This window comes from Enterobacter sp. TMH.L2 (assembly GCF_050847315.1).
In the GTDB taxonomy this organism is placed as follows: Bacteria; Pseudomonadota; Gammaproteobacteria; order Enterobacterales; family Enterobacteriaceae; genus Cedecea.
Map to the genome: position 1 here is coordinate 1,027,887 of NZ_CP193791.1, position 228,788 is coordinate 1,256,674.

General features: G+C 56.2%; 210 protein-coding genes and 1 other annotated feature (2 of these 211 cut by a window edge). Of the genes, 124 read left to right on the forward strand and 86 right to left on the reverse strand.

Going from position 1 to position 228,788, the window contains the following annotated elements; translation table 11 throughout:
* The 7 genes from lepA to acpS form a co-directional block, all read left to right on the forward strand.
* Positions 1–1,147, forward strand: the 3' portion of a protein-coding gene (gene lepA, locus ACREYP_RS04995; protein WP_336819096.1) for a translation elongation factor 4. 653 nt of this gene lie to the left of the window's left edge; only the last 1,147 of its 1,800 coding nucleotides appear in the window; its start codon lies off the left edge, out of view; it ends in the stop codon at positions 1,145–1,147.
* 14 nt (positions 1,148–1,161) lie between these two features.
* On the forward strand, positions 1,162–2,136 hold the full coding sequence (gene lepB / locus ACREYP_RS05000) for a signal peptidase I (RefSeq protein WP_008459507.1): 975 nt from the start codon (positions 1,162–1,164) through the stop codon (positions 2,134–2,136).
* Between the two features lie 172 nt (positions 2,137–2,308).
* Positions 2,309–2,989 carry a ribonuclease III gene (gene rnc, locus ACREYP_RS05005; RefSeq protein ID WP_008459505.1) on the forward strand — a complete coding sequence of 227 codons (681 nt, stop codon included), beginning with the start codon at positions 2,309–2,311 and terminating at the stop codon, positions 2,987–2,989.
* A complete protein-coding gene (gene era, locus ACREYP_RS05010) occupies positions 2,986–3,894 on the forward strand; it encodes a GTPase Era (RefSeq protein WP_008459503.1) in 909 nt (302 codons plus the stop codon). Before rnc ends, era begins: the two co-directional genes overlap by 4 nt.
* Before the next feature lie 5 nt (positions 3,895–3,899).
* On the forward strand, positions 3,900–4,637 hold the full coding sequence (gene recO, locus ACREYP_RS05015; protein ID WP_008459502.1) for a DNA repair protein RecO: 738 nt from the start codon (positions 3,900–3,902) through the stop codon (positions 4,635–4,637).
* Positions 4,638–4,711: 74 nt separating this feature from the next.
* On the forward strand, positions 4,712–5,443 hold the full coding sequence (gene pdxJ / locus ACREYP_RS05020) for a pyridoxine 5'-phosphate synthase (protein ID WP_336819097.1): 732 nt from the start codon (positions 4,712–4,714) through the stop codon (positions 5,441–5,443).
* Positions 5,443–5,823, forward strand: coding sequence for a holo-ACP synthase (gene acpS / locus ACREYP_RS05025; protein WP_336819098.1), 381 nt, complete (start codon positions 5,443–5,445; stop codon positions 5,821–5,823). Before pdxJ ends, acpS begins: the two co-directional genes overlap by 1 nt.
* On the opposite strand, the gene ACREYP_RS05030 is transcribed toward acpS, so the two are convergent.
* Positions 5,820–6,080: a YfhL family 4Fe-4S dicluster ferredoxin gene (locus ACREYP_RS05030; protein ID WP_008459497.1), complete on the reverse strand. Its 261-nt coding sequence runs from the start codon at positions 6,078–6,080 to the stop codon at positions 5,820–5,822. The two genes, acpS and ACREYP_RS05030, sit on opposite strands and share 4 nt — an antisense overlap.
* A gap of 261 nt (positions 6,081–6,341) precedes the next feature.
* Here ACREYP_RS05030 and ACREYP_RS05035 point away from each other — a divergent pair, with 261 nt between their 5' ends.
* From ACREYP_RS05035 to ACREYP_RS05140, 22 genes are all read left to right on the forward strand, one after another.
* Positions 6,342–7,088 carry a LexA family transcriptional regulator gene (locus tag ACREYP_RS05035; RefSeq protein ID WP_008459494.1) on the forward strand — a complete coding sequence of 249 codons (747 nt, stop codon included), beginning with the start codon at positions 6,342–6,344 and terminating at the stop codon, positions 7,086–7,088.
* Positions 7,089–7,429: 341 nt separating this feature from the next.
* Entirely contained in the window at positions 7,430–7,765 is a 336-nt protein-coding gene (locus ACREYP_RS05040; RefSeq protein WP_008459492.1) for an antitermination protein N, read from the forward strand.
* A 57-nt stretch (positions 7,766–7,822) separates the two neighbouring features.
* On the forward strand, positions 7,823–8,122 hold the full coding sequence (locus tag ACREYP_RS05045) for a hypothetical protein (RefSeq protein WP_336819099.1): 300 nt from the start codon (positions 7,823–7,825) through the stop codon (positions 8,120–8,122).
* Positions 8,122–8,613, forward strand: a complete 492-nt coding sequence (locus ACREYP_RS05050; RefSeq protein ID WP_336819100.1) for a lysozyme — start codon at positions 8,122–8,124, stop codon at positions 8,611–8,613. Before ACREYP_RS05045 ends, ACREYP_RS05050 begins: the two co-directional genes overlap by 1 nt.
* Complete coding sequence (locus tag ACREYP_RS05055) at positions 8,610–9,062, forward strand: lysis protein (RefSeq protein ID WP_336819101.1); 453 nt, start codon at positions 8,610–8,612, stop codon at positions 9,060–9,062. Before ACREYP_RS05050 ends, ACREYP_RS05055 begins: the two co-directional genes overlap by 4 nt.
* A 50-nt stretch (positions 9,063–9,112) precedes the next feature.
* On the forward strand, positions 9,113–9,991 hold the full coding sequence (locus tag ACREYP_RS05060; protein ID WP_008459483.1) for an esterase/lipase family protein: 879 nt from the start codon (positions 9,113–9,115) through the stop codon (positions 9,989–9,991).
* A 45-nt stretch (positions 9,992–10,036) separates the two neighbouring features.
* The gene (locus tag ACREYP_RS05065; protein WP_008459482.1) at positions 10,037–10,576 is read left to right on the forward strand and encodes a phage neck terminator protein; all 540 of its coding nucleotides are present in this window, start codon (positions 10,037–10,039) and stop codon (positions 10,574–10,576) included.
* A gap of 3 nt (positions 10,577–10,579) precedes the next feature.
* Positions 10,580–11,719 carry a DUF3383 domain-containing protein gene (locus ACREYP_RS05070; RefSeq protein ID WP_008459481.1) on the forward strand — a complete coding sequence of 380 codons (1,140 nt, stop codon included), beginning with the start codon at positions 10,580–10,582 and terminating at the stop codon, positions 11,717–11,719.
* Between the two features lie 10 nt (positions 11,720–11,729).
* A complete protein-coding gene (locus ACREYP_RS05075) occupies positions 11,730–12,170 on the forward strand; it encodes a phage structural protein (RefSeq protein WP_008459480.1) in 441 nt (146 codons plus the stop codon).
* A gap of 3 nt (positions 12,171–12,173) precedes the next feature.
* Entirely contained in the window at positions 12,174–12,587 is a 414-nt protein-coding gene (locus ACREYP_RS05080; protein ID WP_008459479.1) for a phage tail assembly chaperone, read from the forward strand.
* Positions 12,588–12,700: 113 nt separating this feature from the next.
* Positions 12,701–12,775 (forward strand): DUF6889 family protein, encoded by a 75-nt coding sequence (locus ACREYP_RS05085; protein WP_442892476.1) that lies wholly within the window; start codon positions 12,701–12,703, stop codon positions 12,773–12,775.
* Positions 12,765–14,516, forward strand: a complete 1,752-nt coding sequence (locus ACREYP_RS05090; protein ID WP_336819102.1) for a phage tail tape measure protein — start codon at positions 12,765–12,767, stop codon at positions 14,514–14,516. The genes ACREYP_RS05085 and ACREYP_RS05090 overlap by 11 nt, the downstream gene beginning before the upstream one ends.
* Positions 14,516–15,094 (forward strand): phage baseplate protein, encoded by a 579-nt coding sequence (locus ACREYP_RS05095; protein WP_008459477.1) that lies wholly within the window; start codon positions 14,516–14,518, stop codon positions 15,092–15,094. Before ACREYP_RS05090 ends, ACREYP_RS05095 begins: the two co-directional genes overlap by 1 nt.
* 9 nt (positions 15,095–15,103) lie before the next feature.
* Complete coding sequence (locus tag ACREYP_RS05100; RefSeq protein ID WP_008459476.1) at positions 15,104–15,412, forward strand: phage baseplate plug family protein; 309 nt, start codon at positions 15,104–15,106, stop codon at positions 15,410–15,412.
* A 9-nt stretch (positions 15,413–15,421) separates the two neighbouring features.
* Positions 15,422–16,423 (forward strand): hypothetical protein, encoded by a 1,002-nt coding sequence (locus ACREYP_RS05105; RefSeq protein ID WP_336819103.1) that lies wholly within the window; start codon positions 15,422–15,424, stop codon positions 16,421–16,423.
* Between the two features lie 44 nt (positions 16,424–16,467).
* Positions 16,468–17,151 carry a Gp138 family membrane-puncturing spike protein gene (locus tag ACREYP_RS05110; RefSeq protein WP_336819104.1) on the forward strand — a complete coding sequence of 228 codons (684 nt, stop codon included), beginning with the start codon at positions 16,468–16,470 and terminating at the stop codon, positions 17,149–17,151.
* A complete protein-coding gene (locus ACREYP_RS05115; RefSeq protein WP_085541543.1) occupies positions 17,148–17,498 on the forward strand; it encodes a contractile injection system sheath initiator in 351 nt (116 codons plus the stop codon). The genes ACREYP_RS05110 and ACREYP_RS05115 overlap by 4 nt, the downstream gene beginning before the upstream one ends.
* Complete coding sequence (locus tag ACREYP_RS05120; RefSeq protein ID WP_336819105.1) at positions 17,499–18,698, forward strand: baseplate J/gp47 family protein; 1,200 nt, start codon at positions 17,499–17,501, stop codon at positions 18,696–18,698. It begins immediately after the preceding gene.
* Positions 18,695–19,375, forward strand: a complete 681-nt coding sequence (locus ACREYP_RS05125) for a DUF2612 domain-containing protein (RefSeq protein WP_336819106.1) — start codon at positions 18,695–18,697, stop codon at positions 19,373–19,375. Before ACREYP_RS05120 ends, ACREYP_RS05125 begins: the two co-directional genes overlap by 4 nt.
* Positions 19,375–20,289: a gp53-like domain-containing protein gene (locus tag ACREYP_RS05130; protein WP_498881175.1), complete on the forward strand. Its 915-nt coding sequence runs from the start codon at positions 19,375–19,377 to the stop codon at positions 20,287–20,289. The genes ACREYP_RS05125 and ACREYP_RS05130 overlap by 1 nt, the downstream gene beginning before the upstream one ends.
* Position 20,290: 1 nt before the next feature.
* A complete protein-coding gene (locus ACREYP_RS05135) occupies positions 20,291–20,719 on the forward strand; it encodes a tail fiber assembly protein (RefSeq protein WP_336819108.1) in 429 nt (142 codons plus the stop codon).
* A gap of 589 nt (positions 20,720–21,308) precedes the next feature.
* Entirely contained in the window at positions 21,309–21,866 is a 558-nt protein-coding gene (locus ACREYP_RS05140) for a recombinase family protein (RefSeq protein WP_336819111.1), read from the forward strand.
* On the opposite strand, the gene ACREYP_RS05145 is transcribed toward ACREYP_RS05140, so the two are convergent.
* Positions 21,863–22,711 carry a MurR/RpiR family transcriptional regulator gene (locus ACREYP_RS05145; RefSeq protein WP_166990418.1) on the reverse strand — a complete coding sequence of 283 codons (849 nt, stop codon included), beginning with the start codon at positions 22,709–22,711 and terminating at the stop codon, positions 21,863–21,865. The genes ACREYP_RS05140 and ACREYP_RS05145 overlap by 4 nt on opposite strands.
* Positions 22,712–22,917: 206 nt before the next feature.
* Between ACREYP_RS05145 and yfhb the strand changes: the two genes are divergently transcribed.
* Positions 22,918–23,556, forward strand: coding sequence for a phosphatidylglycerophosphatase C (yfhb, locus tag ACREYP_RS05150; RefSeq protein WP_336819113.1), 639 nt, complete (start codon positions 22,918–22,920; stop codon positions 23,554–23,556).
* Between the two features lie 96 nt (positions 23,557–23,652).
* A complete protein-coding gene (tadA, locus tag ACREYP_RS05155) occupies positions 23,653–24,123 on the forward strand; it encodes a tRNA adenosine(34) deaminase TadA (protein ID WP_286175196.1) in 471 nt (156 codons plus the stop codon).
* On the opposite strand, the gene mltF is transcribed toward tadA, so the two are convergent.
* Positions 24,014–25,564, reverse strand: coding sequence for a membrane-bound lytic murein transglycosylase MltF (gene mltF, locus ACREYP_RS05160; RefSeq protein ID WP_336819114.1), 1,551 nt, complete (start codon positions 25,562–25,564; stop codon positions 24,014–24,016). The two genes, tadA and mltF, sit on opposite strands and share 110 nt — an antisense overlap.
* 248 nt (positions 25,565–25,812) lie before the next feature.
* Between mltF and purL the strand changes: the two genes are divergently transcribed.
* The 5 genes from purL (at position 25,813) to glnB (ending at position 34,279) form a co-directional block, all read left to right on the forward strand.
* Positions 25,813–29,700 carry a phosphoribosylformylglycinamidine synthase gene (purL, locus tag ACREYP_RS05165; protein WP_336819115.1) on the forward strand — a complete coding sequence of 1,296 codons (3,888 nt, stop codon included), beginning with the start codon at positions 25,813–25,815 and terminating at the stop codon, positions 29,698–29,700.
* A 649-nt stretch (positions 29,701–30,349) separates the two neighbouring features.
* Positions 30,350–31,786: a sensor histidine kinase gene (locus ACREYP_RS05170; protein WP_008459462.1), complete on the forward strand. Its 1,437-nt coding sequence runs from the start codon at positions 30,350–30,352 to the stop codon at positions 31,784–31,786.
* A gap of 4 nt (positions 31,787–31,790) precedes the next feature.
* Complete coding sequence (gene qseG, locus ACREYP_RS05175) at positions 31,791–32,540, forward strand: two-component system QseEF-associated lipoprotein QseG (RefSeq protein ID WP_442892472.1); 750 nt, start codon at positions 31,791–31,793, stop codon at positions 32,538–32,540.
* Positions 32,537–33,874 (forward strand): two-component system response regulator GlrR, encoded by a 1,338-nt coding sequence (gene glrR / locus ACREYP_RS05180; protein WP_008459460.1) that lies wholly within the window; start codon positions 32,537–32,539, stop codon positions 33,872–33,874. The genes qseG and glrR overlap by 4 nt, the downstream gene beginning before the upstream one ends.
* 66 nt (positions 33,875–33,940) lie before the next feature.
* A complete protein-coding gene (gene glnB / locus ACREYP_RS05185) occupies positions 33,941–34,279 on the forward strand; it encodes a nitrogen regulatory protein P-II (RefSeq protein ID WP_002438074.1) in 339 nt (112 codons plus the stop codon).
* Positions 34,280–34,328: 49 nt separating this feature from the next.
* On the opposite strand, the gene hmpA is transcribed toward glnB, so the two are convergent.
* Complete coding sequence (gene hmpA / locus ACREYP_RS05190) at positions 34,329–35,519, reverse strand: NO-inducible flavohemoprotein (protein WP_336819117.1); 1,191 nt, start codon at positions 35,517–35,519, stop codon at positions 34,329–34,331.
* Between the two features lie 328 nt (positions 35,520–35,847).
* Between hmpA and glyA the strand changes: the two genes are divergently transcribed.
* Positions 35,848–37,101 carry a serine hydroxymethyltransferase gene (gene glyA, locus ACREYP_RS05195; RefSeq protein ID WP_008459452.1) on the forward strand — a complete coding sequence of 418 codons (1,254 nt, stop codon included), beginning with the start codon at positions 35,848–35,850 and terminating at the stop codon, positions 37,099–37,101.
* Between the two features lie 44 nt (positions 37,102–37,145).
* Here the strand turns inward: glyA and ACREYP_RS05200 are convergent, their stop codons facing one another.
* The 8 genes from ACREYP_RS05200 to ACREYP_RS05235 form a co-directional block, all read right to left on the reverse strand.
* A complete protein-coding gene (locus ACREYP_RS05200; RefSeq protein WP_008459451.1) occupies positions 37,146–37,745 on the reverse strand; it encodes a KpsF/GutQ family sugar-phosphate isomerase in 600 nt (199 codons plus the stop codon).
* A complete protein-coding gene (locus tag ACREYP_RS05205; protein WP_498881176.1) occupies positions 37,742–39,379 on the reverse strand; it encodes an FGGY-family carbohydrate kinase in 1,638 nt (545 codons plus the stop codon). Before ACREYP_RS05205 ends, ACREYP_RS05200 begins: the two co-directional genes overlap by 4 nt.
* A 16-nt stretch (positions 39,380–39,395) precedes the next feature.
* Positions 39,396–40,349, reverse strand: coding sequence for an ABC transporter permease (locus ACREYP_RS05210; RefSeq protein ID WP_336819118.1), 954 nt, complete (start codon positions 40,347–40,349; stop codon positions 39,396–39,398).
* A 1-nt stretch (position 40,350) separates the two neighbouring features.
* A complete protein-coding gene (locus ACREYP_RS05215) occupies positions 40,351–41,340 on the reverse strand; it encodes an ABC transporter permease (protein ID WP_039305740.1) in 990 nt (329 codons plus the stop codon).
* Positions 41,333–42,832 (reverse strand): sugar ABC transporter ATP-binding protein, encoded by a 1,500-nt coding sequence (locus tag ACREYP_RS05220; RefSeq protein ID WP_008459447.1) that lies wholly within the window; start codon positions 42,830–42,832, stop codon positions 41,333–41,335. The genes ACREYP_RS05215 and ACREYP_RS05220 overlap by 8 nt, the downstream gene beginning before the upstream one ends.
* Positions 42,833–42,939: 107 nt before the next feature.
* The gene (locus ACREYP_RS05225) at positions 42,940–43,923 is read right to left on the reverse strand and encodes an autoinducer 2 ABC transporter substrate-binding protein (protein WP_008459446.1); all 984 of its coding nucleotides are present in this window, start codon (positions 43,921–43,923) and stop codon (positions 42,940–42,942) included.
* Between the two features lie 383 nt (positions 43,924–44,306).
* A complete protein-coding gene (locus ACREYP_RS05230) occupies positions 44,307–44,729 on the reverse strand; it encodes a DoxX family protein (RefSeq protein ID WP_008459445.1) in 423 nt (140 codons plus the stop codon).
* 130 nt (positions 44,730–44,859) lie between these two features.
* Complete coding sequence (locus ACREYP_RS05235) at positions 44,860–46,053, reverse strand: ROK family protein (RefSeq protein ID WP_336819119.1); 1,194 nt, start codon at positions 46,051–46,053, stop codon at positions 44,860–44,862.
* 116 nt (positions 46,054–46,169) lie between these two features.
* Between ACREYP_RS05235 and ACREYP_RS05240 the strand changes: the two genes are divergently transcribed.
* The 4 genes from ACREYP_RS05240 (at position 46,170) to ACREYP_RS05255 (ending at position 53,027) form a co-directional block, all read left to right on the forward strand.
* Positions 46,170–49,442: a DUF5107 domain-containing protein gene (locus ACREYP_RS05240; protein WP_498881177.1), complete on the forward strand. Its 3,273-nt coding sequence runs from the start codon at positions 46,170–46,172 to the stop codon at positions 49,440–49,442.
* Between the two features lie 66 nt (positions 49,443–49,508).
* Complete coding sequence (locus tag ACREYP_RS05245) at positions 49,509–50,948, forward strand: sugar porter family MFS transporter (RefSeq protein WP_336819122.1); 1,440 nt, start codon at positions 49,509–49,511, stop codon at positions 50,946–50,948.
* Positions 50,948–51,769, forward strand: coding sequence for an aldose 1-epimerase (locus ACREYP_RS05250; RefSeq protein WP_336819123.1), 822 nt, complete (start codon positions 50,948–50,950; stop codon positions 51,767–51,769). The genes ACREYP_RS05245 and ACREYP_RS05250 overlap by 1 nt, the downstream gene beginning before the upstream one ends.
* 103 nt (positions 51,770–51,872) lie before the next feature.
* On the forward strand, positions 51,873–53,027 hold the full coding sequence (locus ACREYP_RS05255) for a 3-phenylpropionate MFS transporter (RefSeq protein ID WP_336819124.1): 1,155 nt from the start codon (positions 51,873–51,875) through the stop codon (positions 53,025–53,027).
* Here the strand turns inward: ACREYP_RS05255 and csiE are convergent.
* The gene (csiE, locus tag ACREYP_RS05260; protein WP_008459437.1) at positions 53,024–54,304 is read right to left on the reverse strand and encodes a stationary phase inducible protein CsiE; all 1,281 of its coding nucleotides are present in this window, start codon (positions 54,302–54,304) and stop codon (positions 53,024–53,026) included. The two genes, ACREYP_RS05255 and csiE, sit on opposite strands and share 4 nt — an antisense overlap.
* Positions 54,305–54,428: 124 nt before the next feature.
* On the opposite strand from csiE, the gene ACREYP_RS05265 reads away from it, so the two are divergent.
* Both ACREYP_RS05265 and ACREYP_RS05270 read left to right on the forward strand, forming a co-directional pair.
* On the forward strand, positions 54,429–55,076 hold the full coding sequence (locus ACREYP_RS05265; RefSeq protein WP_336819125.1) for a DUF1007 family protein: 648 nt from the start codon (positions 54,429–54,431) through the stop codon (positions 55,074–55,076).
* Positions 55,067–56,047 (forward strand): nickel/cobalt transporter, encoded by a 981-nt coding sequence (locus tag ACREYP_RS05270; protein WP_336819126.1) that lies wholly within the window; start codon positions 55,067–55,069, stop codon positions 56,045–56,047. The genes ACREYP_RS05265 and ACREYP_RS05270 overlap by 10 nt, the downstream gene beginning before the upstream one ends.
* Positions 56,048–56,145: 98 nt before the next feature.
* On the opposite strand, the gene suhB is transcribed toward ACREYP_RS05270, so the two are convergent.
* Positions 56,146–56,952 carry an inositol-1-monophosphatase gene (gene suhB / locus ACREYP_RS05275; protein WP_085938908.1) on the reverse strand — a complete coding sequence of 269 codons (807 nt, stop codon included), beginning with the start codon at positions 56,950–56,952 and terminating at the stop codon, positions 56,146–56,148.
* Positions 56,953–57,071: 119 nt separating this feature from the next.
* Between suhB and trmJ the strand changes: the two genes are divergently transcribed.
* From trmJ to sseB, 11 genes are all read left to right on the forward strand, one after another.
* Positions 57,072–57,809 carry a tRNA (cytosine(32)/uridine(32)-2'-O)-methyltransferase TrmJ gene (gene trmJ, locus ACREYP_RS05280; protein WP_008459431.1) on the forward strand — a complete coding sequence of 246 codons (738 nt, stop codon included), beginning with the start codon at positions 57,072–57,074 and terminating at the stop codon, positions 57,807–57,809.
* A gap of 129 nt (positions 57,810–57,938) precedes the next feature.
* On the forward strand, positions 57,939–58,427 hold the full coding sequence (gene iscR / locus ACREYP_RS05285; RefSeq protein WP_008459430.1) for a Fe-S cluster assembly transcriptional regulator IscR: 489 nt from the start codon (positions 57,939–57,941) through the stop codon (positions 58,425–58,427).
* Between the two features lie 115 nt (positions 58,428–58,542).
* Entirely contained in the window at positions 58,543–59,757 is a 1,215-nt protein-coding gene (gene iscS, locus ACREYP_RS05290; RefSeq protein ID WP_008459429.1) for a cysteine desulfurase, read from the forward strand.
* Between the two features lie 42 nt (positions 59,758–59,799).
* Positions 59,800–60,186, forward strand: coding sequence for a Fe-S cluster assembly scaffold IscU (iscU, locus tag ACREYP_RS05295; RefSeq protein WP_008459428.1), 387 nt, complete (start codon positions 59,800–59,802; stop codon positions 60,184–60,186).
* Between the two features lie 75 nt (positions 60,187–60,261).
* Positions 60,262–60,585: an iron-sulfur cluster assembly protein IscA gene (gene iscA, locus ACREYP_RS05300; RefSeq protein ID WP_008459427.1), complete on the forward strand. Its 324-nt coding sequence runs from the start codon at positions 60,262–60,264 to the stop codon at positions 60,583–60,585.
* 84 nt (positions 60,586–60,669) lie between these two features.
* The gene (gene hscB / locus ACREYP_RS05305) at positions 60,670–61,185 is read left to right on the forward strand and encodes a co-chaperone HscB (protein ID WP_336819127.1); all 516 of its coding nucleotides are present in this window, start codon (positions 60,670–60,672) and stop codon (positions 61,183–61,185) included.
* A 35-nt stretch (positions 61,186–61,220) separates the two neighbouring features.
* The gene (hscA, locus tag ACREYP_RS05310) at positions 61,221–63,071 is read left to right on the forward strand and encodes a Fe-S protein assembly chaperone HscA (RefSeq protein WP_336819128.1); all 1,851 of its coding nucleotides are present in this window, start codon (positions 61,221–61,223) and stop codon (positions 63,069–63,071) included.
* Position 63,072: 1 nt separating this feature from the next.
* The gene (gene fdx / locus ACREYP_RS05315) at positions 63,073–63,408 is read left to right on the forward strand and encodes an ISC system 2Fe-2S type ferredoxin (RefSeq protein ID WP_008459424.1); all 336 of its coding nucleotides are present in this window, start codon (positions 63,073–63,075) and stop codon (positions 63,406–63,408) included.
* Between the two features lie 11 nt (positions 63,409–63,419).
* Complete coding sequence (iscX, locus tag ACREYP_RS05320; RefSeq protein ID WP_016537752.1) at positions 63,420–63,620, forward strand: Fe-S cluster assembly protein IscX; 201 nt, start codon at positions 63,420–63,422, stop codon at positions 63,618–63,620.
* A gap of 66 nt (positions 63,621–63,686) precedes the next feature.
* Positions 63,687–64,973: an aminopeptidase PepB gene (gene pepB / locus ACREYP_RS05325; RefSeq protein ID WP_336819129.1), complete on the forward strand. Its 1,287-nt coding sequence runs from the start codon at positions 63,687–63,689 to the stop codon at positions 64,971–64,973.
* 211 nt (positions 64,974–65,184) lie between these two features.
* Positions 65,185–65,961 (forward strand): enhanced serine sensitivity protein SseB, encoded by a 777-nt coding sequence (gene sseB, locus ACREYP_RS05330; RefSeq protein ID WP_336819130.1) that lies wholly within the window; start codon positions 65,185–65,187, stop codon positions 65,959–65,961.
* Between the two features lie 50 nt (positions 65,962–66,011).
* Here the strand turns inward: sseB and sseA are convergent, their stop codons facing one another.
* Positions 66,012–66,860 (reverse strand): 3-mercaptopyruvate sulfurtransferase, encoded by an 849-nt coding sequence (gene sseA, locus ACREYP_RS05335; protein WP_336819131.1) that lies wholly within the window; start codon positions 66,858–66,860, stop codon positions 66,012–66,014.
* Positions 66,861–67,099: 239 nt separating this feature from the next.
* Between sseA and ACREYP_RS05340 the strand changes: the two genes are divergently transcribed.
* The 11 genes from ACREYP_RS05340 to ACREYP_RS05390 all read left to right on the forward strand — a co-directional run bounded on the left by ACREYP_RS05340 (position 67,100) and on the right by ACREYP_RS05390 (position 84,060).
* A complete protein-coding gene (locus ACREYP_RS05340) occupies positions 67,100–72,067 on the forward strand; it encodes an alpha-2-macroglobulin family protein (RefSeq protein WP_498881178.1) in 4,968 nt (1,655 codons plus the stop codon).
* A gap of 56 nt (positions 72,068–72,123) precedes the next feature.
* Entirely contained in the window at positions 72,124–74,406 is a 2,283-nt protein-coding gene (gene pbpC, locus ACREYP_RS05345) for a penicillin-binding protein 1C (RefSeq protein WP_498881393.1), read from the forward strand.
* 169 nt (positions 74,407–74,575) lie between these two features.
* A complete protein-coding gene (gene ndk, locus ACREYP_RS05350) occupies positions 74,576–75,007 on the forward strand; it encodes a nucleoside-diphosphate kinase (protein ID WP_008459411.1) in 432 nt (143 codons plus the stop codon).
* Positions 75,008–75,185: 178 nt separating this feature from the next.
* Positions 75,186–76,349 (forward strand): dual-specificity RNA methyltransferase RlmN, encoded by a 1,164-nt coding sequence (gene rlmN / locus ACREYP_RS05355; protein ID WP_008459410.1) that lies wholly within the window; start codon positions 75,186–75,188, stop codon positions 76,347–76,349.
* A gap of 422 nt (positions 76,350–76,771) precedes the next feature.
* Positions 76,772–77,764: a cytoskeleton protein RodZ gene (gene rodZ, locus ACREYP_RS05360; protein WP_336819134.1), complete on the forward strand. Its 993-nt coding sequence runs from the start codon at positions 76,772–76,774 to the stop codon at positions 77,762–77,764.
* 38 nt (positions 77,765–77,802) lie between these two features.
* Positions 77,803–78,924, forward strand: a complete 1,122-nt coding sequence (gene ispG, locus ACREYP_RS05365; RefSeq protein WP_498881179.1) for a flavodoxin/ferredoxin-dependent (E)-4-hydroxy-3-methylbut-2-enyl-diphosphate synthase — start codon at positions 77,803–77,805, stop codon at positions 78,922–78,924.
* Between the two features lie 115 nt (positions 78,925–79,039).
* Positions 79,040–80,314, forward strand: coding sequence for a histidine--tRNA ligase (gene hisS / locus ACREYP_RS05370; RefSeq protein ID WP_008459407.1), 1,275 nt, complete (start codon positions 79,040–79,042; stop codon positions 80,312–80,314).
* Between the two features lie 35 nt (positions 80,315–80,349).
* Positions 80,350–80,970, forward strand: a complete 621-nt coding sequence (locus tag ACREYP_RS05375; RefSeq protein ID WP_008459406.1) for a YfgM family protein — start codon at positions 80,350–80,352, stop codon at positions 80,968–80,970.
* Positions 80,971–80,980: 10 nt separating this feature from the next.
* Positions 80,981–82,162: an outer membrane protein assembly factor BamB gene (gene bamB, locus ACREYP_RS05380; RefSeq protein ID WP_166871687.1), complete on the forward strand. Its 1,182-nt coding sequence runs from the start codon at positions 80,981–80,983 to the stop codon at positions 82,160–82,162.
* Between the two features lie 123 nt (positions 82,163–82,285).
* Positions 82,286–83,791, forward strand: coding sequence for a ribosome biogenesis GTPase Der (gene der / locus ACREYP_RS05385; RefSeq protein ID WP_008459404.1), 1,506 nt, complete (start codon positions 82,286–82,288; stop codon positions 83,789–83,791).
* Between the two features lie 47 nt (positions 83,792–83,838).
* Positions 83,839–84,060 carry a zinc ribbon domain-containing protein gene (locus ACREYP_RS05390; protein WP_008459403.1) on the forward strand — a complete coding sequence of 74 codons (222 nt, stop codon included), beginning with the start codon at positions 83,839–83,841 and terminating at the stop codon, positions 84,058–84,060.
* Positions 84,061–84,065: 5 nt separating this feature from the next.
* Here the strand turns inward: ACREYP_RS05390 and xseA are convergent, their stop codons facing one another.
* The gene (gene xseA / locus ACREYP_RS05395; RefSeq protein ID WP_336819135.1) at positions 84,066–85,451 is read right to left on the reverse strand and encodes an exodeoxyribonuclease VII large subunit; all 1,386 of its coding nucleotides are present in this window, start codon (positions 85,449–85,451) and stop codon (positions 84,066–84,068) included.
* 170 nt (positions 85,452–85,621) lie between these two features.
* On the opposite strand from xseA, the gene guaB reads away from it, so the two are divergent.
* Both guaB and guaA read left to right on the forward strand, forming a co-directional pair.
* Positions 85,622–87,088: an IMP dehydrogenase gene (gene guaB, locus ACREYP_RS05400; protein ID WP_166871697.1), complete on the forward strand. Its 1,467-nt coding sequence runs from the start codon at positions 85,622–85,624 to the stop codon at positions 87,086–87,088.
* Between the two features lie 66 nt (positions 87,089–87,154).
* Entirely contained in the window at positions 87,155–88,732 is a 1,578-nt protein-coding gene (guaA, locus tag ACREYP_RS05405; RefSeq protein ID WP_498881180.1) for a glutamine-hydrolyzing GMP synthase, read from the forward strand.
* Between the two features lie 67 nt (positions 88,733–88,799).
* Here the strand turns inward: guaA and ACREYP_RS05410 are convergent, their stop codons facing one another.
* The 4 genes from ACREYP_RS05410 to ACREYP_RS05425 are packed head-to-tail and all read right to left on the reverse strand — an operon-like array spanning position 88,800 to position 90,719.
* A complete protein-coding gene (locus ACREYP_RS05410) occupies positions 88,800–89,207 on the reverse strand; it encodes a DUF2000 family protein (protein ID WP_336819136.1) in 408 nt (135 codons plus the stop codon).
* Positions 89,208–89,264: 57 nt separating this feature from the next.
* Complete coding sequence (locus tag ACREYP_RS05415; protein WP_498881181.1) at positions 89,265–90,113, reverse strand: AraC family transcriptional regulator; 849 nt, start codon at positions 90,111–90,113, stop codon at positions 89,265–89,267.
* A gap of 49 nt (positions 90,114–90,162) precedes the next feature.
* Positions 90,163–90,474 carry a CcdB family protein gene (locus ACREYP_RS05420; RefSeq protein ID WP_336819138.1) on the reverse strand — a complete coding sequence of 104 codons (312 nt, stop codon included), beginning with the start codon at positions 90,472–90,474 and terminating at the stop codon, positions 90,163–90,165.
* A 2-nt stretch (positions 90,475–90,476) separates the two neighbouring features.
* Complete coding sequence (locus ACREYP_RS05425; protein WP_034809527.1) at positions 90,477–90,719, reverse strand: type II toxin-antitoxin system CcdA family antitoxin; 243 nt, start codon at positions 90,717–90,719, stop codon at positions 90,477–90,479.
* Between the two features lie 211 nt (positions 90,720–90,930).
* Here ACREYP_RS05425 and ACREYP_RS05430 point away from each other — a divergent pair, with 211 nt between their 5' ends.
* Entirely contained in the window at positions 90,931–92,136 is a 1,206-nt protein-coding gene (locus ACREYP_RS05430; RefSeq protein WP_336819139.1) for a M24 family metallopeptidase, read from the forward strand.
* Between the two features lie 224 nt (positions 92,137–92,360).
* Here ACREYP_RS05430 and ACREYP_RS05435 read toward each other — a convergent pair whose 3' ends face one another.
* Both ACREYP_RS05435 and ACREYP_RS05440 read right to left on the reverse strand, forming a co-directional pair.
* Entirely contained in the window at positions 92,361–92,906 is a 546-nt protein-coding gene (locus ACREYP_RS05435; RefSeq protein ID WP_166990506.1) for a hypothetical protein, read from the reverse strand.
* A gap of 154 nt (positions 92,907–93,060) precedes the next feature.
* Positions 93,061–93,678 (reverse strand): LysE family transporter, encoded by a 618-nt coding sequence (locus ACREYP_RS05440; RefSeq protein WP_166990509.1) that lies wholly within the window; start codon positions 93,676–93,678, stop codon positions 93,061–93,063.
* 184 nt (positions 93,679–93,862) lie between these two features.
* On the opposite strand from ACREYP_RS05440, the gene ACREYP_RS05445 reads away from it, so the two are divergent.
* Positions 93,863–94,783 carry a LysR family transcriptional regulator gene (locus ACREYP_RS05445; RefSeq protein ID WP_336819140.1) on the forward strand — a complete coding sequence of 307 codons (921 nt, stop codon included), beginning with the start codon at positions 93,863–93,865 and terminating at the stop codon, positions 94,781–94,783.
* Here ACREYP_RS05445 and ACREYP_RS05450 read toward each other — a convergent pair.
* The 6 genes from ACREYP_RS05450 to ACREYP_RS05475 all read right to left on the reverse strand — a co-directional run bounded on the left by ACREYP_RS05450 (position 94,777) and on the right by ACREYP_RS05475 (position 99,347).
* Positions 94,777–95,793, reverse strand: coding sequence for a S66 family peptidase (locus ACREYP_RS05450; RefSeq protein ID WP_336819141.1), 1,017 nt, complete (start codon positions 95,791–95,793; stop codon positions 94,777–94,779). The genes ACREYP_RS05445 and ACREYP_RS05450 overlap by 7 nt on opposite strands.
* A 23-nt stretch (positions 95,794–95,816) precedes the next feature.
* Positions 95,817–96,323, reverse strand: coding sequence for a P-loop nucleotide/nucleoside kinase family protein (locus ACREYP_RS05455; RefSeq protein WP_336709020.1), 507 nt, complete (start codon positions 96,321–96,323; stop codon positions 95,817–95,819).
* 305 nt (positions 96,324–96,628) lie between these two features.
* On the reverse strand, positions 96,629–97,426 hold the full coding sequence (locus tag ACREYP_RS05460) for a phosphate/phosphite/phosphonate ABC transporter substrate-binding protein (RefSeq protein ID WP_498881182.1): 798 nt from the start codon (positions 97,424–97,426) through the stop codon (positions 96,629–96,631).
* The gene (locus ACREYP_RS05465) at positions 97,419–98,420 is read right to left on the reverse strand and encodes a fatty acid desaturase (protein WP_336819143.1); all 1,002 of its coding nucleotides are present in this window, start codon (positions 98,418–98,420) and stop codon (positions 97,419–97,421) included. The genes ACREYP_RS05460 and ACREYP_RS05465 overlap by 8 nt, the downstream gene beginning before the upstream one ends.
* Before the next feature lie 187 nt (positions 98,421–98,607).
* Positions 98,608–99,027, reverse strand: a complete 420-nt coding sequence (locus ACREYP_RS05470) for a VOC family protein (RefSeq protein WP_213715579.1) — start codon at positions 99,025–99,027, stop codon at positions 98,608–98,610.
* Positions 99,028–99,173: 146 nt separating this feature from the next.
* Positions 99,174–99,347, reverse strand: coding sequence for a YfgG family protein (locus ACREYP_RS05475; RefSeq protein ID WP_034809523.1), 174 nt, complete (start codon positions 99,345–99,347; stop codon positions 99,174–99,176).
* A 356-nt stretch (positions 99,348–99,703) separates the two neighbouring features.
* Between ACREYP_RS05475 and ACREYP_RS05480 the strand changes: the two genes are divergently transcribed.
* Positions 99,704–101,965 (forward strand): EAL domain-containing protein, encoded by a 2,262-nt coding sequence (locus tag ACREYP_RS05480; protein ID WP_166990526.1) that lies wholly within the window; start codon positions 99,704–99,706, stop codon positions 101,963–101,965.
* A gap of 1 nt (position 101,966) precedes the next feature.
* Here ACREYP_RS05480 and ppx read toward each other — a convergent pair whose 3' ends face one another.
* The 4 genes from ppx to purM form a co-directional block, all read right to left on the reverse strand.
* Entirely contained in the window at positions 101,967–103,508 is a 1,542-nt protein-coding gene (gene ppx, locus ACREYP_RS05485) for an exopolyphosphatase (protein ID WP_008459374.1), read from the reverse strand.
* 23 nt (positions 103,509–103,531) lie between these two features.
* On the reverse strand, positions 103,532–105,592 hold the full coding sequence (gene ppk1 / locus ACREYP_RS05490) for a polyphosphate kinase 1 (RefSeq protein WP_166871768.1): 2,061 nt from the start codon (positions 105,590–105,592) through the stop codon (positions 103,532–103,534).
* Positions 105,593–105,765: 173 nt separating this feature from the next.
* Positions 105,766–106,404, reverse strand: a complete 639-nt coding sequence (gene purN / locus ACREYP_RS05495) for a phosphoribosylglycinamide formyltransferase (protein WP_008459370.1) — start codon at positions 106,402–106,404, stop codon at positions 105,766–105,768.
* Positions 106,404–107,441 carry a phosphoribosylformylglycinamidine cyclo-ligase gene (purM, locus tag ACREYP_RS05500; RefSeq protein WP_336819144.1) on the reverse strand — a complete coding sequence of 346 codons (1,038 nt, stop codon included), beginning with the start codon at positions 107,439–107,441 and terminating at the stop codon, positions 106,404–106,406. Before purM ends, purN begins: the two co-directional genes overlap by 1 nt.
* 223 nt (positions 107,442–107,664) lie before the next feature.
* Here purM and upp point away from each other — a divergent pair, with 223 nt between their 5' ends.
* The 3 genes from upp to ACREYP_RS05515 all read left to right on the forward strand — a co-directional run bounded on the left by upp (position 107,665) and on the right by ACREYP_RS05515 (position 110,462).
* The gene (upp, locus tag ACREYP_RS05505) at positions 107,665–108,291 is read left to right on the forward strand and encodes a uracil phosphoribosyltransferase (protein WP_008459367.1); all 627 of its coding nucleotides are present in this window, start codon (positions 107,665–107,667) and stop codon (positions 108,289–108,291) included.
* 85 nt (positions 108,292–108,376) lie between these two features.
* Complete coding sequence (gene uraA, locus ACREYP_RS05510; protein WP_336819145.1) at positions 108,377–109,663, forward strand: uracil permease; 1,287 nt, start codon at positions 108,377–108,379, stop codon at positions 109,661–109,663.
* Positions 109,664–109,760: 97 nt separating this feature from the next.
* Complete coding sequence (locus tag ACREYP_RS05515; RefSeq protein ID WP_213715630.1) at positions 109,761–110,462, forward strand: DnaA inactivator Hda; 702 nt, start codon at positions 109,761–109,763, stop codon at positions 110,460–110,462.
* A 31-nt stretch (positions 110,463–110,493) separates the two neighbouring features.
* On the opposite strand, the gene ACREYP_RS05520 is transcribed toward ACREYP_RS05515, so the two are convergent.
* Entirely contained in the window at positions 110,494–111,654 is a 1,161-nt protein-coding gene (locus ACREYP_RS05520) for a pyridoxal phosphate-dependent aminotransferase (RefSeq protein ID WP_498881183.1), read from the reverse strand.
* Between the two features lie 149 nt (positions 111,655–111,803).
* Between ACREYP_RS05520 and mtnC the strand changes: the two genes are divergently transcribed.
* Together mtnC and ACREYP_RS05530 are read left to right on the forward strand one after the other, a co-directional pair.
* The gene (gene mtnC / locus ACREYP_RS05525) at positions 111,804–112,487 is read left to right on the forward strand and encodes an acireductone synthase (protein ID WP_336819211.1); all 684 of its coding nucleotides are present in this window, start codon (positions 111,804–111,806) and stop codon (positions 112,485–112,487) included.
* Complete coding sequence (locus tag ACREYP_RS05530) at positions 112,484–113,026, forward strand: 1,2-dihydroxy-3-keto-5-methylthiopentene dioxygenase (protein WP_008459357.1); 543 nt, start codon at positions 112,484–112,486, stop codon at positions 113,024–113,026. The genes mtnC and ACREYP_RS05530 overlap by 4 nt, the downstream gene beginning before the upstream one ends.
* A 103-nt stretch (positions 113,027–113,129) precedes the next feature.
* Here ACREYP_RS05530 and mtnA read toward each other — a convergent pair whose 3' ends face one another.
* Positions 113,130–114,155 carry an S-methyl-5-thioribose-1-phosphate isomerase gene (mtnA, locus tag ACREYP_RS05535; RefSeq protein ID WP_336819147.1) on the reverse strand — a complete coding sequence of 342 codons (1,026 nt, stop codon included), beginning with the start codon at positions 114,153–114,155 and terminating at the stop codon, positions 113,130–113,132.
* Positions 114,156–114,262: 107 nt separating this feature from the next.
* On the opposite strand from mtnA, the gene mtnK reads away from it, so the two are divergent.
* The gene (mtnK, locus tag ACREYP_RS05540) at positions 114,263–115,462 is read left to right on the forward strand and encodes an S-methyl-5-thioribose kinase (RefSeq protein ID WP_336819148.1); all 1,200 of its coding nucleotides are present in this window, start codon (positions 114,263–114,265) and stop codon (positions 115,460–115,462) included.
* A 530-nt stretch (positions 115,463–115,992) separates the two neighbouring features.
* On the opposite strand, the gene ACREYP_RS05545 is transcribed toward mtnK, so the two are convergent.
* The 4 genes from ACREYP_RS05545 to ACREYP_RS05560 are packed head-to-tail and all read right to left on the reverse strand — an operon-like array spanning position 115,993 to position 120,833.
* Positions 115,993–117,231 (reverse strand): LVIVD repeat-containing protein, encoded by a 1,239-nt coding sequence (locus tag ACREYP_RS05545; RefSeq protein WP_336819150.1) that lies wholly within the window; start codon positions 117,229–117,231, stop codon positions 115,993–115,995.
* 11 nt (positions 117,232–117,242) lie between these two features.
* Positions 117,243–118,307, reverse strand: a complete 1,065-nt coding sequence (locus ACREYP_RS05550; protein ID WP_336819151.1) for a sugar ABC transporter substrate-binding protein — start codon at positions 118,305–118,307, stop codon at positions 117,243–117,245.
* A 28-nt stretch (positions 118,308–118,335) separates the two neighbouring features.
* Positions 118,336–119,331 (reverse strand): ABC transporter permease, encoded by a 996-nt coding sequence (locus ACREYP_RS05555; protein ID WP_008460348.1) that lies wholly within the window; start codon positions 119,329–119,331, stop codon positions 118,336–118,338.
* Positions 119,328–120,833, reverse strand: a complete 1,506-nt coding sequence (locus ACREYP_RS05560) for a sugar ABC transporter ATP-binding protein (protein ID WP_336819152.1) — start codon at positions 120,831–120,833, stop codon at positions 119,328–119,330. Before ACREYP_RS05560 ends, ACREYP_RS05555 begins: the two co-directional genes overlap by 4 nt.
* A gap of 176 nt (positions 120,834–121,009) precedes the next feature.
* Here ACREYP_RS05560 and ACREYP_RS05565 point away from each other — a divergent pair, with 176 nt between their 5' ends.
* Positions 121,010–122,089 carry an oxidoreductase gene (locus tag ACREYP_RS05565; protein ID WP_336819153.1) on the forward strand — a complete coding sequence of 360 codons (1,080 nt, stop codon included), beginning with the start codon at positions 121,010–121,012 and terminating at the stop codon, positions 122,087–122,089.
* Between the two features lie 383 nt (positions 122,090–122,472).
* Here ACREYP_RS05565 and norW read toward each other — a convergent pair whose 3' ends face one another.
* Positions 122,473–123,612, reverse strand: a complete 1,140-nt coding sequence (gene norW, locus ACREYP_RS05570; protein ID WP_336819154.1) for an NADH:flavorubredoxin reductase NorW — start codon at positions 123,610–123,612, stop codon at positions 122,473–122,475.
* Positions 123,609–125,060 carry an anaerobic nitric oxide reductase flavorubredoxin gene (gene norV / locus ACREYP_RS05575; protein WP_336819155.1) on the reverse strand — a complete coding sequence of 484 codons (1,452 nt, stop codon included), beginning with the start codon at positions 125,058–125,060 and terminating at the stop codon, positions 123,609–123,611. Before norV ends, norW begins: the two co-directional genes overlap by 4 nt.
* 222 nt (positions 125,061–125,282) lie before the next feature.
* Here norV and norR point away from each other — a divergent pair, with 222 nt between their 5' ends.
* From norR to ACREYP_RS05595, 4 genes are all read left to right on the forward strand, one after another.
* On the forward strand, positions 125,283–126,824 hold the full coding sequence (gene norR / locus ACREYP_RS05580) for a nitric oxide reductase transcriptional regulator NorR (protein WP_336706738.1): 1,542 nt from the start codon (positions 125,283–125,285) through the stop codon (positions 126,822–126,824).
* Between the two features lie 95 nt (positions 126,825–126,919).
* Positions 126,920–127,852 carry an extracellular solute-binding protein gene (locus ACREYP_RS05585; RefSeq protein ID WP_336819157.1) on the forward strand — a complete coding sequence of 311 codons (933 nt, stop codon included), beginning with the start codon at positions 126,920–126,922 and terminating at the stop codon, positions 127,850–127,852.
* Positions 127,849–128,607, forward strand: coding sequence for a molybdate ABC transporter permease subunit (locus ACREYP_RS05590; RefSeq protein ID WP_336706741.1), 759 nt, complete (start codon positions 127,849–127,851; stop codon positions 128,605–128,607). Before ACREYP_RS05585 ends, ACREYP_RS05590 begins: the two co-directional genes overlap by 4 nt.
* 104 nt (positions 128,608–128,711) lie before the next feature.
* Positions 128,712–129,182 (forward strand): 2TM domain-containing protein, encoded by a 471-nt coding sequence (locus ACREYP_RS05595; RefSeq protein ID WP_166990570.1) that lies wholly within the window; start codon positions 128,712–128,714, stop codon positions 129,180–129,182.
* Here the strand turns inward: ACREYP_RS05595 and pdeB are convergent, their stop codons facing one another.
* A complete protein-coding gene (pdeB, locus tag ACREYP_RS05600) occupies positions 129,183–130,742 on the reverse strand; it encodes a cyclic di-3',5'-guanosine monophosphate phosphodiesterase PdeB (protein ID WP_336819159.1) in 1,560 nt (519 codons plus the stop codon). It lies immediately after the preceding gene.
* A 107-nt stretch (positions 130,743–130,849) separates the two neighbouring features.
* On the opposite strand from pdeB, the gene ACREYP_RS05605 reads away from it, so the two are divergent.
* The gene (locus tag ACREYP_RS05605; protein ID WP_336819160.1) at positions 130,850–131,563 is read left to right on the forward strand and encodes a GntR family transcriptional regulator; all 714 of its coding nucleotides are present in this window, start codon (positions 130,850–130,852) and stop codon (positions 131,561–131,563) included.
* On the opposite strand, the gene ACREYP_RS05610 is transcribed toward ACREYP_RS05605, so the two are convergent.
* The gene (locus tag ACREYP_RS05610) at positions 131,560–132,759 is read right to left on the reverse strand and encodes an enolase C-terminal domain-like protein (protein WP_336819161.1); all 1,200 of its coding nucleotides are present in this window, start codon (positions 132,757–132,759) and stop codon (positions 131,560–131,562) included. The genes ACREYP_RS05605 and ACREYP_RS05610 overlap by 4 nt on opposite strands.
* Before the next feature lie 279 nt (positions 132,760–133,038).
* On the opposite strand from ACREYP_RS05610, the gene ACREYP_RS05615 reads away from it, so the two are divergent.
* Both ACREYP_RS05615 and ACREYP_RS05620 read left to right on the forward strand, forming a co-directional pair.
* Entirely contained in the window at positions 133,039–134,439 is a 1,401-nt protein-coding gene (locus ACREYP_RS05615) for a PTS transporter subunit (RefSeq protein ID WP_498881184.1), read from the forward strand.
* A 43-nt stretch (positions 134,440–134,482) separates the two neighbouring features.
* On the forward strand, positions 134,483–135,478 hold the full coding sequence (locus tag ACREYP_RS05620) for a LacI family DNA-binding transcriptional regulator (protein WP_336819163.1): 996 nt from the start codon (positions 134,483–134,485) through the stop codon (positions 135,476–135,478).
* Here ACREYP_RS05620 and ACREYP_RS05625 read toward each other — a convergent pair.
* The 6 genes from ACREYP_RS05625 to ACREYP_RS05650 form a co-directional block, all read right to left on the reverse strand.
* Complete coding sequence (locus ACREYP_RS05625; RefSeq protein ID WP_008460329.1) at positions 135,473–136,915, reverse strand: glycoside hydrolase family 32 protein; 1,443 nt, start codon at positions 136,913–136,915, stop codon at positions 135,473–135,475. The two genes, ACREYP_RS05620 and ACREYP_RS05625, sit on opposite strands and share 6 nt — an antisense overlap.
* A gap of 4 nt (positions 136,916–136,919) precedes the next feature.
* Positions 136,920–138,170, reverse strand: a complete 1,251-nt coding sequence (locus ACREYP_RS05630; RefSeq protein ID WP_336819164.1) for an oligosaccharide MFS transporter — start codon at positions 138,168–138,170, stop codon at positions 136,920–136,922.
* Positions 138,171–138,372: 202 nt separating this feature from the next.
* A complete protein-coding gene (locus ACREYP_RS05635) occupies positions 138,373–139,032 on the reverse strand; it encodes a methionine ABC transporter permease (RefSeq protein WP_166864839.1) in 660 nt (219 codons plus the stop codon).
* On the reverse strand, positions 139,029–139,820 hold the full coding sequence (locus tag ACREYP_RS05640; protein WP_336819165.1) for a methionine ABC transporter ATP-binding protein: 792 nt from the start codon (positions 139,818–139,820) through the stop codon (positions 139,029–139,031). Before ACREYP_RS05640 ends, ACREYP_RS05635 begins: the two co-directional genes overlap by 4 nt.
* Complete coding sequence (locus ACREYP_RS05645; protein ID WP_336819213.1) at positions 139,817–140,623, reverse strand: MetQ/NlpA family ABC transporter substrate-binding protein; 807 nt, start codon at positions 140,621–140,623, stop codon at positions 139,817–139,819. The genes ACREYP_RS05640 and ACREYP_RS05645 overlap by 4 nt, the downstream gene beginning before the upstream one ends.
* A gap of 29 nt (positions 140,624–140,652) precedes the next feature.
* Positions 140,653–141,690, reverse strand: a complete 1,038-nt coding sequence (locus tag ACREYP_RS05650) for an isopenicillin N synthase family dioxygenase (RefSeq protein ID WP_336819167.1) — start codon at positions 141,688–141,690, stop codon at positions 140,653–140,655.
* Positions 141,691–142,069: 379 nt separating this feature from the next.
* On the opposite strand from ACREYP_RS05650, the gene ACREYP_RS05655 reads away from it, so the two are divergent.
* From ACREYP_RS05655 to ykgO, 3 genes are all read left to right on the forward strand, one after another.
* Entirely contained in the window at positions 142,070–143,974 is a 1,905-nt protein-coding gene (locus ACREYP_RS05655) for a methyl-accepting chemotaxis protein (protein WP_336819168.1), read from the forward strand.
* Positions 143,975–144,098: 124 nt separating this feature from the next.
* A complete protein-coding gene (locus ACREYP_RS05660) occupies positions 144,099–144,359 on the forward strand; it encodes a type B 50S ribosomal protein L31 (RefSeq protein WP_008460319.1) in 261 nt (86 codons plus the stop codon).
* Between the two features lie 3 nt (positions 144,360–144,362).
* On the forward strand, positions 144,363–144,503 hold the full coding sequence (ykgO, locus tag ACREYP_RS05665; protein ID WP_003859006.1) for a type B 50S ribosomal protein L36: 141 nt from the start codon (positions 144,363–144,365) through the stop codon (positions 144,501–144,503).
* Positions 144,504–144,506: 3 nt separating this feature from the next.
* Here the strand turns inward: ykgO and ACREYP_RS05670 are convergent, their stop codons facing one another.
* The 6 genes from ACREYP_RS05670 to ACREYP_RS05695 form a co-directional block, all read right to left on the reverse strand.
* Positions 144,507–144,983 carry a YlaC family protein gene (locus ACREYP_RS05670; RefSeq protein WP_008460303.1) on the reverse strand — a complete coding sequence of 159 codons (477 nt, stop codon included), beginning with the start codon at positions 144,981–144,983 and terminating at the stop codon, positions 144,507–144,509.
* A gap of 125 nt (positions 144,984–145,108) precedes the next feature.
* The gene (gene maa / locus ACREYP_RS05675; RefSeq protein WP_336819170.1) at positions 145,109–145,660 is read right to left on the reverse strand and encodes a maltose O-acetyltransferase; all 552 of its coding nucleotides are present in this window, start codon (positions 145,658–145,660) and stop codon (positions 145,109–145,111) included.
* A 250-nt stretch (positions 145,661–145,910) separates the two neighbouring features.
* Positions 145,911–146,126, reverse strand: a complete 216-nt coding sequence (gene hha, locus ACREYP_RS05680) for a hemolysin expression-modulating protein Hha (RefSeq protein WP_008460299.1) — start codon at positions 146,124–146,126, stop codon at positions 145,911–145,913.
* Between the two features lie 27 nt (positions 146,127–146,153).
* Entirely contained in the window at positions 146,154–146,528 is a 375-nt protein-coding gene (gene tomB, locus ACREYP_RS05685; RefSeq protein ID WP_008460297.1) for an Hha toxicity modulator TomB, read from the reverse strand.
* Between the two features lie 564 nt (positions 146,529–147,092).
* A complete protein-coding gene (gene acrB, locus ACREYP_RS05690; RefSeq protein ID WP_008460295.1) occupies positions 147,093–150,242 on the reverse strand; it encodes a multidrug efflux RND transporter permease subunit AcrB in 3,150 nt (1,049 codons plus the stop codon).
* A gap of 22 nt (positions 150,243–150,264) precedes the next feature.
* On the reverse strand, positions 150,265–151,464 hold the full coding sequence (locus tag ACREYP_RS05695) for an efflux RND transporter periplasmic adaptor subunit (protein ID WP_336819172.1): 1,200 nt from the start codon (positions 151,462–151,464) through the stop codon (positions 150,265–150,267).
* 143 nt (positions 151,465–151,607) lie between these two features.
* Here ACREYP_RS05695 and acrR point away from each other — a divergent pair, with 143 nt between their 5' ends.
* Positions 151,608–152,246, forward strand: coding sequence for a multidrug efflux transporter transcriptional repressor AcrR (gene acrR / locus ACREYP_RS05700; protein ID WP_008460292.1), 639 nt, complete (start codon positions 151,608–151,610; stop codon positions 152,244–152,246).
* A gap of 150 nt (positions 152,247–152,396) precedes the next feature.
* Complete coding sequence (gene mscK / locus ACREYP_RS05705) at positions 152,397–155,777, forward strand: mechanosensitive channel MscK (protein WP_336819173.1); 3,381 nt, start codon at positions 152,397–152,399, stop codon at positions 155,775–155,777.
* Here the strand turns inward: mscK and rsmS are convergent.
* The gene (gene rsmS / locus ACREYP_RS05710; RefSeq protein ID WP_008460289.1) at positions 155,774–155,941 is read right to left on the reverse strand and encodes a pleiotropic regulatory protein RsmS; all 168 of its coding nucleotides are present in this window, start codon (positions 155,939–155,941) and stop codon (positions 155,774–155,776) included. The genes mscK and rsmS overlap by 4 nt on opposite strands.
* Before the next feature lie 20 nt (positions 155,942–155,961).
* The gene (gene priC, locus ACREYP_RS05715) at positions 155,962–156,498 is read right to left on the reverse strand and encodes a primosomal replication protein PriC (protein ID WP_008460286.1); all 537 of its coding nucleotides are present in this window, start codon (positions 156,496–156,498) and stop codon (positions 155,962–155,964) included.
* A 35-nt stretch (positions 156,499–156,533) separates the two neighbouring features.
* Here priC and ACREYP_RS05720 point away from each other — a divergent pair, with 35 nt between their 5' ends.
* The 4 genes from ACREYP_RS05720 (at position 156,534) to ACREYP_RS05735 (ending at position 160,206) form a co-directional block, all read left to right on the forward strand.
* Entirely contained in the window at positions 156,534–156,911 is a 378-nt protein-coding gene (locus ACREYP_RS05720) for a DUF454 family protein (RefSeq protein ID WP_336819174.1), read from the forward strand.
* 151 nt (positions 156,912–157,062) lie between these two features.
* Entirely contained in the window at positions 157,063–157,614 is a 552-nt protein-coding gene (gene apt / locus ACREYP_RS05725) for an adenine phosphoribosyltransferase (protein ID WP_336819175.1), read from the forward strand.
* A 246-nt stretch (positions 157,615–157,860) separates the two neighbouring features.
* On the forward strand, positions 157,861–159,789 hold the full coding sequence (gene dnaX, locus ACREYP_RS05730) for a DNA polymerase III subunit gamma/tau (RefSeq protein ID WP_336819176.1): 1,929 nt from the start codon (positions 157,861–157,863) through the stop codon (positions 159,787–159,789).
* Positions 159,125–159,189, forward strand: a sequence feature (DnaX frameshifting element). It overlaps the preceding gene by 65 nt.
* Before the next feature lie 87 nt (positions 159,790–159,876).
* Positions 159,877–160,206 carry a YbaB/EbfC family nucleoid-associated protein gene (locus ACREYP_RS05735; protein WP_008460260.1) on the forward strand — a complete coding sequence of 110 codons (330 nt, stop codon included), beginning with the start codon at positions 159,877–159,879 and terminating at the stop codon, positions 160,204–160,206.
* 40 nt (positions 160,207–160,246) lie between these two features.
* On the opposite strand, the gene ACREYP_RS05740 is transcribed toward ACREYP_RS05735, so the two are convergent.
* Positions 160,247–161,152: a LysR family transcriptional regulator gene (locus ACREYP_RS05740; protein ID WP_336819178.1), complete on the reverse strand. Its 906-nt coding sequence runs from the start codon at positions 161,150–161,152 to the stop codon at positions 160,247–160,249.
* A gap of 108 nt (positions 161,153–161,260) precedes the next feature.
* On the opposite strand from ACREYP_RS05740, the gene ACREYP_RS05745 reads away from it, so the two are divergent.
* The 3 genes from ACREYP_RS05745 (at position 161,261) to htpG (ending at position 164,824) form a co-directional block, all read left to right on the forward strand.
* Positions 161,261–162,130: a pirin family protein gene (locus ACREYP_RS05745; RefSeq protein WP_336819179.1), complete on the forward strand. Its 870-nt coding sequence runs from the start codon at positions 161,261–161,263 to the stop codon at positions 162,128–162,130.
* 103 nt (positions 162,131–162,233) lie between these two features.
* Positions 162,234–162,839 (forward strand): recombination mediator RecR, encoded by a 606-nt coding sequence (gene recR, locus ACREYP_RS05750; RefSeq protein ID WP_008460255.1) that lies wholly within the window; start codon positions 162,234–162,236, stop codon positions 162,837–162,839.
* Between the two features lie 110 nt (positions 162,840–162,949).
* Positions 162,950–164,824: a molecular chaperone HtpG gene (gene htpG / locus ACREYP_RS05755; protein ID WP_008460253.1), complete on the forward strand. Its 1,875-nt coding sequence runs from the start codon at positions 162,950–162,952 to the stop codon at positions 164,822–164,824.
* Between the two features lie 154 nt (positions 164,825–164,978).
* Here htpG and ACREYP_RS05760 read toward each other — a convergent pair whose 3' ends face one another.
* On the reverse strand, positions 164,979–165,329 hold the full coding sequence (locus tag ACREYP_RS05760; RefSeq protein WP_008460252.1) for a hypothetical protein: 351 nt from the start codon (positions 165,327–165,329) through the stop codon (positions 164,979–164,981).
* A gap of 401 nt (positions 165,330–165,730) precedes the next feature.
* On the opposite strand from ACREYP_RS05760, the gene adk reads away from it, so the two are divergent.
* From adk to ACREYP_RS05775, 3 genes are all read left to right on the forward strand, one after another.
* A complete protein-coding gene (gene adk / locus ACREYP_RS05765; protein ID WP_008460251.1) occupies positions 165,731–166,375 on the forward strand; it encodes an adenylate kinase in 645 nt (214 codons plus the stop codon).
* A 134-nt stretch (positions 166,376–166,509) separates the two neighbouring features.
* The gene (gene hemH / locus ACREYP_RS05770) at positions 166,510–167,475 is read left to right on the forward strand and encodes a ferrochelatase (protein ID WP_008460250.1); all 966 of its coding nucleotides are present in this window, start codon (positions 166,510–166,512) and stop codon (positions 167,473–167,475) included.
* A gap of 60 nt (positions 167,476–167,535) precedes the next feature.
* Positions 167,536–168,840 carry an inosine/guanosine kinase gene (locus tag ACREYP_RS05775; RefSeq protein ID WP_336819180.1) on the forward strand — a complete coding sequence of 435 codons (1,305 nt, stop codon included), beginning with the start codon at positions 167,536–167,538 and terminating at the stop codon, positions 168,838–168,840.
* A 71-nt stretch (positions 168,841–168,911) separates the two neighbouring features.
* On the opposite strand, the gene ybaL is transcribed toward ACREYP_RS05775, so the two are convergent.
* Both ybaL and ACREYP_RS05785 read right to left on the reverse strand, forming a co-directional pair.
* Positions 168,912–170,588, reverse strand: coding sequence for a YbaL family putative K(+) efflux transporter (gene ybaL, locus ACREYP_RS05780; RefSeq protein ID WP_008460247.1), 1,677 nt, complete (start codon positions 170,586–170,588; stop codon positions 168,912–168,914).
* 217 nt (positions 170,589–170,805) lie between these two features.
* A complete protein-coding gene (locus ACREYP_RS05785) occupies positions 170,806–172,023 on the reverse strand; it encodes an MFS transporter (protein WP_336819181.1) in 1,218 nt (405 codons plus the stop codon).
* 188 nt (positions 172,024–172,211) lie between these two features.
* Here ACREYP_RS05785 and ushA point away from each other — a divergent pair, with 188 nt between their 5' ends.
* Complete coding sequence (gene ushA / locus ACREYP_RS05790) at positions 172,212–173,864, forward strand: bifunctional UDP-sugar hydrolase/5'-nucleotidase UshA (RefSeq protein ID WP_166871867.1); 1,653 nt, start codon at positions 172,212–172,214, stop codon at positions 173,862–173,864.
* A 3-nt stretch (positions 173,865–173,867) separates the two neighbouring features.
* Here the strand turns inward: ushA and ybaK are convergent, their stop codons facing one another.
* The 3 genes from ybaK to copA form a co-directional block, all read right to left on the reverse strand.
* Entirely contained in the window at positions 173,868–174,347 is a 480-nt protein-coding gene (gene ybaK, locus ACREYP_RS05795; protein ID WP_008460244.1) for a Cys-tRNA(Pro)/Cys-tRNA(Cys) deacylase YbaK, read from the reverse strand.
* Between the two features lie 208 nt (positions 174,348–174,555).
* Positions 174,556–175,356 carry a TraB/GumN family protein gene (locus tag ACREYP_RS05800; protein ID WP_336819183.1) on the reverse strand — a complete coding sequence of 267 codons (801 nt, stop codon included), beginning with the start codon at positions 175,354–175,356 and terminating at the stop codon, positions 174,556–174,558.
* A gap of 104 nt (positions 175,357–175,460) precedes the next feature.
* The gene (copA, locus tag ACREYP_RS05805) at positions 175,461–177,965 is read right to left on the reverse strand and encodes a copper-exporting P-type ATPase CopA (RefSeq protein ID WP_336819184.1); all 2,505 of its coding nucleotides are present in this window, start codon (positions 177,963–177,965) and stop codon (positions 175,461–175,463) included.
* A 107-nt stretch (positions 177,966–178,072) separates the two neighbouring features.
* Between copA and cueR the strand changes: the two genes are divergently transcribed.
* Positions 178,073–178,483, forward strand: coding sequence for a Cu(I)-responsive transcriptional regulator (cueR, locus tag ACREYP_RS05810; protein ID WP_008460239.1), 411 nt, complete (start codon positions 178,073–178,075; stop codon positions 178,481–178,483).
* Here the strand turns inward: cueR and ACREYP_RS05815 are convergent.
* Together ACREYP_RS05815 and ACREYP_RS05820 are read right to left on the reverse strand one after the other, a co-directional pair.
* Positions 178,480–178,926 (reverse strand): NfeD family protein, encoded by a 447-nt coding sequence (locus tag ACREYP_RS05815; protein ID WP_166871876.1) that lies wholly within the window; start codon positions 178,924–178,926, stop codon positions 178,480–178,482. The two genes, cueR and ACREYP_RS05815, sit on opposite strands and share 4 nt — an antisense overlap.
* A complete protein-coding gene (locus ACREYP_RS05820; RefSeq protein ID WP_008460237.1) occupies positions 178,923–179,837 on the reverse strand; it encodes an SPFH domain-containing protein in 915 nt (304 codons plus the stop codon). The genes ACREYP_RS05815 and ACREYP_RS05820 overlap by 4 nt, the downstream gene beginning before the upstream one ends.
* A 242-nt stretch (positions 179,838–180,079) precedes the next feature.
* Between ACREYP_RS05820 and cfa the strand changes: the two genes are divergently transcribed.
* The gene (gene cfa, locus ACREYP_RS05825; RefSeq protein WP_336819185.1) at positions 180,080–181,231 is read left to right on the forward strand and encodes a cyclopropane fatty acyl phospholipid synthase; all 1,152 of its coding nucleotides are present in this window, start codon (positions 180,080–180,082) and stop codon (positions 181,229–181,231) included.
* A gap of 41 nt (positions 181,232–181,272) precedes the next feature.
* Here the strand turns inward: cfa and ACREYP_RS05830 are convergent, their stop codons facing one another.
* The 3 genes from ACREYP_RS05830 to tesA form a co-directional block, all read right to left on the reverse strand.
* A complete protein-coding gene (locus ACREYP_RS05830) occupies positions 181,273–182,127 on the reverse strand; it encodes a co-chaperone YbbN (RefSeq protein ID WP_008460235.1) in 855 nt (284 codons plus the stop codon).
* A gap of 59 nt (positions 182,128–182,186) precedes the next feature.
* Positions 182,187–182,957 carry an SDR family oxidoreductase gene (locus ACREYP_RS05835; protein ID WP_336819186.1) on the reverse strand — a complete coding sequence of 257 codons (771 nt, stop codon included), beginning with the start codon at positions 182,955–182,957 and terminating at the stop codon, positions 182,187–182,189.
* 77 nt (positions 182,958–183,034) lie between these two features.
* Positions 183,035–183,658 (reverse strand): multifunctional acyl-CoA thioesterase I/protease I/lysophospholipase L1, encoded by a 624-nt coding sequence (gene tesA / locus ACREYP_RS05840; RefSeq protein WP_008460232.1) that lies wholly within the window; start codon positions 183,656–183,658, stop codon positions 183,035–183,037.
* On the opposite strand from tesA, the gene ybbA reads away from it, so the two are divergent.
* From ybbA to ACREYP_RS05855, 3 genes are all read left to right on the forward strand, one after another.
* Positions 183,626–184,312 (forward strand): putative ABC transporter ATP-binding protein YbbA, encoded by a 687-nt coding sequence (gene ybbA / locus ACREYP_RS05845; RefSeq protein ID WP_008460230.1) that lies wholly within the window; start codon positions 183,626–183,628, stop codon positions 184,310–184,312. The two genes, tesA and ybbA, sit on opposite strands and share 33 nt — an antisense overlap.
* Positions 184,309–186,723: an ABC transporter permease gene (gene ybbP / locus ACREYP_RS05850; protein WP_498881185.1), complete on the forward strand. Its 2,415-nt coding sequence runs from the start codon at positions 184,309–184,311 to the stop codon at positions 186,721–186,723. Before ybbA ends, ybbP begins: the two co-directional genes overlap by 4 nt.
* Before the next feature lie 220 nt (positions 186,724–186,943).
* Positions 186,944–188,095: a porin gene (locus tag ACREYP_RS05855; protein ID WP_008460227.1), complete on the forward strand. Its 1,152-nt coding sequence runs from the start codon at positions 186,944–186,946 to the stop codon at positions 188,093–188,095.
* 66 nt (positions 188,096–188,161) lie between these two features.
* Here ACREYP_RS05855 and ACREYP_RS05860 read toward each other — a convergent pair whose 3' ends face one another.
* Positions 188,162–189,175, reverse strand: a complete 1,014-nt coding sequence (locus ACREYP_RS05860; RefSeq protein ID WP_336819188.1) for a helix-turn-helix domain-containing protein — start codon at positions 189,173–189,175, stop codon at positions 188,162–188,164.
* Positions 189,176–189,292: 117 nt separating this feature from the next.
* On the opposite strand from ACREYP_RS05860, the gene ACREYP_RS05865 reads away from it, so the two are divergent.
* The 6 genes from ACREYP_RS05865 (at position 189,293) to ACREYP_RS05890 (ending at position 196,294) form a co-directional block, all read left to right on the forward strand.
* On the forward strand, positions 189,293–190,771 hold the full coding sequence (locus ACREYP_RS05865) for an MFS transporter (protein WP_336819189.1): 1,479 nt from the start codon (positions 189,293–189,295) through the stop codon (positions 190,769–190,771).
* A gap of 229 nt (positions 190,772–191,000) precedes the next feature.
* Positions 191,001–191,837 (forward strand): MetQ/NlpA family ABC transporter substrate-binding protein, encoded by an 837-nt coding sequence (locus tag ACREYP_RS05870; RefSeq protein ID WP_166871899.1) that lies wholly within the window; start codon positions 191,001–191,003, stop codon positions 191,835–191,837.
* Positions 191,838–191,892: 55 nt separating this feature from the next.
* Positions 191,893–192,909: a virulence-associated ABC transporter ATP-binding protein SfbB gene (gene sfbB, locus ACREYP_RS05875; protein WP_336819192.1), complete on the forward strand. Its 1,017-nt coding sequence runs from the start codon at positions 191,893–191,895 to the stop codon at positions 192,907–192,909.
* The gene (locus ACREYP_RS05880) at positions 192,902–193,561 is read left to right on the forward strand and encodes a methionine ABC transporter permease (RefSeq protein WP_008460218.1); all 660 of its coding nucleotides are present in this window, start codon (positions 192,902–192,904) and stop codon (positions 193,559–193,561) included. The genes sfbB and ACREYP_RS05880 overlap by 8 nt, the downstream gene beginning before the upstream one ends.
* 268 nt (positions 193,562–193,829) lie before the next feature.
* The gene (locus ACREYP_RS05885; RefSeq protein ID WP_336819193.1) at positions 193,830–194,501 is read left to right on the forward strand and encodes a hypothetical protein; all 672 of its coding nucleotides are present in this window, start codon (positions 193,830–193,832) and stop codon (positions 194,499–194,501) included.
* Positions 194,502–195,085: 584 nt separating this feature from the next.
* The gene (locus tag ACREYP_RS05890; RefSeq protein WP_336819194.1) at positions 195,086–196,294 is read left to right on the forward strand and encodes an MFS transporter; all 1,209 of its coding nucleotides are present in this window, start codon (positions 195,086–195,088) and stop codon (positions 196,292–196,294) included.
* On the opposite strand, the gene mnmH is transcribed toward ACREYP_RS05890, so the two are convergent.
* From mnmH to ppiB, 5 genes are all read right to left on the reverse strand, one after another.
* Positions 196,284–197,381, reverse strand: coding sequence for a tRNA 2-selenouridine(34) synthase MnmH (mnmH, locus tag ACREYP_RS05895; RefSeq protein ID WP_498881186.1), 1,098 nt, complete (start codon positions 197,379–197,381; stop codon positions 196,284–196,286). The genes ACREYP_RS05890 and mnmH overlap by 11 nt on opposite strands.
* A gap of 125 nt (positions 197,382–197,506) precedes the next feature.
* A complete protein-coding gene (gene purK / locus ACREYP_RS05900; RefSeq protein ID WP_336819196.1) occupies positions 197,507–198,577 on the reverse strand; it encodes a 5-(carboxyamino)imidazole ribonucleotide synthase in 1,071 nt (356 codons plus the stop codon).
* Positions 198,574–199,083, reverse strand: coding sequence for a 5-(carboxyamino)imidazole ribonucleotide mutase (gene purE, locus ACREYP_RS05905; RefSeq protein WP_336819197.1), 510 nt, complete (start codon positions 199,081–199,083; stop codon positions 198,574–198,576). The genes purK and purE overlap by 4 nt, the downstream gene beginning before the upstream one ends.
* Positions 199,084–199,223: 140 nt before the next feature.
* On the reverse strand, positions 199,224–199,946 hold the full coding sequence (gene lpxH, locus ACREYP_RS05910) for a UDP-2,3-diacylglucosamine diphosphatase (RefSeq protein ID WP_336819198.1): 723 nt from the start codon (positions 199,944–199,946) through the stop codon (positions 199,224–199,226).
* The gene (ppiB, locus tag ACREYP_RS05915) at positions 199,946–200,440 is read right to left on the reverse strand and encodes a peptidylprolyl isomerase B (protein WP_008460206.1); all 495 of its coding nucleotides are present in this window, start codon (positions 200,438–200,440) and stop codon (positions 199,946–199,948) included. The genes lpxH and ppiB overlap by 1 nt, the downstream gene beginning before the upstream one ends.
* Positions 200,441–200,615: 175 nt before the next feature.
* Here ppiB and cysS point away from each other — a divergent pair, with 175 nt between their 5' ends.
* Entirely contained in the window at positions 200,616–202,001 is a 1,386-nt protein-coding gene (gene cysS, locus ACREYP_RS05920; RefSeq protein WP_008460204.1) for a cysteine--tRNA ligase, read from the forward strand.
* Positions 202,002–202,082: 81 nt separating this feature from the next.
* Here the strand turns inward: cysS and ahpF are convergent, their stop codons facing one another.
* Both ahpF and ahpC read right to left on the reverse strand, forming a co-directional pair.
* Positions 202,083–203,651, reverse strand: a complete 1,569-nt coding sequence (gene ahpF, locus ACREYP_RS05925; protein ID WP_008460203.1) for an alkyl hydroperoxide reductase subunit F — start codon at positions 203,649–203,651, stop codon at positions 202,083–202,085.
* A 77-nt stretch (positions 203,652–203,728) separates the two neighbouring features.
* On the reverse strand, positions 203,729–204,292 hold the full coding sequence (ahpC, locus tag ACREYP_RS05930; RefSeq protein WP_008460202.1) for an alkyl hydroperoxide reductase subunit C: 564 nt from the start codon (positions 204,290–204,292) through the stop codon (positions 203,729–203,731).
* Positions 204,293–204,725: 433 nt separating this feature from the next.
* Here ahpC and opgB point away from each other — a divergent pair, with 433 nt between their 5' ends.
* Complete coding sequence (opgB, locus tag ACREYP_RS05935) at positions 204,726–207,014, forward strand: phosphatidylglycerol--membrane-oligosaccharide glycerophosphotransferase (RefSeq protein WP_336819199.1); 2,289 nt, start codon at positions 204,726–204,728, stop codon at positions 207,012–207,014.
* 32 nt (positions 207,015–207,046) lie between these two features.
* Here the strand turns inward: opgB and arsC are convergent, their stop codons facing one another.
* Positions 207,047–207,403, reverse strand: a complete 357-nt coding sequence (gene arsC / locus ACREYP_RS05940; RefSeq protein ID WP_085542492.1) for an arsenate reductase (glutaredoxin) — start codon at positions 207,401–207,403, stop codon at positions 207,047–207,049.
* Positions 207,404–207,414: 11 nt separating this feature from the next.
* Complete coding sequence (gene bepA, locus ACREYP_RS05945) at positions 207,415–208,878, reverse strand: beta-barrel assembly-enhancing protease (protein ID WP_008460199.1); 1,464 nt, start codon at positions 208,876–208,878, stop codon at positions 207,415–207,417.
* Between the two features lie 202 nt (positions 208,879–209,080).
* On the opposite strand from bepA, the gene ACREYP_RS05950 reads away from it, so the two are divergent.
* On the forward strand, positions 209,081–210,157 hold the full coding sequence (locus ACREYP_RS05950; RefSeq protein WP_498881187.1) for an AI-2E family transporter: 1,077 nt from the start codon (positions 209,081–209,083) through the stop codon (positions 210,155–210,157).
* A gap of 56 nt (positions 210,158–210,213) precedes the next feature.
* Here ACREYP_RS05950 and bcp read toward each other — a convergent pair whose 3' ends face one another.
* Together bcp and ACREYP_RS05960 are read right to left on the reverse strand one after the other, a co-directional pair.
* Positions 210,214–210,684, reverse strand: a complete 471-nt coding sequence (gene bcp / locus ACREYP_RS05955) for a thioredoxin-dependent thiol peroxidase (protein WP_008460197.1) — start codon at positions 210,682–210,684, stop codon at positions 210,214–210,216.
* Positions 210,685–210,699: 15 nt separating this feature from the next.
* On the reverse strand, positions 210,700–211,254 hold the full coding sequence (locus ACREYP_RS05960; protein ID WP_008460196.1) for a glycine cleavage system transcriptional repressor: 555 nt from the start codon (positions 211,252–211,254) through the stop codon (positions 210,700–210,702).
* Positions 211,255–211,400: 146 nt separating this feature from the next.
* Between ACREYP_RS05960 and dapA the strand changes: the two genes are divergently transcribed.
* The 6 genes from dapA (at position 211,401) to ypfH (ending at position 218,150) form a co-directional block, all read left to right on the forward strand.
* Positions 211,401–212,279, forward strand: coding sequence for a 4-hydroxy-tetrahydrodipicolinate synthase (gene dapA / locus ACREYP_RS05965; protein WP_008460195.1), 879 nt, complete (start codon positions 211,401–211,403; stop codon positions 212,277–212,279).
* A 16-nt stretch (positions 212,280–212,295) separates the two neighbouring features.
* Entirely contained in the window at positions 212,296–213,330 is a 1,035-nt protein-coding gene (bamC, locus tag ACREYP_RS05970) for an outer membrane protein assembly factor BamC (RefSeq protein WP_008460194.1), read from the forward strand.
* A 97-nt stretch (positions 213,331–213,427) separates the two neighbouring features.
* Positions 213,428–214,141, forward strand: a complete 714-nt coding sequence (gene purC / locus ACREYP_RS05975) for a phosphoribosylaminoimidazolesuccinocarboxamide synthase (protein ID WP_008460193.1) — start codon at positions 213,428–213,430, stop codon at positions 214,139–214,141.
* A gap of 325 nt (positions 214,142–214,466) precedes the next feature.
* Positions 214,467–215,345, forward strand: a complete 879-nt coding sequence (gene ypfJ / locus ACREYP_RS05980) for a neutral zinc metallopeptidase (RefSeq protein WP_498881188.1) — start codon at positions 214,467–214,469, stop codon at positions 215,343–215,345.
* A 51-nt stretch (positions 215,346–215,396) separates the two neighbouring features.
* On the forward strand, positions 215,397–217,382 hold the full coding sequence (locus ACREYP_RS05985) for a tRNA(Met) cytidine acetyltransferase TmcA (protein WP_336819214.1): 1,986 nt from the start codon (positions 215,397–215,399) through the stop codon (positions 217,380–217,382).
* A 72-nt stretch (positions 217,383–217,454) separates the two neighbouring features.
* Complete coding sequence (gene ypfH / locus ACREYP_RS05990) at positions 217,455–218,150, forward strand: esterase (protein WP_336819202.1); 696 nt, start codon at positions 217,455–217,457, stop codon at positions 218,148–218,150.
* Positions 218,151–218,192: 42 nt separating this feature from the next.
* Here ypfH and ACREYP_RS05995 read toward each other — a convergent pair whose 3' ends face one another.
* From ACREYP_RS05995 to ACREYP_RS06005, 3 genes are read right to left on the reverse strand one after another with little or no spacing between them, the layout of a single operon-like run.
* Positions 218,193–218,381: a YpfN family protein gene (locus ACREYP_RS05995; RefSeq protein WP_008460189.1), complete on the reverse strand. Its 189-nt coding sequence runs from the start codon at positions 218,379–218,381 to the stop codon at positions 218,193–218,195.
* 27 nt (positions 218,382–218,408) lie between these two features.
* Positions 218,409–219,536, reverse strand: a complete 1,128-nt coding sequence (gene dapE, locus ACREYP_RS06000) for a succinyl-diaminopimelate desuccinylase (RefSeq protein WP_336819203.1) — start codon at positions 219,534–219,536, stop codon at positions 218,409–218,411.
* Positions 219,537–219,540: 4 nt separating this feature from the next.
* Positions 219,541–219,897, reverse strand: coding sequence for an ArsC family reductase (locus tag ACREYP_RS06005; RefSeq protein WP_336819204.1), 357 nt, complete (start codon positions 219,895–219,897; stop codon positions 219,541–219,543).
* A gap of 202 nt (positions 219,898–220,099) precedes the next feature.
* Here ACREYP_RS06005 and ypfM point away from each other — a divergent pair, with 202 nt between their 5' ends.
* Positions 220,100–220,159: a protein YpfM gene (gene ypfM / locus ACREYP_RS06010; RefSeq protein WP_139827443.1), complete on the forward strand. Its 60-nt coding sequence runs from the start codon at positions 220,100–220,102 to the stop codon at positions 220,157–220,159.
* A gap of 113 nt (positions 220,160–220,272) precedes the next feature.
* Here ypfM and acrD read toward each other — a convergent pair whose 3' ends face one another.
* From acrD to narQ, 3 genes are all read right to left on the reverse strand, one after another.
* Positions 220,273–223,383 carry a multidrug efflux RND transporter permease AcrD gene (acrD, locus tag ACREYP_RS06015; protein WP_008460186.1) on the reverse strand — a complete coding sequence of 1,037 codons (3,111 nt, stop codon included), beginning with the start codon at positions 223,381–223,383 and terminating at the stop codon, positions 220,273–220,275.
* A gap of 152 nt (positions 223,384–223,535) precedes the next feature.
* Entirely contained in the window at positions 223,536–224,177 is a 642-nt protein-coding gene (narP, locus tag ACREYP_RS06020; RefSeq protein ID WP_008460183.1) for a nitrate/nitrite response regulator protein NarP, read from the reverse strand.
* Between the two features lie 19 nt (positions 224,178–224,196).
* A complete protein-coding gene (gene narQ / locus ACREYP_RS06025; RefSeq protein ID WP_498881189.1) occupies positions 224,197–225,906 on the reverse strand; it encodes a nitrate/nitrite sensor histidine kinase in 1,710 nt (569 codons plus the stop codon).
* A gap of 351 nt (positions 225,907–226,257) precedes the next feature.
* Here narQ and napF point away from each other — a divergent pair, with 351 nt between their 5' ends.
* The 3 genes in view from napF to napA are tightly spaced (each overlapping or abutting the next) and all read left to right on the forward strand, a layout consistent with a single transcriptional unit that may run on beyond the window.
* Complete coding sequence (napF, locus tag ACREYP_RS06030; protein WP_008460180.1) at positions 226,258–226,749, forward strand: ferredoxin-type protein NapF; 492 nt, start codon at positions 226,258–226,260, stop codon at positions 226,747–226,749.
* Positions 226,739–227,002: a chaperone NapD gene (gene napD, locus ACREYP_RS06035; RefSeq protein WP_008460179.1), complete on the forward strand. Its 264-nt coding sequence runs from the start codon at positions 226,739–226,741 to the stop codon at positions 227,000–227,002. Before napF ends, napD begins: the two co-directional genes overlap by 11 nt.
* Positions 226,999–228,788: the 5' portion of a nitrate reductase gene (gene napA, locus ACREYP_RS06040; RefSeq protein ID WP_498881190.1), read on the forward strand. It continues 697 nt past the right edge of the window; the window shows 1,790 of its 2,487 coding nt (coding positions 1–1,790); it begins with the start codon at positions 226,999–227,001; its stop codon lies off the right edge, out of view. The genes napD and napA overlap by 4 nt, the downstream gene beginning before the upstream one ends.

Genomic DNA, 228,788 nt, shown 5'->3' on the forward strand with positions numbered 1-228,788 from the left:
TAAAGGCGACAAAGTCAAAGTCATGAGCACCGGCCAGGTGTACAACGCCGATCGTCTGGGCATCTTTACGCCTAAGCAGATCGACCGTACCGAACTAAAATGCGGTGAAGTAGGCTGGCTGGTTTGTGCCATCAAAGACATCCTGGGCGCCCCGGTAGGCGATACTCTGACCCTGTCCCGTAACCCGGCGGACAAAGCGCTGCCAGGCTTCAAAAAAGTGAAGCCGCAGGTTTATGCCGGCCTGTTCCCGGTCAGCTCCGACGACTACGAAAACTTCCGCGATGCACTCGGCAAGCTCAGCCTGAACGATGCCTCTCTGTTCTACGAGCCAGAAAGCTCAACGGCGTTGGGCTTCGGCTTCCGCTGCGGCTTCCTGGGCCTGCTGCACATGGAGATCATTCAGGAGCGTCTGGAGCGTGAATACGATCTCGACCTGATCACCACCGCGCCAACCGTAGTTTACGAAGTGCAAACGACCAGCAAAGAGATTGTCTACGTTGATAGCCCGTCTAAGCTGCCGCCGCTCAACAACATTGAAGAGCTGCGCGAGCCGATTGCGGAATGTCACATGCTGCTGCCGCAGGAGTTCCTCGGCAACGTGATTACGCTGTGTATCGAAAAACGCGGCGTGCAAACCAACATGGTTTATCACGGCAACCAGGTTGCGCTGACCTATGAAATCCCAATGGCGGAAGTGGTGCTCGACTTCTTCGATCGCCTGAAGTCCACTTCTCGTGGCTATGCGTCGCTGGATTACAATTTCAAACGTTTCCAGGCTTCCAACATGGTGCGCGTTGATGTACTGATAAATGGCGATCGCGTTGATGCGCTGGCGCTTATCACACACAACGACAACGCGCCTTACCGTGGCCGTGAGCTGGTGGAAAAAATGAAGGATCTGATCCCTCGCCAACAGTTCGACATCGCGATTCAGGCAGCCATCGGCAACCACATTATTGCGCGTTCGACGGTGAAACAGCTGCGTAAAAACGTTCTGGCTAAGTGCTACGGCGGCGACGTCAGCCGTAAGAAAAAGCTGCTGCAGAAACAGAAAGACGGTAAGAAACGCATGAAGCAGGTCGGCAACGTCGAGCTGCCTCAGGAAGCGTTCCTGGCCATTCTGCACGTTGGCAAAGACAGCAAATAATCTAAGGAGTTGGCATGGCGAATATGTTTGCTTTGATCCTCGTGGTAGCCACGCTGGTGACGGGCATTTTGTGGTGTCTGGACAAGTTTATCTTTGCACCAAAACGTCGTGAAAAACAGGCGGCAGCGCAGGCTGCCACCGGTGACGCACTGGACAAAAAGACGCTGAAAAAAGTCGGCCCTAAACCAGGCTGGCTGGAAACCGGTGCGTCGGTGTTTCCGGTGCTGGCGATTGTGCTGGTGGTGCGCTCATTTATTTATGAGCCTTTCCAGATCCCATCCGGTTCGATGATGCCAACGCTGTTAATCGGTGACTTTATTCTGGTAGAGAAGTTTGCCTACGGCATTAAAGATCCTATTTATCAGAAAACCTTAATTGAAACCGGGCACCCTAAACGCGGCGATATTGCGGTATTTAAATACCCTGAAGATCCGCGCCTGGATTATATTAAGCGCGTTGTTGGGCTGCCGGGCGACCGGGTAAGCTACGACCCGCAGTCGAAAGAAGTCACCGTGCAGCCTAATTGCAGTTCCGGCCAGGCCTGCGACAACGCGCTGCCAATCACTTATTCCAACGTGGAAGCCAGTGATTTTGTGCAGACGTTTGCCCGCCGCAACGGCAGTGAAGCCACTTCCGGCTTCTTCCAGTTGCCGAAAGATCAGACCCGTGAAGACGGTGTCCGCTTGAGCGAGCGTAAAGAAACGCTGGGTAACGTCACCCATAACATTCTGACGGTGCCTATCGCTCAGGATCAGGTGGGGATGTACTACCAGCAGTCAGGCTTGCCGCTTGCGACATGGATTGTTCCGCCGGGTCACTATTTCATGATGGGTGATAACCGCGACAATAGCGCAGACAGCCGCTATTGGGGCTTTGTGCCAGAGCAAAATCTGGTCGGTAAAGCGACAGCAATTTGGATGAGTTTCGAGAAACAAGAAGGCGAATGGCCAACGGGCGTTCGTTTAAGCCGAATTGGCGGCATTCATTAAACAATTAATCCCACAAACTAACGACATCCCCTGTCGTTGTGTATAGAATATTCCCGCCTTTAAAGATTGGCTCCCGAAAGGGAGCCACGGCACACGAAACAGCGTTGGTTTCCTTTTTTCAGGTCTGTTCCGTGTGCTGAATAGTTGACGCATTCATTAATTTTGGTATCGCATGAATCCCATCGTAATAAATAGGCTGCAGCGTAAGCTGGGCTACACTTTTCAACATCAGGATCTGTTGCAACAGGCATTAACCCACCGGAGTGCCAGCAGCAAACACAACGAGCGTCTTGAGTTTTTGGGTGACTCCATTCTCAGTTATGTCATCGCGAATGCGCTGTATCATCGTTTTCCTCGCGTAGATGAAGGCGACATGAGCCGCATGCGCGCGACGCTGGTACGCGGCAATACGCTGGCGGAAATCGCCCGCGAGTTCGAACTGGGTGAGTGTCTGCGTCTTGGGCCGGGTGAACTGAAAAGTGGCGGTTTCCGTCGTGAGTCGATTCTTGCTGATACCGTGGAAGCGTTGATCGGTGGCGTCTTCCTCGACAGCGACATTCAGAACGTTGAGCGTCTGATTCTCTCGTGGTATCAGACCCGTCTCGACGAAATCAGTCCAGGCGACAAGCAAAAAGATCCGAAAACGCGTCTGCAGGAGTACCTGCAGGGTCGCCATCTGCCGCTGCCGTCGTATCTGGTGGTGCAGGTGCGTGGTGAAGCGCACGATCAAGAATTTACCATTCACTGTCAGGTGAGTGGCCTGCCTGAGCCTGTCGTAGGGACGGGCTCAAGCCGCCGTAAAGCGGAACAGGCTGCGGCTGAGCAGGCGCTGAAAAAGCTGGAGCTGGAATGAGCGAAGAAAAAACGTATTGCGGCTTCGCGGCCATTGTTGGTCGCCCGAACGTCGGCAAATCCACGCTGCTGAATCAGCTGCTTGGGCAAAAAGTTTCCATTACCTCGCGTAAGGCGCAAACCACGCGCCACCGCATCATGGGCATCCATACCGAAGGGCCATATCAGGCGATTTACGTCGATACCCCGGGGCTGCACATGGAAGAAAAACGCGCCATTAACCGCCTGATGAACCGCGCGGCAAGCAGCTCCATCGGTGACGTTGAGCTGGTTATCTTCGTGGTTGAAGGCACCCGCTGGACGCCGGATGATGAAATGGTGCTGAACAAGCTGCGCGACAGCCGTGCGCCGGTCATCCTGGCCGTCAACAAAGTTGACAACGTTCAGGATAAAACCGTTCTGCTGCCTCACCTGCAGTTCCTCGGCAGCCAGATGAACTTCCTCGATATCGTGCCTATCTCAGCAGAAACCGGGATGAACGTTGATACCATCGCGGAAATTGTCCGTAAGCACCTGCCGGAAGCGATCCACCACTTCCCGGAAGAGTATATTACCGACCGTTCCCAGCGCTTTATGGCGTCTGAGATCATTCGCGAAAAGCTGATGCGTTTCCTGGGCGCCGAGCTGCCGTATTCTGTGACCGTAGAAATCGAGCAGTTCGTGACCAACGAACGCGGTGGCTACGACATCAACGGGCTGATCCTCGTTGAGCGCGAAGGGCAGAAGAAGATGGTGATTGGCAACAAAGGGGCCAAAATTAAAACCATCGGTATCGAAGCCCGTAAAGACATGGAAGAGATGTTCGAAGCCAAAGTTCACCTCGAACTTTGGGTGAAGGTGAAATCCGGCTGGGCCGATGACGAGCGTGCGCTGCGCAGTCTCGGTTATACCGACGACCTGAGCTAAAACTTATGGAAGGCTGGCAACGGGCTTTTGTCCTGCATAGTCGCCCCTGGAGCGAAACCAGCCTTTTGCTCGACCTGTTTTCCGAAGAGTCCGGGCGCGTTCGTCTGATTGCCAAAGGCGCGCGCTCTAAACGCTCAAATCTGAAAGGCGCTCTGCAGCCTTTTACCCCTCTGCTGGTTCGCTGGGGCGGCCGTGGCGAAGTCAAAACGCTACGCAGCGCCGAAGCGGTTTCTCTGGCCCTTCCCTTAAGTGGTATCACGCTGTACAGCGGCCTGTACGTCAATGAACTGGTGGCTCGCGTCCTCGAGCAGGAAACCCGCTTCTCCGAACTGTTCTTCGATTATCTCCACTGCATTCAGGCCTTAGCTGGCGCTACGGGCACACCGGAGCCTGCGCTGCGTCGTTTTGAGCTGGCGCTGCTGGGGCACCTTGGCTACGGCGTGGATTTTCTGCACTGCGCCGGCAGCGGGGCAGTCGTCGATGACACCATGACTTACACCTACCGTGAAGAGAAAGGTTTTATTGCCAGCGTGGTGATCGGCCACAGCAGCTTTACCGGCCGCCAGCTCAGAGCGCTAGCCGAACGCGAATTTCCCGATGCCGACACGCTCCGTGCCGCCAAGCGTTTCACGCGTATGGCGCTCAAGCCGTATCTACAAGGGAAGCCTCTCAAAAGTCGCGAACTGTTCCGCCAGTTTGTGCCTAAAAAAACGCCACCTGAGCCATCTGATAGCTCACAGTAATCACAGACCGTAGCCAGGCTTTCCCCGGCAGGTGTACACTGCCCGGCATCTGTCTGCGAACTCTGAGGATTGTCATGGCTGAATTACTGTTAGGCGTCAACATCGATCACATCGCTACCCTGCGTAACGCGCGCGGTACGGCATACCCGGATCCGGTTCAGGCCGCGTTTATCGCGGAGCAGGCGGGTGCCGATGGCATTACCGTTCACCTGCGCGAAGATCGCCGCCACATCACCGACCGTGACGTTCGCGTTCTGCGTGAAACCCTCGATACCCGCATGAACCTGGAAATGGCCGTCACCGAAGAGATGATCGCTATTGCCTGCCAGACGAAACCGCATTTCTGCTGCCTGGTGCCGGAAAAGCGCCAGGAAGTAACCACCGAAGGCGGCCTGGATGTTGCCGGTCAGCTGGATAAAATGCGCGATGCCTGCCAGCGCCTGGCTGACGCAGGTATTCTGGTTTCTCTGTTTATTGATGCCGACCACGCGCAGATTGACGCGGCGGTGGCCGTGGGCGCGCCTTACATTGAAATCCACACTGGCTGCTATGCGGATGCTGAAGATGAAGTCACCCAGGCCAAAGAGCTGGCTCGCATTGCTGAAGCCGCGAGCTATGCCGCCGCTAAAGGGCTGAAGGTGAATGCTGGTCACGGGCTGACGTATCACAATGTTCAGGCCATTGCGCGGATCCCTGAAATGCATGAGCTGAACATCGGCCACGCGATTATCGGGCGTGCGGTAATCAGCGGTCTTAAAGAAGCCGTGGCTGAAATGAAACGTCTGATGCAGGAAGCGCGTCGCTAATGGCCATTCTCGGCCTCGGCACGGACATAGTGGAAATTGCGCGCATTGAGAGCGTCATTTCCCGTTCCGGCGACCGACTGGCTAAGCGCGTACTGAGCCAAAATGAATGGGTCTTGTACCAGGCGCATCGGCAGCCGGTGCGTTTTCTGGCGAAGCGTTTTGCGGTGAAAGAAGCGGCCGCGAAAGCTTTTGGTACCGGAATTCGCAACGGGCTGGCGTTCAATCAGTTTGAAGTGTTTAACGACGCGCTGGGCAAACCTCAACTGCGGTTTTGGGAAGAGGCGGAGCGGCTGGCTGAAAAAATGGGCGTGCGATCAGTTCACGTTACCCTGGCGGATGAGCGCCATTACGCCTGCGCGACGGTGATCATCGAAAGCTAAAGTTTATCCGCATGGTGGAGCAGCACGAACTTATCCCACAGCTGCTCTTCATTCTCAATGTGCGCCGGGTCGTGAATTATCGTGCTGGGGATCGGGCAAACTTTCTGGCAGGTCGGGGTTTCGTAATGGCCCACGCATTCCGTGCAACGATCGGTATCGATCTGGTAGATAGCATCGCCCATGGAGATGGCCTGATTCGGGCACTCCGGCTCGCACATATCGCAGTTGATGCACTTCTTCGTAATTAATAACGCCATTTCAACCTGTTACCAGCCCCACCGGACTCAAAGATATATTCACATTTCGCGCTCAAAACATTGCAAAAGCCTGTATATTTAACCAGTATTAAGTTTGATTAAAGATAATGGATAAAGCAGGGACGTTTCGATGGCGCGCACTTTACCACAAAAGCAGATCATCCCCAATGATACTGCGCCTTTAAGTTTTGTGCTTTGTGTACTTTCAGTACGTGTTATCATTGAACTATTGGTCATGAAAAACACGACGGGGTCGTACTTATGGTACAGAGAGAACAACTGCGCGAAGCTTTTTCCCGCAGGCTGGCGCAGGCCTGCAGCGAAGCAAACCTCGATGAGTTCGGGCGCGGTATGGCGATAGCGCGCGCGCTGGGCGTTTCCTCCAAGGCCGTCAGTAAGTGGCTTAACGCCGAAGCCATCCCCCGGCAGGATAAAATGTACGAGCTGGCAACGTTTCTTCGGGCTGACGCGCTCTGGCTTCAGCACGGCAGTGAAACGGGCTATCAAAGCGAAGGGCGCGAGAATGCGGCTAGCCATGAAGAGGCGGCCATTTATCCTTTCCAGCCGCGCGAAGAGCAGGGCTTTCGCATCGACGTGCTGGACATTGAGGCCAGCGCGGGGCCGGGGCGACTGGTCTCCAGCGAAGTCACCGAAACCATCAACCACATCGTTTACGACAGCCAGGAAGCGCTGGAGCTGTTCGGCCACCGGCCGGCTTCAACGATAAAAGTCATCACTGTCACCGGTGACAGCATGTCCGGCACCATTGAACTGGGTGACTATATCTTTGTGGATATTGGCAAAGACTACTTCGATGGCGATGGCATTTACGTGTTCCTCTATAAGGGACAATTGCTGGTGAAGCGCCTGCAGATGACCCATGACTGCCTGCTGGTGCGATCGGACAACCCCAAATATGCTGACTGGCGCATTAGCGAAGAGAACGAACAGCACCTCAAAATTATTGGCCGAGTGATGTACAGCCATTCAATTCGCCGCCACGCCTGAGATAGCTCATCCTCAAGCTCCAGCCTCAGTCACTTACCCAAGTATGCTCCTGAGGCTGGATCCCTTGCCGCCTTGCCGCAACTCGAATGCTAACCCATCTAAAAATAATCTTATAAATCAAAAATTAATTATCAATGCGATCTTTTTTTAAATAATTCGTACTTTTGGTTCTTGACGTAATTGTACTATTGGTTCAATATCAATTCATCGGCAGGACGCACCGACTCACAAGGCAAGTGAACGCTCCTTAACATCAGGCCCTGAAAAAGGGCACATACACCAAAGCAAGAAGCTTTGGGATATCAGAGAGATATCACCAAAGTTGATTGACAGGAGGTTGTATGGACGCACAGGCACGTCGCCGCCAGCGCCGCGAAGCTAAACAGGCCGTCTGGAAAGCTGCCAACCCGCTGTTAGTCGGGGTAAGAGCGAAACCTGAGGCACGGCTTATTCTCTCGCTGGTTCGTAAACCCAGGTCTCGCCCCGACAAGGCCCTGGAGGTGATTAACATCTATGGTCTGCAAATCATTCAGCAGGCAGAGCATTATCAACGACTGCGCCAGAAGTTAGACGCCAGGAAAAAAAGCGTTTATCAGGCCACGCCTCGCAGCGAATCCGGCTTACCGGCAGCGACCGGGAAGCAAACCCGACGCGGAAAACCTGTTCCGCTGATTTAACGCCATACCGCTTCTTTATCCCAACGGCAGTTCGACCCCTCAACCGAAGGTTCTTCCATGAACGACCAACCCGCAAATCTGGTCACGCAGTCTTTTGCGTGGCTGGCGGCGCTTGCCGCCGGTCTGGGTATCACGACACAGGATATGGTCTACATGATATTCGGACTGCTTAGCGTACTGATTTCACTGGCTTCGTGGCTGGGCGGCAGGCTGGATGCCCATCGACAGCATCTCGAAGATCAAAAGCGCACCCGCATCCTCCAGACGCTGGTGGATGACTTGCAAACTTTAAACCGAGCCGAGCAGATTGAGATTATTAGGGTAGTCAGCGAGGTACTGAAAAAGGCAGGTAACTAGTGGCTCTTTCTCCCGGACTCAGAAAAACATTACTCGGATTGTCAGGGGCTGGTGCGCTGACGATTGCAGGCACGCTCCTGCCCGAGCTGGAAGGCGTGAGCTACACGCCATATTACGACGTCGCCGGGGTGCTGACCGTCTGTTACGGCCATACCGGTAAAGACATTATTCCCGACAAAATATACACCCTGTCTGAGTGCAGGCGCTGGCTTGACCAGGATCTCGGCCCAGCGGCTCAGGCGGTCTCAAGGGCCGTCACCGTCCCGGTTAGTGAGTACCAACGAGCAGCTTTGATTAGCTTTACCTACAACGTTGGTACAGCCGCTTTTCTGCGCTCTTCCGTGCTCAGGATGTTAAACGCTGGCGAGTACAAACAGGCCTGCGCTGGGCTGAAAAAATGGATCTGGGCGGGTGGGAAGCAGTGGCAGGGGCTTATCAATCGTCGCGAGGTGGAGTACCAGCTTTGTACCTGGCCGGAGCCGGAAGAATGAAGCCGCTGACCTCACTTGTGCTGGCGGCCTTTACGCTGCTCGTTGCCAGCAGCTGGTGGTTTCACCAACGCTATGCCGTGCAAAAACAAAGGGCAGAGTTAGCCCTGGAGCAGCTGGCTCAGCAAAAAAATGAGCTGCAAAACCTTGTCCGGCGCCAGCAGGCAATAGCTGACCTGGATATCCACTATAGCGAGGAGTTAACCCATGCCCGGCTCACCATTGAAAACCTGCAGCGTGATGTGGCTGCTGGTACTCAGCGGCTGCGCGTCAGCGCCACCTGCAAAGCAGTGCCTGGCACCGCCGCCGCCGCCAGGCTGGATGATGCAGCCGCCCCCGGACTTACTGACGCCGCTCAACGGGATTATTTCCGTCTCCGGGAGCGAATAGAAACGAGCAACAAGCAGCTGGCGGGGCTGCAGGAGTACATCCGCAATCAGTGCCTGAACTAAGCCTCGAATTTTCGAGGCTTTTTTATTCCTACGTCAAAGAGGTCATTCCTATGTCTACATCCCTGAAGTACCCGATTGTTCTGGTCCACGGTCTGTTCGGTTTCGACAAAATTGGCGGGATCTACCCCTATTTCTACGGCATCAAAGAGGCGCTGGAGAAAGCCGGGGCGAAGGTCTACATCGCCACGATTTCCGCACTGAACAGCAATGAAATGCGCGGCGAGCAGCTGCTGGAATTTATCCGTAAAGTCCTGGCCGAAACGGGTGCGGCAAAAGTTAACCTGATTGGCCACAGTCAGGGGCCTTTGGCCTGTCGTTACGCTGCGGCGACCCACCCTGAACTTATTGCCTCGGTAACCTCCGTGAACGGCGTTAACCATGGCTCCGAAGTAGCAGACCTTGTTCGACTGGCGCTGAAGCCTGGCCGCCTGCCAGAGTCTATCGCCAATGCCGCCCTGTCGGCTTTCGGCCAGCTGCTTTCCGCCCTGGCGGGGGCTCCTCGTCTGCCTCAATCCGGCGTGGATGCCCTGGATGCGTTGACCAGCGAAGGCGTTGCCGCCTTTAACAAGAAGTATCCGCAGGGACTGCCTGCGCAGTGGGGCGGCCAGGGCAAAGAGCTGGATAACGGCGTCTACTACTACTCGTGGAGCGGGATTATCGACTACAACCCGCTGAATCAGGGCGCGAACAACCTGGATCCGCTGCACGTCGCCATGCTGGCGTTTTCCATCCTGTTCACCAACGAACGTTTCCAGAACGATGGCCTGGTTGGCCGTTACAGCAGCCATCTGGGCAAGGTGATTGGCTCCGACTATTCGATGGATCACGTCGATGCCATCAACCAGCTTGCCGGCGTGGTGGCCAGCAACAGCGACCCGGTCAAGCTGTACGTCGACCACGTGGCTCGTCTGCAGGCCAAAGGGCTGTAAGCCTTATCTGAACCGCCTTCGGGCGGTTTTTCTTTGGAGAAATCAATGAATGACACCACGCGTCCGGGCTTTCTGACGCCGATGGGGGCATCGCCACACTACGACGATGCACTTGATGTCGATCTTACCGGCTGGATTGTCGGCGTATCAGGCCTGCCGCCGGAAATGGTGATGGCGAAGTGGAGCGATCCGCCACCTGCCACGCCTGAGGCCGGTATTACCTGGTGTGACTTTTTTACCAACGTGAAGCAGGCGGAAGCGTCTTTCTTCCACTCGCAGGACAGCGATCAAAGCGTACTTCAGAGCACCGAGTCCGTGGACGTGACCTGTGGCTTTTATGGCCCCGGCGCTCAGGCCGTTGCCGCGCTTTTTCGTGATGGCCTGAACGTGCCGCAAAACAACGCCGAGCTTAACCGACTGGGCCTGACGTTTTTGCAGTGCGGCGACATTACGCCGGACCCTGAATTTATCAATAACCAGTGGCTACGCCGCTACACCCTCACCGTGGCGCTAAAGCGCAGTATTGCCCGGCGCTACGGTATTCGTTCCATCCTTTCATCCGCAGTAAAAATCATTGGAGAGTAAGCTATGTCACAGGGTTTACCTGTATCTAACATTGTCAGCGTGACAGTGAATATGGCGCCGCGTGCGGCGCAGTCCCGTAACTATGGTGCGCTGCTGGTCGTAGGCGCGAGCAACGTTATTGACGCCAAAGAGCGTATGCGAGCTTATTCCAGCCTGAGCGGCGTAGCCGCCGATTTTGGTCTGGAAGCGCCGGAATACAAAGCCGCCAGCCTCTACTACCAGCAGTCCCCGCAGCCTGCCGACCTGTATATCGGGCGCTGGGTTAAAGAAGGCGGCGAGGGCAAAGCCGGAGAAACCATCGCCGAATGCGTCTCCGCGCTGAGTGCGCACTCGACCGACTGGTATGGTCTGGTGATTGCCGACGATACCCTTACCGATGAAGGCGTGCTGGCCGTGGCGGCGGTTATTGAAGGCGACGGCGTTTCCCGTATCTTTGGTCATACTTCCGCCAGCGCTAAAGTGTTGGATGCTAACGACAGCACCGATGTCTTCAGCAAGCTGAAAGCGGCTAAGTTCGCCCGCACTTTTGGTCAGTACTCCAGCGCCACGCCGTTTGCGGCCGCCTCCCTGTTTGGCCGCGCGTTCACCGTTAACTTCAACGGCAATAACACCACCATTACCCTGAAATTCAAGCAGGAACCGGGGATTACCGCAGAAACGCTGACCCAAACGCAAATCAATGCTCTTTCCGCGAAAAACGCCAACGTCTTTGTGAATTACAACAACGACACCGCCATTATTCAGGAAGGCGTAATGAGCAACGGCAGCTTCATCGATGAGCGCCACGGCCTGGACTGGCTGCAAAACTATGTGCAGACCAACCTCTATAACCTGCTTTACACCAGCACCACCAAAATCCCGCAAACCGATGCCGGTGTTACCCGTCTGCTGAGCAACGTTGAGCACTCCATGGCGCAGGCGGTCACCAATGGTCTGGTCGCACCGGGTGTCTGGAATGGCGCCGATATTGGCCAACTGGCCTCCGGCGACACGCTGACCAAAGGCTACTACGTTTACGCCCCAGCTGTAGCGACTCAGGCGCAGTCAGACCGCGAGGCGCGTAAGGCGCCAGTGATTCAGGTGGCCTGCAAACTGGCGGGTGCCGTGCACTTCGCTGACGTCGAAATCAATGTTGTTCGTTAAGGAGATTTAAATGGGTACTTATTCTTTTATGGATGTGACGGCTTCTCTTGTGGGGCCAACCGGCGTGATTGATTTGGGCGCGGGCAGTGCGAACGGTGATGCCGGGATCAAAGTGGAAATGGCTGGCACAAAAAACACGATGACCGTCGGCATAGACGGTGAGGTGATGCATAACCTCTCTCCGGCTAAAAACGGTTCGATCACCGTGACGCTGATGAAAACTTCCCCGGTGAATAAAAAGCTGATGCAGGCCTACAACGCCCAAACCCTCTCTTCGGCCCTGTGGGGTAAGAACACGATTGTGGTGCGCAACACTTCCTCCGGCGATTTGGTTTCGGCCAGCAGTGTGGCGTTTTCTCAGCTTCCAGCGAACAGCAATGGCAAAGATGCTGGCACCATGGACTGGAAGTTTGACTGCGGCAAAATCGATCAGCTGCTCGGGGAGTTCTAAGCCATGGAAATTACCCTGAAAGCGGTGAACTACCGCATTGGCAAGCTCGGCGTTTTCGAGCAACTTAGCGTTGCGCGGAAGCTACTGCCGGTTCTGGCTGGCGTTGTGGGTGATTTTCGCAGCTTGCAGGGTAAGGAGGGCGGAAACGCCCTCGAAACCGTGCTGCCAAAAATTGCCCGCACCCTTGCCGACCTCAGCGAGGAAGATTGCAACACCATTCTGTATCCGTGCCTCTCGGTCGTGGCGCGCGAACACATGAAGGGCTGGGTGCCGGTCTTTAGTCAGGGCGCATTGTCCTTTGACGATATCGACCTGATGACGCTGCTGCAGCTGGTGGCCCGGGTGGTGGCCGACTCGCTGGGAAATTTTTTGCAAGAACTCCCCGGGAGCGAAAACCCGGCCCCGCCAGCGGCCTGAGGCTGGAGGCGCTGCCGGGCGGGGAAGATTACATTCTTCGCCCGGCGGAGGTCTTCGGCCTCAGCTGGCTGGATCTGAAAAGCGGCGCGGTGGATCTCAACGACATTGCGCTGATGAATGATTACCTTGAGATGCAGGCCGAGAATAAGGCCTGTATCACACGCTGGAGAGAGGAAAATGAGCGCTAGCACACAGCTTGTTCCTTACGTCCCGATCCCAGATTTTTTTTATCAAGAAGACCTTAGCTCGCGAATCAACGCCGCTTTTGGGGAACTGGATAAAACGCTGAAAAAGGGAAAAGAAGAGGCGGCAAAAGTTGATTTTGAAAAACTGGCTAAAAGTTTCGAAAACTTCAGTAATCAGGTGCTGTCTCCGCTAACTAAAGCGGGATCCTGGTTTGAAAAGCGGCTGTCCGGCATCGAGAAGGATGCACAGGCAGCTCAATCTCTGAACGCCGATTTAGAGGCTTACAAGGCACTGCAATACGGTGCCAGTCAGTCAGGGGCGGACATTGGTGCGCTGCAAAAGTCGATTAAAAACGTCAGTGAGTATGTGAACGGTGACTCTCTGCACGAGAGCCTGTTGAAAAGTCTCGGCGTAAAAACGCATGATGACGCTGGCTTAAAGCGGGATAACGCCGATATTTTCACGCAGGTTGCCCGTTCTTTGGGCACAGTGAACAGAGACAGCGCCGATTTCTATGCATTGAATCTGGGGATTGATGACGACACGCTGCATGCGATGCAGCGCGGATTAGGCCAGTTTGCCGAAGAGTATCAGGACTTGTCCCTCCGCATAGGCGGAAGCGCAGAGCAAAGCGCCGACCAGTCCGAAAAATTTATGCAGTCCTGGCGTAAAGCGGACTCCGTGTTTGATTTGTTAGTAGCAAAATCAGGCGGCGATCTGGCCGAAAAATTGGTTGAGCCCGTTGAGAGACTGGCCGAAAAAATGCTGGTTAAAGCGCCACAAATTGAACGCGTGTTGGACAAAATTGGCGCCGTCGTTGAACAGTTTGCTGACATTTTCGTTGATGCACTGAGCGGCACCATCGACTGGGTTACCGACGTGATGGCCTGGTGGGATCGCCTTGACGAAGGTTCTCAGGGGCTAATCGGTGGTTTAGCGGGGCTTACCGCGGCCTGGCTGGTTCTGAACAGCGCATTTCTCGCTTCCCCTGTCGGGATTATTCTCTCGCTGGCTGCGGCCATTGGCCTGCTTTATAACGACTACCAGAAATGGAAAGCTGGGGAAGAGAGCTTTATTGACTGGGGAGAGTGGGGACCGGTTATTGAAATGGCTGCGGACACGATCGGTAGCCTCGCGAAAACCATCAAAGATCTTATTGTTGATATTGGCAGCCTGTTGGGCATCGATTTTAGCAAGTGGTCTATCAGCACCATCTTTAAGGGGCTTCTGGACAACTTTAATCAGTTAGGCGCCACGCTAAGACTGATTGGGAGTCTGATCAATGCGCTAAAAGAGGGGAACTGGGCAGAAGCAGCCAATATCGGAAAGTCATTGGTAGCAAACGGTCTGTTCCAGACGCCGGCGACCAAAATTGCGGATGGCGCAGCAGGCATTATTAAAGAGAAGCTCTCTAAGGGATGGCACACATTCCAGGGCTGGCTTGCTGGAGATGAAGAAAAAGGCTCTGGCGGAAAGTTATCCAATGCTGTCAATAATCTCAGTCAACCCGATCCTGTCTCAATGTTGCTTCCGGCGTGGGGGGCCAACAATGAACGCCTGGCGACTTCGGGAGATTTTTCCACGGCGAACAACAGCACTACGCATTCACCCACGATTAACAGTAATACCCATATCGTCGTGAATGGCGTCTCTGAACCTCGTCTGGCGGCGACCGAGACATCTCAGCGCTTGTTCAATGTTCATTCTCAGCTGGCGCAGCAGTATGACAGGAGGATGAGCTAATGGATATTTTTGGTGCTTACTTTCAGCCACGCACGAGCTTCTCCGGTTTTCTGGTGCCGGATGTGGTGATCAACGAACTCCACACGGACACGCTAAAAATTGCTTCTCATCCCGTCGAGTTTGGCCCGAATATCAGCGACCATGCCTGGGCAGAGCCCGGTGAGGTAACGATTGATTGCTTCTTTAAAGCCGGTGGTTCGATGGTCGATTTTACCAATACGATCGACATCAGCCCCAGACTCAACGCGGGCGCCAGTCCGGCACAGATTTACCAGCAGTTGCTTGATCTACAGACCAAAGCAGAACCCTTTAGGGTCATCACCCGCCGCCGCTCCTACGACAATATGCTGATCAAAACGTTGACGGTGACGACCGGCGTCAAATCGGAAAACATTCTTGGCTGCAAACTGGTGTTGACCGAAGTATTGATGACGGCCACGGAAGCACGCCCTGCGCCGCCTAAAACGGCGATGGATGAAGGGGTAACGACGGCTTCGGTCGGTGATAAGGGCGAAAAAGTGGTTACCACTCCCATGGGGGCGGGAAAAATTACGCCACTTCAGCCTGATAAAAAATGAGGAGAGACGATGTCAATTGCAGAAATTCCCCTCAGCGCGGATAACCAGGTCTTTACGATCCAACTTGCCGGACAGACCCTGCGCATGCGGCTGCTTTATCGGGATGTTGCCGGCTGGGTCCTGGATATTCTCGATGCTGACAATCAGCCTGTTGTGAACGGGATCCCGCTGGTGGCCGGTGCCGATTTATTGGTGCCATATAGCTGGCTTGGTTTTGGCGGAGGGCTATGGGTTGGCTGTGATAATGAGGCTCAGGATTACCCGAGCAAAACCGATCTCGGGCGCGGTAGCCATCTTTACTTCGTGACGGCAGATTAAGGAGGGGAGATGAATCAAAACTGGTCTCGCCACTTTGAGCTCCAGCTGCTGAAGGAAGACGGCAGCGGCATTGCGCTCTCTGGTTTTAAGGTGACGTTTAAAATCGACTGGCATGCCGGCAGCTCACCCAAAACGGCCGAGGTGAAAATCTACAACCTCTCGCCGGACAATGTGAATCGTATTGCTCAGAAGGAGTACAGCAAAATCCGGCTGATTGCGGGCTACAACGGATTAGAACCGGTGGTAAGCAATAGTGAAGTGGGGAAAATCCGGGTTGTTGAACCTGTCGAGTGGGGGCCGCGCGACGGCATGAACTTTGGGGTGATCTTCAGCGGCGACATTCGCATCTGGATGACGGGGCGAGAGGATACCCCTGATGACTGGATTATAATTCAGGCCATTGATGGCCATGAGGCGCTAATGTCCGCCGTGCTTAGCGCCACGCTTGCTAAAGGCTACACGGTATATGACATGTACCAGTTTGCGGCAGGGGCGCTGAAACCTTTTGGCATTCTGCCCGGTAGGCTGCCGCCTTTTCCCGAAACAAAGTTTCCCAGAGGGTATACCTTCCACGGCAAGGTCAGCAGTTATCTCGATCAAATCGGAAAGCTGTGCAAGGCCACCTGGAAGTTGTCGAATGACAGACTGGACTATTTCAACTCGACTGAAAAAGCACACCCGCCGGTGAGTCTTAACAGCCAGAGTGGCCTGATTGGACGGCCGCAAACATCAACCAATGCTGGCGTAACCCTGAAATGCCTGATTAATCCCACAATCCTGCTCCACGGTCAGGTGCAGTTAGATCAAAACACGCTCTATAAGCCTGAGCTGCTTGCTAAGGATGACTATATTCGCCCCTCGCCGGACGGCGTGTACGACATTTATGGCATTACCTACAACGGGGATACCCGTGGGGATCAATGGTATATGACCATGATGTGCTTCCCGGCAGGCCAGCAAGTTAATGATGTGGAAGAGGCGTGGAAAAAACATTCCGCCTCTAATAAATAAAAGCCAGACCCGCCTTTGCGGGTTTTTTTATCCCTGGAGGAATCATGGCTCTGACGACTTCGGCTCTCAGCGGTGAGCTGGCCGATACGCTTGCGGCCAGCCGGGCCGCATTAAGCAACGATCTTCGGGTCGCGTTACCTGGCATCATTCAGTCTTTTGATCCGCTATCAGTGACCTGTGAAGTGGCACCGGCTATCCGGGGCGCGAAGGCGAGCCGCGATGGCACAATTGCTTCAGTCGCCTATCCGCTGCTGGTGGATGTGCCGGTTGTTTTCCCGCATGGCGGAGGGTGCTCGCTGACGTTTCCGCTTAAAGCGGGAGACGAATGCCTGGTTATTTTCGCCGATCGCGCCATCGACTTTTGGTGGCAAAGCGGAGGCATTCAGGAGCCGGTCGATGCCCGTCAGCACTCGTTGTCGGATGCCTTCGTGCTGCCTGGCCCTCAGTCACAGGCGAAAAAAATCAGCGGCATCAGCACTTCGGCGGTTCAGCTACGTAGCGAAGACGGCAAAGCCTTTGTTGAGCTGGATCCCTGCAGCCACAGCATCACGCTCGCTACGCCGGGAAAACTTACTGCGACGGCGGCCAGCATTGACCTGACCGGTGAGGTCAATATCAAAGGCAACGTGACCGTGAGCGGAGATGTTACTGCCAGCGGGATAAGCCTGACGAAGCACCGCCACGGCGGCGTGCAGTCCGGCGGTGCAAACACGGGAGGTCCGGTATGAAATACCGCAGAGAGAGCAGCGACGGAGATTACACCTTTGGTCAGGGAGAAAACACCTTCCTGGAAAACTCGCCGGAGTGCGTGGCTCAGGCGGTGAGTACCCGGCTCAAGCTGTGGCAGGGTGAGTGGTTTCTGGATAACCGGACCGGCACACCTTACCGCCAGTCCGTTCTTGGCAAACAGCAGGATGACACCTGGGTATTAATGCTGATTGACCGCGTCAGCCAGACCATGGGCGTTAAGTCCGTGCTGGATGTCACCGCCGCGCGCACTGAAAAACGCACCGTAACCTTCAACGCCACCATCGACACCGTTTACGGTCCTACCACTTTAAACAGCGAGGCATAAATGGCCCTCAATTCTGAAACGCTGGGGTTATCGGCAACGGTAACGGCCCAGGGGATAACCGCGCCTGATTATCAAAGCCTGTTAGGGACTTTGATGGATGCGTTCAGGCAAATCTACGGCACCGATGCGTACCTGGAGCCGGACAGCAAAGATGGGCAGCTCATCTCGCTGGTGGCGCTGGCCATTCATGACGCTAACAATGCGGCGATTGCTGCTTACAACAGCTTTTCGCCTGTGACGGCAATGGGGCGGGCGTTATCTAGCAACGTTAAGATCAACGGTATTGTCAGGCGGGCTGCGACCTTCTCGACGGTCGATCTACTGCTAACGGGCATCCCCGGTACGACCATAACCCGTGGCTCTGTCAGAGATGACAGCGGCGTGACGTGGTTTTTGCCTGAGGGAGTGTCGATTGGTGTTGATGGATCGGTAATCGCCACCGCAACCTGCGCCAGCAGTGGCGTAATGGCGGCACCTGCGGGGTCCATCACCATCATGGGTACTCCAACGCGTGGCTGGACTGCGGTCACGAACCCTCAGGCCGCTACGCCGGGCGTGGCGGCTGAAACCGATGCCGAATTGCGCATCCGGCAGTCGCAGAGCGTTGCCTTGCCTGCGCTCACGCCGTTCGAGGCGGTCGAGGGAGCGATTGCCAATATAGCAGGCGTTACCCGGCATAAGCTCTACGAAAATGATACCGGTGCTATCAACGCCAATGGCCTGCCTCCGCATGCCATCGCTGCGATTGTGGACGGTGGGGATGTGACGGAAATTGCTCAGACGATCAGGGGCAAAAAAGGCCAGGGCGTCGCCACCTTTGGCTCGACGTCCATTGTGGTGCCCGATCTCTACGGCAATCCCCACAGCATTGCTTTCTCTCGGTCCGGCAATGTGCCGATTTACGTCGACATCGTGCTGAAAGTGTTCACCGGCTATACGTCGCAAATCGGCGAGCAGATGAAGCAGGCGATTGCCGACTATATCAACGGGCTGGGGATTGGCGACAGCGTGCTGCTGAGCCGCATTTACTCACCGGCCAACCTGGGCGTAGTCAGCGGCGGGAAAGCGCGTTATTACGACATCTCCGACTTGCTGATCGGTAAATCTACCTCTGCGGTCGCGGCGGCTAACGTCAATATCGGCTACAGCGAAGCTGCCTCCTGCAGCGTGGACAACATCAATATCACGGTGAGCTCATGAGTAAATATACCGGGCGCATCACCAGCTACCACGCCAGTAAACCCCTGTTTTTTGCCCACGTGGATCTGAGTACCCGTCCTTTCACTGAGACCGCAATGACCACCGAAAGCCTGATCGATGCGTTTGATATCGACACTGCGGTTGGGGTTCAGCTTGATGCGCTGGGGCAGTGGATTGGGCGAAGCCGCATCGTTAGCCAGCCGATTTCCGGCGTCTATTTTAGCTGGGACACCGACGGGCTGGGTTACGACCAGGGCGTGTGGCAGGGGCCTTACGATCCCGATGCAGGCTACACCTCACTGAGCGATGAAACCTACCGCATCATCCTCAAGGCAAAAATCGCGATGAACAACTGGGACGGGCAGAACGACACGCTGCCCGCGATTCTGGACGCCGCCACGGCAGGCGCGGGGCTGCGAATGCAAATCGTCGACAACCAGGACATGACCATTTCTGTCTGGGTGCTGCCGAAAACGGACATTGCTGACGTGTCCCTCGAGCTTCTCGCGGCCATCAAACAGGGCTACCTGACGGTGAAAGCCGCCGGCGTTTGGGCCGGAGACATTCAGACGCCTTCGGTAGAAGCGCCGTCGCAGGGCGGCAAATTCTTTGGGTTTGATATCAACAATCACTATATCGCCGGTTTTGACGACGGCGCATGGGAGAGGAAACTTTAATGGCTACAAATCAGTTTAAACCTTTTGCAACCAGGCCTGACGCCAACGTCACGCCGCAAAATGAATGGGAAAATTTGCCCGCGCTGTTAAGCGGCTTTGCCGGCGGTAAAGCCAGCAGTGCTCAGGTGAACAAAGCGCTGCGCCAGACGTCATTTATTGCCGCCGCGCTGGCCCAGTTCGTGAGCGATAAAAGCGGGCAGGACGTGCTGGACGACGGTGATATCACCGCCTTCCTGGCGAAGCTTACTTCAGGTTTTGGTAACCAATATCTCAGCCGCCAGAATCCGTTTGCGGATATTAAGGCCGATGGTGCCACCGCGATTTCTTCGGCTCTCGCAAACCTTGGTTTGGGAAGGTTTGACCAAGACTCATACGAAACTCGCATTTGGTCACCAGACAAAAAGTCATATATTTTTATTCAAAACGGGATTTGGGGAGCATATTCGATTAATTCCCCAGCGGGAACTATTGCATTGCAATTAGCATCAGGTGGAACAGGTGCTAAAGATGCTTTTGGGGCACGTACCAATCTTGGGCTTGGTAATTCAGCTACGCGCGATATCGGTACAACTGCGAATACCGTAGCAGCGGGTAATGATAGTCGTATTGTTAACGCCGTACAGCATAGCGAATTTACATCTGGACCAGGTTGGGTGCGTTTCCCTGAAGGAACCATTATCCAGACAGGAACAATAGTTGTAGGCCCTCTTTCATCCCCAACGGCTATTTCATTTCCGATTCCATTTACACAGATGGGTTACAAGGTCACCACATCTTTTGATCAGGCCTCTGGCAGTGCAAATGATTGCCCTAGTTTTGCCGTCTCACCTCAAGCGGTTAATTGGGCTTATTTTATGAGTTCACGGACAAATGGCGTTAATGCCGGATGTAACTGGATAGCAGTAGGGAAATAACATGAAATATATTTATGATGCAAAAACGAATGCTTTTTATCCTGTTCCATTGAAAGACGGATACACTGCAAATGGATTGTGGCCTGAGTCCAATGTAGAAATCGACGAAGAAACATTTGCCGAGTTTCAGAAACCACCAGAGGGAAAAATAAGAGTTGCGGGTGATGATGGCTATCCTGCATGGACTAATATCCCTCCCCCGAATTATGAGCAACTGGTTGCTATTGCGGAAGCAGAGAAACAATCACTAATTGATCGGGTCAATGAATACATAAACAATAAACAATGGCCCGGTAAAGTGGCTATGGGCCGCTTGAAAGAGATTGAAAAGGCGCAATATAACGTTTGGCTTGATTGTCTCGATGCGCTTGAAGCTATTGATACTTCCAGCGCACCAGATATTGAATGGCCTACTGTCCCGAATCAGTAGCATCAATTAATATGGGCTCGCCGTTTTCATTAACTGCGAGCATCTTTCCTTGGGGCATAGATGATGACGTAAAGAACCAATTATCATCCGACAGCGAAACCGCACCTGTAATATCATGTATACCAGGTAAAGCTTCAGTCATTGTAGTAGAATTGAAGTAACGCATAGTGATCCCTTCATTAATTGGATGGGCAGTGAACTCGCCAGGAAAAACCATATCCTGATGGGCCGCCACTTATAAATTGACAACGAGCTTTAAATCCGCTGGTTGTTATTGTGTTGTCTACAACCATAGAAACATGCAGTTGCTGAACTGATGACCCGAGATCAAAACTCAAATGTTCAGCAGTGGATATATTCATAGCCACTTTGGGTAAGGTTATAGGAAAAATAACGGTCGCAAGACCATCGACAATAGTGGAATTATAGCCACTCAGCTCAATAGAACCATCTGACCAGATAGTCCAATCGCCATTAACGTTGCTCCCCCGGCTAGTGACAAACTTCGCATTCCCCAAACCAACCTTTAAGAAAATGCACATCCTGCCGCGCCGTGGCATGCTCTCAGCCTTTTGTGAGGCAAAACGTCATGCTGGTAGGCTATGTCAGGGTGTCAACAAATGACCAAAATACTGCGCTGCAGAAAAATGCGCTGGAGTGTGCAGGATGTGAGCTGATTTTTGAGGATAAAATCAGCGGTAAAACGGCGGACAGGCCGGGGTTAAAAAAGGTATTCAGAACGCTGAGCGAAGGCGACACGTTGGTCGTCTGGAAGCTGGACCGGCTTGGGCGCAGCATGCGTCACCTTGTTTCGCTGATTGAGGAACTGCGTACGCGGGGGATTAACTTCCGAAGCCTGACGGACAGCATTGATACCTCCACGCCAATGGGGCGATTTTTCTTTCACGTGATGGGCGCTTTGGCTGAGATGGAACGCGAGCTTATCGTCGAAAGAACCCGGGCAGGACTGGCGGCGGCCAGAGCGGAAGGGCGAATTGGCGGGCGTCGGCCTAAACTGTCGGCAACGCAATGGGCACAGGCCGGGAGGCTAATTGCTGCCGGAGAAACAAGGCAGCAGGTGGCGATTATTTACGATGTCGGCGTCTCTACGCTGTATAAAAAATTTCCGGCAAATGCGAAATCCTAAACCAGCTTCTTCACCAGCGCCTCGCTCTGGCGGATCCGCTCCGGCGCGTTTTCCAGGTCCTGTTGAACCAGGGCCATAAACAGCAGATCGGTCAACATCATCTGGGCGCTGGTAGAGGAAATTGCGGCGCTGCGCGTGGCCTGTTCTTCCGCAATGGTATACAGGCACAGGCTGGCGCGCTGCTGCAGGGCGTTAGGCGTGAAGCCGGTAATCGCGAGGATTTTCGCCCCGGTGTTCAGCGCTTCATCGGCGGCCAGATTGATCTCACGGCGCTCGCCCGAGTATGAAATAGCGAGCAGCACGTCTTCCGGCGTCATCGCCTGCACGGTTGCCAGCAGGGCATGCATATCCTGCTCGGCGACAGCGTGAATACCAATCTTCATCAACTTCCACGAGAAATTCTTCGCCACCAGGCCAGAGGCGCCTATTCCCACGAGCAGCACGCGCCGCGCATTGCGCAGCAGCGAAACGCTCGCCAGCAATTTATCTTCCGCATTAATATCCAGCGTGGCGTGCATCGCCGCGATATTCTCTTTAATCAATTTTTCCCCAACAAGCCTCAGCGGATCGTCACCTAAAATTTGGTTATGAACCGGGACAGAGTTAGGATTTTGACCGCTCGCCAGCGCTTCGCTGATCGCCAGTTTCATTGCCGGGAAGCCTTTGAACCCCAGTTTCTGCGCGAATTTTACGACGCTGGACTGGCTGACACCGGCTTCTTCCGCCAGCTGCTGTGAACTGAGGTGGCGTGCGCGATCGGGCTCAGCGAGCAAAAAGTCGGCCAGCTTGCGGTCACTCTGGGCCAGCATGGCGTAACGGCTTCGAATGCGCAGTAAACAGTTCATTTCACCTCCGGGCGGCACTTCTGATAACGACTTGCTCTGGTAAGCATTTGAGCGAATTATAAATTCCATTATAGAGCAATGTTGCCGAATTAAATATTCTGTTGTGTTCAACCTGCCAGCCAGTAAGGCACGCGGAAAATCGCGGGGCTATCTGTTAGGCTTTAGCTGGCGTTGTTTCGTGAACGCGAGTCCAAAAGGAGCCTGAATTGACACCTCATCACCCGCGCCGCGTCGTCTTTTTTGACCTGGATGGCACTCTGCATCAGCAGGACATGTTCGGCAGCTTCCTGTTTTATCTCCTGCGCCGCCTGCCGCTGAACGTGCCGTTGGTTATTATCTTGTTGCCGCTGATTGGCGGCATGATGCTGATCAAAGGCAGCGCGGCCCGCCAGCCGATGAGCCTGCTGTTATGGGGCATCACGTTTGGGCGCAGCGAGGCCCGGCTTCAGCGGCTACAAAACGAGTTTGTCGCCTGGTTCCGGCAGAAGGTGAGGGCATTTCCCGTCGTCCAGCAGCGCCTCACGGATTATCTGCACAGCCCGGATGCCGACGTCTGGTTGATTACCGGTTCACCGCAGCCGCTGGTGGAAAAAGTCTATTTTGATACGCCGTGGCTGCCGGAGGTCAAAGTGATTGCCAGCCAGATTGCACGGGCTCACGGCGGCTGGATATTGACCCTGCGCTGTCTGGGCCATGAGAAAGTGGTTCAGCTGGAGCAGCATCTTGGCGCGCCGCTGCGGCTTTACAGCGGCTACAGCGACAGCCATCAGGATAATCCCTTACTCTATTTCTGCGAGCACCGCTGGCGCGTCACGCCTCAGGGGGAACTGCAGCAGCTTGAGTGAGGCGTTTTGAATCCGTTAAGCGGTGTGTATAATGCGCCGCCCACTTTTGCCGCGGAGAGCATTGTGTCAGACACAGAATTTACCCATGAACACTGGATGCGCCACGCCCTGACCCTCGCTCAACGAGCCTGGGATGAAGGCGAAGTGCCCGTCGGTGCGGTGCTGGTACACAATAATCAGGTCATAGGTGAAGGCTGGAATCGCCCGATAGGTCGCCACGATCCTACGGCTCACGCGGAGATCATGGCGCTGCGTCAGGGCGGTCTGGTACTGCAAAATTACCGTCTGCTGGATACCACGCTCTATGTAACGCTCGAACCTTGCGTCATGTGCGCGGGGGCGATGGTGCATAGCCGCATTGGCCATTTAGTGTTTGGGGCGCGTGACGCTAAAACCGGGGCGATAGGCTCGCTGATGGACGTACTCGGCCACCCCGGCATGAACCATCAGGTGCAGGTCAGTGAAGGGGTGCTCGCGACAGAGTGCTCAGCCATGCTGAGCGATTTTTTTCGTGCTCGTCGCCTGGAGAAAAAGGCCCTAAAGGAAAAGGCCCGTAAGACGGACTAGTCAGCTCCACCGGGGCAACCGCAGGGTAGGCCTCGGCAAATTTATCAGCCTGGATCGCCTTCTTCTGTTTCTCCTGCAAATACCCTTCCAGACTTAGCTGATACTTGCGGATGTTTTCTACATACGCATAAGCCTCGTGTCCACGAGCATATCCATAGGTCGTTTTGCTGTAATAAGGCTTCAGGCTCAGCAACGGCAGGCGTGTTTTCACATCGGCCCAGCTGTCCGGGTTGCCTTTCTGTTTGGCCGTTAGCTGACGGGCATCCAGCATGTGGGCATAGCCCATGTTATAGGCCGCCAGCGCGAACCAGATACGCTCGTACTCCGGTACCGTGGCCGGGACCTTGCTCATCATATCTTTCAGATACCGGCTGCCGCCGCTGATGCTCTGTTCGGCGTCCAGCCTGTCGGTGATGCCGAGGCTTTGGGCCGTATTTTTTGTCAGCATCATTAACCCGCGCACGCCCGTCGGCGAAGTCGCGTGAGTATCCCAGTGGGATTCCTGATAGGAAATGGCAGCCAGCAGCGGCCAGTCAATGTCGTCGGAGTACTTTTCAAACAGCGGCTGGAGTTCCGGCAAAACGGCATCCACCGCGTTCAGGAAGGTTCGGGTATCGACGTAATCAAAATCGCCAATATGGCCCAGGTATTTCTCCTCAACCCTTGCCAGCGTGCCGTCGCTGCTGATCTTATTATAGAAATCGAGCAGCGCGGCGCTCATGCTGTCGTCGCCATCGCGTTTAGAGAACCAGGTGACCGGTTGTTCATCCGTGACGTCCAGGGCAACGGCCAGTTGGGGATGCACGCGCTGGAAAAGACTGATGGCGATGGAGTCTGAGATGGTAAACGCGATATTGCCGTCAATCACCTGCTGCAAGAGCTGGTTGCTGGTTTGTTTGGCGTCAATGCTCCAGCTCAGGTCGGGGTACTGAGCGTCTTTTAGCTTTTGCAGATCGCTCACCACCGCCTGGCCAGAAGAGAGCACCAGCTGCGATGGCTTGACGCCGCCGAGAGATTTGGGGCGCGGGCTACCCACGCGATAGACCATCTGCTGCGAAACGGAATAATAAGTTGGGCCCGCCTGGTAGTCGCTGCTGCGGCGAGAGTTATACACCAGGCCGGCGGCGAGCAGGTCGGTGTTGTCGTTGTCCAGGTCATCAAACAGCTCGTTAATGTTTGGCCGCACGACCACTAACAGCTTCACGCCCAGGTAGTCTGCAAACTGTTTTGCGAGTTCGTAATCGAGGCCCGTTGCCTTGCCGTTAATCATCGTCCAGGTCAGCGGCGATGAAATGGTACTGACGCGCAAAACCCCCCGCGCTTTGATCGCGGCGATACGGTTTTCGGCCTGATTGAAACCTGGAATGGAGGGCCATAAAGCCACTGCCAGCAACAAGGTGACGATACCGATAAGCAGATAATTAATCTTTATTCTTTTCAAATAGATAACATTCTGCAGCAGGATGAGCCTTAGCCAACAATAACCATGATTTGTCTGAACCCCGTGAGTGAATGAGGCGCATTTTGCGTAAGAAAACGCCAGTAAGCAACTTTTAAGAATATATCGTTTACTTTTCGTGCAATAAAAACTTCTGCTGTTATTTCTACGCAAACGGTTTCGTCGCGGCGGAGGATTCTCTATAATGACGCCCGTTTTCCCCCCTTCGCCCTGAAGACGAGAGATCTTTAATGATGGAAATTCTGCGTGGTTCGCCTGCTCTTTCAGCATTTCGTATTAACAAACTCCTGGCCCGTTTCAACGATGCTCACCTCCCGGTAAGCGATATTTATGCCGAGTATGTTCATTTTGCCGACCTTGAGGCGCCGCTGAACGCTGACGAGCTTGCCCGCCTGCAGCGGCTGTTGAAATATGGTCCAACCCTCGCAGAGCATGCGCCGGAAGGCACCCTGCTGTTGGTGACTCCGCGCCCTGGCACCATCTCCCCCTGGTCTTCAAAAGCTACCGATATCGCCCACAACTGTGACCTGCCGCAGATTAAACGCCTTGAGCGCGGTGTGGCCTGGTATGTTACCGGCAGCACGCTGACCGCTGAGCAGTTGCAGGACGTTGCCGCTCTGCTGCACGACCGCATGATGGAGAGCGTGTTTACCTCTCTGAACGATGCACAGCAGCTGTTTACCCAGCAGCAGCCGGCCCCGGTGCAGAGCGTTGATCTGCTCGGGATAGGGCGCGATGCGCTGGTGGAAGCGAACATTCGCCTTGGCCTCGCGCTGGCGGAAGACGAAATCGACTACCTGCAGGATGCGTTCAACAAGCTTGGCCGCAACCCGAACGACATTGAACTGTATATGTTTGCTCAGGCGAACTCCGAGCACTGCCGCCATAAGATCTTTAACGCCGACTGGATTATTGACGGGCAGAAGCAGCCGAAGTCGCTGTTCAAAATGATCAAAAACACCTTCGAGAAAACGCCGGATTACGTGCTGTCTGCCTATAAAGACAACGCGGCGGTGATGGAAGGTTCCGCCGTCGGCCGCTTCTTCGCCGACCGTGAAGCAGGGCGCTATGACTTCCACCAGGAAGACGCGCATATCCTGATGAAGGTTGAAACCCACAACCACCCGACCGCTATCTCTCCGTGGCCGGGCGCGGCAACCGGCTCAGGCGGTGAAATCCGCGACGAAGGCGCGACCGGGCGTGGCGCGAAGCCAAAAGCAGGCCTGGTGGGCTTCTCCGTGTCTAACCTGCGTATTCCGGGCTTTGAACAGCCGTGGGAGCAGGATTTCGGCAAGCCAGACCGCATCGTTACCGCGCTGGATATCATGACCGAAGGCCCTCTGGGCGGGGCGGCGTTTAACAACGAATTTGGCCGCCCGGCGCTGACCGGCTACTTCCGTACCTATGAAGAGCAGGTGAACAGCCACAACGGCGTGGAGCTGCGCGGTTACCACAAACCTATCATGCTTGCGGGCGGGATCGGCAACATCCGCGCCGACCACGTCCAGAAGGGCGAAATCACCCCTGGCGCGAAGCTGATTGTGCTGGGCGGCCCGGCAATGAACATCGGCCTGGGCGGCGGGGCGGCTTCGTCAATGGCTTCCGGCCAGTCCGATGCGGATTTAGATTTTGCTTCCGTGCAGCGCGACAACCCTGAAATGGAGCGCCGCTGCCAGGAAGTGATCGACCGCTGCTGGCAGATGGGCGACGACAACCCAATCCTGTTTATCCACGATGTTGGCGCGGGTGGCCTGTCTAACGCCATGCCTGAGCTGGTCAGCGATGGCGGACGCGGTGGCCGCTTCGAGCTGCGCGATATTCTTAACGACGAACCGGGCATGAGCCCGCTCGAAGTCTGGTGTAACGAATCTCAGGAGCGCTATGTGCTGGCCGTTGCGCCAGAGCAACTGCCGCTGTTTGATGAACTTTGCCGCCGCGAGCGTGCGCCGTATGCGGTGATTGGTGAAGCCACCACCGAACAGCATCTGACGCTCAACGACAGCCACTTTGATAACCAGCCTATCGACATGCCGCTGGACGTGCTGCTGGGCAAAACGCCGAAGATGGAGCGTAACGTTGAGACGCTGAAAGCCAAAGGCGATGCCTTCAACAGCAGCGAAATTTCTATTGCCGATGCGGTGAAGCGCGTTCTGCACTTGCCGACCGTGGCTGAAAAAACCTTCCTCGTGACCATCGGCGACCGCACGGTAACCGGCATGGTGTCCCGCGATCAGATGGTTGGCCCGTGGCAGATCCCAGTCGCCAACTGCGCGGTGACTACCGCCAGCCTGGACAGCTACTACGGCGAAGCGATGTCTATCGGTGAACGTGCGCCGGTGGCCCTGCTGGACTTCGCGGCATCCGGTCGTCTGGCCGTGGGCGAAGCCTTAACGAACATCGCCGCGACCCAAATTGGCTCCCTGAAGCGCATTAAACTCTCCGCAAACTGGATGGCCGCAGCCGGTCACCCTGGCGAAGATGCCGGCCTGTATGAAGCGGTGAAGGCCGTTGGCGAAGAACTTTGCCCGGCTCTCGGGATCACCATCCCGGTGGGTAAAGACTCCATGTCGATGAAAACCCGCTGGCAGGAAGGTAACGAGCAGCGCGAGATGACCTCTCCGTTGTCGCTGGTGATCACCGCGTTTGCCCGCGTGGAAGACGTGCGTGGCACCGTGACGCCGCAGCTGAGCACCGAAGACAACGCCCTGCTGCTGATCGATTTAGGCAAAGGCCATAACTCGATGGGCGCGACCGCGCTGTCCCAGGTTTACCGCCAACTGGGCGACAAGCCTGCGGACGTTCGCAGCGTTGAGCAACTGAAAGGTTTCTGGGACGCAATGCAGACACTGGTGGCGGATCGCAAACTGCTGGCCTGGCACGACCGTTCCGACGGTGGGCTGCTGGTGACGCTGGCGGAAATGGCCTTTACCGGCCACTGCGGCGTTGAGGTTGATATCGCCGGTCTCGGTAACGATCGCCTGGCCGCATTGTTTAACGAAGAGCTGGGTGGCGTGATCCAGGTTCGCGCTGAGGATCGTGCAGCCGTTGAGGCGCTGCTGGCTAAGCATGGCCTGGCTGACTGCGTGCATTACCTCGGTAAAGCTGTCGAAGGCGACCGCTTCACTATTAGCGCTAACGGGCACGCTGTGTTCAGCGAAAGCCGAACCACGCTGCGTATGTGGTGGGCAGAAACTACCTGGCAGATGCAGCGTCTGCGCGACAACCCAGACTGCGCGGATGAAGAGCACAACGCCAAGGCGAACGATAACGATCCTGGCCTGAACGTGAAGCTGAGCTTCGATATCAAAGAAGATATTGCTGCGACGTTTATCGCGACGGGCGCTCGTCCTAAAGTGGCCATCCTGCGTGAGCAGGGCGTTAACTCCCACGTTGAGATGGCGGCCGCCTTCCACCGTGCGGGCTTTGACGCCATCGACGTGCATATGAGCGACCTGCTGGCGGGCCGTACCGGGCTGGAAAGCTTCCATACGCTGGTGGCGTGCGGCGGCTTCTCTTATGGTGACGTGCTGGGCGCGGGTGAAGGCTGGGCGAAGTCCATCCTGTTCAACGCTCGCGTGCGCGATGAGTTTGAAACCTTCTTCCATCGCCCGGAAACGTTGGCGCTTGGCGTTTGTAATGGCTGCCAGATGATGTCTAACCTGCGTGAGCTGATCCCAGGCAGTGATTTGTGGCCGCGCTTCGTGCGTAACCAGTCCGATCGCTTTGAAGCGCGCTTCAGCCTGGTTGAGGTGACCTCCAGCCCGTCGCTGCTGCTGCAGGGCATGGCCGGTTCCCATATGCCTATCGCGGTTTCTCACGGCGAAGGTCGTGTGGAAGTGCGTGATGCCGCTCATCTCGCCGCGCTTGAAAGCAAAGGGCTGGTGGCGCTGCGCTTTGTGGATAACTTCGCGAACGTGACCGAAACCTACCCGGCTAACCCGAACGGTTCGCCGAACGGCATCACCGCGGTGAGCAACGAAAGCGGGCGCGTGACCATCATGATGCCGCACCCTGAGCGTGTGTTCCGTACCGTGAGTAATTCCTGGCACCCGGCAGAGTGGGGCGAAGACAGCCCGTGGATGCGTATTTTCCGCAACGCACGTAAGCAACTGGGCTGATTACCCTCACCCCGACCCTCTCCCTAAAGGGAGAGGGGGAAAACAGCAGGCAGGCTCCGATCCAGTCCCCTGGCTTTTAGAGGGTGGGAAAACAGCAGACAGGCTCCGATCCAGTGCCCTCTCCCCTTTGGGGAGAGGGCCAGGGTGAGGGGCTTTTTTTGTCACTAAACCCCGACACCTTCACTTTTAAAGTGTCGTCAAAAAGAGACATTTAACTCATTGATTTTTAATGATGTGATTGAGCGGGTTAAAGAGTGTTGTGAAATGGCGACATAGAGAACAAAAAATACGCACAATATATCCTCCTGCATTCCTTCTTAATTATATTTAAAACAATTAGTTAAATTTAAACTTGTAAAGTTGGCATGATATCTGCTTAATAACGCTCAGTGGCTCATTCAATCTCTTATGTCAGCGTCTTTTCAGACAGACTACATAAACCGCCGAATGACGCACAAAAAGGTGCCTGCCGTCCGATTTTTGATAAATGCCTTTCGGCTTATCATGCTCCGGGCGAAACGTTGAGTAAGGCGCCGCCTAATTCCTAAACAAAGGCAGGGTTTTTGACCCTGCCTTTGTTGTTTCCGGGAATCGCACCTTTCCACCACGCGCAATCGCGGCTAGCATCGTGTCATACAGGTAATGTGAGATGAAGCTATTGAACCAGTGGCATTTTTTCCCTCGATCTTTGCGCCAGCTTGTCATGATGGCCTTTTTATTGGTGCTCGTACCGCTGCTGGTGCTTGCGTGGCAGGCGTGGCAAAGCCTTAACGCCCTGAGCGCTCAGGCCGCGTTGACCAACCGCACCACGTTGACCGATGCCCGCCGCAGTGAAGCGATGACTAATGTCGCATTGGAAATGGAGCGGAGCTACCGTCAATATTGCGTGCTCGATGACTCACGCCTTGCCCAGCTGTATCAGGGGCAGCGTCAGCGCTATGCTCAAATGCTTGAAGCCCACGCCTCCGTATTACCCGATCCGAAACTCTACCAATCACTCAGCCAGTCTTTGAGCGATCTGGCTGAACTCAAATGTAAAAACAGCGGGCCGGAAGCGCCTGCGGCAAACCAACTGGAACAATTCGCCTCAACCAATGCAGAAATGGTGCAGGCCACGCGGGCGGTGGTGTTCTCTCGTGGACAGCAGCTGCAGCAGGAAATTGCTGAGCGAGGCCAGTTCTTCGGCTGGCAGGCCTTGGTGCTGTTTCTGCTCAGCCTGGGGCTGGTCATCATCTTCACCCGCATGATTATCGGCCCGGTTAAAGGCATCGAACGGATGATTAACCGGCTGGGGGAAGGGCGTTTGCTCGGCAACAGCGAGGTCTTTAAAGGGCCGCGTGAGCTGCGTTCCGTTGGGCAGCGCATTGTCTGGTTAAGCGAACGCCTGTCCTGGCTTGAATCTCAGCGCCACGAGTTCCTCCGCCATCTTTCCCATGAATTAAAAACGCCGCTCGCCAGTATGAGAGAGGGGACTGAACTGCTTGCTGACCAGGTTGCCGGGCCGCTCAATGCCGACCAAAAAGAGGTCGTCGCTATTCTGGACAACAGCAGCCGCCACCTGCAAAAGCTGATTGAACAACTGCTGGACTATAACCGCAAGCTGGCGGACGGAACGGTAACGCTGGAAAGGGTCGAACTGGCCCCGATTGTGGAGATGGTTATCTCTGCCCACAGTCTGCCGGCGAGGGCTAAAATGATGCATACCGACATTCAATTGAGCCCAAAAGCCTGCCTCGCAGAGGCGACGCTGCTGATGAGCGTACTGGATAATCTCTACTCCAATGCGGTGCACTATGGCAGTGAATCCGGTACCATTTATCTCCGGAGTTTGCAGGTGGGCGCGATACTGTACATTGAGGTCGCGAATACCGGCGAGCCGATTCCGGCCACGGAACAAGAGATGATTTTTGAGCCTTTCTTCCAGGGTAGCCACCAGCGGAAGGGCTCCGTAAAGGGAAGTGGGCTGGGGTTAAGTATCGCCAGGGATTGCATTCGACGTATGCACGGAAAACTTAGCCTGATCAACGCTAACAGCGCGGAAGTGTGCTTCCGTATCGAATTACCGGTTTTCCCTGAGAATGATTAAAACGATGAAAGTACTTTTATTGCGTGAACCGCGCCGCGGGTCTTTGACTCGCCTGATTTGCTGGGTATCTGGGGCGCTGGTTGGCGCGACGCTGTTGACAGGCTGCGCCCCCGCAAGGGTGTCCAGCAGCCTGGATGAGGCCCACAAACCGCATATTCCAGAACAACAAATCCCTGATTACCTGTCCACGGACTGCACCGAAATATGGGATCTCACGGGGCATGACGTCAGCAGTAACCCGCTTTACTGGCTTCGCGGTATGGATTGCGCCCAGCGCCTGTCACCGGCAGAAGCCCGCGCGGAAGCCCGCCAGTGGCCAGCAGAAACCTGGCAGGACACGTTTAAGCGCGGCATTTTGCTGTCTACGGCTAAAATTACCCCGACCGAGCGCCGCCGCTACATGACCCAGCTCGACACCATGACCAGCGAAGTGCCTGTGCAGGTACGTTCTCTGTTTGAGATTTGGCGCGACGGGCAACAGTCTCAGCTTAAACTCTCGGATGAGCGCACGCGCTACAGCAAGCTGCAGCAGTCAACCGACGGCGAGCTGGATACGCTGCGGGAGCAGCAGCAGCGCCTTCGCAGCCAGCTCGATCTCACTACGCGCAAGCTGGAAAATCTGACCGACATTGAGCGTCAGCTTTCCAGCCGCAAGCCGGGAAGCAATCTGGTGCCCGGCACGCACAGCACGGATGACAATGACGACGACGATAGCGGCGCTTCAAACAAATCGCAGCCGGAGGCAAAACCATGACGCAAAGGAAACCCGCGCGCTTACTATTAGTGGATGATGATCCCGGCCTGTTAAAGCTGCTGGGAATGCGCCTGTCGAGCGAGGGCTATACGGTCACCACGGCTGAAAGCGGGGCTGAGGGGCTGAAAGTCCTGGCACGGGAAAAAATCGACCTGGTGATAAGCGATCTCAGGATGGACGAAATGGACGGCATGGCGCTGTTCGCGGAGATCCAAAAAGGCCAGCCGGGGATGCCGGTGATCATCCTGACTGCGCACGGTTCTATTCCTGACGCGGTGGCGGCGACCCAGCAGGGTGTATTCAGTTTCCTCACCAAACCGGTGGACAGAGACGCACTTTATCAGGCCATCGACAACGCGCTTGAGCATACCGTCATCGCTGGCGATGACATGTGGCGCGACACCATTGTGACCCGCAGCCCGATTATGCAGCGTTTACTCGAGCAGGCACGCATGGTGGCGCAGTCGGACGTCAGCGTGTTGATTAACGGCCAAAGCGGCACCGGGAAAGAGATTCTGGCCCAGGCGATACACAACGCCAGCCCGCGCAGCAAAAAAGCGTTTATCGCTATCAACTGTGGCGCGCTGCCTGAACAGTTGCTTGAGTCAGAGCTGTTCGGCCACGCTCGCGGAGCCTTTACCGGGGCGGTGAGCAGCCGCGAAGGCCTGTTCCAGGCGGCAGAAGGTGGAACGCTATTTCTGGATGAGATCGGCGATATGCCTATCCCGCTGCAGGTTAAGCTGCTGCGCGTTTTGCAGGAGCGAAAAGTTCGCCCGCTGGGCAGCAACCGCGATCTGGACATCGACGTGCGGATTATCTCCGCCACGCACCGGGACTTGCCGAAAGCGATGGAGCGCGGGGAGTTTCGTGAAGACCTCTTCTACCGCCTCAACGTTGTGAACCTGAAAATTCCTGCGTTGCATGAACGTGCCGAAGATATTCCGCTGCTGGCGAATCATTTGTTACGCCAGTCCGCCGACAGGCACAAACCTTTCGTTCGGAGTTTCTCCACCGACGCCATGAAGCGGTTGATGACCGCAAGCTGGCCTGGCAACGTACGTCAGCTAGTGAACGTGATTGAGCAGTGCGTGGCGCTGACCTCAGCCCCGGTGATTGGCGAAGCGCTGGTGGAGCAGGCGCTGGAAGGCGAAAACACCGCCTTGCCGACATTTGTCGAAGCCCGTAACCAGTTCGAACTAAACTATCTGCGTAAGCTGCTGCAAATTACCAAAGGAAATGTCACCCATGCCGCACGCATGGCGGGGCGTAACCGAACCGAATTCTATAAATTACTGGCCAGGCATGAACTCGAGGCCAATGACTTTAAAGAGTAGGCTGTGGTAGTGTGAGCAACCGATTACTAACAGTACAAAACGCCGCGCGGGGACACCGGTAATACCATGAAAAAAATTGATGCGATTATTAAACCTTTCAAACTGGATGATGTGCGCGAAGCGCTGGCTGAAGTGGGCATTACCGGCATGACGGTGACGGAAGTCAAAGGTTTTGGCCGTCAGAAAGGGCATACCGAGCTGTACCGCGGTGCCGAGTACATGGTGGACTTTCTGCCAAAAGTAAAAATTGAAATTGTGGTGACCGACGATATCGTTGATACCTGCGTGGACACCATTATCCGCACGGCCCAGACCGGCAAGATCGGTGACGGTAAGATTTTCGTGTTTGATGTGGCGCGCGTGGTGCGTATTCGTACCGGCGAAGAAGACGACGCGGCGATTTGATTTAGATTTTTCCCCTCTCCCGGGAAGGGAGAGGGGCAGTCTTACTAAACTACATCACCTTGTGCGGGCCAAAGCACTCATAGTGAATGCTGTCTTTATTCACGCCAATCTTCACCAGCTGTTCCGCCGCAAAACGCATAAAGTTGATCGGGCCGCAGAGATAGAACTGCATCGCCGGATCGCTTAACTTCCCTTCGATTTCCAGCAGATTCATCAGTCCTTCACGGTCAAAGCGCGCCTGAGCACGATCCTCTGCGGAGGGTTCACGGTACCAGACGTGGCTTTCAAATTTCGGCAACTGAGCGCCAAGCCCTGCCACTTCTTCGCTAAACGCATGCACATCCCCGTGCTCGGCGGCGTGCAGCCAGTTGACCTGTGCCTGATGGCCGCCGTTCGCCAGCGTGTCCAGCATCGAGAGCATCGGCGTCTGGCCGACGCCTGCGGAAATCAGCGTTACCGGCGTGTCGGATTTTACGTCCATAAAGAAGTCGCCTGCCGGTGAAGCCAGATGCACCCGATCCCCCGCCTGAGCATGATTGTGCAGCCAGTTTGAGACCATACCTTTCTCTTCACGCTTCACGGCAATGCGGTAACTTTTCCCGTTCGGCTGGCGGGTCAAAGAGTACTGACGAATTTCCTGATGCGGGAAACCAACAGGTTTCAGCCAGACGCCGAGGTATTGCCCCGGCTGATAATCTGCCACCGGGCCGCCGTCTAACGGGGCAAGTTCGAAGCTGGCGATCAGTGAGCTTTGCTCTTTTTTCTCTACGATAGTGAAGGGACGCGTGCCTTCCCAGCCACCCTGCTTAGCGGCGTTATCCTGGTAAATTTCTGATTCACGGTTAATAAAGACCTGCGCCAGAACGCCGTAGGCTTTTCCCCATGCGTCCAGCACTTCCTGCCCCGGGCTGAACAGCTCGTCTAACGTGGCCAGCAGATGGCCGCCCACAATGTTGTACTGCTCCGGTTTAATCTGGAAGGTAGTGTGTTTCTGGGCGATTTTCTCTACCGCGGGCAGCAGGGCGGCCAGATTTTCGATGTTGGAAGCATAGGCGCAAATGGCGTTGAACAGCGCTTCACGCTGGTCACCGTTGCGCTGGTTGCTCATGTTAAAGATCTCTTTCAGCTCAGGGTTGTGGCTGAACATGCGCTCATAAAAGTGGGCGGTAAGTTTAGGCCCTGTCGCGGCCAGCAGAGGGATGGTCGACTTAACAACGGCGATGGTTCGTGCGTCTAGCATGGCGGTCTCCATAAACAGCGTAGTGTATAAATTGCATTTTAAATGCATCTTATAGAAATGGCCTTATGTTGTAAATGGGTTATCGTTGTTAACGACTGAGCTCACAGAACGTGAAAAATACGCATAGTATTGATGAAGAAATATCCGGCAAAGAGATGCAGGGTTTATTGCGTTGAAGCCTTATTCCATGCCTGGGTAATCGTTTGCGTAAAAACCTCTGTCAAGCCCTATCACCCGAAAGGGTTTCGGTTTACACTGTTGCCCGTCGCCCAAATGGGCCCCCTCATTGCAGTAAAATTTTTACCGTTAGCTGAGTCAGGAGATGCGAATGTTAAAGCGTGAAATGAACATTGCCGATTATGATGCCGAACTGTGGCAGGCCATGGAGCAAGAGAAAGTACGTCAGGAAGAGCACATTGAACTGATCGCCTCCGAAAACTACACCAGCCCGCGCGTGATGCAGGCTCAGGGTTCTCAGCTGACAAACAAATATGCTGAAGGTTACCCAGGCAAGCGCTACTACGGCGGTTGCGAGTACGTGGACATCGTCGAACAGCTGGCTATCGACCGTGCAAAAGAGCTGTTTGGCGCAGACTATGCGAACGTGCAGCCACACTCCGGTTCCCAGGCTAACTTCGCGGTATACACCGCGCTGCTGCAGCCGGGCGATACCGTGCTGGGCATGAACCTGGCGCAGGGCGGCCACCTGACTCACGGCTCCCCGGTTAACTTCTCCGGTAAGCTGTACAACATCATTCCTTACGGTATTGATGAGTCAGGTAAAATTGACTACGAAGACATGGCGAAGCAGGCTAAAGAGCACAAGCCGAAGATGATCATCGGCGGCTTCTCTGCCTACTCCGGCGTGGTTGACTGGGCTAAGATGCGCGAAATCGCAGACAGCATCGGCGCTTACCTGTTCGTTGACATGGCGCACGTTGCGGGCCTGATTGCCGCAGACGTTTACCCGAACCCGGTGCCACACGCACACGTTGTCACCACCACCACCCACAAAACCCTGGCGGGTCCACGCGGTGGCCTGATCCTGGCGAAGGGCGGCGACGAAGATCTCTACAAGAAACTGAACTCTGCCGTATTCCCAAGCGCGCAGGGCGGCCCGCTGATGCACGTTATCGCGGCCAAGGCTGTGGCGCTGAAAGAAGCGATGGAGCCTGAGTTCAAGGTTTACCAGCAGCAGGTTGCGAAAAATGCCAAAGCGATGGTGGAAGTGTTCCTGAACCGTGGCTACAAAGTGGTTTCCGGCGGGACTGAAAACCACCTGTTCCTGCTGGATCTGGTTAATAAAAACCTGACCGGTAAAGAAGCTGACGCTGCCCTGGGCCGCGCCAACATCACCGTGAACAAAAACAGCGTACCAAACGATCCGAAGAGCCCGTTCGTGACCTCCGGTATCCGTATCGGTTCTCCGGCTGTTACTCGCCGCGGCTTTAAAGAAGCGGAAGTGAAAGAGCTGGCTGGCTGGATGTGTGACGTTCTGGACAACATCAATGATGAAGCGGTTATTGAGCGCGTCAAAGGTAAAGTGCTGGATATCTGTGCTCGCTTCCCGGTTTACGCATAATCGTTAAGCTGAAAAGTTGAAAGGCTCCCAATCGGGAGCCTTTTTTATTGCTTCTGGCTTAGCGTCAGCCCGACATCCCCGCCGGGATGAACGGCGAGCAGCGTCTCCTTCGAATACCCGCTCTCGCTCATCAGGCAGGCGCAGGCGGCATCAAAAATCGCCAGCGCCAGAATTATCGACGTGGTCGCCAGCATATTCAGCGGATCCATTTCCTGCTTCACGCCGGTAGAAATCACCAGCCTTGCTGCCTGGGCGATGGCCGAATCCGGGTTCTCGGTGACGCTAATGAGCGGGACGTTTCTGGCCGCCAGGCCCGGCAGCAGCCGCGTCAGCTCATCGGAATTCCCGCCCCGGGAAAGCATGATCATCAGATCGTCCGCACGGAGAAAACCCAGATCGCCATGTGCCGCGTCCGTCGCGCTGAGATAAATGGCCGGGTGTTCGACGCAGGCCAGCATATGGGCAATTTTCCTCGCGGCGATGCCCGAAGTACCGACGCCGGTGACCACAATCTTGCCTTTACAGTTTCTCAGTTCGGCCAGCAAGGCGAGCCACTGCGGCTCGCTTAAATGCTGTTCCAGCGCGGCAAGCTCGCGGCTGCAGGTTGCCCAAGCGCTGACGGCCTGCTGCCATGAATGACTCATGCTTCCTCCTGCATCAGCTGGCGGTATTTCATGTGGTCGAGATACATCTCATGGAACACTTTGTATTTGCGGTCGTAGTACTGCTTGATGCGGTTGGTCTGCGGCGTGACCGTTTTGCCAATGCGGCTCATGACCGACATCGCTTCCGGGAAGGAATCAAACACGCCCGCCGCCACCGTGCCCATCATCGCGCTGCCCAGCAGCATCGCCTCGCTCTCTTCCGGCAACAACATCGCGCAGCCGGTGGCGTTGGCGTGCTCCTGAACGAAGATAGGGTTTTTAGTGCCGCCACCGCTCGCCATGATGGTGTCGATGGTGTAGCCGCTGTGGTTCATGGTTTCGATAATATGGCGGGTACCGAGTGCGATAGCCTGAATCGTCGCCAGGTACTGCAGCGCCATATCTTCCGGCGTGCGGGAAAGCTTCAGCCCGCTGATAACGCCGGTTAGCGTCGGGTTGGCGCGCGGCGAACGGTTGCCGTGGAAGTAGGGCAGGATGTGCATATCCTTCGTTAAGAAGGCGATGTTTTCCGGCTCCCCGGCCATTTTACGCAGCAGAGCGTTCAGCAGTTCGTAAATGGTTTGCCCCTGAGTCTTCGCCTGGGCAAGCAGCGTCTCATAGCACGGATGAGACTGAATAATATGGTCGATAAGCGCTCCGGTGGCCGACTGGCCGCCTTCGTTGAGCCAGTAGCCCGGCAGCACGGCGGAGTAGTAAGGCCCCCAAACGCCATTAATAAAACGAGCTTCTTTTGAAATGGCCATATGCCCGGTAGAGGTGCCGCCGATGAGCGCCACGCGGCGGTCGAAGTCTGCCACTTCGCCCGAAACGCCGCAGGCGCCGAGCGTACCGAGCGTGCCGGCATGGGCGTCAATAATCGAGACGCTGACGGCGGTGCCGGCAATCAGCCCCATCTCGCTTGCGGCGCGCTGCGTCAGGCCGTGGCCCAGTGGCTCCCCCATGGTTTTTACATAGCGGCCAATTTTTTCCGCATCGTGCTCCAGAAGATCTTCCAGCCCAATCTGGCGGAAGTAGCTGCTGTCCCATTTGTCTTCGTGGCCCATGTAGGTCCATTTGCAGACGGTGGAGCAGAGCGAGCGAGTATCATCCCCGGTGGCGCGCCAGGTCAGGAAGTCCGGGAGGTCAAAATAGTAACCGGCATTAGACCAGGTATTCGGCATGTGCTGTTTAAGCCAGAGCAATTTTGGCGTTTGCATTTCCGGGGAAATAATCCCGCCCACGTAGTCCAGCACGCGGTGGTGCAGGGCATTAATTCTGTCGGCCTGGGTAATGGCGCGGTGATCCATCCACACAATGATGTTCTGTTCGCTGCGCCCTGAAGGGCTGATGGTCAGCGGCTTACCTTCTTTATCCAGTACCACCAGGGAACAGGTGGCGTCGAATCCCAGCCCTTTTACCTGAATCGGATTAATGTCGGCCTGGTTAACCGCATCCCGCAACGCGTTGCAAACCGCCTGCCAGATATTGTCCGAGGATTGCTCAACGAAGTCCGCCTGTGGGCGGTAAATCTCAATCGCCCGGCTTGCCTCGCCTACCATTCTGCCATTCAGGTCAAAGACGCCCGCGCGGGCGCTTCCCGTCCCTACATCCACCCCAATGAAGTAACTCGCCATAATGATTCTCCTGAACTCAGGCTTTACGATTCTGTAATGCGATAAAGAGGATCAGCACCGCGCCCCAGAGCGCCATGGTCAAATAGCTGCTGATCCCCAGCAAATTAAAGCCGCTTTCCAGCATTTGCAGCACAATGAGCGCCAGCACCAGGCCGATAATGCGGCCAAATCCGCCGTCCGGGTTTATGCCGCCCAGCACAGAAGCAAGGATGGTGACCAGCAGATAAGACTCACCGTACCCGGCTTTGGCGGAGTTGAACTTGGCCATCATCAGAATGGCGGCCACCCAGCCGAGCAGCGCGGAAATCACGTACACCGATATCTGCACCCGCACGGTGTTAACGCCGCTGAAGCGCGTGGCCTGTTCGTTGGAGCCGACCAGATAAAGGCTGCGCCCCAGCGTGGTGTGCTCCAGCAATACCCAGAGTAGGACGGCAACCAGCAGGAACAGCAGCAGCGCGACCGGAATGCCGAGCAGCGTGGCGTTACCCAGGTACTGAATTGCCGTCGGGAAGCCGGAAATCACCGTACCGTTAGACAGCAAAATATTGAGGCCGGAAATCAGCGTCATGGTGCCGAGCGTAGCCAGAATAGGCGAAACACCGACCCAGGCGACCAGCGCGCCGTTTAGCGTGCCGATAGCCACCGCCACGGCAATACCCGCCAGCAGCGCCAGCGCAAAGAACAGCGGGTTATCCGGGTGGCTGACGATAATGGCCGCCATCACCAGCGAACAGGCGTTCGCCCCGGCAATAATCGACAGGTTGATCCCGCCGGTCAGCATTGTCATTCCCATACCCAGCGCCAGCATGCCAAGAATAGGCAACTGAGAGCCGATGGACTGGAAGTTGGCGAGGCTAAAGAAGCGCCCGCCCAGCAGCAGCGAAAACGCCACGGCAACCACCACAATAATCACGCACTGCAGCCGGATGATGGCGTCACCGGGTAAAAATCTGGCGAAGGTTTTCATCTCAAAGCTCCCTTGCGAGTTTGCGTTTTTCATTCCAGGCCGTGGCGCTGATGCTGACCAGGATAATCACGCCGCTGAACACGGCGTGCCAGTAAGAGGACACGCTCAGCAGCGTCAGACCGTTTTGTAAGAATGCCAGCAGGATAACCCCGAGCAGGGTGCCGGTGAGCGTCCCGCGCCCGCCGCTCATGCTTGTCCCGCCGAGCACGACCGCCGCCAGGACCGTTAGCTCAAAGCCCAGCAGCGAGTTTGGGGCAACGGACTGGGTGATCTGCGCCTGAACGACGGCGGCAATACCGGCCAGAATCCCCATATAGCCGTAGACGTAGAAGTGCAGCTTAAGCAGGTTCATCCCCAGCCGGGACGCCGCCTCGCGGTTGCCGCCCATGGCATAAATCTGGCGGCCAAGGCGCGTGTAGTTCATCAGCACGGCGGTAAAGATAATCACTGCGGCCAGGCACAGCAGCGGCAGGGTTAACCCGTACTGGTAACCGTCTTTGGCGGTGAAAGAGAACCAGTTAATGCCGTTCATAAACCAGTCCGGGAAGCCGTACAGCCACGTGCCTTTGGTGAGGTAAACCAGCAGGCCGTAGTAAACGTTGAGGGTGGCAATGGTGATGATGATCGCCGGGACCCGCAGCCAGTAAACCAGGAAGCCGTTGATAAGCCCGAGCAGCAGCCCCACGGCAATGGAAATCACCAGCGCCAGCGCAAAATTACCGCCGTGGGCAATGACCCAGCTTGCCATCACGTACTGGGCAATAGCGGTCATCGCCGGGAACGAAATATCAATCCCTCCGGAAATTAGCACCACAAACAGCCCGCAGGCCAGAATACCGAGAATGGCGTAGCTGGTGGCGACATCCGTCAGGTTACCGAGGGACAAAAACTCATCGGTGCTGATACTCAGGCCAACGGCCAGAGCCACCACCAGAAGACCCAGCCAGAACTCATGTTGCCCGGCCAGGCGGGAAAAACGAGGGTTATTCATTGACCACCTCAGCAATGTCCTGCTCGCTACTGCGATGAGGATTAAACTCTGCGACCAGCTCTCCCCGGCGCATCACCAGCACGCGGTGGCTGTTGTAATACGCCTCAGGGATTTCATCGCAAATCATCAGTACCGCCAGCCCCTGTTCCGCCAGGGAACGGGCGATTTGGTAAATACCTTCTTTATTGGCGATATCCACGCCAACCGTGGGCGAGTCGAGAATCAATATTTGTGGGTTAGTCGCTACCCATTTGGCGATAGCAATCCTTTGGGCGTTGCCGCCAGAAAGGGTTTTTACCGGCAGCCCGGCATCGGAGACTTTGATGTTTAGCTCACGAATAAGATCGGCCACCAGATGACGGGCTTTTTCATGATCGAGCAGGCCGCTGCGGGTATGAAGCCTGTCGAAGACCGTGACAATCGTGTTGTCGTAGATCGACTGCTCCATGATCAGGCCTTGAGTCAGGCGATCTTCTGACACGTAGCCGATGCCGTGTTTGATCGCATCGTGGTTATTGCGAAACGTTACCGGCACGCCGTCGATCAGCATTTCACCGCTTTGCGGCCGCGTCATGCCGAACAGGCTCATGCACAGTTCGGTGCGGCCCGACCCGAGCAGGCCGACGATGGAAACAATCTCGCCGCTGCGCAGCGACAGATTGATGTTGTGGTATTTGCCCTTGCGGCTGAGGCCGCGCAGCTCCAGCATCGGCTGTTTTTCTACCGGAGGTTTTTCCGGCAGCGGGCTGTAGTGGAAGCGTTGCCCGGTCATCAGGAACGCAAGCTCGTTGCTGTCCAGCTCGCTGGCCTGCCAGGTGCCGACCAGCTTCCCGTCGCGCATCACGCTAATGCGGTCGGCGACTTCCATCACTTCGTCCAGACGGTGGCTGACAAACACCACGCAAATCCCGTCCGCTTTGAGTTCATTCACCACCCGCAGCAGGCCGTTAACCTCCTGGCGGGTAAGCGACGCAGTGGGTTCGTCCATAATAACCAGCCGGGCGTCAGCGGCAATGGCGCGGCAAATCGCCACCAGTTGGCGATCGGCTATCGAGAGTTTTTCGACTTTTTTGTCCGGGTCGAGCGTGACGCCAATGCGCTGCATGGCCGCCAGCGCCTGGGCTTTCATCACGCTGCGGTTAACCCACAGGCTGCCGCCGGGCTGATAGCGGTGCACGGCGATATTCTCGGCCACGCTGAAATTGGGGAACAGCGACAGATCCTGGTAGATCACCTGGATGCCGTAATGCGCGGAAAGCGTGGGCGTCAGGCTGTGAAACAGTTTGCCGTCGAGGGCAATCTGCGCCCCTTTTTCCGGATGATAGACGCCGGAAATCACTTTGATGATCGTGCTTTTACCGCAGCCGTTTTGCCCGGCCAGGCAATGAACTTCGCCTTTTCTGAGCGTCAGATTGACGTTATCCAGCGCCCGCACGCCCGGGAATTGCTTGCTGATATTCTCAAGAGTGATAAATGCGGATGTGTCGGTCATGGGTAATGCCCCTGCCGGCGCCCGACGTGGGCGCCACAAAATAATCTTGTTGGAGAATGCCGGTCGGCTGACCGGCATTCCGGTTTCCCTGGTGTTGGCGGAGTGCCTTAGAAACCGAGTGACTGAGCGTTATCTTTGGTGACTTCGAGGATCTTGTTAAAACGGATCACTTTCTTATCCATGTCGACATCGGCCTTGCCCAGACCGTCAATGGTCAGGTCTTTGGTCACGGCTTTGCCCTGCAGCAGCTGATCGGCCACGGTAACCAGTGCGTAACCGGCATCTTTAGGATCCCACAGCAGCGCTTTTTTAATGTCGCCGCGCATCAGGTAAGGTGCCGCCTGGCCCGGCATGGCAATGCCGACAACCGCCAGTTTGTCCTTCGCACGTTTCTTCTGTACCGCCTGGCCCGCGCCGATTGGGCCGAGGGAGCCAAAGCCAATCACGCCCTTCATCTGTGGATACGTTTTCATCAGATCGAGCGTGGTGGAATAGGATTTGTCGATGCTCTCCGCCACCGGCAGGCGCGAAGTCACTTCGAACATATCCGGGTATTTTTCTTTCTGATATTTAATGGCGGAATCCGCCCAGGCGTTGTGCAGCGGCACGGTCAGCGACCCGACGTAAATCGCATAGCCGCCTTTGCCACCCATGTCTTTTGCCAGCTCGTCCATGTTGGCCTGAGCATATTTTTCGCTGTCGATGGTTTCGATATCCCACTGGCCGATCTGCTGGTCAGGGGATTCATGCGTCAGCACCACGATGCCCTGATCGCGCGCTTTTTTCAGTACTGGCTCCAGTACTTTGGCATCGTTAGGCACCACAATAATGGCATTCACTTTCTTGGCGATCAGATCCTCAATCACCTTCACCTGCTGAGCCGGATCGGGCGTTGAGGCCCCGGTCTGGTAAGCGTTAACGTTGAGTTTTTTTGCCGCTTCGTTGACGCCGGTTTCCATCCGGTTAAACCATGGGATCCCGGTGACTTTCGCCACCACTGCGATTTCATACTTATCCGCCGCAACGGCCGTACCGGACAACATGCATGCAGAAATCAGGGTTGCACTGAGTAATGCGAGTTTGAATTTCATAGGTGTACCTTTTTTATTAGGGACTGAGGCATGTCACGGAGAGGAGACTAGCAACGAAGGGAAGAGGGAATGAATCGCAGTTTTTCTAAATGTGATGCACGCCCATTATTGTTTGTTTTTAGATCTAGTTTAGTTAAAAAATGGTTAAATATATGATGTTTTTTTAAACTGGACGGACATGGTGGTGTTAATTAATAGTCAGTAATGAAACATATAAGCAACAATTAATAAACAATTTGCCGTTAAGGGGACGTTTTTGGCAGCAAAGAGGGCGCAAGCCAGCAAAAAAATGTTACGAAATTGTGAGCTGAAGCGTATCAAGCAAAATGAGCGGGAAACAAATGAAAAAGGCCGCATTAGCGGCCTTTAAGTGAGGCAGAAATTTAGCGCTTATCGACGGAAATCGCGCCAGGGCCGGTGACCGCCAGCAGCAGGAAACCACCAGCTATGCTGATGTTTTTATAGAAGTTAATCATATTAGGCATCACTGCATCCCCGGTCATATTCCAGTAATGGTGACCGATAAGCGCCGTGCCGAGGGTATAAAACACAAACAAAATGGCCAGCGGGCGGGTAAAGAACCCGATGATCACCAGGATAGCGGCAACAACTTCCATAAACACCGCAATCGCGGCGGCTAGCGTCGGGAGTGGGGTGCCAAGATGCTCCATATACGCCACGGTGCCGCTGAATCCGCTGAGCTTCGGCAAGCCGAAAATAATGAACAGCAGAATCAACGCAATACGGGCAATAAGCAGGATCAGGGCACGAGATTGACCAAAATCGAAATAGCGGAGTGTGTTCATAGCGGGCTCGCCTGTAGTGGACTCAATTTAAAGTTAATACACAACTTCCGAGCCTGCCATTGCCGCTGCGCCTCTACCGCGTTGTTTGTGTTAATGAATGTTTTTATTAATGACGCCCGACGCCATCTCGTTATTCCATCAGCGCAGTCTCGGCATATAAATAACCAATCCCCATCACCTGCTGAGCGCGGGTGAGCTGCCCGAAGTTTATTTGCGTGGCGTGACTCTTCAGGCCATCACCGTGGTCGAACGGATTAAAACCAATGCGCTGTTTAATGGCGCTCAGCCAGTTTTCGCCAAACTCGCAGCTGCGGCCATAGAACCAGATCTGGTTAATGTTGAGAGTATTAAGGAAGTTATACAGGCTAAGCCCAATCGCATTGGCCGAATCTTCTACCCAGCGGGCGACCCTTTCATCCCCGGCATGCAGCGCCTGAACCAGCTGCCGGGAAGTGAGCTTTTCCGGATCGTGCTGCTGCGCCTCAGGGTGCGTTTTGAGCCAGATACGGGCCTGTTTTTTCAGCGCGCTGAGCGAAGCCACGGTTTCCAGGCAGCCATAGCGCCCGCAGTCGCAGGCCATGCCGTCCGGGTTAACTATGGTGTGGCCAATTTGCCCGCTGCCGTACAGATTGCCGCGATAGATTTGCCCGTTGATCACAAACGAAGAGCCGATGCCGTAATCCACGTTAAGCACGCAGAAATCTTCCCGGTTGCCGTTGTTTTGCCACTTTTCTGCCAGGGCCAGCATCACGCAGTCGTTATCCAGCCTGACTTCGACGTTCAGCTTCTCTTCCAGCAGGTATTTAATTTCCACTGCCTCCCTCCAGGGAGCTTGCGGCATAGTTTGTGACACGCCGGTCACCGGATCTACCTGTCCGTGTATGCCCAGCGCGAGATTGATCGTTTTTTTCGGCCAGCTTTTTCGCTGTTGCTGCCAGATTGCTTCGATGGCCGACAGCAGTATCTGGGGAGAAGGGGCCACAATAGCGCGGCGCTCAAAGTCGGCTATAGGCGAAAGCTGGGCGTTGCACAGCTGGCTCTCGATGCTGGTGGGGGTGACGTTCATGCAGAGGATGTAATTCCCCTCCGGCGGGATCTGGTAGCTGCCGCTGTTCAGCCCCCGGCTGCTGAGGTTTTCGCTGGAGTGGCTAAGTTTGCCCTCATCGACCAGTTCCTCAAGGATGTTGCTGACGGCCGGAATGGACAGCCCGGTGTAGCGGGCAAACTGCGATTTACTCAGCTGCTTGTGTCGCCATACCAGCGTCATCAGCGTTTGTCGGTTGAGCTGACGTACCCGCTGATTATTGAAACCTGACTGCTGCATGTTTACTAAACCTCATTAACTGTATTGCGTGAGCATTGAGCGATTAAATCATAATCAGCTGCTCCAGACTGTTGGCAATCCCCCATTCACTGTTATTTGTTTACTGGAGAGTTGCTATGTACGGAGCCGTTAAAGTCTGGCAGGAAACGATCTCACTCCCTACCTGGACCACCGGAGCAGAGGATCCCAACCCGATGTTCCTGGAAAATCGTGTCTATCAGGGATCTTCCGGTGCGGTTTACCCCTATGGCGTCATAGACACCCTGACCGGTAAACGTGAAATGCGTGAGTATCAGGCGGTTTGGCTGGAGAACGATTTCATTCGCGTCATGCTGCTGCCGGAGCTGGGCGGGCGTATTCACCGAGCCTGGGACAAAGTGATGGGGCGCGATTTCGTGTACTACAACGAAGTGGTCAAACCCGCGCTGGTGGGCCTGATTGGGCCGTGGATCTCCGGTGGGATCGAATTCAACTGGCCTCAGCACCACCGCCCGACCACTTTTCTGCCGGTAGACGTGACCTTCCAGCAGCACGAAAGTGGGGCGCAAACCGTCTGGCTGGGGGAAGTGGAGCCGATGCGCGGCCTGCAGGTGATGACCGGGTTTACGCTTTACCCGGAAAAAGCGCTGATTGAAATTACCGGCAAAGTCTTTAACGGCAACGCCACGCCGCGCCACTTCCTGTGGTGGGCTAATCCGGCGGTGAAGGGCGGTGACGACCATCAGAGCGTATTCCCGCCGGACGTGACCGCGGTGTTTGACCACGGCAAACGCGACGTTTCCGCCTTCCCGATTGCCCACGGCACCTACTACAAAGTGGATTACTCCGCGGGCGTGGATATCTCGCGCTACAAAAACATCCCGGTGCCAACCTCTTACATGGCCGATAAGTCGAATTACGATTTTGTTGGGGCCTACCACCACGGCGAACAGGGCGGTCTGCTGCACATTGCCGATCACCATGTATCGCCGGGCAAAAAGCAGTGGACCTGGGGCAACTGCGACTTTGGCCTGGCCTGGGATCGCAATCTGACCGACACCAACGGCCCGTACATCGAGCTGATGACAGGCGTGTTCACCGACAACCAACCGGACTTTACCTGGCTGGCGCCATTTGAAGAAAAAGTGTTTGTGCAAAACTTCCTGCCTTACAGCAAGCTGGGGACGCTGCAAAACGCCAGCACCGATGCGGCCATCAAGCTTGAGCGTGAGCAGGGCAGGCTGGAACTCGGCGTCTACGCCATTTCCCCGCTGGAAGCGGTGACGCTGCGTCTTGAAAGCGACGGCGTAGTCCTGTGGCAAACGCCGCTCAGCCTGAAACCGGCGGAAGCCTGGCTGCATCAACTGACGGATGACTGGCCGCAGCGGCTGACGCTGAGCTTACTCAACGCGCAAGGCGAAGTGGTGCTCAGCTACCTGGAACACATCGCGGAAGAGCTGCCTCTGCCGCAGGCGGCGCAGGCCCCGGCTAAGCCTGAACAGATCGCTAACTGCGACGAGCTTTATTTCATTGGCCAGCATCTGGAGCAGTATCTGCACGCCAGCCGGTCAGCCTTCGACTACTACCGGCGAGCGCTGGACATTGATCCGCTCGATTCCCGCTGTAACGTCGCCCTGGGCACGCTCGAATTCAACCGGGGCAACTGGCGAAAAGCCAAAGAGCACGCCGACGCGGCGCTGCAGCGCGCCCACCGCCTGAACAAAAACCCGCAAAATGGCGATGCCAGCCAGCTTCTCGGCTCGGCGAAAGAGCGCCTGGGCGACTACGACGGCGCCTTCGATGCTTACTACAAGGCCAGCTGGAGCGGCAACTGCCGGGATGCGGCATTTTATGCCCTGGCCCGTCTGGCAATGCGCAAAGGGGAGACGGCTCGCGCATTAGCGCTGGTGTCCCAAAGCCTGCAGTTCAACGCCTCGAATAACCTCGCAATGGGGCTGAAAGCGCTGGCGCTGTCTCAGCAAGGAGAAAAAGCGACGGCGCTGGCGTGGATTGAGCAGCAGCTTGCCGTCTGGCCGCTGAGTTATGCCCTGCATTATGCCCGCTGGGCGATAACCCAGAGTGAAGGTGACAAGCAAAAGCTGCGGCAGGTGACCGGCCAGCGCGGCACTAACGCCAGCGTTTTGGCCGGCTGGCTGATGAGCTTTGGGGCAGAACATGCCGCACGTGAACTGCTCACCGTGCTGAATGCCCAGGAAACGATGCCGCTGCTGTGGCAGGCCTCGCTGGAATCCGATCCACAGCGCCAGCAAAACTATCTCGTGCAGGCTCGGGAGCAGTTTACCGCCCGGGTTCGCTTCCCTAACACGCTGGATGAAGTGCAAATGCTGATGCGCCTCCCGCAGGATGGTTTTGCGCAGTATCTGCTGGGCTGCTTCTGGTACAGCAAACGTCGCTATGCAGAGGCGCTAACCTGCTGGGCATTCTGCGCTGAACAGATGCCTGAGTTTGCCTCCGTGCAGCGCGTGCTGGCGATTCATGCCTGGAACAAAGAGCAGGACGTTCAGCGAGCTGAAACGCTGCTGCAGCGTGCCGTTGATCTCGAACCTGATAATGCGCGCTTCCTGTTTGAACTCGACTTCCTGCTGAAGCTGAATGGCCGCGCACCAGAGGAGCGTCTTACCCGTCTGGAGGCGAAGCGTGACGTTGCGCTAAAACGTGACGATCTCACTGCCGAGCTGCTGAGCCTGTGGAACCAGCATGGCAAGCAGGAAGCTGCCGCGAAGGTGCTGGCTGAACGCAAGTTCCACCCGTGGGAAGGCGGCGAGGGCAAAGTGACGGGGCAGTACATTATCAGCCAACAGCGGCTTGCCCTGGCCAGTATGTCTGCCGGCCATTACGGCCAGGCGGAGGAGCTGCTGCAACAGGCGCTGAGCTACCCGGAAAACCTCGGCGAAGGCCGTCTGGTCGGGCAAACCGACAACGATATCTGGTATCTGCTTGGGTGCTGTGCGCAGCTCCTGCAGCGTCACGAACGGGGGAAATCTTACTTCCAGCAGGCGTTGAAGGGCGGGAGTTCCCTGGCGGCCGGGCGCTACTACAACGACCAGCCCGTGGACTACCTCTTCTATCAGGCTATGGCCCTCAAACAGCTGGGTGAGCTTGAGGCGGCCCATCAGCAATTCAAAGCCTTTGTTGACTGGGCGCAGGCGCACCGTGCCGACGGGGTTGAGGCCGATTTCTTCGCCGTTTCCCTGCCGGACCTGATTGCGCTCAACGGCGACCCGCGGAAACAACATCAGCAGCATTGCCTGTTTGTGGAGGCGCTTGGATGGCTCGGCCTGGGGGATATCGCCGCCTTCAACCAGCGGGTGGAAGCCCTGCTGACCCTTAACCCGGCCCATGACAAGGCGCATCTGCTGCGTCAGGCCCTTAGCACCGGCGTACTTTAACAATAACTGGCGGGCGACGATGAGCGCCCGCTCCCTTACCCTACAAATACAAGATGAGGATCGACCATGGAAAGTGTGCAATCGCAACTACGCATGGGTTACGTCTGGACCATCTGTCTGGTGGCCGCCTGTGGTGGGCTGTTGTTTGGTTATGACTGGGTGGTTATCGGCGGGGCAAAACCGTTCTACGAAGCCTATTTTTCTATTACCGACCCGGCCGTTTCCGGGTGGGCAATGAGCTCTGCCCTGGTGGGATGTATTCTTGGGGCGATACTCTCCGGCTGGTGTGCCGACAAGTTTGGCCGCAAAATCCCCCTTATTCTTGCCGCAATTATGTTTACCGCGTCTGCCTGGGGCACCGCAGTGGCAAGTCACTTCGATATGTTTGTTCTCTGGCGCATTGTCGGCGGGGTGGGGATTGGCCTCGCTTCGGCGCTTAGTCCGATGTATATCGCAGAAATCAGCCCGGCGGCACAGCGCGGGCGCTTTGTGGCGGTCAACCAGCTCACCATTGTGGTTGGGGTGCTGGCGGCGCAGCTGATTAACCTGATGATTGCCGAGCCGGTTGCCAGCCAGGCAACGATGCAGGAAATCAGCGCCAGCTGGAACGGGCAGGTGGGCTGGCGCTGGATGTTTGGCTTTGAAGCCTTCCCGGCGGTGGTCTTTTTGATCCTGATGTTTTTTGTGCCTGAGTCACCTCGCTGGCTGGTGCGCGCCGGGAAAAACGAACGCGCTCACCAAATGCTGAGCCGCATCGGCAGTAAAGCCTATGCCGATGCAACGCTGAAAGATATTCAGGAAACGTTAAGCAAGGACACACAAAAAGTGTCGTGGTCCGCGCTTTGGGCACCGAAGGTTCGCCCGATCATCGTGATTGGTATGGTGCTGGCGGTGTTCCAGCAGTGGTGCGGGATTAACGTTATCTTCAACTATGCGCAGGAGATTTTTGCCTCCGCCGGGTTCGACATTAACAGCACGCTGAAATCGATTGTTGCGACCGGCCTGATTAACCTGGTGTTCACCCTCGCCGCGTTGCCGCTGGTGGACAAAATTGGCCGCCGCAAATTGATGCTGTTTGGTGCCGCTGGGCTGACAATTATCTATGCGCTGATTGGTGCCGCCTACGGCCTGGGTATTCTGGGGCTGCCGGTCCTGATTCTGGTGCTGGCCGCCATCGCCACCTATGCGCTGACGCTGGCCCCGGTAACGTGGGTGCTGTTGGCGGAAATCTTCCCGAACCGCGTTCGCGGCCTCGCGATGTCGCTGGGGACATTAGCGCTGTGGGTCGCCTGCTTCCTGCTGACTTACACTTTCCCTCTGCTGAATGCAGGCCTGGGCGCATCCGGCAGCTTCCTGCTGTACGGCGTTATCTGTGCCGCTGGCTTTATCTACGTGCGCCGCTTCGTGCCGGAAACCAAAGGCGTGAGCCTCGAAGCGCTGGAGCAGCAGCTGGCTGAAGGCCGCGTGAATGCTTCTCCCGCGCGGGCCGCAAAGGCGCTACGCTAATGGACACTCTGCACCTGCAAAATGATTTTCTTAGTTTGACTGTTGCCCCGCAGGGGGCCTCAGTTCTCAGCTTTGAATCTCTCAGGCACGGGAAACCGATTTTTCATCCGGCGAACCCGGCGCTGTTTCCAATGCTGCCGCTGGCTAATCGGGTGGCCGGGAACGCTTTCCATCTGCACGGCGAGCGAATCCAGCTGCCAGACAGCCTCGTCGATGAGCACTTTTTCCTGCACGGGGATGGTTGGCAAAAGCTTTGGCACGTTGAGCAGTACGAAGCTGAGTCTGTCACCTTGAGCCTGTGCAGCCAGTATCCCTGCGGTTTTCACTATCTGGCAAATCTGACTTACCGCCTGGCAGGCAACAGGCTGTTCACCCGGCTTGAGCTGAAGCACACTGGCGAGAAGCCGATGATATACGGGCTGGGTTTGCATCCTTATTTTGCGCTGGAGCCAGCCAGCCAGGTGCAGTTTTCCGCCAGCGGCTACTGGCCCGAAGGCGAGCAGCACCTGCCTTTGGCCTGGGAAGGGACGTTCACCCCGCAGGCAGATTTTTCCCGTGCAAAAACGCCGGAGAACAAGTGGCTTAACGTGGGGTATTCCGGCTGGAGCGGCAGGGCGGTTATTACCCACTCGGAGATGAGCATTTGTCTGCGTAGCCCGGCGGCCTGTTTGATGGTATTCAGCATGGGGAACCAGCCGTTTATCTGTCTTGAACCGCAAACGCATCCGGTCAACGCGCACAACCAGGCGGGGATGCCGGGTTTAGTCATGCTGGAGACGGGCCAGGCCACGCATCTGGAGATGGAGATTGAGGTGAGCTAACGCGCAATAGCCATTATTTTGATGTGTGTTATTGCGCTGTTAATGTTTGCTTGCATGCCAGCCGGCTATCCCCGACACTATCGCCTCCAAAACGGGAGGGATCATGGTTTTGCATTCCACGCGCTGGCTGGCGCTCAGTTACTTTACCTACTTCTTTAGCTATGGCGTATTTTTACCGTTCTGGAGCGTCTGGCTCAAAGGCGTCGGGCTTCCCCCGGAAACTATCGGATTGCTGTTAGGCTCAGGGCTGATTGCCCGTTTCCTCGGCAGTTTATTATTAGCCCCCCGCGTGACCGATCCTTCCCGCCTTGTTGTCGCCCTTCGGCTGTTAGCCCTTGCCACACTAATTTTTGCCGCCGGTTTCTGGCTGGGCCATGCCGCGCTCTGGCTGCTGCTCACGATGGTGGGCTTTAACCTGTTCTTCTCGCCGCTGGTGCCGCTGACCGATGCGCTGGCGGGGACCTGGCAGCGGCAAATGCCGCTGGATTATGGCCGGGTGCGGCTCTGGGGATCGCTGGCGTTTGTCATCGGCTCGGCCATTACCGGCAAGCTGGTGAGCGAGTTCAGCTCTCAGGCTATTCTGGTCCTGCTGACCCTTGGCGCGGCGTCGATGCTGATTGGCATGATGCTGCGGCCTTCCATTATGCCTCAGGGAGAAACCCGGCATCAGGCTTCAGCTGGCTGGCCAGCCTGGAAAGGGCTGATTATCAGCGCCTGGCGTTTTCTGGCCTGTGTTTCTCTGCTGCAGGGCGCGCATGCGGCCTACTACGGTTTTAGCGCGATTTACTGGCAGGGGGCAGGCTATTCCGCTTCCGTTGTGGGCTATTTATGGTCGCTGGGCGTGGTGGCGGAAATCGTTATCTTTGCCCTCAGCAACAAATTGTTCCGCCGCTGGAGCGCCAGAGATTTGCTGCTGTTGTCCACCGTGACCAGCATTATTCGCTGGAGCCTGATGGCAAGCACCACCGAACTTCCGTGGCTGATTGTGGCGCAGATCCTGCACTGCGGCAGCTTCACGATTTGCCACCTGGCGGCGATGCGCTATATCTCTGCCCGCAAAGGCGGGGAGGTGATCCGCCTGCAGGCCGTTTACTCCGCAGTGGCGATGGGCGGCGGTATCGCCGTGATGACGATTTTCTCGGGCTTCCTCTATCAGCATTTGCAGGGCGGGATGTTCTGGATCATGGCGCTGGTGGCGGCCCCGGCGCTGTTCCTGCGGCCCAAAGTCGCCGCAGTCAGCCCGGTTGCGGAAAGCTAAGCCTCTAACAGTGCTTTGATGCGCTGCTGCTGGTGTTCACCCAGCGGCAGCGTGGCGTGAATGAGCGGGGGAGAAAACAGCGGCAGCGAGGTCGCGTAGGGCGTAATAACCAGCACCACTTCACGCGGGGCGCCCTGGCTTTGAAATTGCTGCACCGCCAGATATTTAATGTTGAGCGGCAGCAGGGTCAGCTCGCGCAGCTGCTGCTCAATTTTCTGTTCCAGCTCGCGATCGTCGGCCGTCAGCAGTAACACCTGTTTTTCCTGAATGTCACTTTCCTGCATCAGCCAGGCACCAAAGATCACCGCGACCAGGCCCCTTTCCGCATCGGAAAACTGAATCCCATAATGCTGTTCAAAATCCGCAAGCACTTCTCGCGAGGTTCGCATTAGCCTCGGATAAAGACGCGTGATCTCTTCGGGCAGGCTGTGGTCGATGCCGATATTAAAGTGGCAGCGGTTCAGCGCCTGGGCGAGGTGAATATAAAGCTGATCGCTCAGCCCTTGTTCATCGCTAAAAGAAAGCCCGGCCTGACGGCGGAAACGTTCGATCATCCGTGCGATTTCATTGTGTAACCGGGCATCCTGTTCATGTTCGTCATTAATCGGATCGGGAATTCTGAGCAGTTGAAACAGCAGGGCCAGGAAATGCTGTTCATCAACGTCTGCGGGCTGCATGACGCGGCGCTTCCAGTGGCGGGCTATTTCCTGGGCGACAACAAATTCAGGCCGCATCTGGCTCCACTCGCGCTGCTGCTGCGTCAGGACTGGCGCATTGCCGGAGTGATGCTGATGCAGACAATACTGCAAAAACAGCGTCAGGAACTGGCTGTCCCGGCTGTCGTACTGCCTTTTTAAACGGCGACCACACAGATTCACCAGCGCACGTAAATTAGTTTCGTCATACAGCGCCTTGATAAGCCCCAGATGCTTTAGCTGGGACTTTAGTGCCGGACTAAAGTGGTTTTGCACAAACTGCGGGCAAAGGCGCAGCGAACGTCGCAGCCAGTGCAGCAGACAGAGGCGGCGGTCAAGGACTGTGCCTTCAATCCGGTAGCTGCCGTCCTGCTGCTGCGTCAGGGAGAGACGGTGATAACTCTGGATCTCATGGCCCGTGTCGGCTATATCTTGCAGGGTTTGCCTCTGATCCACGCCGTTAAGGCTGGCAATGACCTCCGGCGTGACGATCTGCTCCGGGAGATAGAGCATCAGAAGCAGGTGGCAGCGGCGCTGCGAACTGGATAGCACAGAGGGCGGCGGCGTCAGTAAAGTCATCATCTGGCTGTCCCAATGTGGTGTCAGAAGTTAAGAATAGCTAAAGGTTTCGGCCAATATATTGCCCTTTTTAGTTTTTCATCACGGAATTACGGCTGGCTCACAGAATTTAAATCTTGAGGGAAGCATGAGCGACAAAAGAATCAGCCTGAAAGGAGTAGCCTTGCTGCTGGCAGGGTTTTCAGCGACAAGCGTGCAGGCGCATCCCCACAGTTTTATCTCTATCGTCACCACGCCTGTGGTTGATCAGGGGCAGCTGACGGGGCTAAAAATGCAGTGGACGATGGACGACATTACTTCAGCAGATCTGTTGTATGACGCCGGCGACGCCAAGCCGGGGTCGCCGGTGTGGAAGAAGCTGGCGGCGGAAGTGATGGCTAATGTGCTGGGCCAGCACTACTTTACCGAGTTCTGGCATAACAAAGAGAAGGTGAAGTTTGGCAATTTGCCGCCGGAATATGGCCTGAGCCGTAGCAATCATCAGGCGGTGCTGACGTTTGTTCTGCCGCTGGCGCATCCGCAGCCGCTCAAAGGACAGACATACCGTTTCTCAACCTTCGACCCGACTTATTTTGTCGACATGAGTTATGACCACGATGGGGACGTGCATCTGCCGCAGGAGCTGGCCTCAAGCTGTAAAGTTGCCGTGCATACGCCAAAGCCCAGCGAAGAAACTCTGCTGTTCGCGCAGTCGCTGGATAAAGCTGACGCCCCGCCGGAGGACATGGACTTAGGGAAACTGTTTGCTCAGGAGGTGACGCTGGCATGTCAATAATCACCGCTTCTTCTCCCGTCCGCCGCTGGGGCCATCTGTGGCCGCTGGCGCTGTTTATGCTGCTTGCCGCCGCCGGGCTTTATGCCTTGTGGTTTTACTGGCCGCAAATCTTGCTTAGTTCGGCCGTCTGGCAGCGTTCAATCAATCAGGAATTAAGCGGGCTGCTGCGTCAGGTGGCGGACAACCCCGCTCGCGCAGGCTTATCGCTGCTCTCTTTCAGTTTTGTCTACGGCGTGCTCCATGCGCTGGGGCCGGGGCACGGCAAAATCGTCATCAGCACCTGGCTTGCTACCCATCCCTCAAAAATTAAAAGCAGCCTCGGTTTGACCTTTGCCGCGTCTTTATTGCAGGGGCTGGTGGCTATTGCGCTGGTGGTCGTGGTGCTGGGCGTTCTCGCTTTGCCTTCCCGGCAGCTTCATCTCAGCAGCTTCTGGCTGGAGAAGGGCAGCTATCTGCTTGTCGGGTTCTTGGGCCTTTTGCTGAGCTGGCGGGCGCTGCGGCGTTTACAGGTTCAGTTACGCCGCAAACCCAAATTTACCTCGTTTACGCCGCATGATGTGCATGACGCTAACTGCGGCTGTGGGCATCAGCACGTCCCGGACGAAAAACAGCTGACTGCGGGAAGCGACTGGCGGGCCAGGCTGATGATTGTCCTGTCGATGGGCATGCGCCCCTGTTCTGGCGCGATTATGGTGCTGCTGTTCAGCAAGGTGATCGGGGTCTTTAGCTGGGGCGTGCTGTCTGCGCTGGCGATGGCGGCAGGTACTTCGATCACCATTTCCGGCCTGGCGCTGCTGGTGCACAGCTTCCGTGCGCTGGCGGTTCGCTTAAGCGGGAACCGGGCCCCGGTGCTGTGGCGGCAGGTAGGCTGGTCAACGCTTGCACTGGCGGGAGGAATTGTCCTGGTCGTGGCCGCGCTGATTATGTGGCTGAGCGCCCAGCCGATGGCGCGAGGTATTCGGCCTTTCTGAACGGGTAGCTAAATGCGGGCATAAAAAAATCCCCTCGCCGTAAAGCTGAGGGGATTTTTGTTTTTGCCTCTTCTTTATTGAAGATCAGGCAAAAAAGCTTAGCGCTTCAGCGCTTCACTCAGTTCTTCACGCATGGTAGCCAGCATGGCTTTCACAACGCGCGGGTTACCGGCGACGATGTTCCCGGTCGTCAGGTAGTTATGGCCGCCGGTGAAATCACACACGATGCTGCCGGATTCACGAGCCAGCAGTTCACCTGCGGCGAAATCCCATGGCTTCAGGCCAATCTCGAAGAAACCGTCCACGCGGCCAGCGGCAACGTAGGCCAGGTCCAGCGCAGCGGAACCGGTGCGGCGGAAGTCTGCACACTGGGTGAACAGTTTACCAACGATGTTGATGTAAGGAGTCGCGTGCTGCTTCACTTTGAACGGGAAGCCGGTCGCCAGAACGGTGCCGTCCAGGTCGCGTGCGTTGCTGCCGCGCAGGCGGTAGCCGTTAAGCTGGGCGCCCTGGCCACGGGTCGCGGTGAACAGTTCGTTACGCATTGGATCGTAAACAACGGCAACTTCAGTGCGGCCTTTGATACGAACAGCGATAGAAACGGAGAAATGTGGCAGACGTTTGATGAAGTTGGTGGTGCCATCCAGCGGATCGATAACCCATTGCACGTCCTGATCTTCGCCTGCATGTTCACCGCTTTCTTCGGTGATGATGGTGTGCTGCGGGTAAGATTTGCGGATTGTGTCGATAATAATCGCTTCTGCAGCTTTATCGACGTTAGTCACAAAGTCATTGCTGCCTTTCTGACTGCTTTCTACGGAGTCTGGTGTTTCGTAGTGTTTGGCAATTACATTACCCGCCTTGCGCGCAGCACGCACGGCGATGGTCAACATTGGATGTTGCATCGGTCTCTCTCGCTGGATGTTAAAGAACGGAAATCGCGGCGGAGTATAGCAGAGCGTTCGGAATATGTCCCAGGGTTATGATAAGATATTGCGATATTCTTCCCAGGCTATGAATGACAATGCTGCAAAACGTACGAATCGTGCTGGTCGAAACCTCGCATACCGGCAACATGGGCTCCGTGGCTCGTGCTATGAAAACCATGGGCTTAACTAACCTGTGGCTGGTCAATCCGCTGGTCAAACCGGACTCCCAGGCCATCGCCCTGGCTGCTGGCGCCAGTGATGTTATTGGCGATGCTCAGATCGTCGATACGCTTGATGAAGCGCTGGCAGGATGCAGCCTGGTGGTCGGCACCAGCGCGCGCTCCCGCACTCTGCCGTGGCCGATGCTGGACCCGCGCGAATGCGGTTTAAAAAGCATCAGCGAAGCGCAGCATGCGCCAGTGGCAATCGTCTTTGGCCGCGAACGCGTGGGCCTGACCAACGAGGAGCTGCAAAAATGCCATTATCACGTTGCCATTCAGGCGAACCCGGAATACAGCTCCCTTAACCTCGCGATGGCGGTTCAGATCCTCGCCTATGAAGTGCGTATTGCCTGGCTCGCCACGCAAGAGCAGCCGGAAGCGGCTAAAGAAGAGGAAGACGCCCCTTATCCGCTGGTGGATGACTTAGAGCGTTTCTACGTGCATCTCGAAAAAGCGCTGCAGGAAAGCGGTTTCATTCGCCCAACCCATCCGGGCCAGGTGATGAGCCGACTGCGCCGTCTGTTTACCCGTGCACGCCCGGAAAGTCAGGAATTAAACATCCTGCGCGGCATGCTGGCGTCGCTGGAAAACCCAAAAAAATCGGGCCAATAATACTTGAGTAAAATGGTAGGTTAAATAGTTGACCATTTTACTCAGGAATGTCAGACTTGCGTCCTGCTATGTGACAATCACACTTTTAAAAACCCCCGGCTCGAGGGGCTATTTGAGGTTAAGTAAGACATGAGACTGACATCAAAAGGGCGCTACGCCGTAACCGCGATGCTTGACGTTGCGCTGAACTCTGAATCGGGCCCGGTTCCGTTGGCTGATATTTCTGAACGTCAGGGTATTTCACTCTCCTACCTGGAGCAGCTGTTCTCCCGCCTGCGTAAAAATGGCCTGGTGGCCAGCGTGCGCGGTCCTGGCGGTGGTTATCTGTTAGGTAAAGACGCGAGCAGCATCGCCGTAGGCGAAGTGATTAGCGCCGTTGATGAGTCCGTAGACGCCACCCGTTGCCAGGGTAAAGGCGGCTGCCAGGGCGGCGATAAGTGCCTGACTCACGCGCTGTGGCGCGACTTGAGCGATCGCCTGACCGGCTTCCTGAATAACATCACCCTGGGTGAACTGGTTAACAACCAGGAAGTGCTGGACGTGTCCGATCGTCAACATAGTGAAAATCATCGCAGCACCCGTTCTCAAGACGCTATTGACGTCAAACTGCGCGCATAAGCAGAAGAACAAGAATTTTAGAATCAGGTTGAGGGAGCGGTGCTCCCTGTCTATAACGGCAACATATTTTAAGCCTGATTCTTCGCATTGAAGTGATGTACGGAGCTTAAGAGCAATGAAATTACCGATTTACCTCGACTACTCCGCAACCACGCCGGTAGACCCGCGTGTTGCTGAGAAGATGATGCAGTTTTTAACGATGGACGGCACCTTCGGTAACCCGGCCTCTCGTTCCCACCGTTTTGGCTGGCAGGCTGAAGAAGCCGTTGATATTGCCCGTAACCAAATCGCTGAACTGGTTGGCGCAGACCCGCGTGAAATCGTCTTCACCTCCGGCGCAACCGAGTCAGACAACCTGGCTATCAAAGGTGCGGCTAACTTCTATCAGAAGAAAGGCAAGCACATCATCACCGCCAAAACCGAACACAAAGCCGTGCTGGACACCTGTCGCCAGCTTGAGCGTGAAGGGTTTGAAGTGACTTATCTGGCGCCGCAGAGCAACGGTATCGTTGACCTGAAGCAGCTGGAAGCCGCTATGCGTGAAGACACTATTCTGGTGTCCATCATGCACGTTAACAACGAAATCGGCGTGGTGCAGGATATCGCGGCTATCGGCGAAATGTGCCGTTCCCGTGGCATTATCTTCCACGTTGATGCTACCCAGAGCGTGGGCAAACTGCCTATCGATCTGAGCCAGCTGAAAGTTGACCTGATGTCCTTCTCCGGCCACAAAATTTACGGGCCGAAAGGGATCGGTGCGCTGTACGTGCGTCGCAAACCGCGTATCCGTATCGAAGCGCAGATTCACGGCGGGGGTCACGAGCGCGGCATGCGTTCCGGTACGCTGCCTGTGCATCAGATCGTCGGCATGGGTGAAGCTTACCGTATCGCAAAAGAAGAGATGGAGACCGAAATGGCCCGTCTGCGCACGCTGCGTAACCGTCTGTGGAACGGCGTGAAAGATATGGAAGAAGTTTACCTGAACGGTGACCTGGAGCATGGCGCGCCAAACATCCTCAACGTCAGCTTTAACTACGTTGAAGGCGAGTCGCTGATCATGGCGCTGAAAGACCTCGCGGTCTCTTCGGGCTCAGCCTGTACTTCCGCTAGCCTCGAGCCATCCTACGTGCTGCGTGCGCTGGGGATGAGCGATGAACTGGCACACAGCTCTATCCGTTTCTCTCTGGGTCGTTTCACCACTGAAGAAGAGATCGATTACACCATCGAGCTGGTACGTAAATCCATTGGCCGTCTGCGCGACCTTTCTCCGCTGTGGGAAATGTTCAAACAGGGCGTGGATCTTAATTCCATCGAATGGGCTCATCACTGATCGTTCGTCAGGACGTCGATTTCAGATTCTGGAGAAGTAAAAATGGCTTACAGCGAAAAAGTAATTGATCACTACGAAAACCCACGCAACGTTGGCTCTTTTGACAACAGCGACGACAGCGTAGGTTCTGGCATGGTGGGTGCACCGGCCTGTGGCGACGTGATGAAGTTGCAGATTAAAGTCAACAATGACGGTATCATTGAAGACGCGCGTTTCAAAACCTACGGCTGCGGTTCGGCGATTGCGTCCAGCTCGCTGGTGACCGAGTGGGTGAAGGGCAAGTCCCTGGACGAAGCGCAGGCGATCAAAAACACCGACATCGCAGACGAACTCGAACTGCCGCCGGTGAAAATTCACTGCTCAATCCTGGCTGAAGACGCTATCAAAGCGGCCATCGCGGATTACAAAAGCAAACGTGAAACAAAATAACTCTAACGCATTCGAGCTTGCTGCCCGGCAGCGGCTCGAAGTATGACGAGTTAAAATTTTTATTGAGGTTGTTGTATGTCGATTACCCTTAGCGACAGCGCCGCTGCCCGTGTAAGTGCCTTCCTGACCAACCGCGGTAAAGGGTTTGGTTTGCGTCTGGGTGTGCGCACATCAGGCTGCTCTGGGATGGCTTATGTTCTCGAATTTGTTGATGCACCGATGGCGGATGACACCGTGTTCGAGGACAAAGGCGTGAAGGTGGTTGTCGATGGTAAAAGCCTGCAATTCTTAAACGGGACCGAGCTCGACTTCGTCAAAGAAGGCCTTAACGAAGGGTTTAAGTTCACTAACCCAAACGTGAAGGATGAGTGTGGCTGCGGCGAAAGCTTCCACGTCTGATCCCGCGCAATTCCCCACTGGCTCTGGCCCGTGGGGATTTTGCTTTACCACACAGCACTTACCTGACCTGAACCCGAGTCTGTTATGGATTATTTTACCCTGTTTGGGCTGACGCCAGGCTACACCCTGAACACCGAGCAACTGGCCAGCCGTTACCAGGAGCTGCAGCGTCAGTTCCACCCGGACAAATACGCCAGCCGCCCTCAGGCAGAACAGCTTCTGGCCGTGAGCCAGTCCGCCACTATCAACCAGGCCTGGCAGACGCTGCGTGACCCGCTTGCCCGCGCCGAATACATCCTGTCACTGAACGGTTTCGACCTCGCGAATGAACAGCATACCGTGCGCGACACCGCGTTCCTGATGGAACAGCTGGAGCTGCGTGAAGAGCTGGACGATATCGAGCAGGCGAAAGACAGCGACAAGCTTGAAAGCTTTGCCTCGCGCGTAAAAACGATGGTGAAAAACCGCAGCGCGCAGATGGTGCAGCAGCTGGATGACCAGCAGTGGGAACAGGCGGCGGACACTGTGCGCAAGCTGCGTTTCCTCGATAAATTGCAGAGCCAAATTGAACAACTAGAAGAAAAGCTGCTCGACTTTTAACGCCTGAACTCAGGCCCGATTTTTGGAAGCGATACATGGCCTTATTACAAATTAGTGAGCCTGGCATGATGGCAGCGCCGCACCAGCGCAGGCTGGCTGCGGGCATCGACCTTGGCACCACCAACTCGCTGGTGGCTACCGTTCGCAGCGGCCAGGCCGAAACCCTAGCCGACCATGAAGGCCGCCACCTGCTGCCTTCCGTGGTGCATTATCAGCAGCAAGAGCATATCGTTGGTTTTGACGCTCGCGCGCTTGCCGCGCAGGATCCCGCGAATACCATTAGCTCGGTAAAACGTATGATGGGCCGCTCTCTGGCGGACATCCTGACGCGTTATCCTCATCTTCCGTATCGCCTGCAGGCCAGTGAAAACGGCCTGCCGATGATTGAAACGCCTGCTGGCCTGCTGAACCCGGTACGCATCTCTGCCGACATCCTGAAATCGCTCTCCGCACGAGCCAGTGAAACCCTGGAAGGGGAACTGGATGGCGTGGTGATCACGGTGCCAGCCTATTTTGACGATGCGCAGCGCCAGGGCACCAAAGACGCTGCTCGCCTTGCCGGGCTGCACGTTCTTCGTTTGCTGAACGAACCTACCGCCGCGGCGATTGCCTACGGCCTGGATTCCGGTAAAGAAGGCGTTATTGCCGTTTACGATCTGGGCGGTGGGACGTTTGACATCTCCATCCTGCGCCTGAGCCGCGGTGTGTTTGAAGTGCTGGCTACCGGCGGTGATTCCGCGCTGGGCGGCGATGACTTCGACCATCTTCTGGCCGACTGGCTGCGTGAGCAGGCCGGGATTGCCGACCGTAGCGACGACCGCGTGCAGCGCCAGCTTCTGGACGCCGCCATCGCCGCCAAAATCGCGCTTAGCGATGCCGCCACCGCTAGTGTAGAAGTGGCTGGCTGGCAGGGCGAAGTCACCCGCGAGCAGTTCAACGAGCTTATCTCTTCTCTGGTTAAACGGACGCTGCTGTCCTGCCGTCGCGCGTTGAAAGACGCGGGCGTGGAAGCAGAAGATGTACTGGAAGTGGTGATGGTCGGCGGCTCAACCCGCGTACCGTTGGTACGTGAGCGCGTAGGCGAGTTCTTTGGCCGCATGCCGTTAACCTCTATCGACCCGGATAAAGTTGTTGCCATCGGCGCGGCCATTCAGGCCGATATTCTGGTGGGCAACAAGCCGGACAGTGAAATGCTGTTGCTGGATGTGATTCCGTTGTCCCTTGGCCTGGAAACGATGGGCGGCCTGGTCGAGAAGGTTATCCCGCGTAACACCACCATCCCGGTGGCCCGCGCGCAGGAATTCACCACCTTCAAAGACGGCCAGACAGCGATGGCTATCCACGTGCTGCAGGGCGAGCGTGAACTCGTTCAGGACTGCCGTTCATTGGCGCGTTTTACCCTGCGTGGCATTCCGGCAATGTCCGCGGGCGGAGCCCACATTCGCGTCACCTTCCAGGTCGATGCCGATGGCCTGCTGAGCGTGACGGCGATGGAAAAATCCACCGGCGTTGAATCTTCAATCCAGGTGAAACCTTCTTATGGCCTGAGCGATGGCGAAATTGCCAGTATGATTCAGGATTCCATGAGTTACGCCGAGCATGACGTGCAGGCACGCATGCTGGCCGAGCAAAAAGTCGAAGCTGCCCGCGTGCTGGAAAGTTTGACCAGCGCGTTGACGGCGGATGCCGCGCTGCTAAGCGCCGCAGAGCGTGCCGACATTGATGCCGCGATGGCCGCGTTAAGCGCTGCTGCCGCAGGCGAAGATGCCGACGCTATTCAAAATGAAATCAAAAACGTAGACAAGCAAACCCAGGAATTCGCCGCACGTCGTATGGATCAATCGATCCGTAAAGCGCTGACCGGCCATTCTGTGGACGAGGTTTAATATGCCAAAGATTGTTTTTCTGCCTCATCAGGACCTGTGTCCGGATGGCGCAGTTCTGGAAGCGAAGCAAGGTGAAACCATTCTCGACGTTGCGCTGCGCAACGGCATTGAGATTGAACACGCCTGTGAGAAGTCCTGCGCCTGCACCACCTGCCACTGCGTAGTGCGTGAAGGTTTTGATTCCCTCGCGGAAAGCACCGAAGACGAAGACGACATGCTGGATAAAGCATGGGGTCTGGAGCCGGAAAGCCGCCTGAGCTGCCAGGCTCGCGTCAGCGACGAAGACCTGGTGGTTGAGATGCCGCGTTACACCATTAACCACGCACGCGAACACTAACGGGAGTCGCCATGGGACTGAAATGGACCGACAGCCGCGAAATCGGCGAGGCGCTGTACGACAGCCGTCCGGATCTCGATCCTAAGACGGTGCGTTTCACCGATATGCACCAGTGGATCTGCGAGCTGGAAGAGTTTGATGACGATCCGAACGCTTCTAACGAGAAAGTACTGGAAGCGATTTTACTTGTCTGGTTAGATGAAGCTGAATGATACACGGGCTGCCTTGGGCGGCCCGTTTTTGCATTTTGCCTGTGCTGAATAATGAAGGATTGGAAAATGACTGAAGCCATGAAAATCACCCTTTCCACGCAGCCAGCGGACGCACGCTGGGGCGAAAAGGCGACGTATAGCATTAACAATGACGGCATTACCCTACACCTGACCGGCAAAGATGATCTCGGTCTGATCCAGCGCGCGGCGCGCAAAATTGACGGCCAGGGGCTGAAGCACGTCCAGCTGGCTGGTGAAGGCTGGGACGTTGAGAAAAGCTGGGCTTTCTGGCAGGGCTATCGTGCCCCAAAAGGCACCCGCAAAATTGACTGGGCGGTGCTGAGCGAAACCGAGCAGAAAGAGCTGGATAACCGCCTGAAAGTGATCGACTGGGTTCGCCATACCATCAACACCCCGGCCGAAGAGCTTGGCCCTGAGCAGCTTGCTTCCCGCGCGGTAGATCTGCTGTGCGATGTCGCCTGCGACCACGTGTCTTACCGCATCACCAAGGGCGAAGACCTGCGTGAGCAGAACTATGCCGGTATCCACACCGTTGGCCGTGGCTCAGACCGTGCCCCTGTGCTGCTGGCGCTGGACTACAACCCAACCGGCAATCCGGATGCACCGGTTTATGCGAGCCTGGTCGGGAAGGGCATTACCTTTGACTCCGGCGGCTACAGCATCAAGCAGACCGCGTTTATGGATTCCATGAAATCCGATATGGGTGGCGCCGCGACTATCACTGGCGCACTGGCTCTGGCCATCACTCGTGGCCTGAACAAGCGCGTTAAGCTGTTCCTTTGCTGTGCGGATAACATGATCAGCGGCAACGCCATGAAGCTGGGTGACATCATCACCTACCGCAACGGCAAAACCGTTGAAGTGATGAACACCGATGCCGAAGGGCGACTGGTGCTGGCTGATGGCCTGATTGACGCCGCAGCACAGAAACCAGAGCTGATCATCGACTGCGCGACCCTGACAGGGGCAGCAAAAACGGCCCTGGGTAACGACTACCATGCGCTGTTCAGCTTTGATGACAAGCTGGCTGCCCGCCTGCTGGCAAGCGCGGCGGAAGAAAACGAGCCGTTCTGGCGCCTGCCGTTGGCTGAATTCCACCGCAGCCAGCTGCCGTCTAACTTCGCCGAATTGAACAATACCGCGAACGCCTCTTACCCTGCGGGAGCGAGCACGGCGGCAGGTTTCCTGTCTCACTTTGTGGAAAACTACTACGAAGGCTGGCTGCACGTTGACTGTTCTGCGACTTACCGTAAAGGTGCCGTTGAGCAGTGGTCTGCTGGTGCGACCGGTCTCGGCGTGCGTGCGATCGCCAATCTGCTGTTAGCGAAGTAATATTGCCCCTCACCCCGGCCCTCTCCCCATAGGGGAGAGGGAGAAAAAAGTTCGGAGGGAGTCAACACCGACAGTCTCTCTCTGGAAGGGGAGACACTTTGAGTGGTTCTCCTCTCCCTTTCAGGAAGAGAGACTCTGAACTGTTCCCTCTCCCTACCAGGGAGAGGGTTAGGGTGAGGGTAAACCCCTTAAGCGTTATCCCGGAATCACAATGTCAGAAACAAAGAACGAATTAGAAACCCTGCTTGAGCAGGCGGCAACCGAGCCGGCGCATCGCCCGGCATTTTTCCGTACCCTGCTGGAATCCACCGTTTGGGTGCCGGGCAATGCGGCAGAAGGTGAAGCGATTGACGCCGATAGCGCGGTTGAACTGCAGCACTGGGAAAAAGAAGACGGCACTTCGGTGATCCCTTTCTTCACCTCCCTGGAAGCTTTGCAGGAAGCGGTCAGTCACGAGCAGGCGTTTGTGGTAATGCCCGTGCGCACTTTATTTGAAATGACGCTGGGTGAAGCGCTGTTCCTCAACGCCAAACTGCCGACAGGCAAAGAATTTACGCCAAATGAAATCAGCCATCTGGTCAGCGCGGAAAGCGATCCACTGAGCCAGCAGGAAGTGCTGGAGGGCGGTACTTCACTGCTGCTTTCCGAAGTTGCTGAACCGCCAGCGCAGATGGTTGACTCTCTGACCACGTTGTTTAAAAACCTGAAAACGATCAAACGTGCGTTTATCTGCTCCATCAAAGAACAGGCGGACGAAGAGCCAAACCTGCTGATTGGCATTGAGGCCGACGGCGACATCGAGGCGATTATTCGTCAGGCCGGAAGCGTAGCCACCGATACGTTGCCGGGCGATGAGCCGGTTGATATCTGCCAGGTTGTTGAAGGCGAGAAGGGTATCAGCCACTTTATGATTGCCCACATCACGCCGTTCTATGAACGCCGTTGGGGCAGCTTCCTGCGCGACTTCAAGCAAAACCGCATTATTTAACGGCCGGTTATACATATTCTAAGGGAGGCGCAGTGCCTCCCTTTTTGTATTTATTGCGCAGGCTCAACGGGCAGGTCTGGGCGAGCACCCCATTCACTCCACGAACCATCGTAAAGCGACACGCCGTTCACGCCCAGCGTGGTAAGCGCCAGCACCACAACGGCGGCGGTAACGCCTGAACCACAGCTGGCAATAATTGGCCGCTCAAAGCTCACGCCCTGGCGTTCGAAGATCTCGCTCAGTTTGTCCGTAGTCTTCAGTTGACCGTTTTCTACCAGGTCCACCCACGGCACGTTAAGCGCCCCTGGAATATGGCCGCGTTTCAGGCCCGGGCGTGGCTCATCGGCCAACGCGTTGAAACGCGGAGCAGGGCGGGCATCCACAATCTGCGCAGTGCCTTCGTGACTGACCAGCAGCACGTCCGTCAGGCGCTTGATCACCAGTGGGTCGAAGTTAACCTCGAACTCACCTTCCGGCAGCTCCACGTCCCCTTGTTCCAGCGGCAATGCTTCACGCTGCCACTCCGCCAGCCCACCGGCCAGAATGGACACTCTCTCGACGCCGAAGGTGCGCAGCATCCACCAGGCGCGAGGCGCGGAGAACAGGTTGCCTTCGTCGTAAACCACCAGATGTTTGTCACTGCTAACGCCAAGCTCGCGCATAGCCACGGCAAACGCTTCTGCACGTGGCATCATATGGGGAAGAGGGCTTGTGTGATCGGAGAGCGCTTCGATGTCGAAATAGGCCGCACCTGGCAGATGCCCGGCACGGTACTCCGCAGGCATATCGCGAAGTGCTTCCTGGCCTGCTGGTGCCATGCGGGCATCTAAAATCTGGATATCGTCATCGTTAATATGTTCTGCGAGCCAGTCGCTCGCGACGAAGAAAGAGGTGGACACAATGAGCCTCCGGTTCATCAAAGAAAAATGGATTGTCGGTGTTTTTCTATAACCCGGCAAGCGGCCTTGCCCGACACCACGAGATACTTCGTAAAACTTAATGAATACACCCGCAAATTTACTGCCACCTGCGAGGCTTCGCGCAAGGCAGAGTATTCCGACTTTCGCTTTTCTGGCTAATCCGCATAATACTTGCTCTACGTAATGTTTGGCGGCCCTTATTGGCCAGGGATGAAAGAATGAATGCACTACGTTTGACGAGCCTTGCCGTACTGGTTTGCGGCCTGCTTGCGCTTTCCGGCTGTGACGATAAAAACAATCAGCAAACCGTTCAGCCTACCGCCTCTGCAGCAGCGGAACAAAACAGTAAGGCTGAAACTAAACCGGATGCAGCTCAACTGGAAAAACTGGCTCAGCAGTCTGCGGGGAAGCCGCTGAAGCTGCTCGATGCCTCTGAAGTTCAGCTGGACGGTGCCAGTACGTTAGTGCTGACCTTCTCGATTCCGCTCGACCCCAATCAGGACTTCAATAAAGTTGCCCATCTCGTGGATAAAACCAGCGGCAAAGTGGACGGTGCCTGGGAGCTTTCCAGCGACCTAAAAGAACTTCGTCTGCGGCATCTGGAGCCCAAACGCACGCTGATTGTGACCGTAGACAGCGGGCTGCTCGCGCTCAATAAAGCGACGTTCGAAGATGGCTTTGAAAAGCAAATTGCCACGCGTGATATTCAGCCGAGCGTTGGCTTTGCCAGCCGGGGCTCCTTGCTGCCGACTAAAGTGATTGCGGGGTTGCCGGTGATGGCGCTTAACGTCGATAACGTTGACGTTAACTTTTATCGCATTAAAGGCAGCTCCCTAAGCTCGTTTGTCAGCCAGTGGCAGTACCGTAACTCGGTTTCAAACTGGGAATCTGACAATCTGCTGAAGCTGGCTGACTTGGTTTACACCGGGCGTTTTGACCTAAATCCTGCGCGAAATACCCGTGAGAAGCTAATGCTGCCGCTGGGTGATATCAAACCTCTCCAGCAGCCCGGCGTCTATCTCGCTATCATGAGCCAGGCCGGGCATTACGCCTACAGCAATGCTGCAACCCTGTTCACGCTGAGTGATGTTGGTGTTTCGGTGCATCGCTACCACGACAGAATTGACGTCTTTACTCAAAGCCTGGAGAACGGTGCCGCGCAGTCGGGTGTGGAGATTGCGCTGTTGAACGAAAAAGGCCAAACGGTAGGGCAAACGAAAAGTGATAGTGACGGGCATGCCACGCTTGAGAAGCTGAACAAAGGCACGCTGCTGCTGGCGCGCAATGGTGAGCAAACCACGCTGCTCGATCTCAGCCGCCCGGCGCTGGATCTGGCGGAGTTTGATATTGCCGGTGAGCAAGGCTACAGCAAACAGTTCTTCATGTTTGGCCCAAGAGATCTCTATCGCCCCGGAGAGTCTGTCATCGTGAATGCCTTGCTCAGGGATGGGGATGGCAAACCGCTCCCGCCGCAGCCGGTGAAGCTTGAGGTCGTAAAACCGGACGGCCAGGTTACCCGCACCGAAGTGTGGCAATCTGCCAACGGACTTTATCAATTTACCTGGCCTCTGAGTGAAAGCGCGGCAACCGGTAACTGGCAAATGCGGGTCAACACCGGGGATAACCAGCCGCGTATCTGGACATTTAAAGTTGAAGACTTCATGCCGGAGCGTATGGCGCTGAATCTCACGGCGCAGAGCGCGCCGATAGCGCCTGAAGATACCGTCAATTTCGACGTTACCGGGCGCTATCTCTACGGTGCGCCAGCCGCGGGTAACAGCCTTCAGGGGCAGCTATTCCTGCGCCCTTTACGTGATGCCGTTGCAAAGCTGCCTGGGTTCCAGTTCGGCGATATCAATGAGCAAAACCTTTCCCGTAGCCTGGATGCCGTTGAGCTAACGCTGGATGAACAAGGGCACACGACCGTCAGCGCGGAAAGCCAGTGGGGGGACGTGCATTCTCCTCTGCGCCTTATTTTGCAGGCTAGCCTGCTGGAGTCCGGCGGTCGCCCGGTGACACGCCGCGTTGAGCAGGCTATCTGGCCAGCTCAGGCAATGCCTGGGATCCGCCCTCAATTTGCCAGCAAAGAGGTTTATGACTACCGGACCGACACTACCCGCACTCAGCCCATCGTCGATGAAGACAGCAGCGCAGGTTTCGACATTGTGTATGCCGATGCGCAGGGGGAAAAGCTGGCGGTAAGCGATCTGGACGTGCGCCTGATTCGTGAGCGCCGGGACTACTACTGGAGCTGGGAAGAAAGTGAAGGCTGGCGGTCTCAGTACGATCAAAAAGATCTGGTGGAAGCCGAGCAGAAGTTGACGCTGGCTGCCGGAGAAACCGGCAAAGTTGCCTTCCCGGTAGAGTGGGGCTCGTACCGCCTGGAAGTTCGAGATCCTGAGAGCAACCTTGTCAGTAGCCTGCGCTTCTGGGCCGGTTACAGCTGGCAGGATAACAGCGATGGCACGGGGGCGGTGCGCCCGGACAGGGTGACGCTAAAAATAGATAAACCGTCTTACAAAGCTGGCGATACCATCAATCTGCATATTGCCGCGCCTGCCGCAGGTAAAGGCTATGCGCTGGTGGAATCCAGTGACGGCCCACTGTGGTGGAAAGAAATTGATGTTCCGGCAGGCGGCATGGATCTTGCCATTCCGGTGGATAAGCGCTGGCAGCGGCACGATCTTTACTTAAGCACCGTTGTTATTCGCCCCGGAGACAAGGCGCGTTCCGCCACGCCTAAGCGCGCGGTCGGGATCCTTCATCTGCCGCTAGGAGACGAGAGCCGCCGTCTCGATCTGACGTTGCAAAATCCAGCCAAAATGCGGCCTAACCAAAACCTGACCGTGAAGGTGAAGGCCAGCGTGAAAAATGGCGAAGTGCCGAAGCAGATTAACGTGCTGCTGTCCGCCGTGGACAGCGGTGTGCTGAATATCACCGATTACAAAACACCGGATCCGTGGGACGCCTTCTTTGGACGCAAGCGCTATGGGGCAGATATCTATGACATTTACGGTCAGGTGATTGAAGGCGAAGGGCGACTGGCTGCTTTGCGCTTCGGCGGTGACGGCGATGAAGGCGATGAGCTTAGTCGCGGCGGTAAAAAGCCGGTGAATCATGTCACTATCATCGCTCAGCAAGCCCAACCGGTTGCGCTGGATGAAAACGGCGAAGGAACGGTGACGCTGCCGATTGGTGATTTCAACGGCGAGTTGCGGGTTATGGCGCAGGCCTGGACCGACGATCGCTTTGGTAATAGCGAAGAAAAAGTCACGGTTGCCGCGCCGCTAGTGAGCGAACTGGCCGCGCCGAGGTTTATGGCGAGTGGCGATACCAGCCGCCTCGCGCTGGATCTTACTAACCTGACGGACAGGCCCCAGCAGCTTAGCGTGGTACTCAGCGCTCAGGGGCTGTTAGCGCTCAATGGCGCGTCGACGATGGACGTGAAGCTGGCGCCTGGTGCTCGCGGCACGCTGTTCATTCCCGTACGTGCGCTGGAAGGTTTCGGTGACGGTGAAATCAAAGCAGTGATTAACGGCCTCGCACTGCCGGGTGAAACGCTGGCTGACCCAATCAAACAGTGGAAAATCGCCGTTCGTCCTGCATTCCCTGCGCAGACGGTGAACAGCGGTGCCGTGGTTAAACCGGGAGAGACATGGACGCTTCCGCCTAAGCATCTGTCCGGCATTGCTGAATCTACCCTGGAAGGGCAGCTGCTGCTGAGTGGGCGTCCGCCACTGAACCTGGCGCGTTACATTCGTGAGCTAAAAGCCTATCCGTATGGCTGCCTTGAGCAAACGACCAGCGGTCTGTTCCCGTCTCTGTACACCAATGAAGCTGAACTTAATGCGCTGGGTATCAAAGGTATTACCGACCAGCAGCGCCGGAACGCCATTGATGTAGGGATTGCCCGCCTGCTTGAGATGCAAAGTGACAATGGCGCTTTTGGACTGTGGGATAAAGCAGGGCCGGAAGAATACTGGCTGACGGCCTACGTGACCGACTTCCTGGTGCGAGCTGGCGAACAGGGTTACAGCGTCAATGCGGATGCACTCAGCAAGGCCAATCAGCGCCTGCTGCGCTATCTGCAGGATCCGGGCTTGATTGCCTTACGCTACAGTGATGACGCTCCGGCCAGCCGCTTTGCGGTACAGACCTATGCCGGGCTGGTGCTGGCTCGCCAGCAAAAAGCGCCCCTTGGGGCATTGCGAGAGCTTTGGCAGCGCCGCGAGCAGACTCGTGCCGGGCTGCCTCTCGTGCAGTTGGGCGTGGCCCTGAAACTCATGGGGGATGAACCTCGCAGCCAACAGGCGATTGCTTTGGGGCTGAAAACTCAGCGCAGTGATAAACAGATCTGGATGGCGGATTACGGCAGCGAACTGCGGGATAAAGCGATGATGCTGAGCCTGCTGGAAGAGAATAAGCTGCTACCCGACGCCCAAAACCAGCTACTGCTTGAGCTGTCTGATTTGGCCTGGAGCCAGCGTTGGTTATCCACTCAGGAAACCAATGCGTTGTTTATTGCCGGTCACGGTCTGCAAAACGTGAAAGGCGACTGGCAGGCGCAGACCTCGCTTGGTGCACAACCACTGGCATCCAGCCAGTCGGTAACGCGCAATCTGAGCGCGCAGCAGCTTTCTGATCTGCAGGTGACCAACACCGGGATGAGCAGCCTCTATTTACGCCTCGACAGCGCGGGATATCCGCAGCAGGCACCGGCTCCCTACAGCAATGTGCTGCATATTGAACGCCACTTCCTTGATGCGAAAGGCAACACCCGGCCGCTTTCTTCACTGAAAAGCGGTGAGCTGGTTATGGTCTGGCTGGACGTTTGGGCAGACAAGAACGTGCCTGATGCGCTGGTCGTCGATTTACTGCCGGCCGGGCTGGAGCTGGAAAACCAGAATCTGGCTAACAGCAGCGCCAGCTTGGGGGACAGCGCGAGTGAAGTACAGACTCTGCTGAACCAAATGCAGCAGCAGGACATTCAGCATATGGAGTTCAGGGATGACCGCTTTGTGGCCGCATTGCCGCTTAATGAAGGCCAGCATGCGACGCTTATTTACCTGGCCCGAGCCGTTACGCCGGGAAGCTACACCGTGCCCGTACCGCAGGTGGAATCCATGTACGTTCCGCAGTGGCGGGCAACCGGTAGCAGTACCGGCACGTTGACCGTTGTGCCGTAAGCAGAACGTCGGTGCTTAACGGAGCAAGGCTACGCTGGCGGCGGGGCTATCTCTGGCTGATAGTCCCGCTGCTGGTTGCCACTTTTATCTGGCTGGGGGATAAGCTTTGGCCGTTGCCGCTGCAAGAGGTCAATCCGGCCCGGGTGGTGGTGGCGGCAGACGGCACGCCGCTTTGGCGTTTTGCTGATGCCGAAGGGATCTGGCGTTACCCCGTCGTACTGAATCAGGTTTCTCCCCGCTACCTGGATGCGCTAATCGGCTATGAGGATCGCTGGTTTTGGGATCATCCTGGCGTCAATCCGTTCTCTATCTTGCGCGCGGCCTGGCAGGATCTGCGCAATGGGGAAGTGATCTCTGGTGGCAGTACGCTGACAATGCAGGTTGCCCGCTTATTGGATCCCCATCCTCGTACACTCGGCGGCAAAATACGTCAGGTCTGGCGGGCCTTTCAGCTTGAGTGGCATCTTTCCAAAACGGAGATCCTGACGCTCTACCTTAATCGTGCCCCCTTTGGCGGCACACTACAGGGGATCGGCGCGGCAAGCTGGGCGTATCTTGGAAAAGCGCCTGAGCAGCTAAGTTATTCAGAAGCGGCCTTGCTTGCCGTGCTGCCTCAGGCTCCCAGCCGCCTGCGGCCCGATCGCTGGCCTGAACGAGCGCAACAGGCGCGGGATAAGGTTTTACGCCGTATGGCGGAACAGGGCGTCTGGTCGCAAAAGCAGATTGATGAGGCTTTGCAGGAGCCTGTTTGGCTGGCACCGCGACAGATGCCGCAGCTGGCTCCGCTGCTGTCGCGGGCACTGGTATCGAAAAGCAAGTCAACGTTGATTGCGACCACGATAAATGCTCCTTTACAGCGCCAGCTGGAAGAGCTGGCGCTGAACTGGAAATCACGCCTGCCGCCTCGCTCCTCGCTGGCCATGCTGGTAGTTGATCACACTACAATGCAGGTTCGCGCGTGGGTGGGATCGGCGGATATTAACGATGACAGCCGATTTGGGCATGTCGATATGATCACCGCGATTCGCTCGCCGGGGTCCGTGTTAAAGCCTTTTGTTTACGGCATGGCAATGGATGACGGGCTGATTCATCCGGCGTCGTTGTTGCAGGACGTTCCGCGTCGGTTCGGCGATTATCGCCCTGGGAACTTCGACACCGGTTTTCACGGGCCGGTAAGCATGAGCGATGCCCTGGTGCGTTCGCTGAATTTACCTGCTGTTCAGGTGCTTGAGGCCTACGGGCCGAAGCGTTTTGCCGGGCAGATGGGCAACGTGGGGCTTAATCTTCGCTTTCCTCAGGGCAGTGAGCCCAACCTGTCGCTTATTCTTGGGGGCGCTGGCGCCAGGCTGGACCAGATAGTGGCAGCCTACGGCGCGTTTGCCCGTCATGGCAAGGCCGCTCAGCTGCGGGTTTTGGAAAGTGATGCCCTGCGAGAGCGCCCTCTGATGTCGCCGGGAGCTGCGTGGGTGATTCGCCGTATTCTTGCCGGGGAGGCCCAGCCTCAGCCGGATGCTTCTTTACCTCCCGTCGTCCCTCTGGCGTGGAAAACCGGGACCAGTTACGGGTATCGTGATGCCTGGGCCATAGGCATTAATTCGCGCTATCTGATTGGCATCTGGACCGGCAGGCCGGACAGTACGCCGGTGGCGGGGCAGTTTGGGTTAGGGAGTGCTGTACCGCTGCTTAATCAGGTGAATAATTTGCTGCAGGCTAATTCGCGCGTGCAGCAGCTCCATTTACCGACCGATCCCCGGCCCACTTCCGTTACTGCCGCAGAGATCTGCTGGCCTGGCGGCCAGGCATTGCCAGCCGGGGATGTGAACTGTCGTCGACGGCTGGCAACATGGCTTCTGGACGATGCTCAGCCGCCCACGCTGCTGGCACCGGGGCAAGAAGGCGCTCAGGGAACGCGCCAGCTTATTTGGGTGGATGCGCAGGGTAAGCGAGTGGCAGCCGATTGCCCTGGGGCTATTCAACAGGCAGTTGCTCTCTGGCCATTGCCCCTTGAACCCTGGCTACCCCCGACTGAGCGCCGTGCTGCTCGTTTGCCAGCAGTTTCAGCCAGTTGCCCACCGCTACAGAAAGAGAGTGCCACGCCGCTGCTGCTGCTCGGCGTGCGTGACGGCACTATTTTGAAACGCTTACCGGGGCAGATGCAGCTCCCGCTACGGCTTTCCAGCCAGGGCGGGCAGGGCCAGCGGTGGTGGTTCATTAACGGAGAAAGCGAAGAGAGTAAAGGCGACGGGCTGGCCTTAATGCTCAATAAACCGGGCGACTATCAGGTCGTGGTGATGGATGAGTCCGGGCAGGTTGCCAGCGCGACCTTTACCCTGCAGTGACGGCAAAACGTGAAATTTCACCCGCTGCAGCAATAGTGTTGCCAAAATTAATCTTATTTTAAAAAAATGTTATCTCCATCCATAGGCAACGACAAACTTGCTCTTTATAATCTGCGCCAATTTCATAATCGGGTTTCCCCGGACACACAGAACATCTACAGAGGTAATCATGGCTATTGAACGTACTTTTTCCATCATCAAACCAAACGCGGTGGCAAAAAACGTTATTGGTAACATTTATACTCGTTTTGAATCTGCAGGGTTTAAAATCGTTGGCGCAAAAATGCTGCACCTGACTGTTGAGCAGGCTCGTGGTTTCTACGCCGAGCACGACGGTAAGCCGTTCTTCGACGGTCTGGTTGAGTTCATGACTTCTGGCCCAATCGTGGTTTCCGTGCTGGAAAGCGAAAACGCAGTACAGCGTCACCGTGACCTGCTGGGCGCAACTAACCCGGCTAACGCACTGGCTGGTACTCTGCGTGCAGACTACGCGGACAGCTTCACCGAAAACGGCACCCACGGTTCTGACTCCGTAGAATCCGCAGCCCGTGAAATCGCCTACTTCTTCGGCGAAGGCGAAGTGTGCCCACGCACTCGTTGATATTTCTAAATCTGTAAGCGAATTTACACTTAATATCTTAGTTGTTCGCTTTCAGTCGTGGCATCTATGCCATAGAATTTGTACAATGCAACGTCCCCGGAAGAGCCTGCTCACCGGGGCGTTTCTTTTTCTAACCCTCCAGGGGCCATAACGTGTAACAACGAGGCCGGAAAACATTATGTCTGAAATGAACACGCCTGAAGCAACACCTGTTGTTGTTTCCAATAAAGCCGAAAAAATTAACCTGCTCGATCTCAACCGCCAGCAGCTGCGCGAGTTTTTCGCCGAGCTGGGTGAAAAACCTTTCCGTGCAGATCAGGTCATGAAGTGGATGTATCACTACTGCAGTGATGATTTCGACGAAATGACGGACATCAACAAGGTCCTGCGCAATAAGCTGAAAGAGATCGCCGAGATTCGTGCACCTGAAGTTGCTGAAGAGCAACGTTCTGCCGACGGTACCATCAAGTGGGCAATCAAAATTGCCGACCAGCTGGTGGAAACGGTGTATATCCCGGAGGAAGACCGCGCCACGCTGTGTGTTTCTTCTCAGGTTGGCTGTGCGCTGGAATGTAAATTCTGCTCAACCGCGCAGCAGGGCTTTAACCGTAACCTGCGCGTGTCTGAAATTATTGGTCAGGTCTGGCGCGCGGCGAAGATTATCGGTGCGCAGAAGAAAACCGGCGTGCGTCCTATCACCAACGTGGTGATGATGGGCATGGGCGAACCGCTGCTGAACCTGAACAACGTTGTTCCGGCAATGGAAATTATGCTCGACGACTTTGGCTTTGGTCTGTCCAAACGCCGCGTCACGCTTTCTACCTCTGGTGTGGTACCCGCACTGGATAAGCTCGGGGATATGATTGATGTCGCGCTGGCAATTTCGCTGCACGCGCCGACCGATGATATTCGCGATGAAATCATGCCGATCAACAAGAAGTACAACATCGAAACCTTCCTGGCGGCCGTTCGTCGTTACCTGGAGAAATCCAACGCCAACCAGGGCCGCGTCACGGTGGAATACGTTCTGCTGGATCACGTCAATGATGGTACCGAACATGCGCATCAGCTGGCTGAATGCCTGAAAGATACGCCATGCAAAATCAACCTGATTCCATGGAACCCGTTCCCGGGCGCACCATACGGCCGCAGCTCCAACAGCCGTATCGATCGTTTCTCTAAAGTGCTGATGAGCTATGGTTTCACCACCATTGTTCGCAAGACTCGCGGCGACGATATCGACGCGGCATGTGGTCAGTTGGCGGGGGAAGTGATCGACCGTACCAAACGCACTATGCGTAAACGTATGCAGGGCGAACCTATTGCCGTAAAAGCTGTTTGATTGTAGATGGCGATTTGCCGCGCTGGGCGAGGGTGCCTGGCGCGGTATAAAAAACGGGCAAAAGTGCATGAACAGTCAATAACGTGGCCTAATACATCATTCAGCATAATAATTACGGTGCGTTTCTGGCGGCTTTAAGGCAGTATGTAGCGTCGCAACAACAGTTTAGTTGTGCCCATTTCGTAAAGTTAACGGACAGCCAGCCAAAGGCTGACTATGGTTAACTAACCGGCGAGTCCGGTAGCCCGTAAAAATGCCAGCTAGCGCTAACAGCATGGCGGGAATCGGGAATTTTTACTGAGGGGTAGCCTTCAGGTATCAGATTTGTTTCGCGGTGCGAGTCAATCTGACGTAGCGGAGACGCTGCGGTACAGGACTTGTGCCAAATTCTTTAATTTGAACAGTACCAGCAGTTGTAGCTAATGAATACTGAAGCCACTAACGAATCAAATGCAGCACAAACCACAGGCCAGCGTTTACGTAATGCACGTGAGCAAATGGGGCTCAGCCAGCAGGCTGTGGCCGAACGCCTGTGCCTGAAAGTTTCCACCGTCAGGGATATCGAAGACGACAAGGCGCCTGCCGAGCTGGCGTCTACTTTCCTGCGTGGCTATATCCGCTCTTATGCGCGACTGGTTCGTATTCCTGAAGAAGAGCTGTTGCCGATGATGGCGAAACAGGCACCGATTAAGGCAGCCAAAGTTGAGCCGATGCAAAGCTTCTCTCTTGGTAAGCGTCGTAAAAAGCGCGACGGCTGGCTGATGAGCTTTACCTGGCTGATTCTGTTCGTGGTGATTGGCCTGACCGGCGCATGGTGGTGGCAAAATCACAAAGCGCAGCAGGAAGAGCTGTCGACCATGGCCGATCAATCTTCCACCGAACTTTCAACCAGCGGCGGCCAGTCTGTGCCGCTGAACACCGGCAGTGATACGCCTGCCGATGCAACATCTACTACATCAACACCTGCGCAACCTGTTGAACTGCCTACGCCAGTGGAGAACACCGCTTCTTCTGCGCCAGCTCAGCAAAACGCTACTGAAAATGCGGCTCAGCAATCTGCCGTTGTGGCGCCAAGCCAGGCACCTGTTGATAACGCCCAGACAACGCCAGCACCAACCGCAGGCCAACTGCCAACCGATCAGGCTGGCGTGAATCAGACTGCGGACGCCTCTCAGGGGCTGTCTATGCACTTCACCGCTGACTGCTGGCTGGAAGTGACTGACGCCAGCGGCAAAAAGCTGTTTAGCGGCCTGCAGCGCAAAGATGCGAAGCTCGATTTAGCGGGTAAAGCGCCTTATAAACTGAAAATTGGCGCACCGTCAGCAGTACAGGTTCAATATCAGGGCAAACCTGTGGACCTGAGTCGCTTTATCAGAACTAACCAGGTTGCACGTCTCACTGTCGGTGCTGAATAATCAGCGCCAGTTCAGACGCGTAATTGTGGAGATTTACCATGCATAATGCCGCACCCATCCAACGTCGCAAATCCAAGCGGATCTACGTCGGTAATGTGCCAATCGGCGATGGTGCCCCTATCGCCGTTCAGTCGATGACCAATACGCGCACCACCGATGTGGAAGCCACGGTTAATCAAATCAAAGCATTAGAACGCGTGGGTGCCGATATCGTTCGTGTATCCGTGCCGACAATGGACGCCGCAGAGGCGTTTAAGCTTATCAAGCAGAAGGTCAGCGTCCCGCTGGTCGCCGATATTCACTTCGATTACCGTATTGCGCTTAAAGTCGCAGAGTACGGCGTTGATTGCCTGCGTATTAACCCCGGCAACATCGGCAACGAAGAGCGTATTCGCTCGGTGGTTGACTGCGCACGCGATAAAAACATTCCTATCCGTATCGGCGTGAATGCCGGCTCTCTGGAAAAAGATCTGCAGGAAAAATACGGCGAGCCGACGCCTCAGGCGCTGCTCGAATCCGCCATGCGCCACGTCGATCATCTGGATCGTCTCAACTTCGATCAGTTTAAGGTGAGCGTAAAAGCGTCAGACGTATTCCTGGCCGTTGAGTCTTATCGCCTGCTGGCAAAGCAGATCGATCAGCCGCTGCACCTCGGGATCACCGAAGCGGGCGGCGCGCGCGCGGGTTCTGTTAAATCCGCTATCGGCCTCGGGCTGCTGCTCTCTGAAGGGATCGGTGACACGCTGCGCATTTCCCTGGCGGCAGATCCGGTGGAAGAGATCAAAGTGGGCTTCGACATCCTTAAGTCGCTGCGCATTCGCTCCCGTGGGATCAACTTTATCGCCTGTCCAACTTGCTCACGTCAGGAGTTTGACGTCATCGGGACGGTAAACGCCCTGGAGCAGCGCCTGGAAGACATTATCACCCCGATGGACGTTTCCATTATCGGCTGCGTGGTGAATGGCCCGGGTGAAGCGCTGGTTTCCACGCTTGGGGTGACCGGCGGCAATAAAAAAAGTGGTTTCTACGAAGATGGCGTCCGCCAGCGAGATCGTATGGACAACGACGACATGATTGCGCAGCTTGAAGCGCGTATTCGTGCCAAAGCCAGCATGCTGGATGAAAAACAGCGTATTGATATCCAACAGCTGGAAAAATAATGCGAAGCATGGGAAGCACAGGGCTTCCCGTGTATGATTGAGCCCGCACGGCCGTTTACCTGAGTAAGTGGCCTGATTTCGGGTTCATTTTTTGTATATAAAGCAGAGAACAAACGTGGCAAAAAATATTCAAGCCATTCGCGGCATGAACGATTACCTGCCGGGCGAAACCGCCATCTGGCAGCGTATTGAAGGCATTCTTAAGCAGGTGCTCGCGAGCTACGGTTACAGCGAAATCCGTTTGCCGATTGTAGAGCAGACCCCGTTATTCAAACGCGCTATCGGTGAAGTCACCGACGTGGTTGAAAAAGAGATGTATACCTTTGAGGATCGCAACGGCGACAGCCTGACCCTGCGTCCTGAGGGCACCGCGGGCTGCGTGCGTGCCGGTATCGAACATGGTCTTCTGTACAATCAGGAACAGCGTTTGTGGTACATCGGGCCGATGTTCCGCCACGAACGTCCTCAGAAAGGGCGTTACCGCCAGTTTAATCAGCTGGGTGTGGAAGTGTTTGGCCTGAACGGTCCGGATATCGACGCCGAGCTTATCATGCTGACCGCTCGCTGGTGGCGCGCGCTGGGTATTGACCAGCACGTTAGCCTGGAGCTGAACTCCATCGGTTCTCTGGAAGCGCGCGCTAACTACCGTGATGCGCTGGTTGCTTTCCTGGAACAGCATAAAGAGAAGCTGGACGAAGACTGCAAACGCCGCATGTACAGCAACCCGCTGCGCGTGCTGGACTCCAAAAATCAGGACGTTCAGGCTCTGCTGAACGACGCGCCTCAGCTGGGCGATTACCTGGATGAAGAGTCCCGCGAGCATTTCGCCGGTCTGTGCCAGTTCCTGGATGCGGCAGGCATTGCTTACACCGTTAACCAGCGTCTGGTTCGCGGCCTGGATTACTACAACCGCACCGTGTTTGAGTGGGTGACCAATAGCCTGGGCTCTCAGGGTACCGTGTGTGCCGGTGGCCGCTACGATGGTCTGGTGGAGCAGCTTGGCGGGCGCGCGGCGCCAGCGGTTGGCTTTGCCATGGGCCTCGAACGCCTTGTTTTACTGGTTCAGGCGATTAATCCTGAATTTAAAGCAGAATCCGTTGTCGATATGTACCTGATATCTTCAGGTCAGGGAACGCAGGGCGCGGCAATGCTGCTGGCTGAAAAGCTACGTGACCAGGTGCCGGCCCTGAAATTGATGACTAACTACGGCGGCGGTAACTTCAAGAAGCAGTTCGTTCGTGCCGACAAGTGGGGCGCTCGCGTTGCACTGGTGCTGGGCGAAGATGAAGTCGCTAAAGGCGAAGTCGTGGTTAAGGATTTACGCACAGGTGAGCAACAAAACGTCGCGCAAGCCGACGCTGCCGCCCATCTGCAGGCGTTACTGGGTTAATTACCCGGTGATTATTCGTTAAGGAGAAGGACTGCGTGGAAGTTTACGAGAACGAAAACGATCAGATGGAAGCGGTTAAACGCTTCTTTGCGGAAAACGGCAAAGCGCTGGTAGTCGGGGTTGTGCTGGGTATCGGCGCTCTGGTGGGCTGGCGTTACTGGAACGGCCACCAGGACGACTCCATGCGTGAAGCCTCCCTGGCTTACCAGAATGTGACCAGCGCGGTGAAAGCAGACCAGCCGCAAACGCTGGAAGCGGTCGAGAAATTTGCCGCTGACAACAAAAACACCTACGGCGCGCTGGCGGCGTTAGAGCTGGCGCAGCAGTTCGTGGATAAAAACGAGCTGGATAAAGCGGCAACGCAGCTGCAAAACGGCCTTAGCAGCACCAAAGATGCGAACATGCAGGCGCTGATCAATCTGCGTCTGGCTCGCATTCAGATTCAGCAGAAACAGGCTGATGCCGCGCTGAAAACCCTGGATAGCGTAAAAGGCGAAGGCTGGGTAGCGATGGTTGCCGACCTGCGCGGCGAAGCGCTGCTCAGTAAAGGGGATAAGCAGGGCGCTCGTGATGCGTGGAGCAAAGGTTCACAGACCAATGCTTCTCCGGCCCTGCGTGAAATGATGCAGATGAAAATCAATAATTTGTCCAGCTAAGAGGGACCCGATGCAATTGCGTAAACTATTTGTGCCTGGGCTGCTCTCCTTGACGCTGCTCAGCGGCTGCTCCCTGTTCAGCGGCGAAGAAGATGTGGTTAAAATGTCCCCGCTGCCAACGGTGGAAAATCAGTTCACTCCGGCAAAAGCGTGGAGCACGTCCGTGGGTGATGGAATCGGTGATTTCTACTCTAACCTGCATCCGGCGTGGCAGGGCAGCACCATTTATGCTGCTGACCGTCGCGGTACCGTGAAAGCGCTGAATGCGGATGACGGCAAAGAAGAGTGGAAGGTCGATCTCTCTGAGAAAACCGGCTTCTTCTCCAGCAATATTCCTGCTCTGCTGTCCGGCGGCCTGACCGTTGACGGCGGCCACGTTTATGTTGGCACCGAAAAAGCGAAAGTCTTTGCCCTGAACACCTCCGACGGCAGCATCGCCTGGCAGGCAAAAGTGGCTGGCGAAGCGCTGTCTCGCCCGGTTGTGAGCGACGGCGTGGTGCTGATTCATACCAGCAACGGTATGCTGCAGGCGCTGAACGAAGCTGACGGCGCGGTAAAATGGAGCGTTAACCTCGATATGCCTGCGCTGTCCCTGCGCGGTGAATCGGCTCCGGCCACCGCCTTTGGTGCCGCTATTGTCGGCGGAGATAACGGCCGCGTAAGCGCCGTGCTGATGCAGCAGGGCCAGCTTATCTGGCAGCAGCGTATCTCCCAGGCGACTGGCGCGACAGAAATTGACCGCCTGAGCGACGTGGATACTACGCCGGTTATCGTGAATGGCGTGGTTTATGCTCTGGCTTACAACGGCAACCTGACGGCGCTGGATCTACGTTCCGGCCAGATCATGTGGAAACGTGAGATGGGCTCGGTGAACGACTTCATCGTGGACGGGAACCGCATTTACCTGGTGGATCAGAATGACCGCGTTGTTGCGCTGAACGTAGACGGCGGCGTAACGCTGTGGACGCAAAGCGATCTGCTGCACCGCAACCTGACCGCGCCAGTGCTGTACAATGGCTACCTGGTCGTTGGCGACAGCGAAGGCTACATGCACTGGATCAACAACGATGATGGGCGCTTTGTTGCCCAGCAGAAAGTGGACAGCTCCGGCTTCCAGACGACGCCAGTGGTTGCCAGCGACAAACTGCTTATCCAGGCAAAAGACGGCACGCTGTACGCCATCAAACGCTAAACTTGTCGGATAATCGTCACGTTTGAAACGGTTCCCGTAGTTCGGGAGCCGTTTTGGCTTTTTAAAAACAGCCGAAAATTGACGCTGTTTTATTAATAAATTTTGAGTAATGAGGCTTTTATAATGGTACCTGTGGTCGCGCTTGTTGGGCGCCCTAACGTCGGTAAATCGACCCTGTTTAACCGCTTAACGCGTACCCGCGATGCGCTGGTTGCGGATTTTCCGGGGCTGACTCGCGATCGCAAGTACGGTCGTGCGGAAGTCGAAGGCCGCGAGTTTATCTGTATTGATACCGGCGGTATCGATGGCACGGAAGACGGTGTGGAAACGCGTATGGCCGAGCAGTCGCTGCTGGCGATTGAAGAGGCGGATGTTGTGCTGTTCATGGTGGATGCACGTGCGGGCCTGATGCCTGCCGATGAAGCTATCGCTCAGCACCTGCGCTCCCGCCAGAAGCCAACTTTCCTGGTAGCGAACAAGACCGACGGTCTTGACCCGGACCAGGCGGTGATTGACTTCTACTCTCTGGGCCTCGGCGAAATCCACCCGATTGCGGCTTCCCATGGCCGCGGTGTGACCAGCCTGCTGGAACACGTTCTGGTGCCGTGGATGGACGATATCGACCCGCGCGAACAGCCGGCAGAGATGGACGAAGACGAAGCCTACTGGGCCGCGTTTAACGCCAAAAACGGCATTGTGTCCGATGACGAAGAGTTTGAGGAAGAAGAGGAGGAAGAAGCCTTCAATCCTCAGGATCTGCCTATCAAGCTCGCTATCGTTGGCCGTCCTAACGTAGGTAAGTCTACGCTAACTAACCGTATCCTCGGCGAAGAACGCGTTGTCGTTTATGACATGCCGGGCACCACCCGCGACAGCATCTATATTCCGATGGAGCGTGATGAGCGTGAATTCGTGCTGATTGATACTGCGGGCGTGCGTAAGCGCGGGAAAATTACTGACACGGTAGAAAAATTCTCGGTAATCAAAACTCTGCAAGCGATCGAAGATGCGAACGTTGTGCTGCTGGTTATTGACGCCCGCGAAGGCATTTCCGATCAGGATCTCTCGCTGCTGGGCTTCATCCTGAATAGTGGGCGCTCACTGGTTATCGTGGTCAACAAGTGGGATGGCCTGAGCAACGAAGTTCGCGAGCAGGTGAAAGAGACACTGGACTACCGTCTGGGCTTTATCGACTTCGCCCGCGTGCACTTCATCTCCGCTCTGCACGGCAGCGGCGTAGGTAACCTGTTCGAATCCGTGCGTGAAGCCTACGACAGCTCCACGCGTCGCGTAAGCACCGCGCTGCTGACCCGCATCATGAACATGGCGGCGGAAGACCATCAGCCACCGCTGGTGCGTGGTCGTCGCGTTAAGCTGAAATACGCGCACGCCGGTGGCTATAACCCGCCAATCGTGGTGATTCACGGTAACCAGGTAAAAGACCTGCCGGACTCCTACAAGCGTTATCTGATGAACTACTTCCGCAAATCGCTGGACGTGATGGGGACGCCAATCCGCATTCAGTTCAAGGAAGGGGAAAACCCGTTCGCCGGGAAACGTAACACCCTGACGCCGAACCAGATGCGTAAGCGTAAGCGTCTCATCAAGCACATCAAGAAAAGTAAGTAATTCGGACGGGAGCATTAAGCTCCCGTTTTACTATATGGAGATACCACATGGAACTGAATTGCCCGGCGTGTAAAAGCGAACTGAAACAAACGGACGATGGGGCACACTGCGATGCCTGCGGGAAGGACTTCCGCCTCGAAGCGCTTTGCCCGGACTGCCATAAGCCGCTGCAGGTGTTGAAAGCGTGTGGCGCGGTGGATTATTTCTGCCAGAACGGTCATGGGCTGATTTCTAAAAAGCGCGTGGAATTTATTCCCGCCGCGCTCTGAGTGGCCTATTCATTTTTCGCCGCGGGCTTGCGCTTCCGCGGTGCTTTCACCGGTTTAATGCCCGTTACCTGACTCTCGACCCAGCCATCATCCAGACGCGTGGTTAGCGTGTCCCCAGACTTCACCTGTTTGGTTTTCTTCAGCACTTTGCCGTCTTCGGCGGTGGTCACGCTGTAGCCGCGCGCGAGCGTCGCCAGCGGGCTGACGGCTTCCAGCTGGGCGAGCGCGGTGCCAAAGCGTTGTTTCGTCTGGCTAAGCTGAGCGCTTACTAACTGCGACAGGCGGTATTCCAGCTGCTGTAAGCGAGACTGGGCGCGGTGAATGCGGGGCTGAGGCTGCTGCTGGTTCAGGCGCTGGCTAAGGCGCAGCTGCTGCTGACTAGCCCGGCGCATTTTGCCGTCCATTGCCACGGTCAGACGCTGGCGCAGGCGCTCGAGTGTGGTTTGCTGGCGGGCTAAACGTAGCTGAGGATGCTGCTGCTGCAGGCGGTGGTGTAGCTGGGTAAACCGCCGTGAGCGCTGGGCGAGGTAATAGTCCAGCGCCATTTCCATACGCTGCTGCTGGGACTGGATTTGGCGCAGTAACTCCGTCTGATTACGGCTGACGATTTCTGCTGCGGCGGACGGCGTCGGCGCACGTAAATCAGCGACAAAATCGGCGATCGTGACGTCAGTTTCATGCCCTACGGCACTAACAACGGGGATCTTGCTTGCGAAAATTGCCCGCGCAACACGCTCATCGTTAAAGCTCCACAGGTCTTCCAGCGAGCCGCCGCCGCGCCCGACAATCAGCACGTCACATTCGTTGCGCAGGTTGGCTAATTCAATGGCGCGCACAATCTGCAGCGGGGCGTCTGCGCCCTGAACGGCGGTCGGATAGATGATGACCGGCAGCGACGGATCGCGGCGCTGTAATACATGCAGCACGTCATGCAGGGCCGCACCGGTTTTAGAGGTAATCACGCCGACCTGGCGAGCCGGAGCGGGCAGGGGCTGCTTGTGCAACGGGTCGAAAAGCCCTTCGGCGCTCAGCTTCTGTTTCAACTGCTCGTACTGCTGCTGCAACAGCCCTTCACCTGCGGGCTGCATGCTTTCGACAATGATCTGGTAGTCGCCGCGCGGTTCGTAAAGCGTGATGTTAGCGCGCACTAACACCTGCTGGCCGTGCTGCGGGCGGAAGGTCACGCGGCGGTTGCTGTTGCGGAACATCGCGCAGCGCACCTGGGCGGTATCGTCCTTTAGCGTGAAGTACCAGTGGCCCGATGAAGGCTGGCTGAAGTTAGATATTTCACCGCTGATCCAGACCTGCCCCATTTCCTGCTCAAGCAGCAAACGCACCGTCTGATTCAGGCGAGAAACGGTATAAATTGAGGGAGAATTTTGTGTCGACATGTGAGCTGGATCAAATTCTAAATCAGCAGGTTATTAGGTCGATAGTACCTTCCGTTTCGCTATTAGCAAGGAGTTTTGCGAAAAAAGTGTGGATGCAATCGCTTACGCTCTGTATAATGCCGCGGCAATATTTTATCTGTTCTCATTCACCCCCAGGTTGAGATATTGCCATGCTACGTATCGCTAAAGAAGCACTGACGTTTGACGACGTTCTCCTCGTTCCCGCTCATTCCACCGTTCTGCCGAACACGGCCGACCTCAGCACTCAGCTGACCAAAACTATTCGTCTGAATATCCCTATGCTGTCCGCAGCGATGGATACCGTGACGGAAGCGCGTCTGGCTATCGCTCTGGCGCAGGAAGGTGGCCTTGGTTTCATTCACAAAAACATGTCCATTGAGCGCCAGGCTGAAGAAGTTAAGCGCGTGAAGAAACACGAAAGTGGCGTGGTTACTGACCCGCAAACCGTGCTGCCAACCACCACCCTGCGTGAAGTGAAAGAATTAACCGAGCGTAACGGCTTTGCCGGCTACCCGGTCGTCACCGAAGACAACGAGCTGGTGGGTATCATCACCGGTCGTGACGTGCGCTTTGTGACCGACCTGACCCAGCCAGTTAGCGTGTACATGACCCCGAAAGAGCGTCTGGTTACCGTGAAAGAAGGCGAAGCGCGTGACGTCGTGCTGTCTAAAATGCACGAAAAACGCGTTGAGAAAGCGCTGGTTGTAGACGCGGGCTTCCACCTGCGCGGCATGATCACCGTAAAAGACTTCCAGAAAGCAGAGCGTAAACCTAACGCCTGTAAAGATGAGCAGGGCCGTCTGCGCGTTGGGGCTGCGGTTGGCGCAGGCGCAGGCAACGAAGAGCGCGTTGACGCGCTGGTCGCTGCTGGCGTTGATATTCTGCTGATTGACTCCTCTCACGGCCACTCCGAAGGCGTTCTGCAACGTATTCGTGAAACCCGTGCTAAATATCCTGACCTGCAAATCATCGGCGGTAACGTAGCAACCGCCGCTGGCGCGCGCGCCCTGGCCGAAGCTGGCTGCAGCGCGGTGAAGGTTGGGATCGGTCCTGGCTCCATCTGTACTACTCGTATTGTTACCGGCGTAGGTGTACCGCAGATCACCGCCGTGGCTGACGCAGTTGAAGCGCTGGAAGGCACCGGTATTCCGGTTATCGCTGACGGCGGTATCCGCTTCTCCGGCGACATCGCGAAAGCCATCGCCGCAGGCGCAGCAGCTGTTATGGTTGGCGGTATGCTGGCAGGTACCGAAGAGTCTCCGGGCGAAATCGAACTGTACCAGGGCCGTGCGTTCAAATCTTACCGCGGCATGGGTTCTCTGGGCGCGATGTCCAAAGGCTCTTCTGACCGTTACTTCCAGACCGACAACGCTGCAGACAAACTGGTGCCGGAAGGTATCGAAGGTCGCGTAGCGTACAAAGGCCGTCTGAAAGAGATCGTTCATCAGCAGATGGGCGGCCTGCGTTCCTGCATGGGCCTGACCGGCTGTGGTACTATCGACTTGCTGCGCACCAAAGCAGAATTCGTACGTATCAGCGGCGCGGGCATCCAGGAAAGCCACGTTCACGACGTGACGATCACCAAAGAGTCCCCGAACTACCGTATGGGTTCTTAATCTTTATGCACCCGGCTTTATGCCGGGTGTTTTTGTTTTGTATCACTTGCCTCGGAATTAACGTCAATGACGGAAAACATTCATAAACATCGCATTCTGATCCTCGACTTCGGCTCTCAGTACACTCAGCTAGTGGCGCGCCGCGTCCGTGAGTTCGGCGTTTACTGCGAACTGTGGGCCTGGGATGTTACCGAAGCTCAAATTCGTGAGTTCAACCCAAGCGGCATCATCCTTTCCGGCGGCCCGGAAAGCACCACCGAAGCAAACAGCCCGCGTGCGCCTGAGTACGTGTTCGAAGCCGGCGTGCCGGTGTTCGGCGTTTGCTATGGCATGCAGACCATGGCCATGCAGCTGGGCGGCCACGTTGAAAGCTCTACCGAGCGTGAATTCGGCTACGCGCAGGTTGAAGTGAAAACCGACAGCGCGCTGGTTCGCGGCATCGAAGACTCCCTGAGCGCAGCCGGCCAGCCGCTGCTGGACGTCTGGATGAGCCACGGCGACAAAGTCACCGCCATCCCGTCTGACTTCGTGACCGTTGCCAGCACCGAAACCTGTCCGTTCGCCATTATGGCCAACGAAGAAAAACGCTTCTACGGCGTGCAGTTCCACCCGGAAGTGACCCACACCCGTCAGGGCCAGCGTCTGCTGGAGCGTTTTGTGCTGGAAATCTGCGGCTGTGAAGCGCTGTGGACCCCGGCAAAAATCATCGAAGATGCTATCGTTCGCATCCGCGAGCAGGTGGGTGACGACAAAGTTATCCTCGGCCTGTCCGGCGGCGTTGACTCCTCTGTGACCGCGATGCTGCTGCATCGCGCCATCGGCAAAAACCTGACCTGCGTGTTCGTGGACAATGGCCTGCTGCGCCTGAACGAAGCCCAGCAAGTGATGGACATGTTCGGTGACCACTTCGGCCTGAACATCGTTCACGTTGAAGGCGAAAACCGCTTCCTGACCGCGCTGGCGGGCGAAAACGACCCGGAAGCCAAGCGTAAGATCATCGGCCGCGTGTTCGTGGAAGTGTTCGACGAAGAAGCGCTGAAGCTGGAAGACGTTAAATGGCTGGCGCAGGGCACCATCTACCCTGACGTTATCGAGTCTGCGGCCTCCGCGACCGGGAAAGCACACGTCATCAAATCTCACCACAACGTGGGCGGCCTGCCGAAAGAGATGAAGATGGGCCTGGTTGAGCCGCTGCGCGAGCTGTTCAAAGACGAAGTGCGTAAGATCGGTCTCGAGCTGGGCCTGCCGTACGACATGCTTTACCGCCACCCGTTCCCAGGCCCAGGCCTTGGCGTTCGCGTGCTGGGCGAAGTGAAGAAAGAGTACTGCGACCTGCTGCGCCGCGCCGACGCTATCTTCATCGAAGAGCTGCACAAAGCCGACCTGTACAACAAAGTGAGCCAGGCGTTCACCGTGTTCCTGCCGGTCCGTTCCGTGGGCGTAATGGGCGATGGCCGCAAGTACGACTGGGTTGTTTCCCTGCGTGCGGTAGAAACCATCGACTTCATGACCGCGCACTGGGCGCACCTGCCGTATGACTTCCTCGGCCGCGTGTCCAACCGCATCATCAACGAAGTGAACGGCATCTCCCGCGTGGTTTACGATATCTCCGGCAAGCCGCCGGCGACGATTGAGTGGGAATAATCACTCTCTTAATTGACTAGATGTGCTGAAAGCCCGCGATTGCGGGCTTTTTTATATTTGTCTTCCCTTACTTATGCAGCTTCAACCCCTTTATCACCTTATCCACCATCTTCTTCGGGCCACGCATTGCCAGGCCGACCAGGTTCATGCTGTCGACATCTTCCGCTTTGAACACTTCCCGGTTGGCTGCGTCATGCCCGGTGGAAAACATGGCGTGCACGTATGGGATCAGGGTTAGCTCGCGCTCCAGGCCTTTACGGTGAGCGGTTTGCAGCCCTGCGAGATCGGATTCGAAAATCAGCATCGGCTGGCCGGACAAATTGCCGTATTCGCGGCCTTTCGCATCTATGTAGGGCGCGCCCATTATTTCCGGGGAGGCGGCTGCCACGCCGGTGCCGAGAAACGCCACCACGTTCAGGCGCTGCCAGGTAGGTAAATCGTCGCGTACGATAAAGGCAATTTTGGTATCAAACATCTGTCCTGCTTCTCCGTTCATCTTTCTGAGAAAGCATCATCGAAGATAACAGGGCGGTCAGTATAGAACGTTTGTGCAGCGGCGCTGATAGGCGACGGGGGAGAGGCGATAGGCGCGCTGGAACCAGCGTCCCATATGGCTTTGGTCGGCAAATCCGGTTTGTGTGGCGACCAGCGCAGGCTCTTTCCCCTGTGCCAGCAGCGAACGGGCAGTGCGCAGGCGGAGTCGCACCAGGTAAGCGTGGGGCGACTGGCCAAATGCCTGCTTAAACTGGCGGTTGAGCCGGAACCTGTCGATGCCGGAGTGCAGCGCGAGTTCGTCGAGGCCGATGTCCAGATGCATACGATCGTGAAGATAATTCCGGACTTCATGCATTTGCCGAAGCGCATCGTTTGAGGTGGAAGGCGGCCTGAGGCTGATGTGACGAGAAAGCAGGGCGATAAGGTGGTCGAGCGTCTGGTCGCGGGCGAGTCGCCCTTCGCGATGGTGAACGGCAAAAAACGCCTGCTGAATAGCAATGCTTAGCTGCGGGTCGTCCGCCAGGGTGTTATGGAAAGCGGCTTCCAGCGTTGCGATGTTGCCCAGCCCGCGGCGCTGCATGTGATCGCCCACCCAGGCTTGCGGCAGGTAGAGCATCGCGTAAGTAAAGCCTTCGGCTTCGGGAGCGTGGCCGTCGTGCACCGCGCCGGGTTCAATCAGAATGGCTCTTCCCGGATGGCTGGTGTGCGTGGTGCGGTGGCAGTTAAAGCGCTGGAGCCCCTGCTGCGTAACGCCGACAAGCACTTCATCATGATCGTGCGCGTCATAAGCGTGGCCGGAGAAATGGGCGTTAATACTCTCTAAACCGCTCTCTTCATCGCGGTTGATATCAACCCAGTCGCTGCTTGTTTTGTCGCGCGTTGTCATCAATCAGGCCTCGTTTTAAAACGAATTCGGTTTCCGAAAGAGGAGCAGGCTACTCGATGCCATAGAAAAGGAAGCTAAGCGCCGCTTTTATTGTATTTTCATGTTCAGCCGCGCTGCAGTGTTCTGCGCCCAGGACCCGTTCAGGGATGCTCGCGAGTTCATGAGTCATCACAATAAAATCTTCACCGGCCAGATGAATGGATGGGGTGAGTTTGTCCGTGCGTGGCCCTTTATAGTTTTCAGCAGGGAATAAAGGAATGACGACTCGGGTGTTTCTGCGCCCAATGATGTTGCTCTGAACATTCAATAAATACGGGTAAGCCGTTGGCTTTCCCGTATTTTTGTAGACGGTGAATTGCATGATTAGAACGTCCTGTAGGTGTCGGATAAAAGCCCGTTTTCTTCCGTGAGCTGGTTCAGATAGTCGATTGCGGCTTCGTTTTCTTTCTTCCAGCGAGCGGCTTCAATCTCCTTGATTTCGGCTTTTAGCGCTTTACGCAACGTTTGTGACAAGTTGATTCCTGCCGCTTTGGCTTCCTGAATCAGATCTGGCTCTAGTGTGACGGTGACGGTTTTTTTCACTCGTATACTTGCTGATGCAGGCATGGCTCCTCCTCAAGAACTGTGTTTTTGTATGTGTTAATAACGCATACAGTAGCACATATACTGTATGGCTAAAATATCACCAAATATCTTTGGTTAAAAATCGACTTCATGTCCGGGTTTCAAGCCCGCTATATAAATCCCGAGTGATCTGCTAAAACATCTGGCGATCCGACTCCGGCAAAAGTTAAACAAGACTGAGGTAACGAGCACCATGAATAAAGCAGATCATCTCCAGGCGGTCACGGCCAAAGCCCGGGCGATCATGGCCCGGCACAATATTGAGGCTCTGGTAGTGACCACCCCGGACAACTTTTGCCATGTCACAGGGTTTGCCAGTTTCTTTATGTACACCTTCCGCCATACCGGCGCGGCGCTGGCGGTCATTTTCCGGGATGAGAAGCTGCCTTCGTTGATCGTGATGAATGAGTTTGAGGCGGCTGGCCTGAAGTTTGATCTGGCGAACTATGAGCTGAAGACCTTCCCGGTTTGGGTAGATGTCGACGAGCCTTTTAACCCGCAGCGGGTGGTGAAAGAGCGGCCGATTGGCCCGCCGGTGGAGGCCGTTTTCACGCTGCTCAAGTCCACATTGGCGGATGCGGGCGTGCTGGATACAAACATCGCTATCGAGCTGAATGCGATGAGCAACGGCGGCAAGCAGACGCTGGATAAGGTGATCCCGAATCTACGGCTGGTGGACTCCACGGCAATCTTTAATGAGCTACGGATGGTCAAAAGCCCCTGGGAGATTACCTTCCTGCGTAAAAGTGCGCAGATCACCGAGTATGGCATCAGTGAAGCCTTTAAGGCGATTGGCGCGGGCTGCTCGGCCTGGGATCTCACCGCCGCCTACAAAGCTGCCGTGATGCAGTACCCGGAGACCAACCTGTCGCGCTTCCATTTGATCTCGGTGGGCGATGACTTTGCCCCCAAATTAATCCCGAGCCGCGAACCCGTTAAACCGGGGGATTTGATCAAATTTGACTGCGGCGTGGATGTCGCCGGGTACGGTGCGGATTTGGCGCGAACCGTGGTGTTCGGGCAGCCAACGGCCATGGCCGAGCGAATCTACCAAACCATTTTGCAGGGCCACGAGCATATGCTCAGCCTGATTGGCCCGGGCGTAAAGCTCAGCCATGTGTTTAACGACACGATGAGTAAAATCAAGGCCAATGGCTTGCCGCACTATAATCGCGGCCATTTAGGGCACGGCGATGGGCTGTTCTTAGGCCTGGAAGAGGCGCCGTTCGTGAGCGCTGCGGCAACCGAAACCTTTGAACCGGGCATGGTCTTTAGCGTGGAAACGCCTTACTACGGCATCGGCGTCGGGGCGATCATGCTGGAAGATATGTTGCTCATCACCGATGACGGCTATGAATTGTTTAGCCAGTTACCGAGGACGCTACAGCGTTTTGATTAAGCTTAATTCGGGGCATTAAGATGCCCCGTTAATCTCTTAATTAAGATATTGTTGTGAATTCGTGTTGTCAGCTTTGCTAAATTAAGTATCTTAATTTTGTAATGGTTGGATAGTACATTGCATTATTAAAAATAAAGGAACCTGCGAGATTAATTTGTACATAAAGGGATTGTAAATAATGCCCGATAATATCAGGCGGTTCCTTTAGGTGAAAATAACGGATTTTAGTATAAGCGGCTGACATCTACCATTTTTGCATGGGCGAGAGAATATTCAGCAGGCCTCAGTCTCATTCTTTGCTTAGCTAAATTCATTGCCTGCTGACTGGCGCCAGAAAAATCCTTCGGATTTTGCCCCTCGGAGATACCGCAGCCTTTTTGATAGTGAAAGTTGAATGTTTTGGGGATAACGCCAGAGTAATACTCATTTGAATACTCGGCGCTGCCTCCCTGCGCTTTGATAAAGCTGACAATATCATTCCCTATGTGGCTGCTGGGAGGGGAACACCGAACGTAGCTTTGTTTACCGTCGCCGCCAAAGACCGTTGCTTTAAGGCTGCTCATGCTGATGTTTTTAGCCGCTAAAGCATTCTTAATTTCTCTTAAATTTTGCTGCAGCCCGACTTCTGAATCAAAATGCGCGCAGAGAAGGTAATCATGCTGCTCTGATACGGCATAAAGCCCCAGGCAGGTTTGTATTGCCGGCATGGAAAGATCAAGCCCTTCTTTTTTGAACAGGCCATATTGGCCCTGTAATACGACGACTCTCATATAATCAATTTCCTTATTAGATGAAATATCCGCGCAAAGAATATAGCAATCTAAAAAGAATGACACGTAACCATTAGTGAGATATTTCTGTAAAACGCCAGATGCCGAATCAGAATAATTACAGTGCGATCGGGCGTAAATAACCTGTCCGACCTCAGCTAAAAAATGCCAGCTTCACCGCAAATATCGCCAGGAACAGGCCGGTGGCTTTCCCCAGCAGATAAACCATGCCCGGCCGCGAACGCACTTTCTCTGCAAGCGAAGTCGTCAGGAAGATCATTATCGAACAGTAGATAAAGGTCAGCGCGGCCGCCGTACCCGCCAGAATAGCGAACGTCGGGATCCCCAGGCTACGTGCGGGGTCGATAAACAACGGCAGGAACATCACGTAGAACAGAATGGGTTTGGGGTTCATCAGAGTAATGACCATGCCCTGCAAAAACGGCGTTCTTTTACCGGTCACCGGCGGCGGCGGGGCGCTGGTTTTCGCTTTCATCAGCAGCTGCACACCCATCCACAGCAGGTAAGCGGCACCCAGCCACTTGATGACCTGGAAAACATGCGGCGAGGATTCGAGCAGCGCCGCCACGCCCGCGATGGCCAGCCACAGCAGCACCTGGTCACCCAGAATAATCCCCATCAGGCAGAGATAGCCGCTGCGCGCGCCGCCTTTGCTGGCGCTGGTGATCAGGATCAGATTCCCGGGGCCGGGAATGATTAACAGCAGGATGAAAGAGACGACAAAGGTGCCGTAATGAATGATGCCGGGCATGCTCAGGTTTTCCTTACAGTGCTTAGTTCAGATGATGCATTCTTGCTTTTATGCGCCGTACTGGCTGGCTTTATGATGGGAAGGAAGGCCCGTAGGCGGCAACCGAAAAGCGTGATATGTTTTCCTTATCTATGAAGAATTTCGATTTGTCGAAAGCTGCTATTTCCAATAACTGACTGAAAATATGGCCGGAATAAAGCTAAATCAGCTGGAAATGCTGATAGCCGTAGTGGAAAACAATGGTTTCAGCGCCGCAGCCGCAGCATTGGGCTGTACTCAGTCGCGCATCAGCCATGCGATTGCCGAACTGGAACAACAGCTGAATGTGCGCCTGCTGCATCGCTCGCGCAGCGGCTGCGTGCCGACTGCCGCCTGCACGCAAATCCTCAAAGATGCGAAAAAAATCATGCAGCTGCTGGACGGTATTGAGCAGACGGCGGCGGAAGCGCCGCAGCTCGCCGGGCGCGTGCGGGTGGCCTGCTTCCGCAGCGCGACAGCGAACCTGTTGCCGCTTTACTTTGAAGCGCTGGCTACGGCGCTGCCCGATATTCATCTGGATATTGATGACAGCGCGACGGAATACCATCACCTCAACGACGCGGTGGTGTCCGGGCGGGCGGATATCGGCATTACCATTCAGGGCTACCCGGACTCGCTGCACGGCGTGCCGTACATCAGCGACCCTTACGTACTGATGCTGCCCCGCAGCTTCCGCCTGCGGCAGCCTTTTAGCTGGCAGCAGCTGGAGAACCTGCCGTTTATCCAGCCGAACGCCAACACCTTAAGCCCCGCCGTGGAGCGCTGCCGTGAGATGGGGCTGCGTAATGAGGTGGTGCATAAGCTGGCAAGCGACAGCGGGATAGTCGGGCTGGTGAATCAGGGCCTGGGGTTTTCCATTATGCCGTGGCTGTCGGTGCTGCCGGTGCCGGAGAATATGCGCATTCTGGATTTGCCCCAGCCGCTGCGCCGCCATTTATTCATCGTCACCCGCCCCGAGCTGCGCCATGACAAAGTGATCGCCACGCTGATTAATTTCCTGCGCGATAAGGCGCTGATCCGCACGACCAGCGTCTGGCGCTCGGGTATGCTGGCTTTCGATTACTGACCGGCTTCCAGCCACTGGCTGGTCAGGGATATGGCCTGAGTGTCAAAGTCGATGCGCATCCGCACCCCGAGCGGGAGCGTCAGCATCGGGTGCGTGTGGCAGCAGTCAAAATCAGAGACGAGGGGGATCTCGCGGCCATTCAGCACTTCCCTCAGGATGTGCAGCGGCGTTTTTCCGCTGCCCTGGTCGTCAAACAGCTCGTGTCTGCCGAGCACAATGGCGGCGATGCGGTCGAACACGCCGCACAGTAAAAGATGGGAAAACTCCCTCTCCAGCTCAGCCGCGCTTTGCAGGCTGTCCTCAATAAACAGAATATCTCCCCGGTTGATATCGGGCATGTATTCGCTGCCCCAGATGCCGTAAAGCGTATTCAGGTTGCCGCCAATGACGCGGCCTTCTACCTTGCCTGTGCCCTCGAAGCACCAGCTGCCCGGACGCAGAGTTTTCGCCCGGGATTGTGTTTCCCAGTCGAGCATTTCCTCGGTCCACGCTGCGGGCTGGCTCAGCGTGTACGGCAGTGCCTGAGGCCGGCTGAGAATATTGAGGAAATAGTCAAACGTGCTGTCGACCAGCGGAGGGAACTCACCCAAAGAAGCCACCACCGCCGGGCCATAAAAGGTAATCAGCCCAGTTCTTTGATAGATGCCCGCCAGGAGCGCGGTTACGTCCGAATAGCCGATGATGATTTTGGGATCTTTCATCAGCTGCGCGTAGTCGATATAAGGCAGCAGCGAGTTGCTGTTTAAGCCGCCGATGGCCGAAATAATGCAGCGCACGTTCGGGTCATGCAAAAGGGCATTAAACTCATCCGCCCGCTCGCGAATGGAGCCAGAACGCCAGTAATCCTTTTTGCCTGTCAGGCTGCCTTCCTGCAGACAGAACCCCTGCGACTCAATAAACGCTTTTGCCCTTTGGTAGCGCTGTGGGGCAAACGCGGTGGCCGCCGATGAGGGGGAAAACACGGCGATCGTGTCCCCCGCCGTTAATGGGCGGGCATAAATCTGCGGCATGGCGACTTCTCCCTGTGGGTCAGTTATCGGCTGGCGGTAGCCGGGAAAACAAACTCAAACTCTTCCTGTTCAAACTCATCGGGCGCTTCCCACAGGCTGCTGGCGACTTCAAAAATCTCGTCCGGCACGACCATCGAGAAGGTTTCGCCTTGTTCGGTATTGCGGCGCTGTACGCGCTCGCGGCGAACGCTTTTGGGCGCGTCGAGGACGTGTACGCAAAACGGAATGCCTTCTTCCTGCAGCTGGCGGAGCAGGGCTAACCTTGGGCCTTGCTGAATTAGGCCCAGCTCCAGCGCAATGCTGTTGGTGGCAAGCACCGTGCGGGCATAGCTCAGGATAAGCGCAATCAGCCGGTCTTTGCGTTCCACATACCAGGGCACAAAATTTCCGGCCGGACGGTCGGGGCTGTAGAGCCGCACGAACCACTCGTCCAGCGCGATGTGGGTAAACCCGTCGGTTTTGGCCAGGGCTTTAGCGTAGGTCGATTTACCCGCACCAACCGGGCCTTCAATAAAGTGTATTTGGTTCATCGGATAAGCTTTTTGTAGGAGGAATTATCAGGCGCGTTTTGTCGCGTACTTAACGATAGTAGCGCGAGAAATGGCTTTTAAATAGCTACCTTATTTGTTGTTTTTATAAGATATAACCATGTTTTTTACGAGGTTAATGGCTGGCGATTCCTGCCATAATTTTGAAATTTGTGAAGGATTTTTCTGCAATTCCCCTCTCCCTGCTAGGGAGAGGGGGGAAAAACAGAAGCGACGCTGTGGCTGAGTGAAACGTTGGACGAGAAGCGAGGCATGATTCTCAGTGGGAGAAGTTAAAAACCAACCAGCTACAGCGTTACAAGTCCACTTGCCGCCGCTTTCTGTGCCGCATCGCTAATGGGCTGATAATCATCCCGGTGCGTCACGCTAAAATCTTTTATCAGTAACGCCTCCCTTACTTCTTGCCACTCAGGCTCGCTCACCAGCCGTTTCAACGCGCGGCGCAGCTGCGCCAGTTCCACGGCTGAAGTTTGCGCCGAGGTGATCATCGGTAAACCCGGTGCCAGCGCCGTTGTGCCGATAGAAACCAGGCCCGCAACGCGTTCCGGTTCGTGATGAGCAACCAGCGCGAGAGTGACTGCATCAATGGCGGCAATATCGCTCGTTTCGGCCTGCACCTCCGCCAGCGACTGGCGGTGGCTGCCGCTAAAGGCGATGTCTGAGAAGAACTTCCCGTCTTTTTGCAGCGGGGCAACCAGGCTGCGAAAGCCGTGATAGCCGGACTGGGAATCGTCGCTGTTGCAGACGACGCGCTTGCCCCGGAAATCTGCCAGCGTTTTTCCCGCGTCGGCTTCACGCACAATCAGCTGGCTGCTGTAGTGAAACCCTTCGCAGCCTGCCGCCTGATAATGAAACGTACCGACGACGTGCACCTTAGGCAGCAGGGCGCGCAGGGGATAACCGCAGGTCTGGCTGAGCAGCAGCCGCGAGTCTTGCCAGTGGCTCAGGCGATCTTCGGGTTCGCTATACATCAAACTGTCGCCGTCCAGCCCTTCTTCGCTCAGTAGCAGGCGCAAGGTGGCTAACAGCGCTTCGGTATCCGGGTGATGCACGTCGTACATCGGCAGCGAGATAAGCTTACTCATGGGCTTTCTCCTGCGGCACCACGTCCTGCGCCAGGCGGCCGTCAGGGAAGAACGGGTTAATTTCCACCTGGATCGGTTTAATCAGATGCTCGCGCATCAGCTCGCCGTAACCGTTCACAAAGAAGCCCTGGTTCCGCTGCAGGTATTCCTCTTTATACGCGCGGTAAACGGTTGGCAGCCCGTACCACGGAATGCCGGGGAGATCGTGGTGCACGGAGTGATAGTTCAGATTCAAGAACAGCAGACGCCAGAACATGCCTGCTTCGTTAATCACCGTCCGGGCCTCGGGATCTTCCGCCGCGCGGTGTTCGAAGAAAGAGCGGACCTTGGTCATCGCCAGCATCGGCCAGGTGACGACCAGCAGGTAGTAAACCACCGAGAAATCATGCTTCACCAGCCAGCCGAGCACCGGGATAAGCAGCAGCAGATGTACCGTCCACATCGCCATCGCCGGGCGATTGCCGTTGCGGAAAGTTTCCCAGATATTGATCGCCGTCCAGCGCATGGTCAGCACCGGCGTCAGCAGCAGCCTACCTGGGAAGGTGTTACGCAGGCGCACCAGCAAGCGCTGAACGCCGCTAAAATGCTGCCAGCGGCGGCGGGTAAAGTAGTAACTTTCCGGGTCAGTTTCCGGCACGGTCAGATCTTCATCCTGGTGATGTTTCAGATGCAGATCGCGATAAGTGCCGTACGGATACCAGATAGAAAAAGGGATCAGCCCGAACAGCTGATTCAGGCGTGGGAAGCGCGTCGGGTGGCCGTGCAAAAGCTCATGCTGCAGCGACATATACCAGGTGGCTAACCAGATGAGCAGCAGCGTTGCCGGGAAGAGGCCAATGGTTTTCCACCACGCCACGGTGGCAAACCAGCCGCCGTAAATCGTGATAATCAGCAGCCAGGTGGGCAGTTCCGTGCGCCACAGCCACGAACGCCGCAGTTTACTGACAAATTCCCGTTGTTCTTCATGTAAATAGACCGACGCTCTGCCACTCATTTAACTTATCACTGCCCGCAATTAATCGTTGATTTGAGCAGAGAGTAAATCGTCGCCGCTAAAGCCCATAGGAATATAAATAGCTATGCTTAGAACATAAAATGCTTAAACAGAAAGAGAGAATAAAGGCAGAGGTGCGTAGCGGCATAACGACAGAAAAGGGCGGCTTTTGGTCGCCCTTCAGGCTTTACATTGACTCAATGCCAACCCGCTGGCCGTAGGAGAGTTCCAGCGTGTTACCGTCTGGATCGGCAAAGAACACGAAGTAACCCACCGGGTCGCCAAGCTGCTCTGGTTCTCTGCGCAGCACACCTTCGGCTCTCGCTATTTCCGTCTTGCGATCAATTTCTTCTTTGGTTGCGCAGGCCACGCCCAGGTGACCAAAATTCCCCAGCGGCGTGTCGGTGTTGTTGTCTGCCTGCACCAGAACCAGCGCAAAAGGCCGGGTGCGATCGCTGAGCCAGGCCACCTTGCGTGCGTCCGGCAGGTTGGGTTCGCGCTGGTGAATCACTTTCATTGCGGTATAGCGGAGGTAGAAATCGACGCTTTTATCCAGATCCTTCACCATAAATGCGACGTGGGTAAAGCCGACATCAATCTGTTCCATAATCTGCCCATTCAGCTGTTTTTGATGGCGTGACTTTACAACCTCAAGTTAACTTCAGGTCAAGGCGAGGGGCCAGCAAACGGGGCGCTTGAGCATTTTTGAACAAGTGGTAGGAAATTAAAAGAGCGCGAGGGGGAACCGACGGACTAGCGGTTAGCGCTGTCCACCTGCTGGCTGCTTTGTTGGGTTTCTGCTTTTTTATCCTGATGGTGGTACCAGGCTCCGATGGAGGAATAAATAAAGCGACCAAAAAAGAACAGAAAACTGATGAGCAGAATAATGCGGGTCATGCGATTATTAAAACGGTTTCGTCTTTGCATAGTCGTAACCTGTGTCACGCAGGGGTCCTTAAGATTGGCCCGGCGATGCGGGCGACGGGGCTATTTAGTCACACAGAACCACTCAGGTCAATTATTCATCATGTAAAAACGGCCTGAATGAATGATTCATGGGCATTTCATTCATGAGGTGAATTTGTTGTGAACTAATATGAATCATATTCAGTCTGAATTTTACCTCAGCGGTGATTCATTGAACTGATACTGATATGCATCAATTATTCTTAATGTTGGCGAACTAAAATTTGTCCCCCGCAGTGACGGAAGATGGGCCGTAACGAACCGGAAAGGATATCCGGAAGATACCCGAAGAGGAACAGGGATTTTGGCGAAGATGTATGCAACTGGCTAGCTGGTATAAACAATCAAAAAGTAAATGGTGGGCACTGCCCCTGATTCTCCCCAGCCTGCTGCTGCCGCTGGTGGCAACGTTTAACGCGCAGACGGTACTGGATGGCGGGCGAGTTTTCCTGCTTTACATGTCGCTCCCGCTGCTAACCGCCTGCATCGTACTGTTCGGGCGCGCGGCTATTCCGGGCATTGTTCTGGCATTGCTGATTCGCTATCTGCCCTCAGAAGGCGTGTGGATTTCGTTGCTGGCCGTCCTGCACTTTATCGTGCCGATTACGGTCAGTTCGTGCTGCTATCGCTATTTTGTGTCGCGACGCAGCGCGGTGACCTTCGGCCTGATTCAGCTCACCGCTCAGCGTATGTTTTGGCTGGTGCTGGTTAACGCCGGGCTATTTCTGGTGTTCTACGAGATAGCGTTATTTTTAGGCTGGTACGATCGCAGTTTTTCTATTCTGTCCGCCACGCCGTGGAGCGCCAGGACATTAATTAATTTCCAGGCCGTGCTGGTGGGGGGATTAACCGGGCTGCCGTTCTTCTATTTTATTTTAAGAATGATAGTGCACCCGCGCTTTATCAAAAGCTTCTGGTCCCGCATGCGGGGACAGCGGCAGAAGGGCGTGACGCGAAGTGAAATGCTGCTCTGGGCCGCGCTCATTGGCCTGCTTATTTGGCTGCTGCTGTACCCGATTAGCCAAAACAAAACTATTTTTAATACCGATTACACGCTGACGCTTATTCTGCCCGTTATGCTGTGGGGGGCGATGCGTTTTGGCTTCTTGTTTATTACCAACGCCTGGACCGTGGTACTGATTATTCTCTGCGGCGGGTTCCATAATTACCTGCCGCCGGATATGGGCTTTCAGCTGCATTTGGCCATTGCGTCGTCCTGCTATGCGGTGTTTTCCATCACCATCTATTTAATGGCGGCGGTGACCACCCGACAGCGCTTCTTGCACTATAAAGCACGCCGCGTGGCGTTCATCGACCCGATGATGCAGATGCCGAATCTACGCGCGTTATCTCGCGACCTCGGGAACACGCCCTGGTCCGCGCTGGGATTTTTGTCGATTCCCGAGCTGGAGCTGCTGGGTCGAAACTACGGCGTTTTGCTGCGCATTCAATACAAACAGCAGCTGGCGGAATATTTGCGCGGCCAGCTGTCGCCCGGCGAGAGGGTGTACAACCTTTCCGGGCACGATCTCGCCCTGCGCCTCAATTATGAATCTCATCAGGCTAAAATTGAGTCTCTGTACGCCCATGCCCGACGGTTCCGCTTTATGTGGGACGGGATGCCGCTGCAGCCGCAAATCGGCATCAGCTATTGCTTTGTGCGCCACCCGGTGTCCCATCTCTACTTATTGCTCGGCGAGTTAAGCACCATGGCCGGGGTATCGCTCTCTACGCAACAGCCCGAAAGCCTGCAGCAAAAAGGCTCCAATCACATTCAGAATGCAGTCAAACGAAAAGTTGAAATGATGAACCGCCTCCAGCATGCGCTCGATCAGGACCTGTTTGTGCTGATGGCGCAGCGTATTGAAGGGTTACGGGGTGACGCCTACTACGAGGTGTTGTTGCGGATGCGCGACGATAAAGGCGAACTGCTGTCACCGGATATCTTTTTGCCCGTCGCCCATGAATTTGGGCTTTCATCCCGCATTGACCGCTGGGTGCTGAATGCCGCCCTGCAGTTTATGGATAAGCACCGCGACAGTTTGCCGGGCTGCAGGCTCGCCATTAACCTGACGCCCGCTTCGGTGTGTCAGGCCCAGCTTCCGGGGGATGTGCAGCATTTGCTGGCGAAGTACCGTATTGAGCCGTGGCAGCTGGTTTTTGAAGTGACAGAAAGTCACTCTTTAACCAACCTTGAACAGGCCAATGTAACGTTGAAGATGCTGCAGCGCATGGGTTGCCGGGTGGCCATCGACGACTTTGGCACAGGCTATGCCAGCTATGCGCGTCTGAAAGAGCTGAGCGCCGACATCCTTAAAATTGACGGCAGCTTTATCCGCAATATTTTAACCAGCAGCCTGGATTACCAGGTGGTGAGCTCGATATGCCAGCTGGCAAGAATGAAGAAGATGCAGGTTGTGGCGGAATATGTCGAAACGCAGGCGCTAAAAGATGCCGTCCGGGCGATGGGCATGGATTATGTTCAGGGATATTTGATTGGTCGCCCTCAGCCGCTGGAGAGCCTTGCAGAAGAACAAAGCCCCTCTGCGCCGGAAGACGCAAAGGGGCTAATGGAGTAAATCAGGCGGAGAGCGCCGCTTCGGCCTCTTCTTCGATGGTCAGCTTCCAGCCGGTCATGCTTTCCCAATACAGCTGTTCACGCTCCAAATCCAGCTGGACCAGCGTGTTCTGGCTGAACCAGTCGTGCGGGAAGCGCAGCGTCCAGTGGTTGTCGTCGGTTTCCAGCACCAGCGTCGGCGGGGTGGTTGTCGCCTGGCGCTGGTTATTCAGCAGCGTGGCCAGACGAATCAGCTGAATCAGCGGCAGGAACTGTTTCTTTTTAAACAGCGTGAAGCGCGGCAGATCGTCCAGCTTAATGGCCTTGCGGTGGTAGCGCACCAGGGAAGCCATCAGTACCTGCTGCTCCTGGTTGAAGCCCGGCAGGTTGCTGTTTTGCAGAATGTAGGCCGAGTGGCGGTGCATCCCGCTGTGGTTGATGCCCAGCCCGACTTCATGCAGCATCGCGGCCCACTTCAGCAGCGCGGCCATCTGCGGGTTAGCCAGCTTGTGGTTCTGTTTTTCCCACTGCTGGTACAGCAGTTCAACGGTTTCCAGTACCCGACGAGCCTGATCGCTGTCGATGTGGTACTGCTCCGCCAGGCTTTGCGCGGTGCGAATGCGAATATCCTGATGGCGGAAGCGGCCTTCCATTTCGTACAGCACGCCTTCGCGCAGCGCACCGTCAGACAGGCGCAGCTCGCGGATGGCGAGCGCATCAAACACGCCGCACAGAATGGCCAGCCCAGGCACAAACACCGCTTTACGCTCTTCGGACAGGCCCGGCAGGCTCAGGGCGTCGAAGGTTTTAAACTTCAGCACTTCCTGCTGGAGCATGTCCAGGCGTTCCGGGGTGATCATCCCGTCTTTTTCGCCCATCTCGATCAGCACTTCATGCGCCGCTTTAATGGAGCCAGAGGCGCCCATCGCGACTTTCCAGCCCTGCAGGCGATATTGCCAGGCAAGGGTTTCCAGTTTTTGGATAGCCGCCATGCGGGCGCGCTTGAAGTTTTCCGGGCTGATGACGCCGCCAGGGAAGAAGTTTTGTGCGAAGCTGACGCAGCCCATACGGCGACTTTCCACCAGCATTGGCTCAAAATCTTCGCCGATCACCAGCTCGGTGGAGCCCCCGCCGATATCAATCACCAGCTTGCGGCCTTTCTCCGGCTGAGTGTGTTCCACGCCCATAAAAATCAGACGGGCTTCTTCGTTCCCGGGAATGATTTCGATCGGGTAGGGGATCACTTTCTCCGCGCGTTTCAGAAACTCAGCGGCATTGGTGGCCTCGCGAAGCGAGTGGGTGCCCACAATGCACACGTTGTCTGCTGCAAATCCCTGCAGGCGTTCGGCAAACAGCGCCAGGCAGGAGAGCCCACGCTCCATGGCCTCCTCGCTTAATTTGTTATCGGGCCCGAGGCCATCCGCGAGGTGCACGCGCTGCTTCAGGCGGCCAATGATTTGCATGGCGCCATCCACCACACGGGCAATGACCATGTGGAAGCTGTTCGAGCCGAGGTCGACCGCAGCAAATTCCTGCGGCCGTGGAGCATGGTTTGATATCGGCATAATTTTATCTTCGCCTGAGAGCGTTAGTCAGGTTGTTCCAGAGTTTTAATATAATCGTAGATCGCCAGCTGCGAACGCACTTTCCGGCGGTTGCCGCGCGGCACATAGCGATTACTCAGTTCTTTGTCGATGATGCGCGCTTTCACCGTGTCGTTCAGCTGGATATCAATGATATCGAGCATACGCTGCTTCAGGCGCGGATCGAGGACCGGGACGGCCACTTCAATGCGGTAGTCGATGTTACGGGTCATCCAGTCGGCTGACGAGAGGAAGACTTTTTTATCGCCACCGTTTTCAAAAATATAGACCCGGTCGTGCTCGAGGTAGCGGTCAACGATACTCTGCACGCGGATATTATCGCTGATCCCGTCGAGTTCTGGAATCAGCGAACACATGCCGCGTATTAGCAGGTTCACCTTCACGCCCGCGCTGGAGGCCGCATAAAGTCTGTCCACCAGGCCTTTGTCTACCAGGTTATTCAGCTTCAGCGTGATCCCGGCAGGCTGCCCGTTCTGGGCATTTTTGATTTCGCGATCGACCAAATCGTACAGCAGGCGACGCGAGTTCTGCGGCGACACCAGCAGATAGTCGAAGGTCACCGGGCGGTACGGATTTTCGATAAAGTTGAACACGCGACGCACTTCGTTGGTGATGCGAGCATCGGCGGTTAACAGGGAATAGTCCGTGTAGAGACGGGCGGTTTTCTCGTTAAAGTTACCGGTCCCAATATGCGCATAACGCACAATCTCTTCGCCTTCCATGCGGGAAATAAGGAACAGCTTGGCGTGAATTTTCAGCCCCGGCGCGGAGAAGATAACGTGCACGCCCGCCTCGGTAAGGCGCTTCGCCCAGTGGATATTCGCTTCTTCGTCAAAACGTGCCTGCAGCTCGACCACCACGGTGACTTTCTTGCCGTTATGGGCGGCGTGGATCATGGCGTCAATAATGCGTGAGTCTTTCGCCACGCGGTAGATATTGATTTTAATCGCCAGCACGCTTGGATCGAAGGAGGCCTGGCGCAGCAGCTCAAGAACGTGTTCGAAGGTGTGGTACGGGTAGTAAAGCAGGACGTCACGCTCGCGGATGGCGTCGAACCCGTTACGGAATTTATCGAACCAGATATGGCGCAGGCGCGGCAGCGGCTTGTTCACCAGGTTAGCTTTCCCGACGTTCGGGAAGCCAATAAAGTCTTTAAAGTTGTGGTAGCGTCCGCCGGGAATGATCGAGTCGTAGTTGGAAATGGTCAGCTTGTCGCGCAGCATCTCCACCATCGCATCCGGCATATCGCGCTGATAAACAAAGCGCACCGGCTCGGCGGTCAGACGCTGTTTCAGGCTGGAGGACATCAGTTCCAGCAGGCTGGATTCCATTTCGGTAACCAGGTCGTACTCGGCGTCACGCGTCATCTTCATTGAATAGGCGTTGAGCGCGTCGTAATCGAAGAATCCTTTGAAGATCTCGTCCAGGCAGTAGCGCAGGATGTTATCCAGCAGGATCATCGGCTTGCGGCGACGTGGTGCTTCCGGCGGCAGGTTCACAAACCGCGGCACTTTGTCCGACGGGATCTCCAGCAGCGCGTAGCGAATGCTGTCCCCACGAATGATTTCGACCGCCAGGTAGGTGTAATCGTCCTTCAGGAACTGCACCAGGTCGGTATCGCGGTTGATCAAAATCGGCGTGATGTGCGGGCGAAGCTGATGCTTGAAGTAGCTGCGCAGCCAGCTTTGCTGATTTTCGGAAAGCTGACGTTCGTTAATCAGGAAGATTTGGTTGCGGGCCATCTCCAGCAGCAGCTCGTTATACAGGCTGTCAAATTCCTGATCGGCCTTCAGCACCCGAGCCTGAATCTTGTTCAGCAGGTGGCGCTGGTTGGAAGGAGAACCCTGTTCTTCACTGATTAAAATGCGGCGCTTCAGTTCGGCGAAACGCACTTTATAGAATTCATCGAGGTTATTGGAATAGATGCCGAGAAAACGCATCCTTTCAATCAACGGGTTGAGCTTGTCCGCCGCTTCCTGCAGAACGCGTTCGTTAAAAGACAACCAGCTCAGTTCTTTTTCGATATACAGCTTATCCTGACCCATTAGTCCTCACACTCCGTTTTCGTGGACGTGGCAATGCCGTCACCGTCACGTCAGTTATTATGGCGAGCTTTAGCGGAGAATGTCCAACTATGCAGATGAAACTCTCTCATCTGACCATGACAACTTTATGAGAGACAGACACAAAAAAAGGGCCTAAGCCCTTTTTAGTTAAATTATTCTGCTGCATGTCCCTGCGGGGGCAGCTGCACGCCATCAAGCCAGGCGGCGTTTTGGCGCATTTTTAGTCGATCGTCGAGGAACCAACTGACGACCAGCGGGTAAATCGCGTGTTCCTGGTGCTGAACGCGGGCGGTGATTTCGTCCTCATCATCCCCTTCAAATACCGGCACTTTGGCCTGCAAAATGACCGGGCCGCCGTCCAGTTCGTCAGTGACAAAATGCACGGAAGTGCCGTGCTCTTCATCGCCGTTTTCCAGCACCTGGCGGTGGGTATGCAGACCGGGATATTTCGGCAGCAGGGAAGGGTGAATGTTGAGTAAACGACCGCTGTAGCGCGCCACAAAGGCCGGGCTGAGAATGCGCATATAACCCGCCAGCACCACGACGTCCGGCGCGTAGGCGTCAATCTCCTGCATCAGCTGGCGATCGAACGCCTCCCGGCTGGCAAACTCGCTTGCCGTCAGCGCGTGGGTCGGGATCCCGGCTTCGCGGGCTCGCTCAAGGCCGAACGCGTCGGCCTTATTGCTGAACACCGCGCTGATGGTGCCGTTAATCTTCCTCTGCTGGCAGGCGTCAATGATCGCCTGCAGATTGCTTCCGTTACCGGAAATCAGCACCACAATGTGTTTCATTACTCAATAACCACGCGCTCTTCGGAATCAGATGCCTTGATGATACCGATTTTCCACGCCTTTTCACCTTTGGCCTGCATCAGCGCAACGGCTTTATCCGCTTCTGCCGCCGGCAGCGCAATGACCATGCCCACGCCGCAGTTAAAGGTGCGGTACATTTCGTGACGGCTGATGTTGCCGGCCTGCTGCAGCCAGTTGAAGACGGCTGGCCACTGCCAGGAAGATTCGGTGATAACGGCCTGGGTGTTGTCCGGCAGTACGCGCGGAATATTTTCCCAGAAGCCGCCGCCGGTCAGGTGGGCGATGGCGTGAACATCCACGTTTTCAATCAGCTCAAGGATATTTTTCACGTAAATGCGGGTTGGCTCGAGCAGGTGATCCGCCAGAGGTTTCCCTGCCAGTTCGGTGGTCAGCGGGTCGGTGCCGCTCACTTCCAGCACTTTGCGCACCAGCGAGTAGCCGTTGGAGTGCAGGCCGCTTGAACCCAATGCAATCAGGACATCGCCATCGGCAACTTTAGACCCGTCGATGATTTCAGACTTCTCAACTACGCCTACGCAGAACCCGGCCACGTCGTAGTCTTCCCCGTGGTACATGCCTGGCATCTCAGCGGTTTCACCGCCAACCAGCGAGCAGCCTGACTGCAGGCAGCCTTCGGCGATGCCGGTGATAACGCTGGCGGCAGTATCCACGTCCAGCTTGCCGGTGGCGTAGTAGTCGAGGAAGAACAGCGGCTCGGCGCCCTGAACCACCAGGTCGTTCACGCACATGGCGACCAGGTCAATGCCGATCGCGTCGTGGCGTTTTAAATCCATGGCCAGACGCAGCTTGGTCCCCACACCGTCGGTGCCGGAAACCAGAATCGGTTCGCGATATTTCTGAGGCAACGCGCACAGCGCACCGAAACCGCCCAGGCCACCCATCACTTCCGGGCGGCGGGTCTTTTTCACTACGCCTTTAATTCTGTCGACCAGAGCGTTACCAGCATCAATATCTACACCGGCATCTTTATAGCTGAGAGAGGTTTTATCGGTCACTGCTCGTTCCCCACGGGTGGTATATAAGAAAAACGCGGCAATTCTAACAGTGGAGGCAAACGTTTGCGAGCCTCTTGTCATCGGCAAGAAAAGAATTCCTGAGATAGACTCAATCCAGTCCGGTTGATCTCGATCATCCCATTAGCTGTAGCGCAGCGGCAAAAAAGCGGTATAATCCGGCGATTTTTTTTGTGGTAGCCAACTATCTCGGGGGAGAAAGAGTATGAAGATCGTGGAAGTGAAACACCCACTCGTCAAACACAAGCTGGGCCTGATGCGCGAGCAAGACATCAGCACCAAGCGCTTTCGTGAACTCGCCTCTGAAGTAGGCAGCCTGCTTACTTATGAAGCCACTGCGGACCTGGAAACCGAGAAAGTCACCATCGAAGGCTGGAACGGCCCGGTGGAAGTCGACCAGATCAAAGGCAAAAAAATTACCGTTGTGCCAATTCTGCGTGCTGGCCTTGGCATGATGGAAGGCGTTCTGGAAAACGTACCCAGCGCGCGTATCAGCGTCGTTGGCGTTTACCGCGATGAAGAAACCCTGCAGCCGGTGCCTTACTTCCAGAAGCTGGTTTCTAATATAGAAGAACGTATGGCGCTGGTGGTTGACCCGATGCTGGCGACCGGCGGTTCTATGATTGCCACCATCGACCTGCTGAAAAAAGCGGGTTGTACCAGCATTAAGGTACTGGTGCTGGTTGCAGCGCCGGAAGGCATCGCCGCGCTGGAAAAAGCGCACCCGGACGTGGAGTTGTACACCGCTTCTATCGATCAGGGCCTCAACGAGCACGGGTACATTATTCCTGGCCTCGGTGATGCGGGCGATAAGATATTCGGAACAAAATAAGATTCATCAGCCGACTTTGAAAGTCGGCTTTTTTTTGATTGAAGCAAACACCGTTCGTTAAAAATAACACTTAGAGGAAAACAACATGACCCGCCGCGCCATTGGGGTAAGTGAACGCCCGCCCTTACTGCAAACGATTCCGTTGAGCCTGCAGCATCTGTTCGCCATGTTCGGCGCAACCGTGCTGGTGCCGATCCTGTTCCACATCAACCCGGCTACGGTGCTGCTGTTTAACGGCATTGGCACCTTGCTTTATCTGTTCATCTGTAAAGGCAAAATCCCGGCGTATCTGGGGTCCAGCTTCGCGTTTATCTCTCCGGTATTGCTGCTGCTGCCGCTGGGGTATGAAGTAGCCCTCGGCGGATTTATCATGTGCGGCGTGCTGTTCTGCATCGTGGCGCTGATTGTGAAAAAAGCCGGTACCGGCTGGCTGGACGTGATGTTCCCTCCGGCGGCGATGGGTGCGATTGTTGCGGTTATCGGTCTTGAGCTGGCGGGCGTGGCGGCTAACATGGCCGGACTGTTGCCTGCGGATGGCGCATCCCCGGATTCCACCACCATTATTATCTCGCTGGTGACGCTGGCGGTCACGGTGTTTGGTTCCGTGCTGTTCCGTGGTTTTATGGCCATTATCCCGATTCTCATCGGCGTGCTGGCGGGTTACGCGCTCTCCTTCGCCATGGGCGTGGTAGACGTGACGCCCATCCTCGAAGCGCACTGGTTCGCGCTGCCAACCTTCTATACGCCTCGCTTTGAATGGTTCGCTATCTTCACCATTCTGCCTGCGGCGCTGGTGGTTATTGCCGAACACGTGGGCCACCTTGTGGTGACCGCGAATATCGTGAAAAAAGACCTGATTCGCGACCCGGGCCTGCACCGTTCGATGTTTGCCAACGGCATTTCAACCGTGTTCTCCGGCTTCTTCGGCTCCACGCCAAACACCACCTACGGTGAGAACATCGGCGTCATGGCGATCACCCGCGTGTACTCGACCTGGGTTATCGGCGGTGCGGCAATTATCGCCATTCTGCTTTCCTGTGTCGGCAAACTGGCGGCGGCGATTCAAATCATTCCGGTGCCGGTGATGGGCGGTGTTTCTCTGTTGCTGTACGGAGTGATCGGCGCCTCCGGTATTCGCGTGCTGATCGAATCCAAAGTGGATTACAGCAAAGCGCAAAACCTGATCCTGACCTCCGTGATCCTGATCATCGGGGTGAGCGGGGCGAAGGTGCACATTGGTGCGGCAGAGCTGAAAGGCATGGCGCTGGCGACCATCGTCGGCGTAGGCCTGAGTCTTATTTTCAAACTTATCAGCATACTGCGCCCGGAAGAAGTCGTGCTTGACGCGAAAGACAACGACGCGCAGGCCTGATCGTTTCCTCGCCGGGCGGATCCTCGCCCGGTTCTAAACCTCAGCCATTCTGTGTTAGACTCGTTTCGATTTTCTGCCTGTTATGGTTGAGGTACTTCTGAATACGCCGGCACAGCTCTCACTGCCACTCTATCTTCCCGACGACGAAACCTTTGCGAGTTTCTGGCCGGGTGACAACCCTTCTTTATTAGCCGCCCTGCAGGCGGTACTCCGTCAGGATCACAGCGGGTACATCTATTTCTGGTCGCGTGAAGGCGGCGGGCGCAGCCATTTGCTGCATGCGGCCTGCGCAGAGCTTTCCCAGCGCGGTGAAGCCGTGGGCTATGTGCCGCTGGATAAGCGCACCTGGTTTGTGCCGGAAGTGCTCGACGGGATGGAGCAGCTGTCGCTGGTTTGCATCGACAATATCGAATGCGTGGCCGGGGACGAGCCGTGGGAAATGGCGATCTTCAATCTTTATAATCGCATTCTGGAATCCGGGAAAACGCGCCTGCTGATCACAGGTGACAGGCCGCCTCGTCAGCTCAATCTGCAGTTGCCTGACCTGGCTTCCCGCCTCGATTGGGGGCAAATCTACAAGCTGCAGCCGCTTTCCGATGACGACAAGCTGCAGGCGCTGCAGCTGCGCTCCCGGTTGCGGGGGTTTGAGCTGCCGGAAGACGTGGGGCGTTTCCTGTTAAAACGCCTCGATCGCGAAATGCGAACCCTGTTTATGACGCTCGATCAGCTCGATCACGCCTCGATTACCGCCCAGCGCAAACTCACTATTCCGTTCGTCAAAGAGATCCTCAGCCTATAGTTTTCCCCGTCCGCCGACGGGGAATGTCTCGTTATACCTGGCGTAATCTTTCTGCCGCAGCGTCCAGCGTCGCTTCCTGCTTGGCAAAGCACAGGCGAATCAGCTTGTGCGGGAAAGCATCCGCGCAGAACACCGACAGCGGGATCGCCGCCACGCCCACTTCTTTGGTCAGCCACTGGCAGAAACTCACGTCGTCGAGATCGGAGATTTCGCTGTAGTCGGCCAGCAGGAAGTAAGTCCCTTCGCAGGGCAGAATTTCAAACCGGCTGTCCGCCAGCGCTTCAACAAAGCGGTCGCGGCGCGCGCGGTAAAACTCCGGCAGTTCACGATAATGTTCCGGTTCGGCACGCAGCATGTCGGCAATCGCAAGCTGCGCCGGGGTATTCACCGCGAACGTCAGGTACTGGTGAACTTTACGCAGCTCCGCACTGATGGCCGCCGGTGCCACGCAGTAGCCCACTTTCCAGCCCGTCATATGGAACGTTTTGCCGAAAGAGGACACAGAGATAGCGCGCTCGCGCAGCTGCGGGTGGGCCAGCACGCTGGCGTGGCCTTCTTCGTCGAAGCAGATATGCTCGTACACTTCGTCGCTCAGCACGTAGACTTCGTGCTGCGCAATGGCCTGCCACAGCGCGGCAAAATCACTTTTGCGCCAGACGGTAGCGGAGGGGTTGTGCGGCGTGTTAAGAATGACGAGGCGAGTTTTGTCGCTCAGCAGGGCAGCAAATTCTTGCCAGTCGACGCGGAAGTGCGGCGGCTGGAGAGCAATACGTTTCAGAATGCCGCCGGAAAGCGTCACGGCTGGGGCATAGCTGTCATAGCTTGGGTCAAAGCAAATCACTTCATCGCCCGGACGAACCAGCGCGGTGATGGCGGCATAAAGCGCTTCGGTGGCGCCAGCGGTGACCGTAATATCAGTATTGGCATCCGGCTTGTGGCCGTACAGCGCTTCGGTTTTCTCGGCGATGGCTTCGCGCAGGTCTGGAACGCCGGTCATCGGTGCATACTGGTTTGCGCCCTGGCTGACGTGAAACGCCAGGCGTTCCTGCAGGTAGCGCGGGCCGTCAAAATCCGGGAATCCCTGGGAAAGGTTAATCGCATTGTGCTGCTGCGCGAGGGCGCTCATTTGCGTGAAAATAGTGGTGCCGAGCGCCGGCAGTTTGCTTTCTGGAATCAAAGGGGAGTGGCTCATTATTCTTCGACCTTAACGTGGTGCGTGTGTTTCCCTGTGTTGCCGGGACTATAACACGATGTTAAGATTTAGCAATCAAGACGCTTAGACGTCTAAATAATAATGACCTCAGTTGCCAACATAACGCAGCGTTAACGGCTGGAGAGATGATGATTCGCGCCATTGTTACCGATATTGAAGGCACCACCAGCGACATTCGCTTTGTGCACAACATCCTGTTCCCGTATGCCCGCGAACGCCTCGCGGGTTTTGTTCGCGAGCAGCAAAATGAAATAGCCCCAATACTCAACGACCTGCGGGCGGAAATTAATGAACCGCAGGCGGATATTGAACGGCTGATTGAGACGTTGTTTAGCTTCATGGATGTAGATCGTAAATCTACCGCGCTAAAAGCGCTGCAGGGCCTTATCTGGCGGGATGGCTACGTGAATGGAGACTTCACCGGCCATCTCTATGATGACGTTCTGCCCGCGCTCAAGGCCTGGAAACAGCAGGGCATTGCCCTGTATGTCTATTCATCCGGCTCGGTGGCGGCGCAGAAGCTGCTTTTTGGCTACAGCGACGCCGGGAATATTACTGAGTTGTTCAGCGGCTATTTTGATACCCACGTGGGGGCCAAGCGTGAAGCGCAGTCCTACCGCAACATCGCGGCGGAGATGGACGTGGCACCTGAGTCGCTGCTGTTCTTGTCAGATATTCACCAGGAGCTGGATGCCGCACGGGAAGCCGGTTGGCAAACCGTGCAGCTTATTCGCGGCGAGGCGGATGACGTCAGCCACCATCGCCAGGTAAACCGTTTCGACCACATTAATCTGGAGTCGTTTTCTTCATGAGCGCATTGACCATTTTTACCGATACCGAAGCAAAGGAGCCGGTATGGCACAGCACGGACGCGCAAGAAATTCGCGAGCAGTTGAACGCCAAAGACGTGCGTTTTGAACGCTGGGAAGCGAACCAGGATTTAGGCAACGACCCAACGCCGGAAACGGTGATCCACGCTTATCAGCATGCTATCGACAAGCTGGTGGCGGAGAAGGGCTATCAGAGTTGGGATGTGATCAGCCTGCGGGCGGACAACCCGCAGAAAGACGTGCTGCGGACTAAATTCCTGTCTGAACATACCCACGGCGAAGATGAAGTACGTTTCTTCGTCGAAGGCGCAGGGCTGTTCTGCCTGCATCTGGACGACAAGGTGTATCAGATCCTCTGCGAGAAGAACGACCTGATTTCCGTCCCGGCGGGAACACCGCACTGGTTTGATATGGGGTCCGAGCCGCATTTCACCGCGATTCGTATTTTTGATAACCCGGAAGGCTGGGTGGCGCACTTTACCGGCGATGCGATTGCGGATGCTTATCCACGCTTGCCGTAGGCTGTGATTGACCCTCTCCTGGTAAAGGAGAGGGGGAAAATTGTGAATCTGTAGTGCGTTCTATTCCTTCTCCCCTTTGGGGAGAAGGTCAGAATGAGGGGCATTATTTCTTCGGTAAAAATACCCCATCCCGAACCTGTTCCGGCGTCACCACGCCCGTATCCAAAATCCAGCCGCTAATCAACTCTGCCGGGGTAACGTCAAACGCCGGGTTATACACGCTTGCGTTGTCTGGCGCCCACTGCACGCTGCCAAAGCTGCCCGCCACGCCGGTCACTTCACTGGCGGCACGTTGCTCAATCGGAATGGCTTCGCCGTTCGGACAGTTTCTGTCGAGCGTGGTATGAGGCGCGGCAACGTAGAATGGAATGCCGTGGTAATGCGCCAGCACGGCCAGGCTGTAGGTGCCGATCTTATTGGCCACGTCACCGTTCGCGGCGATGCGGTCCGCGCCCACCCAGATGGCGTCCACCTGCTTTTTCGCCATCAGGCTGGCGGCCATGGAATCGCAAATCAGCTGGTAAGGAATGCCCAGTTCACCCAGTTCCCAAGCCGTCAGCCTGCCGCCCTGCAGCAGCGGGCGGGTTTCGTCCACCCAAACGCTGGCGACGTTCCCTTCGTTAAATGCCCGCTGAATAACGCCCAGCGCGGTGCCGACGCCTGCGGTAGCCAGCCCGCCGGTATTGCAGTGGGTCAGCAGGCGGCTACCGGGTTTAACCAGCGCCGCGCCCGCCTGGGCGATGTTATCGCACAGCACTTTATCTTCCGCCACCAGCCGCAGCGCCTCTTCTTCGAGTGCAGCCACAACATTTTCCTGAGCCAGCGCCTGCTTCATGCGGTCGAGGTTATTCATCAGGTTTACCGCCGTCGGGCGGGACGCCCGCAGGGTTTCCAGGGCTTCAGCGAGCTGAGCTTTTGTCAGCCCTTGCTCCGCCAACAGCGCCAGCAGCAGGCTGGCGGAAAGGCCGATGAGCGGCGCGCCGCGTACGCTGAGGGCGTGAATATGCGCGACCAGCTGTGACACGGTGTGCGCCGGGAGCCAGTTTTTCTGCTGCGGCAGCGCCTGCTGATCAAGGATCCAAAGGTGGTTATCACGCACTTCAAGGCTGGTGGTTTTTAAATTATGCATTCGTGTTAATTCCATGTTGCGTTGTTGCGGTATATTGTGCCAACATGACTTCCAGATGTATAGACGTCCAAACGTCTTAATTGACTTTATTTTCTGAGAGGATCGCCATGTCGCAATACCGCACTTTTACCGCCGCTGACGCAGTGGCCTATGCTCAACAGTTTGGCGGGCTGCAGACGCCGTCTGAGCTGGTGGAGGCGCAGGAAGTGGGCGACGGCAACCTCAATCTGGTGTTTAAAATCTTTGATACTCAGGGCGTCAGCCGGACTATCGTGAAGCAGGCGCTGCCGTATGTGCGCTGCGTGGGCGAGTCCTGGCCGCTGACGCTGGATCGCGCTCGCCTTGAGGCACAAACCCTGGTGGAGCACTACCAGCACAGCCCGGAACACACGGTCAACGTGGTGCATTACGACCCAGCGTTGGCGGTGATGGTGATGGAAGATCTCTCCAGCCATCGCATCTGGCGCGGCGAGTTGGTGAAGGGCGTTTATTATCCTCAGGCGGCCAGCCAGCTTGGTGAGTATCTGGCAAAAGCGCTGTTCCACACGTCAGATTTTTATCTGCATCCGCACGATAAGAAGGCGCTGGTTGCCCGCTTTATCAACCCGGAAATGTGCGAAATCACCGAAGATCTGTTCTTTAACGATCCGTATCAGATCCACGAGCGAAATAACTACCCGGCCGCGCTGGAACAACAGGTTGCCGCGCTGCGAAGCGACAGCGACCTAAAGTTGGCCGTGGCGTTACTGAAGCATAAATTCTTTTCCAGCGCGGAAGCGCTGCTGCACGGCGATATCCACAGCGGGTCGATTTTCGTTGCGGAAGGTAGCCTGAAAGCGATCGACGCTGAATTTGGTTACGTGGGCCCGGCCGGGTTTGATCTTGGGACCGCCATCGGCAACCTGCTGCTGAACTACTGCGCGCTGCCGGGGCATTTTGGTCCACGGGATGCAGCCAGCCAGCGTGAACAGCGCCTGAAGGATATTCAGGAACTGTGGCTGAGCTTCTCAGAGCGCTTTACGGCGCTTGCCCGCGAGAAAACACGCGACTCGGCGCTGGCAACGGAAGGCTACGTTGAGCACTACCTACAAAAAGTGTGGGTTGATGCGGTAGGCTTCTGCGGCACCGAACTGATTCGCCGCTCGGTTGGTTTGTCGCACGTTGCCGATCTGGAAAGTATTGAGGATGAGGCGGCGCGCCTGGCCTGCGTCAGCCACGCTATTGAGCTGGGCAAGTTTTTGATTCTGATCGCCGGGCAGGTGAATTCGGTGGATGAGTTTATTGCGAGGGTTCGGCAGAAGGGGTGAGTTTCTCTGCCTCAAAATTTATTTCAACCGTTAATCTCTTCTATGAGGGTCTGGCGAAAGATTCCGTTCACCTCAAGCACAAATTTACATGCAGCCACCGCACCGGTGAACGTGTCAGGGAGATAACGCCATCTCCCAACCCTGGTGCCCGGCGAGCTCATCGCCGCTGAAGCGGTAAACCCACCGGCTATCACCCAAATATTCGGGGTCGTTCGCGATTCGTTCCCGACGATCGCTCTCTTTCGTTGTTCCCGACAGCTCAACCCCGCCTGAGTTGGGTCATCACCGGAGGCTGAGAGCGTCGGGAACGCATCTCAGGCGACCCAGGACTGGGAGATAAAACGGAGGTCTGCCGCTTCAGCGGTCGATTTATTTGGCCGGGAGCCCGGGTTCTCAGGGGAGTGACGGTGACTCCCCTGAGACGTTCACCTATGCCGGGTTACCTATAAAACAGGACTGGAAGTGAACGGAATTTCATCCATATCTGCATAAAAATTATCAATGGCAAAGAAATTGCCTCTTTAAGCAAACTACCCCAAATACTCAATAATCGACAACCCGCCGTTATAATCCGTGCTGTACACAATCCCCTGAGCGTCGACAAAGACATCACAGGACTGGATCACCTGCGGGCGGCCAGGACGAGTATCCATCATCTTTTCCGGGGCGGCAGGCACCAACGCACCTGTTTCTACCGGGCGGTACGGGTTGGAAATATCGTAGGCTCGCACGCCAGCGTTCTGATACGTCGCGAAAATTAGCGTATCGCTGATAAAGCTACCTGGGCGGTTTTCGTGCAGATTATGCGGGCCGAAATGCGCGCCTTTCGCCACATAATCAATCTCATCCGGCTGCGGGAACGTGGAGATGCTGACCGGGTTCGACGGGTCGCGAATATCGAACAGCCAAATCAGCTTCTCGCCGTCCTCCTGATTGTCCAGTACCGCTTCGTCGAGTACTACCAACAAATCGCGATTCGGCAGCGGCAGCGCCGTATGGGTGCCGCCGCCAAACGGCGGGCTCCAGTTACGGTGGCTGATGAGCTGCGGCTGAGCGCGATCGGAAACGTCCAGCAGCGTCAGGCCGCCGTCGCGCCAGCTGGCATACGCCGTGTCGCCGCTGATAATCGCGTGGTGTAGCGCATAGCGTTTGCCTTCCGGCCAGGTGGGCTGCTCGCCTGCTGCAGTGTTCATGCCCGGCAGCCACCAGTTGCCTGCCACCTGCGGATTGCGCGGGTCGGCGAGGTCGATAGTCAGGAAGATATAATCGCTAAACCCATCGATCAGCGCGGAAACATATGCCCAGCGGCCGCCCACATACCAGCAGCGGTGGATGCCGATGCCGCTCAGCGACAGGAAGCTGATTTCTTTGGGTTTATCCGGCGTGGAGATATCAAAAATGCGTAATCCGGCGCTCCAGCCTTTGTCCTGCACGTCGCGAACCGTTTCGCCAACCGATTTGGTGTAGTAAACCTTCTCATCGGCGAAGCGCACGTCGGCAAACAGATCCCGGGCGTTAATCACCAGCAGCAGGTCGTCGTGCGCCTGCAGGTGAATATTCCAGGTACCCGGCGGCGCGGGCACGAAGCCCGCCGCTTTCGGGTTTTTAGGATTGCGGACGTCCACAATCGAAAAGCCCTGCGACACCATATGGCCGATATAAGCATAGCCCCGGTGCACCATTAGCTGCACGCCGTCCGGTTTTCCTCCCTGATCGCTATGGCCGATCAGCCGCATATTGCGGCTGTATTCGGGTTGTGGCAGTGCCATTGCGGAACTCCTTATTTATTTTTCGCTTCGAGCGTGGCGAACCACGGCGCGATAAAGTCGTCGGTCTGGCCCCAGCCTGGAATGATTTTGCCCAACGAAGTGACGTTGACCGGGCCAGGCTGGCTGGCTAGCAGAGCCTGCGGAATGGCTGCGGCTTTAAAGTCGTAGGTCGCAGGCGTTTGTTCCCCGGCGATCTTGTAGGCCACCAGGCGCACGTTGGTGGCACCGATCAGCTTCGGATCGACCGCCACGCTGACTTTCCACGGGCTGTTGGCTTCGCGCATCAGCTGAATGTCCTGGTTGGAAACGTCTATGCTATAGAGCTTAATTTCGGTACGGCCGTTTTCCTGCAGCGCTTTATAGGCGCCCTGGCTGAAGGCATCCCAGGTGCCCCAGATGGCGTCGATTTTGCCTTTCGGGTACTTCGCCAGCACTGCGCCCACTTTGTTGGCGGTGTCGCCCTGCACGTCGGAAGAAACCGCGCCGATGGACTCCAGCTCTTTAATGCCCGGGTTGGCTTTGAGCAGTTCCTGATAGGCCGCCTGGCGGCGTTCCATCGGTGGGAAACCGGCCACCCACAGCTTGATGATGTTGGCTTTGCCGTTGAAGTCTTTGACCAGCTGGCCGAAGGAGAGGCTGGTCAGCGAGGCGTCGTCCTGCTGGGTGACGGTCACGCCGGGAATGGTGCCGTTTACGGCGGTATCAAAGACCGACACCGCAATGCCTGCGGCTACGGCTTTTTTCACCAGTTCGGTGGAGTAAGGATCGCGACCCTGAGAAAGAATAATCCCGTCATACTTCTGGCTGATCGCCTGGTTCACAAAGTCCTGGAAGCGGGCGTCGTCGCCGTTGCTCAGGAACGTGCTGACCTTGAAGCCCAGCTTTTTAGCCTGTTGAACCGCACCTGCGACAAACTGCGTGGTGTTGTCGTCGGAGCCCAGGTTGCGGATCACGGCGATGCGGATTGGACCGTCGTGGGCGGCGATTTTTTCCGGCACCGGCGATGCCGTAGCGGCGTGGCCCGGCAGAGCGGCAAGCAGGCTAAGCGCCAGCAGCGAAGTTGTCAGTTTTTTCATGGTCGTTACCCTGTGTGAAGTTGTTGTTTTAGCGTCGTTGTATGTAAGTAATTGCCAGTGCGGCAGCCAGCACCAGGCCTTTAATAATGTCCATCGCGTAATAGGGCACGGAGAGCATCACCAGCCCGTTTTGCAGCACGCCCAGAATCACCGCGCCTACCAGCGTGCCGAGCGCGTTAGGTTTACCGGAACCTGCCAGAGAGAAACCAATCCAGGCGGCAGCCACGGCATCCATCAGGTAGCCGCCACCGGCGTTAACCTGTGAAGAGCCAATACGTGAGGCCAGCAGGATGCCGCCCAAACCTGCCAGCAGCGAGGCCAGCACGTAGGCCGCCACGCGGTAACGGGTGGTGCGAATGCCGGACAGGCGAGCCGCCTCCGGGTTGCCGCCGATGGCGTACATCCGGCGGCCATGTTTGGTCAGAGAGAGCGCGAGCTGTGCGACCAGCGTGACCACCAGCATGATGATGACGATGGTCGGCACCTGCCCGAGCAGGCCAAAGGCGGCGGGAATCGTCCCTTCCGCCATGTCGCCGCTCGGTAGCACCATGTTTTCGGTGATCGAGCCGCCATAGCTGTAGGTCATTGCCACGCCCTGAATCACAAACAGGCTGGCAAGCGTGGCAAGCATGTCGGGAATTTTGAGCACCACGATCAGGAAGGCATTGAATAACCCGACCAGCGTGCACAGCACCAGGGTGATAAGAATCGCTTCGGTGGTGCCGAAGCCGTGCCAGACGAACAGCGAAATCACCAGCGCGTTGGCCAGCGAGGCGGTCGAGCCGACGGACAAATCAAACCCGCCCACGGTGAGTGAGATAGACACGCCGATGGCAATCACCGTCACGATGGCGATGGAGCGCAGGATATTGATGATGTTGTTCGGCTCAAGGAAGCTGTCGGACGCGATGCCGAACAGCGCCACCAGGGCCACCACGGTGAGCAACATCCCCCATTTGTAGAGAAAGTCAAAGAACTGCTGGCGGCCTGACGCGCTGGCCTTAAGGGATAATGCTTTGCTCACGCGGGGGTTCCTCCGGTGGAGTAGAGTAATAATGTTTCTTCGGTAGCCTGGTGGCCGTCCAGTTCAGCGACGATGCGCCCGTCCCACAGCACGCAGATGCGATCGCACAGCCCGACCAGCTCGGCAAATTCGCCCGAGGCGTAAATCACCCCTTTGCCACGGCGGGCCAACTGGTCAATCAGCACGAAGAGGTCGGTTTTGGCTTTGATGTCTACGCCTTTGGTTGGCTCATCAAAAATCAGCACGTCGGCTTCGTTGCGCAGCCATTTGCCGATGGCCACTTTTTGCTGATTGCCGCCGGACAGGCGGCGCAGCGTTTGCGCCGGGCCGCTGGTGCGAATGCCCAACTGCTGAATGGTCTCCTCCGCCCAGCGCCTGGCTTTGCGGTAGTCGAACAGCCCCCAGCGGGTAAACTGGCTGTCGGCGCTGACGACGAGATTCATGGTGACCGATTCGTCGATAAAAATGCCTTCTTTGCGGCGCTCCTCCGGCACCAGCACAACGCCGCGAGTGACGGAATCCGCCGGGTCGGTCGGGTGCCAGGCCTTGCCTTTTAATTCGCCGCGATCAAGCGTGCTGCGGGTGGCGCCGAACAGCGCTTTGCAAAGCTCGGTTTTCCCCGCTCCGGCGAGGCCCGCAATGCCCAGAATTTCGCCTTTGCGCAGGCGCAACGAGATGTCGCGCAGCAGCGTATCGTCATGCAGACCTTCCACTGCCAGCAGCGTGTCGCCCTCAACCGGCGGGCGGTGAGGGGGATAAATGTCGTCCAGCTGGTGGCCCAGCATTTTCTCGACAATCTCTTCGCCACTGAGATGCCCCATCGGGCCGCTGTCCACCAGCTTGCCGTCGCGCAGCACCGTCATCTGGTCGCAAAGGGCTTTCAGTTCATGGATGCGGTGGGAGATAAACACCACGCCAATGCCACCGCTTTGTAGTCGCTGCACGACGCGGAAAAGATGCTCGCTTTCCTGGCTGTCCAGCGGGGCGGTAGGTTCGTCGAGGATCAGAAAGCGGCAATGATGTGAGAGCGCCCGCGCCAGCAGGATTTGCTGTTTTTCCGCCAGGGTGCATTGCTCAATACGTTTTTTGACGTCGATCTCCACGTCGAGCTGCGCCAGCGCTTCTCGAGCCTGCCGGTAAATTTTCGACCAGCGGTAGACATGCCCCGTTTCGGCCAGCTTATCGAGCATGATGTTTTCCGCCACGCTCAGGCCCGGCACCAGGGCAACGTCCACTTCCTGCTGCACCAGATGGATCCCCAGCAGTTTGGCGTCACGAGGGTTGCGGATCGTCACCGTTTCACCGTCGATCAGGATTTCGCCCTGATAACCCTCGTGCGCGCCGGAAAGCACCGCCATCAACGTGGATTTACCCGCGCCGTTTGCGCCGGTTAAAGCATGTACCGAGCCGCCCTCCAGCCGGAAATTCACCTGGCTCAGCGCGTTAAAGCCCGCGAAGGCGATAGAGATTTCTCGCATCTCAAGGCGGTTAAGCGTGGTCATAGCGGCGGCGGCTTCCGGGTTTAATGAATTGATCTGTCGAATTTTTAACGGCCTTCTGGGTTGCGGGCAATGAACGAAAAGACATAAGATAAAGCAAAATGATATTAGCCGTCCAGATGTCTGGACATATCATCGGCATAGAATATATCCCGCCAGCGAAGAAAAGGAAATGCATCATGACCAGCACCGCTATCCGCGTGGTTACCGGCCCCGCGAATTACTATTCACACCCCGGCAGCCTTGCTCGTCTGACTGAGTTTTACAGCGAAGATCAGCTGAATAACGCAGTCTGGATCTACGGCGAACGCGCGTTTGCGGCGGCCCGGCCTTTCCTGCCGGCGGCGTTTTCGCTGCCCGGTGCGAAGCATATTCAGTTTGGTGGGCACTGCAGCGAAAGCGACGTGCAGAGGCTGGTGGCGGAGTCTGGTGAACGTCAGGTGGTGATCGGCCTCGGCGGTGGAGCGCTGCTGGATACGGTCAAAGTGGTTGCTCGTCGGCTGAATGCGCCAGTGGTGGCGATCCCGACCATCGCGGCAACCTGTGCGGCCTGGACGCCGCTGTCCGTGTGGTATAACGACGCCGGCCAGGCGCTGCGCTTCGAGATTTTCAACGATGCTAACCATCTGGTGCTGGTGGAGCCGGAAATTATCCTGCGTGCGCCGCAGGAATATCTGCTGGCCGGCGTCGGTGACACGCTGGCGAAGTGGTACGAAGCGGTGGTGCTTAGCCCGCAGCCGGGAAATCTGCCGCTGACCGTGCGCCTAGGCATTGGTGCGGCGCTGGCGATCCGCGATGTTTTGCTGGAGCGCAGCGAACAAGCGCTGGAAGATCAGCGCCAGGGCAAGTTAAGTCAGGCGTTTCTGGACGTGGTCGAGGCGATTATTGCCGGGGGCGGGATGGTGGGTGGCCTGGGCGAACGTTACACCCGCGTTGCCGCCGCGCATGCCGTCCATAACGGCCTGACGACGCTGCCGCAAACCGACCGCTTCCTGCACGGCACGAAAGTGGCCTACGGGATTCTGGTACAGAGCGCACTGCTGGGGCAGGACGATGTTCTGGCGCAGCTGACGCAGGCCTATAAGCGTTTCAATCTGCCAACAAAACTGGCGCAGTTGGATGTGGATATCCATAATCGTGCCGACCTGGATAAGGTGATTGCCCGTACTTTACAGGCCGGGGAGTCGATTCATGCGCTGCCGGTGGCGCTGTCGCCGGAGAGTTTGCTGGCGGCGCTGGAGAAGGTTGAGGCGTTGTAAAGATTTGCCCCTCACCCTAACCCTCTCCCCACAGGGGAGAGGGGAAAAACCAGAAGCGACGTCGTGGTTGAGGACAACGTTAGTCGTAAAGCGAGGCACGGTTCCGGCTTAAATCGCCTCCGTTTTCTCTCCGACTGGCCAGCCTCCGGCCGTCGGGAACGGCCGGAGGCTGAGAGCGTCGGGAACGCATCTCAGCCGACCCAGGACTGGGAGATAAAACGGAGGTCTGCCGCTTCAGCGGTCGATTTATTTCGCCGGGAGTCCGGGTTCTCAGGGGAGTGACGGTGACTCCCCTGAGACGTTCACCGACGCGGTGGCAAAATATAAAACTTTACTTAAGGTGAACGGGACTTTAGCCATGTTTGCATAGAAACGGCCAGCGCTTAAGGCGCTGAAGTTAACTCCCGCACCAAACTAAACGCCTGCTTCATATGCTCCTCGCTGACGATAAACGCCCTTAGCTGCTGTGCAGCGTCCATCCCTTTGGCAATCAGCCCTTGCGGGCTGGCGCTAATCTGCCAGACCAGGTCGCGGCGGTGGGTTTCTCCGGCCAGGTGCAGCGGCATCTCCGGCGTTTTCACCTTGACCAGCATCGCCGGAAGGGAAAGCGCGTCGCTCGCCCCAAGCAGGTTTTTCGCCAGCGTCATGGCACTGAGCTGAATCGGCTGCAGGAACGGCAGCACTTTGCCATCGATTTCTGCGCAGTCGCCGAGGGCGTAAATATCCGGATCGGATGTTTGCAGCTGGCTGTTCACCTTGACGCCCCGGTTCACCTCAAGCCCTGCATGCTGGGCCAGCCCAACGTTCGGGCGCAGGCCGATGGCGGACACTACCGCATCAACTTGCAGCTCACGTCCGTTGTTAAGCGTGGCGCACAGCCCTGACTCCGCCTGGCTCACCGCTTCCAGACGCTGGTTGAACAGCAGCTCGACGCCCATCTGGTTCAGGCGGGATTGCAGTCGGCCGCTAACCTCTGCCGGAAGCAGCGACGCCATCAGGTGGCTGGCGTTATCCACCAGCACAACCTCTTTGCCCGCACGGCAGAAGTCCATCGCCAGCTCGCTGCCGATCATCCCGCCGCCGAGGATCATCACCCGCCGGGCGTCGCGCAGCCGGGCTTCACAGGCCTGATACTCCTGCTGGCTGTTGAGCGTCGTCATCAGCTCTTTGCCGGCAACGGGCGGCAGCAGGGCGGAAGAGCCGGTCGCCAGCACCAGCTTGTCGTACTGCCATTGCCGCTCGCCGCAGTTGACCAGTTTGTTTTTGGGGTCGAGGCTGCTGACCCAGCTATTGGCGTGCAGCGTCAGGTTGAACTGCTCCGCAAACGCGCCAGCCTGCTGGCGGGTCATCGCTTCTGCCCGCTGGTTTAAGCTGATGACGTGGCTCAGGTCCGGTTTGTTGTACTCGTCGGCGCTGTCGGCGGCAATCAGCCGGATGGGCACCTCTGCGCTGTGTTTGCGGATATTTTTCACCAACTGGCGGGCGGCAAAGCCCGAGCCGACTATCACAATGCCGTTGTTCATTTGGCCTCCGTTGCCAGTTCGTCGAAGACGTCTTTGCCCAGCGAACATTCAGGGCACAAGAAACTGTCAGGCACTTCGCTCCATGGCGTGCCTGGCTCAACGGCCTGCATCGGTTCGCCCTGGGCTGGATCGTAAATCCACTGGCAAACGCTGCACTGCATGCGGGGGCCGAGGTCGGCGCCGGTGGATTCTGCTTTTGCTTCTTCGGCTAGCGGAGCGACGGTGATTGAAGCCTGAGCCACCGGCAGCGGGGAGAGCGCCCACTGGCGGGCGATTTCGCGACCGTGTTCGCGGCAAAGTTCCAGGGCGTTGCCGTCCGGACGCCATTTCGCCTTCAGGCTGAGGGACATTTCAAACCCGGCGTCCTGCAGGCGGGTGGAAAGGCGATCGACCGCGCCGCCGCTCCAGCCGTGGGAGCCGAAGGCGCTGGCGCGTTTGTTGCGGAAGCGCAGCCCGGTTATCTCTTCCACCAGCCCGGCGATTTTCGGCATCATCACGTTGTTCATAGTGGAGGTGCCGACCAGCACGCCTTTGGAGCGGAACACGTTGGTCAGAATTTCGTTTTTATCGCTGCGCGCCACGTTGAAGATTTTCACCGCCACGCGCGGGTCAACTTCGTGAATGCCCTGGGCAATGGCGTCCGCCATCATGCGGGTGTTGTTCGACATGGTGTCGTAGAACAGCGTGATGCGGTCTTCCTGGTAATCGGCGGCCCATTTCAGGTACAGCTCAACGATTTGCGTCGGGTTGTCGCGCCACACCACGCCGTGGGAAGTGGCAATCATCTCCACCGGCAGGTTGAAGCCGAGGATTTCGGTAATTTTTGGCGTTACCAGGCGGCTGAATGGCGTCAGGATGTTGGCGTAGTAGCGCTGGCACTGTTCGAACAGCTCGGTCTGATCCACTTCGTCGTTAAACAGATGCTCGTCGCAGTAATGCTGGCCGAAGGCGTCGTTGCTGAACAGCACCGCGTCGCCGGTCAGATAGGTCATCATGCTGTCCGGCCAGTGCAGCATTGGCGTTTCAACGAAGATCAGCTGTTTGCCATTGCCGATGTCCAGGCTGTCGCCGGTTTTCACCACCTTAAAGTTCCACTCCGGGTGATGGTGGTGACCATTAATGGAGTCGATGCCGTTGGCGGTGCAGTAGATTGGCGTGTGCGGGATGCGTGACATCAGCTCGGTCAGCGCCCCCGCGTGGTCTTCTTCCGCGTGGTTGATAATGATGTAGTCGAGCGTGTTAAGGTCGATTTCACGCTCAAGGTTATGCACAAACTCGCGGCTGAACTTGTGGTCCACAGTGTCGATCAGGACAGTTTTCTCTTCGCGAATGAGGTAGCTGTTGTAGCTGCTGCCGCGTAGCGTTTTATATTCCGTGCCGTGAAAATCACGCACTTCCCAGTCACGTTGCCCAACCCACTGAATGTTGTTTTTAACCTGAATAGCCATTGAGAACCTCATTGATGTCATAGCGTTAAGTACTTCAATGACGGTGTTATTGCGAGTATCGTGCCAGTTTTATAATTTATTGATTTTTTAATTATTTGTTGTTTTCTGTGTTCTTTTTTATTGTCATAATGACATTTTTGTTTTTGGTCATAATGACTCTGATGTTTGTCATTTTGACTACTCAGGCGTAAGCTGAACGCCTCGCGTTCCAGGAGCCTCCCTATGAGCCTGTCGATGTCTTCTCTCGCCGCCATTGCAATCGAACTGCAGAGCGGCATCAGCCATTCCGATCGCTTTACCCGCGTTATCCGAACCCTGAGAAAGCTGCTCGGCGGTGATGCCACGGCGCTGCTGCGCTACGAGTCGCGGCATTTTTACCCGCTGGCGATAGACGGCCTTGCCCTCGATGTGCTGGGGCGGCGCTTTGCCGTGGACGCTCATCCGCGACTGGAGGCCATTGCCCGCGCGGGTGACGTGGTGCGTTTCCCGGCCGACAGCGAGCTGCCCGACCCGTATGACGGCCTGATTCCAGACCATGAAGAACTCAAAGTTCACGCCTGCCTGGGGCTGCCGCTGTTTGCCGACCAGACGCTCATCGGGGCGCTGACCGTGGACGGCATGGATCCTTATCAGTTCGACAGCTTCAGCGATGAGGAGCTCAGGCTGATTGGCGTACTGGCGTCCGGGGCGCTGAACAATGCTTTGCTGCTGGAACAGCTTGAAAAACAAACGCCGGAAGGCACGGTGCAGCCCGCTATTGCGCGGGAGGCCGCCGGGGAGATGATTGGCCGCTCGCCGGGCATCATCCAGCTGAAAAAAGAGATTGATATCGTTGCCAGTTCCGATCTGAACGTGCTGATCACCGGCGAGACTGGCGTGGGGAAAGAGCTGGTGGCGCGGGCGATTCACGCCGGATCGGCCAGGGTGGCAAATCCGCTGGTTTACCTTAACTGCGCCGCGCTACCGGAAAGCGTGGCGGAAAGTGAGCTGTTCGGCCATGTGAAGGGCGCTTTTACCGGGGCGATTCATCACCGTACCGGCAAGTTTGAAATGGCGGATAACGGCACACTGTTTCTCGATGAAATCGGTGAATTACCGCTGGCGCTGCAGGCCAAGCTGCTGCGCGTGTTGCAGTACGGTGATATTCAGCGGGTAGGGGACGATCGCAGCCAGCGCGTGGATGTTCGGGTATTGGCCGCGACTAACCGCGATCTGCGCCAGCAGGTACTGGCCGGCGAGTTTCGCGCCGACCTGTTTCACCGCCTGAGCGTTTTTCCGCTGCACATTCCACCGTTGCGCGAGCGGGGAGAGGACATTGCGCTGCTGGCCGGTTTTTTCTGCGAGCAAAGCCGCGTGAAGATGGGGCTGAAGCAGGTTGGGCTGAGTGAATCGGCTCGGATGCTTCTGGCGCAGTATGGCTGGCCGGGAAATATCCGCGAGCTGGAACACGCCATTTATCGCGCGATTGTGCTGGCCCGCGCCGGTTACCCACAGGGCGAGCTTGTGCTTCAGCCTCAACATTTCCAGCTTGCTGGCCAGTTGGATGTGGTAGCCCACGAGCCAGAAACGCCACCTGTAGAAACCCCTTTTGCCAGCCTGCGAGAAGCGACCGATGCGTTTCAGCGCGGCCAGGTTAGGGAAGCGCTTGCCCGTAACGGCAATAACTGGGCGGCCAGCGCCCGGCAGCTCGGCGTCGATGTGGCCAACCTCCACCGGCTGGCGAAGCGGCTGGGAGTGAAATCACCCCAAGGGAGTACCTCTTAACTTCAACCGCAGATAAATTCATCATACAAACTCGTTGTTTAGCGGCGAAGCGGCGCGGATAATCGCTGTGTATTTTTATATATAACGAGGATGCTATGGCTTTGACTTCAGCACGCAGCGCGGGCGCCCTGGCGCTTTGCTCACTTCTTTTCAGCGCTTCGGCGCTGGCTTCTGCCGATATTCGCGTCACCTATGCAGGTTCGATGGGCAAGGTCATGGACCAGTCCCTCGGCCCGGCCTTCGCGAAAAAAAACCACGGTGATTACCAGGGGCAGGGGCAAGGCGCTTACGGAATGGCGCGGCTGCTCGCCAGCAAGAAAATTACCGCCGATGTGTTTGTCTCCATCACCCCTGGCCCTATGCAAATCCTGAAAGATGCCGGGCTGATTGACGATGCCGTGCCGGTGGCCAGCACCAGCATGGTTATCGCCTATAGCCCGAAAGGAAAATACGCGCCGCAGTTTGCCGCCGCGAACGGAAAAGACGCCAGCTGGCTGAAAGTGCTGGCGACGCCGGGGCTGAAGTTTGGCCGTACCGATCCGTATAACGATCCTAAAGGGCAGAATATTGTCTTTACGCTGCTGCTGGCGGAAAAATATTACCAGCAGCCGGGCGTGGCGAAGCAGGTGATGGGGGAAGTACAAAACCCTGCCCAGGTCAGCCTGGAAGGTGGCCTGCTGACGCGGCTGGAGAGCGGGCAGGTTGACGCCGCCGCCGGGTACGAAAGCGAGGTGATTTCCGCCAAACTGCCGTACATCGCGCTGCCGGATGAGATCAACCTCAGCAACCCTGATGAAGCCAAACAGTGGTACGACACCGTGAGCTTCACCATCAAGGACAGCGCCGGGAAAGAGCAGGTGCTGCATACCCAGCCGCTGGTCTATTACGCTGCCGTGCTGAAAAACGCCCCGAACGGCATGCCGCAGGGACAGAAGTTTATCGACTTTATGCGCAGCGCCGAAGGCCAGAAGCTGTTTAAAGCGAATGGCTATGCGGCACCTAAAGGCCAGGCGATTTACGCGCAATGATGCGTAGCCCGGCAATGTGGCTGTCGCTCCCGGCACTGCTTCTGCTGGCGATTCCGTTTGCGACTTTGCTGGGCGTCACGCCGTGGCACGGGTTTCATTTGGCCTGGGGAGACGGTAGCGCGATTGCCGTTTCCCTTGGGCTGGGCGGCCTGGCGCTGATGATTGTTGTCGCGCTGGGGCTGCCGGTGGCATGGTGGCTGGCCTGGGCCAAAGGCCGGCGTCGACTGCTGGTTGAGGTACTGGTGTTGCTTCCCCTGCTTACGCCGCCGCTGGCGATGGGGATTTTGCTGATTTCCGCCTGGGGGCCGTATAGCCTGGCGGGGGAGTGGCTGTCCCGCTTCGGGCTGACGCTGGTGAATAACCCCGGGGCTTTCGTGCTGGCTCAGGTTTACGGCGCGCTGCCTTACTTTATTACCGCCGCCCGTTCCGCGTTTGCCGCGGTGCCGAAAGAGATCCTTGAAGCCGGGCGCACGCTCGGGGCCTCGCCCTGGCAGCGCTTCCTGCGCCTTGCTTTGCCTATATCCGCGCCGGGACTTGCGTCGGCGCTTGCCGTGGCCTGGGTTCGGGCCATCGGTGAATTTGGCATCGTGATGATTTTTGCCTATTTCCCTCAGGGGATCCCCGTCAAGCTGTATACCAATCTGCAAAACGACGGCGTGGATGCGGTTTATACTTTAGTATGGCTGCTGCTGCTGTTCACTTTGCCTCTGCCGATTATCTGCTTTGCTTTTGCCCGGCGAAAAGCGGCGCATTAGGGCTGTCAGGTTGCTGTCGGGTTGATGTCGTGTCGCTGTCGTGTTGAAGTGGCGCGGGCTGAGCCATAGTCAGGGCGGGTTAAATCATTTGAGGATCTCCAGCCATGAGTAACAACATTAAAGCGTTGCGTTTGTCCCGCGCCTGGTCCCAGGAGCAGCTGGCCGAACTCTCTTCCCTGAGCGTCAGAACCATTCAGCGCATTGAAAATGGTGGGCAGGCGAGCCTGGAAACCATGAGCGCGATTGCAGCGGCGTTCGATCTTAAAGTGACGGATTTGTACGACGGTAATGAGCCGGACTGCGAGCCAGAGGATGCGCTCAATACGCGCATTCTTGAAGCTAAGCGCCGCGTGGCCCGCGAGTATCGCTTCTACCGTTCGGTGCTGGTGTGGGCGATTGTGTGTACCGGGCTGGCCGTTATTAACTGGCTGACTTCGCCGGGCCACTATTGGTTCCAGTGGGCAACGCTGATTTGGGGCGCGCTGCTGGTGATGGGCGGCCTCCGCCTGTTCCTGCTGAAGGGCTGGCTGGAGAAACGCCAGCAGCAGCGCCTCCAGCAGCTGTTGCGGAAGTGATCAGTTCACAATCCGGTTGCGGGCAACCCAGTCGATAAAAGCCTGTTTCGGCAGGGCTTTGCTGTAAAGCCAGCCCTGCCCCCAGGCGACCCCGTGTTCCCGCAGCCACGCCGCCTGCGCCGCCGTTTCAATCCCTTCGGCGAGCGTTGCCAGATGAAGCGTTTTCGCCATTTCAATGATGTACGGCGTGACGTTTTTGTACTCCAGCGCGTCAACGAACGATTTGTCTATTTTCAGGATATCGACGTCGAGATCCTGCAGGTAGCTGAGGCTGGAATAGCCGGTGCCAAAGTCATCCAGATAGATAGGATGACCCGCTTCGCGGTATTTCGCCACAATCGGGGCGCTCACCTTAGGGTCGGCAAAGCCTCGCTCGGTAATCTCCAGCGCTATTTGTTCCGCTTTGACCTGATACTTCAGCAGCAGCGGCCTGATGGCCAGCAGCACCCTGTCGTTAAGCACGTCGCTCGGGGAGAGATTGATTGAAATATGGTGCCGAGGGTGGGCGTGCAGCCAGTCACCGAGATCGGCGAAAGTCTTTTTAATCACCAGCTCGGTGATCTGCGAAATAAGCCCGGTCTGCTCGGCAATGGGAATGAAGATGTCCGGGCTGATGAAACTCCCGTCCGGTAAGCGCCAGCGAAGCAGCGCTTCTGCACCTACGCCTTCACCGGTTTTTAAATCAACGATGGGCTGATATTCGAGGCTAAATTCCCGGCCTCTGATGGCGTCCTGAATACGCGCCTGCGGGGATTCAAGACGGCGCAGCAGGCGAGTGATGAACCAGCCTGCGCTAAGGCTAACGAGAATACCTATTGGCAGCCAGATGACCAGTTGCTTATACCAGGCCGTTTGCAGCGGAGCACTGGACGCCCAGGTTATCAGGGCCAACCCGGACGCCGGAGAGCGGAGAATGACATAGTCGTTTTTCCCGTCGGAGTAAGTTGTCACGCCCTTTGCTACCTGACTTTCCCAGCTGTTGTTGGGCAACCCGGTGTTACTGGCAATCAGTCGATTACGCGCCAGGCCAACCAGGGCAACGTTGACCGGCGTATTGCCAAGAGGAATGACGTCAATGAAGGCCTGCGGATCGATAACCACCACATGATCCTGGTTACCGATGTATATCATTGGGCGCTGAAAACCCAGATCGGTGACGTCGGTGTACCAGGCGAAGAAGCCCCGTGTGCTTTGCGTATCGGGTGGGCCAAGCTTAATGCCATGGTGTGCTGCTTCAAGGGAAGAGCATACGGCCCGGTCGCCGACGAGATAGACGACTTCCTGGATGTAGAGATAATCAAAAGCGACGCGGCGCATGGCATCCAGGTGGCTGGCAGAGCAATGCTGGCCGCGAAAAGCGTTGATTTGCCTGAGCGCCATGTTGGCCTGGCTAATAACTTTGTCGCTGCGGACCATTCCACGATCGGCGTAATTTTCAAGCTCGTTATGGAAGTTTTTCTCGGCTTTGTTATGGGCCAGATAAATGCTAAGCAAGATGGGCAGCAGCACTGCCACGATCAGTACGCCATTGACGAGGGTGACCCTTTTTTGGCTTGTCATAAGTGGGTTCCGGCGTAAGGGGGTAAATGTCAGGGATAATTTACCTGCCAGCATAGTTCACCGGGCACAGGAATGTTATGTTTCAGCGCAAAGGTTAGGAGCCCGCGATGAAAAAGAAAGACTTTGTGACCCAGGATTTACTGAGCAAAATTTATCAGCACAGCGAACCTGGCCCGCGCAAATTGCCGCCTGAGCGGCAGCTGGCCGAAGAATATGGGGTTTCACGCTTTACCATTCGACAGGCGCTGGAAAAACTGGTCAGCATTGGCGTGGTTTCCATTATTCAAGGGTCCGGGATCTGGATTAACGAGCAGGCCCGCAGCAGTCCGCTGGTGTATAACTCGATTACCGAAAAGTCTTTCGACCGCATTACGTTTCGGCTGATTAGCCAGCATAAAAAGCTGCCCGACCGCGACGAACAGCAGGTTTTTGGCCTCGGCGCCGGGGAGTTTATCTGGCAGTTTTGCCGCCTGCGCCTGGTGGATGGCCAGAAAGTACAGATTGAAACGTCGCGCCTGCCGGCTAAAGATTTCCCCGACCTCAACCAGAAGGCGATAGAAAGCTCTTTGCAGCAATATGTCCTGAGCAAGGGGTTTCGTATTTCGCATTTACTGACCCGCTACCAGGCCGTTGCGGTCAATAAAGAACAGGCCCAACTGCTCGAATGCAAGAAGGGCCAGCCCGCGATGCAAATCAGTAATCGCGGCATTCTGGAAGGGGGACGGGTGTTTGAGATCAGTGATATCGTCGATATCAACTATTCCTGCACCTACGTTATCCCCTTCAACCACGCTAATCTCGCCCGCCGTAAAACGTCTTAAGGCGTGTGGATCGCACCGTTGGGCAGGCGGCTTTGCGTCCATTCGTGCGGGCGATATTCCACCGGGAAGCGTTCAGCCTGCTGCTGGTCAAACCCCACGCCAATGCCCGATTTTTCCAGCGGATACATATAGCCTTTTTCCGCAGCCGGGGAGCCGGGGAAGACGGCGGCGGTGTTCTCTTTGACGGGAATAAACTCCTGAATCGCCGCGTTATGCAGGTGAATGTTCAGGTGCGTATTCACCGCAACCGCAATCGGCGTCATGTCCGGTGGCCCGTGCCAGGCGAGGCGCACGCCAAAGGCCTGGCAGAGCACCGCCAGTTTTAGCGCCGGGGTGATCCCGCCGATCTGCGAAACGTGGCAGCGAATAAAATCGATGCGGCGGTTCACGATCAGGTCATGCCATTCCGCCGGGTTGTTAAACAGTTCGCCCATCGCCAGCGGCACGGAGGAGTGCTGGCGCACCTGTTCCAGCCACGTGCTTTGCTGCGGCGGCAGAATATCTTCGATAAACCACGGCTGGTAAGGCTCCAGCGCTTTCGCCAGTTGAATGGCCTGCTGGGGGAATAACCGCTCGTGAACGTCGTGCAGGATATGGAAGCGGTGGCCGTATTTCTCACGCAATGCGCGGAACATTTCCACCGTGTTAGCCATGTATTCGTCCTGGTCGTAATACGCGCCGGGCGTGGGATCTTTGGTCTGGTGCATACTCTGAGGCGTGCCGCCATAGAACCCCAGCTGGCAGCGAATGTAGCGGTATCCTTGCGCCAGCAGCTTATCCACTTCCTGATAAAGCCCTGCAAGCGTTTCACTGGCGGCGTGGCTGTAAACGGCGATGGCATCCTTCGATTTGCCGCCCAAAAGCTGGTAAAGCGGCATATTCGCCAGCTGGCCTTTGATGTCCCACAGCGCCATATCCACGCCGGCGATGGCGTTGTTCATGACCGGGCCGTTTCGCCAGTAGGCGTTGACGGTCATCATCTGCCACAGGTCTTCAATGTGGTTGGCGTCGCGGCCAATTAACAGCGGCTTGAGGTATTCATCGACCAGGGTTTTTACCGCCAGCGGCCGCTGCTGGAAGGTGGCGCAGCCGAGGCCGGTGACGCCTTTGTGAGTGGTGACGCGGACCGTGACCAGGTTGTGCCGGTCCGGTTTAGTAATAAAACATTCAATATTTTCGATAATTGTGGGTAGCACGAGAAAGCTCCACCGTCAGGCTGAGATAAACACAGTGAATTAAGTTCTGCTATTACTATCACCCTATTTTTCTCTTCGGGTAAACGCTTTTTTGACTCTTTTTTATTGGTCAGTTATTTCACTTTTAAAGGCCATAAAACCGTACCAATTGCTGTTGTTGTTCTTTTGTTTTAGCTATTTGTGACGATTGTCATGTTTCATTGGTTTGTTTTTGATTTTTCGATTCTCTACCATCGGCGCAGCAACACATAACAATAAACCAACACCGGGGAGTTATTCATGGAGAGTCGTGACGTCATTGCTTCTATTATTCGTCTGGTCGGAGGGACGGATAATATTAATAAAGTCTGGCACTGCATGACGCGTCTGCGTTTCGATTTAATTGATGATAATAAAGTGAACCAGGCGGAGATCAAAAAGCTGCCCGGCGTGCTGGGCGCGCAGACACAAAGCGATCAGTTTCAGATAATCATCGGCCCGCAGGTGAACAGCTGGTATGAGCAACTGACTGCGCTGCTTGGCGGCGCAAAAGAGGCACCTGCCGCTTCTACTGGCAAGAAAGAGCGTAAGAGCCTGGTGTCGCTGTTTATGGACACGGTTTCCGGCGTTTTTGGCCCGATTGTCCCGGCAATAGCCGGGGCGGGGATGATCAAAGGCCTGCTGGCCGGGCTGGTGGCGCTCAAGCTGATTTCGGCCAAAAGCGATACGGTGATCGTTATCGATCTCATCGCCAGCGGCGTGTTTTATTTCCTGCCGTTTTTCCTCGCGATCTCCGCGGCAAGAATGTTTAAAACTAACGAATACCTCGCGGCGGCGGTGGCGGCCTGCTTCATGTATCCGTCGCTGATTGAGGCGGCGAAAGCGCTGGCCGCGCATCAGGCGGGCGCGGTGGATGCTTTCTATTTTCTGAATGCGATCCCGGTTTCGGTGTTTAACTACGCCTCCAGCGTGATCCCGGTTATTTTCTCGGTGCTGGCGCTGAGCTACATCCACCGCTGGGTGGACAGCATTATGCCTGACGTGCTGAAAACGGTGTTCACCCCGACACTGACGTTATTCATCTCCGCGCTGGTGGCGCTGGTGGTGATCGGCCCGCTGGGGATTTATCTGGGGAAAGGACTGGCCTGGTTTATTGAAGGGCTGTTCGGGATTTCCGCGAGCTTCGCCGGGCTGGTGGTGGGCGCAATTCGCCCGATAGCGATTCTGACCGGAATGCACCACGCCATGACGCCGATTGCGCTGCAGAACTTTACCGATCGCGGCTATGACATGCTGATGCCGATGATGTTTATGGCCAACATGGCTATCGCCGGGGCGACGTTTGCCATCTGGCGGCAGAGCAAGTCGAAGGCGGATCGTTCGGTGGTGCTCTCTGCCGGGATCTCCGCGCTGCTGGGGATTACCGAACCGGCGCTGTTTGGCGTGTTAACCCGCTACAAGAAAGCGTTTATTGCCGCCACGGTTGCCAGTTCGATTGCGTCGGCCTTCATCGCGTTCTTCGGCGTGCGGCTGTACGGCTATATTCTGTCGAGCATTTTTAGTCTGCCCGCTTATATTGGGCCTTACTTTATCTTTGCCCTGCTGGGCGTGGCGCTGGCGCTGGGACTTTCTTTCGCGCTGACCACCGTGCTGGTGCGTGAGAAAGAGACAAACGCATTCTCGTCGAGAAAAAGCGTGTAAAAACCGCTACTATCGGTTTTTCTCTCGTGCTGAATGATTGGATATGGCTTCTCTGAAAGATGTTGCAACCCTGGCGGGCGTGTCGCTGATGACCGTTTCCAGGGTCATTAATCAGGCTGAACACGTTAGCCCGGCGACCCGGGAGCGGGTACAGCGGGCCATTGATGAGCTGAATTATGTGCCGGACTATTCCGCCAGGAAGATTCGAAGCAAAGGCGTTAAAGCATCGACAATCGGTATTCTGGCGCTGGACACCGCCACCACGCCCTATTCTGTAGAAATACTGTTGGCCATTGAGCAGACTGCACGTGAGCGAGGCTGGAACAGTTTTCTCATTAATATCCTTTCTGCTGGCGACGCCGAGCGGGCAGTGAATCAACTCCTGGCCCAGCGGCCGGACGGCATCATTTTTACCTCGATGGGGCTGCGGCACGTTGAGCTCCCTGCGGTACTAAAAAACCACCGGGTGGTGCTGGCCAACTGTATTAGTGATGATGCTGATTTACCGAGTTACATTCCGGATGATTTTAACGGGCAGTACCAGGCCACTCGCCATCTGATTGAGCGGGGATACCGCCGTCCGCTTTGCCTGTGGCTGCCCGAAGAAGCGCTTGCCAGCCGTTCTCGTCAGGATGGATTCGAGCAGGCCTGGCGCGAAGCCGGGCTCGACGTTGAGACTGTGATGCAGTATCACATGCAGTGGGGCGATAGCCATTATCCTGAATTGGCTGGGCTTGTTCTGGCACATTGCCAGCAGGGAAAAGCGGATTTCGATGTGCTGGTGTGCGGTAATGACCGCATCGCTTTTGTGGCCTGGCAGACGCTGTTGGCGCAGGGCGTGGCAATTCCTGAGCAGGTGGCTGTGCTTGGATTCGATAATCAGATAGGGATCGGTGATTTGTTCCTTCCGCCGCTGACGACGGTTCAGTTGCCGCATGACGCGATTGGTCGCCAGGCGGCATTGCATTTAATTGACGGGTTGACCCGCGGCGGCATCCAGCGGCTGCCTTGCCCGCTGGTCAAGCGCGTTTCTCTATAGCGCGTTCAATTGCCACAGCGTGCCGCCCCGGCATAAGGCTTTCCCGTGACTGGCAAACAGTTCCAGTTGACGTTCCCCAGGCTGCGGGTAGAGGCGGCTGCTGAGACAATATTCGCCCTGGTTAACAAAGACTTCGATGGAAGAGCGATCGATAAAAATCCGCAGATGCAGGTCGCCTTTTTCCGATAACGGCACGCTGCGATTGCCGTCCAATTGCGCGTCCTGATAGCCGCGTGACAGCACCAGACGCTGCGTCAACGCATCGACAAACAGCTCACAACCCTGTCCAAGGCGAATACCGTAGCGTTCAGCCGTGCTTTGCCCGGCTTCCCAGGCTATCTCTAACTCCACGGCTTCTGCATTCGGGTGCAGCATCAGCTCTTGCGTGTCCAGCACGCAGGGCAGCACTAATTGCTCCCCGGTGCGGAGCGTTGCCAGTTCGTGAACCGGATTTTGGTAGAGTTTGCCGTTTGGCATCACGCACAGCTCGCGCGGCACGGTAAGGCAACCCGCCCAGCCTTCGCGTTTAGAAGGCATGGGAGATTCCCACATGTCCATCCATCCCAGCACGATGCGGCGGCCATCTTCGGCGACAAAGGACTGCGGGGCGTAAAAATCGTGGCCGTGATCCATCTCTTCAAACGGCTGATAAACGGTGAAGCCTTTCCCCGGTTGCCATCGCCCACGTAAATAGCCGCTCTGGAACAGGTTCTGATAAGCCAGGCCTTTAGCCTTGATGCCCTGCGGGGAAAACATCAGGATCTGGCTGTTTCCGAGCGGAAAGAAATCCGGGCATTCCCACATATAACCCATATCCGCGTTGGCTTCTGCGAGAATGCGATCTAACTGCCAGTCACGAAGTGAATTGCCTCGATAAAGTAATACTTTGCCTCGATCGTGCTCGTCCCGGGCGCCAATGACCATCCACCAGGTGCCCTCCTGTTGCCATACCTTCGGATCGCGGAAATGCATGATGCCGGGCGGTGGGGTGAGAATGACGCCTTGTTTCTTAAAGTGAACCCCGTCTTCGCTAGTGGCGAGACATTGCACCTGGCGTATAGCGCTGTCATTGCCCGCACCTTCCAGCCAGATATGCCCGGTGTAAATCAGCGAGAGCACGCCGTTATCGTCCACCGCGCTGCCGGAGAAGCAGCCATCGCGATCCCATTCGTCCCCCGGCGCCAGCGCAATGGGCTGATGTTCCCAGCGAACCATATCCCGGCTGGTGGCATGCCCCCAATGCATTGGCCCCCAGTTTTGATCGAACGGGTGGTGCTGATAGAAGGCGTGGTAAAGCCCATTGTGATAAATCAGGCCGTTAGGATCGTTCATCCAGCCTGCGGGTGGGGCCAGATGATAGAGCGGATAAAAGGCGTTGCCGCGCGCTGTTTGCAGAGTTTCTAAGGCGGATTGCGCCTTGTTCAGTGGGGTATTCATAGCATTACCTGGTGGTCAGATTTAAAGAAGGACGTTCGTTCCCGGGGGTTGAGTCTTTGAGCAGAAAAGCGGATATCAGCGTGAGTGCCAGAACCAGTCCGGCCAGAATCATGTAGGTGTCTGCGAAGCCTAGCTGGTCGTAGCCGCGCCCCACCAGTGGAGAAAGTACGGTGGCACAGATTGACGTTATAAACTGGAAGCCCACCAGATACAGCGTGGCGGAGAGTCGCTGATCGAACTGCGTGGTGATGTACTTAAACATTGAAATAAGCAGGATAGGAAGCTCAACGGCGTGCAAAAGCTTCATGCAGGAGATGGTCAGCGGATCGCTTGCCATCCCGGAGCCAAAAATACGCATCGCCATGATCAGGCCGCTGAGCAGCAACCCGCGTTTGGCCCCGATGCGGTTAACCAGCATTGGGGCGAGAAACATTCCGCCCGCTTCCAGAAAGACCTGAAAAGAGTTGAGAAAACCAAACATTTCGTTGCCGCGCTGCACGTCGTTAAACAGCGAGGCGAAGTACACCGGGAACTGCTGATCGTATACGTTGTAGACGCTGACGCCGCAAACGAAAAGGACCAGCGCCCAGAAGCGCGAGAGCTTCAGCAGCCCGAAGGCATCGGTCAGCGTAAGGGCGCTGGCTTTGCCGTATTCCAGTTCGCTGAGGGCGTTAGGTTGCATATCGCGCATGCGCCACAGCAACAGCAGAAACAGGCAGGCAGAGGCGCTACCCATCCAAAAATTCAGCTGTGGATCGAGATTAAAGAGCAGCCCTGCAAAAAATGTAGCGCCAGCCCAGCCTAAAGAGCCCCACATGCGTGACTTGCCGTATTCAAAGCCAACGATGCGGCTGACGCGCTCGGTATAGGACTCCAGCGCACCAATCCCGGCGAAGAAGGTTGCCCCGACATAAAGCCCGACGCTGATAGCACCTGCGACAATATTTATCTGGAGCAAGGGCGTGCAGACGAAGATAAACCAGGGGCCGCTTATCAGAAGCAGGACGCCTATCACCCACAGCAGCGATTTACGAAGCCCCAGTTTGTCCTGAACAAAGCCGTACAGCGGCTGGGCACACAGGGCGGTAAAGGCGATGATGGAGAAGATCAGCCCGGTTTCCGCTCCTTTCAGGCCGATTTTCTGGTTCAGCCAGAGGGCGATCAGTGAAAACGCCGATGACCAGGTCCAGAAAAAGGTAAACAGCAGCCCGCTCAGGATCAGATAGTGGTGTTTATTGCGTTTGGTCAGTGCCATGTGTGCAGTCTCTGAATGCTTGAATGACTGTATTGTTAACGTTAACTTTTGGCTGGGAGAAGAGCGTAAGCTTCATAAATGTGATGTTAATCGCAATAGTTAACGTTAACAATGAGGTTTTGTGATCCAGATTGGATCATCAGCGAAAGATGGAAATTAGAGGGTGGCCCGATGCAGAGCATCGGGCGTTCATCAGGGCGGATCAGCGGCGATGGGCCAGGCGGCGAACTAAATGGTCGCCGAGGCTTTGCACCAGATGCACCATTACAATCAGGATGATGACGGTCCCGACCATGACCTGGTTGTTAAAGCGCTGGTAGCCGTAGCGAATCGCCAGGTCGCCCAGACCGCCGCCGCCGATAACACCGGCCATTGAAGAGAAGCCGATCAGCATCACTATTGTCAGCGTGATGCCCGCCAGAATGGCAGGGAGCGCCTCGGGCAGCAGCACTTTACTCACCACATGCCAGGCGTTTCCGCCCATCGACAGAATGGCTTCAATCCGGCCTTTGTCTACCTCATCCAGCGCGCTTTCGACCACGCGGGCGAAGAAGGGGAAGGCGCCGATGGTGATGGGCACCACAGCGGCAGTGCTGCCGAGCGTGGTGCCGACGATAATGCGGGTCAGCGGGATCAGCGCGATAAGCAGGACAATAAACGGCAACGAGCGCCCCACGTTAATGATGCTGCCGAGTACCTGATTCAGGCGGGGCGCGGGCAATACCGCATCCCGGCGAGTCAGGAACAGCAGGACGCCGAGCGGCAGCCCAATCAGTACGGTAAACAGCCCGGCCAGGCCCACCATGTAAAGCGTGTCGAGGGTGCCGTCCAGCAGCAGCGGCCACAGATCTTCCCAACTCATGCTACTTCGCATAGGACTCTCCCTTCCACGCCGTGGCGACGTAAGAACTCGCGTTCGGCTTCTGCATCGTGCAGCAGCGAAGTGCGTAACCTGGAGAACGGGTCGACTAATCGTTCAGACAGCGGGCCGCTTTCGATTAATTTGCCGTGCTCCAGCAGCGCCGCGTGATCGCAGATGGCTTTGACGACTTCCAGTTGATGGGTGATCAGTACGATCGTCAGCCCAAGCTGGCGGTTGATGTCCGCCAGCAGGGCCAGAATTGACGCGGTCGTGTCAGGATCCAGCGCGCTGGTGGCCTCATCGCAGAGCAGGATTTCCGGGTGAGCGGCCAGCGCCCGGGCAATGCCAACGCGCTGTTTTTGCCCGCCGGAAAGCTGGGAGGGAAAGGCTTTGGCTTTGTCGCTCAGGCCCACAAGATTCAGCAGCTCGGCAACGCGCTTTTGGCGAGCCTCACGTGGTGTGCCGGAGATCTCCAGCGGCACGGCAACGTTGTCCTCCACGCTGCGGGCGTGAATCAGGTTGAAATGCTGGAACACCATGCCGGTGCGCTGGCGGTGCTGGCGCAGCTCGCGCTGGTTAAAAGTGGTGATGTCCCGGTCATTCATGATAATGCGGCCCGAGGTGGGCCGCTCCAGCAGGTTGAGACAGCGAATAAGCGTACTTTTCCCGGCGCCGCTGCGGCCCAGAATGCCGTAAATAGCGCCATCCGGGACCACAAGGTTAATGTCATCCAGCGCCGGTCGGCCTTCTCCGGCGTACACTTTGCTCAGCCGCTCAAGGGCGATCATGACTTAGTCTCTACCGGGATCACCGAGCCGTTGTACTGCTTGCGAATGAACTCGGCCACCTGAGGGGATTCAAGGTCTTTCGCCAGCTGTTTGATGCGCGGGTCGTTTTCCAGATTTGGGTTGGTGACCAGAATGTTGGCGTAAGGGTTATGGGTGGCGCTTTCCAGGCCAAGGGAGTCTTTGGCCGGGCTGAGTCCGGCCTCCAGCGCATAGTTGCCGTTGATCACGCCCAGGCCTACGTCATCCAGCGAACGGGGAATCTGCGGGGATTCAACTTCCAGGATTTTCAGCTTCTTCGGGTTGCTGGCAATGTCTTTGGGCGTTGCCTGGTTGGTGGCGGCGTCCTTAAATTCCGGTTTGAGGGTGATCAGGCCTTTGTCCTGGAGCAGGTAAAGGGCACGACTGAGGTTGGTGACGTTGTTCGGCACCGCGATGGTTGTGCCTTCCGGGATAGATTTCAGGTCTTTGTATTTGTGCGAGTAGATGCCCAGCGGTTCGATATGTACCGTGGCGGCAACGACAAATTTCTTGCCGAGCGCTTTCTCCTGGTCACGTAGATAAGGCACATGCTGGAAGTAGTTGGCATCGACGTCGTCGTTCGCCAGAAGTTCGTTGGCGTTAACGCCGTTGCTCAGTTCGACGACCTTCAGCTTGAGATTAGGGTCGAGTTTTTGCACAAAGGCGAGGATTTCCGCATGCGGGACCGGATCTGCCGCGACGCGCAGCGCATCTGCGGCCTGTGCCGCGAAAGCCAGAGACAGTGACAGCGCAACGCCAGCCAACTTAAAAGCGGTCTTTTTCATCATTATTTTCCTTTTGTTTTAATGTGTTATTAAGCGATCAGTTCACTGCTGTTACGAAGGACATCCGGGTAATAACGCTCCGCCACGTCAGGGTGTGAGCGCAGGCGGCCTTTCAGATAGTTCCAGCCCACGTCGCGCAGCAGCGGGTTTTGCGGGTCGCTTTCTGGCCCCAGGGCTTCGCGGGCCAGCGATTCCGGGAGCTGATAAACCGGCACCACGGCGTTGAGCTGTGCGCCGAGGAAGAAGGCGATGGACAGGCGTTCTTCATCCTGAGGAGGAGAAACTACTCGGTGAACTGTAGCGCGCAGGTAGCCGTTGGTGGCCAGCTCCAGCAGTTCGCCAATATTGACCACAAAGCTGCCCGGCAGCGGCTGGGCATCGACCCAGTTGTCCGGCGAGACTTCGACCTGCAGGCCTTTTTTCTCGTCCTGCAGCAGGAAGCTCAGGAAGCCGGAGTCTTTATGAGCGCCCACGCCCTGGCTGCTCTGCGTGGCAGACTGCCCAGGATAGCGAATCAGTTTGATGTGTTCGTTGGGCAGGTTGCCGTAAAGGTCGTCAAAGGCATCGGCCGGCAGGCTAAGGGCTTCGGCAAAGGTGCGCAGCAGTTTTAACGCCACCGCGGTCATTTCGCTTTGCCACCGTAAAAGCGTGGGCTTGAGTTCTGGCCTGGCGGTCGGCCAGAGGTTTGGCCCCTGCAGGCGACGCCACGCCGGGGCATATTCATCCGGCGGCAATGCCTGGCGTTCTGCGCCGAGGTCAAACTGTTCGCGCCAGTCGGGCTGGCCGCGGGTAAGTTCGCTGGCGGCGCGGTTGTAGCCACGGAAATGCGGCGAATGGATCATCGCCACCTGCTGTTTTTCATCGTCGGGGAGGGCAAAGAAGCTGCGGGCTTCGTCCTGGACCGCCTGCTGCAGGTCAGGGCTGATACCGTGGTTGATCAGGTAGAAAAAGCCAATTTCTCGCGCGGCGTAGCGCAGCTGGCTGAGGAAGGCTGAACGGTCAGTTTCACTGCCGCTCAGCTGGGAAAGGTCAAGAATCGGCAGTGCCAGGCCTGGATTGGTGCTCATAGTTTACTCCGGTCAATAAAGTCTTAGAAAAGGCGGTCGGGTTGAGTTCGGCGCAACAGCGGCACAGCATCATGGCAATGTCCTTCTGGATATGGTCGGGTAGCGTTAGCGCTTACCTTGCCGCAATCAAAAAACCTCGCCCAATATTGTTATCTTCTAAGGTATGACCCGGTGGAGTTCTAAGCATTTGCGGAAACGAGAAAAGTCTAATCATTGCAAAATATTTCAATGAATAGGGGTAACTTATGGATTTCACTGAGGCTTAATTACATTTAGAAATAGTTAACGAGCAGTTAAGTTATGGCGGCAGTTAAGTTTATGGGTTTTATGCCGAAGAGGTTGCTAAGCGTTTCGCTTTCTACCCCCAGGTGTCTTCATCATGCTAAAAACTACACAATCCCGATTTATTACCTCTTTATGTTTGTTTTTCATGTTGTTAATTGCGGTCACTTCGCTGGTGATTCACTTTTTTGTGACGCCGCAGCTGAAGCGCAACGAAACCCAGCTGATTCGCTTCGAAGTGGATAACGTGGCGGTCAATATTACCGAGCAGATGAACCGGGTACAGGCGCAGATGCGCAGCATTACCCAGTCCGTGGCTGCAATGCAAAGCGATGATATCAATAAGTTATTACCGACGCTGGTGGATCAGTACCAGGATGTGAACGTGTTTGGCGGCGGCATCTGGCCTCTGCCGGAAAAACGCGAGGCGGGGCGCAATAAGTTCAGCACTTTCTTTGCCCGCAACGGCAGCAATAAACTTGAAGAAAATACCTACTGGAACTCGGATGCCGCGCCTAACTACTACGAGCAGGTGTGGTACAAAGCCGGGCTGGCTTCTCCGGCAGGGCAATGTGCCTGGGCAAACGCCTACCAGGATGACGCCAGCCCGCAGCCGCGAACTAACTGCGCCATGGCGATTACCAAAGAGGGGCAGCCGTGGGGCGTGGCAACCATCGACGTGACGCTGGGCTTCTTTAATCAGCTGGCCAAACAGATGAGCGAGGCGGTGAAAGGCCAGGTGCTGATCATCGAAGCCGACGGGAAAGTCGTCGGCAACGCGGATCAGATTGGCAAAACGGCGGGCTTAAAAAATCTTTCTGAGCTGAGCGGCTCGCTGCCAATGGCGAAAGCGGTTCAGGGAATGTTGCCCGGTTTCAATGCCAGCCAGAGCGGTGAGAATGAATACGATAACGACGGCACTTCGCACACCGTTATTTTACAGACGGTAAAAGGCAGCCCGTGGATTCTGGCGGTTGACCTACCAACTGCGCTGCTGACCAAACAAACGGACGCGATTCTGCTGCGCCTTGGCATGGTGCAGATCCCGATGGCGATCGTTTTGCTCGGGATCCTGGTGCTGTTTGTTCGCAACATGATGCGCCGCCTGGGCGATCTTAACCACAACATCAGCCGCCTGTCTGCCGGTGGTGCTGATCTGACGCAGCGCCTTGAGCCCACCAGCAGCCCGGAATTTAACGCCATTATCGACAGTTTTAACGGCGTGATTAGTTACCTGCAAACCATGCTGCGGCAGGTTGGGGATAGCGCCAGGGCCATTTCTTCGGCCTCTCATCAGATTGCGACGGGCAACCAGGATCTGTCCGCCCGCACCGAAGATCAGGCCAGTTCGATTGAGCAAACGGCGGCCTCGATGGAGGAGCTGACCAGCACCGTTCGCCAGAATGCCGACAACGCCGCCCACGCCAACGAGCTGGCGCGCGAAGCGTCCAGCGTGGCGGTGAAAGGGGGAGAAGTGGTGAAGCAGGTCGTCAGCACGATGAATGCTATTCAGACTTCTTCCGGCAAAGTGGTGGATATTATCAGCGTGATTGACAGCATCGCTTTCCAGACCAATATCCTGGCGCTCAACGCCGCTGTTGAGGCCGCCCGAGCCGGTGAGCAGGGCAGAGGTTTTGCGGTTGTGGCTTCTGAGGTTCGCAGCCTGGCTCAGCGCTCTGCGCAATCGGCACGGGAAATTAAAGCGCTGATCGAAAATTCGGTGAGCAATGTGAATCTGGGGACTGAGCTGGTTAATCAGGCTGGCAGCACCATGGAAGAGCTGACTCAGGGCGTGCGTAACGTGGCGACGCTGATGGCCGAAATTATGTCTTCCAGCCGCGAGCAGAGCACCGGCATTGGGCAGGTGAATCTGGCGATTAATCAGCTGGATAGCACCACGCAGCAGAACGCCGCGCTGGTCCAGGAAGTCTCTTCCGCCTCGCATTCGATGGCGGAACAATCCACTCAGCTTGAGCGTGTAGTCGCCGGATTTAAACTCTAATCACAGCGGGCACCCAGGCGGTGCCCGTTTCTTTTTGGCCTACCTTCCCGTTGAAACCCCGCTTGCAATTTGCCCAATCATCTTTTATTTTATTGTTACGTTATAACATATCGGAATAATTTTTATGCAGCGCGATATCCATCCGTTTTACCGGACCGTGGTGTTTCACGACACCAGCGTAAATGAATATTTTAAAGTGGGCTCGACGATCAAAACCGACCGCGAGATTGAGCTGGACGGGGTGACTTACCCCTACGTGACGATCGAAGTCTCTTCTGCTTCACATCCTCATTACACCGGCAAACAGAAAGTCTTCGTCAATGAAGGCGGCCCGGCGCGCTTCCAGCAGCGTTTTGGCAAGTTCTTTGGCGGGAAGGAGTCTTAAGAAATGCAGGTATTGAATTCACTTCGCAGTGCAAAACAGCGCCACCCCGATTGCCAGATTGTGAAGCGTAAGGGGCGGCTGTATGTGATTTGCAAATCTAATCCGCGTTTTAAAGCGGTGCAGGGACGGAAGAAACGTCGCTAGCGGTTATCGCTCACCCGCAGGTTGCTGGCGGGTGAGTGAGAAGACATCATAAAACGACAGTTCCCCTTTGCGGTTGAGCATTTTGTGCAACAAAGATTTTTGCTCTTCATCCACGCCTGGGGAGTTAAGAATTTCATCGATCAGCGCCGTGGGCACGTTGCGGGTGTTGTACCATTCGCCGTTATAGCAAACGCGCAGGTCGAGAACGTCAATATCGCTGTAGCGGTAGCGAGGATTGACGTCAAAGAAGAAAAACGCATTCATCAGCGCGAACAGCACGACCAGCAGCCATACTGAGCCCGCCAGTGTTTCTGATTCCAGCATTACCCACATTGTGGCAAACCAGCCGATATACATGCCGATAAATAATCCGGGATGCTTACGGATAAAACTGATACTGAAGCGCGGGCGGTTATCGCGCTTTTCAGTTTCATTCAGATGTTCGATGGTATTGGTAAGCAGGCGCTGAATTTCTGACATGGTGTGCCTTCTAAGTTTTCTGTTTCGGTTGTACGCATGGCCAGACTATTTTAAGAATCGCGGGCCAGGCAAAAAAGTAACAGATACGCCAAAAATAACCATAACAGTTAACAGGCCTGACCGACTTAAAGCATCTTAATGATACGCGCTGGGTTACCTGCCACAACGGAGTTGGCTGGAATATCTTTGGTCACTACTGAGCCTGAACCTACCACCACATTATCACCAATGGTGACGCCAGGATTAATAACCGCGCGCCCGCCAATCCAGACGTTATTGCCAATCGTCACCGGCTTGCCCAGTTCGACGCCGCTATTTCGTGTTTCTGCATCCAGGGGATGGGTCGCGGTATAAATATGAACGCCAGGTGCCAGCATACAGTTGTCACCAATGCGAATAGGACAAGGGTCCAGCATGACGCATTCAAAATTGGCGTAGAAGTTTTTACCCAGGTAGATGTTGTAGCCATAGTCGCAGCGGAAAGTGGGTTCGATGTAAGCCCCTTCGCTCTGGCCAAGCAGCTCGGCGAGGATCTCATCGCGGTACGCCTGTTCGTCCGGCGAACTTTGGTTGTAGCGATGCAGCAGTTGGCGTGCTTTGTGGCTCTCCAGCTGCAGGGTTTCGTCTCCAGGCCGGTATAGCTCTCCGGCAATCATTTTACGCTTTTCTTCACTCATCACGGGTTCCCTCTTCAGTGGCCTGCAAGGCTACCTGAATTTCGGAAGAAAAGAGTGGGTATCGTTCCCCGAGCGTGATGGACCTCACGTCGCAGACTGCGGCGCGGAAGGTTAGCGTTGAGGAGTGCTGGCGGTATTTCGCTGGCTGGTTAACGGGCGTTAATCCAAACCTGTGTAACATCGACTGAGACAAACCAGACAATAGCAGAAGATAAAATGTGATTTTAAATATTATTTAATAAGACAGCTATTAACGAATAAATTTCCACACTGAGGGTGGGATTTTATCATACAGTTTATTCATCGTCAGTTCTGCAAGACGGTGGTCGGCTGCTGAATAAAATACCGCCAGTTCATTATCTGATAATTCATATTTATTTTTTTCTATTACGCGTTCCAGCGTATCAATTGTCTGACAACGCCGCAGGCGCATCAAATAATCGGTCTTAGTGAGCTTGGTAGTCATAAATTCGCCTTAAGTATTTTAATATTTTTAGAACGAGTGGCTTACTGGGTTAGCGCGACTCTCACTGATGAAACATCTGAACAAGCGATTCCCTGATTTACGCCACCGCTGCAAGTCCTGTGCGTTAATGCCGTAATTGCTAAATAACATGAAAGTATCGTCCAGGTATTCATCAATCTGTTCAATCAATTTGCTCTCATCTGGATACTTAATCTTATAATTAAGCGCCGATGCTGCAATGTGCTCAATCAATTCATTCAACTGCAGATTAATGGCCGACGTAGGATCATTAACCCACCCATGATTGCTCTCACCAAGATTGGTCAGACAATCGTGATACAGACTCTCACAGAGGAACTTAAGCTGCGCGATGTCGTGCCGCTTTGGTGAGTATTCGTCCATAGTGCTGCCCCTTTTATCGGTAAACCAAATGATAAACACAACGGGTTGGGGTGGACACACCTGAAGAGGTGAAGAACTGTTGCCACGATTATTACATGTGCTGTAACTATAAATCAATATTGCCTGGATTTCATGCGGCTCTAACGAAAAATTACAATTAAGTTAAAAAAGGAGAATACGTTACTAAATGTGAATTAAAACTTTAGTATGAATTTTAACTTAAATTCTCAGGCAGTCATTAACCCATAATCGGTAATATTTATAACTTTCAGCTGGTTAATCCATCTATAAGACTATTCTGTATCCGGCTAAAAATCAGGCGTTAATTTGTAAGAATATTCCCAAATAAATGTAACACTTCGGTTTTTGTTGTTTCGTTAATCATGGATTAACGAGCATTTAAGCGTTATTTTTTCCGAAATGAGGCGGCATTTATGTTGAAGATAATGCGGAAGAGAGAAGTGAATGTGGAAATAAGAAATCTGAATTAACAATACTGAAACCGGTTTCTGTATTCATAAAAAAGGCCGCATTACGCGGCCTTTTGTTATGTGATTGAACGGCTTACTGGTGATGCTCTACCGCATGCGCATGTTCAATATCTTCACTCTTGCGGCTAAAGCGGCGGCGTACCACCACGAAGAACACCGGCACGAAGAAGATAGCCAGCACGGTCGCGGTCACCATACCGCCCATTACACCGGTACCTACGGCGTTCTGCGCGCCACTGCCCGCACCGGTACTGATAACCAGCGGCATTACCCCGAGGATAAACGCCAGAGAAGTCATCAGGATCGGACGCAGACGCATACGCACGGCTTCCAGCGTCGCTTCAATCAGACCTTTGCCTTCTTTCTCCATCAGATCTTTGGCGAATTCAACGATAAGTATCGCGTTCTTCGCCGACAAACCAATGGTTGTTAGCAGGCCAACCTGGAAGTAAACGTCGTTGGTGAGGCCACGCATCGTTGCCGCCAGCAGGGCACCGAATACGCCAAGCGGAACAACCAGCATGACCGAGAACGGAATTGACCAGCTCTCATACAGCGCCGCCAGGCACAGGAACACCACAATCAGCGAGATGGCGTACAGGGCAGGGGCCTGGTTGCCGGACAGGCGTTCCTGGTAGGACATGCCCGTCCAGTCAAAGCCAATGCCGGTTGGCAATTTCGACGCAAGCTGTTCCATCATGTCCATTGCTTCACCGGTACTTTTACCCGGTGCTGCCTGGCCAAGAATTTCCATGGACGGCAAGCCATTGTAACGTTCCAGACGCGGTGAGCCGTATTCCCAGCGTGAGGTAGAGAACGCGGAGAACGGTACCATCTGGCCGGAAGAGCCACGCACGTACCAGTTACCGATGTCGCTTGGCAGCATACGGTATGGCGCTTCGGCCATGACGTACACTTTCTTCACGCGGCCACGGTCGATGAAGTCATTGACGTAGCTGCCGCCCCAGGCTGCGCCCAGCGTGGTATTGATATCGCTGATGGATACCCCCAGCGCCTGTGCTTTTTCCTGATCGATATCGATTTTGAACTGCGGTGTATCTTCCAGACCGTTCGGACGCACGCCAACCAGCAGGTCAGGGTGCTGGGCAATCATGCCGAACAGCTGGTTACGAGCCTGAGTGAGCTGCTCGTGGCCAAGGTTTGCCTGGTCAATCAGCTGGAAGTCAAAGCCGGTTGCGGTACCCAGCTCGACAATCGCCGGCAGGTTAAAGGCAAAGACCATTGCATCTTTAATCTGCGAGAAGGTGCCCATCGCACGGCCTGCAATAGCCGGAACTTTGTTCTCTTCTCCAGAGCGCTCACTCCAGTCTTTAAGCGACACGAACGCCAGACCGGTATTCTGACCACGACCGGAGAAGCCGAAGCCGTTAACGGTAAACACTGAGTTAACGTTGGCTTTCTCTTTGGTCAGGAAGTAGTCGTTCACTTCATCAAGGACTTTCTGCGTACGCTCCTGGGTTGCACCCGCCGGCAGCTGCGCCATGGCTAACAGCACGCCCTGGTCTTCATCCGGCAGGAACGAACTTGGCAGACGAACGAACAGAAACGCCATGCCGACAACAATCAGCAAATACACCACCAGATAGCGGCCGGTGCTGCGCAGAATGTTACCGACGCTGTCGGTGTAGTGATGCGTGCTCTTCTCGAACATTCTGTTGAACCAGCCGAAGAACCCTTTCTTGTCATCGTGATGACCTTTCGGGATTGGCTTAAGCATGGTTGCACAGAGCGCAGGGGTCAGAATCATTGCCACCAGCACCGACAGCACCATCGCGGAAACGATAGTAATCGAGAACTGACGGTAGATTGCGCCGGTAGAGCCGCCGAAGAACGCCATCGGGACAAATACCGCGGACAGTACCATCGCGATACCGACCAGCGCGCCCTGAATCTGGCCCATGGATTTGCGCGTGGCTTCCTTCGGTGGCAGTCCTTCTTCCACCATAACGCGCTCAACGTTCTCCACCACGACGATGGCGTCATCCACCAGCAGGCCTATCGCGAGCACCATGCCGAACATCGTCAGGGTGTTTATCGAGTAACCAAAGGCGGCAAGGATAGCGAACGTGCCCAGCAGTACCACCGGTACCGCAATGGTTGGGATCAGCGTTGCCCGGAAGTTCTGCAGGAACAGATACATCACCAGGAACACCAGCACGATAGCCTCGATCAGCGTTTTCACCACTTCGTTAATAGAGATTTTAACGAACGGCGTAGTGTCGTACGGATAAACAACTTTCAGGCCAGCAGGGAAGAACGGCTGCAGTTTTTCAACCGTCGCACGTACCGCTTCGGCCGTGTCCAGGGCGTTAGCACCGGTGGCAAGTTTAATCCCCAGGCCGGAAGCTGGCTGGCCGTTATAGCGGGCGATAACGTCATAGCTTTCGCCGCCCAGCTCAACTTTTGCTACGTCTTTCAGCAGGACGCGAGAGCCGTCCGGGTTGACCTTCATCAGGATCTTGCTGAACTCGTCTGCGGATTTCAGACGGGTCTGCGCAATGATGGAGGCGTTCAGCTGTTGGCCTTTGACCGGCGGAGTCCCGCCGAGCTGGCCCGCTGCGACCTGGGCGTTTTGTGCCTTGATAGCATTGATCACATCCACCGGCGTCAGCTGGTAGTTGTTCAGTTTGTTCGGGTCCATCCAGATACGCATCGCGTACTGAGCACCAAACAGCTGAACGTCACCGACACCGGGAGTACGGCTGACCGGATCTTTGATGGTCGCGCCTACGTAGTCCGCGATATCGTCCTGATTCATGGTGCCGTCGGTATTGATCATACCGAGAACCATCAGGAAGCTACTTGAGGACTTCTCGACGCTAACACCCTGCTGCTGCACCTCCTGCGGCAGCAGCGGCATAGCCAGCTGCAGTTTGTTTTGAACCTGAACCTGTGCGATATCGGCATCAGTGCCGGAGTCGAAGGTAATGGTTATCTGAACGGTACCAGAGGAATCACTGGTAGAGGACATGTACAGCAGGCCATCGATACCGTTCATGTTCTGTTCGATAACCTGCGTGACGGTATCCTGTACCGTTTTAGCATCTGCACCCGGGTAGTTGGCTGAGATCTGAATAGCCGGTGGCGCGATCGTTGGATACTGCGCGATAGGCAATTTCATGATCGCAAGCGCACCCGCCAACATAATGATGATGGCGATTACCCAGGCAAAGATGGGGCGATCGATAAAAAACTTAGACATGTCTTAACGGCTCCTGTTTAAGTTAAGACTTCGGTTGTTCGGGCTGTGCGCCTGCGGCGGGTTGCTGTTGGCCTTTATTGTCTTCCGCAACTTCCTGCGCTTTTACCTGAACACCCGGTTTTACTTTCTGTAGGCCGGTAACAATCACGCGATCGCCTGTTTGTAACCCATCGGTAACCAGCCATTTGTCGCCGATCGCCTGGCTGGTTTGCAGCTGACGAACTTCAACTTTGTCATCCTTCCCAACAACCATCGCTGAAGCATCACCACGTGGAGTACGAGTTACCCCCTGCTGCGGAACCAGGATGGCATTCGGGTTAACGCCTTCTTCCAGTTTGGCGCGAACAAACATTCCTGGCAGCAGGGTTTTGTCCGGGTTAGGGAAGATAGCGCGCAGGGTGATAGACCCGGTGGTCTGGTCAACGGTCACTTCAGAGAATTCCAGCGTGCCTTCCTGAGCATAGGTGACGCCGTTGTTCATCATCAGTTGGACTTTCGCTTTACCGTTTTCCTGTTTCAGTTTGCCGTCGGCCAGCTCCTGCTTCAGGCGCAGGAAGTCATCGCTGGATTGGGTCACATCCACATAAATAGGGTCAAGCTGCTGGACGGTGGCGAGGGCGGTGGTTTGCCCGCTGGTAACCAGCGCACCTTCGGTGACCGCGGATTTCCCGATGCGGCCGCTGATAGGCGAGGTCACTTTGGTGTATGCCAGGTTGATACGTGCAGTTTCAACCGCGGCTTTTGCTGCGACGACGTCAGCGTTTGCCTGCTGCGCGGTGGCCGCAGCCGTATCGTAGTCAGACTGGCTGATGTACTTGGTACCCAGCAGTTTCTGGTAACGTTTGACGGTCAGCTGTGCAAGATTCGCGCTGGACTGGGCTTTCGCCAGGTCGCCTTTCGCGCTGTCGTAGGCAGCCTGATAGGTGGCAGGATCGATCTGATACAGCGAAACACCGGCCTGAATGTCGCTCCCTTCAGTGAAGTTACGCTTCAGAATAATGCCGCTAACCTGAGGACGAACTTCTGCGATGCGGAAGGCGTTGGTGCGTCCTGGAAGCTCAGTAGTAATCTGCAATGGCGCGCTTTTCAGAGTCACTACACCCACTTCCGGGGCGTGCGGCGCACTCTGCTGAGTCTCTTTCTCGTTACATCCTGTAAGCGCTAAGCTGCCTGAGAGCATCAGAACGGCCGCCAGAGGCGTAAACCCTCTGTTTTTGTTCATATGTAAACCTCGAGTGTCCGATTTCAAAGTTGTTCAATGGATCAAATGTCCACAAACCCATTGCTGTGTTTATATTATCGTCGTGCTATGGTACATACGTTCACAAATGTATGTAAATCTGACTAAAGTAAATTCACTCACTTATGGCACGAAAAACTAAAGCTCAGGCGCTTGAAACCCGCCAGCACATCCTCGACGTTGCGATTCGCCTGTTTTCACAACAGGGCGTCTCTGCGACTTCGCTCGCGGATATCGCGCAGGCTGCCGGGGTAACTCGTGGTGCAATTTACTGGCATTTCAAAAATAAGTCGGAATTGTTTAGTGAGATCTGGGAGCTAACCGAATCCAGTATTGGTGACTTAGAGATTGAGTATCGGGCAAAATATCCAGACGATCCACTCTCGGTGATAAGAGAATTACTCATTTATATCCTACAGGCAACGGTGACAGAAGAGCGCCGGCGCCTGATGACCGAAATCATTTTCCACAAGTGCGAGTTTGTGGGCGAACTCGAAGTTTTGCAGCAGGCCAGACGCACGCTTTATATGGAAGGAAATGAGCGTATCGAAGCTGCTTTACAGCGCTGTATCGACGCCGGGAAACTTCCTGCAGGCCTGCGCCTTTCCCTCGCCGTCACGCTGATGCGCAGCTACATTACCGGGCTGATTGAGAACTGGCTGGTGGCTCCGGAAACCTTTGATTTACATGCTAAAGCGCCAGACTTTGTCGCCGTCCTGCTGGAGATGTTCCAGCTTAGCCCCACGCTGAACAAACCGGCGTAACTTTCGGCTGCCATTCACCCGATAAATCATTTGAGATTCCTCCGAGGGCGATTGCTATTCTGCGCTCTGAAGCCGTGTTATTCTGCGCGTCTTCCGTGGCCTTTTACTTTTAGCTGGCACTCACATGCGCAGCACCGTAATGACTCAACCATGACTACCCAGCCCAACGTTCTGTCGCGGACTTCCCGTTCCGCATTGATTCTTTTCCTGTTTTTGTGTGTTTCCGTCCTGTTGCCTTTTTCTGTGGCCCAGGCGGCGGCAGGCAATGGCGATTTGCCGACAAAGGCAGAGGTGCAGTCGCAGCTGGACTCGCTGAATAAGCAAAAAACGCTGACGCCGGACGATAAGCTTACCCAGAAAGATCTCACCGAAACGCTTGAGATGCTGGACAAGCTCGACCGCGTGAAGCAGGAAACGGCACAGCTCAAAACCACGGTTGCCCAGGCACCGGACAAGCTGAAGCAGGCGACCGACGCGCTGAATTCGCTGAGCACGCCAGCCGATGACGAAGCGACGCGTAAAACGCTGGGTTCGCTTTCCCTTCGTCAACTGGAAGCCCGGCTGACCGGCGTGCTGGATCAGCTGCAGTCGGCCAACAACGATTTATCCACGCTGAACAGTCAGCTGGTGTCGCTGCAAACCCAGCCTGAGCGCGTGCAGAATGCCATGTACAGCGCCTCTCAGCAGCTTCTGCAGGTGCGTAACAGGCTGAACGGCACCACGCCGGGGGAAGCCACTCTCCGTCCAAGCCAGCAAAACTTGCTGCTGGTGCAGCAGGCGCTGTTGAATACCCAAATTGAGCAACAGCGGAAAAGCCTGGAAGGCAACACTGTCTTGCAGGATGCGCTGCAAAAACAGCGCGATTACACCAACGCCAATATCGGGCAGCTTGAGCACACGCTTCAACTGCTGCAGGAAGCGGTTAACAGTAAGCGCTTAACGCTGACGGAAAAAACGGCTCAGGAAGCCGTCACGCCGGACGACGCCGATGCCAGCGCGGTGCAGAATAACCCGCTGGTGCGTCAGGAGCTGGACGTTAACCACCAACTCAGCCAGCGGCTGATTAACGCCACTCAAAGCGGAAATGAGCTGGTTCAGCGGAATATCCGCGTTAAAAACTGGCTCGATCGTGCGCTACAGTCCGAGCGTAATCTGAAAGAACAAATCTCGGTGCTGAAGGGCAGCCTTTTGCTGTCGCGCATTCTTTATCAGCAGCAGCAAACGCTGCCGTCAGCCGACGACCTGGAAGACCTCACCAACCGCATCGCCGACCTGCGCCTGGAGCAGTTCGACATCAACCAGCAGCGTGATGCGCTGTTCCAAAGCGACAGCTACGTCGACAAGATTGTCGAAGGGCATAAAAACGAGGTTAACGACGAAGTTCACGACGCGCTGATGCAGGTGGTGGACATGCGTCGTGAGCTGCTGGACCAGCTCAACAAGCAGTTGGGCAACCAGCTGATGATGGCGATTAACCTGCAGATTAACCAACAGCAGCTGATGAGCGTCAGCAGCAGCTTGAAGAAAATGCTGACCCAGCAAATCTTTTGGGTGAACAGTAACAAACCGATGAACTGGGAGTGGATCAAATCCTTCCCGGGCGCGCTGCACGACCAAATCAAAGGCATGAAGCTGGATATCAGCTGGCACAAAGTGCTGGACGGGCTGTTTATGTCGCTGTTCACCGCGCTGCCGTTAATGCTGCTGGCCGGGCTGCTGCGCTGGCGCTACAAGTGGATCGACAGGCAGCTGGCTAAGCTGGCCTCGGAGGTCGGGCAACTGCGCACGGATACCCAGCTCAACACGCCTAAGGCGATTTTGCTCAACTTCCTGAAAGTGCTGCCGCTGACGATGGCCATTCTCTCGGTGGGGCTGGTATTGCTGTTTATGCAGCTCAATATCAGTGAGCTCCTGTGGGCGTTTGCCAAAGAGCTGGCGCTGTTCTGGCTGGTGTTTGGCATGGCCTGGCGCATTCTGAGCAGCCGCGGTCTGGCCGTGATCTGGTTTAACATGCCGGAGCACCTGACCCGTCATTATCGTCGCCAAATCGTGCGCATCAGCTTTGCCTTGCTGCCGCTGCTGTTCTGGTCTGTCGTCGGCGAGATGTCGCCGCTGAACCTGATGGACGATGTGCTCGGGCAGTTTATGATCCTCCTTAACCTGCTGCTGATCACCGCCCTGGTTATCCCGATGTGCCGCGACAACTGGCGGGACAAAGAGTCCCATCCGATGCGGCTGCTGACCATTACGGTGCTCTCCATTGTGCCGGTCGCGCTGCTGGTGCTGACCGCAACCGGCTATTTCTATACCACGCTGCGCCTGGCTAATCGCTGGATAGACACAGTTTATCTGGTCATTATCTGGAACCTGATTCACCAGACGGTGATTCGTGGTCTGAGCGTTGCGGCACGTCGTATTGCCTACCGCCGCGCGCTGGCTCGCCGCCAGAATATGGTTAAAGAGGGGGCAGAGGGCGCAGAGCCGGTCGAAGAGCCGCCGCTAGCGCTGGATCAGATCAACCAGCAAACCATGCGTTTGACCATGCTGCTGATGTTCGCCCTGTTCGGCGTGGTGTTCTACGCCATCTGGTCGGATTTAATTACCGTCTTTGCCTATCTCGACAGTATCGTGCTGTGGCATTACACCGGCAGCGAAGCCGGCGCCACGGTGATGAAAAACGTTACGATGGGCAGCATCTTGTTCGCGATAGTGGCGACGATGGTCGCCTGGGCGCTGATTCGAAACTTGCCGGGCCTGCTGGAAGTGCTGGTTCTGTCGCGGCTGAAAATGCGCCAGGGCGCCTCTTACGCCATTACGACCATCCTCAACTACGCCATTATCGTGATTGGAGCGATGACGGTGTTTGGCTCGCTGGGCGTGTCGTGGGACAAACTGCAGTGGCTGGCGGCGGCACTGTCGGTGGGCCTGGGCTTTGGTTTGCAGGAGATCTTCGGGAACTTCGTTTCCGGCCTGATCATCCTGTTTGAACGCCCGGTCCGCATCGGCGATACCGTTACCATCGGGACATTCTCCGGTAGCGTCAGTAAGATCCGCATCCGTGCGACGACAATCACCGACTTTGACCGTAAAGAAGTGATCATTCCGAACAAAGCGTTTGTGACCGAACGACTGATCAACTGGTCGCTGACGGACACGATCACCCGCGTGGTGATCAAGCTCGGCGTGGCGTATGGATCCGATCTCGATAAAGTGAAAGCGATCTTGCTGAAGGCGGCGATGGAACATCCGAGAGTGATGCACGACCCGGAACCGGCGGTGTACTTCACCACGTTTGGCGCCAGCACGCTTGACCATGAGCTGCGTCTGTATGTCCGTGAACTACGCGACCGCAGCATTACCGTGGATGAGCTGAACCGCGCCATTGACAGACTGTGCCGTGAAAACAATATCAACATCGCCTTCAACCAGCTTGAAGTGCATCTGCACAATGAAAAAGGCGATGAACTGACGGAAGTGAAGCGTGATTTAGGCAAAAACGGCGGTCTGCTGCCGCCGACCAGCCAGCCTTAGTCGCCGGCGGGAGGCGTTTGTGCTTCCCGCTGCTTACGCAGAAAATCCTGACGGACAATGTCCAGCGCCGCGAGGGCGGTGTCCGTTGGGATCTGGTGCTGCTCCAGCAGCATGATTAAATCGACGGCCAGTTTGACCTCGTCCGGGGCGTTATCCAGAGACATTCTTGCTCCTTAGTTGGGGGTTAACTCAGCCCGCGTTCGCGTCTTTCAATGGCTTTTTCTATGCGGGTCAGCGCCTGACGACAGCGCTGCAGGCGGCCTTCCAGCGCGGCCAGTTCTCGCTGAAGCTTTTGCTGGCCAGCAAGCGTGGTTTGCAGGGAAAGCTGGCTTTCTCTATCGCTCACCATCGCCAGCAGCCTGCGTTCGTAATCCTGATGGGTAGCCAGTTTTTCGTACAGGTTTTCCTGCACCTTTTGCTGCGGCTCGCTTTGGCGTAAATGCGCGGTGGCCAATTCCCGCTGTAGCGCAGCAATCTGTGCCACCAGCTTTTCGGCGATAAATGCCACCTGGTCCGTTTTACCGTGGCTGACGCTAAGTTGAAGCTGGGCGAGATTAGCCTGAGCTTCCTGGAGATAGTCTTTCAGTTGCGTGCTGTGGGTATGGAAAAGCTTGCGGTCGAAGCGCGCCTGGCTTGCCCGAAGCAGGGCGACCGGCTCAACGGCGGCGGCCAGCTCGGCGACCCGGGTTTCCAGGGCTTGTAACAGCGAAGCGGTTTTCACAGAATGGCTCTCCAGGGATTGTCAGAGGTTACAGCATGAAGCGTCTTATTCTACTCATCATCGGCTGGCTGGCGGTAGTGCTTGCGACGCTGGGCGTGATATTACCGCTGTTGCCGACCACGCCATTTTTGCTGCTGGCCGCGTGGTGTTTTGCCCGCTCGTCGCCGCGTTTTCACCACTGGCTGCTGTACCGTTCATGGTTTGGCAGCTATCTGCGGCACTGGCAAACGCACCGCGCGATGCCCCGGGGCGCAAAGCCAAAAGCTATCCTGTTTATTCTTGCCACCTTCGCGCTTTCGCTATGGCTGGTGAAGATAGTGTGGGTTAGAATTTTGCTGCTGGTGATACTTTGTGCGCTGTTGATCTTTATGTGGCGCATTCCGGTGGTTGATGAAGCGCAACAAAAGCGATAAACCGCAGCAGAAGCTGTTGCAATTGTCGCGTCCAGCCAGTAAATTCGAGCGTTTTCGAGCACGGGTACAGCTGGTTAACCGTTAACCAGTGGTTCACATTTGAACCCACAGGTACTCTGTTTAGTATCATGTTTTTAGCAGGCATAAACCGATGACCGCGACTGCGCAGCAGCTTGAATATCTCAAAAACAGCATTAAAAGCGTTGCTGATTACCCAAAACCAGGAATTCTGTTCCGTGACGTGACCAGCTTGCTGGAAGATCCGAAAGCATATGCCACCAGCATTGCGCTGTTAGTTTCTCGTTTCAAAGACGCCGGTATCACCAAAGTGGTGGGCACCGAGGCCCGTGGCTTCCTGTTTGGTGCTCCGGTTGCGCTGGAGCTGGGCGTGGGGTTCATTCCCGTGCGCAAACCTCGTAAGTTGCCGCGCGAAACCATCGCCGAAAGCTACGAGCTGGAATACGGCACCGACAGCCTTGAAATCCACGTAGATGCCATCAAACCGGGCGATAAAGTGCTGGTCGTGGACGATCTGCTGGCTACAGGCGGGACCATTGAAGCGACGGTGAAACTGATTCGCCGCCTCGGTGGGGAAGTGACTGATGCCGCTTTCGTTATCAACCTGTTTGACCTCGGCGGCGAGCAGCGTCTGGAAAACATGGGCGTGAAAAGCTTCTGCCTGGTGCCTTTCCCGGGCCACTAAGCTTCTTCGACCTACAGGCCTCGCCCAGCGGGCGGGGCTTTAGTTTAGAGACAAACGCCCAAAAAACGTGGTTTTTAGGCGTTTGGGCAAGCCAAAAGTTCATATCCTTTGCTTTTTTGAGGCGAAGGGAATGCTTTTAAAGCGTCAATATCCAGTCAGATATCACAAGCCTCGCCCAGCGGGCGGGGCTTATGTTAGCATTACCCCCTCGATTCACCTTTCCCGCGAACCAGAGCCTAACTCCAGATGAGCTACCAGGTCTTAGCCCGCAAATGGCGCCCCCAAACTTTTGCTGATGTTGTCGGCCAGCAACACGTACTGACCGCGCTGGCTAATGGTTTGTCGCTGGGCCGCATCCACCATGCGTATCTTTTTTCCGGCACTCGTGGGGTGGGGAAAACCTCAATCGCCCGTCTGCTGGCGAAAGGGCTGAATTGCGAAACCGGTATTACCGCGACCCCTTGTGGCATCTGCGATAACTGCCGCGAAATAGAACAGGGCCGCTTTGTCGACCTGATTGAGATAGACGCCGCCTCGCGCACCAAAGTAGAAGACACCCGCGATCTGCTGGACAACGTGCAGTACGCCCCCGCGCGCGGCCGCTTTAAAGTCTATCTTATTGACGAAGTGCACATGCTCTCGCGCCACAGCTTTAACGCGCTGCTTAAGACGCTGGAAGAGCCGCCTCCGCACGTAAAATTCCTGCTGGCAACTACCGATCCGCAAAAGCTGCCGGTGACCATTCTTTCTCGCTGCCTGCAATTCCACCTGAAAGCGCTGGACGTCGAACAGATCCGCCATCAGTTGGAGCACATTCTTGGTGAAGAGAAGGTCGTGAGCGAACCCCGCGCGCTGCAGCTGTTAGCCCGCGCGGCGGACGGCAGCCTGCGCGATGCGCTGAGCCTCACCGACCAGGCGATTGCCAGCGGCGACGGGCAGGTCACCACCGCCGCCGTCAGCGCTATGCTCGGCACGCTGGATGATGACCAGGCGCTGTCGCTGATTGAAGCTGTCGTCCAGGCTGACGGCCAGCGAGTCATGGCATTGCTGAACGACGCAGCCGCTCGCGGCGTGGAGTGGGAAGCTCTGCTGGTAGAAATGTCCGCGCTGCTACACCGCGTGGCGATGGTTCAGCTTTCTCCGTCCGCCCTTGGCAGCGATATGGCAGCCATCGAACAGCGCATGCGAGAGCTTGCCCGCGTTGTTCCCCCGGCCGACGTGCAGCTTTATTACCAGACATTGCTGATTGGCCGCAAAGAGCTGCCGTGGGCGCCGGATCGCCGCATGGGCGTAGAAATGACGCTGCTGCGCGCGCTGGCTTTCCATCCGCGCAAGCCGCTGCCTGAGCCGGAAGCATCTCGCCAGGCGGCAAGCATTCCCGTGATTAACCCGGTTTCACACCCGCCAGCGGTAAGGCAGCAGCAGGCGGCACCGCCGCCGGACCGGGAAGCCCCTCCGCTGCCGGATGCCACCAGCCAGATCCTCCAGGCGCGCAGCCAACTGATGCGCCAGCAGGAGGCTGATAAAGCAAAAAAGAATGAGCCGGCAGCGCAACGACTAGCGCGGCCGGCAAAAAGCTCCGCGCTGGAACGTTTGGCCTCGGTGACCGAACGCGTTCAGGCGCGCCCTGCGCCGACGGCGCTGGAAAAACCAGCGAAGCCTGAAGCCTATCGCTGGAAGGCACAAAATCCGACGGAAGTCGCCCCTGAACCGGTCGCTACACCCAAGGCGCTGAAAAAGGCGCTTGAGCATGAAAAAACGCCGGAGCTGGCGCAGAAGCTGGCCGAAGAGGCTATCGAGCGCGATGAATGGGCGGCGGAAATCAATCAGCTGGTGCTGCCAAAGCTGGTACAACAGCTGGCGCTTAACGCCTGGAAAGAGGTGGACGGCAACCGGGTTTGCCTGCATTTGCGTCCTGGCCAGCGCCACCTGAATTCGCCATCGGCGCAAAAAACGCTGTCAGATGCCCTGAGTTCGCACCATGGCGAAGCGATAGAACTGACTATTATTGAAGATGATAATCTGGCTCGCCGCACGCCGCTGGAGTGGCGTCAGGCTATCTACGAAGAGAAGCTGGCGCAGGCGCGCGAGGCGATGAGCAACGACAGCAATATTCAGACTCTGCAAAGGTTCTTTGATGCTGAGCTGGATGAAGATAGTATTCGCCCTGTTTGATATGCCTCGCCTGGCGCGGCATAGTGTGAAACCCTGATAGCCACTCTCGCATTCTGTGAGGGCTGGCCCGATGAAAGAGAGAAGATTATGTTTGGAAAAGGCGGTCTGGGTAACCTGATGAAGCAGGCCCAGCAGATGCAGGAAAAAATGGCCCAGGCTCAGGAAGAAATCGCCAACATGGAAGTCACCGGCGAGTCCGGCGCGGGCCTGGTGAAAGTGACCATCAACGGGGCGCACAACTGCCGCCGTGTCGAAATCGACCCAAGCCTGATGGAAGATGACAAAGAAATGGTTGAAGACCTGGTTGCCGCAGCCTTCAACGATGCCGCTCGCCGTATCGGCGAAGCGCAGAAAGAAAAAATGGCTGGGGTGTCCAACGGCATGCAGTTGCCACCGGGCTTCAAAATGCCATTCTGATGCTTTTCCGCCTTCTCCCGCCCGGGAGAAGGCCGTTTTCTTACTCCTCGTCCAGCGCCTGATAGCTCTCCGCCAGAAAATCAATTAACGCCCGCACCGCCGGTAACTGCCCTCGTCGTGAAGGGAAGACCGCATGCACGATCTCCATTCTTGCTCGCCATTCTGGCAACACGTGAACCAGCTTGCCCTGCGCCAGCGCGTCGTTAAGCATCAGCTTCGGGAGCTGCACGACGCCAATCCCGTTCAGCGCCGCGGTACGCAGCGCGATCATATCCGTCGTCACATAGCGGGGCTTGTGGTGAACAATCACCTCCTGCTGTTCCGGGCCAAACAGGCACCAGCGATAAGTTTGCTGCGGCCTGTCCAGCGCCAGGCTTGGCCAGTGGGCGAGATCTGTAGGTGCCGCAGGCATACCCTGGCGGGCGACCAGATCCGGGCTGGCGACCAGGCACATGCTGCGGGTGGCCAGCTTGCGCATCACCAGGTCGCTGTCTTCCAGCGGCAAAGGACGCACGCGAATAGCTAAATCAACGTTTTCGTTCAGCACGTCCACGCGGCGGTTGGTTTCCTCAAGCTGAATCACAATCTGCGGATAAAGCTGCATAAAGCGCGCCAGCATATCGCCGACGTGGACATGCAGCAGCGCTATCGGGCAGGTGAGGCGGATCAGCCCTCGCGGCTCTGACTTGAGCGTGTCGATGGCTTCCTGCGCCGCTTCTGCTTCAATCATCATTGCCTTGCAGTGGCGGTAGAAAATATGCCCGGCTTCGGTGACCGTGAAGCTCCGCGTCGAGCGCTGCATCAGGCGGGTTTCAAGCCGCTCTTCCAGCAGCGCAATGCGGCGGCTCAGGCGGGACTTTGGAATGTCGATAACCCGGCTGGCGGGGGAAAAACCGCCGTGGTCTACCACCTGCACGAAGTACCACAGATCGTTTAGGTCCTGCATTTCTATTGTCCTGATTATGGAACACTGAGTCCATTTTAGCACTCTACCGGGCTGAGCGTCTGACGGGTAAGCTTTATCCCATCAGAAACAACCCTTGTGGAGAGAATCATGAAATCAATTCTTGGCGTCTACACCGCACCGGCTTCCCACTGGGTGGGGGATGGTTTCCCGGTTCGGTCGCTGTTTTCGTACTCAAAATTTGCCGAGCAGCTTAGCCCGTTCCTGCTGCTGGACTACGCGGGCCCGGCGGAATTTAAGCCGAGCAATAAAGGCCAGCGCGGCGTGGATCAGCATCCGCATCGTGGCTTTGAAACCGTGACCATCGTCTACAAAGGCGAAGTGGCGCATCGCGATAACGCGGGCAACGGCGGTGTGATTGGTCCGGGTGACGTGCAGTGGATGACCGCCGGGAGCGGCATCCTTCACGAGGAATACCATTCTCCGGCATTCAGCGAAGCGGGCGGCAGCCTGGAAATGGTGCAGCTGTGGGTTAACCTGCCTGCAAAAGACAAAATGACCGCGCCTGGCTATCAGCCGATTACCGACGGCGATATTCCGGTGATCGATTTGCCGGACAATGCCGGTAAGGTTCGCGTGATTGCCGGTGAGTTTGACGGAACCAAAGGCCCGGCCAGGACCTTCTCGCCAATCAGCATTTGGGATTTGCGCCTGAACCCACGAGGCGTTACGCAGTTGGCGGTGAAAGACGGCTGGAACACGGCGCTGGTGGTGTTGAAAGGCACGGTGCTGGTCAACGGTGAAGAGGTGGCGCGTGAAGCACAGCTGGTAGTGCTGGATGCCAAAGGCGAAAGCGTGACCCTCGAAGCCAATAATGACGCGGTGGTTCTGTTGCTAAGCGGTGAGCCTCTGAATGAGCCTGTGGTGGGTTATGGCCCGTTCGTGATGAACACCAAAGAGGAGATTCATCAGGCCATCGATGATTTTAATCAGGGCCGTTTCGGCAAAGACATCGCGTAAACATTTCCCCCGGCGAGCCTTCGTGCGGGGTATATCTTTTCCTATACCCATCCGCGGGGCTAATGTTAGGCTATAGCCCACTTTTTTCTCACAAGCCCGAGCGATGCAAACCAGTCCTTTACTCTCAGCCCTTATGGAATCCCTGCGCTGCCTGCCCGGCGTTGGCCCGAAATCCGCCCAGCGTATGGCGTTTGCCCTGCTGCAGCGCGACCGCAGCGGCGGCATGCGTCTGGCTCAGGCGCTGACCCGCGCCATGTCCGAGATTGGCCACTGTGCGGATTGCCGTACCTTTACCGAGCAGGAAGTTTGCTCCATTTGCTCCAATCCACGTCGCCAGGAAAACGGCCAGATTTGCGTGGTGGAGAGCCCGGCGGATATTCACGCCATCGAGCAAACCGGCCAGTTCTCAGGCCGCTACTTTGTCTTAATGGGGCACCTCTCGCCGCTGGACGGCATTGGCCCGAACGATATTGGACTGGATCGCCTTGAGCAGCGCCTTGCCAGCGAGCCGATGAAAGAAGTTATTCTTGCCACCAACCCGACGGTAGAAGGCGAAGCCACGGCGAACTACATTGCCGAGCTGTGCGCGCAGTACGGCGTTGAAGCCAGCCGTATCGCCCACGGGGTGCCGGTGGGCGGCGAGCTGGAAATGGTGGATGGCACCACGCTTTCACACTCGCTGCTGGGTCGCCATAAGATTAATTTTTAATCGGTTGGGGGAGGTTTTTGCCTCCTCCAGCTTGAAAAGGCACAAATCGCTACCATATCCCCCTCAACGTTTTCTTCATCCCGTATGATTTTGTTGAGGTATCAATGACCATGAAAGGACAAGAGACCCGCGGTTTTCAGTCAGAGGTAAAACAGCTTCTGCACCTGATGATCCATTCTCTCTATTCAAACAAAGAAATCTTCCTGCGTGAGCTGATCTCCAACGCCTCCGATGCGGCAGACAAGCTGCGCTTTCGCGCCCTGTCTGACGCCAGCCTTTACGAAGGTGACGGTGAACTGCGCGTTCGCGTCTCTTTTAACAAAGACAACCGTACCCTGACTATTGCAGATAACGGCATCGGCATGACCCGTGATGAAGTTATCGATCATCTGGGCACCATTGCTAAATCCGGCACCAAGGCTTTCCTTGAGTCCATGGGTTCTGACCAGGCGAAAGACAGCCAGCTTATCGGCCAGTTCGGCGTAGGCTTCTATTCTGCGTTTATCGTGGCGGACAAAGTCACCGTTCGCACTCGCGCCGCCGGTGCCAGCGCGGAGCAGGGCGTGTTCTGGGAGTCTGAAGGCGCGGGTGAATACACCGTGGCCGACATTGAGAAAGTCGATCGTGGTACCGAAATCACGCTGCATCTGCGTGAAGGCGAAGATGAGTTCCTCGACGACTGGCGCGTTCGCTCCATTATCAGCAAATATTCTGACCACATCGCTCTGCCGGTTGAGATTGAACAGCAGGAAGAAAAAGACGGTGAGACCATCGTTAGCTGGGAAAAAATCAACAAAGCTCAGGCGCTGTGGACCCGCAGCAAATCCGAAGTTAGCGATGACGAATACAAAGAGTTCTACAAGCACATCGCCCACGACTTTACCGACCCGCTGGCCTGGAGCCACAACCGCGTAGAAGGGAAGCAGGAATACACCAGCCTGTTGTACATCCCTGCGCAGGCGCCGTGGGATATGTGGAATCGTGACCACAAACACGGGCTGAAACTCTACGTGCAGCGCGTGTTTATCATGGACGATGCCGAGCAGTTCATGCCGAACTACCTGCGCTTCGTGCGTGGCCTGATAGATTCTAACGATCTGCCGCTGAACGTTTCCCGTGAAATCCTGCAGGACAGCCGCGTGACCCAGAACCTGCGCAGCGCGCTGACCAAGCGTGTGCTGCAGATGCTGGACAAGCTGGCGAAAGACGATGCTGAGAAATACCAGACCTTCTGGAAAAACTTTGGCCTGGTGTTGAAAGAAGGCCCGGCGGAAGATAACGCGAACCAGGAAGCTATCGCTAAACTGCTGCGCTTCGCGACCACGCACAACGACTCCTCCGCGCAGACCGTGTCGCTGGAAGAGTATGTCTCCCGCATGAAAGAAGGCCAGGAGAAGATCTACTACATCACCGCGGACAGCTACGCGGCGGCGAAGAGCAGCCCACACCTGGAACTGCTGCGTAAGAAAGGCATCGAAGTCCTGCTGCTTTCCGATCGCATCGACGAGTGGATGATGAGCTACCTGACCGAGTTCGACGGGAAAGCGTTCCAGTCAGTCAGCAAGACCGATGAATCACTGGATAAGTTGACGGACGAAGAAACCGAAGAAGCGAAAGAAGCTGAGAAGGCGCTGGAGCCGTTCGTGGACCGCGTGAAAACCCTGCTGGGCGAGCGTGTGAAGGAAGTGCGTCTGACGCATCGCCTGACCGATACCCCGGCGATCGTCACCACCGACAGCAACGACATGAGCACCCAGATGGCGAAACTGTTTGCCGCAGCGGGCCAGGAAGTGCCGGAAGTGAAGTACATCTTCGAGCTTAACCCGGAGCATGCGCTGGTGAAACGCGCTGCGGATACGCAGGATGACGCGCAGTTTAGCGAGTGGGTTGAGCTGCTGCTTGACCAGGCGCTGTTAGCTGAGCGCGGCCAGCTGGAAGATCCTAACCAGTTCATCCGCCGCATGAACCAGCTGCTGGTTTCTTAAGTCCGATTGATTATCTGACAAAAGCCACCTGTATAGACAGGTGGTTTTTTTTCACTTAAATATTCAGGCACAGTAACTGCAGAAAATTTCATGCTTTAAAAAGTAAGGTTATTTTTCTGTCGGAATACGGGCTATGGATGTTGAATTTCAGATATTACAGCCACTTTATTTTGCTTTCCCAACCTTTCAGTTCCATGCACTGATTAAATAACCGGTCCCGGCTTTCGCTATTCACGTCCATCACATAGCTTTCAATTTCTGGTTTTTTTACCGCCCGGGTTTTCTCGCCATCACACTCATCTTTTTTAGTACAGGCTTCGTAGTAAGTGGTGTACTTAGTACGTTGTGCAACCTCATTCCTCACCGGGAAAGCCTGCTGGGACTGGGTTTCACAGTCTCCTCGTGCGCTGGTGTACTCCTGCGCGTTACTGCGGGTTTTTACCCACTGAGATGTGCACCCGCTTAGCAGCAAACAACAGATAATGGCAATTAAGGGCTTATTCATGGCGGGCGCTCTTCCTTTTAGCAAAATAGATCTCCTGGTTAACAGCCTGACGCCAAACAGCGTCGGCAGGCTGTGTTGGCCGTCATTATAATTGCTGTACATAAACCTAATCTATATAGCAGGCCTTTTTCAGCCTGCCTGACGGTTCATAAATTACCAGGCGAAGACCTTATTATTCCCCCGATGAGATAAGGGATAAGGCGGCTGCTGTAAAATAAAAATGCTGTTTGGCTGAACCGATTCTGGCTTCCGTCAGGGCCGCTAAGTGGTCGGGATTCAGGCGAAATCGAGGCCCGGGGCTTCAGCCTGAGCGCCTCCCTTTCTTGTGATGATACCGCCTTTAGTGGTATGGTTTTCGCCTCAAATTCGATTGAATAATTAAATGTATGGGGAATTACGCAATGCGTATCATTCTGCTCGGCGCACCGGGCGCAGGTAAAGGGACTCAGGCTCAGTTCATCATGGAGAAATACGGTATTCCGCAAATCTCCACCGGTGATATGCTGCGTGCTGCGGTTAAATCTGGTTCAGAACTGGGTAAACAGGCCAAAGACATCATGGATGCTGGCAAACTAGTGACCGATGAGCTGGTTATCGCCCTGGTTAAAGAGCGCATTGCGCAGGAAGACTGCCGTAACGGTTTCCTGCTGGACGGTTTCCCACGCACTATCCCGCAGGCAGACGCCATGAAAGAAGCGGGCATCAAGGTTGATTTCGTGCTGGAGTTCGACGTACCTGACGAGCTGATCGTTGACCGCATCGTGGGTCGCCGCGTGCACGCTGCTTCCGGCCGCGTTTACCACATTAAATTCAACCCGCCTAAGGTTGAAGGTAAAGACGACGTGACCGGCGAAGAGCTGACTACCCGTAAAGACGATCAGGAAGAAACCGTGCGTAAACGCCTGGTGGAATACCATCAGATGACCGCGCCGCTGATCGGCTACTACTCTAAAGAAGCGCAGGCGGGTAACACCCAATACGCTAAAGTTGACGGCACCCAGGCCGTGGCTGACGTGCGCGCTGAACTGGAAAAAATCCTCGGATAATTTCCCGCAGCGGCAAAAAATACCAGGGCATGCCCTGGTATTTTTTTGCCCCTATTTTCCCCTTTCACTGTAATCGGTTCTCGTTTCGCTCTTTTACGTTACAATTGACGGCAATTTACAGATAAGGGGTGGGAATGAATCAGGAAAAAATTGGCATCTTACTGGCTAACCTTGGTACGCCGAGCGCCCCGACACCGGCGGCGGTCAACCGCTATCTTCGTCAGTTCCTCAGCGATAAGCGCGTGGTAGATACGCCCCGCCTGCTTTGGTGGCCGCTGCTGCGCGGCGTCATTCTGCCGATCCGTTCACCGCGTGTCGCCAAACTCTATCAGTCCATCTGGATGGAAGAGGGCTCGCCCTTGATGGTATACAGCCGTCGGCAGGAAAAAGCGCTGGCGCAGCAGCTGCCGGACACGCCGGTTGCGCTGGGGATGAGCTACGGCGAACCGTCGCTCAAAAGCGCCGTGGACGACCTCCTGGCGCAGAACGTGACGCACATTGTGGTGCTGCCGCTTTATCCGCAGTTTTCCTGCTCAACCGTGGCGGCGGTATGGGACGAGCTGGGGCGGATCTTCGCCGATTACCGCAGTCTGCCTTCTATTTCCCTGATTCGCGACTACGCGACAGAGCCGGCTTACATCAACGCGCTGGCGGCCTCGGTCAAACGCTCTTTTGCCGAACACGGTGAACCGGACGTGCTGCTGCTTTCCTATCACGGTATTCCGCAGCGCTACGCGAATGAAGGCGATGATTACCCGCAGCGCTGCCGCGACACCACCCGCGAACTGCTGAGCGCCCTTGAGCTGCCGCCGGAAAAAGTGATGATGACCTACCAATCCCGCTTTGGCCGCGAACCCTGGCTGATGCCGTACACCGACGAAACGTTGAAAATGCTGGCCGAAAAGGGCGTGAAGCATATTCAGGTGATGTGCCCGGGCTTCTCCGCTGACTGCCTGGAAACGCTGGAAGAGATGGCGGTCCAGAACCGGGAAGTGTTTATCGAGGCGGGCGGGACGAAATACGAGTACATTCCGGCGCTGAATGACGATCCGGCCCATATCGCGATGATGATGAATCTGGTGGAGCGGTATCGCAAATAGAAACCTGAGGCGGGGAATGCTACTATTCTCCGCCTTATTATCCAGCCCCGTAACGACACCATGAAATTTCCCGGTAAACGCAAATCCAAACACTACTTCCCCGTCAGCGCCCGCGACCCGCTCTTACAGCAAACTCAGCCTGAAGCAGAAAGCGGCTCTTCCTGGGTGGTCGGCATCGACCAAACGCTGGTCGACATTGAAGCCAAAGTGGACGATGAGTTTGTACAGCGCTACGGGCTGAGTTTTGGCCACTCTCTGGTGATTGAGGATGATGTGGCCGACGCGCTCTACAAAGAGCTGGTCGACAACAACCTGATTACCCACCAGTTTGCCGGAGGCACCATCGGCAATACCATGCACAATTACTCGGTGCTGGCCGATGACCGCTCGGTGCTGCTCGGCGTAATGTGCCGCAATGTCGAGATTGGTAGCTACGCTTACCGCTACCTCTGCAATACCTCCAGCCGGACCGACCTTAACTATTTGCAGGGCGTTGATGGCCCGATTGGCCGCTGCTTTACGCTGATTGGCGACCAGGGCGAGCGTACTTTTGCTATCAGCCCGGGCCACATGAACCAGCTACGTGCGGATAGCATTCCGGAAGAAGTGATTGCCGGGGCATCCGCGCTGGTGCTGACCTCTTATCTGGTGCGCTGCAAGCCGGGCGAGCCGATGCCGGAGGCCACCATGCAGGCGATTGCCTGGGCGAAGAAACACAACGTGCCGGTGGTACTGACTCTGGGCACCAGATACGTGATTGCCGAAAACCCGACCTGGTGGCAGGCTTTCCTGAGCGAGCACGTTTCGATCCTGGCGATGAACGAAGAAGAGGGTGAAGCGCTAACCGGTGAAAGCGATCCGCTGCTGGCCGCCGACAAGGCGCTGGACTGGGTTGACCTGGTGCTTTGCACCGCCGGGCCGGTAGGCCTTTATATGGCGGGTTATACCGAAGAGACCGCGAAGCGTAAAACCCAGCACCCACTTCTGCCTGGTGCGATTGCCGAATTTAACCAGTTCGAATTTAGCCGCGCGATGCGCCTGAAAGACTGCGCTGAGCCGCTGCGAATCTACTCCCACATCGCGCCATATATGGGCGGCCCGGAGAAGATCATGAACACCAATGGCGCGGGAGACGGGGCGCTTGCGGCGCTGTTGCACGATATCACCGCGAACAATTACCACCGCAGTAACGTGCCGAATTCCAGCAAACACAAGCTGACCTGGCTGACTTATTCCTCGCTGGCCCAGGTATGCAAATACGCCAACCGCGTGAGCTATCAGGTTCTGAACCAGCATTCTCCGCGCCTGACGCGCGGCCTGCCTGAGCGGGAAGACAGCCTCGAAGAGTCTTACTGGGAACGTTAAGCTGAAAAGCTGAGCCTGAAGGCTCAGCTTTTTTCGGCGTGGGCAGGTGTCAGACCTGCCCTAAAAGAGAATTAACCCGTCACCGCTTCCTGTGTGACCGGCGGCACCAGCAGCCCAAGCATGGTATTGGCAATCTCCCTTTCTCCCATCACAACCTGATTAGCGCCACGCTCGGTGATGTAATCCACTTCGTCGTCGTAATGTGCGCGGGCGATGATTTCGATATCCGGGCATTTTGCTCTGGCCGTCGCGACGATTTCACCGGCTTCGTAGCCGTTAGGAATGGTCAGCAGCAGCCAGCGGGCGCAGTCCAGATGGGCCAGACTCATGATCTCTTCGTTAGCAGCATTGCCCAGCACGGCGCGGATCCCGCGCTCGCGCAGCTCATCCACGCGGCTGCGGGAGGTTTCGATCACCACCAATGGCACACCTTCGGCAATAAGCTTCTCGCCAAGCAGGCTACCGACGCGGCCATAGCCCACCAGCAGAGCGTGGTTGCAGATATCCACCGGGATTTGTTTCTCTTCCTCGATGGCTTCTTCCAGGGTTTGCTCGTCCAGCGTTTCGGTTTTCTCGAGGTAGCGCTCAAGCACGGCAAATAGAATTGGGTTCAGCATAATCGACAGAATTGCGCCAGCCAGCACCAAATTTTGCCCCGTTTGTGGTAACAGGTTCAGCGCCATGCCGAGGCCGGCCAGAATAAAGGCGAACTCACCGATCTGCGCGAGGCTGGTGGCGATGGTCAGCGCGGTCCGCTGGGAGTGACCAAACATGCGCACCAGCAGGAACGCCGCCAGGGATTTACCGAAGATGATGATGGCCAGCGTGCCCAGTACCGCCAGCGGTTCCTGAATCAGGATCAGCGGATCAAACAGCATGCCGACGGAAACAAAGAACAACACCGCAAACGCATCGCGCAGCGGCAGGGTGTCGTGTGCCGCGCGGTGGCTTAGCTCTGACTCATTCAGCACCATACCGGCAAAGAAGGCACCCAGCGCAAAGGAGACATCAAACAATTCAACCGCGCCGAATGCGATGCCCAGGGCCAGCGCCAGCACGGAAAGGGTAAACAGCTCGCGGGAACCTGTCGCTGCGCTGCGAGCCAGAATCCACGGCACAAGGCGGCGGCCAACCAGCATCATCAGGGCGATAAACGCCGCGACCTTCCCGATGGTGATAGCCATATCCAGGCTCAGGGAAACCAGCCCAACGTTGCCTTTTTCCATCATGCCGGCGACGGCTGGCAGCAGCACCAGAGTCAGCACCATCACCAGATCTTCGACAATCAGCCAGCCAATGGCTATTTGCCCTCGCTGAGTATCAATTAGCTGCCTTTCTTCAAGCGCGCGCAGCAGCACGACGGTACTTGCCGTCGATAAACAAAGCCCAAAGACGATACCGGTCATCACCGACCAGCCCATCAGCCAGGAAAGCGCCATGCCCAGCAGCGTCGCGACGCCTATTTGCGCGATGGCGCCGGGGATGGCGATGGCCTTTACCGCCATCAAATCCTTCAATGAAAAATGCAGCCCGACGCCGAACATCAGCAGAATCACGCCTAACTCCGCCAGCTCAGGGGCAAGTTTGGTATCAGCAACAAAACCAGGGGTAAAAGGTCCCGCCAGCACACCAGCTAATAAATAGCCCACCAGCGGAGATATGCGCAGCTTGTTAGCCAGCATACCCAGTAAAAAAGCGAGCACGAGACCACCAACAATGGTGGTGATAAGCGGTGTGGCGTGATGCATTCCGTCTCCTTTGGTTGGCCGATGTTCCAAAACGTTCTGTTACACAGTTTATGACAAATTCTTTATCGGCGTTTATGAATAATTGTTGAATTTTGAATAAAAAGCGCATTTCGATAAAAAATAGACTCTGAGTAGCATTTAACTCAGTTATCTGGGGCGACTGCCAGAAGGGTATGGAGACAGGATGCGGCCAAAGCAATACTTTGGCCGCTAAAATCTACGCTTTGTGGCGATTATCGGGCAGGAATATTGTGATAATGCCGAGTAACGGCAGGAAGGCACATATTTTGTAGACCAACTCGATGCTGGTGTGGTCAGCAATTAACCCGAGTACGGCTGCACCCAGGCCGCCCATCCCAAAGGCAAATCCGAAAAAGAGCCCGGAAACCATACCTATACGGCCAGGAAGCAGTTCCTGAGCATACACCAGGATGGCCGAGAAAGCGGAGGCCAAAATAAAGCCAATGATCACCGTCAGGACGCCCGTCCAGTAAAGTGATGCGTAGGGTAAAACAAGGGTAAATGGCGCGACGCCGAGGATAGAGCCCCAAATTACGTATTTTCTGCCAATTTTATCCCCCACGGGGCCACCAATCACCGTGCCTGCCGCGACGGCAAACAGGAATGCGAACAGGTGAATCTGGGCATTTTGTACGGATAATCCGAATTTTTGCATCAGGTAGAAAGTGAAGTAGCTGCTGATGCTCGCCATATAAAAGTATTTAGAGAAGATCAGCAGCAGCAAAATCGAGACCGCCAGAATCACTTTGTTGCGCGGCAGCGGGTTGACCACCGGCACGGCAGGGCGGCTTTTGGCGATTTTATGCTGAGCGGCGTACCAGCGGCTGATTTGCAGCAGAACCACGATAGCCAGCAGAGCAGCGAGCACGAACCACGCCACGTTACCTTTGCCGTAAGGCGCGATAATAATAGCCGCCAGCAATGGCCCCAGAGAGCTGCCGAAGTTACCGCCCACCTGGAACAGCGACTGCGCAAGCCCGTGACGGCCACCGGACGCCATACGCGCCACGCGTGAGGACTCAGGATGGAATACCGAAGAGCCTGTGCCTACCAGCGCCGCGGCGACCAGAACGGCCGGGAAGCTGCCCGCCAGCGCCAGCAGCACCAGGCCGCAAAGGGTAAAGCACATGCCGATCGGCAATGACCACGGCATCGGGTATTTGTCTGTGTAGTAGCCCACCAGCGGCTGTAGCAGCGATGAAGAGAGCTGGAAGGTCAGGGTAATCATCCCGATTTGCATAAAGCTCAGGGAGAACTCGGCCTGTAGCAGCGGGTAAATAGCCAGAATCAGCGACTGAATCATGTCGTTAAGCAGGTGGGAGAGGCTTATAGCGCCAAGGATCCCAAATGCGGTACGCGCTTTTTTTTGCTCCGGGGGCGTACCCGGCTGGGTGAGGGTTTGAGAGCTTGCCATAATTACCTGTACGAACGTTTATTGTTTTTAGAGCGGGCGGCGCAGGAGATCGCCCGGAAGAAATTCTTACCCTGCTAACATACTCGCGCAGGGGATTTGAAGAAAGTCGCATTTCGGAAAAGATAGCTGTCTATCCTGAACGCTATCTGTTATTTCTGCGCAGTTACATTTTGACATGGAGATTTGCAATGCGGTTTGCTGCGAAAACAATAACCACGGCGCTGCTGGTGGCATTGAGTTTAACCAGCGCTTCAGCGCTGGCCTGGGAAAAAGACAAGACCTATAAAATTACCATTCTTCATACTAATGACCACCATGGTCACTTCTGGCGGAATGAGTATGGAGAATACGGGCTGGCAGCGCAAAAAACGCTGGTAGACAGCGTGCGTAAAGAAGTCGCGGCGGAAGGCGGCAGCGTGCTGTTGTTGTCCGGCGGGGATATCAACACCGGCGTGCCGGAATCAGACCTGCAGGATGCTGAACCCGATTTTCGCGGCATGAGCCTGATTGGCTATGACGCCATGGCCGTCGGCAACCACGAATTCGACAACCCCTTATCCGTGCTGCGCCAGCAGGAAAAATGGGCGAAGTTCCCGCTGCTGTCCGCCAACATTTATCAAAAAAGTACCGGCGAGCGCCTGTTTAAGCCTTATGCGATTTTCAAACCTCAGGGCATTAAGGTGGCGGTTATCGGCCTGACCACCGACGATACGGCCAAAATCGGCAATCCGGAATACTTCACCGACATCGAATTCCGCAAACCTGCGGAGGAAGCCAAACTGGTGATCCAGGAGCTACAGGGCACCGAAAAGCCTGACGTGATCATCGCCGCGACCCATATGGGCCACTATGATAACGGCAACCACGGCTCAAATGCGCCGGGCGATGTTGAAATGGCAAGAAGCCTGCCGGAAGGCGCGCTGACGATGATTGTGGGTGGTCACTCACAGGATCCGGTCTGCATGGCGCAGGAAAACCAGAAGCAGAAAGATTATGTGCCGGGCACACCGTGCGCGCCGGACAGGCAAAATGGCACCTGGATTGTGCAGGCGCATGAGTGGGGGAAATACGTCGGGCGGGCAGATTTTGAGTTCCGCAACGGCGAGATGAAGCTGGTGCACTATCAGCTGATCCCCATCAACCTGAAAAAGAAAATCACCTACGACAACGGGCAAAGTGAGCGCGTACTTTACACGCCTGAAATCGCCGAAAGCCAGCAGATGCTTTCCCTGCTGACGCCATTCCAGAACAAAGGCCAGGCCGCGCTGAAGGTGAAAGTAGGCAGCGTGAACGGGCATCTGGAAGGGGACCGCAGCAAAGTGCGCTTTGTGCAGACCAACCTGGCGCGCGTATTGCTGGCGGCACAAATGGCCCGAACCAGCGCGGACTTTGCGGTGATGAGCGGTGGCGGCGTGCGAGATTCTATCGAAGCCGGGAACATTACCTATAAAGATGTGCTTAAGGTGCAGCCGTTCGGCAACACCGTGGTTTATATCGACATGAACGGCAAAGACGTTGAGGAATACCTGACGGCGGTGGCGCAGAAAACGCCGGACTCCGGCGCTTACCCGCAGTTCTCTAACGTCAGCTTCACCTCAACCGGCGGCAAGCTGAGTAACCTGAAAATCAAAGACCAGCCGATTGATCCGGCCAAAACCTACCGCATGGCCACGCTGAGCTTCAACGGCACCGGCGGCGATGGTTACCCGGAAATCGATAAAAAGCCGGGCTACGTCAACACCGGGTTTGTCGATGCGGAAGTCCTGAAGCAGTACATCGAACAGAACTCCCCGCTGGACGTAAATGCTTACCAACCTAAGGGCGAGGTAAGCTGGAACTAAGCGTTAATCGCGGCGGGCGATATCGGCGAAGCTGGCATCCAGCAGTTTCGCCAGATCGCTTGCCGCGAGTTCGATATCCAGCCCGCGCTTGCCGCCGGAAATGTAGATGCTGGCAAACTCCTGTGCCGGAGCATCAATCACCGTTGGCAGGCGTTTTTTCTGCCCCAGCGGGCTAATGCCGCCCACCAGATAACCGGTGATTCGCTGCGCGACCATCGGATCCGCCATTTCAACCTTCTTAACGCCCAGCGCCTTAGCGACCTTTTTCAGATCAAGCTGCCCGGCAACCGGCGTCACCGCCACGGCGAGGTGTTTCATGTCGCCATTCAGCGCCACCAGCAGCGTTTTATAGACCTGGTCGGCATTTAGCCCCAGCTTACGGACCACTTCGTCACCAAAGTTGGTTTCCAGCGGATCGTGCTCATAGGCATGAATTTGAAAGCTGATTTTGTTCTTTTCGAGGAGTTTTACCGCGGGAGTCATGGTTTCCTTCTTTATTCGTTGTTTTGAAAACGCACAAAATAGTAATCATAGTGATATACTTGACGAGTAATATAGCGCTACATAATAGTGATGGCGTAAACCATCACATTAAGCGACAATTCAGCTTCGGTTGCTTCGGCAGCCGGGATAAACAGAATAATAAATGAAATTCCTCTTTGACGGGCCAATAGAAATATTGGCCATTTTTTTATCCTTTTTTCAGCATTTCTGGCAGGTTACCTTCGCCGTAAAGGTGCAACGCGCCGACCGCAACCACATAGCGCCCGGCGGGCAGCTGTTGCAGAAACGCCTGCCACTGGCGGTTTCGCTGATGCATCAACACGTCATACAGCGCATCGCCAAAGGTGTTCGGTAGCGCAATATTGCCCTGCTGCGGCGGCGTTTCCAGCCACCAGCCAATCATTATCTGCAGCAGCCGCGCGTTGGTGTGCCAGTGCTCCAGCGTGTCGTTCAGCAGCGGCAGCCCACCGTCAGGCAACCCCTTCAATAATTCTATCTGGCTTTGCGCACCTTCAAGCTCGGTGACCGGCACGCCGTAGCGCTGTGCAGCTTCCAGTAGCTGATAGTCGATGCCGTAGTCAGGGCGAAGGCCAAGCCGCTGGGCCTGATGTGCCTGTAAAATCAGTGCCACCTGCCAGGCGGGCTGGTGCTCAATGCTGCTCAGTGAAATACCTAACTCGCTGCACAGGCTCAGCACCTGCTGGTAATCGTCTGGAGCCAGACGAGCCTCCAGGTCGATGTCCTCCACTATTTCGCTGAACGGCGAATCGCCAGAGCGGATATCTGCCTCGACGATCAGCGCATCTGCCGCGCGAAGTTTGTCCACCAGGCGTGAGGAAAGCGGAGCCATGTCCCGGGTACCCATATGAATGCTGCCCACGAGGTGCAAATGGCGCTTGCCGGGGAGCGTGATATCAAGGGCAGGCCAGGGATAAGTAGAGGCTGTCAGGCTGGAAAGCAGTGCGCTAAGACGTTGGAACAAACCCATATCGCGATTCCCTGGCTAAAAAGCCATGCTAACGCCCTGGGCTGGAAGGGGAAAGGAAAAAGTCGGCCTTCCGCTCAAAAGGAGAAGGGAAGGCCGCAGAGAGGTTAGTCTTTCGGTTTAAAGCGCAGCAGGCGGTTGGCGTTGCTCACCACGGTGATGGAAGACAGCGCCATCGCGGCACCGGCAACCACCGGGTTGAGTAGCGTGCCGGTCAGCGGGTAGAGCACGCCCGCGGCAATCGGAATGCCAAGCGAGTTGTAAACGAACGCCCCCATCAGGTTTTGCTTCATGTTCCGCAGCGTGGCTTTGGAAATAGCCAGCGCATCGGCAACGCCCACCAGGCTGTGACGCATCAGCGTAATGGCGGCGGTTTCAATGGCTACGTCGCTGCCGCCACCCATCGCAATCCCTACCTCGGCCTGAGCCAGCGCCGGGGCATCGTTTATGCCGTCGCCGACCATCGCCACCTGGCGGCCCTGCTGCTGCAGCTGCTTGATAGCGTCAGCTTTACCGTCCGGCAGCACGCCCGCAATAACCTCATCAATGCCGACTTCTTTGGCGATAGCGTTGGCGGTCACCGGGTTATCGCCGGTGAGCATGACCAGGCGGTAGCCGTTACGGTGCAGGCGCTGGAGCGCACTGATGCTGTCGCTACGAAGCGGATCGCGGATGGCTAACAGCGCCATGAGCTGGCCGTCTGCCGCCAGCAGCACCGGGGTTGCGCCCAGGCGAGCCTGAGCGTCAATGCTGTCGGCAAGCGGCTGAGTGTCCACGCCCTGCTCGTCGAGCAATGCTTTGTTGCCCAGCAGCAGTTTATGCCCGTCCACCTCACCACTGACGCCCAGCCCGCGCAAAGTACGGAACGACGTCACTTCCGGCAGCGTTGAATTGCCTGCTTTTTCAATAATGGCGCGAGCAAGCGGGTGGCTTGAACCCTGCTCAAGCGCGGCCGCCAGCCGTATCGCTTGCACCTCGTCCACGCCGGCGCGGGTTTCCACGGCGACCACCTGCGGTTTGCCTTCGGTCAGCGTGCCCGTTTTGTCAAAGACCACGGTATCCAGCGTGCTGGCGCGCTGCAGGGCATCGGCATCACGAACCAGAACGCCAAATTCGGCGGCACGGCCCACGCCTGAAATAATCGACATCGGTGTGGCAAGGCCCAGGGCGCAAGGGCAGGCGATAATCAGCACCGTGGTGGCAATGACCAGGGTGTAAACAATTTGCGGTGCAGGGCCGACGAAGTACCAGATGGCGGCACTGATCAGCGCGATAGCGACGACGACCGGCACAAATACGGCAGAAATTTTATCGGCAAGCTGGCCGATTTCCGGCTTGCTGCTCTGCGCCTGGCGAACCATGCGGATAATGCGCGACAGCGTGGTGTGGCTGCCGGTGGCGGTGGCGGTGAACAGCACGCTGCCGTCCTGCACTACGGTCCCGGCGTGAATCCCGTCGCCGTTTGATTTTTGCATCGGCACCGGTTCACCGGTCAGCATCGCTTCGTCGAACCAGGCTTCGCCCTGGGTGATTTCCCCGTCAACGGGCACGCGGTCGCCGGTAGTCAGGCGCAGCGTCATTCCGGCGGTGACTTCCGCCAGCGGTAAAGTTTTCTCGCCTTCTTCCGTCACTACTCGCGCGGTCGGCGGCGTTAAGTCCAGCAGGCGTTCAAGTGCTTTAGAAGAGCGCTGACGGGCGCGCTGTTCCAGCATATGGCCGAGATTTATCAGGCCGATGATCATCGCGCTGGCCTCGTAGTAGAGGTGGCGGGCTTCCATCGGGAAGTGCTGCGGCCAGATATTTACGGTAATTGAGTAGAGCCAGGCCGCGCCGGTGCCGAGGGCGACGAGCGTGTCCATGGTGGCCGCGCGGTTCATCAGGCTGCGCCAGGCGCTACGGTAAAAATGACCGCCGGCAAAGACCATCACCGCAAGGGTAATAATCCCGATGGTCAGCCACAGGGAGCGGTTGCTCTCGGTGACCATCATGTTGTCGCCGATCATGCCCCAGACCATCACTGGGATCCCGACGGCGAGGGCGACAATCGCCAGCCAGCGGAAGCGTTTCATGGCGGCGTTCGCCGTTTCTTGCTGGCGCTCGCGGCGTTTCTGATCGTCTTCAATCGCTTCGGCACCGTAGCCGGCACTTTCCACGGCTTTGATCAGCGATTCTGCGGAGGCGGTGCCCATCACCAGCGCACTGCGCTCCGCAAGGTTAACCCGTGCCTGGCTGACGCCCGGTACATTTTGTAAGGCATTTTGCACCCGGGAGACGCAGCTGGCGCAGCTCATACCGCCGATCAGCAACTGCTGGCTGTCATCGTCGGTAGAGGCTGCCGGAAGCGAAGGGGCGACCGCTGTCAGTGCTTCCGACGGAGTTGATGACTCTGCCAGCGGTTCAGCCTTTGGGTGGCTGGCGACTTCTGCGCCGTATCCCGCTTGTTGGACAGTTTCCACTAACGCTTCCGGCGTGGCGCTGCCGGTAACGCGGGCGTGGGTTTGGGTGACTTCAGCCTGCTCAACGTCTGCACGCTGCTCGAGGCTCTCTTTGACGCGTTTAACACAATGGCCGCAGGTCAGGCCGTCCAGATTCAGATCCACAATGTGTGACATCGCGAGACTCCTGTATGATGGTGAGGTGAAATATTGACCGAAAGGATGATTCGGTTAACTATGAAAGAGGTTAAACCTTCCATCAAGGGGAAGGTCAAGGAGCAAAAATGAATATTAGCGATGTGGCGAAAAAAACCGGGCTAACCAGCAAGGCGATTCGTTTTTACGAAGAGAAAGGGCTGGTCACGCCGCCGTTTCGCGCCGACAACGGCTACCGCAGCTATACGCAAAAGCATCTCGATGAGCTGACGCTGCTGCGACAGGCCCGTCAGGTTGGGTTTAATCTGGAAGAGTGCAAAGAGCTGGTGAGCCTGTTTAACGATCCGGCCCGGCACAGCGCGGACGTAAAAGCCCGCACTTTGCAGAAAGTCGCGGATATCGAGCGGCACATTATTGAGCTGCAGAATATGCGCCAGCATTTGCTCACGCTGGCAGAGGCTTGCCCGGGTGATGACAGCGCCGATTGCCCGATCATCGACAATCTTTCCGGCTGCTGCCATCGCCACGAGATTAACTAAACCGCTTTAATTTTGAGCGTTATGCCTTCCACGGCCAGCACCACAACTTCACAGCCCGCCGGGAGATCTTCATCGGCGGTGACTGGCCAGCTGCTGTCGGCCACGCGAACATGTCCCCGGCCATTGACCAGCGCCGCTTCCAGGCGGAAACGGCGGCCAACCAGTTGCTGCCCGCGCTGATTCAGCACTTCACCTGGAATTTGCTGCCTGCGGCTGGACAGCCAGCGCCACCAGAGAAAGGCGGCGACCAGCGTCAGCAGGGCAAAGCAGACGCCCTGCGTTTCCCAGCCAAGCGGCAGCAGCCAGACCAGCAGGCCGGTGATTACCGCCGCCACGCCGCTCCACAGCAGATAGCCGCTGGCGCCGAGCATCTCCGCCGCCAGCAGCAGTCCGCCAAGCGCAAGCCAGAAGACGTGTGGGTGCGCGAGAATGCTGTCGATCATTTTTTACGCTCGGTGCCGCTCTGGGCAATAAGTTCGCTGATCCCGGCGATGGAGCCCATCAGGCTGGAGGCATCCAGCGGCATCAGCACCACTTTGCTGTTATTGGCCGACCCGATTTGCTGCAGCGCGTCGGTGTATTTCTGGGCCACGAAGTAGTTCACCGCCTGAATATCCCCTTTGGCGATAGCTTCGGACACCATCTGCGTGGCGCGGGCTTCTGCTTCAGCACTACGCTCGCGGGCCTCCGCCTCAAGGAAAGCCGACTGACGCTCACCCTCAGCTTTCAGGATCTTCGACTGCTTTTCACCTTCGGCTTTGACGATTTCCGCCTGGCGGATCCCTTCGGCCTCAAGAATATAGGCGCGCTTGGTACGTTCAGCTTTCATCTGGGCGTTCATCGCATCAATCAGCTCAGCCGGTGGGCGCACGTCACGGATTTCGATACGGGTGATTTTAATGCCCCACGGGTTGGTGGCTTCGTCGACGATGTGCAGCAGGCGAGTGTTGATGTTGTCGCGCTGGGACAGCATCTCATCCAGCTCCATCGAGCCGAGCACGGTACGGATGTTGGTCATCGTCAGGTTGATGATCGCCAGCTCAAGGTTGCTGACTTCATAGGCGGCGCGCGGGGCGTCAACCACCTGAATAAAGCACACGGCGTCAATGGCGACGTTGGCGTTATCTTTGGAAATGACTTCCTGAGAAGGGATGTCGAGCACCTGTTCCATCATGTTGATTTTGCGGCCTACGCGATCCATAAACGGCACCACAAGATTCAGGCCTGGCATCAGGGTTTTGGTGTAGCGGCCAAAGCGTTCGACGGTCCATTGGAAGCCCTGGGGCACGATTTTTACCCCGGCAGCCACAATCACCAGCGCCACGAGAATTAATACGGGGATCACGATAAGCATTAAAAAACCTCCTGTTTGTTTTGCATTCAGTCTAACTGCTTAATTTGAAACATTCAGCAACATCCCTGTACCCGAGAAGAATTAATTGCTGTTTTTATTTTTATTATGCCTAAATGGAATGATTTTCATGGAGTAAGTTCATTTCACGCATGGTGTTAGCAGGCGTAGTATCGAATGCTTCGGCAGCTCGCGCTATCGGGCGAGCGGTATTTGGCAAGAACACTTATCCCGGTGAGGAAGCAATGGGAACAATAATAGCTGAGCAGCATCAGGCGAATAACAACCGCTGGCAGAAAATTGTGGAAGAATTAATTTCACCCATGGCGATTGATATTGACGGCAACGGCCCGGCAGATATTCGGGTGAACAATCCAGACTTCTTCAAGCGAATATTACAGGAAGGTTCTCTCGGCCTGGGTGAAAGTTATATGGATGGCTGGTGGGACTGCGACCGGCTGGACATTTTATTTACCCATATTTTGCGCCACGGCCTGGACAGCAAAATGCCGAAGCATTTCTCCGACCTGCTGCGTATTGCCGGGGCCAGAGTCTTTAATTTGCAGTCTCGCAAACGCGCCTGGATAGTCGGCAAAGAACATTACGATATTGGCAACGATCTTTTTGCCGCGATGCTCGATCCGTATATGCAATATTCCTGCGGCTACTGGAAAGACGCGGAAAATCTGGCAGAGGCGCAGCGTAACAAGCTGCGGATGATCTGCGAAAAACTGCAGCTCAAAGCGGGCATGAAGCTGCTGGATATCGGCTGCGGCTGGGGCGGACTGGCGCAGTATGCTGCGCAGGAATATGACGTCTCCGTCGTCGGCGTAACTATTTCGGCGGAACAGCAAAAAATGGCCCAGGATCGCTGCCGGGGCCTGGACGTCGAGATCCTGCTGCAGGATTATCGAGACCTCAACAGCAAATTTGATCGCATTGTTTCCGTGGGCATGTTCGAACACGTCGGGCCAAAAAACTACAATACCTATTTTGAAGTTGCAGCCCGCAATTTAAAACCTGATGGCCTGTTCCTGCTGCATACCATTGGGTCGAATGAAACGGATTTAAACGTCGATCCATGGATCAACAAATACATCTTCCCTAACGGCTGTTTGCCCTCGGTGTGCCACATTGCCAGCGCCAGTGAAAAACATTTTATTATGGAGGACTGGCACAATATCGGGGCCGATTACGACAGAACGCTGATGGCCTGGTACGATAATTTCCTCCGCTGCTGGCCTAATATCTCGCGTAATTATGACGAGCGCTTCAAGAGGATGTTTAGCTATTATTTGAACGCCTGTGCGGGCGCATTTCGCGCGAGGAATATTCAGCTTTGGCAGGTATTGCTGAGCCCTAATGGGGTGGACGGCGGGATCCGCGTTTACCGATAAACAAAAGGCCGGAATATCCGGCCTTTTTTCGTTCTCTCTGCTTAATACATCAACGCATAAATCTGACGGCGGTATTTGGACGCCAGCGCGTCGCCGGTCCCCAGCGCGGCCAGAATCTCCATCATCATTTTGCGTGCCTGGCCGTCGGCGGCACCCAGGTCTTTTTTCAGGTGAGTGTAAAGCAGCTCCAGCGCTTCTTCGTTCCGGCCAACCTGATGCAGCTGCAGCGCGAGCTGGCTGGCGAGCTGGGCGTTGTCCGGCTCGTTTTGAACCTGCTGCTGCAGCTGCTGAATTTCCGGCGTGTCGGCGGCCTGTTTCAGCAGTTCAATCTGGGAAACCAGCGCCTGATAGCGGGTGTCCTGGTCCTGCAGAGGCACGGTTTTCAGCACCGCTTCTGCGTCTTCGCTGCGGTTCAGGGCAATCTGCACTTCCGCCAGCAGCAGGCCAATTTCGCTGTTCTGGCCGGACAGCTGCCACGCATCTTTCAGCAGCGGCAGGGCTTCGGCGTGCTTGCCTTCCTGCATCAGCTCTACGGCCTGCTGGGCTTTCAGCTCTTCTTCACGCGGCAGCACTTTGTCGAGCAGGGCGCGAATCGTTTCTTCCGGCTGCGGGCCCTGGAAGCCGTCCACCGGCTGACCATTCTGGAACAGATAGACGGTAGGAATGGAGCGCAGGCCAAACTGCGAAGCCACCATCTGCTCGGCGTCGCAGTCAACTTTAGCGAGAATAAACTGGCCGCTGTATTGGGCCGCGAGCTTGTCCAGGATCGGCGTTAACTGCTCGCAATGCTGGCTGCGGGCAGACCAGAAATAAAACAGCACCGGCTTAGCCATGGACTGTTCCAGCGTCTGATGCAGGTTCGCTTCGGTAATGTTAATAATGTTTTCTGCGGACATGGGCGATTCTCTGTTAAGCATTTGTTTTTTTACATGGGGGCTGAGGCCGGGACTTCAACTCAGCTCCGTAAAATTTTGTCCATTACGCACGCTGGCAGCAGGCGGCGGAGCACGGTAATCACGTGAGTTACCACGGTCACCGGGTAGCGCAGCTTCGGCCTTGGGCTTTCAAAAGCATGGCGTACTTTCGCTACCACCGCCTCCGGGCCGAGGGTAAACCGTGCGGCAATCCCCGGATTCTCTACCGGTTTGTCGCTTTGGGTTTGATTGACATTATCGGTAAAGCGGGTGCGGATCGGCCCCGGCTCAATCAGGCTGACTTTAATCCCGCTGTGGCGAAGCTCCATGCGCAGCGCGTCGGACCACGCTTCAAGTGCATATTTACTGGCGGCGTAGGCCCCACGACCCGGCGTGGAAATCAGCCCCATCACCGAGCTGGTCATCACGATGCGGCCTTCCTGATGAGGCTGCATGGCCGGCAGCAGCAGCATGGTGAGCTGGTGCGTGCCGAAGAAGTTGGTGGAAAATTGTTGCTCAAGCTGTTTGCGGGAAATGGCGTTCAGCGGACCATACACACCGTAGCCACCGTTATTAAACAGCCCGTACAGGCGGTTGCCGGTGATGGCAATCACTTCGGCGGCGGCGCGTTGGACGCTTTCCGCATCGTCAAGATCGAGCTCAATGCCGGTAAACCCAAGCTGATTCATGCGCTCTACATCGGCTGGTTTGCGGCAGGCGGCGAGAATGTTATAGCCAAGCTTCTGTAGCTCCTGCGCGCTGGCTAAGCCAATCCCGCTGGAGCAGCCTGTAATTAAAACGGATTTTTGCATAACTTTACCCGAAGGGCGCCCCGATTATTTATCAGTCGTGTTTAACTATCTCGTTGTATCCGACGCGGCTGTGCCGGTTATTTAGAGAGTAGCGGAGTCAGCCGCGTCGCCATCCAGTCGGCGATAAACGGCTGAGCATCCCGATTAGGGTGAATGCCGTCATCCTGCATCCATTGCGGTTTCAGATATACCTCCTCCATAAAGAACGGGAGCAGGGGAATATCAAACGCTTTGGCAAGCTGCGGATAAATAGCGCTAAACGCCTCATTATAGCGGCGTCCGTAGTTGGCGGGCAGGCGAATTTGCATCAGCATCGGCTGCGCACCGGCAGCCTTCACGTCGGTGATAACCTGGTTGAGGGTTTTTTCTACCGCCTGAGGCTGGAATCCACGCAGGCCGTCGTTGCCGCCAAGCTCCACTAAAACCCAGCGGGGCTGGTGCTGTTTTAACAGCGCCGGCAGGCGAGCCAGGCCCTGCGCCGCGGTATCGCCGCTGATGCTCGCATTCACGACCTTTGTACCCTGCGGCTGCCATTTGGCATCCAGCAGGGCGGGCCAGGCGCTGGTGGCCGCCATACGGTAACCGGCGCTCAGGCTATCGCCTAAAATCAATAGCGTGTCCGCCGCGGCGGCGCGGAAAGTCATCAAAGCCAGAAACAGGAAGGGCAAATGCCAGCGGAAAACATTGTTGAAGTTCATCATCTTAGTAAGTCCGTGGGTCAGGGTGAACACGAGCTTTCCATCCTTACCGGAGTTGAGCTGGTTGTCAAACCGGCCGAAACCATCGCCCTGATTGGCGAGTCAGGATCGGGCAAGTCCACGCTGCTGGCGATTCTGGCCGGGCTTGATGACGGCACGGACGGCGAAGTCCACCTTTGCGGGCAGCCGCTGCACAGCATGGATGAAGAGGCCCGGGCGGCGCTGCGCGCGAAGAACGTTGGCTTTGTGTTTCAGTCCTTTATGCTGGTGCCCACCCTTAATGCTCTGGAAAACGTGGAACTTCCTTCGCTGCTGCGCGGCGAAAACAGTTCGGCCAGCCGGGCGCAGGCTAAAGCGCTGCTGGAACAGCTGGGCTTAGGCAAACGCCTCGATCACCTGCCAGCTCAGCTATCTGGCGGGGAGCAGCAGCGCGTGGCGCTGGCTCGCGCGTTTAACGGCAAGCCGGGCGTGCTGTTTGCCGATGAGCCCACCGGCAACCTCGACAGGCAAACCGGCGATCGCATTGCCGACCTGCTGTTTTCCCTCAACCGTGATTTCGCCACCACGCTGATCCTCGTCACCCACGACGAACAGCTGGCGGCACGCTGCGACCGCCGCCTGCGGCTGCGCGAAGGCAAACTGTGGGAGGAAGCATGATAGCCCGCTGGTTCTGGCGCGAGTGGCGCTCTCCCTCGCTGCTGATTGTCTGGCTGGCGCTTAGTCTGGCGGTGGCCTGCGTGCTGGCGCTGGGCAGCATCAGCGACAGAATGGAAAAAGGGCTCAGCCAGCAAAGCCGCGAATACATGGCGGGCGACCGGACGTTGCGCAGCGCCCGCGCCGTACCGGACGAGTGGCTGACTCAGGCGCAAAGCGACGGCTTGAAGGTCGGCAAACAGCTGAGCTTCGCCACCATGACCTTTGCCGGGGACACGCCGCAGCTGGCCGATGTGAAAGCGGTCGACGGCGTGTACCCGATGTACGGCGAGCTGGAAACTAACCCGCCGGGCCTGAAGCCTGAGCCAGGCACCGCACTGCTTGCCCCGCGCCTGCTGGCTTTGCTTAACCTGAAAGTGGGCGACAACATTGACGTGGGCGACGCCACGCTGCGTATTGTCGGGCAGGTGATTCAGGAACCGGACGCCGGATTTAACCCGTTCCAGATTGCGCCGCGCCTGATGATGAACCTGGCCGACGTCGAGAAAACCGGGGCGGTGCAGCCCGGCAGCCGTATTAGCTGGCGCTACAAGTTTGGTGGTACCCCGCAGCAGCTGCTGCAGTATGAAAACTACCTGCTGCCTAAGCTCAAGCCGGAGCAGCGCTGGATCGGCATGGAGCAGGACGAAGGCGCGCTGGGCAAATCCCTGGAGCGTTCGCAGCAGTTCCTGCTGCTTTCTGCGCTGCTGACGCTGCTGCTGGCCGTGGCGGCGATTGCCGTGGCGATGAGCCATTACTGCCGCAGCCGTTACGACCTGGTGGCAATCCTGAAAACGTTGGGGGCGGGCAGGGCGGCGCTCCGGAAGCTGATTATCGGCCAGTGGCTGATGGTGCTGGTGCTCTCAGCCATTGCGGGAGGTGCCGTCGGCTTGCTGTTTGAGGCCGCGCTGATGCAACTATTGAAGCCGGTGCTGCCTGCCGCGCTGCCGCCAGCGAGCCTGTGGCCGTGGGTGTGGGCTATCGGCGCGATGGTCACAATCTCCGTGCTGGTGGGGCTGCGCCCGTACCGGCTGCTATTGGCCACTCAGCCATTGCGTGTGCTGCGCCGTGACGCCGTGGCCAACGTCTGGCCGCTGAAAATTTATTTGCCGGTCATCAGCGTAGTGGTGGTGCTGCTGCTGGCGTTGCTAATGGGCGGCAGTTCGCTGCTGTGGGCGGTGCTGGCGGGCACGCTGGTGCTGGCGGCGCTGTGCGGCCTCGTTGGCTGGGGCGTCCTGAAGCTGCTGAAAAAGCTGACGCTGAAAAACCTGGCCCTGCGCCTGGCGGTTAACCGCCTGCTGCGCCAGCCGTGGGCGACGCTCAGCCAACTGGCGGCGTTCTCGCTGTCGTTTATGCTGCTGGCATTGCTGTTAGTGCTGCGGGGGGATTTGCTGGACAGATGGCAGCAGCAGCTGCCGCCGGAAAGCCCGAACTACTTCCTGGTGAACATTGCGCCGGAGCAGGTTCAGCCGGTGAAAACCTTCCTTGCCGACCATCAGGTGATCCCGGAGTCGTTCTATCCCATTGTACGGGCGCGCATGACGGCAATTAACGGCCAGCCCACCGAGGGCAACCCGGATGAGGCGCTGAACCGCGAGCTGAATTTGACCTGGCAGAGCCAGAAGCCGGATCATAACCCTATCCTGGCGGGAAGCTGGCCGCCGAAGGCCGGGGAAGTGTCGATGGACGACGGCGTGGCGAAACGCCTGAACATTAAACTCGGCGACAGCGTGACCTTTATGGGGGATACCCAGGACTTCACCGCGAAGGTGACTAGCCTGCGCAAAGTGGACTGGGAAAGCCTGCGGCCAAACTTCTACTTTATCTTCCCGCCGGGCGCGCTGGACGGGCAGCCGCAGAGCTGGCTCACCAGCTTCCGCTGGGAGGGGAATAACGGCCTGCTGACCCAGCTTAACCGCGAATTCCCGACCGTCAGCCTGCTGGATATCGGGGCTATCCTGAAACAAATCGGCCAGGTGCTGGAGCAGGTCAGCCGCGCGCTTGAGGTGATGGTGGTGCTGGTGACCGCCTGCGGTCTGCTGCTGTTGCTGGCTCAGGTACAGGTGGGCATGCGCCAGCGTCATCAGGAGCTGGTGGTTTACCGCACGCTGGGCGCGGGTAAAAAGCTGCTCAGAACCACGCTGTGGTGCGAGTTTGCCGTGCTGGGGCTGGTGTCCGGTCTGGTAGCGGCCATCGGCGCGGAAACGGCGCTGGGCGTACTGCAAACGCGCGTGTTCGACTTCCCGTGGGAGCCAGATTTGCGTCTGTGGATCGTGCTGCCGGTCACCGGGGCGGTATTGCTGTCGCTTTGCGGCGGCTGGCTGGGCGTTCGTTTGCTGAAAGGGAAGGCGCTGTTCCGCCAGTTTGTCGTCTGAGGAGGCCGGGCAGGGATGCCCGGCTACCGCTATAAACTTTGTTATATTTCGCTATTTATTGCGTTAGAACATATTTTCTGCATTTATTGGTGTTTTTTTAATATCTATTAAGAAAAGACTGATGGATAACCGCACGAATTAATAAAAATCCCTCAGAAATCGGACTTAATAAGCGTTAATATGCCCCCGCTTATAATAAATATGGTTACTAGGGATCCACATGAAAGCAAATTTGCGCGCTTTACCATTACTGATTGGGGCCGGCCTGCTTGCAGGTATGGCATCTTTCGCTGCTAATGCAGAAATCACTGTCCTGAAGCAAGATCCGCAGGCCGGTAACCCGCTCAGCCGCCTCAATTTCACCGTGGGCGGCAGTATTCGTCCACAGTTTAATATGATGTCCGGCGACGGCGATAAAGGCTCTTACAAACGTAATGGCTTTGATGGCGGCACCCGTTTCCGCTTCGCGGCTGATTATTATCTGTTCGATGATATTAGCTGGATCAGCTATTACGAGCTGGGCGTGAATATTCCGGCGGTCTTCGAGTGGGACAACCACTATGCAGAAGGCGCGAACAATACTACTCGCCGTATGCTGTACACCGGTCTGAAAAGCAAAACCTGGGGTCAGCTGACCTACGGCCAGCAAAACAGCATCTACTATGATGTGGTTGGCGCGAAAACCGATATCTGGGACTACGACATGATCGGTCAGGCTCCAGGTAACGGCATGAATGGCGACTACGACGGTTCTTACCGTTCCCGCAACATGCTGAAGTACAAAAACACCTTCGGCGATGCGGACGTGTACGCTTCTTACCTGTTTGAAGATCACGACATCCGTGCCACCAACGGCATGCGCTACAAGCGTAAAGGCGGCGGCTCTCTGGGCGTGGATTACCACATCACCAAAGACCTGACCTGGGGTACCGCATGGAACTACACCCGTGCCGACATGCGTAACCCGACCGACGGCGACAGCAAGTCTTACAACCAGAACATCTACGGTACGGCGCTGAGCTGGAAACCGGACAACTGGACGTTTAGCTTCGGCGGCGGCTGGTACCAGAACTTCCTGACCACCAAGCTGAAAGACGTGAACAACTACTTCTCCGGCGACGCGTGGGGCATCGAGTACTTCGCGGGTTACACCATCCCGGTTGGCCAGTACGCGGTGAAATCCGTGCAGCCATACTTCATGGGTGACCGTCTGCAGTACGTGACCGGCCGCAGCTACCAGCGCATCGACAACGGTGTGGGCGTGAGCTTCAAACTGGATTACGGCTTCCAGGTGGACTACGAGCACGTCTTCACCTCCAGCACCGACAACCTGGGCGACATGAACCTGGTTCGTCTGCGCTACGATTTCTAATCGTGCCTCTGGCGGGTGGCAGCCTTGCTGCCCGCCTCATTCAGCGTTTCCTGCCTTATTTTTTATCTATTCAGAAACGGGTAAGCATGTTCGGGCCCTGAAGGCTTTGCGCCACTCTGTGGGCGTGGTTTTAAAACGCAGCCTGAAATGATGCCGGAGTGTTTCCGCTGAGCCGAATCCAGACTGCTCTGCCACCTGGTCAATGCTGATTTTCTCGCTTTCCAGCAGCGCACAAGCCTTTTCCAGCCGGAGGCTGAGCATCCACTCGCCCGGCGTGGTGCCGGTGGCATCTTTGAACCGGCGGATGAAGGTGCGGCGGCTCATGCCCGCTTGCCTGGCTAACTGCTCAATCACCAGGGGCGCATTGAGATGGTGGCGCAAGTCGTCCAGCAACGGCGCCAGACTTTTGGTGCTGCGTTTAGGAACGGGTTGTTGGACCCACTGTGCCTGGTTGCCTTCCCGTAACGGGGGCGTAATCATGCGCTGCGCAGTCCGGTTGGCGATTTCAATCCCGTAATCACGACGAATAAGATGCAGGCAGAGATCGACCCCGGCGGCACCGCCTGCGGAGGTGATCAGGCTGCCCTCATCGACGTAGATCATGCTGTGCTCCACCTGTACCGCAGGGAACCTGTTCGCGAGGATCTCGGTGCTGTTCCAGTGGGCGGTGGCTCGCTTACCGTCCAGTAATCCTGTTTCGCAGAGAATAAAACTGCCGGCGCAAATCGACACTATGCGGGAACCGTTTTGATGGGCGCGTTGTAAGGCGGCAATCAGCGGCTCCGGGGACGGTTCAAAAACATTTCGCCAGCCGGGGATGACAATGGTTCCTGCGTCTTCCAGCAACTCTAGCCCGCCATCCACCACTAAACGCACGCCGCCCTGAGCGTCAAAAACGCCGTTCTCTAACGACGCGACGCGCAGGTCATAGAGAGGCTGGCCGAGCACTTCGTCCACGCGTCCAAAAGCTTCGACGGCAATCCCAAACTCAAAAGTGCAGAGACACTGATAGGCCAGCACAACCAGCCGTTGATTTTTCGGTCTAAAAGTGCGGTCTTGATCTGGAGAGATGCCCGGCATGGTTGTCCTGTCTCTAAAAATGGCACGATCTTGACGATATCTGACCTGAGCGTCGATTTCTACTCCACCCCGAATCTTTCATGCTGGCACCTTCTTAACGTTTGGCAGGAAATCAGTATGAAAAATCTCTTAGCGTTGATGGCGGTCTGCTTAGCCGCGTTGATGTCGGGCCTGGAAATATCCAGCGTCCCGGTTATCCTGCCGGTGCTGGAAAAGCAGATGCAGGCTAATTTCCGTGAACTGCAATGGATCATGAATGCTTACACCCTCTCCTGCACCGCGGTGCTGATGGCCACGGGGACGCTGGCGGATAAATATGGCCGCAAGCGTATTTTTATTATCAGCATTATTGGGTTTGGCCTGACGTCGATCCTCTGTGGCCTGTTCCGGACGCCGGAATGGCTTATTGTGGGGCGCTTTTTGCAGGGACTGAGCGGCGGGGCGATGTTAACCAGCCTGATTGCCATCCTGTCGGTTCAGTTTCCGGCAGGAAAAGCGCGCAGCCGGGCGTTTTCCGCCTGGGGGATCACCTTTGGTTTTGGACTGGGCTTTGGCCCCGTCATCGGCGGCGTGCTGGAGGCGTGGTTTAGCTGGCAATGGGTATTTCTGATCCACGGCGTTATTGCGCTGCTCACTCTGGCCCTGACGCTGAAAAATGTTATCGAGTCGCGCGAAAACACCACGAAACCGCTGGATGTCGCTGGCCTGATGACGTTGAGCGTGGGCGTGGTGGGGGCGACCTGGCTCATCACCCAGGGCGGGAACATCGGGTGGGCCAGCCGTGAAGCCCAGTTCATCTTGTTGGGCACGTTTATCAGCCTGGCGCTGTTCGTCATTATTGAGCTCCGCCACCCGCATCCTATGTTTGATTTCTCCGTCTTTCGGATCAGGCCTTTCTCCGGGGCGCTAATGGGATCTGTGGGGATGAATTTCAGCTTCTGGCCGCTGATGATTTATCTGCCGGTTTATTACCAGATTGGGAAGGGTTACAGCATTATGGAGACCGGCATGGCGCTGCTGGCCTACACTTTGCCCACGCTATTAATGCCGCCGGTCGGTGAAAAACTCGTGCTGCGCTTTGGGGCCGCACGCATCATCCCGCTGGGGCTGCTTGCTATCGGCCTGGGATTTGTGCTGATGAGGCTGGGCGTTATCTATCACGTCAGTTTACTGCCCGGCGCAATACTCTCGGGCATGGCGCTGGGGTTAATCAATACCCCGGTCACCAACACCACCACCGGCTCCGTGGGCGCTAACCGCGTGGGCATGGCTTCCGGGATTGATATCAGTTCGCGCCTAATTACCCTCGCCATCAATATTGCGTTAATGGGGAGCCTGCTGGTGGCGGGGATAGCCGAAAGCTTACAGAGCCATATCGACAGCGTGAGCGAAAGGTATGCCCTGGCCGAACAAATAGCCGGCGGCACCAGAGCCATGCTCAGCAGCGACATGATTGTTCAGGCGCTGAATAACGGTTTTTCTGGCGTGCTGACCTACGGCGCTGTGGGCGTGGGCTGTTTGTCGCTGGCGAGTTATTTGCTGTTCAATGTCAAAACAAACGTTAAGCGCAAACGGGCGGAATCCTGCGCGGATTAAGCTCATCTCAATGCAAAGCGGGTTTTCCGCTTTGCTTGGTTGTTATTCGCAAAAGCCCTGTTCATGCCCGCCGCGCCTTCTCCTGCGAGCAAGATGAAATATTTTCAATTAACCCTGTTAACGGAATGTGCCATCTTATTCTGTCCAGTTGGATCAACAACTTAGTAAGCGGCCCGTGAAAGAGGCTCGCCTCAGGACACCACACATCATTCTGTAAGGGAGAATACCCATGGGAAATCATTTCGGCTGGCGCGTGGCGACCGGCGCTTTACTTCTGGCCAGCGGTCTGCAGTTTGCTCAGGCCAACAGCGACCCGCACACCATCGTCTTCGGCGTAGCGCCGGGGCCATACGGCGACATGGTCAAACAGGCCATCGCCCCGTCGTTAAAAGAGAAAGGCTATAAAGTCGTGGTGCGTGAGTTCAGCGACTACGTGCAGCCGAATATGGCGCTGGCCAACGGCAGCATCGACGCCAACCTGTTCCAGCACTCGCTGTACTTCGACAAATTCACCGCCGACAAAAACCTCAAGCTGGCGAAGCTGATTACCGTGCCAACCGCCGGGATGGGCATTTATTCCCATAAAGTCAAAAGCCTGGACGAGCTGAAGCAGGGCGACATTGTCACCCTGTCTAACGACCCGACCAACCTGGCCCGTGGGCTGCGCTTCCTGCAGTCCATGGAGCTTATCACCATCAAAGAGAACATTGACCCGACTAAAGCCTCCGAGCGCGACATCGCCACCAACCCGAAAGGCCTGGTGTTTAAATCGCTGGAAGCCGCACAGCTGCCGCGCACGCTGGACAGCGCCAGCGCCGCGCTGGTCAACGGTAACTTTGCCATTGCCGCCGGGCTAAAACTCTCTTCCGCGCTCAAACAGGAACACCTGGACGAGAACCTCAAAAACATCATCGCGGTGCGTGCCGAAGATGCGGATAAACCGTTCGCCAAAGACATCGTGGAGACCGTGAAATCCCCGGCCTACGAAAAAGCGATCGACGATCCGCAGAATATTTTCAACGCCTTCCAGAAACCGGACTGGATGGTTGCCGCCGATAAAAAGTAATAGATCAAAGCGGGCAGGCGGGATGCCTGCCTTTTGTCGCTGATTTGAGGTTGTCATGATTGAGATTGAAAAGGTCTGCGTGGACTTCCCCACGGGCCGGAGCCAGACCAGCCGGGCCGTGAACGATGTTTCGCTGCACATTGGTGCGGGGGAGATTTTTGGCATTGTCGGCACCAGCGGAGCCGGGAAAAGTACCTTATTACGTACTCTGAACGCGCTTCAGCGCCCGAGTGAGGGCCGCGTAAAAATCGGTGGGACTGAGATCACCGCGCTGCAGGGGGCCGAGCTGCGCAAAGCGCATCAGCGTATCGGCATGATTTTCCAGCACTTCAATTTGATGCACACCCGGACGGTCAGGCAGAACGTGGCGTTCAGCCTCAAAGCCGCAGGCTGGGAGCGCAGTAAAATCGGCCCACGCGTGGCCGAAATTCTTGAACTGGTGGGCCTGGCCGACAAAGCGAACCGCTACCCGGTGCAGCTGAGCGGCGGGCAGAAACAGCGCGTGGGCATTGCGCGCGCCATCGCGAACCACCCGGATGTTTTACTCTGCGATGAACCGACTTCCGCGCTGGATCTTGAAACGTCGGCCACCATTCTGGCGCTGCTGAAGAAAATCAATCAGCAGCTGGGGATCACCATCGTGCTGATCACCCACGAGATGAACGTGATCAAGACGATTTGCGACCGTGTGGCGGTGATGTCCGGCGGGGAAGTGGTGGAGTCCGGCGAGGTGTTCGACATCTTCGCGCATCCGCAGCATGAGTTTACCCGCCAGCTGGTGTCCCACACGCTGAACCTGACGCTGCCGGTGCGCCTGCTGGACAACATGCGCGGCGCGCTGCTGAAAATCATGTTCGTCGGTGACTCGGCTGAACAGCCGGTGCTCTCCTTCGCGGCGGTGAAATACGGTGTGGCGGTGAACATTCTGCACGGCAAGATTGAGTACATCAGCGACCGCGCGCTAGGCATTCTGGTGGTGGCGATTACCGCGCCCGGCAACCCGGCGGCGGTGGGCGATGCCATCGACCATATTCGGAAACATACGGCCTGTGTGGAGGTGCTGAATGGATGATTTAGTCGCGGACCTGACGATTGCCTTTGGTGAAACCTTCCAGATGCTGGGCATTTCCACGCTGCTGGCGATTATCGGCGGCCTGCCGCTGGGCTTTTTGATCTTCGTGACCGACCGCAATCTGTTCTGGCAGAACCGCGCGCTGAACATCATCAGCTCGGTGCTGGTGAACATTGTGCGCTCGGTGCCGTTCGTCATTCTGCTGGTGCTGTTGTTGCCGCTGACGCAGTTCCTGCTCGGCAACACCATCGGGCCGATTGCGGCTTCCGTGCCGCTGTCGGTGGCGGCAATTGCGTTTTATGCCCGCCTGGTAGACGGCGCGCTGCGGGAAGTGGATAAAGGCATTATTGAAGCCGCTGAGGCGTTTGGGGCCAGCCCGATGCGCATTATCTGCACCGTTCTGCTGCCGGAAGCCAGCGCCGGTTTGCTGCGTGGCTTAACCATAACCCTGGTCAGCCTGATCGGTTACTCGGCGATGGCGGGGATTGTCGGCGGCGGCGGCGTGGGCGACCTCGCGATCCGCTTCGGCTATTACCGCTACGAAACCCAGGTCATGGTGGTCACGGTTGTGGCCCTGATTGTCCTGGTGCAAATCGTGCAAATGTTTGGCGACTATCTCGCCAAACGCGCGGACAAGCGCGACAGGCATTAACCTTCTTCTGGCCGGGCGTTCGCTCGGCCAGCATGATTTTTAGCTGCTGGCGAGGCTCATTTCCCGGCGGCTTTCTGCCTGATAAACCCCCAATCTGCAATTCCCCAAAGCGTTTCATCATTCCTGCGAGCCGCCTCGAAGTTTGCCAATCTGTCTGATTTTTCATCTGGGTTACTGTGCAGCCATCCAGTATGATCGGAGGGATGAGCAAGAGATGAGGCCAAACAAGGCCAGAAAAGAAGCGCCCCCGAATAATGGAGATTTTTATATGGATATGCGTAATTTCCAACAATGTAGAGGGATGACGAAATCACCATCATGGACTTTTCTTGATGTCTTTCGCTGGAAAATACTTCCCGAAAAATTCGGCGGCGGCAGATCTTATGTCCGAGATTTTAAAGATGCATGGGTCAAAAAAAATCGTACTCTTATCAGAGCTGCAGCGTTTCGCTATAAACTTCCGCCAGAATTGCTCGCGGGTGTTTGCTGGATAGAGGTAGGCGGTGACCCAAATATCATAGATCGTTTTGCTTTTGAGGTTCGAGCCATAGACTGGAGCGGGCCTGCGTATACCGACCGTTATTTCACAATAACCTCCCCTCCGGCTAAAACCTCGTTTGGATTTGTCAGTATGCAGTTGCGTACTGCCGCTCAAACTATGGGGCTGGATGCTGACACAATGAGCACATCAGAGCTTCGCTCCCTGTCTCAGTGCCTTGAAAAAGACACCTATAATATCAATCTTGCTGCTATGCATTTACGCCAACTTGCCGACTATGACAGGTTACCCTCGCGGCTTAGTATGAATGATGTGAAAATTATTGGGGCGAGATATAACCGTGGTACGAGTCCGAGTTTGGAAAATATAAAAAAAGATACGCGATATGGTGATTTTATTGTCAAGCATTGGCAGCACTTTAACAGACTGGTTTTGCAGTAGGGGGCAGAATGAGAGTGTTTATTAGGGTTGTACTTGTTCTGTTTTATCTATTGTGTATGGTTGCGATGTATTTATCTATGGTTGATAAATATGATGTCATATATGATATGGATTCGGCATTTCCCAGGGGGGTATTAGGTAATGGCAGCAATAATAATGCCGTTTTTTCAGGGGTAATATTACTCATTATATCTCTATCTCAGATGCTATTTTTTTACTTTGAGCAATCGAAGAAATGGAAATGGGCAGCGGCGATCATGACAGTATTGGCTTTCCTTTTTTTCTTTGCCAAATAAAGCTCATTTGGATTTTGGTAACCTTTAGCTGAATTTAGATTTCATGTTTATTCCGAGCCCACGCAGATGTTTTGATGTGTAGGTGATAGTTTGCGGTTCAGAGAACTTGGTGACATAGGGGGCGGCGTATCTTTGAAAATTTGTATCCAGGTTGCCCCAAATCTCACAGTTGCCCTTTCCCCGGCGATTGGCTAGTATCGGTCCAGCTTCTCGCAAGTCGTAAACGTTAACGTTATCCAACGTACATATTCTCCCCGGCATTCGGGGTAATTGTACTTGGGTAAAATCATGGCTCTATTCGCACCCCCCTTTGTTGCATACCGCAAGCCCCACGTTCTGGGCTTTATCCTCTATTTCATCGTTGGCCTGGTCGACGGCGCGATTGTGCCGTTTTTCCCGCTGTGGGCGCAGCAGTCTGCCGCTATCCCGGTGGAGTTTATTGGCCTGCTGTTCGGCTGCTATGCCGGGGGCGAGCTGCTGGCTGCGCCGTTTATCGGCGGGATTGCCGATCGCGTGGGCAGAAGGCCCGTGTTGATTATTTCGGCGACCGGCGTTGGGGCGGGCTTTATCGCGCTGTTCTTTGCGCACGGCGTTTTTGCCGCCGCCGCTGTGCTGATCGTTATTGGCCTGTTTGAATCGGTGCTGCATCCGACCATTTACACCGTGGTGGCGGACGCAACGCCAGCCTCGGAGCACCGCCGCCAGTTCAGCATCATGCGCGTGTGTTCCGGCGCGGGCGCGATTGCCGGGCCGCTGCTGGGCACGGTACTGGTGCAAGAGGGGCTGGGCTACGTTTTTCTGGCCGGAGGTTCGGGGATGGTTGCGGGCGGCCTGATGCTGGCGATCTCTCTGGCGGAAACGCGTCCGCTGGCCGCTGGAATGGACGATGAGGCCGACGATGAAGAGGGGCTCAGCGCGCTGCTGCCCGCGTTCCGGGATCGCCGCCTGGCCGGGCTGCTGATTTGGGTGCTGCTGCTGGGCGTGGCCGGGAGCTGGGTGGAGGCCGTCATGCCGCTGTATGCCAGTAATCAGATGGGAATGAGCGCGGCCAGCATCGGTTATCTGTTCGCATTCGGGGCGGGGATTAACACGGTCGGCCAGCTGGCCTTAACGAAGCTGTTTGCCCGACGCTCTGCATTGTTTATCACGCTCAGCGCGGGTTTGGCGCTGATTGCTGCCTTTGTTTTGCTATTGGCACATCCACATGTCGTCACGCTGGTGATGGCGGTCTGCCTTTATTCTCTGTCGCAGATGATGACCGGCCCGCTGATCCCGACGGCGGTGAACAAGTTAGCCCCGGCGCGGCTGCGCGCGACCTACATGGCGGCACTTTCGGTGGTGAGCGATCTGCAGGGATCGGTGGGGCCGGCTACCGGCACGGCATTGTTCGCGCTGGCGTTTACGTTGCCGTGGGCAGTGGGCATTCCGCTGGTTGGGCTGGCGGTGACCGGACTAGGGCTGACGCTCGCCGCCGGGGAAAAATCGGCTACTCGTTAACGCTGCGCAGCCAGGCTTCGACCTGCTGGTAATCCCCCCGGAAGACGATCTGGTCGGCCTTCTGGCTGAGCTGATAGCGATACATCGGGTCGTAATACTCTTTCAGCAGCGGCGACAGCCAGGCCAGATGGCCTTCGCAGGAGCCGGTTTTCCTCTGGGTTAACAAGGCTTCGTCCAGCTTGGCGGTGAACTGCTGGAAGCGTTCCATGCCCAGGCGGCGGCGGATGGCAAACAGACCGTGGTGCAGATACTCGGCGTAATCGCGCCACGCGGTTTCTTCCTCGCTGACGGATAAAAACGCCTCGCTCATCTGCCGGAAGTATTCGTGTTGGAGGCGCTCCAGCCGCAGCTCGAACGGATCCTCGATGGCCACAATCGGCGAGCGCAGCATCTGTTCCCTGAAGGCTTCGGGGATATGGCGGGAGCCAATCATCCGGCCTTCATCCTCTACAACCAGTGTTTTCAATTCGGTCGGGCTGATTTTGAGCAGAGTGACGGCGAGATTGTTTTCGAAGCTGGCCTGAGAAGGCTGGGCGACAATCGTGCGGCCAAACGACGAGCCGCGATGGTGCGCCAGCCCTTCGAGGTCAACGCCCCTTGGCAGGGAGCGGATCAGGATGGTTTTGCCGCAGCCTGTGTTGCCGCTGACGATAATCATCGGCGACTGAGAACGGGTGTCGATTACCTGCATGGCATGCTGGCGCAGGGCTTTGTAGCCGCCGGTGACCAGCGGGTACTCGAGGCCGTTTTCCCGCAGCCACTGCTGCACGATGTGGCTACGCATTCCGCCTCTGGCACAGCATAAATAGCCTTCCGGCTGCTGGCGGCAGCTTTCCAGCCAGCGTTCGATTCGGCTGGCTTTTCGCTCGCCGCTGACCAGCCGGTGCCCCAGTTCGACAGCGGCCTGTTGGCCCTGCTGCTTATAGCACGTCCCGACCTGAGCGCGTTCATCGTCCAGCATCAGTGGTAGGTTATGCGCGGCGGGCATTGAACCCTGAGCGAACTCTACCGGGGCGCGAACGTCAATCAGCGGGATGTCGTTGAGCAGCAGGCGATCGTAGTCCTGCGTGTTGGGGCGTTTTTCCATGGCATAACCTTAGTCTGAAGCGGCGAAACGGGGGGATTGTGCGCTTCTGGTCAGGCAAAGGAAAGGGGAAGGGGGAAATGGTCTGACCCTCTAAAGTCAAACAGAGGGTCAGACGAGATGCGGTTTTACTTCACCAGTTTGCTCTGCGCCCAGGCAATGCCGCTGGCGTATTCGGCCGGGAGCAGGGGAACCAGGGCTTCCAGCGAGGCGCTCAGGCGGCCGGTGTCGCTGTCGTTCAGGTTGAGGTGCCCGACTTTACGACCCGGACGAACTTCTTTGTCGTACCAGTGCAAATGCACCAGCGGCAGCTTCAGCCAGGCATAGTTCAGATCGGTGCCGATCAGGTTCACCATCACCGACGGCGCATTAACGACAGGCTGCGGCAGCGGTAAATCTACGATGGCGCGCAGGTGCAGCTCGAACTGGCTGATGGAGGCGCCGTTTTGCGTCCAGTGGCCGCTGTTGTGCACGCGCGGGGCCAGCTCGTTGATCAGCAGGCCGGCTGGCGTGACGAAGCACTCCATCGCCATCACGCCGACGTAGCCCAGCTCGTTCATGATGGCGGTGAGCATGGTTTCGGCCTGGCGCTGCTGTTCGGCATTGGCCTGCGGGAAGGCAACGCTGGTGCGCAGAATGCCGTCCTGGTGCAGGTTGTGGGTCAGCGGGTAGAACACCGTGCTGCCGTCGTGGCCGCGCGCGCCTACCAGAGAAACTTCGCCGGAGAAGTTAATGCCCTGCTCGACGATGCATTCGCCGTAGCACTCTTCCGGTAACTGGTCGGTTTCATCGGCACGTAAGCGCCACTGGCCGCGGCCATCGTAGCCGCCCACGCGGCGCTTCACGATAGCCAGAGAACCCAGCTGACTGAACACGTCCTGCCATTCATGGCTGCCGGAGAGCAACTGCCACGGCGCAGTGGCCAGGCCGAGCTTATCGAACAGCTGCTTTTGCGTCAGGCGGTCGGCGATGATCGGGAAGATATCGCGGTTAACGAAGGCGTTATGGCGCGCCAGTTCGCGGGTGAGCGCGGTTTCTGGCCAGCGCTCAATCTCGGCGGTGATCACGCTTTGGGCGAATGGTACGGCTTCCGGCTCGGCGTCCAGGCCGACAGGGTAAACGGCGATGCCCAGCGGCTCACCGGCCTGGCGGAGCATGCGCCCCAGCTGGCCGTTACCTAAGACACAAACGCGCTTCATGCTTCACTCCGTGGATCCGGATTATCCAGCACTTCGTCGGTCTGGGTTTGACGCCAGGTCGCCAGGCGCTGGCTCAGGTCTGCGTCATGCAGGGCCAGGATCTGCGCGGCCAGCAGGGCGGCGTTGGCGGCTCCGGCTTTACCGATGGCCAGCGTGCCGACAGGAATGCCGCGCGGCATCTGGACGATAGAATAAAGGCTGTCCACGCCGCTCAGAGCAGCGCTTTGAACCGGCACACCCAGCACCGGGACCAGGGTTTTCGCGGCCAGCATACCCGGCAGGTGCGCTGCGCCACCGGCTCCGGCGATGATAACCTGGTAGCCATTGGCTTTGGCCTGCTCGGCAAAGCTGAAAAGCTTGTCCGGCGTGCGGTGGGCGGAGACGACTTCGACATGGTGAGGGACATTCAGGGCGGTAAGGATTTCAGCGGCGAACTGCATGGTGGCCCAGTCACTTTTGGAACCCATAACAATGGCGATACGCGCCGGGGTGTGCTCAGAAGACATGCGTCTCAAAACTCCTGTGGGTGTGCAGACATCATCGGGCGACGGGCGCCCGTATCAGAAGGGCTCAGAGAATAGCACGAACTCCGGGCAAGGAAAACGGTTGCGTGGTTAACGAATCGGCAAAAAAGCGGGCTTTTAGGTCAGAAAGGAAAATGAATCAGCTCGACGTTTTCCGGCGTGACTTTGATCATCGACCCTTCTTTATGCCACGCGCCTAACACGCAGCGGAAAGCGGGTTGCCCGTTAGCCTCAAGTTCGTGAATAGCCGGACGATGGGTATGCCCATGAATCAGCCATTGAACGTTGTGGCGGGTAAGAGTGTCGACCACCGCCTGCGGGTTCACATCCATGATCTCCAGCGATTTCATATTATTCGCCGCCTGGCTGTCGGCGCGCATGCGGTCGGCAATACGCTGGCGAATAAACAGCGGCAGGGCGAGATAGAGCTTCTGCAGCCACGGCTGATGAACCTTGCGGCGAAATGCCTGATAGCCTTCGTCGTCGGTACACAGCGTATCGCCGTGCATGATCAGGATTTTGCGGCCATAAACATCGAGGAGCTTTTCTTCCGGCAGCAGCGTCATGCCGCTGGCTTTGGCGTAGCGCTTGCCGAGTAAAAAGTCCCGGTTGCCGTGAATGAAATAGCAGGGAATGCCGGTATCAACCACCGCTTTAATGGCCGCGGCGATTTGCTGGTAGAGCGGCTCCGGCGCGTCGTCGCCAATCCAGGCTTCGAACAGATCGCCAAGAATATAGAGCGCATCCGCCTGGCGGGCTTCACCGGCTAAGAAACGCAGAAAACCGGCGGTGATCGCCGGTTCTTCTGGGCAGAGGTGTAAATCTGCAATAAACAGCGTCGACATTATTCGCTGACGGTCACGCTTTCGATAATAACGTCTTCTTTCGGTACATCCTGGTGCATACCGCTGCGGCCGGTGGAAACGGCTTTGATTTTCTCAACCACGTCCATCCCTTCAACCACTTCTGCGAACACGCAGTAGCCCCAACCCTGCAGGCTTTCGCCGCTGAAGTTCAGGAAGTCGTTGTCGGCCACGTTGATGAAGAACTGTGCGGTAGCAGAGTGCGGAGCCTGGGTACGAGCCATTGCCAGCGTACCACGGGTGTTTTTCAGGCCGTTATTCGCTTCGTTCTGAATGGTGTCTTTGGTCGCTTTCTGCTTCATACCCGGTTCGAAACCGCCGCCCTGGATCATAAAGCCGTTGATCACACGGTGGAAAATGGTGTTGTTGTAGAAGCCTTCGCGGCAGTAGTCCAGGAAGTTTTTAACGGTAACAGGCGCTTTATCATCAAAAGTTTTGATGACGATGTCGCCGTGATTAGTGTGAAAAGTAACCATGCTTGCATCCTATGAGTGTCAGAGAGTACGGCGGCAAACGGTGCCGTCGTACCAGCACGCTGTTATAGCATAACGCTACATCATAGTCAGTAATGCAAAGCAGACTGCCGTCGGGGAAAATAATCGGGTAAGATAACCGGGAGTATTCTTCCACACGCTTACATGGAATCCCCTGATGTTAAAAATATTTAATACACTGACTCGCCAAAAAGAGGAATTCAAACCTATTCATGCCGGAAAGGTAGGCATGTACGTGTGTGGTATCACCGTTTACGATCTCTGTCATATCGGCCATGGCCGTACTTTTGTTGCGTTTGACGTGGTGGCGCGCTACCTGCGTTCCCTCGGCTATGAGCTGAACTACGTGCGTAACATCACCGACATCGACGATAAAATCATTAAGCGCGCCCATGAAAATGGCGAAGACTTTGTGGCGCTGGTCGACCGCATGGTCGTCGAAATGCACAAAGATTTCGACGCGCTGAACATTTCACGCCCGAACAGCGAGCCGCGTGCGACCAAACACATTCCGGAAATCATCGAAATTGTTGAACAGCTGCTGGCCCGCGATCACGCCTATGTTGCGGAAAACGGCGATGTGATGTTCTCGGTGCTGACCGACCCGAATTATGGCCTGCTGTCTCGCCAGGATCTGGATCAGCTTCAGGCGGGTGCACGCGTGGACGTGGTTGACGTTAAGCGTAACCCAATGGACTTCGTGCTGTGGAAAATGTCCAAGCCAGGCGAGCCTGCGTGGACTTCTCCGTGGGGCGAAGGCCGCCCGGGCTGGCATATCGAATGTTCCGCCATGAACTGCAAAGAGCTGGGCAACCACTTTGATATTCACGGCGGCGGCTCCGATCTGATGTTCCCGCACCACGAGAACGAAATCGCGCAGTCTACCTGTGCCCACGACGGCGAGTACGTCAACACCTGGATGCACTCCGGGATGGTGATGGTTGACCGCGAGAAGATGTCCAAATCCCTGGGTAACTTCTTTACCGTGCGTGACGTGCTGAAGTATTACGACGCGGAAACCGTGCGTTACTTCCTGATGTCCGGCCACTACCGCAGCCAGCTCAACTACAGTGAAGAGAACCTGAAACAGGCTCGCTCGGCGCTGGAGCGTCTGTACACCTCGCTGCGTGGGACCGACAGTAGCGTGGCGCCAGCCGGGGGCGAAGCCTTCGAAGCCCGCTTCCGCGAAGCGATGGACGATGACTTCAACACCCCGGAAGCCTACTCCGTGCTGTTCGATATGGCCCGCGAAGTGAACCGTCTTAAAGCGGAAGATCTTGCGGCGGCAAACGGACTGGCGGCGGCGCTGCGTAAGCTCTCCGCAATTCTGGGCCTGCTGGAGCAGGATCCGGAGCAGTTCCTGCAGGGCGGCGCGCAGGCGGACGACGGCGAAGTGGCGGAAATCGAAGCGCTGATCAAGCAGCGTAACGATGCGCGTCAGTCGAAAGACTGGGCGCTGGCGGACCAGGCGCGTGACCGTCTGAACGAGATGGGCATTGTGCTGGAAGATGGCGCGGGCGGCACAACCTGGCGTCGTAAGTAACATTTAGAACGTGAAAAAGCGGCTCAATGAGCCGCTTTTTTTATGGCTGGCCGCTGTGGCGCGGCCATATTGGCAGGTACTTTATTCCGGGGCTGAGGTGCGAATCAGGTAATCAAACGCGCTCAGGGAGGCTTTCGCGCCTTCGCCGGTGGCGATGATGATCTGTTTGTAAGGCACGGTGGTGCAGTCGCCTGCAGCGAATACGCCTTTGACGGTGGTTTCGCATTTCGCGTCGATGATAATTTCACCCATGCGGTTGCGTTCCACGCTGCCTTCCAGCCAGGTGGTATTCGGCAGCAGGCCGATTTGCACGAAGATGCCGGCCAGGGCAACGTCATGCACGCTTTCGGTCACGCGGTCTTTATACTGCAGGCCGGTCACTTTGCTGCCGTCGCCTTTCACTTCCAGCGTCTGGGCGTTCAGCACGATGTCGACGTTTTTCAGGCTGCGTACTTTGTTCTGCAGAACCTGATCGGCCTTCATTTCCGGGGCAAATTCCAGCAGGGTGACGTGCTCAACGATACCCGCCAGGTCAATGGCCGCTTCCACGCCGGAGTTCCCGCCGCCGATGACCGCCACGCGCTTGCCTTTGAACAACGGGCCGTCGCAGTGCGGGCAGTAAGTCACGCCTTTGGTGCGGTACTGATCTTCACCCGGCACGTTCATGTTGCGCCATTTTGCGCCGGTCGCCACGATAATGCTGCGTGCTTTCAGCGTGGCGCCTGATGCCGTTTGGATCTGGTGCAGGCCGCCTTCGGTTTTCGCCGGGATAAGCTTGCTGGCGCTTTGGGTGTCGATCACGTCCACGTCATAGTCGTCCACGTGGGCTTTCAGCGCGCCCGCCAGCTTCTGGCCTTCGGTTTTCGGCACGGAAATGTAGTTTTCGATATCCACGGTATCCAGCACCTGGCCGCCGAAGCGTTCGCCCATCAGGCCAGTACGGATGCCTTTACGCGCCGCATAGACCGCCGCCGCCGCGCCCGCAGGCCCGCTGCCGACGATCAGCACGTCATAAGCCTCACGCTGGTTCAGCGCTTCCGCCGCGCGTTTTTCTGCGCCGGTATCAATTTTGCCCACGATTTCAGCCAGCGTCATGCGGCCCTGACCAAATTCTTTGCCGTTCAGGAACACGGCAGGCACGCCCATCACATTGCGTGCCTGAATTTCATTCTGGTAAACGCCGCCGTCGATAGCAGTATGGGTGATGCGCGGATTCAGCACGCTCATCAGGTTCAGCGCCTGCACAACGTCCGGGCAGTTGTGGCAGGAGAGGGAGTAATAGGTTTCAAAGTGGAAGTCGCCGTCGATCTCACGGATTTGCGCCAGCAGATCCTGAGATTCTTTGGACGGGTGACCGCCGACCTGGAGCAAAGCCAGCACCAGGGAAGTGAATTCGTGACCCAGCGGAGAGCCGGCAAAGCGCGGGCCCTGGCTTGAGCCTGGGTTAGTGATTAAAAACGACGGTTTGCGCACCGGCAGGTCGTTATTAATGCTGAAAGAAACTTTGTCGGATAACTCAGCGATGTCTGCCAGCAGTTCTTTTACTTCAGATGATTTCGCGCCGTCGTCCAGCGTGGCAATCAACTCAACAGGTTTCGTTAGTCTCTCAAGATAGGCTTTGAGCTGGGTTTTCATTGTTGTGTCGAGCATGGTCAGTCTCCCTGGTGGCGAGAAAAAAACGGCTGCCGGAGCAGCCGTAAAATAAAAGAGGGTAACGCGGGTAAAACTTAGATTTTGCCGACCAGGTCCAGAGATGGAGCCAGAGTCGCTTCACCTTCTTTCCATTTAGCCGGGCAAACTTCGCCTGGGTGAGAAGCGACGTACTGAGCCGCTTTCACTTTACGAAGCAGGTCAGACGCGTCACGGCCAATGCCTTCGGCGGTCACTTCGATAGCCTGGATGATGCCCTGTGGGTCAACCACGAAGGTAGCGCGGTCTGCCAGACCTTCGTCTTCACGCATGTTTTCGAAGTTACGGGTCAGCGCGCCGGTTGGGTCGCCGATCATCGCGTATTTGATTTTAGCGATGGTTTCAGAGCTGCCGTGCCACGCTTTGTGGGTGAAATGGGTGTCGGTAGAAACGGAATACACGTCTACGCCCAGTTTCTGCAGTTCTTCGTAGTGGTCAGCCACGTCGCCCAGTTCGGTCGGGCAAACGAAAGTGAAGTCAGCCGGGTAGAAGAAGAAAACGCTCCAGCGGCCTTCGGTATCTTTTTCCGTAACTTCAACGAATTCGCCGTTTTTAAAAGCCTGGTTTTTGAATGGTTTGATTTTGGTATTAATTAAAGACATCTAAACTTCCTCCGTTTTGCGATGGGAGAAAGGTACCGAATTTTGAACTGCGTCACTAATGGGTAGGCTTTATTGAATCAAGAGGTATTTCCTAACAGCTATGCAGCGGGCATAAAAAAGGCCACCCGTTGCGGGGGTGGCCGGTGTTGCGCGTTACAATTCCACTTTAAAAAATTATAACAGCGGCGAAATTACAGCACTTTAGCCTTAAAAAGGTCAATTCCCCGGTTCATTGTAGTAGCGATGGTTGTAATCGTTGAAAACTATTAAAGGTCATCAGTCCTAAAATTCGCGGGATATTCTGAAAAGTCGAGGTGGTGAGCAAAGTAATGTCAGGGGAATTGCAGCTATATGACGGTAAGGTTAAATTACCGGCTGTTATTTTTCTGCATGAATAATCGCGCCAGGCCGCGCGAGGGTTGAGGTATTGGCATTGTCCGAATTGCTTTCTTTGGTGCTGTTTTTGGCAGCTATTGCCGTATATGCGGTAAAGGCGGGTCGAAATATCTGGTGGCTGTCGATCATCCTGCTGATGCTCGGCCTGTTTATCGTGCTCAACGTGACGTTGCTGGCCAGTAATTATTTTACCGGCGAAGGCATTAACGACGCGGTGCTCTATACGCTCACCAGCAGCATGACAGGTGCGGGCGTCGGCAAATACATTTTGCCTGGGCTGGGCCTCGCCGTCGGGTTGATTGCGATTTTTGGTGGTCTGACCTGGATTTTACGCCGGAAGAATCATCCTCATCATTTGGGCTACAGTGCCCTGGCGCTGTTTCTGGCCCTGTTTTCAATCAAAACAACGCCTGCCTACCAGCAGGTGGTGTCGCTGATTAAATCCCAGACCCGCACCGGCACGTCTGACTTTGCCGACTGGTATAAAGTCCCGGAAGGCACCATTAAACAGCCGAAGCTCAACCTGGTTTATATCTACGGCGAAAGTCTGGAACGCACCTATTTTGATGAGCAGACGTTTCCTGGCTTAGCGCCCGAGCTGAACGCTCTGAAAAGCCAGGCGATCGATTTCAGTCATACCGGGCAGATGGCGGGGATGGACTACACCATTGCGGGCATTGTGGCCTCGCAGTGCGGGATCCCGCTGTTTGCACCTTTCGAGGGGAACTCCTCGGCGTCAATGTCGAGCTTCTTCCCGAAGAACATCTGCCTCGGGGATATTCTTAAGGCATCCGGCTATCAAAACTACTTTATCCAGGGCGCGGACCTGCGCTTTGCGGGCAAAGACATCTTCCTGCAGTCCCACGGCTTCGAGCATATGTACGGCGCGCAGGAGCTTAAGGGAATGGTGGCCGACCCAAATTACCGGAATAACTGGGGCTTTTACGACGATACGGTGCTGGACGAAGCTTATGACAAGTTTATCGAGCTTTCTAAAGCCGGGAAGCGTTTCTCGCTGTTTACCCTGACGGTCGATACCCATCATCCCGATGGCTTTATCTCGAAAACCTGTAACCGCCGCAGCTACAGCTACGAGGGCAAAGAAAACCGATCTTTCAGCGCCGTTTCCTGCAGCCAGGAACATATCGCGGCGCTGATAGACAAAATCAAAGCCTCGCCGTATTTCCGTAACACGGTGATCGTGGTCTCTTCCGACCATCTGGCGATGAACAACACGGCGTATAAATACCTGACGAAGCAGGACAGGCAGAACCTGTTCTTTGTCATTCGCGGCGATAAACCGCAGGCGGAAATAAAAGCCGTGAAGCGTAACACAATGGATAACGGCGCGACGGTGCTGGATATCCTCGGCGGGGGGAACTACATCGGCCTGGGGCGCAGCAGCCTGTCGGGCGAGTCTCTGTCGATGGTCTTTACCAACCTGAAAGAGAAGGTTACCGAGTGGAAGCCGGACGTGATCGATCTGTGGAACTTCCCGAAAACCATCAGCCGCTACAGCATCGATCAGAAGAAGAATACGTTCAGTTATTCTGGCGCGCACTTCAAGCTGCCGTTATTGCTGAAAATCGGCAAAGGCAAAATTGAACCGCTGCCGGAAAGCGAGTACTCCGCGCCGCTGCGCTATCAGCTGGCGGATTTTAAAAGCGATGACCGGTTTATCTGGGCTGACCGGTGCTACAAAATGGCGCGCCTGTGGGAGCCGCAGCTCGCGCTTTCTACTGGCTTGTGCGTAGCCCAGGGGCAGCTTGGTGGAGAGCCAACGGTGCGGCTGGTGGACAAACCGCTGGATGAATACAACGTGCAGTTTGACGAGCAAACGCTGAGTAACAATCGTTTCAAAAATAATGTGGCTCTGCTGAAGGCGGATGAGAACAACATTCGCTACCGGGCGGACAGCTTTATCTTTAACGTTGCTGGGGCGCCGCAAAGCGTGAAGCAGTACAGCGGCATTTCACGCCCGGAAGCCTGGGGCCGATGGTCGAACGCCAATATGGCGCCCGTGGTGACCATTGAGTATCAGGATCCGCTGCCGACCACGTTTGATCTGGTGCTGGTGGCCAAAGCCTTTGGGCCAAACGTCGGCGAGCCGGTTTCGGTGAAGGTCGGTGATGAAGAGCAAACCATTACTTTTGGCGACCAGCTTTCTACCGTCACGCTACGTTTTGATAACCCGGCAGGCAGCAAAGTGCTGACTATTGAGCCGCCGAAGCCGCAGCTGTCCAACGAAGGCAATATTCTGGGGCATGAACCGCGTAAGATTGGCGTGGGGCTGGCTGAGCTGAAAATTGTGCCGGTGAGCGGCTAACCCGTTCCCGGAGAGGGAACGGGCGGGGCAGGTCAGAGGATCTCGAGCACCTGTTCCGGCGGGCGGCCAATGCGGGCTTTGCCGTTGGCCAGTACGATTGGGCGCTCGATAAGTTTCGGGTGCTCAATCATCGCCTGAATGAGCGCTTCTTCGCTGAGGCTGGCGTCGTCCAGCTTCAGTTCTTTGTACAAGTCTTCTTTGCGGCGCATCAGCTCCCGGGCGCTGGTAAAGCCCAGTTTCTTCAGCAGTGATTTGACGGTAGCTGCGTCAGGCGGCGTTTCCAGGTAGAGCACCACTTCTGGCTCGACGCCCTTTTCCTTCAACAGGTTCAGCGTTTCACGGCTCTTGGAGCAGCGCGGGTTGTGATAAATTTCGACCTTCGTGGACATACGAACTCCTGTTACATCTTCATATAAGGTTTAAAGCGCTGCTGAAGCTGGCGCAGCTGATCGATCCGGGCGTCGTACCTGGCCTGCTGCAGACTGCCGAGTTTCACCTGCGAGCTGGCGCTACTGAGCATTGAAATGGCCTGATCCAGGCGGCCATTGAGCGCCATGACTTCGGCGCGAGCCGCTAACTCCTGATCGCGGTTGCCCAGTTTCCCCTGAGCCTGAGCCAATAAATCCCAGCCGTTGGTGTCGTCAGGGTGAGCGAATGTGTAGCGATTAAGCTGCGTTGCTGCCTCGGCGGTCTGCCCGCCTTCCAGGTAAGCATTGGCGAGGTTCAGCTGCAGCACCGGGTTATTCTTCAGGTCCGGGGCGTTTTTCAGCCGGTTGATCGCGTCGTTGGCTTTGTGCTGGCCGAGATCGATATCGGTGGCCAGATCGAGATACCACGGGTTGCCCGGCTGGGCGCTAATCAGTGGCTGAAGCGTTTTTCTTGCCTCGTCGTATTTATCCGCCTGCAAAGCCTGCAGCGCGCGACCATATTGCGCCGCGTTTTGCTCACGCACGTTGCCTTTTGACCAGGCATCCAGCAGATCCGGGGTTAGCTGATTGCGGCCCGAGTTATACATCCCCAGGGTGCGAACCTTTGCCATGTAGAAACTTTCCGAGGACTGAACCACCACCGGGCGCATTTGGTTGGCGCGGTTGCGGGCATCCGCCAGGCGGCTTTCCGGCAATGGGTGGGTCAGCAGAATTTCTGGTGGACGAGAGGAGTAGCGGGCCTGATCGAGCAGTTTTTCGAGGAAGCCAGGCATCGCCTGAGGATCAAACCCCGAACGCTGGAGTACCTGAATACCGATGCGGTCAGCTTCCTGCTCATTCTGCTGCGTAAAGCTGATCATGCCTTGTTGCGTCCCGGCCAGCGTCCCGGACAGGGCGGCCATCCCGGCCTGGGGGCTGGCCATTGCCAGCAGAATTGAGCCTAAGGCTCCCACCCAGGTCAGGGGCGCATTTTTCTTTTGATCTTCCATCGCACGCGCGAGGTGGCGCTGGGTGACGTGGGAGATTTCGTGAGCCATAACAGAAGCCAGCTGGCTTTCCGTATCGGCATAACGGAACAGCGCCGAGTGCAGTACCACATTGCCGCCGAAGAAGGCGAAGGCGTTGATTTCGTCGTTGTTGATCAGGAAGAAGTGGAACGGGGTTTTCACCGAATTGGCGTGGCTAACCAGCCTCATGCCCAGTGAGTTGATGTACTGCGTCAGCAGCGGATCGTTAATCAGCGGGGCGCTACCGCGCAGCTGGCGGACGTAAAAATCGCCCATCTGCATTTCCTGCGCGATAGACAGCGTGCTGCCCGCGGATGTTCCCATATCTGGGAGTTGGTCAGTCACATCCGCGCGCGCTGGCAGTAGGGTTCCTACCAGCAGCGAGGCCGTAAGTGTTGCAATCAGGGTCTTTTTCAACTGCCTAACCATAACTACTGTCCCGTTTAGTCGTTGTCAGATTTTGACACGATGAGTACAAGTTTGTTCGCTTAAAGAAGTGTACTGTAGGGCGTTGAAGCTGCGAAGATTTTATTTGGTGGATTCTCCTTTGTAATCCGCCGTAAAAAGCAAAGTCTTTGCGGTGACATTTCGATACAATTCGGCATCAAAAAAAACTTCACGGAAGGGATGTATGCTCGACATGTTGTTGCAGTGGTATCGCCGTCGCTTCAGCGACCCGGAGGCGATTGCCCTGTTGGTTATTCTGGTGGCGGGTTTTTGCATCCTGTTCTTCCTGCACGGTCTGCTGGCACCGCTGCTGGTTGCCATCGTTCTGGCCTATTTGCTTGAGTGGCCTACGGTGCGCCTCGAGCGTGTTGGCTGTTCCCGAACGTGGGCCACCACCATTGTGCTGGTGCTGTTTGTCGGCATTTTGCTGCTGATGGTGCTGTTTGTGGCGCCCGTCGCCTGGCAGCAGGGCATCAACCTGATTCGTGATATGCCGGGGATGCTCAACAAACTATCCGATTTTGCCGCCACATTGCCGAAGCGTTATCCGGCGCTGGTGGATGCGGGCATTATTGACGCCATGGCCGAAAACGTTCGCAGTCGGCTTTCCGGCATGGGCGACCAGGTGGTGAAATTCTCGCTGGCGTCGCTGGTTGGGCTGCTGACATTGGCTATTTACCTGATTCTGGTGCCGCTGATGGTGTTCTTCCTGGTGAAGGACAAAGAGCAGATGCTGAATGCCGTGCGCCGTGTTCTGCCACGCAACCGCGGTCTGGCCGGGCAAGTCTGGCTGGAGATGAACCAGCAAATCACCAACTATATTCGCGGCAAAGTGCTGGAGATGATTGTCGTGGGCGTGGCGACCTATATCGGCTTTATTATTTTCGGGCTGAATTACTCGCTGCTGCTGGCGGTGCTGGTTGGCTTCTCGGTGCTAATTCCTTACATCGGCGCGTTTGTGGTCACTATTCCGGTGATTTGCGTGGCGCTGTTCCAGTTTGGCCTGGGCACTGAGTTTTGGACGCTCTTTGGCGTGTATCTGATTATTCAGGCGCTGGACGGCAACCTGCTGGTGCCGGTGCTGTTCTCGGAGGCGGTGAATCTTCATCCGCTGGTAATTATTCTGTCAGTGGTGATTTTTGGCGGGCTGTGGGGATTCTGGGGCGTGTTCTTTGCAATCCCGCTGGCAACGCTGATTAAAGCCGTGGTTCACGCCTGGCCGGATGCCTCAGCGGTGGATGACGCGACGAGTCGGGAATAACAGGAAGAAAAAAGCCGACTAAGATGTCGGCTTTTTTATCTGTTCTTTATCTGTACTTAGGCGTTTTCGGTCAGCCAGTTCACAACGATATCGTGGTGGTTGCTGGTTTTAAAATCGTCAAACACCTTTTCCACTTTACCGTCGCCGTCCAGCAGGAAGCTGATGCGGTGAATGCCGTCGTAGGTTTTACCCATAAAAGATTTCTCGCCCCACACGCCAAACTGATTGCAAACCTCGTGGTCTTCATCAGAAAGCAGGGTGAAGTTAAGCAGCTCTTTCTCGGCAAAACGGGAAAGTTTTTCCGGCTTGTCGGTGCTGATACCCAGCACTTCCACGCCACGCTTTTTCAACTCATCCATGTTGTCGCGCAAACCACATGCCTGCACGGTGCAGCCTGGTGTCATCGCTTTTGGATAGAAATAAACCAGAACTCTCTGTCCCTGGAAGTCGGTTAAATTTACTTGTTCGCCGTCCTGATCGGGCAAGCTAAATTTCGGTGCAATATCACCGGCTTTCAGTGGGCTCATCACTACTCTCCGTCTTTAATCATCTTGCTGTGGGTTAACCACGTTAATAGTGCCTTCTGCTTTCAGTTCTGTACATAGGGCTTTAAACGCTTGCTCGATAATTGTCGCATCCTGTGAACCTGGGCTGTGGGCCGTGATCTGAATATACAGACGTGGCCCCACGCCGTTTTCAGCGGGCTGAGTGCGGGAAACAAGCTCGGCAATGTTCATTTGATGGGTATCAAACAGATGGGTAAATCGCTCAATCAGGTGCGGCGAGTCTGCCACTTCAACCTGCACCCAAACCGTGGCCGGCGTGGCCGGTCTTTCCTGTGCGGTTGTGCGTTTCATCACAATTAACAGATCGAGTTCGGCGCCCTTTAGCGGCAGAGTGGATTCGATCAGGGTTATCGCGTTCCAGGTGCCGGAAAGCAGCATGATAAAGGTGAACTCTTCACCCAGCATCGCCAGCCGGCTGTCTTCGATATTACAGCCGCAGCTGCTTACGTGACGTGTGATGGTATTGACGATACCCGGACGGTCCGCCCCCAGGGCTGTGATAACCAAATAATGGTGTGATGAGGGTGTCAAACGTGTTCTTCCTGTCAATCGGTGAGATTCACATTAGGAAAGCATAAAAAAAGTATGCTGCCAACCGCTTAGCGCCTTCTGGCGGCTTGCTTTTGCTATGGCACCAAACGTAACATTGGAGAACATGTTTGCACAGAGGGTGGCTAATGTTTACGGGAAGTGTTGTCGCGATAATTACGCCGATGGATGAGAAAGGTAATGTCTGCCGGTCCAGCCTGAAAAAACTGATTGATTACCATGTCGCCAGCGGAACATCGGCGATTGTCTCGGTAGGGACTACCGGCGAATCGGCTACCTTAAGCCACGACGAACACGTCGACGTAGTGAAGCTTACCGTGGAACTGGCGGACGGGCGTATCCCGATCATTGCCGGTACCGGGGCTAACGCCACTTCCGAAGCGATTTCCCTGACGCATCACCTGCAGGACAGCGGCATTGTGGGCTGCCTGACGGTCACCCCGTATTACAACCGTCCTACTCAGGAAGGCCTGTTCCAGCACTTTAAAGCGATTGCTGAAAGCACCCATCTGCCGCAGATGCTGTATAACGTGCCGTCGCGTACCGGCTGTGACATGCTGCCGGAAACCGTTGGCCGCCTGGCGAAAATCAAAAATATTATCGGTATCAAAGAAGCCACCGGGAACTTAAGCCGCGTAAACCAGATCAAAGAGCTGGTTGAAGATGACTTCATCCTGGTGAGCGGCGATGACGCCAGCTCGCTGGACTTCATTCAGCTTGGCGGCCACGGCGTGATTTCCGTGACGGCAAACGTAGCCGCGCGTGAAATGGCAGAAATGTGTAAACTTGCCACCTCAGGGCAATTTGCACAGGCTCGCGAAATTAACCAGCGTCTGATGCCGCTGCACCATAAATTGTTTGTAGAACCTAACCCTATCCCGGTGAAATGGGCCGCGAGGGAGTTGGGTCTTGTGGCAACCGACACCTTACGCCTGCCGATGACGCCGCTGACCGACGCCAGTCGCCCGGTGATTATCAGCGCGCTTAAGCATGCCGGTCTGCTGTAAAGCTTAGGGAGATTTGATGGCTTACTCAGTACAGAAGTCGACGGTGGCAAAAGTTGCTGTTGTTTCGCTCGCCATGCTGTTAGCGGCGTGCAGTTCCGATCAGCGTTACAAGCGTCAGGTTAGCGGCGATGAGTCCTACCTGGATGCGACCCCACTTGCGGAAATCCACTCTCCGGCCGGGATGATCCTGCCGATTCAGAATGGCGACTACAACATTCCGGTCACCAACGGCAGCGGTGCTGTAGGCAAGCAGCTGGATATTCGCCCGCCGGCGCAGGCGCTGGCATTGGTGAACGGGGCTCGTACTCAGTTCACCGGTGATACCGCCACGCTGCAGGTTGAAGCTAACAAGGCAAGCGGCCTTTGGCCTCAGGTGGTCAGTATCCTGCAAGCCGGGAACTACGCTATTGCCCAGCGCAACGATGCCAGCCAGACCCTGACAACCGACTGGGTTCAGTGGAACCGCGCTGACGAGGACGTCCAGTATCGTGGCCGCTACCAGATTAGCGTGCAGCCCCAGGGTTACCAGCAGTCAGTCGTTGTTAAGCTGCTGAACCTGGAGCAGGGCGGCAAGCCGGTGGCGGATGCTTCATCTCTGCAGCGCTATAGCGCGCAAATGCTGAACATCATCAGTGCCGGTCTCGATAAGTCTGAAACGACCCGCCAGAATGCGCTGGACAACCGCAGCTCAGCGCAGCTTGACGTGCAGAGTGCCGCGGATGATACCGGGCTGCCAATGCTGGTCGTTCGTGCGCCGTTCAATGTCGTGTGGAACCGCCTGCCGGCCGCGCTTGAAAAAGTGGGCATGAAGGTCACCGATACAACCCGCTCTCAGGGCAATATCGCGGTAACCTACAAAGCGCTGTCTGACAGCAGCTGGAGTGATCTGGGGGCGAAAGATCCTGGGCTCACCAACGGCGACTATAAGCTGCAGGTTGGCGACCTCGATAACCGCAGCAGCCTGCAGTTCATCGATCCGAAAGGGCACCCGCTGACGCAGTCTCAGAACGATGCACTGGTCGCTGTCTTCCAGGCAGCATTCAGCAAGTAATACTCAAGGGCCGGTTAATTCCGGCCCTTGTTATTTAAGCCTTATGTATTAACCCCCCTCGATTGCGCAAGCGATCGCTATACCTGGAGTAAGAAAGATGCAAAAGCAAGCTGAGTTGTATCGCGGCAAAGCGAAGACCGTTTACAGTACCGAAAATCCGGATCTGTTGGTGCTCGAATTCCGTAACGATACGTCAGCAGGTGACGGGGCGCGCATCGAGCAGTTCGACCGTAAAGGCATGGTAAACAACAAGTTTAACCATTTCATTATGGCCAAACTGGAAGAAGCGGGTATCCCGACCCAGATGGAAGCGCTGCTTTCTGACAACGAAGTGCTGGTGAAGAAACTCGACATGGTGCCGGTAGAGTGCGTGATTCGTAACCGCGCCGCGGGTTCACTGGTGAAGCGCCTTGGTATTGAAGAAGGTATTGAGCTGAACCCACCGCTGTTCGATCTGTTCCTGAAAAACGACGCCATGCATGACCCTATGGTCAATGAATCTTACTGCGAAACCTTTGGCTGGGTGAGCAAAGAGAATCTGGCCCGCATGCGTGAACTGAGCTACAAAGCTAACGACGTACTGAGCAAACTGTTTGATGACGCTGGCCTGATCCTCGTTGACTTCAAGCTGGAGTTTGGGCTGTTCAAAGGCGAAGTGGTGCTGGGTGACGAATTCTCCCCGGACGGCAGCCGCCTGTGGGACAAGCAAACGCTTGATAAAATGGACAAAGACCGTTTCCGCCAGAGTCTGGGTGGCCTGATTGAAGCGTACGAGGAAGTTGCTCACCGTCTCGGCGTTAAATTAGACTAACTACGCAATCGTTTACGTTGCGCAATGGGGTGCGTTTTTGCGCACCCTGTTTTTTCGCTGTCTGTTCTTATGGTAATCCTGCCGGTAACCACCTACGATCTATACTCTAAATAATTCAAGTTGTAGCACAAAACGCGTGGTCGTTTTGAACAGCGCTTGCGCTGGCCCCAAAGGGGTGAGGCCATAGTGCTGAATCACGCGGCAAGGCCGTGAGTCCTCAGGCGCATAGCTAACTATGTGACTGAGGTTAACGGGTGCGGCCAACGCAGCTGCGGCTTGAAGTATGACGAGTATTCCATTACAGGTTGTGAATGAGGACGAGCGTATGCGTTGGCAAGGACGTCGCGAAAGCGACAATGTAGAAGACAGGCGCAATGACGCCTCTGGCCCTGGAATGAGCATGGGCGGCGGCGGTTTTCGCATCCCACGCGGAAAAGGCGGGCCGGTGCTGCTGGTCGTGGTTATTGTGGCAAGCTATTACGGCGTCGATCTTACTTCCTTCCTGTCCGGCGAGCCGCAGGTTTCTCAGCAGTCTTCCCAGCAGCGCTCCATCAGCCCGAAAGACGACGAAGCCGCCAAATTTACCTCGGTCATTTTGGCGACAACCGAAGATACATGGGGTGAAATTTTCCAGAAGATGGGGCGTACCTACCAGCAGCCTAAGCTGGTGATGTACCGCGGGGCAACGCGCACCGGCTGCGGTACCGGCCAGTCCGTGATGGGGCCGTTCTATTGCCCGGCGGACAGCACCGTTTATATCGACCTCTCCTTCTACGATGATATGCGCAACAAACTTGGGGCGGGCGGCGACTTTGCCCAGGGCTACGTCATTGCTCACGAAGTGGGGCATCACGTGCAGAAGCTGTTGGGTATTGAACCGAAAGTGCGCCAGCTACAGCAGAATGCTTCTCAGGCCGAATCTAATCGCCTGTCGGTAAAAATGGAACTTCAGGCCGACTGCTTCGCCGGCGTCTGGGGGAACAGCATGCAGAAACAGCAGGTGCTTGATTCAGGTGACCTGAAAGAAGCGCTCAATGCTGCTGAAGCCATTGGGGACGACCGCCTGCAGCAGCAAAGCCAGGGCCGAGTGGTGCCGGACAGTTTTACCCACGGCACTTCCGAGCAGCGCTATACCTGGTTCAAACGGGGTTTTGACAGCGGCGATCCGGCCCAGTGCAACACCTTCGGCAATACGCTCCGTTAATCGATGACCGCAGCAACTTTCATCGCGCCGATGCAGCAGGCAACGGCGCATATGCGGCAGACGGGCATCCGCCGGCTGATGGTGCTGGCCGGTGATAGTCAGTGGAGCCGCGAGCAGGTTGCAACGCTGTCGACTTCTTTACCCGGAGACTGGCTGTGGGTTGGCTCTTCCCCTGAGTTGCCTTTGCATTGCGCGCCCTCGGCAGTGCGCAGCATGCTTGGGCGTGAGTTTCAGCATGCCGTTTTTGATGCCAGGCGAGGGCTGGATGCCGCCGCCTTCGCTGCACTTTCCGGGATGCTCAAAGCGGGCAGTTGGTTGCTGCTGTTGACGCCTGAGTGGTCGCGCTGGGCTTCGCTTCCGGATGAAGATTCCGGCCGCTGGAGCGATGCGCCACAGCCGATTCCGACCCCCCATTTTGTTTCCCATCTTCAGCGCTGCATACGGCAAGATTCAGAAGCCGTGCTGTGGCAGCAGCATGAATCATTCACCCTGAATCCTTTTGCTCACCGCCCGGTCTGGCAGCCCGCCAGCGGTGCGCCGGAGCAAGAGCAGGCCGCTATCCTTGATAATTTGTCCGGGATGGCGCGCGGCGTGGCGGTAGTAACGGCGGCCAGAGGCCGGGGGAAATCTGCGCTGGCGGGCATGCTCGTTGACCGGACACCAGGTGCTTGTCTCGTGACAGCGCCCGCGAAGGCTGCCACCGACGTGTTGGCAAGCTATGCGGGCGAATCATTTCAGTTTATGGCCCCGGACGCGCTGGCCGCAGAGCGTGAATTCGCGGCATATGACTGGCTGATTGTGGACGAGGCCGCCGCTATTCCGACCCCGCTGCTACGCCAGCTAATAGAGCGTTTCCCCCGCGTTTTACTGACCACGACGGTGCAGGGGTACGAGGGAACCGGGCGCGGATTTTTACTGAAATTCTGTGCGGCATTTCCGTCCCTCAAGCTTTTCACGCTGAATACGCCGATCCGCTGGGCGCCGAACGATCCGCTGGAGCAGGTGATTGACAAGATCATGCTTTTTGATGAGCCGGATCTGGCGCAATTCCCGCAAGGCAATCCCGTTTTACAGGTTGTTGAGCAGGCAGACTGGCTTAGTAACCCTGAGCAATTAAAGCAGATGTATCGGCTGCTTTCGGGCGCACATTACCGTACCTCGCCGCTCGACTGGCGGCGGATGCTTGATGCGCCCGGCCAGCATTTTATCGCGGCCATTATCAAAGAGCAGTGTGCAGGCGCTTTGTGGCTGGTTGAAGAAGGTGGACTCGATGCAACGCTAAGCCGTTGCGTGTGGGCCGGGTTCCGGCGCCCGAGAGGCAATCTGGTGGCACAATCGCTGGCGGCACATGGCGGAAGCCCATTGGCCGCTACGCTTCGCGGGCTGCGTATCAGCCGCATTGCGGTTCATCCTCTGCGTCAGCGCGAGCATATTGGTGCCAGCATGATTGAACATGCGCGGCAGGCGGTGAATCATCAATGTGATTATCTTTCGGTCAGCTTCGGCTATACCGATGAACTGTGGCGCTTCTGGCAACGCTGTGGTTTTGAGCTGGTGCGAATCGGAAGCCACAAAGAAGCCAGCAGCGGCTGCTACAGCGCTATGGCACTATTGCCTCTGACGCCCGAAGGCAGGTTGCTGGCAGAAAATGAGCGGCGGCGGCTACGGCGAGACTGGCCGTGGCAAAAAGACTGGCTGGAATTGTCTTTGCCTCTTACCGCGGATTGTCCAACAGAACTGTTGGCCGAAGACTGGGAAGAGTTATCCGGTTTTGCCTTTGCCCATCGTCCATTGGAAGCCTGTCTGGGGACATTGAATCGCCTTTTGCTGGCGTCCGTTTTACCGCTGCATGCGCTTCGCGGGCGCCTGCAGCAACATGAAAGCAACGAGACGCTCAGCCAGCGGCTGGGGCTTCCCGGCAAAAAAGCCCTGCTTGCACTGATGCGTGAGGAAGCCCAAAGTGCGTTGGAAAATCTCGATCGGGATCGTACGGCGGAGCTGCACCACGGCATTATGCAATTGCAAAAATTCCACTAACTTGTTCAATGAAACGGCATGGTCATCCCCATGCAGCGGCGTATAGTTGTCTCCATTAACCAGGAGAAAACCATGAAACATGACCATTTTGTTGTCCAAAGCCCCGCAACGCCAGCCAGCCAGCTGGTACTGCTGTTCCACGGCGTAGGCGACACGGCTAAAGCCATGGGCGAAATCGGGAGCTGGTTTGCGCCAGAGTTTCCTGATGCCCTGGTGGTCAGTATTAGCGGGCCGAATCAAAGTGGCGCAGGCCGGGAGTGGTTTTCGGTGGCAGGCGTGACGGAAGAAAACCGTCAGCAGCGCGTGGATGCCGCGATGCCTGAGTTTATTGACGCCGTGCGTGACTGGCAGCGGCAAAGCGGTGTACCGCCCACGGCGACGGCGCTGATTGGCTTCTCTCAGGGGGCCATTATGGCGCTGGAGAGCATTAAGGCTCAGCCGGGTCTTGCGGCTCGGGTCATTGCTTTTAGCGGACGTTATGCAGCGCTGCCGCAGCAGGCCTCCACCAGCACCACAATCCATCTTATCCATGGCGACAACGACAAAGTGATCCACGCGACACACGCGGTGGATGCCGCCGAGAAGTTACTTAGCCTGGGCGGGGACGTGACGCTGGATTTGATTGACGATTTGGGGCATGCGATAGACGACCGCAGCATGAAGGCGGCGCTGGATCACCTGCGCTACACCGTGCCGAAGCACTATTTCGATGAGGCTTTGAGCGGCGGCGCGGCACCGAAAGATGATGATCTGATAGAGCTGCTGTAAATATCCGCCTCACTCCGGAATCGCCCGGAGTGAGGCAGACTGCTATTTCTTCTTAGGCCAGTCGTCCTCGTCATCCCACTTATCGTTAAAGTCACGATGCGGCGGAAGCTCAGGCTTGTCTGCCATGTACTTCTTCGGATCGATTCGGTTCAGGTCTTTAATGACGTTAATAAAGATCCCCAGCAATAACACCAGGACGATAATCCACCAGTAATGCGATAGCCATTCCATGCTGATACCTCTTCAGTTGGCTGCCCGTCAGGCGACAAGCTGTTCCATAATGCGCTGATACATCCGGGCCAGCAGCTGCAGGTCGGCGGCGTTAACGCATTCATTGATTTTATGAATGGTGGCATTCACCGGCCCCAGCTCAACAACCTGAGCACCCATGCGGGCGATAAAGCGCCCGTCAGATGTACCGCCCGTGGTTAACAGCTGCGGTTTAATTTCATTATAGTGCTCAACGGCGTTCACTACCGCATCCACCAGCTTACCGCGTGACGTCAGGAACGGCAGGCCGGAAAGCCACCACTCGACGGTGTAGCGCAGTTCGTACTTATCCAGCAGGGCGATAACACGCTGTTTGATGTCTTCATCGGTTAGCTCGGTGCTGAAGCGGAAGTTAAACTGCACAAACATATCGCCCGGAATAACGTTGTTGCTGCCGGTCCCGGCCTTCACGTTGGCAATCTGCATGCTGGTGGCCGGGAAGAACTCGTTGCCCTTATCCCACTCAATATCCGTCAGCTCTGCCAGCATTGGCGCTGCGCGATGTACCGGGTTATCGGCCAGATGCGGGTAGGCAACGTGGCCCTGGACGCCGTGAATGGTCAGGTTACAGGTCAGGGAGCCGCGACGGCCATTTTTCACCACGTCGCCGACGACTTCGGTACTGGACGGCTCGCCAACCAGGCAGTAGTCCAGACGCTCGCGGCGCGCCATCAGCGCTTCAACAACCTTCACGGTGCCGTTGGTTGCGCTGGCTTCTTCGTCGGAGGTAATCAGGAATGCCAGACGGCCTTTATGATTGGGGTGCTGGGCGACAAAACGTTCAGCCGCTACCACCATCGCCGCCAGCGAACCTTTCATGTCCGCCGCGCCACGACCAAACAGCATTCCGTCGCGAATCGTGGGCTCAAACGGCGGGTTAATCCAACGATCGGCATCCCCTGATGGCACCACGTCGGTGTGCCCGGCAAACGCCAGCGTCTCACCCTGCCCACGCCAGGCCCAGAAGTTCTGGGTGTCGCCAAAATCCATGTGTTCAACGGTAAAACCAATCGCGCGCAGGCGCTCAATCAGCAGCGCCTGGCAACCGGCATCATCGGGGCTCAGGGAAGGACGACGAATAAGCTGTTGCGTCAGCTCAATAACCGGGCAGGACATAGGACTATACCTCGTTGATAAACTGCTGATAATGAGTTTCGTTGAAACCCAGCAGCATAGGCTGACCGGGCGCGCAGAGCAATGGGCGTTTGATGATTGCCGGCATCTCCAGCATCAGCGCCGCCGAGCTTTGTGCGTCATTAATGGATGTGCGATGGGCCTCATCCAGCTTGCGCCAGGTTGTGCCCCGCGTATTTAGCAGCGCTTCCCAACCAAGCTCAGAGATAAAACTGTTCAGCAGCGCGGCATCCAGCCCGTCAGCTCGATAGTCGTGAAACTGGTAATCCACGCCCTGAGATTCTAAAAAGCGGCGCGCCTTTTTGATGGTGTCGCAATTTTTAATGCCGTACATGGTGATCATAGTGGCGGTCGGTTCCGTTTTAGTTTGCCATAGGGCAACCATTCTGCCGCAGGTGAGGGGAATTATCGAGCCGCGATTCAGTGCTAAACCGTTATTCTGCTAACGATATATTTGTGATGGTGCTCAATAGTTGACCGCTCAAAAAAGGTTCAACTGCAGGATATATCCGCGTATACTTGCGCCAACATCAAGAGAGGCGGTTATGATCGAGCACGAATTAGGGCAGTGGAAAGACTTCATCGAAGGTATGTTGCGCAAATAAGCGTTCCGGCATAAAAAGCAACGGCGCGATATTCTGGTACTGAATACTCTGCGAACATCAGCAAAAAGGCGACCTGAAAAGGCCGCCTTTTTTGTGGCTCATTGCCCGAGAGTTTAGTCGTGGTGCTCTTTGAGCGGGAAGCGTCTGCGCACCAGGACAAAGAACAGCGGCACAAAGAAGATGGCCAGCACGGTGGCGGAGATCATCCCGCCCATCACGCCGGTGCCTACCGCATGCTGGCTGCCGGAGCCTGCCCCGGTGCTGGTCGCCATCGGCAGAACCCCGAAAATAAACGCCAGGGACGTCATTAATATCGGGCGCAGTCGCTGGCGGCAGGCCTCAAGCGTGGCGGCAACCAGGTCCTGGCCTTTGGCGTTCAGGTCGTTGGCAAATTCGACGATTAAAATGGCATTTTTCGCCGAAAGGCCGATCACCGTTAGCAGCCCGACCTGGAAGTAAACGTCATTCTCAAGGCCTCGCATCCAGGTGGCGAGCAGGGCGCCAATCACCCCAAGCGGTACCACCAGCATGACGGAGAACGGCACGGACCAGCTCTCGTACAGCGCCGCAAGGCACAGGAATACGACCAGCAATGAAATGGCATACAGGGCAGGTGCCTGCGCGCCGGAGAGGCGTTCCTGGTAGGACATGCCCGTCCACTCGAGACCAAAGCCGTTCGGCAGCTTGCTGACCAGATCTTCCATAATGTCCATGGCGGTACCGGTACTTAACCCAGGTGCCGCTTCCCCGACAATTTCCAGCGCGGAATAGCCGTTGTATCGCTCCAGGCGAGGCGAGCCTGTTTCCCACCGGGAAGTGGCAAAGGCGGAGAACGGCACCATGCCGCCTGTTTTATTACGCACGTACCAGCTATTGATATCGTCCGGCAGCATGCGGTACTTGGCCGCAGCCTGGACATACACTTTCTTCACGCGCCCGCGATCCATAAAGTCATTCACATAGCTTGAGCCCCAGGCCGTTTGCAGGGTGTTGTTGATATCATCGATGGAGACGCCCAGCGCCTGAGCCTTACGCTGGTCGATATCGATTTGCAGCTGCGGGCTGTCGTCCAGGCCGTTGTGGCGCACTCGCGTGAGCTGCGGGTTATTGCCGGCCATTTCCAACAGCTGGTCACGCGCCTGCATGAGCGCATCGTGCCCCGCGCCGGCATGATCCTGCAGCTCCATATCAAAGCCTGCGGCGTTGCCCAAACCGTTAATCGCTGGCGGGCTGCTGGCAATGACGCGCGCTTCTTTGATCTTATTAAAGGCTTTGGTGGCCCGTTCAATGATGGCAAACGAACTGCCGTCGGCGCTACGTTCGTCCCAGTCCTTCAGGCGAATAAACATGCGCGCCACGTTTTGCCCGTTCCCGCCCGGGCCTGCGCCAATGGTGGAGAACACCGACACGACGTTGTCTTTCTCTTTGGTGAGGTAATACTGCTCCACCTGCTGCACCACTTTGGTTGTCTGCTGCTGCGTTGCGCCGCTCGGAAGCTGTACTGACGTGGTGAACACGCCGCGGTCTTCCTGGGGCAGGAATGACGTCGGCAGTTTGAGGAACAGGAACACCATGCCGCCAAGCAGCAGGGCATAAATCAGCATCCAGCGTAGGCTACGGGAGAGGATTCTTGCCACGCCGTTTTCGTAGCGTTCGGCACTGCGGTTAAAGGTGCGGTTAAACCAGCCAAAGAAGCCTTTCTGGCCGTGATGCTCACCTTTATGCAGCGGCTTAAGAATGGTTGCACACAGGGCTGGGGTGAGGATCATCGCCACCAGCACCGAGAGCACCATGGCGGCGACGATAGTGACCGAGAACTGGCGGTAAATCGCCCCGGTTGTGCCGCCAAAGAACGCCATCGGCACGAACACGGCGGAGAGCACCATGGCGATGCCGACCAGCGCTCCCTGGATTTGGCCCATGGATTTGCGTGTCGCCTCCCGAGGGGAGAGGCCTTCCTCGCTCATGATTCGCTCGACGTTTTCTACCACCACGATGGCGTCATCCACCAGCAGGCCGATAGCCAGCACGGTGGCGAACATCGTCAGCGTGTTAATGCTGTAGCCGAAGACATACAGCACGGCAAAGGTGCCGAGCAGCACCACCGGTACGGCAATCGTCGGGATAAGCGTGGCGCGGAAGTTTTGCAGGAACAGGTACATCACCAGGAACACCAGCAGAATCGCTTCCAGCAGCGTTTTCACCACGTCGGTGATTGAGGCTTTAACGAACGGGGAGGTTTCGTAGGCGATTTTAGCTTCCAGACCGTGTGGGAAAAACTGCGAAAGCTCTTCGATTTTGGCGCGGGCCAGCTTGTCGGTTTCCATTTCGTTCGCACCGGAAGCCAGCTTAATGCCAAGCCCGGAAGCGGGCTGCCCGTTGTAGGTGCTCAGGAAGTCATATTTCTCCGCCCCCATCTCAACGTCCGCCACATCCCCCAGCGTGACCAGCGAACCGTCCTGATTCACCCTCAGCGTAATGTCTTTGAACTGCTGCGGTGTTTGCAGGAGCGACTGGGCATTGATGGTGGCGTTCAGCGCCTGTTTGTCCAGCGACGGCGTGCCGCCAAGCTGGCCCACGGCAATTTGCGCATTCTGGGATTTGATGGCGGTGACCACGTCCTGGGTGGTCATCTGGTAGTTGATGAGCTTATTCGGGTCGAGCCAGATACGCATGGAATACTGCGAGCCGTAAGCATCGACGCTGCCGACGCCGTTCACGCGGCTCATCGGGTCCTGTACGTTACTGGCCACGTAGTCAGCGATGTCCTGCTTATCCATGCTGCCGTCGGTGGAAACAAAGGCCACCATCAGAATATTGGTGTCACCGGTCTTGTTCACCGTGACGCCCTGAGTCTGCACGTCCTGCGGCAGCTTTCTTACCGCAGACTGCAGCTGGTTTTGCACCTGCTGTACCGCAGAGTCCGGGTCCGTCCCGGCCTTAAAGCTCAGGGTAATGGTGGCCTGACCGGCGCTGCTGCTTTGGGACGACATGTACATCATGTTGTCCAGGCCGGTCATGCTTTGCTCTATCACCTGCGTGACGGTGTTTTCCAGGGTTTGCGCGGAAGCGCCTGGATAGTTGGCGGTGATCCTTACGTTGGGTGGCGCAAGATCGGGATATTGTTCGACGGGCAGTGAAAAAATAGCCAGTGCCCCGGTCAGGCAAAGTAAAATTGCCAGCACCCAGGCAAAAATGGGGCGAGAAATGAAAAAATTCGCCATGCGGTCAGGACCCCTTAAAAGCTTCTAATTGTTATCAATAACCGCATCACTGTAGCTTTAACCGCTTAGTCAAACGTGGAGAAATCTAGGAGATAGTGTAAATATGCTATGGAATTGGCAGGATTTGTAACCATACCGTTTATTGGGTCGTTTTAACCCCGGCTTTCCAAAAATAATACCGTGGCCGCGACGCGTGACCTTACCTGCAGCTTACGAAGCAGGTTACGGATATGCACTTTTACCGTCTCTTCTGAAATATGCAGCCCGCTGGCAATTTGCTTATTTGACAGCCCACGGGCCACCTCTGACAGCACGTCCAGCTCACGCTCAGTGAGAATAGCAAACGGATCGCTGCTCTGCCGCTCACTCCCACGGTTGGTAATATACTCGCGTACCTGCTCGCTAAATGCTTTTTCACCCGTCAGGCAGCGGTGAATGTCCTGCAATAAAACCTCCGGATCGCTGTCTTTCAGCAGGTAACCATCGGCCCCGGCATCAATCAGCGTAAAGATATCGCTGCGGGCGTCGGACACGGTCAGGATAACCACGCGGGCGCTGATCCCGTCCCGGCGCAGGGCGTTGAGCGTATCGAGGCCGCTCAGGCCCTTCATGTTCAGGTCGAGCAGAATCAAATCCGGCGACAGGCGATTCGCTAAACTGATGGCCTCCGCACCGCTGCTGGCTTCACCGACGACCGTAAATGTGCTGTCCAGCTCAAGCAACTGGCGCACTCCGCGCCGCATCAGCGGGTGATCGTCCACGATTAAAACCTGGTATACCGTTTTCTCAGACATTGCTAACTCCTGAATAAAGCTAATTATTGTTATGGCTCCCGGCGTCAGCCAGAGGCGCAGAGGTAAAGTGGACTTCTACTCGCGTTCCGCCCTCTGGCGGACGGGATATTGTCAGCTGGCCGCCAAGTCGGCCTGCGCGTTCGTGCATGATATTCAGCCCGTAGTGACCTTCCGGCTCTTCAAGGCTGGCAATCCCGTGCCCGTTGTCAAATACCGAAGCGAAATGCTCGCCGCCGCTTTCTGAGCGGCAAACCACCTCAATATGGCTCGCATTGGCGTGTTTAATCGCATTCAGTACCGCCTCCCGGATGATTTGCAGCAGGTGGATTTGCTGCGAAGCGTCCAGAACCTGAGTCGGCATGCTGCATTTCAGGCTAATGTCTGCCTGGGTTTGCTCGCGCAGCGGTTCAAGCAGCTCCTGCAGCGCGGCGGGTAAATCTGCCTGCTGCAGCGTCAGGCGGAAGGTGGTGAGCAGCTCGCGTAGCTGGCGATAGGCGTCGTTTAAGGCCTGGGAAAAATCCCCGACAATTCGCTGTGCGGGCAGGTTTTCCTCGGGCACCGCGCGCTTGAGCAGCGTCAGTTGGATACGAAGATATGAGAGCACCTGGGCCAGAGAGTCATGCAGCTCGCGGGCAATCGTAGCCCGTTCCTCCATTAACAGCAGTTGCTGGTAGTGTTTTTGTGCCTGATTAAAGTACACACCTCGCCCCAGCATGGTGGCCACGCTTTTCATCAGCTGTTGGGAAGGGGCTTTATCCGGTGACTGCCAGCGCAGCGTGCCAAAAGCGCTGTCCTGCTGAACCAGCGGCAGCGTATGCCATTTTTCGTCCGGGACCGGGGAGCCTTCCGTCAGCCGCCAGTTTTCACCCACCTGCATTTCCAGGGCGCTGATCGCCTCATGCTGGTGGATGATTTGCAGGATCTGCATGAAGCAGTCGCGATTGATGGTGCTGACGTTCAGCGCCTGGGAGCAGCTGTACAGCACTTCGAGCATGCGGTTGGCTTCCTGCAGGCGCAGGGTCTTTTGCTCCACCTGCTGCTCTAAGGAACGATAAAGTTTTTGCAGCTCATCTGCCATGCGGATAAAAGCCTGTGCCAGGGCGCCCAGCTCATTGGGCAGAGAGCGGTCAAGGTTCGGGAGGGTAAATTCGCCGCGCTCAATAGCTTTACTCGCTTCCACCATGGTATTGAGCGGCATGACCACCTGCTGGCGGATGCGGCGCAAAGTGAAGAATACCAGGGTAAAAATAGCGATAAAACCGACCACCGAAGCCGCGACAACCTGCATCATTTTTCGCTCGGCATAATGCTGCAGCGCCAGCACAAACAGGTCGATTTGTTCCACGTAGGCGGCAATGTTATAGCGATACCAGTCGATGTCTTCGTTCTGAATATGCTGTTGCATTTGCTGCCAGGCCTGCTGCAGAGCGTTATAGCGGGCTTGCACCTCAGCAGGCACCCAAAACCGGTTAAGCTGCAGCAATGTTGGGGCGTTCAGCGACTGTTGAAACTGCTGTAAATGTGCCGCAATAGCCCTGGGGTTACTCTGAAGATCGTAGCCCAGACGGTAGCTCTGCATACGCAGCGAGCCCGCAATGTTCACCGCTTCTGCGTCTTTCAGGCTGCTGGCGAGCGTCAGCATCGCGATGCCGGTGGAAAGCAATGACAGCAAAACAATCGAAAAGAAAGCGCGGGCAAGGCTGGTGGAGACCGAGCGTTTGACTGTCACGGGGGAATAACCCTTTAAAGTATGCGGTGGAGCGAAACCTACCAGAATCTGCCTGAGACGCAAACGCCTGGCGGTGACTTTTTCGCCCCAGCGCGAAAAATGCAGCCGTATTTAACGCAAGCTTTGCGACAGCATAACGTCTGTCTTACATCTGCTGATTCCTCCCCGTCACGCCGAAACCGTGCACCTCTTTGATCCGACAACGGCATTTACCCCTTTATGGGGATGCTTTTGTAACCCCTCGTCACATACCTTAAGTGCCGTAAAAACCGCAGAGAATACGCGGATAAAAAGAATGACGTTTCTACCCGGTGTCGACCTGGCCGGGTATTTTGAGCAAGGATCTGCCCAATGGCTAAACTGACCCGTCGCGGCCTGCTGACCGGGGGCTGGCACAGTTCTACTCCCGCTGTTCGCCCTCCATGGAGCGGCGATGAAAACCATTTTCTTCTGGACTGCACGCGCTGCGATAGCTGCGTGACCGCCTGTCAGAGCCGGGTGCTTCGCCGTGGCCAGGGCGGCTACCCCGAAATCGACTTTAGCCGGGGCGAGTGCACTTTCTGCTACGCGTGCGCGGACGCCTGCCCTCAGCGGCTTTTTGCCCCGCAATCAGCGCAACCCTGGGCACTGACTTTACAGCTCGCCGAAACCTGTCTGGCCTGGCATCAGGTGGAATGTCGCAGCTGCGAAGATGCCTGTGAACCGCAGGCCATCCGGTTCATCCCCACTCTGCAGGACGTTTCCCGTCCACAGATTTCTTTGTCTGCCTGTCACGGCTGCGGCGCTTGTGTTGCCGGGTGCCCAACGTCAGCCATCACCCTGAGGCCACAAAATGCACACTGACTGGCACGTATGCGGCCTGGTGGTTCAGGCCAGACCTGAACATGTTGCTGCCGTACGCAGCGCGATCAACTCGCTGCCCGGCAGCGAGGTTGCGGTTGACGATATCGACAGCGGCAAACTTGCGGTGGTTATTGAAGCCGCCGAAAGCAACATGCTGCTGGAACAAATTGAGCGGGCACGCAATATCTCCGGCGTGCTGGCGGTGTCGCTGGTTTATCACCAGCAGAATGAACAAGGTGAGGAAGCACCATGAAACTCAGTCGTCGTAGCTTTATGAAAGCGAATGCCGTTGCCGCAGCTGCCGCGGCGGCGGGCCTCAGCGCACCGGGCGTGGCTCGTGCGGTGGTCGGCAAACCCGATGCCATTAAATGGGACAAAGCGCCGTGCCGCTTCTGCGGTACCGGCTGCGGCGTGCTGGTGGGGACCCAAAATGGCCGCGTCGTCGCAAGCCAGGGCGACCCGGAAGCGCCGGTCAACCGAGGGCTGAATTGCATTAAGGGCTACTTCCTGCCAAAGATCATGTACGGAAAAGATCGTCTCACCCAGCCGCTGCTGCGCATGAAAGACGGGCAGTACCACAAAGAGGGCGAGTTCCAGCCGGTAAGCTGGGAAAAAGCCTTCGACGTGATGGAAGATAAATTCAAGAACGCCCTGAAAGAGAAAGGCCCGGACGGTATCGGCATGTTTGGCTCCGGCCAGTGGACGGTGTGGGAAGGCTACGCCGCCGCGAAGCTGTTCAAGGCAGGCTTCCGTTCGAACAACATCGATCCGAACGCGCGTCACTGCATGGCGTCTGCCGTCGTGGGCTTTATGCGCACCTTCGGCATGGATGAGCCGATGGGCTGCTATGACGATATTGAGCAGGCGGACGCCTTTGTGCTTTGGGGCTCCAACATGGCGGAGATGCATCCGGTGCTCTGGTCACGCATCGCTAACCGCCGCCTGTCCGATGAAAACGTCAAGGTTGCCGTGCTTTCGACCTTCCAGCACCGCAGCTTCGAGCTGGCGGACAACGGTATGGTCTTCACGCCGCAAAGCGATCTGGCGATCCTGAACTACATCGCCAACTACATCATTCAGAACAACGCGGTGAACGAGTCGTTCTTTAAGCAGCACGTTAACCTGCGCCGTGGCGTGACGGATATTGGCTATGGGCTGCGCCCGACGCACCCGCTGGAAAAGGCCGCGAAGAATCCGGGATCTGACGCTTCCGAGCCGATGAGCTTCGACGAATACAAAACGTTTGTCGCCGAGTACACGCTGGAGAAAACCGCTGCAATGAGCGGGGTGCCGAAAGACCAGCTTGAAGCGCTCGCGAAGCTCTACGCTGACCCGAATAAAAAAGTGATTTCCTACTGGACGATGGGCTTTAACCAGCACGTGCGCGGCGTCTGGGCGAATAACCTGGTTTACAACCTGCATCTTCTGACCGGGAAAATCTCTCAGCCAGGCTGCGGGCCATTCTCGCTGACGGGGCAGCCGTCCGCCTGCGGCACCGCGCGTGAAGTGGGCACTTTTGCACACCGCTTACCGGCAGACATGGTCGTCACCAACGAAAAGCACCGGGAGATCGTCGAAAAAACCTGGCAGCTGCCCGCCGGCACTATCCCAGCCAAAGTAGGTTTGCACGCAGTGGCGCAGGACAGGGCGCTGAAAGATGGCAAGCTCAACGTGTACTGGGTGATGTGCAACAACAACATGCAGGCCGGGCCGAATATCACCGAAGAGCGTATGCCGGGCTGGCGCGATCCGCGTAATTTCATCATCGTCTCCGATCCTTATCCGACCATCAGCGCGTTAACGGCGGACCTGATCCTGCCGACGGCAATGTGGGTTGAGAAAGAGGGCGCCTACGGTAACGCCGAGCGCCGTACGCAGTTCTGGCGTCAGCAGGTGAGCGCGCCGGGCGAGGCGAAGTCCGATCTCTGGCAACTTGTGACCTTCGCGAAACGCTTCAAGGTCGAGGATGTCTGGCCTGCTGAGCTTCTCGAGAAAAAACCAGAATACCGGGGCAAAACCCTGTTCGACGTGCTGTTTGC

Bases quoted from the DNA above. Each gene is read 5' to 3' on its own strand.
- lepB (WP_008459507.1), top strand. From the start codon at position 1,162: ATGGCGAATATGTTTGCTTTGATCCTCGTGGTAGCCACGCTGGTGACG.
- rnc (WP_008459505.1), top strand. From the start codon at position 2,309: ATGAATCCCATCGTAATAAATAGGCTGCAGCGTAAGCTGGGCTACACT.
- era (WP_008459503.1), top strand. From the start codon at position 2,986: ATGAGCGAAGAAAAAACGTATTGCGGCTTCGCGGCCATTGTTGGTCGC.
- recO (WP_008459502.1), top strand. From the start codon at position 3,900: ATGGAAGGCTGGCAACGGGCTTTTGTCCTGCATAGTCGCCCCTGGAGC.
- pdxJ (WP_336819097.1), top strand. From the start codon at position 4,712: ATGGCTGAATTACTGTTAGGCGTCAACATCGATCACATCGCTACCCTG.
- acpS (WP_336819098.1), top strand. From the start codon at position 5,443: ATGGCCATTCTCGGCCTCGGCACGGACATAGTGGAAATTGCGCGCATT.
- ACREYP_RS05030 (WP_008459497.1), bottom strand. From the start codon at position 6,080: ATGGCGTTATTAATTACGAAGAAGTGCATCAACTGCGATATGTGCGAG.
- ACREYP_RS05035 (WP_008459494.1), top strand. From the start codon at position 6,342: ATGGTACAGAGAGAACAACTGCGCGAAGCTTTTTCCCGCAGGCTGGCG.
- ACREYP_RS05040 (WP_008459492.1), top strand. From the start codon at position 7,430: ATGGACGCACAGGCACGTCGCCGCCAGCGCCGCGAAGCTAAACAGGCC.
- ACREYP_RS05045 (WP_336819099.1), top strand. From the start codon at position 7,823: ATGAACGACCAACCCGCAAATCTGGTCACGCAGTCTTTTGCGTGGCTG.
- ACREYP_RS05055 (WP_336819101.1), top strand. From the start codon at position 8,610: ATGAAGCCGCTGACCTCACTTGTGCTGGCGGCCTTTACGCTGCTCGTT.
- ACREYP_RS05060 (WP_008459483.1), top strand. From the start codon at position 9,113: ATGTCTACATCCCTGAAGTACCCGATTGTTCTGGTCCACGGTCTGTTC.
- ACREYP_RS05065 (WP_008459482.1), top strand. From the start codon at position 10,037: ATGAATGACACCACGCGTCCGGGCTTTCTGACGCCGATGGGGGCATCG.
- ACREYP_RS05070 (WP_008459481.1), top strand. From the start codon at position 10,580: ATGTCACAGGGTTTACCTGTATCTAACATTGTCAGCGTGACAGTGAAT.
- ACREYP_RS05075 (WP_008459480.1), top strand. From the start codon at position 11,730: ATGGGTACTTATTCTTTTATGGATGTGACGGCTTCTCTTGTGGGGCCA.
- ACREYP_RS05080 (WP_008459479.1), top strand. From the start codon at position 12,174: ATGGAAATTACCCTGAAAGCGGTGAACTACCGCATTGGCAAGCTCGGC.
- ACREYP_RS05090 (WP_336819102.1), top strand. From the start codon at position 12,765: ATGAGCGCTAGCACACAGCTTGTTCCTTACGTCCCGATCCCAGATTTT.
- ACREYP_RS05095 (WP_008459477.1), top strand. From the start codon at position 14,516: ATGGATATTTTTGGTGCTTACTTTCAGCCACGCACGAGCTTCTCCGGT.
- ACREYP_RS05100 (WP_008459476.1), top strand. From the start codon at position 15,104: ATGTCAATTGCAGAAATTCCCCTCAGCGCGGATAACCAGGTCTTTACG.
- ACREYP_RS05105 (WP_336819103.1), top strand. From the start codon at position 15,422: ATGAATCAAAACTGGTCTCGCCACTTTGAGCTCCAGCTGCTGAAGGAA.
- ACREYP_RS05110 (WP_336819104.1), top strand. From the start codon at position 16,468: ATGGCTCTGACGACTTCGGCTCTCAGCGGTGAGCTGGCCGATACGCTT.
- ACREYP_RS05115 (WP_085541543.1), top strand. From the start codon at position 17,148: ATGAAATACCGCAGAGAGAGCAGCGACGGAGATTACACCTTTGGTCAG.
- ACREYP_RS05120 (WP_336819105.1), top strand. From the start codon at position 17,499: ATGGCCCTCAATTCTGAAACGCTGGGGTTATCGGCAACGGTAACGGCC.
- ACREYP_RS05125 (WP_336819106.1), top strand. From the start codon at position 18,695: ATGAGTAAATATACCGGGCGCATCACCAGCTACCACGCCAGTAAACCC.
- ACREYP_RS05130 (WP_498881175.1), top strand. From the start codon at position 19,375: ATGGCTACAAATCAGTTTAAACCTTTTGCAACCAGGCCTGACGCCAAC.
- ACREYP_RS05135 (WP_336819108.1), top strand. From the start codon at position 20,291: ATGAAATATATTTATGATGCAAAAACGAATGCTTTTTATCCTGTTCCA.
- ACREYP_RS05140 (WP_336819111.1), top strand. From the start codon at position 21,309: ATGCTGGTAGGCTATGTCAGGGTGTCAACAAATGACCAAAATACTGCG.
- ACREYP_RS05145 (WP_166990418.1), bottom strand. From the start codon at position 22,711: ATGAACTGTTTACTGCGCATTCGAAGCCGTTACGCCATGCTGGCCCAG.
- tadA (WP_286175196.1), top strand. From the start codon at position 23,653: ATGCGCCACGCCCTGACCCTCGCTCAACGAGCCTGGGATGAAGGCGAA.
- purL (WP_336819115.1), top strand. From the start codon at position 25,813: ATGATGGAAATTCTGCGTGGTTCGCCTGCTCTTTCAGCATTTCGTATT.
- ACREYP_RS05170 (WP_008459462.1), top strand. From the start codon at position 30,350: ATGAAGCTATTGAACCAGTGGCATTTTTTCCCTCGATCTTTGCGCCAG.
- qseG (WP_442892472.1), top strand. From the start codon at position 31,791: ATGAAAGTACTTTTATTGCGTGAACCGCGCCGCGGGTCTTTGACTCGC.
- glrR (WP_008459460.1), top strand. From the start codon at position 32,537: ATGACGCAAAGGAAACCCGCGCGCTTACTATTAGTGGATGATGATCCC.
- glnB (WP_002438074.1), top strand. From the start codon at position 33,941: ATGAAAAAAATTGATGCGATTATTAAACCTTTCAAACTGGATGATGTG.
- hmpA (WP_336819117.1), bottom strand. From the start codon at position 35,519: ATGCTAGACGCACGAACCATCGCCGTTGTTAAGTCGACCATCCCTCTG.
- glyA (WP_008459452.1), top strand. From the start codon at position 35,848: ATGTTAAAGCGTGAAATGAACATTGCCGATTATGATGCCGAACTGTGG.
- ACREYP_RS05200 (WP_008459451.1), bottom strand. From the start codon at position 37,745: ATGAGTCATTCATGGCAGCAGGCCGTCAGCGCTTGGGCAACCTGCAGC.
- ACREYP_RS05205 (WP_498881176.1), bottom strand. From the start codon at position 39,379: ATGGCGAGTTACTTCATTGGGGTGGATGTAGGGACGGGAAGCGCCCGC.
- ACREYP_RS05210 (WP_336819118.1), bottom strand. From the start codon at position 40,349: ATGAAAACCTTCGCCAGATTTTTACCCGGTGACGCCATCATCCGGCTG.
- ACREYP_RS05215 (WP_039305740.1), bottom strand. From the start codon at position 41,340: ATGAATAACCCTCGTTTTTCCCGCCTGGCCGGGCAACATGAGTTCTGG.
- ACREYP_RS05220 (WP_008459447.1), bottom strand. From the start codon at position 42,832: ATGACCGACACATCCGCATTTATCACTCTTGAGAATATCAGCAAGCAA.
- ACREYP_RS05225 (WP_008459446.1), bottom strand. From the start codon at position 43,923: ATGAAATTCAAACTCGCATTACTCAGTGCAACCCTGATTTCTGCATGC.
- ACREYP_RS05230 (WP_008459445.1), bottom strand. From the start codon at position 44,729: ATGAACACACTCCGCTATTTCGATTTTGGTCAATCTCGTGCCCTGATC.
- ACREYP_RS05235 (WP_336819119.1), bottom strand. From the start codon at position 46,053: ATGCAGCAGTCAGGTTTCAATAATCAGCGGGTACGTCAGCTCAACCGA.
- ACREYP_RS05240 (WP_498881177.1), top strand. From the start codon at position 46,170: ATGTACGGAGCCGTTAAAGTCTGGCAGGAAACGATCTCACTCCCTACC.
- ACREYP_RS05245 (WP_336819122.1), top strand. From the start codon at position 49,509: ATGGAAAGTGTGCAATCGCAACTACGCATGGGTTACGTCTGGACCATC.
- ACREYP_RS05250 (WP_336819123.1), top strand. From the start codon at position 50,948: ATGGACACTCTGCACCTGCAAAATGATTTTCTTAGTTTGACTGTTGCC.
- ACREYP_RS05255 (WP_336819124.1), top strand. From the start codon at position 51,873: ATGGTTTTGCATTCCACGCGCTGGCTGGCGCTCAGTTACTTTACCTAC.
- csiE (WP_008459437.1), bottom strand. From the start codon at position 54,304: ATGATGACTTTACTGACGCCGCCGCCCTCTGTGCTATCCAGTTCGCAG.
- ACREYP_RS05265 (WP_336819125.1), top strand. From the start codon at position 54,429: ATGAGCGACAAAAGAATCAGCCTGAAAGGAGTAGCCTTGCTGCTGGCA.
- ACREYP_RS05270 (WP_336819126.1), top strand. From the start codon at position 55,067: ATGTCAATAATCACCGCTTCTTCTCCCGTCCGCCGCTGGGGCCATCTG.
- suhB (WP_085938908.1), bottom strand. From the start codon at position 56,952: ATGCAACATCCAATGTTGACCATCGCCGTGCGTGCTGCGCGCAAGGCG.
- trmJ (WP_008459431.1), top strand. From the start codon at position 57,072: ATGCTGCAAAACGTACGAATCGTGCTGGTCGAAACCTCGCATACCGGC.
- iscR (WP_008459430.1), top strand. From the start codon at position 57,939: ATGAGACTGACATCAAAAGGGCGCTACGCCGTAACCGCGATGCTTGAC.
- iscS (WP_008459429.1), top strand. From the start codon at position 58,543: ATGAAATTACCGATTTACCTCGACTACTCCGCAACCACGCCGGTAGAC.
- iscU (WP_008459428.1), top strand. From the start codon at position 59,800: ATGGCTTACAGCGAAAAAGTAATTGATCACTACGAAAACCCACGCAAC.
- iscA (WP_008459427.1), top strand. From the start codon at position 60,262: ATGTCGATTACCCTTAGCGACAGCGCCGCTGCCCGTGTAAGTGCCTTC.
- hscB (WP_336819127.1), top strand. From the start codon at position 60,670: ATGGATTATTTTACCCTGTTTGGGCTGACGCCAGGCTACACCCTGAAC.
- hscA (WP_336819128.1), top strand. From the start codon at position 61,221: ATGGCCTTATTACAAATTAGTGAGCCTGGCATGATGGCAGCGCCGCAC.
- fdx (WP_008459424.1), top strand. From the start codon at position 63,073: ATGCCAAAGATTGTTTTTCTGCCTCATCAGGACCTGTGTCCGGATGGC.
- iscX (WP_016537752.1), top strand. From the start codon at position 63,420: ATGGGACTGAAATGGACCGACAGCCGCGAAATCGGCGAGGCGCTGTAC.
- pepB (WP_336819129.1), top strand. From the start codon at position 63,687: ATGACTGAAGCCATGAAAATCACCCTTTCCACGCAGCCAGCGGACGCA.
- sseB (WP_336819130.1), top strand. From the start codon at position 65,185: ATGTCAGAAACAAAGAACGAATTAGAAACCCTGCTTGAGCAGGCGGCA.
- ACREYP_RS05340 (WP_498881178.1), top strand. From the start codon at position 67,100: ATGAATGCACTACGTTTGACGAGCCTTGCCGTACTGGTTTGCGGCCTG.
- ndk (WP_008459411.1), top strand. From the start codon at position 74,576: ATGGCTATTGAACGTACTTTTTCCATCATCAAACCAAACGCGGTGGCA.
- rlmN (WP_008459410.1), top strand. From the start codon at position 75,186: ATGTCTGAAATGAACACGCCTGAAGCAACACCTGTTGTTGTTTCCAAT.
- rodZ (WP_336819134.1), top strand. From the start codon at position 76,772: ATGAATACTGAAGCCACTAACGAATCAAATGCAGCACAAACCACAGGC.
- ispG (WP_498881179.1), top strand. From the start codon at position 77,803: ATGCATAATGCCGCACCCATCCAACGTCGCAAATCCAAGCGGATCTAC.
- bamB (WP_166871687.1), top strand. From the start codon at position 80,981: ATGCAATTGCGTAAACTATTTGTGCCTGGGCTGCTCTCCTTGACGCTG.
- der (WP_008459404.1), top strand. From the start codon at position 82,286: ATGGTACCTGTGGTCGCGCTTGTTGGGCGCCCTAACGTCGGTAAATCG.
- ACREYP_RS05390 (WP_008459403.1), top strand. From the start codon at position 83,839: ATGGAACTGAATTGCCCGGCGTGTAAAAGCGAACTGAAACAAACGGAC.
- xseA (WP_336819135.1), bottom strand. From the start codon at position 85,451: ATGTCGACACAAAATTCTCCCTCAATTTATACCGTTTCTCGCCTGAAT.
- guaB (WP_166871697.1), top strand. From the start codon at position 85,622: ATGCTACGTATCGCTAAAGAAGCACTGACGTTTGACGACGTTCTCCTC.
- guaA (WP_498881180.1), top strand. From the start codon at position 87,155: ATGACGGAAAACATTCATAAACATCGCATTCTGATCCTCGACTTCGGC.
- ACREYP_RS05410 (WP_336819136.1), bottom strand. From the start codon at position 89,207: ATGTTTGATACCAAAATTGCCTTTATCGTACGCGACGATTTACCTACC.
- ACREYP_RS05415 (WP_498881181.1), bottom strand. From the start codon at position 90,113: ATGACAACGCGCGACAAAACAAGCAGCGACTGGGTTGATATCAACCGC.
- ACREYP_RS05420 (WP_336819138.1), bottom strand. From the start codon at position 90,474: ATGCAATTCACCGTCTACAAAAATACGGGAAAGCCAACGGCTTACCCG.
- ACREYP_RS05425 (WP_034809527.1), bottom strand. From the start codon at position 90,719: ATGCCTGCATCAGCAAGTATACGAGTGAAAAAAACCGTCACCGTCACA.
- ACREYP_RS05430 (WP_336819139.1), top strand. From the start codon at position 90,931: ATGAATAAAGCAGATCATCTCCAGGCGGTCACGGCCAAAGCCCGGGCG.
- ACREYP_RS05435 (WP_166990506.1), bottom strand. From the start codon at position 92,906: ATGAGAGTCGTCGTATTACAGGGCCAATATGGCCTGTTCAAAAAAGAA.
- ACREYP_RS05440 (WP_166990509.1), bottom strand. From the start codon at position 93,678: ATGCCCGGCATCATTCATTACGGCACCTTTGTCGTCTCTTTCATCCTG.
- ACREYP_RS05445 (WP_336819140.1), top strand. From the start codon at position 93,863: ATGGCCGGAATAAAGCTAAATCAGCTGGAAATGCTGATAGCCGTAGTG.
- ACREYP_RS05450 (WP_336819141.1), bottom strand. From the start codon at position 95,793: ATGCCGCAGATTTATGCCCGCCCATTAACGGCGGGGGACACGATCGCC.
- ACREYP_RS05455 (WP_336709020.1), bottom strand. From the start codon at position 96,323: ATGAACCAAATACACTTTATTGAAGGCCCGGTTGGTGCGGGTAAATCG.
- ACREYP_RS05460 (WP_498881182.1), bottom strand. From the start codon at position 97,426: ATGAGTAAGCTTATCTCGCTGCCGATGTACGACGTGCATCACCCGGAT.
- ACREYP_RS05465 (WP_336819143.1), bottom strand. From the start codon at position 98,420: ATGAGTGGCAGAGCGTCGGTCTATTTACATGAAGAACAACGGGAATTT.
- ACREYP_RS05470 (WP_213715579.1), bottom strand. From the start codon at position 99,027: ATGGAACAGATTGATGTCGGCTTTACCCACGTCGCATTTATGGTGAAG.
- ACREYP_RS05475 (WP_034809523.1), bottom strand. From the start codon at position 99,347: ATGCAAAGACGAAACCGTTTTAATAATCGCATGACCCGCATTATTCTG.
- ACREYP_RS05480 (WP_166990526.1), top strand. From the start codon at position 99,704: ATGCAACTGGCTAGCTGGTATAAACAATCAAAAAGTAAATGGTGGGCA.
- ppx (WP_008459374.1), bottom strand. From the start codon at position 103,508: ATGCCGATATCAAACCATGCTCCACGGCCGCAGGAATTTGCTGCGGTC.
- ppk1 (WP_166871768.1), bottom strand. From the start codon at position 105,592: ATGGGTCAGGATAAGCTGTATATCGAAAAAGAACTGAGCTGGTTGTCT.
- purN (WP_008459370.1), bottom strand. From the start codon at position 106,404: ATGAAACACATTGTGGTGCTGATTTCCGGTAACGGAAGCAATCTGCAG.
- upp (WP_008459367.1), top strand. From the start codon at position 107,665: ATGAAGATCGTGGAAGTGAAACACCCACTCGTCAAACACAAGCTGGGC.
- uraA (WP_336819145.1), top strand. From the start codon at position 108,377: ATGACCCGCCGCGCCATTGGGGTAAGTGAACGCCCGCCCTTACTGCAA.
- ACREYP_RS05520 (WP_498881183.1), bottom strand. From the start codon at position 111,654: ATGAGCCACTCCCCTTTGATTCCAGAAAGCAAACTGCCGGCGCTCGGC.
- mtnC (WP_336819211.1), top strand. From the start codon at position 111,804: ATGATTCGCGCCATTGTTACCGATATTGAAGGCACCACCAGCGACATT.
- ACREYP_RS05530 (WP_008459357.1), top strand. From the start codon at position 112,484: ATGAGCGCATTGACCATTTTTACCGATACCGAAGCAAAGGAGCCGGTA.
- mtnA (WP_336819147.1), bottom strand. From the start codon at position 114,155: ATGCATAATTTAAAAACCACCAGCCTTGAAGTGCGTGATAACCACCTT.
- mtnK (WP_336819148.1), top strand. From the start codon at position 114,263: ATGTCGCAATACCGCACTTTTACCGCCGCTGACGCAGTGGCCTATGCT.
- ACREYP_RS05545 (WP_336819150.1), bottom strand. From the start codon at position 117,231: ATGGCACTGCCACAACCCGAATACAGCCGCAATATGCGGCTGATCGGC.
- ACREYP_RS05550 (WP_336819151.1), bottom strand. From the start codon at position 118,307: ATGAAAAAACTGACAACTTCGCTGCTGGCGCTTAGCCTGCTTGCCGCT.
- ACREYP_RS05560 (WP_336819152.1), bottom strand. From the start codon at position 120,833: ATGACCACGCTTAACCGCCTTGAGATGCGAGAAATCTCTATCGCCTTC.
- ACREYP_RS05565 (WP_336819153.1), top strand. From the start codon at position 121,010: ATGACCAGCACCGCTATCCGCGTGGTTACCGGCCCCGCGAATTACTAT.
- norW (WP_336819154.1), bottom strand. From the start codon at position 123,612: ATGAACAACGGCATTGTGATAGTCGGCTCGGGCTTTGCCGCCCGCCAG.
- norV (WP_336819155.1), bottom strand. From the start codon at position 125,060: ATGGCTATTCAGGTTAAAAACAACATTCAGTGGGTTGGGCAACGTGAC.
- norR (WP_336706738.1), top strand. From the start codon at position 125,283: ATGAGCCTGTCGATGTCTTCTCTCGCCGCCATTGCAATCGAACTGCAG.
- ACREYP_RS05585 (WP_336819157.1), top strand. From the start codon at position 126,920: ATGGCTTTGACTTCAGCACGCAGCGCGGGCGCCCTGGCGCTTTGCTCA.
- ACREYP_RS05590 (WP_336706741.1), top strand. From the start codon at position 127,849: ATGATGCGTAGCCCGGCAATGTGGCTGTCGCTCCCGGCACTGCTTCTG.
- ACREYP_RS05595 (WP_166990570.1), top strand. From the start codon at position 128,712: ATGAGTAACAACATTAAAGCGTTGCGTTTGTCCCGCGCCTGGTCCCAG.
- pdeB (WP_336819159.1), bottom strand. From the start codon at position 130,742: ATGACAAGCCAAAAAAGGGTCACCCTCGTCAATGGCGTACTGATCGTG.
- ACREYP_RS05605 (WP_336819160.1), top strand. From the start codon at position 130,850: ATGAAAAAGAAAGACTTTGTGACCCAGGATTTACTGAGCAAAATTTAT.
- ACREYP_RS05615 (WP_498881184.1), top strand. From the start codon at position 133,039: ATGGAGAGTCGTGACGTCATTGCTTCTATTATTCGTCTGGTCGGAGGG.
- ACREYP_RS05620 (WP_336819163.1), top strand. From the start codon at position 134,483: ATGGCTTCTCTGAAAGATGTTGCAACCCTGGCGGGCGTGTCGCTGATG.
- ACREYP_RS05625 (WP_008460329.1), bottom strand. From the start codon at position 136,915: ATGAATACCCCACTGAACAAGGCGCAATCCGCCTTAGAAACTCTGCAA.
- ACREYP_RS05630 (WP_336819164.1), bottom strand. From the start codon at position 138,170: ATGGCACTGACCAAACGCAATAAACACCACTATCTGATCCTGAGCGGG.
- ACREYP_RS05635 (WP_166864839.1), bottom strand. From the start codon at position 139,032: ATGAGTTGGGAAGATCTGTGGCCGCTGCTGCTGGACGGCACCCTCGAC.
- ACREYP_RS05640 (WP_336819165.1), bottom strand. From the start codon at position 139,820: ATGATCGCCCTTGAGCGGCTGAGCAAAGTGTACGCCGGAGAAGGCCGA.
- ACREYP_RS05645 (WP_336819213.1), bottom strand. From the start codon at position 140,623: ATGAAAAAGACCGCTTTTAAGTTGGCTGGCGTTGCGCTGTCACTGTCT.
- ACREYP_RS05650 (WP_336819167.1), bottom strand. From the start codon at position 141,690: ATGAGCACCAATCCAGGCCTGGCACTGCCGATTCTTGACCTTTCCCAG.
- ACREYP_RS05655 (WP_336819168.1), top strand. From the start codon at position 142,070: ATGCTAAAAACTACACAATCCCGATTTATTACCTCTTTATGTTTGTTT.
- ACREYP_RS05660 (WP_008460319.1), top strand. From the start codon at position 144,099: ATGCAGCGCGATATCCATCCGTTTTACCGGACCGTGGTGTTTCACGAC.
- ykgO (WP_003859006.1), top strand. From the start codon at position 144,363: ATGCAGGTATTGAATTCACTTCGCAGTGCAAAACAGCGCCACCCCGAT.
- ACREYP_RS05670 (WP_008460303.1), bottom strand. From the start codon at position 144,983: ATGTCAGAAATTCAGCGCCTGCTTACCAATACCATCGAACATCTGAAT.
- maa (WP_336819170.1), bottom strand. From the start codon at position 145,660: ATGAGTGAAGAAAAGCGTAAAATGATTGCCGGAGAGCTATACCGGCCT.
- hha (WP_008460299.1), bottom strand. From the start codon at position 146,126: ATGACTACCAAGCTCACTAAGACCGATTATTTGATGCGCCTGCGGCGT.
- tomB (WP_008460297.1), bottom strand. From the start codon at position 146,528: ATGGACGAATACTCACCAAAGCGGCACGACATCGCGCAGCTTAAGTTC.
- acrB (WP_008460295.1), bottom strand. From the start codon at position 150,242: ATGTCTAAGTTTTTTATCGATCGCCCCATCTTTGCCTGGGTAATCGCC.
- ACREYP_RS05695 (WP_336819172.1), bottom strand. From the start codon at position 151,464: ATGAACAAAAACAGAGGGTTTACGCCTCTGGCGGCCGTTCTGATGCTC.
- acrR (WP_008460292.1), top strand. From the start codon at position 151,608: ATGGCACGAAAAACTAAAGCTCAGGCGCTTGAAACCCGCCAGCACATC.
- mscK (WP_336819173.1), top strand. From the start codon at position 152,397: ATGACTACCCAGCCCAACGTTCTGTCGCGGACTTCCCGTTCCGCATTG.
- rsmS (WP_008460289.1), bottom strand. From the start codon at position 155,941: ATGTCTCTGGATAACGCCCCGGACGAGGTCAAACTGGCCGTCGATTTA.
- ACREYP_RS05720 (WP_336819174.1), top strand. From the start codon at position 156,534: ATGAAGCGTCTTATTCTACTCATCATCGGCTGGCTGGCGGTAGTGCTT.
- apt (WP_336819175.1), top strand. From the start codon at position 157,063: ATGACCGCGACTGCGCAGCAGCTTGAATATCTCAAAAACAGCATTAAA.
- dnaX (WP_336819176.1), top strand. From the start codon at position 157,861: ATGAGCTACCAGGTCTTAGCCCGCAAATGGCGCCCCCAAACTTTTGCT.
- ACREYP_RS05735 (WP_008460260.1), top strand. From the start codon at position 159,877: ATGTTTGGAAAAGGCGGTCTGGGTAACCTGATGAAGCAGGCCCAGCAG.
- ACREYP_RS05740 (WP_336819178.1), bottom strand. From the start codon at position 161,152: ATGCAGGACCTAAACGATCTGTGGTACTTCGTGCAGGTGGTAGACCAC.
- ACREYP_RS05745 (WP_336819179.1), top strand. From the start codon at position 161,261: ATGAAATCAATTCTTGGCGTCTACACCGCACCGGCTTCCCACTGGGTG.
- recR (WP_008460255.1), top strand. From the start codon at position 162,234: ATGCAAACCAGTCCTTTACTCTCAGCCCTTATGGAATCCCTGCGCTGC.
- htpG (WP_008460253.1), top strand. From the start codon at position 162,950: ATGAAAGGACAAGAGACCCGCGGTTTTCAGTCAGAGGTAAAACAGCTT.
- ACREYP_RS05760 (WP_008460252.1), bottom strand. From the start codon at position 165,329: ATGAATAAGCCCTTAATTGCCATTATCTGTTGTTTGCTGCTAAGCGGG.
- adk (WP_008460251.1), top strand. From the start codon at position 165,731: ATGCGTATCATTCTGCTCGGCGCACCGGGCGCAGGTAAAGGGACTCAG.
- hemH (WP_008460250.1), top strand. From the start codon at position 166,510: ATGAATCAGGAAAAAATTGGCATCTTACTGGCTAACCTTGGTACGCCG.
- ACREYP_RS05775 (WP_336819180.1), top strand. From the start codon at position 167,536: ATGAAATTTCCCGGTAAACGCAAATCCAAACACTACTTCCCCGTCAGC.
- ybaL (WP_008460247.1), bottom strand. From the start codon at position 170,588: ATGCATCACGCCACACCGCTTATCACCACCATTGTTGGTGGTCTCGTG.
- ACREYP_RS05785 (WP_336819181.1), bottom strand. From the start codon at position 172,023: ATGGCAAGCTCTCAAACCCTCACCCAGCCGGGTACGCCCCCGGAGCAA.
- ushA (WP_166871867.1), top strand. From the start codon at position 172,212: ATGCGGTTTGCTGCGAAAACAATAACCACGGCGCTGCTGGTGGCATTG.
- ybaK (WP_008460244.1), bottom strand. From the start codon at position 174,347: ATGACTCCCGCGGTAAAACTCCTCGAAAAGAACAAAATCAGCTTTCAA.
- ACREYP_RS05800 (WP_336819183.1), bottom strand. From the start codon at position 175,356: ATGGGTTTGTTCCAACGTCTTAGCGCACTGCTTTCCAGCCTGACAGCC.
- copA (WP_336819184.1), bottom strand. From the start codon at position 177,965: ATGTCACACATTGTGGATCTGAATCTGGACGGCCTGACCTGCGGCCAT.
- cueR (WP_008460239.1), top strand. From the start codon at position 178,073: ATGAATATTAGCGATGTGGCGAAAAAAACCGGGCTAACCAGCAAGGCG.
- ACREYP_RS05815 (WP_166871876.1), bottom strand. From the start codon at position 178,926: ATGATCGACAGCATTCTCGCGCACCCACACGTCTTCTGGCTTGCGCTT.
- ACREYP_RS05820 (WP_008460237.1), bottom strand. From the start codon at position 179,837: ATGCTTATCGTGATCCCCGTATTAATTCTCGTGGCGCTGGTGATTGTG.
- cfa (WP_336819185.1), top strand. From the start codon at position 180,080: ATGGGAACAATAATAGCTGAGCAGCATCAGGCGAATAACAACCGCTGG.
- ACREYP_RS05830 (WP_008460235.1), bottom strand. From the start codon at position 182,127: ATGTCCGCAGAAAACATTATTAACATTACCGAAGCGAACCTGCATCAG.
- ACREYP_RS05835 (WP_336819186.1), bottom strand. From the start codon at position 182,957: ATGCAAAAATCCGTTTTAATTACAGGCTGCTCCAGCGGGATTGGCTTA.
- ybbA (WP_008460230.1), top strand. From the start codon at position 183,626: ATGCCAGCGGAAAACATTGTTGAAGTTCATCATCTTAGTAAGTCCGTG.
- tesA (WP_008460232.1), bottom strand. From the start codon at position 183,658: ATGATGAACTTCAACAATGTTTTCCGCTGGCATTTGCCCTTCCTGTTT.
- ybbP (WP_498881185.1), top strand. From the start codon at position 184,309: ATGATAGCCCGCTGGTTCTGGCGCGAGTGGCGCTCTCCCTCGCTGCTG.
- ACREYP_RS05855 (WP_008460227.1), top strand. From the start codon at position 186,944: ATGAAAGCAAATTTGCGCGCTTTACCATTACTGATTGGGGCCGGCCTG.
- ACREYP_RS05860 (WP_336819188.1), bottom strand. From the start codon at position 189,175: ATGCCGGGCATCTCTCCAGATCAAGACCGCACTTTTAGACCGAAAAAT.
- ACREYP_RS05865 (WP_336819189.1), top strand. From the start codon at position 189,293: ATGAAAAATCTCTTAGCGTTGATGGCGGTCTGCTTAGCCGCGTTGATG.
- ACREYP_RS05870 (WP_166871899.1), top strand. From the start codon at position 191,001: ATGGGAAATCATTTCGGCTGGCGCGTGGCGACCGGCGCTTTACTTCTG.
- sfbB (WP_336819192.1), top strand. From the start codon at position 191,893: ATGATTGAGATTGAAAAGGTCTGCGTGGACTTCCCCACGGGCCGGAGC.
- ACREYP_RS05880 (WP_008460218.1), top strand. From the start codon at position 192,902: ATGGATGATTTAGTCGCGGACCTGACGATTGCCTTTGGTGAAACCTTC.
- ACREYP_RS05885 (WP_336819193.1), top strand. From the start codon at position 193,830: ATGGATATGCGTAATTTCCAACAATGTAGAGGGATGACGAAATCACCA.
- ACREYP_RS05890 (WP_336819194.1), top strand. From the start codon at position 195,086: ATGGCTCTATTCGCACCCCCCTTTGTTGCATACCGCAAGCCCCACGTT.
- mnmH (WP_498881186.1), bottom strand. From the start codon at position 197,381: ATGGAAAAACGCCCCAACACGCAGGACTACGATCGCCTGCTGCTCAAC.
- purK (WP_336819196.1), bottom strand. From the start codon at position 198,577: ATGAAGCGCGTTTGTGTCTTAGGTAACGGCCAGCTGGGGCGCATGCTC.
- purE (WP_336819197.1), bottom strand. From the start codon at position 199,083: ATGTCTTCTGAGCACACCCCGGCGCGTATCGCCATTGTTATGGGTTCC.
- lpxH (WP_336819198.1), bottom strand. From the start codon at position 199,946: ATGTCGACGCTGTTTATTGCAGATTTACACCTCTGCCCAGAAGAACCG.
- ppiB (WP_008460206.1), bottom strand. From the start codon at position 200,440: ATGGTTACTTTTCACACTAATCACGGCGACATCGTCATCAAAACTTTT.
- cysS (WP_008460204.1), top strand. From the start codon at position 200,616: ATGTTAAAAATATTTAATACACTGACTCGCCAAAAAGAGGAATTCAAA.
- ahpF (WP_008460203.1), bottom strand. From the start codon at position 203,651: ATGCTCGACACAACAATGAAAACCCAGCTCAAAGCCTATCTTGAGAGA.
- ahpC (WP_008460202.1), bottom strand. From the start codon at position 204,292: ATGTCTTTAATTAATACCAAAATCAAACCATTCAAAAACCAGGCTTTT.
- arsC (WP_085542492.1), bottom strand. From the start codon at position 207,403: ATGTCCACGAAGGTCGAAATTTATCACAACCCGCGCTGCTCCAAGAGC.
- bepA (WP_008460199.1), bottom strand. From the start codon at position 208,878: ATGGTTAGGCAGTTGAAAAAGACCCTGATTGCAACACTTACGGCCTCG.
- ACREYP_RS05950 (WP_498881187.1), top strand. From the start codon at position 209,081: ATGCTCGACATGTTGTTGCAGTGGTATCGCCGTCGCTTCAGCGACCCG.
- bcp (WP_008460197.1), bottom strand. From the start codon at position 210,684: ATGAGCCCACTGAAAGCCGGTGATATTGCACCGAAATTTAGCTTGCCC.
- dapA (WP_008460195.1), top strand. From the start codon at position 211,401: ATGTTTACGGGAAGTGTTGTCGCGATAATTACGCCGATGGATGAGAAA.
- bamC (WP_008460194.1), top strand. From the start codon at position 212,296: ATGGCTTACTCAGTACAGAAGTCGACGGTGGCAAAAGTTGCTGTTGTT.
- purC (WP_008460193.1), top strand. From the start codon at position 213,428: ATGCAAAAGCAAGCTGAGTTGTATCGCGGCAAAGCGAAGACCGTTTAC.
- ypfJ (WP_498881188.1), top strand. From the start codon at position 214,467: ATGCGTTGGCAAGGACGTCGCGAAAGCGACAATGTAGAAGACAGGCGC.
- ACREYP_RS05985 (WP_336819214.1), top strand. From the start codon at position 215,397: ATGCGGCAGACGGGCATCCGCCGGCTGATGGTGCTGGCCGGTGATAGT.
- ypfH (WP_336819202.1), top strand. From the start codon at position 217,455: ATGAAACATGACCATTTTGTTGTCCAAAGCCCCGCAACGCCAGCCAGC.
- ACREYP_RS05995 (WP_008460189.1), bottom strand. From the start codon at position 218,381: ATGGAATGGCTATCGCATTACTGGTGGATTATCGTCCTGGTGTTATTG.
- dapE (WP_336819203.1), bottom strand. From the start codon at position 219,536: ATGTCCTGCCCGGTTATTGAGCTGACGCAACAGCTTATTCGTCGTCCT.
- ACREYP_RS06005 (WP_336819204.1), bottom strand. From the start codon at position 219,897: ATGATCACCATGTACGGCATTAAAAATTGCGACACCATCAAAAAGGCG.
- acrD (WP_008460186.1), bottom strand. From the start codon at position 223,383: ATGGCGAATTTTTTCATTTCTCGCCCCATTTTTGCCTGGGTGCTGGCA.
- narP (WP_008460183.1), bottom strand. From the start codon at position 224,177: ATGTCTGAGAAAACGGTATACCAGGTTTTAATCGTGGACGATCACCCG.
- napF (WP_008460180.1), top strand. From the start codon at position 226,258: ATGGCTAAACTGACCCGTCGCGGCCTGCTGACCGGGGGCTGGCACAGT.
- napD (WP_008460179.1), top strand. From the start codon at position 226,739: ATGCACACTGACTGGCACGTATGCGGCCTGGTGGTTCAGGCCAGACCT.